Below are 230,686 nucleotides of genomic sequence, written 5' to 3'. Positions count from 1 at the left end.
TATCGCGCTCTAGTTCTTGCATGGCGCGCTCTATCTCTAAATCCCTTTGCAAAGGCTGCCTGTAAGCGGTGACCTCCACATAGCGTCTCAGATTAGTTAAGAACTCAGGCTCGATATCATCGGGAAATACAAAGAATGACTCATATTTCCCAAGATGCTTATTATATTTTACTGCTTGAAGGTTAAACGCTATGTCTGTGGGTTCTTTGGTTAAGCCAGCTACTTCAGGCAATGTAAACGTTATGGTGTCGCCTGTGGTTACGTTTGGAGGGCGCTTTGTTTCTACCACCATACCAAGGTGAGAAAAAGCACTCACACTACAGTGCCTTCCCTTTTCAAATTCTGGAGAGCTTACGGTAAAATTAGGTCTTATTGCGATGTCGTCACCAAAATCGATGTCAGTAAAAGACTGACTCTCAATATTGAAGGCATCCACGATTTTTTTAAACTGGTCTTTCTTAATCTGGTTCTGATAGAAATCGGAGTTCATTACCGATTCAAAGACACCGACGGTGTATCTGTCTTGATAAAGCGAGGTTTCGTTTTTGAGGATCTTTGCCCCCACCTTATCTAAACGCATTTGAATGCCGAAGTGTTTAAACTTCATCACCGGAAAATGTGCAAAGGCGGAATTATCAGCGGGCGCGTCTGTAAGAGAGGTAAGTCTAACGACTTCCTCCTTTACCACTTTTCGAACAGCACTTGGTAAGCGTTTGGAAAACTTATTAATTCCCTCTAACAAACGATTTTGCTGTTCATAGGGGATCAGTGCACGAATTAGCGGCTGGTATTGTTTTATTATTGCTTGTTCTTCGCCGGCTGACATTACTTCAATTAAAACCGTTTATTCTTATAGCAATAATATATAACTGTCTTTAAGTGAGGGTCAATAGTTATTAGCGGCAAGCCCTACGTATAACAGAAGATACGCATTAATTATGAGATTTTAACGGGATGCTGTAGAGAATTAGAAAAGCAGGCACAAAAAAGCCGCTAAGAAAACGGCTTTTATAATTTATGCTAATGAGGCATCAACTCGTTCGCGAAGTTCTTTTCCTGGCTTAAAGTGCGGTACATATTTACCGTCTAGCTTTACTGTTTCGCCCGTTTTAGGGTTTCTACCCACGCGTGGTGCGCGATAGTGCAGTGAGAAACTGCCAAAACCTCGAATTTCTATACGCTCGCCCTTTTGAAGGGTTTGTGCCATCTGTTCGAGAAGCTCTTTGATAGCCAGTTCTAGTTCTTTCGCTGGAACCTGACGCGCTTGATCCGCGAGCCGTTCAATTAATTCAGACTTGGTCATACTTAACCTCGTTGTCACTATTATTGTTTAAACAGCTATCGCGAATTGGGTGCGCCTAAGCACACCCACAAAAACATTACTCGCCTTTAGCAGCTTTGAATGCTTCTGCCATCGCGCTAGCAAAACCAGCATCATCTTGCTGATTAACCTTCTCGATAGCTTCTTTTTCGTCAGCCTGATCTTTCGCTCTTACAGATAGGTTAACAGTGCGGTTCTTACGGTCAACGCCCATAAATTTCGCTTCAATGCTATCACCAACTTTCGCTACTTCAGTTGCGTCTTCTACGCGCTCAACAGCAATATCTGCAACACGGATATAGCCATCAACTTCTTCAGCTAGGTTTACAGTAACGCCTTTCGCTTCAACTTCAGTTACTGTACCAACAACGATAGCACCTTTCTTGTTATCTGTCAGATACTTGTTGAACGGGTCTTCTTCAATTTGCTTAACGCCTAGAGAGATACGCTCACGCTCTGGGTCAACCTGAAGAACAACAGCAGAGATTTCGTCGCCTTTCTTATAGTCACGAACTGCGTCTTCACCAGACTTGTTCCAGCTAATGTCAGAAAGGTGAACTAGACCGTCGATGCCGCCGTCAAGACCGATGAAGATACCGAAGTCAGTGATTGACTTGATCTTACCAGATACTTTGTCGCCTTTTTCGTGCGATTCAGCAAACGTTTCCCAAGGATTAGCAATACATTGCTTAAGACCTAGAGAAATACGACGACGCTCTTCGTCAATTTCAAGAACCATAACATCTACTGTGTCACCAAGGTTAACAACCTTAGATGGGTGGATGTTTTTGTTAGTCCAATCCATTTCAGAAACGTGAACAAGACCTTCAACGCCGTCTTCGATTTCTACGAAACAGCCGTAGTCAGTTAGGTTAGTAACCTGACCGTTGATCTTAGTTCCTTCAGGGTAACGTGAAGCAATTTCTTGCCATGGATCGTTGCCCATTTGCTTCATACCAAGAGAAACACGCTGCTTCTCTTTGTCGAACTTAAGAACTTTAACGTTGATTTCATCGCCAACATTTACGATTTCACTTGGGTGCTTAACGCGCTTCCAAGCCATATCTGTAATGTGTAGAAGACCGTCTACGCCACCAAGGTCAACGAACGCACCGTAATCAGTAAGGTTCTTAACGATACCTTTGATTTCGTGGCCTTCTTCAAGGTTAGCAAGAAGAGTCTCGCGCTCTGCGCTGCTTTCTGCTTCGATAACTGCACGACGAGAAACAACAACGTTGTTGCGTTTTGCATCAAGCTTGATAACTTTAAATTCAAGCTCTTTGCCTTCAAGGTGAGTTGTGTCACGTACCGGACGTACATCAACCAATGAACCTGGAAGGAACGCGCGTACACTGTTTACTTCAACAGTGAAACCGCCTTTAACTTTACCGTTGATAACGCCCTTAATAGTAACTTTATCATCGTAAGCTTTTTCCAGCTCAACCCATGCTTCGTGACGCTTCGCTTTTTCGCGAGAAAGAATAGTTTCACCGAAACCATCTTCTACTGCATCTAGTGCAACATCTACTTCGTCACCGATAGCGATTTCTAATTCGCCTTCAGCATTTTTAAATTGGTCTGCTGGGATAGCACTTTCTGATTTCAAGCCCGCATCAACAAGAACAATGTCTTTGTCGATAGAAACAACAGTACCTTTTACAATTGAACCAGGACGTGTTTCTAGTTCTTGTAAGCTTTCTTCAAAAAGTTGTGCAAAATTTTCAGTCATAAGTCTCAGATAACTTTTAAGTTGATATCCACGCTTCTAATCCGGATAACGCGGGGTTATTAAAAAATCGCCGCCACTTCCTGTTGCAGCTCTGCTCTGAACGTATTTTGCCCCACGCGATTAACGTCGTGAGGAAATAATATCCATCGCTTTTTCAAAGACTTGGTCTATATCCAAGTCTGTCGAATCTATAATTACAGCATCTTCTGCCGGTACCAAAGGTGCAACCGTGCGCTGTGTATCGCGCTCGTCTCTCGCCTTGATATCGGTTAAAAGGCGCGCAATATTAACATCCATGCCCTTTGCTTTCAACTGGCTATAGCGTCGCTCTGCGCGTGCTTCAGCGCTTGCTGTAAGAAATATCTTTACCTGTGCATCAGGGAACACCACTGTGCCCATATCGCGACCGTCAGCAACGAGCCCTGGCGACTGCTGAAAAGCGCGCTGTCTGCGCAATAACGCTTCGCGCACTCTTGGCAGTGCAGCAATCTTTGACGCTACAGCGCCCACTTCTTCAGTGCGGATGTCATCAGTAACATCTTCGCCTTCCAAAATAATGCGGGTCGCATCTTGGCTCGTCTCGAAACTAACGTCGAGCCCTGTTGCAAGGGGAACAACACATTCTTCATCATCACACGGGAGGTCGTGGTGAAGTGCAGCAACGGCTAGAACGCGATAAATTGCACCGCTATCTAGAAAATGCCACTCTAACTTTTTGGCTAATAAGCTACTTAGTGTACCTTTACCAGCACCACTTGGGCCGTCGACCGTGACTACGGGTGTGGAATGCATACCTGCTCCATATTTTTAAAATTGCTAAAAATCGCGCGTAATTATACGCTTTAACACGAGATTAGCAATGGCGTCAGTACATGCACGCCGCGCAGTTAATCGCCAACGTTGATATGTATAACGTTATTGATGTTGTGAAATCGCTCTAGGTAGCTCTAGGAACTAACTGATTACTGGCCTTAGCATCTACGCTTTTTCAGAGAAAAGCGTTTTAAACCGAGTAAAGTAGTCTGGGAACGTCTTACGGGTACACCCCGGATCGTTAATGGTTACCGGCGTATCACTTAATGCGACAAGGGAAAAGCACATGGCAATTCTGTGATCGTTGTACGTGTCTATTTCTACATGTTTCAAACTATCAGTGGGCCATACTTTTATGTAATCGTGCCCTTCTTCTACCTCAGCACCTACTTTCTTTAGTTCGGTGGCCATTGCGTGAAGCCTGTCGGTTTCTTTAACTCGCCAGTTATAAATATTTGTCATGGTAGTTGGACCCTTGGCGAAGAGTGCCGTGGTCGCAATCGTCATGGCAGCATCGGGAATATGATTCATATCCATCGATATACCTTTTAGAGGTGCCCCCGTGACTTCCACATATTCATCATGCCAAGTAATAGTCGCCCCCATAGCCTCGAGAACGTCTGCAAAGCGGATATCACCTTGAATGCTATTTTGACCAATACCGGTTACGCGTACCGTGCCGCCTTTAATAGCACCGGCTGCAAGAAAGTAAGAAGCAGATGACGCATCGCCCTCAACCATAAACTTACCTGGAGATACGTATTTTGCGTCACCCGATATTGTAAACGTTTGATAGTTGTCGTTACTGACATGCACGCCAAACTTAGCCATAGTGTCCAAGGTAATATCGATGTATGGCTTAGAAACCAGCTCGCCTTTAATTCGGATAATAACATCGTCGCTAAATAATGGAGCAGCCATCAATAGCGCAGTTAGAAACTGACTAGACACACTGCCATCCACCGACATTTTACCGCCGGCTAATGTTTTACCCTTGATATGAAGCGGCGGAAAGCCGTCGTTCTTTAGGTAAGTAATATCGGCACCGGCTTCTCGTAACCCATCGACTAAGTCAGCGATAGGTCGCTCTTCCATACGAGGTTCACCGGTAAGGATTGTATCTACTTTACTGACTGCTAATGCAGCACACAAAGGGCGCATTGCCGTTCCTGCATTGCCTAAAAATAACTCTTGGGACGCCGCTACATCAAAAGCACCACCATTACCCGTTACAACACATTGGGTTTTATCTTCACTTAACGTGTAGCTCACGCCAAGTTGAGTCAACGCCGTAAGCATGTGAGAAATATCATCACTATCAAGCAGGTTGGTCAGTTCAGTGTCGCCCTCTGCTAGCGCCGCAAGTAGCAGAGCCCTATTTGACAGGCTTTTCGAACCAGGTACGTTGACCTCTCCCGATACTTTTGCAATCGGTTCTAATGTTAACTGTTCCATCTTCTTGACTATTCCTTTCTTATCCATTCACTCGTTCGAATTCACGCATAAACTCTACAAGGGCTAACACGCCTTCAACAGACATAGCGTTGTAAATACTCGCGCGCATACCGCCAACAGAACGATGACCTTTAAGCGCTAGCAATCCTGCTTCTTGAGACTGTTTTAAGAACAACCCGTCTAAATCAGTATTTGCAAGATGAAACGGCACGTTCATTTTTGAGCGATTGTGTGGGTGCACTTTACTTGAATAGAAATCAGAACTATCAATAGCTGAATATAGTAACGAGGCTTTTTCGGCATTGCGTTTCGCCATTGCATCTATGCCGCCCATGTCTTTCAACCACTCAAATACCAACCCCGCTAAATACCATGAGAAAGTTGGCGGCGTGTTGTACATAGAGTCAGCTTTGGCAGCTAAGCCATAATCGAAGATAGAAGGTGTTTCTTTACGGGCATAACCCACTAAGTCTTCACGAACAATAACCACTGACAAACCACTTGGGCCAATGTTCTTTTGCGCGCCAGCATAAATAATACCGTGCTTAGCCACATCTAGCGGTTGCGACAATATTGTTGAAGACATGTCTGACACTAAGGGCACATCGCCTGATTCAGGTAGCCAATCAAAAGCAATACCATCGACAGTTTCATTCGGGCAAAAGTGATAATACGCCGCAGATTGGTCAATATTGGCAAGTGAAGGCTGAGGAACAAAGTGCATTCCATCTTTATCCGTTACTTCGCCAATAACCACTGCGTTGTTATACTTGTTTGCCTCTGCTACGGCTCCCTTAGACCAAGAACCACTGACAAGGTGAAGACTGGTATCCTCACTCTTAGAAATATTCAGAGGCACTGCAGCAAACTGACCACGACCACCACCATGGGTGAACAGAACGTGATAGTTTGAAGGAATAGATAAAAGGTCGCGCAGATCCTGCTCGGCCTTTGCGGCTATCTCAATAAAATCTTTGCCTCGATGACTGACTTCCATGACAGAGCATTGTAAGTCACGCCAGTTTGTAAATTCGCCTTGGGCTTTCTGCATCACTTCCTTAGGGAGCATTGCTGGGCCAGCACTAAAGTTAAATACCTCATTCATCGCGTTTTTCAACACCTGTATACTAGTTGCCAATTGGGATGCCAATAAGAACGCCAATTGGCAAACAAGCGGCATAAGCCGCTTGTTTATAAGAACAATGATAATGCATACCAGTTACGGAGCATTGTCTGTAACCGGTAACTAGTTACTTTTTAAGTAACTTGCACTACCCCTAGTCTTCTGTCGTTGAGCTGTCGTCGTCTTGTGCGACGTTTTCTTCTTGCTCAGGTAACGCTTCAGGAGTAATAGGATTACCTTCTTCATCAAGCTCAGGTAACTCTACAACTTCTTCAATACGTTGTAAGCCAACCACATGTTCACCTTCCACAGTACGCATCAAGCGAACACCTTGAGTGTTACGTCCCACTACTGAGACTTCGCTTACTCGTGTACGTACCAATGTACCTTGATCACTGATCAGCATCATTTCGTTAGTTTCGTCTACTTGCACGGCACCAACAACTTTTCCGTTACGGTCTGAAACCTTTATAGAAACAACCCCCTGGGTTGCTCGGCTCTTCGCTGGATAATCTTCTAGCGGCGTACGCTTACCGAAACCATTTACGGTGGCCGTTAGTATAGGACCATCGCCTTTTGGAACAATAAGTGAGACCACTTTCTGATCATCTTGCAAACGAATTCCACGAACACCGGTTGCTGTTCTACCCATTGGACGAAGGGCAAGAAGCTCTTCCCCAGTTTCAGGGTCGCGTTTCACTTCACCGGTTTCGCTATCGCGAAGCTTTTCGTTAAAGCGAACCACTTTACCAGCATCAGAGAACAACATAATGTCGTCATCACCGTGGGTAATATCAACACCAATCAGTTCGTCGCCTTCATTGAGATTAACAGCAATAATACCGTTTGCACGAGGGCGAGAATAAAGGCTTAAGTCAGTCTTCTTCACCGTACCGTTCGCCGTTGCCATAAGGACATACTTGCCTTCAACAAACTCTTTAATAGGTAGGATTGCAGTAATACGTTCGTTTTCTTCCAACGGTAAAATATTGACTATTGGACGACCACGGGCATTACGACTGGCGAACGGCAGTTGATACACCTTCAGCCAGTACAGTCTTCCGCGAGTTGAGAAACAAAGAATATGGTCGTGGGTATTTGCCACAAGCAGTTTTTCAATAATGTCTTCGTCTTTCATCTTCGTCGCTGATTTACCACGGCCGCCACGTCGTTGCGCCTCGTAATCTGTCAGCTTCTGGTATTTCACGTAGCCTTCGCGAGAAAGGGTTACAACTACTTCTTCTCTCTCGATCAAGTCTTCAATATCAATGTCGTGGCTTGCAGCTGTGATTTCTGTACGGCGTTCGTCACCGTATTCTTCACGTACTTTTTCAAGTTCTTCTTGAATAACTTCCATCAAACGCTCTGGGCTATTTAATATGTGAAGTAATTCAGCAATGATCTCTAGTAGCTGCTTGTATTCTTCTAAAATCTTTTCGTGTTCAAGGCCTGTCAGCTTATGTAAGCGAAGGTCAAGAATAGCTTGCGCCTGCTGCTCGGTAAGGAAATATTTTCCTTCGCGAATACCAAACTCTGGCATTAGCCAATCTGGTCGCGCAGCGTCGTCGCCAGCACGTTCTAGCATCTGCGACACGTCGCCTAGCTGCCAGCCTTGTGCAACCAATCCTTTTTTCGCGTCAGCTGGGCTGTTCGATGCCTTAATCAACTCAATAATTGGGTCGATGTTGGCAAGCGCAATAGCTAGACCTTCAAGGATGTGAGCACGATCTCGTGCTTTGCGCAATTCAAACACAGTACGACGTGTAACTACTTCTCTGCGGTGAAGAATAAATGCTTCTAGCGTTTCTTTAAGGTTAAATATCTTAGGCTGAGTATTGTCCAACGCTACCATATTTATACCAAATACAGTTTGTAACTGCGTATTGGCATATAGGTGGTTTAACAATACTTCTGCTGATTCGTTGCGTTTAACCTCGATAACAATGCGCATACCGTCTTTATCAGACTCATCACGCAGTGCTGAAATACCTTCAATACGCTTTTCTTTAACTAACTCGGCCATCTTTTCGATAAGGCGAGCTTTGTTAACTTGATAGGGTATTTCGTTAACGATAATTGTTTCTTTACCGTTACTGTCAGTTTCAATGTCAGCTTTTGCACGCAGGTATATTTTACCGCGGCCAGTGCGGTAAGCGTCTTCAATTCCCTTGCGGCCGCTGATGGTTGCAGCGGTTGGGAAATCGGGACCCGGTATATGAGTCATCAATTCGTCGATAGACAAATCGGGATTCTCGATAAGCGCAACACAGCCGTTGATAACTTCAGTTAAGTTATGCGGCGGAATATTAGTGGCCATACCCACGGCAATACCCGACGAACCATTAACGAGAAGGTTAGGCACTTTCGTTGGTAACACTTCAGGAATAAATTCAGTGCCGTCATAGTTTGGAACAAAGTTAACGGTTTCTTTATCTAGGTCAGCTAACAACTCGTGGGCAATTTTTGCCATGCGCACTTCGGTGTAACGCATTGCGGCCGCAGAATCACCATCGACAGAACCAAAGTTACCTTGTCCGTCTACCAGCATATATCGCAATGAAAAAGGTTGCGCCATACGAACGATAGTGTCGTACACGGCGGAATCACCATGTGGGTGATATTTACCAATTACATCGCCTACCACACGGGCAGATTTTTTATATGGCTTGTTGAAGTCGTTTTTTAGTTCGTTCATCGCGAACAGCACTCGGCGGTGAACTGGCTTCAAGCCATCTCTTACATCAGGCAATGCTCGCCCGACAATAACGCTCATCGCGTAATCGAGGTAGGAGTTTTTTAACTCTTCCTCAATATTAACGGGGAGAATTTCTTTAGCGTTATCAGACATAAACTGCTTAATCCCTTTTTCTTGATTTGTTCTGCGTTATCCGTTTTGACCTGCTTTTACGTAATCTCAAAGCAATGCCATGGTGCGCACTATTGTTATTATGTGGGTTCATAATCGTCTCACGAGTGTACCACTTGATGACAGATTTATGTAGCGCTTAATTACGCTTATTGGAGCAATATAAGGTAAGCGTTTATTTTTCGTGCAGACGGCAGTTTTAGACCCTGTATAATGGATAAAAATAGGGGAAAATGTAACTCCTACTCGGTATTTTGCGTTATGTTATTTATACGCCATTGAAGGATTCACCCGTCTATGACAAATAAAGCTGTAACAAATGTAGACCCACAAGAAATTGATAAATTTTCTCAACTCGCCTCTAGGTGGTGGGACCCTGAGGGAGAGTTTAAGCCCCTTCACCTCATAAACCCTCTTCGTCTGGACTTTATCAATCAAAATGCACAAGGCCTCTTTGGTAAAACCGTGATCGACATAGGTTGCGGTGGTGGAATACTGGCTGAGTCAATGGCCAAAGCCGGTGCTGCAGTCACAGGCTTGGACATGGCCCAAGCTTCTCTAGAAGTGGCAAAGCTTCACGGTCTGGAATCAGGCGCCAAAGTTGACTACGTTTGCTCAACTGCTGAAGACTTTGCCGCTGGGAACGCTGGCAAGTTTGATGTAGTCACCTGCATGGAGATGCTTGAACACGTTCCCGATCCGGCCTCTGTAGTTTCTGCATGCGCTGCGCTAGCTAAACCTGGAGGGCATGTGTTCTTTTCTACGCTTAATCGAAATATAAAGTCATATTTGATGGGGATCGTCGGTGCTGAATATGTCCTTAAATTGGTCCCTAAAGGTACTCACGATCACAGCAAGTTCTTGAAGCCTTCTGAGCTCATGTCGATGACTGATAATGCGGGTTTACTTCCCCGAGACATGACAGGTCTTCATATGGATCCGGTCACACAAGGCTTTTATCTTTCTGCTGATAATGTAGATGTTAATTACCTACTATATACAGTAGTACCAGATTAAGTTAACACTATATGTAGGGGCATGATGATATTTCATACACCATATATCGTGTTTTTATAAAAAAGCGTTTTTAATATTAAATTAATTTAGCGTTCGATCATTTTTCTCAAAAGTGCTTGCATTTGGTTTGATTAACGCTTGTAGAACGCTAAAAAGTTAGTCTCCACTAACGTAAAAACTATGCCAGATTGAGTGATGGAAATACCACCAGATATTGGGTTGCATTACAGTGAAAACCTCACTATCTTGTGTTCTGTCCGCAGCGCGATCCGGCAGTAATTATTCAGGATCAAAGCTCAGACGTCGCGCAAAAAGTTTTACGCGACGCTTTCACTGGACACAACAAAAGCAGAAAATTTTAAGCAGTCTCTACTCGTGTATTTCAGTTCAGACGGCTTTAGTGTGTTTAATGATGTGAGCACAAATGCAAAAACAGCATCACACTAGCAGCGGTTAACGCTGTATGCAGACACGCTAAAAGTGACAACTAAACACCTTAGAAACACGACACGAATTAAAACTAAAATGGGTGTTAAACCCACGCTTTATGCGCTAACAGAAAAACGGCCAAGTAACATGAATGATAATTTGTTTGTCACCAAACGAAATGGTGAAAAAGAGTCTATTGATTTAGAAAAAATCCATAAAGTAGTAACGTGGGCGGCAAAAGGACTTAGCAACGTTTCTGTTTCGCAAGTTGAAATTAAAGCGCAAATACAGTTCTATGACGGTATTAATACCAGCGAGATCCACGAAACATTAATCAAATCTGCGGCAGATCTCATTTCTACCGATGCCCCTGATTATCAATATCTTGCTGCACGCCTAGCTATCTTCCATCTACGCAAAAAAGCTTACGGGCAGTTTGAGCCGCCAGCGCTTATCGACCAAGTTAAGCAAATGGTTGAAATGGGCAAATACGATAGCCACCTACTAGAAGACTACTCTGGTGAAGAGTTCGCCGAAATGGAAACGTATATCGACCATTGGCGCGACATGAACTTCAGCTACGCCGCGGTTAAACAGCTCGAGGGGAAATACCTTGTTCAAAACCGTGTTACGGGTGAAATCTACGAAAGCGCACAGTTTCTTTATATCTTAGTTGCCGCCTGTTTATTCGCGAATTATGACAAAGCGACTCGTATGGATTACATCCGACGCTTCTACGATGCTGCATCTACGTTTAAACTTTCATTACCGACGCCAATCATGTCTGGTGTTAGGACCCCTACTCGTCAGTTCAGCTCATGCGTTTTAATTGAAGCAGGTGATAGCCTAGATTCAATCAATGCAACCGCAAGCGCTATTGTTAAGTACGTGAGTCAACGTGCTGGTATTGGTGTGAACGCTGGGCGTATTCGTGCACTAGGTAGCCCAATTCGCGGTGGTGAGGCATTCCACACTGGATGCATTCCTTTCTATAAGTATTTCCAAACGGCAGTTAAAAGTTGCTCACAAGGCGGTGTTCGCGGCGGTGCTGCAACCTTGTTCTATCCACTATGGCACATGGAAGTTGAATCGCTTTTAGTACTTAAGAACAACCGTGGTGTTGAAGAAAACCGCGTTCGCCACCTCGACTACGGTGTGCAGTTTAACAAGCTTATGTATCAGCGCATGATGAAGGATGGCTACATTTCATTGTTCAGCCCTTCTGATGTGCCTGGTTTGTACGATGCTTTCTTCGCCGACCAAGATAAGTTTGAAGAGCTGTACGTTAAATACGAAAATGATGGCAGCATTCGCAAGAAACAAATTAAAGCCATGGAATTGTTCAGCTTATTTATGCAAGAGCGAGCAAGCACAGGCCGTATTTATCTTCAAAATGTGGACCACTGCAATACTCACAGCCCATTCAACCCTGAAGTAGCGCCGGTACGTCAGAGCAACCTTTGTCTTGAAATAGCGCTTCCAACTAAGCCGCTTCAGCACGTTAATGATGAAGAAGGTGAGATTGCGTTATGCACACTGTCTGCATTTAATTTAGGGGCTATTAATTCATTAGACGAATTTGAAGAGCTAGCAGACCTAGCGGTTCGTGCACTCGACAACTTATTAGATTACCAAGACTATCCAGTGCCAGCGGCGCTTAACGCCACTATGGGACGCAGAACCTTAGGTGTTGGTGTAATTAACTTTGCCTATTACTTGGCAAAGAATAACGTTAAATACTCTGACGGCAGTGCGAACGGTCTTGTTCACCGCACATTTGAGGCAATGCAGTATTACTTGCTTAAGGCATCGAACAATCTCGCTAGAGAAAAAGGCGCATGTCCGAAGTTTAATGAGACTACTTACTCACAAGGTGTAATGCCTATTGATAGTTACAAGCGCGACTTAGACAAGGTTTGTAATGAGCCTCTGCAATACGACTGGGACGCGCTGCGTGAAGACGTAAAAGCACACGGATTGCGCAACTCGACACTGTCGGCGTTGATGCCGTCAGAAACATCATCACAAATCTCAAATGCGACCAATGGTATTGAGCCACCTCGTGGATTTATCAGTATCAAGTCCAGTAAAGACGGTGTTTTAAAACAAGTTGTTCCGGAGTATGAGACTCTGAGAAATCAATACGAATTATTATGGGATATTCCATCTAACGATGGCTATCTTCAATTAGTGGGTATTATGCAGAAGTTTATCGACCAGACAATTTCAGCGAATACAAACTACGACCCAAGCCGTTTTGATGGTAACAAGGTTCCAATGAAGCTGTTGCTTAAAGACCTGTTAACAACATACAAGCTTGGCGTGAAAACATTGTATTATCATAATACCCGCGACGGTGCGTCAGACACTTCAGCACTAGATGCAAAAGCTAGTGAGCCACTTCCTCGTCAAGAAGAAGTTGTGATAGAAGAAGATGATGATTGTGCCGGCGGTGCGTGCAAAATCTAAGGGTTTAGATACTGCACGCACCCTTGCGGTACGCCGCAAGGAATTAGATAGCAGCAAGAACACAAATAAAAATACGCGTTTATCATTAAGTTTTTAGTTAGGTCATCATGAAATACACTACGTTTAATCAACAAAGTACAAATCCGTTGCTAGAGCCAATGTTTTTCGGCAACCCCGTAAACGTTGCACGCTACGACCAGCAGAAGCATGCCATTTTCGAAAAGCTTATTGAAAAACAGATAAGCTTTTTTTGGCGCCCTGAAGAAGTTGATGTCACTCGAGATCGCGTTGATTTTCAAAAATTAACCGAGCCAGAGAAGCACATTTTCATTTCTAACCTTAAGTACCAAACATTACTTGATTCGGTACAAGGCAGAAGCCCTAACATTGCGTTCTTGCCAATCATTTCACTGCCTGAATTAGAAACCTGGGTAGAAACATGGTCTTTTTACGAGACTATTCACTCTCGCTCTTACACGCACATATTGCGTAACTTGTTTTCTGATCCAAGTGAGATTTTTGACGACATCGTGGTAAACGATGAAATAAAGCGCCGTGCCGCTGATATTTCTAAATACTATGACGATTTGATTTTTGCGACCCAGCTTTGGCAAACTCAAGGCGAAGGCGTGCATACGGTTGACGGTGTTGCACACATAATCAATATGTACGAGCTTAAGAAAAAACTATATCTTTGCATGAACTCAGTGAATGCGCTGGAAGCCATTCGTTTTTATGTGTCTTTTGCATGCACGTTTGCATTTGCTGAACGCAAGCTGATGGAAGGTAATTCAAAAATTATTCGTCTAATCGCTCGCGACGAAAACCTTCACTTGTCTTCAACGCAACATGTATTAAATTTGTGGGCGAAGGGTAAAGACGACCCTGAAATGGCGCAAATTGCAGAAGAATGTAAAGACGAAGCTCGCGCTATTTTTATGAACGCCGTCGAGCAGGAAAAAGAATGGGCAGATTACTTATTCCAAAACGGTTCTATGATTGGCCTGAATAAGGAAATATTGTGTTCTTATGTAGAGTACATTGCTAATCAGCGTATGACTGCCATTGGTTTCGACGCACCGTTTGACGTTAGCAGTAACCCACTGCCTTGGATGAATAACTACCTTAATTCAGACAATGTACAGGTAGCTCCTCAAGAATCTGAGATTAGCTCTTACCTTGTTGGTCAAATTGACTCAGCGGTAAGTGAAGAAGACTTCGCTGACTTTGAACTGTAATTACGCAGTTTAATGAATAGCAGTAACGAGATGCTCCGCATCGACATTGTTGATGTGGGGCAAATTAGCGCCCCTACCGATAAAACCTTATTAAGCGCTATTGAAGCCGCTGGTATCACTATTCACTATCATTGCAAAGAAGGCTTTTGTGGAGCGTGTAGAACCAAGCTTCTTGAAGGCGAAGTGGAATACACCACCGACCCTCTTGCCTTTATTGATGACGACGAGATTTTACCCTGCTGCTGCGTAGCAACAAAGCCGTTGAAAATTAAAGTCCCTTTATAACTAAATCCCTTTATAACTAAATTCCTTTATAACGAAATCTTTTTATAACGAAATCTTTTTATAACGAATTTTTTCACAACAAAAGCCTCTTATAAAAGGCTTTAATTCACCGCTTTAAACCAAAACACACCAACGTATATAAAGAGTCTGCAAGATAGTGACTGACTATCCCCATCTCTGAACTGACTCTAACGAATCATTCGGCATGGTATTAAACGCAATTTTTGCGTTGGAGGAGTGAGTGTGAATGATGTTAATCAGCTTTTCAAACAGCAAAAAGTGGTCAGGGTCTGCTCTCACTCCTGCGCCAATTAAAACGATATCTGGCTTCTCTTTTAGTAGAGTATGATACGCGTGTTGTTCGGCTGTTTCGCCCCTATCGGTCAAACACCATTTTGCATCGTAGCCATTTTTTGCCAGTTCTGTAACCGTGTCTACAAACGCAGATTCCAACTTTTCCTTAGTTAGCTGAGGCCATTTATCAAATTCAACAGCGTCAGAACGCAGACCAATCATTAGTACCTTTTTCTTCATTTTTGATCCCTCGTATGAATATGATAAATACAACTTGAGAAGTTAAAAACACGTGTATGTGAACGCAGCAGCAAGGAGCCTGCTGCTATTTATTTACTAAATACACTGTTACGTTGCTTACATTCAAGTATCAAGTGCTCATAACTGCAAACACGCCACTTGCCCGCGCAATGCGCTTTTTTTCCACCCAAAAATAGCAGTTGGCAAACGCCATTTTACGACCTACCTTGTGTACGTCAGTGTCAATGTAGATCCAATCGCCGAGTTTAGCTGAACCAGCATAATCGATATTGAGACTTGCTGTAACCAAAGGAACGGGAACGTCGTCTGAAAAAGCTGCATTGTAACCTAAGGCTATATCTGCAAGTGTGCTTAACACACCACCATGCACCTGCCCTCTCGCATTGCAGTGTTTTTTTTCAGCTCGTAAGCCTATAGTTAATCCATCTACCGTTTTCTTATTGTATATTGGCCCCAATAAATCGACGAAAGGGCTGCTTCTAAAAATGGGCTCGAATCCATTTGGAATATCAATCATATTCTTCCTATCTGCTTTTTTAAGCGCAATAAAAAACACCCCACAAAGGTATAACGTATATATACCTTTGCACATTTCAAGAACAATCACTTTATCGAAGCCATTTACACTGAATGAAGCAGTTCTGATGTTTATTGCTTACTGATTAAAAGCGCTTCAAATTGCGACTTACTCACTGGCTTTGAGAAATAATAGCCCTGCCCATATTCACACCCCATATTTTTGAGAATTGTGAGCTGCTCTGATGTTTCTATTCCCTCTGCAACCACTCGAATACCCAACTTTTTCGCCATAACAATAATGGCCTCGCAAAGAATTTTGTCGTTGCTAACCTCTGTCATCGAGTTAACGAAGCTTCTGTCTATTTTTATATAATCAGTGGGGAATTTCTTTAGATAGGAAATGGAAGAGTACCCAGTGCCAAAATCATCAAGCGCAATGCTTACTCCGGCCTGGCGGAACTGAAATAGCTTTTGTGAGACTTTTTCGTCAGCGTCCATTAGCAAGCTTTCGGTAATTTCTAATAGCACTGCACTTGATGGCGTGTTTGTACCTAACAGCTCAGTCATCCATTCAATAATATTGGGTTCTGAACTGAAATAGTGGCTTGCAGATGTATTAATGCTTAACTGCAAGTCTTTACAGTAAGACTCTCTCCAGCGATTGATATCGCTACAAACTTGAGAAAAAACCCAGTTACTAATTTCAATAATCAAACCAGATTCTTCTGCTAGTGGAATAAAGTCATCGGGCCTAATAAGTCCCCGCTTAGGGTGGTTCCATCTAATTAGCGCTTCTCCCTTGTGGATGGCACCAGTGTCTAATGCCACAATAGGTTGATATTCTAAAAAGAACTCACCATTCTTGGTGGCGTACCGCAAATCGTTGAGCAGGCCCAGCCTTTTAATGGCAGCCTCTCGCATACTCTGGGTATAAAACTCATAGCTGTTTCTTCCGTTTGCCTTAGCACGAAACATAGCTTGATCAGCGTTCTTCAGCAGACTGCTTATGTCTTCTGCATCGTCGGGATAAAGCGTAATACCAACGCTTGCACTAGTATGAATAACTTCATTTTCAATGACGAGTGGTTTAGACAGTGAGGACAATAAATACTGTGAGACCCGTTCAACATCATCGACATCTTGCAAATTGTTTAGGATGATGACGAATTCATCGCCACCCAAGCGAGCAACGCGATCATTTTGCCTTACGCAACGCTCGATTCGACGGGCACACTGAACAAGTAATTCGTCGCCGACTCCATGCCCCATGGTATCGTTTATATCTTTAAAATGGTCCAAGTCGAGAAACATCACGGCGACTTTAGTAGATAGTCGGTCGGCAGAACTCAATGCTTGTGACAGGTGATCTTCCATTAAGTGACGATTGGCCAAACCGGTTAAACTATCGTAGTTAGCCTGTCGCCAAATGATGTCATCAGCCCTTTCCCGCTCAATGGCAATACTCGCCACATGGGCAAAGTACTCGATACGGGTAATGTCTTCATCTGAAAGAACGCCAGCTTCTCTGTGGTAAATAGCGAAGGTACCCAGTACCTTTCCATCTGCACCGCAGATAGGTTGCGACCAACACGCTCCCAAGTTAGCCTGTTTTGCCGCATTACGCCAAGACGCCCAATAACTATGGGTAGTTAAATCGTCTGTAATGACTCTTTCATTAAGAAAAGCTGCCGTGCCACACGCCCCTTGTCCAAGGCCAATCTCAATGCCATCTATCAAATCGTTGTAAAATTCTGGTAATGAAGGAGCTGCGCCTAATCGTAACTGAGTACCATCTAGCAATAGTATGCTACAGAGCTGATTCTTATATTCTCTTTCCACAGCAGCGACGATATCGTCGAGTACAAAAGAGAGCGGCTCCGTGTTGACCACTTTTTCGAGAATAGCACTGCGAACTCGCAGCAATTTTTGCGATTCAACAAGCTCTTGGTGCTTTGTATCGAGTTCGTGTGACAATACACTAAGGTCAGTGCGCTTTAACTCAAGTTCAACCAAACTACCCAAATCTTTGAGCGATTTAAGCTGCTGGGCAGAGAAGGCTCTGGGGGTAGTATCAAATACACATATGGTTCCCACGGCCTGCCCGTCAACCATCAGTTTTATTCCCGCATAAAAGCGTATTTGAGGGTCTTCTACTACATGGGGGTGTGAAGAAAAGCGTTGGTCTTTATGGGTATCTTGTACAATCAACGCATCGGTTTCTAAAATAGCATGGGCACAAAAAGCAATATCTCGTGATGTTTCGTCAACATCTAGGTTAACTTTCGATTTAAACCATTGTCGTGTTGAGTCTATTAGAGAAACGGTCGCAAATTCACAGGAAAATAATTGCGCGGCCAAACGCGTAATTCTATCGAAACGTTCTTCTGGAGAGGTATCCAATATGTTTAACTTGCGCAGCGCTTCCATTCGCTTTTGTTCGTTCGGCGGCAATACTGGGCTGGTCAAAATCTCTCCTAACGCTAGTTAATAGTGCTATTTTGGATATCTTAAACGATAATGTGATTGATGAACGTCCGTATTGAAAAGAGTGGGCCTGCTTTCCCACACAGCTAACTCACATCCTAAGCGTACAGCATAGCCAAAGTCGTATATGAACCTAACACAGAGCAACGTAAATTGGTGCTAAAATCGCTCACTTATTCAATTTTTTATGATTTATCGCCTGAAATAGACAGGTTTTGCTCTTTATTACTCACAACTCACCACTGCCACTAGACAGATGAGACTCGACACGTCGATGCTAATTTCTTTGCCTTATCACTAGCAAAATTCCGCCTAATGTAGCAAGTGACGCCACTATGATAGTGATGTTTAGTGATTCTTTTAGAATGGCCCACCCCATAAATGTTGCAATGATAGGGACACTTAATTGAACAGTAGCGGCGGTGGTAGATTTTATGAAGGGTAAAGCAGCATACCAAATAGCGTAACCTGCGCCAGATGCGAGCATGCCTGATGCAAGCGCGTATAAGCTGCCTGTCGGGTCAATATTGATTTTAGCTCCCGTTAGAAGCACAACTGCAGCAAGAGGCACACAAAACGCTGAAGCTATCACAAAATTTCCTGCACTTGCTACTAATGGTGATGTTGCGCTTTTTCCAATTAAAGAATATGCTCCCCATGCAAACCCGGCTAGTATCATTAAAACAGCAGAAAGCATTGAGGGCGCGCTGCTGCTTGGCAGCAGCAATATGACTAAACCGATTATTGCAAAGAAAAATCCAAGCCACTGTGACGGTGTAAACCTCTCCCCTTTTATAAGGCCTACTGCGATCATAGTGACTTGAACTGTACCAAAAAGTAACAGTGCCCCTGTGCCTGTTGCCATTGAAATATAGGCAAATGAAAAACACAGTGCATAAACAAATAACGCAATGCCCCCAGCAACACTCGCATTTTGCTTCATCACAGCGATGAGCCTTTCTGACTCTTGCGACCGTGATTGAGAAACATAGAACACTATTGAAAGAACAAGAAGACTAACTGCGCCACTTAACAGCCGGATAATGGTAAAAGAGCTGGGATCAATACCCGTATTAACTAACGCCATACGGCACAGCAATGAATTTGCAGCAAACGCTATCATCGCGGCAATGACGAGCAGCACTGATTTAAACAAAATACACTCTCCGTAAAGGCGGTCTCAGTGAATGCCTATTCATTAATTACTAGTGCCACATACACTACTCTTATCAACATTTAAAACAAAAAGAGGACCATCACAGGTCCTCTTTACTGAATTGTATGACGATAAGCTGTTACAACGATAAGCTACTACAAAGATAAACCCAAACGCTCGGCCACTTCGATGTAGGTTTCTACTACCGAGCCTAAGCCTTGTCTGAATCTGTCTTTATCCATTTTTTTGCGGGTCTCTTTGTCCCACAAACGACAGCCATCAGGCGTAAATTCATCACCCAAGACAATGTTACCGTCGCTGTCCACACCAAACTCTAATTTGTAGTCCACTAACAGCATGCCGGCGTCATCAAACAATGCCTTGAGCACGTTGTTAACTTTGAATGTGAGAGCTTTCATTTCGCTAATCTGCGACTGCGTAGCCCAACCAAAAGAAATGATATGAAAATCATTTACCATTGGGTCGTGGAGCGCATCATCTTTTAGGAAAAACTCAAAAATGGGTGGGTTAAGCGTTTGGCCTTCTTCAACGCCAAGTCGGCGCACAAGAGAGCCCGCTGAGAGGTTTCTCACGACGCATTCAACCGGGATCATATCGAGTTTTTTCACCAGCGATTCGGTGTCAGATACAAGGGCCTCTACTTGCGTAGCAATGCCAGCATCCTCAAGCTTGTTCATAATGAAATGATTAAACTTGTTGTTCACCTCGCCTTTGCGGTCAAGCTGCTCAATTTTTTCACCGTCAAACGCTGATGTATCGTTTCGAAAGTGCAATATCAGCTTTTCGCTGTCATCGGTGTAATAAACCGTTTTTGCTTTACCACGGTAAAGCTCGTCGCGTTTTTCCATTCTCAGTCTCAGTTATATATCAAGATTATCTTCTGACATGACCTCAGCAAATGCATCGTAAAGGTCGGAAACCTGATTGGCTTCAAACGGGGTACTCTCATTATCCATAAAGGTTACGGACGTTCTCGAGTCACCTGCTTTCGCCACTTTCAAACGGTAGTCACCCTTTTCGAGTAACTTATCATCGCTTGAAAATAAATCATTCCACCAGTCGCCTTCTGGACCGCTATAGGTTACAAACAGCAGACCGTTAGATTTGTCTAAGTCTTTGACGTTAAAACCAAGTTTGCGCAATACAAGCAACATACGTGGCCACACAATATCGTATTGAGACTCAACTACGTAAGCAGGCTCGCCATCGGCGTTAAAGCCCATTTCGGTTTGAATACCCTTGCGAATGCGCGCTATACGACGGGTCTGTTCTAAGCGAATTTGATATTCGTAATGGCCAACAACTTGGTTAAGAACACTCACTTCTTCACGGCGTTCATCTAACTCAGTCACCTGTGCTGTAACGTCATTACCGATAGACTTCATATAGTCTTTTAGGTCTACGCTAAGTGCAGCGCTTCGCCCGTGTGGTTTAACACTCAGGTTAAACTCGAACCTACGACCGATTTCGCTTTCGTCATCAACGATGCTGTACCACGGTCCATCTACATCTTCCTTCACCACCATCCAGTCGGTGATAAGTACACGCGCCTCAGGGTCAAATGAATCAACGCCGATGCCGTTTTCATCAAGGTAGCTCAGTAATGAATTCCAAATAGCTTCACTTAATGGTTGGCTGTCATCAACTTGGTCAAACCAAATCGTAGCGGTATTCTTTCCCTCTTCAACGTGAGAGCCCGTCACTAGCGGTAGAACCAACGCAGGTGATTGCACTGGCAATGTTCGACCTACTAGCTCTTCGTTAGCACCCTCGCCTAGTTCAGGAAGCGCAAACTCACGAGAAAAAGCCGGTTTGTCTAAATCGGATGGTATCTTGAGTTCTTCTTGTTTTTCCGTTTCTAGATATTTGTAACTGCCTGACGCAGTCTTTCTATCTATTTGGCTTGTACAACCTGCAAGTGCAACAATTGCTACTGAACTTGCTATAGCCAGCGTTTTATTCATCTGTGTTCCTTAATCAACCAGAAATCAATGCGTATTTTTGTAATAGTTCTTCGATACGTTTTTGGCTTGATAGTTCCGGCAATACCATTGGTAAACGCATAACTGCGCTTTCCATCATGCCCATTTTGTATAATGCCCACTTAGGCATGACAGGGTTTGGCTCGATAAACAGTTCGCTGTGAAGCAGTTCGATTGTTTTATCAATGTCACGGCATTTATCGAAATCTTTATTAAGCGCAGCCTCACACATTTGTGAAATAGCCTTGGGTGTTATGTTAGCCGTTACGGAAATTACACCGTGCCCACCTTCACACATAAATTGACTGCTCGTGCCATCGTCACCACTTAAAATAACAAAATCTGAGGGGACTAAAGGCAGAGTTTCTTTTAAGCGAGATATATCGCCTGTGGCATCTTTCAAGCCCACGATGTTTTTGTGTACGGCTAATTCAGCGACAGTTTCAGGCAACATATCGGCAACCGTTCTGCCAGGCACATTATAGAGAATAACAGGCTGTTCGCTCGCATCGGCAATCGCATTGAAATGCGCCACCATTCCCCTTTGTTGAGGTTTGTTGTAATACGGAACCACACTTAAGAAGCCGTCAACACCGGCTGCGCCAAGTTGTTCTGTAAGAAAAATAGCTTCTGCAGTGGAGTTTGCTCCGCTTCCAGCAATAATGGGGATAGCACCAGACGCCATCGCTACCGTTTCTTTAACCACATTTACGTGTTCGTCGAAGGGAAGTGTCGCTGATTCACCGGTTGTTCCAACTGAAACAATCCCGTGGGTTCCTTGTTCTATATGAAACTTAATGAGTTTCTCTAAAGACTTATAATCTATATCGCCATTTTCGAACATGGGTGTGACGAGTGCGACGTAACTACCAGTAAACATAATCTCTCCGCAAAATGTGAGCGCACATGTTAATTATCTCAGTGCGCAAACACAAGCAGTTGCGCGGGTAAATAGACAAGAATTTGACAATAACTTATGCAATGACGCGAAAAAGGCACTAACTTAACAAAAAACTCTATGCTAACATCCCGCCATTGCTAGGTTTAAAGTGAATTTGATGTCTAAACACCAACTAATCGTTACACTTTTAGGTACAGATAAAAGCGGCATTCTAAGCGAAATAGCCACCGCAGTTTCGCAGGCCCAGTGCAATATTCTCGATAGTCGACAAGCAGTCTATGGGAGGGAGTTTTCTCTCACTATGATTATTGAGGGAAGCCAAAGCGCCATCACAAAGGCTGAATGCACCTTGCCCGCGGTTATCCAACGTCTAGATTTGTTATCGATGATGAAGCGGACAAGTCACCACGAAAAACAAAATCTCGCTAACTTGCTTAATGTTGAATTTAGTGGCCAAGACGCGGCGGGACTCATTCAGTCGGTCACTGGCTTTTTTGCCGACCGCGACGCCATCATCAGCGCGTTTAGGCAGCGAACATACCAAAAGTCAGATCATAATGTTATGCAGTGTAAATTCGTGGTCTCTATTCCCACATCAGAAAGCTTTGAACAACTAGAATCTGATCTAATGACCCTATTTGCTTCGTTAAATGTTACGGGCAAAGTGGTAGACAAACAGAAAAAGGATCCTAATGAAAACACTACAAGCTGGTGATAAAGCACCACAGTTCTCTCTTTTAGACCAAAATGGCGAAACCGTTGCATTGACTGACTTCGCAGGTAAAAAGGTCTTGGTTTATTTTTATCCAAAAGCGATGACGCCAGGATGCACTGTGCAGGCTCAAGGACTTCGTGATATCCAAAGCGAACTTGAAGCGAAAAACGTTGTGGTATTAGGTATTAGCCCTGATGCAGTAAAACGCTTGCCGAAGTTTATCGAGAAAGAGAGTCTGAACTTCACCTTATTGTCGGACGAAGATCACGCTGTGGCAGATGATTTTGGTGTGTGGGGCCTTAAGAAGTTTATGGGCAAAGAATACGACGGCATACACAGATTAACGTTTTTAATCAATGAAGAAGGTACGGTTGAGCACGTCTTCAATAAGTTCAAAACGAAGGACCACCATATCGTGGTGCTAGACTATTTAAACAATGGCTAGTTGTTTACCGCGATAGCCTGTAGCGCAAAACAAAAAGATATGCAGCAAATTTAAAACGCGCCCGTATCGAATGTTAAATCGCTAAAACGAACAAGCCCCTCGATGTAGGGGCTTTTTCTTGTACCAGAGCTTATCTGTTATGCGACTTCTGACTTCTCTATTGAGCGACTTCTGGCGTCTCTTTTACGGGGTTACTTGACCACGCTGTTATCACCGCTTTAACTAACGTTGCAAGTGGAATTGCAAAAAATACGCCCCAAAAGCCCCACAAACCGCCAAATACCAACACGGCAATAATGATATACAAGGGGTGCAAACTCACTGCCTCTGAGAACAAAAGTGGCACCAGTAGATTGCCATCTAAGCCCTGTATAACGCCGTAGGCAAGCATGAGATACCAAAACTCAGGGCTTATACCCCACTGAAACATAGCAACAATGGCAACCGGTATGGTAACCACAGCCGCGCCTATGTAAGGAATTAATACAGAAAGCCCGACAAGAACGCCTAGCAAGATGGCATATCGCAAATCCATTAGAACAAACGTAGCGCAGCTAATCACGCCTACGATGACAATCTCAATGACCTTACCCCGAATATAATTCGCAATTTGAGAGTTCATTTCATGACCCACTTGGGTAATTAGGCGCCGCTCTTTTGGAAGCAATCGAGAGATACTGTCCAAAAAGAACATCTTGTCTTTTAGCATGAAAAATATCATTAAAGGTACAAGTACCATGTAAACCAGTAGTGCAGCCACATTAGCAATATTGCTAAACGACACAGAAATAAGCGTCTCTCCAACATCAACTAGCTTGTCGTTTAACCCTTCCATCATTTGATGTATTTGATAAACCTGAACATAGTCAGGGTATTTGTCTGGTAAAGTTAAAATCCACTCTTGGGCTTTTTGCCAGATAAGTGGCGTCTCTTGGATAAGGTTAACGCTTTGCTTAGAAATGATAGGTACAAGACCAATTAGCGTAAGAATAGTGATTGTAATAAATCCTAGAAGCACAACACCGCATGCTATCCCCCTTCCTACTCCCAACTTTATTAATCTGCTCACAGGCCAGTCGAGAAGGTATGCGATAACCGCCGCAACCAAAACAGGCATGATCAATTCGCCCCACAGCAATAGAACCGCGGTGCTAAGTAAAATTAAGATAAGCAGCATTGCTGCATCGGGATCGGAGAATTTGCGTCGGTACCATCGACCAAATACGCTAATCATATCAATTTCCAGAAAATACAAAGAATAGGTCTCGCATCATAGTTTATCAGATGGCGAGTTAGCAATAAGTAGTAGATAAGAATCTTTCTAAATCAAACTGGTATGACATATCTTGCGTATAAAGAATGTGAGTAAAAAAACTCTACGTCGAAAAAGAACATTCAAGCTGGACGGTTATTGAGCAGCTCGTTGCCCCCTGTGTCAGGATAGTTTGTTCTCTAATGCGCAGTATGCACATGTGGCAATAACGTAACGCATGATGCACAATGATCGCTGCAACTATCAGAGAAATATTCGAAGAAAAATGAAACTGTTTAACCACTTATGGTTCTAACTAAACAGTAAACAACATTGGTACACTTGTAGGTTCATGAGAAAAAAATTATCTGCGCCGTTTATTATTCTTTCTTGCGCTCTTGTCCTCAGCTTATCTGCTGTTGCCCAAGATATGAAATACAGCAATAAAAATACGTTACCCGAGATAGGAGTGGTAGCGTCAGACGCCATTTCTCTTGATAAAGAGATGATCATTGGCGACGCTGTCATGCGTCAAATGCGCGGCCAAAGTCCAATTATCGCCGATCCTGTTTTAGATGAATATTTGCAGGATTTAGGTAATCGCCTAGTTGTGCATGCAGATAACGCCAAATTCCCCTTTCAATTTTTTTGGGTTAATAACGATGCCATCAACGCGTTTGCTTTCTTCGGTGGTCACATTGGTGTTCACGCAGGATTGATGCGACGGGCAGACAATGAGAGTGAACTCGCCTCGGTGCTTGCCCATGAAATCTCTCACGTTACCCAGCGTCACATTGCGCGAAGAATGCAAGCACAAAAGCGAGCTTCCCCGTTGGCCCTTGCTTCACTGATAGGCGGTGTGCTTATTGCCATTGCGAACCCCCAAGCGGGTATGGCAGCTATGCAAGCAGGCTCGGCAGCCTCAGCACAGTTGCAAATAGATTATACAAGGTCTAACGAGCAAGAAGCCGACCGAATTGGTATTGCCATGCTTGCCAGAGCGGGGTTTGATCCAAAAGGTGCCGCAAGCTTCTTCTCGACCATGGCAGAAGAGTACAGAATGGTGTCACGACCGCCAGCTAGGTTATTAACTCACCCCTTAACCGAAACGCGGATTGCTGACGCTAGAAGCCGTGCTAATGACTACCCAAGACGCTATTTGCCCATTAATAAACAGTTTGAATTAGCAAAGGCGCGAATAAAGTCACGCTACTCTTTCGATGCAGATTATTCACTTGAATATTATCAGGCCGCCGTTAACCAACAGGCGCAGCGAAGCAGAGAAGCTTCTTTGTATGGACTCACTCTGGCCTATATGCGAAACGAAGAGAACAAGAAAGCCCAACAAATTTTAGACGAACTTTTGGAAAAAGACCCAAACAATCTTTTCTATCTTGATGCAGCAACGGATATATATATCGCCCTTGGCGAACCGTTAAAAGCCGTAGAAATGCTAAAACCTCACGTTACGCATAACCCGCGAAACCAAGTCTTGGCGCTGAATCAGGCGAACGCGCTCATAAGCGCTCAGAAATACGACGATGCTATTATACTGCTTAAAGACTTCTTGCTAGTGAAGAAAGATTATCAGGTGGCGTATCAAATGATGAGCGAAGCTTATCAAAAAGCGAAACGTTTTTCCCAGATGCACCAAAGTAAAGCGGAAGTGTATGCGCTTTATGGGGCCTACAATAGAGCGGTAGATGAACTGCAATATGCCTACAACTTTGCTGGCGACAATCATTTACAAAAGCAACGCATACGAGCTCGCATTAAGCAGTTTAGAGATCAAGAGGACCGATTAGAGCGACTTTAATTACTCACTTATGCGGCTTTGTTAGCCGCCGTTTTCAACTGTTGAATTCGCTCTCGCAGCTCTTGCTCTGACACCTCCCCCATAATGGTATCGACCACTTTTCCCTCTGGGCCTACTATAAATGTTGCTGGTAGATACGGCGGCCTCTCCATGGGAAGCACTGTGTTTTCAGATGCGAAAATAATAGGCACTTCAATGATATACTTATCCGCCATTTCAGTAATTTGTGTGGATGTTTGCTTGTCGTAGTTTATTGCAAAAATTAATGTGTCCTCAGGCAGGTTTTGACTAAACGCGTTTAGCTCGGGCATTTCGCGTAAGCACGGCGCACACCAGGGCGCAAAGTAGTTGATTACGGTCCACTGCCCTTGTAATTCGCTCCATTGGTAACCTTGGCCACTCACTGTTTCGAAATCACTGTGCTGCGACTGATAAGTGAAAATACCAGCACCTAGCGCGAGTAGCGTTACCACAACGAAGCCTAATGCTTTTACGCCGAACGCTTTTGTTGCTGTTTTTGGTTCTGTTTTTGTATTTCTTTTTGTATCTTTTTTTGTATCTTTTTTTGAATTAGAGGTTTGTGTTGCTTGAATTGGCTTAAATTTGTTGGCCATACGTGTTTTCCGTAAGTTCTTCGTCAAAATTGGGGCGAGCAATATGTTTTCGTTTTTAATTCTTCGTTTCTAATTCTTCGGTGCTTTTCAGAGTCTACAGGCACTGTTAAGGAGTAAAGTAGTACGAAACCTGAATGGCGTTCAACATTTTTCGCCTTATCACTGATTATTGCTTGAAAACAAAAATCAAAAGCGCAATAGTCTGCGCAAAATATCAAAGTAAGGCTTTATTCATGAGTCAAGTCACTATCATCCACAATCCGCGCTGTTCTAAAAGCAGACAAACATTGGCATTGCTAGAAGAAAATGGCATTACGCCCAACGTTATTGAATATTTGAAAACTCCGCTGAGCCTTGACGAAATCACATCAGTGTTTAAAAAACTTAACGTTGAATCGGTTCGCCATATGATGCGTACAAAGGAAACAGAATACAAAGAAGCAAAATTGATGGATGCGGACGTCGACGACCATGCTTTATTACAGGCAATGGTTACCACACCTAAATTAATTGAGCGTCCTATTGTGATAAATGGAGACCACGCTCGCATTGGTCGCCCACCTGAAAATGTATTGGAAATAATATAGTGAAACCCGTTCTTGTCCTTTATTACAGTCGCCATGGAAGCACCAAGCGCCTGGCTGACGCCATTGCACAAGGTATTGCCTCCACCGATGTTCCTGTTATTGTCCGTACTGTGCCTGGCTTAAAAGTTGAGGAGCAAGACCAGGATGGTAGCGCTGTAATTGCGACCGGTGAATCTGAACTGGACGTGCCTTTGGTGTCATTACAAGAGTTAGAAAATTGCAGCGCCCTTGCACTGGGAAGCCCTACCCGTTTTGGCAATATGGCAGCGCCGATGAAACACTTTTTAGACACAACCAGTAATTTGTGGCTCAAAGGCTCGCTCATTGACAAACCGGCCTGCGTATTTACCTCATCTTCTTCCATGCATGGTGGTCAGGAGTCTACGCTACTTTCCATGATGATCCCGCTTTTACACCATGGCATGGTGCTATGTGGCTTGCCCTACAGTGAGCCTGAGCTTCATACCACCTCAACCGGTGGCAGTCCTTACGGCGTTTCGCACGTGGCGCATTCCAACCTAAAAAATTCAAATCAATTGAGCGACGACGAGAAGTCGTTATGTATAGCACAAGGCAAACGCTTGGCTTCATTCGCTCAACAACTTTATACACCTACACATTCGGAGAATAAGAATGGCATCTGATACGCGCTTTTTTCGCTATTTAGCGCTCGTAAGCCACACCCTACTAATAATATGGCTTACGTTATGGCAATTTACCTTTACCAAGGTACACACCTACTCGCCTACCTTTATTGTGCTGATTTATCTGTTGCCTTTACTGTTGCCTTATCGCGGCGTATTGAAAGGCAAACCCTATACTCATGCATGGGCGAACTTTGTCGTGCTGTTTTACCTTATTCACGCTTGCACCGTGGTGTATGCAGTACCCGCTGAGCGTTGGTATGGCGTTGTTGAGTTAGTGCTTTGCACCACTATGTTTGTTGGTTGTGCAGCATTTGCAAGAAAACGAGGTCGCGAACTTGGTTTGGGTATCAAAAAACTGAAAGAAGAAATGCAGGAAGAAAAAGAGTATTTCGAGCAACAGAAATAGTTTGTTTACTAAATGCAGAGCGGCGCTGCATCGTATACTCTGAGTGTGTGAATAGGTTCATGTAGGTGTTAGTGCAGGTTACAGTGTTGGTGTCTATCGCCCTATAACGATGTAAACGCTGCTCAGAATAAATAGCATCTACCATTAAAGGGTATTATTGAATGCCTAACTCTCGTTTTACCATGGCCACCGAAAGTCGCTTTTGTTCCTGCAAAGAGCGCGTGTCTAGGCGCCCAAGAAGCGTCATTAAACTTTTCAAATCTCGTTCACTGTGATGAAGAAGAAAATTTAGGGCTTGGTTAGATAACTTTAGCCCTCTTTCTAATGCTCTGAGTCGAACCGCCTTTTCTCTGCCATCATCCCCAAGTGGATTGATGTGATAGATAACGCCCCACGCTAAGCGCGAACGTAAATCAGGCAGAGAAAATGCAGGGTTTGAAGGGCCTAAATGACTGGTACACAGCACGAGAGTGTCTTGGGTCTCCACCACTCTATTAAGTAGGTCAAATAACGCTTCTTCCCATTCTGCATCCCCCGCAATCGCGTGAACATTGTCTAGTGCAATTAACGATAAGTTTTCGAGACCATCAAAGATATCGTGAGACCACGCTTTATAGTCGTTGAGGTTTAAATACAGGTGATTCACTTGCTTGTTTGCAAGCTGGTGACACGCTGCAAATAACAAGTGACTTTTCCCTGCACTGCTTGCACCCAGTAAAGTAACAAGAGGAAGTTTGAGCGATACGAGTTGCCCCAATGATGATGAGGTACGCCAGCTTGGAAACGCATCAACAATATCAGTTAACAAAGTGACTATTTCTTCATTACCATCACCCACGAAACTATCGAAGTTCTCATCAATGGGCAGCGTCACGGGTAAAGGTAATTGCATAAATAGTTAGTTATTCCAATAGAAACTGAAACCTTGTACAGGCTGGCCGTAGGCGTCAGTTACAGGTCTAAGTTTTGCTTCTAGGCCAACCGTATTCATGAGGTCTTCTGTCGTACCAATAAGCGTAATGGAAAACGTCGCGACTGTGCCCCGCAGAGCCTTGAGCGATGCACTTTCAATCACGCTTAGCGTAGTAAGATAGCGACTTACAGCGGCATAACTTTCAATGGTTCCAACGTTCGCGATAGATATTTCAAGTACTTCACGGTTTGCCTTATCAATGCCAACGACAGCGTATTGTGATGATAGATAGTCCGCGTAGGCATCCATTAGTGCAGTACCAAGTTCAGCGGGTGAATCAGCATAAATACTGCCGTAACTCACGCTTTCTTTACTGATAAAAACCCAATCAAGTCCGAAATCTCCCTCTTCAGACTGCTTGGCATACGCTTCAAATTCGTCCATCGTAAAGGGTTTAATCGTTGGTTTCACTTTTTTCACACCTGAATCACTCACTCCGTCGGTGGTGCCGATGTAAGTGTTATTATCACTGTTAGTGTCGGTGATAGTGTCGGTGATAGCTTCGCCTGTCTGTTCACCTTGGCTACCACTTACATAGCTACCCTGTTCAACAGGCTCTTTGTTATTATTGCCATAGTTATCTGATTCGTCAGACATGCGTTCAAATTGCGTACTTTCTTCGCCATTTGAATTGCTGTTTGGGTTACTGTTTGGATTACTGTTTGGGTTACTGTTTGGGTTACTGTTTGAATTGAGGGCCGCATTCGGTTCAGCGCTGGGGAGGTCCGGAATAAAGGACGAATCGTTTTTATATACTCGAGCGGCGATAATGTTGTCTAGGCTGTATCTGCGAGAAGCTTCTCGCACGGGCTCAACAAAACGTCCCCACACATCGTAAGTGGTAATGTTGACGTTATCCGTTAAATCCATAAGAGGAAGACTTAACGGTAACCCCCTTTCTTGTGCGGTGGTCCTTAGCGCTTCTGCGATTGGAAAATCTAAAGACTCGTCAATAATAAGCTTATTTTCATTGTCGTCTTGCACCGCTAGCCATATTAACGTCTCTGGCCTTCTGTCGCCCCACAGGGGCAACATTTCACGTTGTAGAATTTCACCTACTTTAGTGCTATCAAATTCAGCGACATAATAGGTTTCGCTACCTTCATAGGAATAGCGATAAGACCGAAGCAAAGACTGGGGTGAAGATAGTGCGGCTTTTACGCCGGGATTACTCAGGGATTCAGAAGACCCAGACATCTTCAGAAACACCTCTCGCAATGCCTGTTTGGCTGCTTTTTGTTGAGCGCGAGAGCTTTGATCTTCGACAAGGATCTTTGCTTCGTTCACCACTATTCTCTGGGTAGCGCTTGCGACAAACGAAGCGCAAACGAGAGTAAAAACGACTGCACACGTCAGTAGTAAAGAATGGTACGGTTTCATCAAATTATTCGTTCCGGCGAGTGAGAATGCCCTACTCATTGTCAATGTTAATGCTCCATCTTTGTTGTATTTTTGTCTTAACAGTTTGCTATCAGCTGCTTGCTATCAAATCTTTGCTTACAACTCCCTGCTCACAATTCCCTGCTCACAATTCCGCTATCAACAACTACGCTGCCAACGCCCTTATTTGCAAGTGTGTATCAACACGGTGGTTACAAACAAGTGTTGATACTAATGACTAAATACATGCCGATACCCATAAAAAATAGTGATAACGCGTCAGCGGTACGTCCATTCTCTTTTATATTGGGTTTTATTTCATCCTTAAACCAACAAATATTTTAATCGCCTGCTAGGGCGTGGAGAGGATAATCGGAAAAAAGGCCATAAAATCACCGCTACAAATTGGACTTGTGTCAACTAACTGGTAGAATCCGCGGTTTTCTACCTCTTAGTTCCAGGGCCCAACCGTGAGCGAAAATAAAACCTCTTTAAGCTACAAAGACGCAGGCGTAGATATTGACGCAGGAAATCAACTTGTAGAGCGCATCAAATCAGTCACTAAAAAAACCCACCGACCTGAAGTAAAAGGTAATTTAGGTGGTTTTGGCGCGTTATGTGAGTTACCTACTAAATACAAAAAACCACTGCTTGTTTCTGGAACCGATGGCGTAGGTACTAAGCTTCGCGTGGCTATGGACGCGAATCGCCATGATGGCGTAGGTATTGACCTAGTAGCCATGTGTGTTAACGACCTCATTGTTCAAGGCGCAGAGCCGCTGTTCTTTCTGGATTATTACGCGACAGGCAAGTTAGATATAGATGTTGCAGCGTCGGTAGTGACTGGCATTGGCGCAGGCTGTGAACTAGCAGGCTGTGCACTTATTGGTGGTGAAACCGCTGAAATGCCTGGAATGTATCACGGCGGTGACTACGATATTGCTGGATTCTGTGTGGGTGTTGTTGAAGCAGAAAACGTCATTGACGGAACAACCGTTAAGCCAGGGCAAAAGTTGATAGCCTTGGGTTCATCAGGCCCCCACTCTAACGGGTACTCCTTAGTGCGTAAAATTATAGAAGTGAGTGAAGCCGACGTAGATGCCGAATTAAACGGCAAGCCTATTATCGATCACCTTCTTGAGCCCACACGCATCTATGTTAAGTCTGTGCTTACCTTGTTAGAGCAAATTAAAGTGAGTGCAATCTCCCATATTACCGGTGGTGGCTTCTGGGAAAATATTCCTCGCGTGCTTCCTGACGATGCAAAAGTTGTTATTGACGAAAGCACTTGGGAATGGCCAGAGATTTTTTCTTGGTTACAAACTCAAGGTAATGTCACTCGTCATGAAATGTATCGCACCTTTAACTGCGGCGTTGGCTTGGTTATCGTTGTTGACGAAGGCGATGTTGAGAGCTCACTGGAAATACTAAACAGTCAGGGTGAGAATGCATGGCTTATTGGTACCATCGAAGCAAAAGATAGCGACGGTGAACAAGTAGAGATAAACGGGTGAGCAGCACTGTGACAAAACTTTGCGTACTCATTTCTGGTAATGGTAGTAATTTGCAGGCGATTATCGATGCAATTGCTGCCGGCCGACTCGATGCTGTAGTAAGTGGTGTTATCAGTAACCGTCCAAATGCTTATGGCTTAGAGCGGGCAGCAGACGCCGGTATCGAGGCCATCTGTCTTGACCACACCGACTTTGACGACAGAGCCTCCTACGACGCCGCTTTAAGAGCGCAGATTGAGGCCTTCGGAGCAGATTGTGTGGTACTTGCCGGTTTCATGCGAATACTCACCCCCGAATTTGTTGATGCATTCGCTGGAAAATTAGTGAACATTCATCCATCATTGTTGCCTAAGTACAAAGGTTTACATACACATCAGCGTGCTATCGATAACGGTGACGAGGAACACGGGGTTAGTGTTCACTTTGTGACACCAGAACTCGACGGCGGCCCTGTTATTATTCAATGCAGAGTGCCAGTGTTTGAAGATGACGTTGCAAGCGACTTAGCTGAGCGTGTACAGGAGCAAGAGAGGCGTATTTACCCTCTTGTTCTGGGCTGGTTTAGCGCAGGCAGGTTATCGATGCGGGACAATAAGGCTATCTTAGATGAGCAAGAGCTTCCAGAAACAGGTTATGCGAACGAGTAATGCGCGAGCAAAAAACGTATTAGCGACGCTATTTATCTCATTGAGTGCGGTATCAGCGAATGCATTCGCTGATACCTCGCTGTCTATCGAACCCTATAAAGCCACCTACACAGCTTATAAATGGGGTGACGATGTGGGTCAAGCGTCCATCGAGCTCTCCCAATTAGGCGAAGAAAAATATTCGCTTATTTATACTTCTAAAGTATCGAAGTTTTTCCTCTCTGATAAACGCAGTGAACATTCAATATTTCTAATTCAGGGCGATAATATCGTACCATCTGAGTACTATTATAGCCGCTCGGGTACCGGTCCAGATAAATCATTAGAAGTGTCTTTCAGTCATCAGGGTGACGGAAAAATAACCGTTGATAATGGTAATGCGTTTGAATGGGATGGTGAGTTTGATAATCAAATTTACCGTTTAGATTTAGCCAAACAACTGGCTAAAGGTGAAACGTCACTGACTTACGACTTTATTAATTATCGTGGTCAGCGTCGTCAATACGGCGTTGAGGTTGTAGACAACGAAACGTTGAAACTACCCTACGGCGATTTAAAGACAGTGAAAGTGAAATTAATCCGCGATTCCAAAAAGCGTGAAACTTTTGCTTGGTTTGCACCTTCATTAGACTATGCCTTAGTTAGATTACAACAATTTAAAGAAGGCGAAGAACAAGGCGATATCAAATTAAAAGCATTTGAAATGCTTTAGCTCATTGTTTTACATGCGGCCAAGCTTTGTTTAGTTCGCTTTGACAACTGGGCCTTAGTCAATGAGCCCTGAATGAACTTTGAATGCGCTTTTTAGCCTACCTCTTTTCCCCTCCAAAGGCCGCTATCTGCGGCCTTTTTCAATCATTGCGCTCTTATTATCGTAAATTGGACTTTACCAATGGGGCATAATTAACGGCGGCATGTCACTATCGTCGTTGAGGGTTTTGATCTGAATTTTTCAGTAACCGCTATACTTTAATTAATCGCCTATTATTTACGCCGTGATTAGTAGATTATTCATGTAAAAATCTTGATCTTTCGGCCATTAAATAATACGTTTAAAGCATGCTGGTCTGACCTCAAAATGCAGTTTAAAGAACATGGCTTTAGGCAACTAAACACGAGTGAGCCAAGCTCCATCGTTCAAAATCTCAGACAAGTGTATTATTCAAGGCCTTTCAGGAGTGATGTATGGCAGATTTTATATGGTTTTTACTGGTCGTTGTGACACTAGCAGTCGCTAGCTATCAGCGTACTAGCTTGGTAACAGCAGTTGCCATGGGTGCAGGCGTCATGGTTTTAGGCACCTTCTTTGGTGACATTGGCCTTCTAGGCTGGGTAGTGTATTTAGCACTCACACTCCCTTTCACGCTGTCGAATATTAGACAACAGCACATCTCGAAAAAATTATTGGCATTCTATCGCAAGGTAATGCCTGAAATGTCGAGTACTGAACAAGAAGCTATTGATGCCGGCACTGTCTGGTGGGATGGCGATATATTCAGCGGCAAGCCAGATTGGGACAAGCTACACCGCATCCCTAAAGGCCGTTTAACCGCAGAGGAACAGGCGTTCTTAGACGGGCCATGTGAAGAAGTATGTTCTATGGTGGACGAATGGCAAATCAACCATAAAGACGCCGACCTGCCTCCTGAAATTTGGCAGTTCCTTAAAGATCATAAATTCTTCGCTATGATCATCAAAAAAGAATATGGCGGTTTAGATTTCTCAGCATTTGCTCAGTCTCGTGTTTTACAGAAACTGGCAGGTGTTAGTGCTGTCCTTTCAAGTACGGTAGGCGTACCTAACTCATTAGGTCCAGGTGAGTTACTGCAGCACTACGGTACTAAAGAGCAGCAAGACCATTATTTACCACGACTTGCAGCGGGTGACGAAATTCCATGTTTCGCGCTAACGGGTCCAGAAGCGGGCTCAGATGCAGGCGCTATTCCAGACGTTGGTATAGTGTGTAAGGGCGAATTCAATGGCGAAGAAGTGTTAGGTATGCGCCTTAAGTTTAGTAAGCGTTATATCACCCTCGCACCAGTTGCTACGGTTATCGGCCTTGCATTTAAACTGAAGGATCCAGATGGTTTGCTTGGCGATAATGCCGATCCAGGCATTACTTGTGCACTTATTCCCCGCGATACGAAGGGATTAGAAATTGGTCGTCGTCACTTCCCACTTAATACACCATTTCAAAATGGTCCGGTGAAGGGCAACGATATTTTCGTCCCTATTGACTACATCATCGGTGGCCCTTCAATGGCTGGGCGCGGATGGCGTATGCTGATGGAATGCTTGTCCGTTGGTCGTTGTATTACCCTACCTTCTTCTGCTGCAGGCGGTGCTAAATCAGTATCGCTTGCTACAGGTGCTTATGCGCGTATTCGTCGCCAGTTCCGTATGCCAGTTGGTCATATGGAAGGCGTTGAAGAGATGCTAGCACGCATTGGTGGTAATGCTTACTTGATGGACGGCGTTACCCGCTTTTCTACGGTGGGTGTAGACCTTGGCGAGAAGCCTTCTGTTATCTCAGCGATATGTAAATACCATTTGACGGAAAAAATGCGTCAAGTCATGGACGATTCCATGGACGTTCATGGTGGTAAAGGCGTTATGCTTGGGCCAAATAACTACTTAGGCCGTGGTTACCAAGGCGTTCCCATTTCAATCACAGTTGAGGGCGCAAATATTCTTACCCGCAACATGATGATATTCGGCCAAGGCGCAATGCGCTGTCATCCATTTGTGTTGAAAGAACTTCAAGCTGCTGCCATTGATGATAAGAAAGACGCACTTGTTGCTTTCGACAAAGCCGTATTTGGTCACATTGGTTTTGCGGTATCAAATACTGTTCGCAGTATTTGGTTCTCGCTAACGAATGGAGCATTCAGCAGTGCCCCATTTACCGACGAAACAGCACGCTACTACAAATTAATGCAAGGTTACAGTGCAAACTTAGCGCTACTAACAGATGTGTCTATGGGTGTACTTGGTGGCGATCTTAAACGTCGCGAACGTTTGTCTGCTCGATTGGGCGACATTCTAAGCGGTATCTATATGGGTAGCACAACGCTGAAGCGCTTCGATGAAGACGGTCGTTTAAAAGAAGACCTTCCTCTTCTACATTGGGCAATGCAAAACACATTGCACGATATAGAAACGGCTATCGAAGACTTCCTTGCTAACTTCCCTAACAGAGCCATTGCAGTAGCGTTACGCGTGATGGTGCTTCCTGTGGGACGTCGTGTTGGTAAGCCTTCAGATAAAACTGAACATGCGATTGCTAAAATGCTTCAGACGCCGTCATCAGCGCGTAGCCGTCTAGGTTATGGTCAATACCTAAGCCGTGAAGACGGTAGCCTGTTCGGCGACCTTGAGCAAACGCTTGATGATGTGTTGCTAAGCGAGCCTGTGTTTGACCGCATTTGTAAGCATAAGAAAGCAAAACTTCCATTTACTCGTTTGGACGTGTTAGCAGATGAAGCCTTAGCTGAAGGTATTATTGATAAAGCTGAAGCTGAGTTACTGCACAAAACGGAAGCCGGAAGACTGCGCACTATTAACGTTGACGACTTTGACCATGAAGAACTTGTGGCCAAGATAAATTCAACAAGTGCCGCGAAGAAACGAAGCGGCAAGGCTGCATAGTCTATTGCCTTAGCTATTTCGTTCTAAAAACAAGGCCGCTACTACAGCGGCCTTATTTATCTTTGTATTTTAGTGCCTGTTCCTTACTTGAGACATAAAGTGAGAAACACAAAAAAACCGAACGCAAAGTTCGGTTTTTTTATAGCGGTCTCGCTGATAGACACACGCCAAATTGGCTTTGTTCTCATTTTAATTTAAGCATTAGCCGCGCACTTTTTAGCTCAATTGCTAGCGCTTATATTAGCTAAGCTGAAGTTTATCCATTAATAACACCGCTTGAGTGCGAGTATTAATCTCTAACTTGCGAAGTATTGCACTTATGTGCGCTTTAATAGTGGCTTCAGTCACGTTCATCTCATGAGCGATTTGCTTATTCATAAGACCTGCACGCAAATATGAGAGTACTTGAATTTGCTTAGGCGTTAATTCTCTGAATCTTTGCAGCAATACTTTTAGCTCGTCGTCCACTTTCTCAAGTTGCTCTTCAACACCGTCAGGTAGCCACTTTTTGCCAGCAATCATATCGACAATAGCTTGCGCAATCTCTCTTGTTGCAGATACTTTAGGAATAAAGCCCTTAGCACCTAAACTCATTACCTGAGCAACAACTTCAACACTGTCGCTACCTGAGATGACGCCAACGGGGATATTCGGGTGTTGCTCCCTCAACGTAATTAATCCATTGAAGTACTCGCCACCAGGCATATTCAAATCGAGAAGTACAAGCTTGATATCTTCATATTCGCTAAGCCTGTCTTGGGCAGTCTCTAGGCTTTCCGCTTCGACGATTTGTGCATTTTCGAAATAAGGGTTAAGAGCACCACTCAATGCTTCTCGAAACAACGGATGATCGTCTGCAATTAAGATTCTAATCATTAACGTACTACGTCCTTTTTATAATATGAGTATAGATTAATACTTTAGACTAGTTACTAAAACCCCTTAATCGTAAAAAACCTGTAAATTCAGTATATATTTTACGTTTTGGTTTGGCATTTCGGTTTCAAACGGTAAAATTAAACTCTCAAATTAAAAACCATGAGAAATACGTGAAGAAACACGACAACATTTTTGCCGTCCCGCTGAACAAAGTCACCGACTTTAAATTTGATGAGTCAGTGGTTGATGTGTTTCCGGATATGATTCAACGCTCGGTGCCGGGCTATGAATCCATTATTCACGCTATCGGTGAACTCGCTGCAATGAAAGTAACCGATGGCAGCCGTGTTTATGACTTGGGCTGCTCTCTTGGCGCTGCAAGTCTATCGGTGGCCAGAGCAACAGACAACAAATCTTGTGAAATTATCGGCATTGATAGCTCCGAGGCAATGGTTGACCGCTGCAAGCGGATTGTACAAACCTTTTCATTGCCAAACCCTGTTAGGGTTGAACAAGGAATGGCCCAGGACATTCAGATAGATAATGCATCTATGGTGATAATGAATTTCACTTTGCAGTTTATTCCCCCTGCGGATAGGGAGGGTCTGCTTAAACGAATTTTTGACGGCTTGAATTCTGGGGGCATACTGGTTTTATCTGAAAAAATTCGCCACCCTTCAGTGGCTGGAAATGAGCTTTTAATCGACCTACATCATCAATTTAAGCGCAATAATGGCTACAGCGAGTTAGAAGTCAGTCAAAAACGTGCCTCGCTAGAAAAGGTCATGTTGACCGATACGTATGCAGAGCATGAGCAAAGGCTTTTCAATGCCGGGTTTGACGAGGTAGTGATGTGGTTTAAGTGCTACAACTTTACCTCTATTGTTGCCATTAAGCGATAGGTGTACAGCCTCGAGTTACTTTCATCATTTTATTGGCACTTATCATTTTTTTAACAGCGCATGACGGTATCAACGTTTATACATTAAGAGCACAACGAGAACACAATGAGCAAATTAGCGCAGACTTGGTTTAACGACTGCTATAAATCTCTTCTAGATAGCCCTCTTTCATCGTGGCTTCAAACACTTCCTTCACAGCTCAACTCTTGGCAGCAACACAATAAGCACGGTGAGTTCGACAAATGGTGTCGACTTCTCGCCAAGTTGCCGCAAACAGCGCCTAGCACTGTTGAATTAAGCACCAGCGTAACCGTAGGCAGAGCTGCAGACATAAACGAATATACTCAAAAACAGATTAGTGGGTTAATGAAGCAATTTATGCCATGGCGTAAAGGCCCTTTCTATCTGCACGACATTCATATCGATACCGAATGGCGCTCAGATTGGAAGTGGGATCGCGTAGTGCCTCATATTGCGCCGCTTAAAAACAGACAAGTGCTAGACGTAGGCTGTGGCAGTGGCTATCACATGTGGAGAATGCTGGGCGAAGACGCATCCGGTGTTTATGGTATCGACCCCACACAGCTGTTTTTAATTCAGTTTCAAGCCATTAAGCACTTTATCGGACAACGAAATATTCATTTCCTACCCCTTGGCATTGAAGATATGCAACCGCTTAAGGCTTTTGACACCGCGTTTTCAATGGGGGTCCTCTATCACCGTAAGGATCCCATGCAGTTTCTTACCCAGTTGAAAGACCAGCTACGCAAGGGTGGCGAGTTAGTGCTTGAGACCCTGGTTGTTGATGGTGATGAAACCACTGTGCTGATGGCTGGCGAGCGTTACGCACAAATGCGTAATGTTTGGTTTCTTCCCAGCGCCAAGGCGCTGATGGTGTGGCTTGAGCGTCTCGGGTTTGAAAATATACGTGTGGTTGATATTAACCACACTACCCTTGATGAGCAGCGAGCAACGGACTGGATGGAAACCCAGTCGTTGAAAGATTTTCTCAACCCAGAAGATATTACGCGCACCATTGAAGGCTACCCTGCACCACAAAGAGCCGTGATCGTCGCTAACAAAAAGTAATTGCGCTCGTCTTGAAGTTAATCGCTTTGTTGGCATAGATGTTGTAACCCTAATCAGCTATGGAGTGCTAATTCTGTATTGATTAGGGTGACAACATGGACATACATGGCTTTTTAACAGCCCATCATCTGCCAAGTAGCTACGCAGACACTGCACAAATGTGGTTCATCCCACTCTGTGAACAGTTACTAAAGCACCAAAAAAGTGCAGGAAAACCATTCATTGTGGGCATTAATGGTTGCCAAGGCTCTGGAAAATCTACACTCACTAGTTTTATAGAAACCTTTTTGAAATCTGAGCACGACATGCGTGTGGTCTCTCTTTCCATCGATGATTTTTATTTCGATAAAAACCACCGAAACGCCCTTGCCATAAAGGTGCACCCGCTATTAAAAACGCGCGGCGTACCGGGGACCCACAACATATCATTGGCTCTCGATACGTTTTCTATGCTTAAAAAAGGCGAACGTACACAGCTCCCACGGTTTGATAAATCCACAGATAACCCCTTCCCGACATCTCAATGGCCGATAATGGACGCTGTTCCTGATGTCATTATTTTAGAAGGCTGGTGCGTGGGCGTCTCGCCACAAGAATCGTCAGCGTTAACACACCCTGTTAATAAGCTAGAAAGCGAGGAAGACTCACTGTGTACATGGCGCTCCTTTGTTAACAGCGAACTAGGCAATCAATATCAAACACTTTTTAACAAGATAGATTATAGTGTAATGCTAGCAGCCCCCTCCTTCGACAGCGTTCTACATTGGCGTTTAGAGCAAGAGCACAAGCTTGCCAAAACGTCTAAAGGTGAAAAAACTGGCGTAATGAACGATGATGAGGTTGCTCGTTTTATTAAACACTATCAGCGCCTTACTGAGCATGCACTTAGTACGCTTCCTCAGCAATGCGATACCGTATTCTATTTAGACGAACACAGAAACATCACACAACAGGATTTGAATTAATGACAAAACCGCTTGTTTTCACCGATATGGATGGCACGCTGTTAGACCATCATACTTACTCTTTTGAGGCGGCGAAACCGGCTTTAACCGCATTGGACAGAAAGCAGATCCCCGTTATTCCAACCACCAGCAAGACCTTTGCAGAGCTTCAGCCTCTTAGAGAAAAAATAGATTTAACGGGCCCTTTCATCATTGAAAATGGCGCTGCCATTTTTATTCCTCATGGTTTTTTTAAACAAAAGCCAGCTGGCACAGTGTGGGTAGACGGATATTGGTGTAAGGCGTTTATATCGAGCAAAAACCACTGGATTAAGCTGTTGGAAAAAATAAGCGGTGACTTTGAAGGCAGCTACAAACAGTTTTCCAAAATGTCCATTGAAGAAATCCAAGAAAGTACCGGTTTAGATGAATATTCAGCCTCTCTTGCTGCAAAGCGTCAGTTTGGCGAGCCCATTCTGTGGCAAGGAAGTGATGATGATAAACAAAAATTTCTGAAAGCAGTATCACACAGAGGTGCATATCCTCTGGAAGGTGGACGATTTATCCACGTTTCCGGCAACTGCGATAAAGGCCAAGCGCTAACGTGGCTGGCAAAAGAATACCAAAGACAAAATGGGGTTTGCGTACAAACCGTAGCACTTGGCGACGGCAATAACGATATTGCTATGCTAGAGGCGGCAGATGTCTCAATACGAATTTTATCACCGGTAAATCCTCCGCCAACAGTCAAAAAAGAAGAGGTATATACCAGCACCCTTAACGGTCCAGAAGGTTGGACTGAAATGCTTACTCAATTGCTATCTCTATAATCAGGAGCACACATGGCTGATTTTTATCAAAACGGTGTTATTACTACATTACACAACTTATCGCGCAGACCTACTGAAGACTTAGAGGCTGAGCTATTACAATTCTCAAAAAAACGCCCCATGGCGTTGATTTTACCCTCTTTATTTTCAGAGCTTGAAGGTGATGCATTACCTCATATCATTGGTGAGCTTACATCAGTCCCCTATTTGGCCGAAGTTGTCATTGGGTTAGACAGAGCCAACGAAGAGCAATATAAACACGCACTTAATTTTTTCGGTAAATTACCGCAGCACCATCGGGTGTTATGGAACGATGGGCCGCGCCTAAAGGCCTTAGATGAAGAGTTACAAGCGCAGGGTTTAGCCCCAAAAGAAATGGGTAAAGGCCGAAACGTTTGGTACTGCATGGGTTACATACTCGCTTCAAATCGCGCTGAATCTGTGGCGCTTCACGATTGCGATATTGTGACCTATGAAAAAGACTTACTTGCCAAGCTAATTTATCCCGTTGCGAACCCCAACTTCAACTACGAGTTTTGTAAAGGGTTTTACGCCCGTGTTGCAAACGGTAAAATTAACGGTCGTGTTTCTCGCTTGCTGGTAACGCCTCTGCTTAGAGCGCTAAAACGCATTATGGGCGACAATGAATACCTTGAGTTTATGGATAGCTTTCGTTATCCACTAGCGGGAGAGTTTTCATTCAGACGTGACGTGTTAAACGACATTCGCATTCCGAGCGACTGGGGACTAGAGATTGGTGTGTTGTCTGAGATGCATCGCAACTATTCCCATAACCGTCTATGCCAGGCAGACATCTGCGATATTTACGACCATAAGCACCAGGATTTATCATTGAATAATGATCAAGGTGGCTTATCAAAAATGTCTATCGACATCACTAAAGCCATTTTCAGGAAGCTGGCCACTCAGGGCTATACGTTCAGTAATGAAATGTTTCGCTCAATTAAGGCGACGTACTTTAGGATTGCACTCGACTTTATCGAAACTTACCACAACGACGCGGTCATGAACGGTTTAACGCTAGACATTCACAGCGAAGAAAAAGCCGTAGAAATGTTTGCGAGTAACATTATGAAAGCGGGTCAAAATTTCTTAGAAAATCCGATGGAAACGCCGTTTATTCCAAGTTGGAACCGAGTCACTAGTGCGGTACCTGACATTTTAGAACGCCTACTTGAAGCGGTTGAAGCAGACACCGCCGAATACATGGAGAAGTAATATGGCATGGGATCCTCTCTATGACAAAGTAAAGCACCATTTAGAGACTATCTATGCCGATGTTTCGTTAGAGGTGTCCTATGACACGCTAACGGAGCAGCTGCTAGCCGCTATCGGCATAGCATTGAGCGAAGACATTGCTTCGCCTCAATCTCACCATAACTATTGGGACGAAGAAGATATTATCATGATCACCTATGGTGATAGCGTTATTCGTGAGAATGAAAAACCATTGGTAACCTTGAATAACTTCTTACATCAATATTGCAAAAACACGATCAACAATGTGCATATATTGCCGTTCTTCCCCTATAGCTCCGATGATGGCTTTTCAGTCATTGATTACTCGACAGTGAATGAGTCATTAGGCTCGTGGGCGGACATAGAAGCCATAGCGAAAGACTATGGGCTGATGACTGATTTGGTGATAAACCATTGCTCGGCAAGAAGCGTTTGGTTTGATAACTTTATTAAAAGCGAAGGGCCCGGTTCAGACTTTTTCTTTACCGCAGACCCGCAAGATGACCTTTCTATGGTAACTAGGCCTCGTGTGTCACCGTTACTGCGAGAAACGGAAACCGCCGAAGGGACTAAGCACGTGTGGTGTACCTTCAGTCATGATCAGGTCGATTTTGATTTTAGAAATCCAAAGGTGCTGCTGGCCTTTGTGGACATTATCAAACTGTATATTGATAAAGGCACAAAGCTTTTCCGCCTAGATGCGGTGGCATTTTTGTGGAAAATTGTCGGTTCAAACAGCATTAATCTGTTTCAAACCCACGAAGTTGTGCGTTTGCTGAGAACGTTGATTGAGCATGTCGATCCTTCTATCATTATCATCACAGAAACCAACATTCCGAATAGAGAAAACCTAACGTATTTCGGCAATGCAAACGAAGCGCATGCCATTTATAACTTCTCTCTACCACCGCTTCTGGTTAACACGTTAGTGACCGGCGACTGTACCTATCTAAAAAGCTGGATGATGAGTATGCCACCCGCGCAAAACGGCACGGCCTATTTTAATTTCATTGCTTCACATGATGGTATTGGACTGCGTCCCGCAGAGGGGCTGCTAGACGATGAGGAAATATCCGAATTGGTTCACACCATGCAGAACTTTGGCGGTAAGATTTCTTGGCGTGCATCTGAGCATGGTAAACAAAAACCTTATGAGATTAATATTACCCTGTTTGACGCATTACAAGGCACCACTAAAGGGCCTGACCGGTTCCAAGTAGACCGCTTTATTTGTGCCCACTCAATTATGCTAGGCATGGAAGGTATTCCCGGGCTGTATATTCATAGCTTACTGGGCACATCCAACGACTATGAAAAAGTGGCAAATACAGGACAGAATAGAAGTATTAACCGTCGTCGCTGGAATATTGATGAATTAGAGGCTTTGCTTGATTCGCCCTTCTCTCAACACCACAAAGTGTTAACCCGGGTGTCTCAGCTTATCCGTATACGAAAGGCGCAACCGGCGTTTCACCCCAATGCAACTCAGTTCACGCTGCAGTTGGGTAATGAAATATTTGGGTATTGGCGACAAAGTCTTGATAGAAAGCAGAGTATTTTCTGCGTAAACAATATTTGCGATGAAGAAAAAACCATTTTGCTATCAGACATCAATTTAATCGGCACTGACAATTGGATAGACTTGGTAACACGTGATGAAATTTGTCTTTCAAGCGGCTTTATTCAATTGAAGCCCTACCAGACACTGTGGATCAGTAATCAAGACTTTGAATAGTGTGTATTAGTAAGGCTAGTGACACAATTGAGTCTGTGTCTTAAATGCCCTACTCGAAAAGAACCGAGAGAGCAGCCCAAGTAACAAATAGGAAAACAACTAAGAAAACAGCCAAAACGAGTGCCGAAACCTGTGACGAAAAAGGGGTTCGGCTCACTTGGGTTCAAGCACTAAAAGCAAGCTGTGGATATGGGCAGTAACCTTAGCCATAGCCCTAAACATGGGCAGTAATCATAAAGAGTAGCGAACAGTATTTTATGCAACCTATAACTACGTTTATATTTGATTTAGACGGTACACTTGTTGATTCAGTCCCCGACCTTGCGAGCGCATTAAACAATGCACTCAGCGATGTGGGTATGGCAACCTTTGGTGAATCCACAATTAGAAATTGGGTGGGTAATGGTGCAAGAGTGCTGGTTGAACGAGGTCTATCTGGCAACACCGATGCTAGCGCGCAGCAATGTAACTCTATAAGTAACGAGTTAATCGACCATACCTTTCAGCGCTTTTTATATCATTACGATTTAAACGTGTGTCGTGCTTCTACTCTCTACCCTCATGTGTATGACACACTCAGTACCCTTTCACGTAAAGGCTATACGCTAGCGCTAGTGACCAATAAGCCCAAAAAGTTTATCGCCCCCATTGTAAAAGCGCTCAAGGTAGAATCTTTTTTCTCTCTTTTTATTGGGGGTGATTCTTTAAAGGAAAAGAAACCTTCCCCCTTGCCTTTGAACCATGTTTGTAAAACCCTGAGCGTCAAAGCGAGTGAATGCGTTATGGTGGGCGATTCGAAAAACGATATTTTAGCGGCACATGCTGCAAACATGCGAAGTGTTGGACTTACCTATGGGTATAACTACGGCGAAGATATTGGTGCACACAACCCAGATTGGGTATTCGATGACTTTAGTCGTATCGCTTCAATTACCCCTTAGCACTATTTACTTAGCACGTTTCCCTTACACCGTCAGCCCTATAGCCTCACGCCTATACAAGCGGCGTCATGTAGAGCACTTAATCTAAACAGTGCTTCCAACTAGTCATTCTTCACCTTCAATTTTAATAAGACTCTCAATAAAGGTTAAGGACTATCGCATTTACCTTTGGAGAATAGCGTACTTTTTCTGTAGTATTCCTCGTCTATTTTTTTCGTTGTTAACTTTGTTTTCGTCTTTATTTGGCCAAAAGTTAACAGCCTCATGCCACGGTTAAATCACTCAGGGAGTTATCGAAATGTCATCTAGCTGGCTTTCATTGGAAGAGGCGCTCTCAAAGGCGTTGGCAGCGACACATGTAGTTTCTGACATTGAAACAATAAGCTTATCCAGTGCACATCGTCGTGTAGTGGCACAAGACGTTGTCGCCACGCTAGATGTGCCGCCATGGGATAACTCTGCAATGGACGGGTTTGCTATTAATGCAAACTCGTACACTCAAGGCCAAGCGCTTACCGTTCAAGGTATTATTACCGCTGGAGAAAAGGCTTCTACTTCCCTTTCCGCCGGTCATGCTTACAAAATTATGACTGGCGCGCCTATTCCAGATGGCGCGAATGCAGTGATAATGATTGAGAACTGTGGCAATGATGCCAACGGCAACGTGATCATTAATGAGGCCCCTACACAGGGTCAAAATATTCGCCATCAAGCCAACGATATCACCAAAGGGCAAGTTCTTATTGAAAAAGGGACTCAGCTACGGGCAGAGCACCTTATGTTACTCTCCTCTCAAGGCCTAAACGAGGTGGTGGTTTATCGAAAATTACGAGTTGGTATCGTTGCCACTGGCAACGAACTAGCAGCCCCTGGAGAGTCGCGCAGCGACACGCAAATTTACGAGTCGAACCGTGTTGGCATAAGCGCTATTTTAAGTAACGAAAATGTGGAGGTTGTCGATTTTGGCATAGTTGAAGATGATAAAGCATCCCTGACTAGTTTGTTTAATTATGCGGCATCTAATGCCTCAGACTCTTTTAATAACAGAGCTGGCCCAGCAACTCTCACGACAAGAACAGCTGCAGGAGCTAGCACAAAAGGTAACGCAGGCAACAACGTTGATATCATGGTAAGCAGCGGCGGTGTATCCGTTGGCGATGCTGATTATGTAAAAGACGTCATAGAAGCCATGGGCCACATCGAGTTTTGGAAAATTGCCGTTAAGCCTGGAAAACCTTTTGCACTTGGTAGATTAAACAATACCGTATTTTGTGGGCTTCCAGGTAACCCAGTTTCCTCGTTTGTGACGGCTAAGCTTCTTGTACTTCCCATCATTAGTAAAATGCAGGGACGGCAAGATGGTCACACTGCGCTCACGGTAACGGCCACGCTGACAAAAAACATTGAGCGTCGCGCTGGGCGTCGAGATTACCAGCGAGCCACTATGAGTTACGACGACAATGGGAACTTAGTGGTCACGCCGTTTAAAACACAAAGCTCAGGCGTGATGACATCGATCACATCCGCTAACTGCTTTATGATCATCCATGAAGATATAAGCACATTAGCTATAGGCGATACGGTGCCGGTGATGCCATTTACCTAGCGCTCAAGCCTTGCCTGTTGAGCTATACCTATTGAGCTATGCCTTTTGATTTTCATCTTTCAAACAATGCTGTTTAGACATTAGCTTTTAAAAACATTTTAGTCTGAATTTTTTACCGTGAGAATAAACATCTGTGAATAGAAAACGCTTTATTATCGAAGCTAGAGACGTATTAAAGTTAGCCTGGCCGTTGCTGATTGCCCAAATTACGCAAATGCTCATGGGTGTGAGTGATACCATTATGGCAGGTCGCTTCAGCGCAACTGACATGGCTGCAGTGGCGTTAGGTTTTAGTATTACCATCCCCCTTCTTTGCTTCATTCAGGGTATTGCTCTTGCTTTACCGCCTATCATCTCAAGGCTACACGGCAATAAGAACATTGCTGGTATTGCTGATGCCAGTCAGCAGGCCGGTTATTTAGTGTTATTTGTAGGCTTAATCATCGCCGCGTTTATTCCCTTTACTGAAAACATTGTATCGTTATTTCCAATGGCACCAGAGCTTCACAGCATAACCGTGGACTACGTTATTTATGTATTTCTTGCCATGCCTGGCTTTGCTATCTATCAATGGTTGAGGAATTATTGTGAAGGACTAGGTAAAACAAAGCCCACCATGATCATTACCGTCATTGGCTTGATGGCAAACATTGTAGGCAACTATTTATTCATTTATGGCGTTGGCCCATTACCTGCCATGGGTGGTGCTGGCTGCGGGGTTGCTACTGCGCTGGTTATTTATACCATGCTAATTGCTACCTTTATTTACGTGCGACTTGCACCTGCGCTGCAAAAATACGACCTGTTCAATCAATGGTACCGTCCAAACTTAAAAACCATTGGTCGAACCTTCGCTTTAGGCCTTCCTATTGCAATGACAATCCTGTTTGAAGTAACGCTGTTTTCTGCCGTTGCCCTGCTTCTTGCACCGTTTGGCGCAACAGTCGTTGCTGCACACCAAGTGGCCTTAAATTTTTCAGCACTGATGTTTATGTTTCCGATGAGTATAGGTATGGCCGTGGCCATTCGCATTGGCTACCGTATTGGACAAAAGAACCCTCGACAGGCAAAAATAGCAGCGCGAAGTGCCATATTAATTGGATTTATTACTTCTGCGTGTACCGCTACTTTCACCCTTGTGGCTAAAGGTTTCATCATCAGCTTATACACAAGCGACAGCGAGGTTTACGCCATTGCCAATGCCCTACTTATCTATGCAGCGCTTTTCCAGCTCTCAGACGCTGTACAGGTAATATCGGCCAATGCGCTGCGAGGATATAAAGACACCACGGCAATGTTTATCATCACCTTTGTGTCATATTGGCTTATCGGGCTTCCCACCGGCATTATTTTGGGAAGAACCTCCTGGCTGACTAACGAGCCAATGGCTGCAGCTGGTTTTTGGATTGGATTTATTGTGGGATTAAGCGCTGCCGCAGTATTACTGGGAGCCAGGCTGCTTTATATTCAGCGTTCCACCAATGTGCTTATTGAACAACCTGCGTAAAGGCTTTTTCGCTAGGCCCTTTCCTTCAAGGAAATAAAAAGGGCCTAGTTTCTTGTGTTTACAGCGCGCTTTAGACGCACATACTGCTATTAACCACTTGTGTATTAGCGAGTGCGACTCAGTCCTTTAATGGCCTCGGTGAGCCCTTCTAGCGTCAACCCATACATTTTGTCTTCCATAATTTCACGCATAATGTTGATAGACGAGTAATAAGGCCAATAATTTTCAGCCTGAGGGTTGAGCCACACCGCGTTACTGAAATGGTTTAACAGCCTTTGCATCCATGCACTGCCTGGCTCTTCATTCCAGTGCTCGACACTGCCACCAGGATAGGTAATTTCATAAGGCCCCATAGTGGCATCCCCCACAAAAATCACTTTATAATCTTTGCCGTATCGATGAATAATATCCCAAATTGAGATCCGCTCTTTATTACGGCGCAAATTATCCTTCCACACTTCTTCATACACGCAGTTATGAAAATAAAAGTATTCCAAGTACTTAAATTCAGACTGCACCGCTGAAAACAGCTCTTGAGTGGTTTTTACATGGGGGTCCATAGAGCCTCCCACGTCGAAAAACATCAACACTTTAACCGCATTGTGTCTTTCGGGCGCCATATGAATATCCAGCATGCCACCCTTTTTCGCGGTTTCACCAATGGTCGTTTTAACATCAAGCTCTTCACTCGCACCTGTGCGGGCAAATTTGCGCAGCTTTCGAAGGGCAACCTTAATGTTTCGCGTGCCTAGCTCTACATCGGACGACAGGTTTTTGAATTCTCGCTTGTCCCATACCTTAGCAGCTGAGAACTTGCGATTGCCCTTTTGACCAATGCGAACGCCCTCAGGATTATCGCCATAAGCGCCAAAGGGTGACGTGCCGCCCGTACCTACCCATTTGTTGCCACCTTGATGACGCTTCTCTTGCTCTTCTAAACGTTTTTTAAGGGTTTCCATGAGCTCATCAAGACCACCAGCTTGCCTGAGGGCCTCGCGCTCTTCAGCGCTTAGGTTCTTTTCAAGCTCTTTGCGTAACCATTCCTCAGGGATCTCTTTACCGAATAAGTCAATTGACTCGACACCTTCAAAATAATTAGCAAAAGCCCGGTCGAACTTATCGTACTGAGTTTCATCTTTTACCATGATGGTGCGCGACAAACTGTAAAACGCTTCAATATCGGCATACACCACATGCTTTTCCATTGCCCTGAGTAAATCAAGCAACTCGCGAAGGGTTGTTTTAACCTGATATTTTCGTAGCGTGAAAAAAAACTGAATAAGCATTAGCGTCTCGCCATAAAGGCCAGTTTTTCAAACAGGTGAATATCTTGCTCATTTTTCAGCAATGCACCATAAAGTGGTGGAATAGATGCTTTCCCATCTTTGTTGTGTAGGGCCTCAGGTGGAATATCCTCAGCAACCAGCAGCTTGAGCCAGTCAATTAGCTCAGAGGTCGATGGCTTTTTCTTAAGCCCTGGCACATCACGTAAATTGAAAAATGCACCTAATGCCTCGCTCAGCAACTTCTTCTTAAGACTAGGGAAGTGAACATTAACAATCTCCTCCATATCTTCAGGTGTTGGAAATTGAATATAGTGGAAAAAACAGCGACGCAAGAAAGCGTCGGGCAATTCTTTCTCATTATTGGACGTAATAATCACAATGGGACGCTGAGCGGCGACAACGCGCTCTTGAGTCTCGTACACATAGAATTCCATTTTATCGAGCTCGAGCAATAAGTCGTTTGGAAACTCGATGTCGGCTTTGTCTATCTCATCAATGAGCAATACCGGGCGTTTTTCAGCGGTAAATGCTTCCCAAAGCTTTCCTTTAACAATGTAGTTTTTAATATCGTGAACACGATCGTCGCCAAGCTGTGAATCACGAAGACGGGAAACCGCATCGTATTCGTAAAGCCCTTGCTGAGCTTTAGTCGTCGATTTGATATGCCATTGGATAAGCTCAGTGCCTAAACTTTCAGCGAGCTCTTCAGCAAGCATCGTTTTACCGGTACCTGGCTCGCCCTTGATTAATAGGGGTCGCTCTAGGGTGATAGCTGCGTTTACCGCGAGCTGTAAGTCTTTGGTTGCGATGTAATTAGACGTGCCACTAAAAGCCATTCTTCTTATACTCCGTTTAATTCTTCGTCTTCATGTAATTTAACAATAACATATAGCTAAAAAACACTTTGCATTTTTACGTTTGGGGCCAATGATATAGGGGTATAAAGAAATCCCCAAATTCAGGCTATGAATTATTAACTATTAAAAAGGTCGTACAGATCACGACTGTTGGGATTTGCTTGCAAATCAAGAACGAGTTAAGGATTAGAAATGAACGTATTTGACGACAATTCTCTAGCGATTGGCCGTACGCCATTAGTGAAATTAAATCGCGTTACCTCTGGCAACGTGTACGCAAAAATAGAGTCTCGTAACCCAAGCTTCAGCGTTAAGTGCCGTATTGGTGCAAACATGGTGTGGGATGCAGAAGAACGCGGTGTACTGACTAAAGGTAAAGAGATCGTAGAGCCTACGAGTGGTAATACAGGTATTGCCCTAGCGTTTGTTGCGGCTTCACGAGGCTATAAGATAACCCTAACCATGCCAAGCAGCATGAGTTTAGAGCGACGTAAACTGCTTAAAGCACTAGGCGCAAACTTAGTCCTTACCGAAGCGCCAAAAGGCATGAAAGGGGCTGTTGCCGCTGCACAAGAAATTGTTAACTCAGATCCTGACAAGTACGTGTTATTGCAGCAGTTCGACAACCCGGCAAACCCAGCTATCCATGAAAAAACCACCGGGCCTGAAATTTGGGAAGACACCGATGGTAAAGTTGATGCTTTCGTCGCTGGCGTAGGTACAGGCGGCACCATTACCGGTGTAAGTCGTTACCTTAAAAACACCAAAGGTAAAGCCATTACCTCTGTTGCGGTTGAACCAACTGACTCTCCTGTTATCACCCAAGCACTTGCGGGTGAAGAGTTAACGCCAGGGCCACATAAAATTCAGGGTATTGGTGCAGGATTCATCCCTGGCAACCTTGACCTAAGTCTTATCGACGAAGTAGAGCAAGTCTCAAACGAAGATTGTATGGATATGGCGCGCAAGCTAATGACCGACGAAGGCATATTAGCGGGTATTTCATCTGGTGCAGCGGTTGTAGCAGCTAAGCGTTTTGCTGAACGCCCAGAAAACAAAGACAAGATTGTTGTTGTTCTTCTTGCCAGCGGCACAGAGCGTTACTTAAGTAGTCCGATGTTTGCCGGAGCCTTCGACGAACAAGAAGAAGTGCAGTAATAGACAAGTCTACTGCGAACTAACCACGCAGCGTGTCGCTAGGATTAATCTGTTTTAATCGAAAACACGCTTTAGTGAAAAAGGCAGAGCACGTTCTATTATTGAGAACAAAAGCGAGAAACTTGAAAAAGTTTCTCGTTTTTTTGTTTTTGCATTTCGTTTAGCCGCCACATTTTTGGTATTCTTGCAGTCAGAGAAAGTGGGCAGACTAATTTGCGCTTGATAGTGTGCATTGCCCTTGAGATCAAATGCCCTTAAGATTAACCGCCCAGGAGGCTGAAAGAATGAACGCTAATAAGTTATATATCGTGTTCTGGCTAACCGCTTTGCTAGTGCTAAGCGCATGTGGTGAGAAAGAAAAGGGAATTGGGCGCTATGGCATGCTTGATGAAAGTACACCTGAATACACTGCCGTTGCCTTTTTAAATAGCGTGTATGAAGATGACAATCTAGACAAAGCCATTGCACTGTCTAGTGAAAAGATGACTCGCATAATTAAACGCTACCACACCAACAGAAACGTTCAGCGACATCTTCTCAATTTAAAATACGACTCAGTAATCGTAACACCTCAAACGTCTGGCAGCTTAGGCAGAACCGAGTTTGCGGAGAAATCTACCATTACCGTCTTTTTAAGCGGTATGTATGGCGATGATAAAATCGAGAAATTACGCAGCTTAGACCTTATAAAAGAAGACGGTGATTGGAAAATCAATAAAATTCATCCCGATACCTATTTATAGGCTTTCTCTTCCTACCCAATCTTAACAAGAGCGTGCTCCATAGTAATAAAAAAACGCTGGCTAACACGCTCTCTACACCACATCTAATGTATTAAAATAAGAGAGGTTTGCGGTGGCGTAAGAAATCTAGCACCGTCCTCTTGAATGACTATCATGTCCTCTACGGAAATCGTTTTGGTGTTATTACCTTTTTCTTCCTCTAGTTCTGCTGTATGGCCTCCACTAGGCGTAAAATAATGCCAGCTGAAAAAACCGTCGAAGGCGAAGGTCATTTGCGTATCTAACAATTTATCTGAAGCCGGCCTCACTCCTAAATTAGGCCCAACATCATGCGCTACATAACCCACTGGGTGACCTGTGCTCCACATAACTGGTAAAGAGCCTGATTGCTGCATAACGTATTGCTGCGCATTGTGAACAGCATTACCCGTAGTACCAGGAGTCATGGCGTTAAATGCTGCGTTGCGACCATTGATTGCACTTTTCCAAGCATGCTGAAGTTGCTCCGGTGGTTGTGCCTCACCCTCTTGCAACACATACGCAAAACGTTGAATGTCAGTGACCCACTGATTAAAAACGCGTATTCCGAAATCTATTTGAATGACATCTCCTCGCTGAATCACTCGATCAGTAGGGTGTGAATGCCCTCTATCTGGACCGGAATTAACCGCTGGATTCTGACTAGGAGCCCAACCATCTCCTACTCCCGCGTTCGACATTTTACGCTTTAAGAATTGAGCAATGTCTAGGTCAGTGCTCTTTCCTGGAATGACGGCTTGATAAGCTTCATATTCCCACCTTGAGGTAATAGCCGCGGCTTTCGCCATTATCTCTATTTCTTCTGGTAACTTTCGCGCAAGCCAATAGTAAATAGCGTCTTCAGCGCTTTTAAATGATATATCAGTACCTGTAAAAGCGTCGTTAAGGGCGATATATTGTGAATGGCTTAGTCCATCAGCAAGTGGGTTAACGGTAAAGCTATTGATCCCAATTTGGCCTTTCGTATTCTGCTGAGTAAGATACGATGATGCTGCCTCTATCGCGCTTTGTGATTTATCTACGTCGATTACAAAGTCAAACGTACCTAATTCTTTTAACGCCGTTGACTCACTCATTGGTGAAAATATCCGTGAAGTCACTGCCTCGGATTCTCTATCTTTACTAAAGAGTACCACCGCCGTGCCGCCCGCATTTTCACAACCTACATGGTTGGCTAGTGGATCGTTGTTATTCTCGCGGCATACAATTAACCAGTGGTCCAAATTGGCTGCAGCCATTGCATCAGGTAATAATGTGCTAATGCGCTTTTTTCGTATTTCAAGCCAGGGAGATGGCGAATTGAAATACTCGATATATCCTTCTACTTCCTCAGAAGAGGGGATCCTATTTACAGCATTCGGCTCCCTTGCATAGGACTTTTCAGATAGCCGCTTTTCGTCGCTGCTGGTTTGGCTATAGGCATTTTTATAGAGTCCCCCGCTCACTAGTACAATCAATAACAACGGTATATATCGTTTGTGCGTAATCATTATTCTTTTCCTCTTATCACGTATTGAGAGTTGAGTTTTACATTTAAAAACTCAGACCTGAAACTCATTGTTAAACACTGCCACCGAGCAAGGATTTCACAGCAACTAGGGCGTGTTGAATAAATGTATTCTTTGCTTGGTTTGCTTGTTTATACCTGAGACAATGCAAGTTCACTCTATAAAGCGACGATCCTATGAAACTTCTAGTTCGCAATCTTGCGAGAACGACCACAGAACAAGAAATTCTTACTCTTTTTTCAGCGCACGGCACTGTAAATGAGTGCAGCCTTGTACTTGACAAAGAGACCGGCCAATCAAAAGGTTTTGCCTTTGTTGAGATGGCTGATGCTAGTGAGGCTAACAATGCTTTGAAAAGTCTTCACCACACTACATTGGCAAGTAATAAAATACGGGTAAAACTAGCCCAAGACTAGGGCTTTTAAAACAAACGCCTCTACGATTTTACCTTGGCACATTGAGTATCTGAACACGTTCTGCTTCCGGCATCCCTCCAGGCTATTACTTTAAGCGGAACAAAAGTTAGTGAGCTTTAGATACTCGGGGACCGCAGCTCGATAGCTTTTTTGCCAATAAGGCTGGCTAAGCCTGCCACTGATACTTCCCATTGAGTGTTTTCGCTGTCTTTAATGGCAACAGTAGCCAAAATACGTGAAACACATTCCATTGCCCGCCCCTGCTCAAAGACGAAGTTAAAAGTTGGATTCATCTTAGTGAGCGCACGCTGGTGTTTGCTGCAATTTTCACTGCTGCTTCCTTCAGAACCAATCTCTTCAATACCATGCTTAGCTAAATAACAGGCCAAGGCACCACTGGCACTTCCGGTAGCAGATTCTTCCGCGATCCCTAGCAAAGGGGCGAAGTTTCGACAACTCGCGGTTAGGTTAGACGAGGGCTCACAAAGCTCAAAGGCGTGAATGCCAACTGCATTATGCTGTTGGCAAAACTCAGTGGTTTTATCTGCGTTTAGGTCAATTTTACTTAAATACCCTGGTGGCACCGCCACAATAATATCCGGCAGTCCAGTAGAAACAACTTCAATGGGAAATTGAGTGGATGCCAAAACATTAGGCGCAATTCCAATAAGTTCAGATACATCTTCATAAGGAAGGCGTTGGATAAACTCTGGCGACTTTTGCCCCATAACCACATTACCGTCGCCCATGATGCTCACCCCCAACATTCCCGCCTTGGTGCGTTGTATATAGTCCCCTGCTTGTAATACTCCCTGTTGAAACATCAGTGAAAATGCGGCGAGAGTAGCATGGCCGCAAAAATCAACTTCACCAGTGACGGTGAAAAATGACAGCGCTACGTCAGCGTATTCGTCTTTAGATACAAAGGCAGTTTCAGAATAGCCCACGGCCTGAGCAACCTTCAGTTTTGCTTCAACAGACAAGCTATCTGCATTGAGCACCACCCCCGCAGGATTTCCGCCCTCATCAAAAGCGGTAAACGCATTGACCAAATGCACTTCAATTGTCTTCATTTGGCATTTCCTCTTTTCAAGATAGTTGTTCATAAGCAATGTAATCAAGCTACAAATAAAAAAGCCGAAGCAATATTTGCTTCGGCTTCTATTATGAGAGTTTGTTTAAAGGCTGCTCATATCCTGAACCGTTACAGGTCCAATATCAGCGGCTTCTACTTCCGCCTTAATTTTCTCAGCATCACCAATAATTAACCACGTAAGCTTCCCTGGTTGTACAACTTGTTTAGCTGCGCTATTTAAGTCATCAAGTGTTAAGCCATTGTATTTTTCTACCAAGCTTTCTGGATAGTTAAATTCGCGATTAAACCGACTGCTTGACAATAAGCTACCTAGTACAGCACCTGCTGTCTCATACTGTCCGGGTAACGAACGTACCTGATCGAGTCGGGCTCTGTTCAATTCCATTTCAGTAGGCGGGTTGTCACCAAGATAGCCGTTAAGCTCTTTCTTTAGCTCTTCTAGCGACGCGCCAGTCTTATCAGTTTGCACTGGTGCATAAACCATGTACGGCCGTTGTCCACGAGCTTCCTGCAAGAATGTGTAAGCACCGTATGCCCATCCTTTATCTTCGCGAAGATTCATGTTTACCCGCGCAGTGAATGCGCCGCCGAGCGTTTCGTTCATTGCGTTAATCGCGATGTTATTTTCAACACCCGTTGGTGGTGCAAGGTGGGCGGCAAGAATGAGTGACTGCTGTGACCCAGGGCGATCGATAATAATGGCTCGACCTTTTTCAGGCAGCTGTGCTTCAGCAATCTGCTTAGTCCCTTTTTCACCAGATACTTTCCATTTGCCAAACTCTTTTTCTAATGTGGGTTTGATTTCGTCAAGGGTTGTATCGCCAACAACAAAAATGGTCGCATTGTCTGGGCGTAACCACGTATTTTTAAAGTCGATTAAATCGCTGCGCGTAATTGAAGTCACATCAGGCGCCGTACCTAAACCTGTGAAAGGTATGCCATAGGCATGATCATCACCGTAAATCAGTGGCGGCAGCAGCGTAAGCGCAATGCTTATTGGGCGTGTCATCTGCTGTGCAATATTGCTGAGTATCAATGTGCGCTGACGTTCAATTTCTTCTTTATCAAACGTTGGGTCTTTGAGAATATCGCCAAACAAAGCAAGCGACTCTTCCATATTCTCTTTAAGCATAGACATACGCACTGTTGTCGTATCTAAGTTTGAGCCGCTATTAAGGCTTGTGCCTAATTGCTCTAGCTCAGCAGCTAGTTCGAGCGCGTCGTAACGACCTGCACCTTCATCAAGCATACCCGTTGCAAAGCTTGCTAAACCTAGTTTGCCGCCCGCATCTGCCGCATAGCCTGCGTCAAACTGAACCGCAACGTTAATAAGCGGTACGGTAGAACGCTTTGCGAATACCACATTTATGCCATTTGATAAGGTGGTCTTGGTCACTTCTGGAAAGGTAAGCTGTGTTTCAGCAGCAATATCAGGAAGCCCTGAACTGCGGTCAACGCCCTCTCCACTAGCAGCATGCTCTTCAAATGGCACGAACGTGATTTGGTGCCAGCCATCGCCTAACCATTCTTTCGCTGCCGCTTTTACCTTCTTAGGCGTTGCATTAGCCAGCTCTTTTAGCTCTGTTTTGAAATAAGTAGGGTCACCTGCAATGAATTCACCCGTTGCTAACCTATCGGCTTTACCACCAAAACCGCCAACTTCTTCAAGTCCACGAATGATTGAGGCGCGTCGTTTTGTAGATACCAGCTTAACTTCATCTTTCGTTGGTCCCTTGCGCAGGAATTCCTGGATGATTTTATCCATCTCGCGCTCTACCTTTTCTACATCTTCACCCGCAGCCACATCAACACTCAGACCAAAGATGGATGCAATTTGCAGTTCGTAGTTAAATACTGACGCATTGGTTGCTATCTGTTGATCGTAAACCAGCTCTTTGTACATGCGAGAGTTTTTACCATCGCCCAACACACTTGCTGCAATTAACAAGTCTGTGGCTTTTGCACTTTTATTTTCAGGAGACACCCACAAACGAGAAATACGAGTTTGCGGTACTTTATCCTGAATAATTTCCCGTGTATTCGAAGAGCGGCTTGGGATCCAAGATTGCCACTTGGCAAGTGATGGACCAGGCTTAATATCACCGAAGTATTTGTTTACCATCGGTTTAGCCTCTTCGGCATTAATATCACCGCTTAGCACCAGGATAGCGTTGTTCGGACCATAATATTTATTAAACCAAGATTTCACATCATCTAACGTTGCTGAATTCAAATCATCCATAGAGCCGATAACGTTGTGAGAGTAAGGATGCTCATTGGGAAACAATGCTTTAACAGCATGACCTAAAAACGCTCCGTATGGCTGGTCTTCTCTTTGACGCTTTTCGTTTTGCACCACACCGCGCTGTTCATCAAGCTTCTCTTGAGTAACTGCACCTAATAGGTGACCCATGCGATCCGATTCCATCCATAAAATACGGTCTAACGCTGGAGTTGGAACGGTTTGAAAATAGTTGGTGCGGTCAAAATTTGTTGTACCATTTAGCCCGGTAGCGCCAGCTTCTTGAAGAGGTCCAAACCACTCGTCATCGTAGTTTTCAGTACCGTTGAACATAAGGTGTTCAAAAAGGTGAGCAAAGCCAGATTTACCCTCGGGCTCGTCCTTCGAGCCCACTTTATACCACACCGCCACTGCGACTACGGGGGCTTTGCGATCTTCGTGAACAATAACGGTAAGACCGTTATCAATAGTGAACTTCTCATAGCTTATATCAATATCGTCGTTAGCTACCACGGGGGATATTCCTACCAAGGTAATAGTGACAATACTCAGGCATTTTTTAGAAAACTGCCTGGTAATATGTTTCAACACACTCATAAAATATTATCCTTATTTTTATGTTTGCAAAACGTTTATGACTTTATTCGTAATTTATTCGTAGGTTTGCACCCAGTTTCTGACGTTAATTTTTGACGTAAATCTTTGTTATAGCTATGGGGTGTTAAACCTTTCTCGGGCGGCAAAAACGCATATAATGCCCACCATCTAAATTAAGGTAGCCTTTCAACAGCGGTAACGCAAAGGACTAATAAAGAATAATCGTTACAAAACGTTAAAGCACGATGCAACGTCAAAGAGTAGCCGCTGGTGTGGCTCGAGATAAATTGGTACAACCCTCCCTTTATTATTCTCAACTTAGTAAGTTTGAGTCGTAATTTTCTTTGCTGTAGGAGTTCTTTTAGGAGTTCTTTTAGGAGTTCTTTTAGGAGTCTTTTTTAAGAGCTTGGGCCCTTAACTCGATTAATCTCTCTAGTGGTATAGAAGAAAGCAATAATGGCGCTTAAGATAACCACAGTCACTATGGTGTAGAACATGGATACCATGGGATAGTCCCACATCACGATGAGCACATAATTTATCGAAGCAGGCACCACAAGCTGTCGGGCAATCCCAAGATACATCGGAAACATGGGCTTTTGCATTGCCTGCAAAATAGCCACACTTTGAAACAGAACAACGTACGCATAAAACGCTAACGTATCAATTCGAAGGTAAGTGACACCCGTATTTTTAATGGCATTGTCGTCACTGAAAAGACCCATTGCCATTGGCGATAGAAAATACATCACCGGAATAGACACAACTGCCATTAAGAAACCGATTAACAATCCTTTTCGGTACGTCTGTGCTACTCGATCGTAATAACCCACGCCCATGTTCTGTCCCGCAATGGCCATTACAGCACTGTTTAAACCTAGTGCTGGCAGTAAAAGTACCTGCTCAAGGCGAAGACCAACGGTGTACCCTGCCACGTGTTCGCTCCCGAATTGACCTATAAGCGCGACGGTAATAAACCCACCTAAAATAATAGTCAGCATGTTGAAGCTGGCAGGTAAAATTTGTTTCAGAAGATCGAGCCAACGTTTTTTATCAAAGGTGGGCATTACCGATATATTTAAGCGCTTCGTAAGTACACGAAGCAGGTAAAAGGCAGTAGCAAACTTTATCACTACGGTAGCCAGTGCTATGCCGCTTACCCCTAAATCGAGCGCGAAGGTAAATAGCGGATTAAGTCCAAAATTCGCAAAAAAACCAATCATCAGGGCGTTGCGATTAGATTTCGTATCTCCCAGTGCCATCAACGCACCAGCAGCACCGAACGATAAAGTGAAGCCTACGGTGCCTGCTAGCGTTACCCATAGATACTCCATCGCCAGTGGCTCAATATGAGGCTCAGCACCAAGCAACACCACCAAGGGTCGCGCCGCAAAGTAACCTAAAATACATGAAAGTGCACTGAAGGCGATGGCAATGCCGCTTACATTGTCTAGCCACCCTTTAACTTCGTGAGTCTCTCCTCGTCCAGCCCCGGGCGCAATCATTGCAGATGCACCAGTTTGAATACCAATACCGATTGATAAAAGTAAAAAGAAAACACTTGATGCGATAGATAAGCCTGCAAGCGCATTATCTGACAAATAGCCGGCAAACCACGTATCTGTGAGGTTATACAAGGTGTTGAAAATCATGCCCGTTGAGGCGGGGATTGCCAAGCGTACCATGTGAGAGAATATGGAACCTTCTGTCAGCGATGGATCAGATTTTTTCAAGGCTTCTTGCATTTAGCTTCTCCAGCTATGTCGAGTAGGCGCAGTGACATACGATTTTTAAGCTAATAGAAGCACCCTCCCTTAGAAACACTGTCCCTTAGAAACACTGTCCCTTAGAAACACTGTTCCTATATCAACAATAAAAAATCTGTACAGCAGTATTAGGGCGTCTTGATCTTTGCTGCACAAAGAACACTACGCCCTGAGTATACAAGAGTTACGTAATTTAAGGGTTTAAGTTTATTATGAGACAACAAACTTTTTGTACTGCTGCCTCAACGGTATCGAGATGCTTGAGGGAAAGGAAACCCTTACTTATTTTGTCTTGCCGCTAATTTTTCTAACTGTTCATCAGAAGCCGGCAGCTGGTGATTTTCTTTCCACTGAGAATAAGGCATCTTGTAAACTACTTCACGTGCCGCGTCATAATCTATTTCAACGCCCTTATCGTTTGCAGCAGCTGAGTACCACTTTGCTAAACAATTACGGCAGAAGTCAGCCAGAATCATTAGGTCGATATTTTGCACATCTTTGTTGGCATCAAGGTGCTCTACTAAGCGACGAAAAACTGCTGCTTCTACTTCGGTTTGCGTTTGTTTATCCATTTTTAATCCTTAGCTGTAAAACTCATTTTCACAAAACAAAAAAGGGAGCCAGGCTCCCTTTTTATAACTTTCTTTTTAACTTCGTTGTTTAACTACGGTGTTTACCGCATGTAAACATACTTACTCTGCGTCGTCAGACTTTGGAGCAGGTCTTTCTAGAAGTTCTTTAATGCTTAAACGTACACGGTTCTGGCGATCAATTTCCATAACCTTAACGTCAACCATTTCGCCTTCTTTAAGGTAATCAGTTACTTTGTTCACTCGCTCATGAGCGATTTGTGAAATGTGAACAAGACCTTCTTTACCTGGAAGTACTTCTACGAAAGCACCGAAGTCAACGATGCGGGTAATTTTACCGTTATAGGTTTTACCCACTTCAATTTCAGCAGTCACTTGCTCAATCTTAGCAATAGCGATTTCTGCTTTCGCACGCTCTGTTGCAAAGATTTTGATAGTGCCGTCATCTTCAATCTCGATGTTGGTATCAGATTCTTCAGTAATTTGGCGAATCATTGCTCCGCCTTTACCAATGACGTCACGAATCTTGTCTTGGTCAACTTTCATGGTGTAAATGCGCGGTGCAAATTCACTAAGCTCTTCACGGTGACCACCAATCGCTTCGTCCATCACTTTAAGAATATGCAAACGAGCTTCTTTAGCTTGCTTAAGCGCAATCTGCATGATTTCTTTAGTAATACCTTCAATCTTTATGTCCATCTGAAGTGCAGTAATACCGTCGGTAGTACCCGCAACTTTAAAGTCCATGTCGCCAAGGTGATCTTCGTCGCCAAGGATGTCTGAAAGTACAACAAAGTTTTCGTCGCTCTTCACTAGACCCATTGCAATACCTGCAACTGATGCCTTAATAGGAACACCAGCATCCATTAGCGCAAGTGACGTACCGCACACTGATGCCATAGATGATGAACCGTTAGACTCAGTGATTTCAGATACCACGCGTACTACGTACGGGAATTCTTCTTCACTTGGCATAACTGCTTGGATACCACGTTTCGCTAGACGGCCGTGGCCAATCTCACGACGCTTTGGAGACCCAACAAAACCAGTCTCGCCTACACAGTATGGAGGGAAGTTGTAGTGAAGCATGAAACGACTGTCGCTCTTGCCTTGAAGCTCGTCAATCATCTGTGCGTCACGTTCTGTACCTAGTGTTGCCGCTACGATTGCCTGAGTTTCACCACGTGTGAACAACGAAGAACCATGAGTACGTGGAAGAATACCAGTCGCTACGTCGATAGCACGGATCATCTTAGGATCACGACCGTCAATACGAGGTGCACCTGAAAGAATGCGAGAGCGCACTACGTCAGATTCAAGGTCGTGAAGAAGCTCAAGCACTTCTTTTTGGTCTTGTTCTTCATCTTCAGCAACAATCGCCGCTAGCGCTTTGTCTGTTGCAGCAACTACAGCGTTTTTACGCTCTAGCTTGTCAGAAATTTGGTAAGCCGCCGTCATTTCTGCTTCAGCAAGTGCTTTCACTTTATCTTTAAGCGACGTATTTTCTTCTTCTGGCTTCCAGTCCCACTTTTCAGTGCCGACTTCTGCTGCGAATTCGTTAACCGCAGTAACGACTGCTTGCATTTGCTCGTGACCGTACATAACGGCGCCAAGCATAGTATCTTCTGAAAGCACAGCAGCTTCAGATTCAACCATTAATACTGCCGCTTCAGTACCGGCAACAACTAAATCAAGCTCACTTGATTCTTGCTCTCCTGCGCGAGTGTTAAGAATGTATTCACCGTTACTGAAACCTACTCGTGCGGCACCAATTGGGCCGTTGAAAGGCATACCAGAAATCGCTAACGCTGCTGATGTACCAATAAGAGAGATGATATCAGTTGGAATATCTGGGTTAGCAGACATTACCGTAATGATGATTTGAACTTCGTTTTTGAAGCCTTCAGGGAAAAGTGGACGAATTGGACGGTCAATAAGACGTGCAATTAACGTTTCACCCTCAGATGGACGGCCTTCACGTTTGAAGAATCCACCAGGAATTTTACCCGCAGCATACGCTTTTTCTTGGTAATTAACTGTTAGAGGAAAGAAGTCTTGATTCGCATTTGCTTCTTTCTTGCCAACTACCGATACCAATACAGACGTGTCGTCCATACTCGCTAGAACCGCTGCTGTTGCCTGACGAGCGATTACGCCCGTTTCTAGAGTTACAGTATGCTGACCATACTGAAATGATTTAGTAATAGGAGTCACTATTTGTCCTTTAATTTCAATCTTTATTTATCGCTTTTAATTGCGGCGCTTAGTATAGCTATGAACGCTGAATTTTGCCATCGTCAAATGCGAGCTAACATTGAAATTATTATGTATTTATCTCCTCTATTCCCCACCGCGGCTTTATGACTATATTAAATGTGATGACATGGCTATATTTTCATCACAATGCAATAAACTGATGCCATAAAATCGAGTATGCTGGTGTTTGAGCAACGGTCAAAAATAACAACCTCACAAAATAACTGTATAAAACAAATGTGCGTTAAGGGGAATTTATGCTTGTGCTAAGACTGAATAAGGCTGGAATGCCACAAGAGTGGATAGATATAGAACACGCCGCCAAACTGTATTGTCAGGACAAGGTGTTGTTTGAACTTGGTACAGACGCCATCACGCTTAAAGGAGGCTGGAATCACGCTGGCATTCAAAGTGAGCTGTCGTTATCGAGTATCATCGCTTGCGATGGCAAGGTCACTGATATGAGCGGAAAAATTGCGTTAACTAATAAGTACCTTTTTCGCCGCGATAATTACATGTGCCTTTATTGCGGTGCACAGTTTGCGCCAAAACAGCTTACTCGCGATCATATTCTACCCCGCTCTCGGGGCGGTAAAGACAACTGGACTAACGTCGCTTCTGCCTGTCAGCGATGCAACCACGCCAAAGGCGCAAAGACCCCCGAAGAAGCTAGCATGCCCTTACTCGCCGTTCCTTTCAGACCAAACGTGTATGAGCGTTTTTACTTGATGAACAGGAAAATTCTCGCAGACCAGATGGCCTTTTTACAAAATCATTTCACTCGAAATCGGCAATGGACATGTAGTTAGAAACCACCGCCACCAGCTGATGGCTGTGTCGCAGCACCAAGATGTTGCGGCACCCCGATAGCGGTTTGCTCTGAGGTATTGCCCAGTAGATTGTCCTCTTTCATCGCTCTAAACCACAGGCTTAGCCAATCTGAACACATCTTGTGTTCTAATTCATGGGCTTCAGCGGTGGGGCAAAACAAACTGACTTTTACCACAACTTTAGCTAATTCGTTGGTCTTGATTTCAACTTCAGGGTCAATACGAATAAACTCTTGTTCCAGGTGACGCTCAATTAATCCTTTATACCTTTCAGCAACATCGCGAAAGTATTCGCAGTGCGCTTGCGCTCTGGCGTGAAATGCAGGCAATAAACTGTAAGCGTTAACGGTGGGTTCATTAACGATTTCAAAGGAATGCAGTCTGTAGCGGCGCATAAAGTTGAGGTTTTTGACGGTTTGTGTCACTAGCTGGCTATTGGGCACATAAACGTGCTTGCCGGTAAAGTTGAAGGTTTCAGGGTCTACTTCCAGCAATGCTGTTTTCGCCCAGTCCATTTCGACAACTTCACCAATCACGTTATTCATTTGGATCCAGTCACCCACACGAAACGGTCTGGCGCCAAGGTAGTAGATAAACCCCATGAAGCACTGAATAAACTCTCTGGTAGCAAGCACTATGGCCACCATAAATGCCGCAATGGATATTGCCAAGGTTTGTATTTCCGATGACCACACTACCATCAGCAGTATTATGATTAATGCATTACCTAGTTGCTCAAGAATGTTGATTTGGTTTCGTCGGTCTTCTCCGTGGCGAGTGCTTCTATGTTTAATTAGGCGTAACAGCCCTTTTTTTACATAGTGAAGTATTACGATCAATAAAATAGAGGCCACTAGTTTGTATTCGTTCGCATAAGCAATAAGTTGCTGCAATATTTTCTCTGGCTCTATCATTATCTGCACGCATGTACTCCGAGACGTAAATTGAAAATTTAGTAAAAAAAAGCGCTGACGAGTGTCAGCGCTTTGCATTATGAAGCACGCAACTTGCCGGCACAATGCCGACCAGTCGGAATACCAAAGGAACATCAAAAGAATGTCATAAGTAACACCTTATGAATGTCTATGGAAATAAGATTTACGCGCGAATTTGACCTTCGCCGTTAACCAAATATTTTTCCGACGTTAGCGATTCAAGACCCATTGGTCCATAGGCGTGCAGTTTGGTTGTTGCGATACCAATTTCGGCACCTAAGCCTAGCTGACTACCATCAGAGAAACGCGATGATGCATTTACCATTACCACACTGGCATCAACGGCGCGTTGGAACAACTTAGCTTTTGCTTTGTCTTTCGTGCAGATAACTTCAGTATGATTACTACCAAATTGTGCAATATGGTCGATTGCACCGTCAAAATCGTCAACCACGCGAATGGCGATTTCAAGACCAAGATACTCTTCACCGTAACCACTTTCGTCAATTACATCCGCGCCTTCAAAATAAGAAGCGCCTTTGCTATCTACGTGAACTTTTACATTTTGCTCTTTGAACGCACGAGCGACGCGAGGCAAAAATTCACCCGCAATTGCTTGGTGAACAACTAAACCTTCTAATGCATTACATACACCCGTACGCTGCGTTTTACCGTTAAGTAAAATTTCTAGTGCATTGTCTAAGTCAGCATCGCTGTCTACGTACAGATGGCATACACCTTTAAAGTGCTGGATAACTGGCACTTTTGAGTTCTCGGTCACGTAGTTGATCAGGCCTTCACCGCCGCGAGGGATTATCACATCAATATAGTCTCTCTGCTCCATGAGCTCTTGCATCAGCGCGCGGTCAGGATTTGGCACCACGGTGACAAGCGCTTTTGGCAAGTTGTGCTTTTCAAGCGTCTCTTGCATTAGCTCTGCTATCGCAAGGCTGGTATCTAGCGCTTCTTTACCACCACGCAGTATTACCGCGTTACCTGATTTGAAGCACAGAGCACCAGCATCTGCCGTTACATTTGGGCGTGCTTCGTATATCATACACACTACACCAAGTGGTATACGCATTTTCTTAATTTCGATGCCATTAGGGCGCGTGCCGAACACACGTTCTTTGCCCACTGGATCGTCAAGTTCAACGATAACTTCGATGCCTTCGGCCATTGATTCAATGCGCTCATCGTCAAGGATCAAACGGTCAATCATTGCGGCATCTAAATTATTTTCTTTAGCTCGTGCAACTTCTTTCTCATTCACAGCAATAATTTTGTCTTTATTTGCTCGGATCGCTGCAGCCATGTCAGTTAACACCGCGTTTTTCTGGCTCTCATCTAAAATTGCCAGTGTACGTGCAGCTTGTTTTGCTTGTTGTGCTAACTCAGTAATAATACTCATTCTTTCTCCAGGTTTGCTACGTGCTGATCAGAAATAATTGGCCCTGTCTTCTCTTCGAATTCATGGGCAAACTCATCACTTTCCTGATTAGCAATAAAATTTAATAGACAGCTACTATAATTCGATTTGGCTTTAACAAGTTTCGTTCCGTCTTCTTTGCGAACCAATATGGTATCGCCCACTGAAAACTCGCCTTTTACACCGATAATTTCGCTGCTTGTAAGTTGGTCGCTGTCCGTTATCAACGTGCCGTCAAAGTTACCTTCAATAATAACTTCACCTTGGGCGTTTGATGTGTGACGCATCCAATGTTCATTTTCTTTCATTGGTTTTTTGAACGGTCTAAAATGCGTGCCAGGGTTTTCACCGGCCAACAGCATATTAAACGACAATTCCGTAAAACCATTTATAATGTAGGTGTCTATGCCATGTGACACTGCTTTTTCTGCAGCTTCAATTTTGGTGCGCATACCGCCGGTGCCAACGCCACCTTTCACTGCACCGCCTGCCATGGCGTAAATACTCTCATCAATGGTATCCACCGATTTAAGCATCTTTGCATCATCGTGTTCGTGTGGGTTTTTATTGTATAACCCGTCAATGTCAGAACATATTATAAGTGCATCAGCATCCGCTGCCGCTGCAACCATTGCTGACAGGTTGTCGTTATCGCCAACTTTCAGCTTGTCGGTCGTAACCGTATCGTTTTCGTTTACGATTGGTAGAATGTTGTTATCAAGAAGACTGAAGATAGTTTCCCTGATACTGACATAACGCTCTCTGTCTCGTAAATCAGCGTGTGTTAGCAGCATTTGAGCAGATGGAAAGTCAAACAATCGATCCCAGGTTGCAATCATTTCTGTTTGCCCTGCAGCAGCCATAGCTTTTTTGACCGCTATGTTAGATTTTTCTTGATCTGCAAACATGTGTGAACCTGCAGCCACTGACCCCGAGGAAACTAAAACAACCTGGGTACCATTGGCTCTACAGCGCACAATGAATTGCGCAATGCTAAGTAAGTAGTGACTACTACACCCCTGTTGATTAGGTGCAATCAGTGCGCTTCCTACTTTTATAACTACGCGATTCCAATTTGGATGACTCATAATAAATATCTAACCTTTAGATTGTTGATTCGCAAATTCTTGGCCGGCGGTCGAATAATCCTATTTTAAAACCTATTGGCGTTAACCAGCCTTGAAGCAGCTGCAAACTTGCATGCTTCACAGTAATTTTTAACTTATTTATACTAAATTTAGACCATCTTTTTAAAATTGCATTCAACCACGCTGTTCCAGTGAACGAAGCGCACCTGAAGTTATCGATAAAAGAAATGGATTGGTCTTTGAAAAAAACCTGCGCTGAATTTCGGAAAAGGTGACTCCGATTAGCGCAATATTTTTACGCACCGGCAACAAACATACAGCCCATAGTGAGAGCTGCATTAGCAAGGCTACCGCGCATGATGTAGTGCCTGAGGGCTGGAGTTGTGTTAGAGAGAAACGTTTATCTGCTCCACTTTTTGACTGACCGTTTACTGAAGCATCAGCAAGGTTACTTTTCATCGGGCGATGCGTAAACACGCCTTTACCTAGCAGTGTTGTCGAAAACGCTGCCAGCGATATGTAACTTTCAGATGTCATATAGAAAACAAAGTCCTCTTCAGCCTCGGGGATCTAATCATTATTTTACACTCGAGTTATTCGCATATTTTTTTCCAAGTGCTATTTACATCGAGCAATAATCATTAGAGTTCAAATAATATATAGATTTATGAGAATATTTCAAGAGCAAATTATGCCCAACTTGCATTCAGCACTAGGAGCACGATGTTTTTCGCTTAGCGTGTTTCACGAGCAAAACAGATTCATAATTTTTATTTTATTTCTATTTTTCAAGCAATTAAAAAAACACCATTTACTATGAAACAATATTATCAGTTAGAATATTAAACAAAATTCAACCAATTACATAGATAACAAAACATTTGCGTCCTAAATGAAACAAACCACCCTTTCTGAACAAATAACATTCTAAAGAAGCTATCTCTTAGCTTTATTTATATATTTTAAAATAGTTTTATGACAACGAGTAAAGCGTCGTTTTTAAATTAGAAAATAGACTTGCCTTTCACTTACTACATTTTTTTACCTTCTAGTGAAGTAAAAATTCTTGAGCGTGTTGAACAAGTCATCTACGGGGAATACACCGTGTTATTTTTGCAAATGCCGTGAAAAACCGACACACCCTCATTTTTGTATTGAACCTGTAGTTAGATTAAATAGAAAGCCGTTGTCAGCTTCGAGCACAAATATCTCTTTTATAAATGTAATTTAACTCTTCTATTTAGTTCATTATATTCAACGAGATACAGCAATACATCAGTATATTATTTATCGCTACGGGTGAATGGGGGCAACTAACCATTACTTTGGTGCGATAACATTTATGAACGGAATACATCTTGTATGCATATGTTAACTGGTTAATTTGTATAGCCGAATTGATATTGCACCTTCAACTGCATGGCAGTTCACACCCTACACGCTATTTAATTAACAATTGTATGGTTAACATCGTTAACGACTAAAAACAAAAATAGGATGTTAAATTTTTATCAATCAATACTTTGGTTTGCGTGAATGCAGCTGTAAATATTTAAATATGGGAGTTCCAATGAAAAGCGACAACCAAAATAAAACTACGTCACGAGAGAGTAGCAACACCAATATACGAGCAGCGATTGTCTCAAGTGACAAGCTCCAGGTTGCTGCTATATTTGATACTACTGACGAGGCAAAAATTGCATTGAGACGGGTTGAAGAAGAAACAAGCGTTGCTTCGCACCAAAGCCAGCTAATAGTGCCATCCGACCCAAAATTAAGCGAAAAGCTAGAACGAAAATCTTCATCCATAGCAAACACCCTTTGGACGTCGCACCTAGCGTTGTCTGGAGTAGGTTTTGTTTTAGGTATGATTGCTGCGTTTCTTCTAACGCAGTATGGACCAGCGCTTACGCAACAAAACCCTATATTTACCTACATAGCGCTGATTAGCCCAGGGACGTTTATCGGTATGTTTGTGGCGGGCTTAATAGCACTGCGACCAGATCGCAACGAAATCGTCTTGAATGTGAGCGAAGCAGCTCGCAACGGAAAAGCGGCATTAATTATTAATCTACGTAAATCACAATGCGCAAAAACAATTTCAGGTCTGCTGCAGCAACAAAGCAATAATGTGGTGCAATCGATTAAATAAATTACATAGACCTTCCGTTCTATTAAACTATAGAGTAAAGATCCCGTATCATGGGGTCTTTATCGTATAACCTCCTACATTATTGACCGGATAGTATCTATGGATTTAATTTTTTTCGATTTGGACGGAACGTTACTGAACAAGTCATCCGAAATATCGGATTACACCAGAGAGACACTTGCGCTTCTCAATGAACGCGATATTGCATACACCGTGGCAACTGGGAGGACGATGCACTCTGCACAGCATGTGATTGGGCAACAGCCCTTTGTACTGCCACATATATACAACAATGGTGTCGCTATCTGGGACCCTACTGGTAATGCCCTTACGCTAGAGAACCTGCTTAGCGACAACGAAGCCACCACTATTATTGAATGTGCTACCCGCAATGGAATTACGCCTTTTATCAATACGGTGGATGTAAATACCCAACATCACGACCACATCATTTTTCATCACGCACCGCAGCATGATATTGAGAAAAACCTCATCAACAAATATTTTTCAAAAACGAAAGCTGCCCTACTCCCAATTGACCACATGCCTTCTCAGGCACATATTACCAATATCAGTATGATAGGTGATGGAAATGTTATTCGACAGATGTGGAACGAGCTTAATGCCAACGACAGCTTAATTGCCTATTCAGGCCCTGCGATTGAAGGCGATGAATATCGGTGGATGGATGTGCATCACAAACTCGCTAGCAAGGGCAGTGCCGTTGAAATATTAAAGCAGCAATTAGGAGCGACAAACGTAATCTGCTTTGGAGATAGCGATAACGACATGAGTATGTTTGCGATAGCGGATGAGGCCTACGCGCCAAGTAATGCAAAACCGCCCATTAAAGAGGCTGCATCGTCAATCATAGGGCATCATCACGAAGATGGGGTTGCACGATTTTTAAGAGAACGATTTTCTCTTTAAAAAACACTTTTGGCAAATTGATATCAAGTCAAAGAATTTGCCAGACCTTAGTGCTGCTACACTCAGAAGGCTGCCAAAAGCACCGGCAGCCTTTGCAAGTAGATTTACGACTAACATTTACCAAGCAATTTCTTTTCGTTCTTTAAAGAACTTGCCGTTGGGCACATCGTTTGCCAACGTTGCTAGCCATATTGCAGCATCGGCCCCCTCCTCAGGGGTTTTAGGTGCATCTGAACCACCCATCCTCGTGTGCACCCAACCGGGAGTCATACTATTTACCGCGACATCAATCTCTTTATCTTCTTTTGCATTGTCTACTACCGCAGCCATCTTCACGGTTAGTGCGTTAACGGCTGCTTTTGATATTGCATAAGAAAATGGACCTGCTAGTGATTCATGAAAACTACCATAGCTAGAACTGACGTTGATAATCCGGCCAAATCCTCGCTCAATCATTTTCGGGAGGGTCTGCTGAATTAATGTTAACGGTGCGAAAACATTGACTTGCATAGACGATGCAAATGACTCGGAGGTCACGTCGGTCCATTGGGTATCGTCTAACACACCAGCGTTATTAATTAAAATATCAATAGGCCCAAAAACCGCTTCTGCTCTTGTAAATGCGTCTATAATGGCAGACTCATTGTCCAAAGGCATTTCGATGACGTGGAGATCTCCACCAACAATATCTTTTTTCGCTTCTAGTCCTGCATCTTCGTCTCGACAGCCCATTAATACTTTGTAGCCTTTAGCAACCATCCCTTTGACAATCTCAAAGCCAACTCCCCTGTTGCCTCCGGTAACCAAAACATTTTTAGTCATAATCAATACACTCCTTGAGTTGATGAATGTAAAGCCGTTTTTCCGACGACTATTTTTAGGTATCTGACGATACAAACACGGTTGATAAATAAAAGCAAAATGGAAACACAATGCTCCACACAACCCCAATAATTACAAATGTAATAGGAATAGTGAATCCGAGTTCAACGGCATCGAAATTAGCTCCTGCAATGTAACTAAGCGGCGCAAAAATGGCGCCACCTAGTGCAGCTAGAAGTGGACGTCCCTTAAACACAGTGAGACTGTGGTACACGGTGCCAGCAAAGCCAGCCCATAGCAAACTGAGCCAAATAGGAATGGGTAACAAAGAAATATTGGCTTGCGCCTCAGTAAAGATGAAAACGCCTGATACAGTTAGTGCTGTATCGATAAGAGTGCCGATAACAAACATGGATGCCATCAGTTTTAGATCATTTTGACGTTCCCTTGAAAACCAAAGCCACAGAATGAGCAACCCAAAGACTGCAAGAACAGCTTGGTTCTGAAATAAAATCACTAGCCACCAAATGGTTTGAAACCATACAAAATTGGCAACCTTAACAACAACATCGTTTTTCATTGGACTCACTCGTTATTTACGAAACATCAGTTACGACTAGATAACCTCACTTACGACGACAACACAAACAAAGTTCATTATCTGCATGAGATGCAACGATTAGTGAGGGCCCTAAATTAGGTAGAAGAGTAAACGAAATTTAACCTTGTGCTGTATAGATAACTAATTGCAATAACAAAGGATATGTTTCGCCGTGAAGATGGTTAAATATTATATCGTCGGTGCACTGATAGCATTTGCTCTTCTACTTATGAGTCAATCTGTTGTCTTACAAATTTTACTAGGATGGACTTCGTTTTCTTTAGCAGCGGTGAGCAGTGCCTATATTTTCAACTATCCCTCTCTTTTTAGAAAACGCGATGATGGCTCCATCCCCTTTTATATACGCTGGATTTTCGTTCCTTTCCTATTCGGTTCATGGCTTTACAACGAATACGCGCGAAGAACTGATAAGGTGCCTCCTCTGCAGAAGGTGAAAGGCAATCTTTTTTTAGCGTGTCGAATGTCTGGTCAGCATGTTGACCTATTAAATGAAAATGATATTGCCGCCATACTTGATGTCACCGCCGAATTTGATGGTCTTGATTACACCGCGCTGCGCGAAGACTACCAATACCTCAATATTCCTGTGCTTGATCACACAAGTCCCACCTCAGAGCAACTTATTCATGCTATCAACTGGGTTGATCAACAGATAGCAGCTGGGCGCAATGTGGTTGTGCATTGTGCCTTAGGCAGAGGACGTTCTGTACTCGTGGTTGCGGCTTATTTGTTAGCAAAAGACTCATCGTTAACCGTTGACCAGGCCATGCAGAGTATTAATCAAATACGCAAAACTGCGAGGCTTAACAAGAAACAGCTATCTGCCTTAGAAAAGGTAAAAGAAGGTGGGCTACTTTCTCTACAACAGAATCTATTTCTTATCGCTAACCCCATAGCAGGGGGCGGCAAATGGTCGCAAAACAAAAGCCAGATATTGGCGCGACTAAACGAAAAATTCAATGTAACGGTAGCTGAAACTACCCCAGATGAAGATGGAAAAGTGCTGGCCCAAAAGGCAAAAGATGAAGGCGCCGATATCGTTGTGGCCTGCGGTGGAGATGGTACCTTAGCAGAGGTTGCCTCAATACTCGTTAATACCCCCCTTACCATGGGCTTTATTCCGTTAGGCACAGCGAACGCACTTAGCCAAGTGCTACACGGCTACATGAGCAAAGTAATGCCAATTGATATCGCCTGCGACACTATTATCGAAGGTAAAACGCTGTCTATTGATACGGCGAGCTGCAATGACAACATCATGTTACTCGTTGCTGCCGTAGGTTTTGAGGAACAAATGATTTCATCCGCAGATCGAGATGAAAAAAATGAAGGCGGTCAATTTGCCTATCTCAAAGGCCTGTGGAGCGCTATCAGTAACAATCAAAATATGAAGTTTCGCATTCAAACCGACGATGGTGACGAAGAGACGTTAACGACACCCAGTTTTGTGGTCGCCAATGCTGCCCCCATGTCAACGGCGCTAGCGCAAGGTGATGAGCCACCAGATATTACTGACGGAAAGCTTGACCTGACTTGGCTGATACCCCAAACCACACCTGATAAGCAACTGTTGTCATTGGCTGAATTAATATTGAGTCCCAGCGAAAGCAAGCGTCACTCAGAAAATATCCGTCATGCCCAGGCTAAAACAGTCACACTGACTTTCGATAGCACAGTGTCATATGCAGTAGATGGTGAAATCTATCAGGCAGACACCTTGTCGATAGCCACCTCTCCTAGAAGCCTCAATGTGCTTACCAATATAGAAAACAAGGAATAAATACCCACATGTCAAACGTCAGTAACTTTGATGAAATTTACGGTTTTTTAAATACAAAATTTGAAAACGAAAAAGAATATCTCCAGGCTGTTCATGAAGTACTAGAAGACATCATTCCAATTTACAATGCCAATAGCGCTTACAAACAAGCAGACGTCGTTCGCCGCCTGTGTTTACCAGAGCGGGTTATCTATTTCACGGTTTCCTGGGTAAGCTCAGAAGGAAACGTAGAAGTTAATCAAGGTTGGCGCGTGCAGCATAACGGCGCAATGGGTCCATACAAGGGCGGATTAAGATTTCATCCAACGGTGAATCTTTCAGTACTGAAGTTTTTGGCTTTCGAGCAATGCTTTAAAAACGCATTAACGGGCTTGCCAATGGGCGGTGGTAAAGGAGGCTCAGACTTTAACCCCAAAGGTAGAAGCGACCGTGACATTATGCTTTTTTGCCAGGCGTTTATGCGAGAACTTCAACGTCATATTGGTGCTAATACCGATATCCCTGCGGGCGACATCAACGTTGGAGCAAGAGAAATTGGCTACATGTACGGTGAGTATCGCCGATTGAACAACAAGTTTGAAGGCGTACTCACGGGTAAAGGCCTTGAATTTGGTGGAAGCTATGTGAGAACTGAGGCAACAGGATTTGGCCTTATCTACTTTACTGAGTCGGTGTGTAAGGCCAACGACACGGATCTCAACAATAAGCGCGTTGTGGTTTCTGGTGCGGGTAATGTTGCCCTACACGCTGCGCAAAAAGCCATTCAAAAAGGCGCTTGTGTTGTCACACTATCAAACAGTCGTGGGTTGTTGTTTTGCGACGAGGGTTTCAGCGAAGCAGACATCACGTGGGCTATCAAGCACCACACGGCATCAGACAATATCTTAGTAGATCTTAAAAAAAGAGGCGCTGGAGTGTGGTTTGAAAAAAAAACCCCTTGGCATATTAAATGCGATATCGCCCTACCCTGCGCGACACAAAATGAGCTTCACGAAGCCGACGCAAAAGAGCTATTGAAAAATGGATGTACTATGGTGCTAGAAGGGGCAAATATGCCATGTAGCATAGAAGCCCAAGAAACGTTCATCAGCAAAAATATTGCTTATGTACCTGGTAAAGCATCGAACGCAGGTGGCGTTGCCCTTTCTGGATTAGAAATGTCGCAAAATGCGATGTTTAGCCAACGTAGTGCCCACATTCTCGATGAAGAGCTACAGTCTATTATGCAAAGTATTCATGAGCGTTGCCTTGAGGAAGCCAAATTGCTAGCTAATCGAGACGGGTACATTAACTACATGAAAGGCGCAAACATCGCCGCGTTTAGAAGATTAGCGGATGCCATTGTTGCACAAGGCGTGTAAACCAACAGCGTAAAACTCCTTATGAAAAATTAGGCGTACAAAGTGTAAAAGCTGCTCATCTTTGTACGCCCACATCAAGTGCACGATTTAGTTTAAACAAAACCCTCTAATATTCAATATGATATAAAGTTCAGCATTATGGAATGGTTATCGCATTAAATTATATAAGTAGTCTAATATTTAATTTATGAGGAACCAATTGTGAAAATCTTTGAAGCATTGCGTCAAGACCATGAGAAGCAACGCCTGCTGCTTAAAATTCTTGCAGAAACGAGTGGTAACACATCCGCCCGTCAAGAATATTTTGAAGAACTTAAACAGCAGCTTGAGAGTCACGCTATTGCAGAGGAGCGTCATTTTTATACTCACCTTCTTGAGAAAGACGCGACGGTAGACTTAACTCGGCATGGAATTGCAGAGCATCACGAGATTGATGAGCTTATTGCAAAGTTAGATGATACTGATATGAGTTCACCTGCATGGCTGCATCACTTGAAAGTGCTTCAGGAAAAAGTTGAGCACCATTTAGCTGACGAAGAACAAGAGTTCTTTCATGTGGCGGGAAAAGTGCTTAATGAACACCAAAAGACCGAATTAGCGAAAGGTTATAAGAACGAGATGGATAAAGAATTAGCGTCTTAACTCGTTAATACCAAATATTCAGTTCTAATCACCGAACAAACCCTCTATTTATGACGTTAAAGCCATAAATAGAGGGTTTTGCATAGGCCTCGATTAATCATCTGAATCAATGATTTTTGGTTCAAATACGTTGGCGGATATACCTAAACGATTTTGCCTAAATGCTTTTTCTTAAAAGCCTTGCCTAAAGGCTTATACTTAACTGCTAACACCTAACTGCTAGTGATAAGCTCAATCCCCTGGATGCATACTCATAAAAACGTACGCCACGTCAATATAGAAATATGGTCAAATTCCCTCAATAAAAAAGCCAGTAACAGAAATCATTTTTCTGTCACTGGCTTTTCAGATGTGGCTTTTATACCTTCACTATTTTTTTGCGATGATATAAACCGCATGAATTACACCTGGGAAATAACCAAGAATAGTAAGCAGTATGTTTATCCAGAAGTGGGCGCCAATGCCTACTTGCAAAAACACACCTAACGGAGGAAGTAAAATTGATAGTAGTACGCGTATGATGTCCATAATAAATTCCTTGTTTGTTGTAATTTCGTTCTTTGCTGTGTATACAATTAATTATGCAGTGACATAGTGAGCACTGAAGCCACATAATGCTTCAATTGCATCAACTTATCAGTTTAAAAATACTAAAACGTAAAAGCGAATTAAACACTTTACACGTAAGTAAAGCACAATGCGTTCCAGCATTACCAAAAAGTAATAATAATTGTGATTGAAGCATCTTGTTCGACATAGACGTGTAACGTTCTCATTCAGCTTATGTTTTAAATGGCGAATTAAGAAGCCAAACTTCTACGTCTTCACGCTTCAAAGGTCTGCTTATGAAGTACCCTTGAGCCTCGTCGCACCCCCATTCTTTCAAAATGCGTAAAGACTCTTCATCTTCTACCCCCTCAGCAACCACTCTTAAGTCGAATATGCTGGCTAAGCTTAATATGGTGTGAACTATTTGCTGATCGTTATCTTGTGTCGCGAGCGCTAAAATGAAACTTTTATCTATTTTGATAGCTTCAACTGGTAAATTTTTCAAATAAGCCAATGAAGAGTAACCTGTACCAAAGTCATCAATAGCAAAACGAAAACCTAATGCTCTTAGCGATGAAAGATTTTCTACTGCAAGGGTTGCATCAGAGACCAAATCGCTCTCTGTTATTTCAAGTTGAAGTGACGCAGGTGATAGCCCTTTCTCTGTCAAAAAAGCAACCAATTCATTAAGCAAGGCTTTGTTCTGGATGTCTTGTGTTGACAGGTTCATCGCAATGGTAAAGCTGTAATTTTGTTCTCTGAAATAAGCCAAATCTGAGATAGTTTGGCGCATTACCCACTTAGTCACTTGCTCGATGAGACCCGCTTGTTCCGCGATAGAGATAAATTCATCTGGTGCTACATGGCCTAATTTACCGTTATTCCAGCGTATTAATGCTTCCATGCTGCATACTTTCATCGAACGTAAATCTATCTTGGGTTGATATACCATAGATAGCTCATCTTGCTGAGTTGCAAGAGCACGCTTTAATTCAGTCGTAATTGATAGACGTCTATGATGGTTAGCCTCTAACTCTGCACTATAGTGAACCGACCAAGCACCTGTTCGAATAGCTTTGTCTGACACGATATTGAGCTTTCTGAAAAGCTCTTCCGTGGTCTGCGCATCTTCAGGACACGATAATACCGCCATAGCAACTTTGACAGGTATAGTTATCAAATTACTCTCTACGGGCTGTTCAAGAATATGTTTTAATGTTTCAAGTTGATTATCATTTAGCGGCTCATCCGTGACGTAAATAACTTCGCCTCCGGCTAAGCGAGCAGATGTCCCCGGCCAGCGCAACAAACGCCTTGCCAACGTTTTTAATGTATTGTCTCCATTTGAGTAGCCATACAAGTCGTTTATGGTTCGAAAGCCAATAACAGTGATAGCAATAACTTGTATCCACCTAGGCTCTCGCATTTGCTCTACAAAATAACGCTCTAAATAATGGCGATTAAATAAGCCCGTTAAATCATCGTGCTGTGCCTGATACCGAATGCTGTCTTCGCGCTGAGAAATTCTTTTCTGCATGCCATCAACCGCATTTTCCAACGCAATAATTTCATGGAAATTACCTATCTTCTCAAACGTATTTTTATAGCGCCCAGACGCTATTTTATTAATAGCCCTTATCACAGAATTCATCGGTATAGTGACCCTTCGTACCCATACTAGGGCAAATAAAGTAATGGTGAAAAGGCCTAAAATATAGAGAGAAAACAAAGTTAGCTGTATTGAACGAAAGCTCTCGACTTGTGCCGCAATATCCACGAAAACTTTTATCTTAACAGGCGCAATCGATAAGGAGTCAATAGAGACAGCGTGTTCTATGTAATCAGCCGTGTCTAAAAAAGTAATATCGTGCCATCTGATTTGAGGGGATATTGAATGGCGTGCGCCTTGTGTATGCTCAGGAAGCGTAGACGCCAAAACTGCACCAGTATTACTATCAATGATGTTGATATACGAGTTTGAAAATGATCTCACGCTTTTAATCATGTCACCTTGAATATGCCTAGCGATGAGCAAATAGTAGCGGATACCATTAGTTTGTACTGTTTCAAATCTGAGGAGGGTTAGCTTTCCGTTAACCACTGCAAGGGTGTGCGTTAAGCCCATGGCAGCCATTACCACACTCTGTTTAGCTTGTTTTCCTGACTGGAACAGTGGAGAGCTAGACGCGGTAACAATATGATCTAAATTTACAATCGCTAGATGCACAACATTCGATGAGCTTCTTTCTCGATTAAAAGAGTTAATGAATGAAGAGGTATCAGAGAGCGTTTTAAGGTTGTTGAGTGCTTCAGAGCCTGTCAGGGCATCAAGCGTGGTGCTAAGTAACTTTCTTTGTTCAGTTAATACTTTCTCTAAAGCACCTTCAGCAATCAATATTTCCTTGTCCAAGTGGTTTTTTATCAAGGAGCTAAACGAAGCCCACAGCGCGACAAACACGAATAGCGTCGCTATGGTTGCTCCGATAGCGATAAGCCTAGTCAATGATTGGCGAAGACCTGTATGCACGAATACGCCTCTAGTGAATAAATTTGTAGCGTTCTATGGCGTGTTGCTGCCCTCTTTTTCAAAGTAAAGTGCAACAACCCTTTATATATTAGGAAAATAATAGCTGACTTAGCCCCATCAAGACAGGGTAACCATGCTGTTATTACACTTTATTTTGCACTTAGTTTTACTTTGTTACCGATACACAAACGAAGCATACTTTAAAGCCAGTATACCTGGGCGCTTTTTGTAGGTTCTTGATTTGGCATATGTATATGTAGAGAATAAAAAAGGGCCAGCATTTCTGCTGGCCCTTTAAAGTTGGTGCGGAAAGCGGGACTTGAACCCGCACGAGCTATGCTCACCACCCCCTCAAGATGGCGTGTCTACCAATTCCACCACTTCCGCAATAAACTGTTTAATCTGGTGTGTCGCTGCTATCAACTGCAGGCACATCGTTTTGTGTTTCATCAGAAACTGGGATATCAGATTGTGCTGGCACGTCTTCCACTACCGGCACGTCTGCATCACCTGGTACTTCCACCGGCGCTTCAACCGCTGCAGGTACGTCTAAATTATTCCACTCATCATCAGCGCTTTCACGGTTTGCAGTCATCGCACCTAGCGACAAGCTTATAAAGAAAAACAAGCCTGCTAGAATTGACGTTGTGCGCGTCATAAAGTTACCAGAGCCGCCTGAGCCAAACACTGTGTTTGAGCCGCCCGAGCCAAAAGAAGCGCCCATATCCGCCCCTTTTCCTTGCTGGATTAATACAAACCCAACCAATAAGAGCGCTACAACTAGATATGCTACTAAAAGCACTTCATATATCATAAATACCTCGTCAGTTTGCCGCTTGGCAAATTGAAATAAAATCTTCAGCTTTTAAACTGGCTCCACCAATTAAACCGCCGTCTACGTCTTTTTGTGAAAACAGCGTTTGCGCGTTATCGGACTTCACGCTTCCACCATATAATATAGGGAGCTTGAGTGCCAAATCTGCGTCCACTTTGTTAAAGTAACCGCGTATAAACTCGTGTACTTCTTGCGCCTGTTCAGGCGTCGCTGTCTTTCCTGTTCCAATGGCCCAAATAGGCTCATAAGCAATAACAGATTTTGACAGCTCTTCAACCGAAAGTGTTGAAGTCAATGCATCAAGCTGCTCACCTACAAATTGCTCTACGTTACCCGCTTCGCGAATTTCCAATGACTCACCTACACAAATAATAGGCGTAACACCTGCCTCAACGCATTTTTTTGCTTTTAATGCGACAAGGTCATCTGATTCCTGCTGGTCTTCCCTTCGTTCAGAGTGCCCGACAATGGCATAACTGCAACCGGCATCTTTAATCATCTCTAGAGACAACTCACCCGTGTGGGCGCCGTTGTCTAGGTGACTTACATTTTGAGCACCTAGAGAAAATGCATCGCCAGAAAAATGATGAAACAGCGTAGACGGCGAACAGACGACTATATTTGCTTCACATTGCACTGTTTTGAGCTTCTCATTAAACTCAGCAACTAGCGCAGCGCTACCGTTCATTTTCCAGTTTCCAGCAACTAGCGACTTTCTTATTTTTTTACTCACTATGTCGACCTTAGCCCTGTCTTTTAGCGGGCGTGATATTAACTATTTACAACGTAAGATACAAGTATAAAAAGCGAAATTTCCTGCCACACCAATCAATTGGCGAGATTACGAACAGTTTCTGCAATATGCTCTGCCCATTTCTCGGACTTTTGCTCTTCGTTAGATTCAACCATAACTCTTATTAAAGGCTCAGTACCACTTTTTCGCAGTAATACTCTGCCGGTTTTACCCAGTGCTGCCTCAGCTTCCTGTTTTGCATTTTGTACATCTTGATGTGCAAGGTAGTCAATATCTTGCTTTGTATAACGCACATTAACCAAGGTTTGAGGATACATTTCAAATCCGCTGGCTAAATCATGCAAATCCATGTGCGAACGCAGCATAGCCGCAAGTACCTGAAGGCCTGCGACAATACCATCGCCCGTTGAACACATAGACAAGTTAAGTATATGACCTGAGTTCTCTCCGCCAATAGACCAGCCTTTTTGCTGTAGAAGCTCCATGACGTAGCGATCGCCCACATTGCTTCTGGCAAATGGAACCCCCAGCTTACTCAACGCGTTTTCTAGGCCAAGGTTACTCATCAATGTGCCGACGACACCGCCCTGCATCTGACCATTTTTTAGCGCATCCCGTGCGATAATATAAACAATCTGATCGCCATCAAGAACGTTGCCTAGATGGTCAACCATCATGAGCCTATCACCATCACCGTCTAGGGCAAATCCGAGGTCAGCCCCAGTTTCTTTAACTTTTGCTACAATCCCGTCCATCGCCGTCGCGCCAACGTCATCGTTAATATTCAAACCATTTGGCGCAGTGCCAATTTCAATGACAGTAGCGCCGAGCTCTCTCAGTACATTAGGAGCAATGTGATAGGTAGCACCATGGGCGCAATCGACGACTATCTTTAAACCGGTGAGAGACAATTCAGAAGGGAACGTGCCTTTGCAAAACTCGATATAACGACCTGCTGCGTCATCAATACGGGTTGCCTTACCAAGTTTATCAGACGCAACGCATGTCATTGGCCGCTCAAGCATTTCTTCTATTGCCAATTCAATGTCATCGTCAAGCTTAAAGCCTTGAGCGGAAAAGAACTTAATGCCGTTATCGTAATAAGGGTTATGCGACGCACTGATAACAATTCCAGCTTCAGAGCGGAATGTTTTTGTAAGGTAGGCAATTGCAGGCGTAGGCATTGGACCTAAAAGACCTATGTTGATACCCGCCGCTGAAAGCCCTGCTTCTAAAGAAGACTCAAGCATGTATCCAGAAATACGGGTATCTTTACCAATGAGTACTTTATTCGTACCCCGTCCGGCAAGCACTTTACCCGCGGCCCAGCCTAATTTAATGCAAAACTCGGGGTTTATGCTGCTTTCGCCAACCTTCCCGCGAATACCGTCGGTACCAAAATATTTACGCTGACTCATTATTATTCCTTATTACATTTTATTCAGCATTTTCACGATATTCACAGCATCCGCCGTTTCTTGTACATCGTGTACACGTATTATGTGTGCGCCCATTTGAGCGACAATTGTAGCGAGTGCTATGCTTCCAGCCAAGCGTTCGTCCACATTTCTGTCTAATAACTTTCCAATCATAGATTTTCGAGACATGCCCACTAAAACAGGAAGACCTAGTGCCATGATGTCAGGAAGATATTTCACCAACGCATAATTGTGTTCAAGTGATTTCCCAAAGCCATAACCAGGGTCTAACAATATAGACGACTTGTCTATTCCAGCGCTTTTGCAGGCTTCAATACGCTCAAGTAAAAATTGGCTTACATCTGCGAGTACATCATCGTATTGGGGGTTAGCCTGCATGGTTCTTGGCTGACCTAACATATGCATTAAGCATACAGGTACGTTAGCATTTGCAGCCGCAGCTAGCGCCCCTGGTTCGCGAAGCGCTCTTACATCGTTTATCAAACCGGCACCAGCATTAACGGCTTCAGTCATCACCTGCGCTTTGCTTGTGTCTATTGAAATGACACAGTCGCTGTTTGCCGAAATGGCTTCAATAACTGGAATAGTTCTGTCCAATTCTTCTTGAAGCGCCACTTCTTTTGCGCCTGGGCGAGTAGACTCTCCACCAATATCGATAAACGTAGCGCCCTGCTCAACCATTTTGAGTGCATGCTGAACTGCGTGTTGAATGGAGGTATGTTGTCCCCCATCAGAAAAAGAATCGGGGGTAACATTTAAAATACCCATAATTCGAGGTTCAGAAAGATTGATAGCGTGATTGGCAAACTGCATTAAAAAACTCGTTAATATATGAATATTACTGTGTCTATAATAAAAAACGCCAGATTAACTGGCGTTTTTTGAATTACAAAAAATAGTGAAAACAAGTGTTAGCTAGGAATATCGCCCGGCTTACCGACTGATGGTTTATCTACACCGTCGTTTTTAATCTCACCTTCTTTCACTGGCGAACCGCCACTAGGCTTGTCACCACCAGATGGTTTGCTGTCATCCCAGTCTGCAGGAGGACGTACTTCGGTACGGTTCATCAAATCATCAATTTGCTTAGCATCGATGGTTTCATACTTCATCAGCGCGTCTTTCATCGTATGAAGAACATCTTTATTGTCTTCTAGAATTTTTTGCGCCCTGTCGTAGTTGCGGTCGATCAGTGACTTAATTTCAGCATCGATGGCACGGGCTGTGTCGTCAGACATACTTGACGCTCTCGACATTGAATTACCGAGGAAAACTTCGCCTTCTTCTTCTGCGTACAGCATAGGTCCCATCTTAGTAGATAATCCCCATTGCGTTACCATCTTACGAGCGATATCAGTAGCACGCTCGATATCGTTTGATGCACCGGTAGTCACCTTGTCATCGCCGTAAATGATTTGCTCTGCAATTCGACCGCCGAACAAGCTCGAAATCATACTCTCTAAGTGCTGCTTAGAATGACTTACGCGGTCTTTCTCCGGTAGGTACATAGTGACACCAAGCGCTCTACCACGAGGGATAATCGACACTTTATATACAGGGTCGTGCTCAGGCACGATACGGCCCACAATAGCATGACCTGCTTCGTGATATGCCGTCATTTCTTTTTCAGACTCAGACATCACCATAGACTTACGCTCAGAGCCCATCATGATTTTGTCTTTCGCTTTCTCGAACTCTTCCATGGCAACAACACGCTTACTACCGCGGGCGGCGAATAATGCAGCTTCGTTCACTAGGTTTGCTAGGTCAGCACCGGAGAAACCTGGTGTTCCTCTAGCAATCAACGATGCTTCCACGTTGTCTGCGATTGGCACTTTACGCATGTGCACTTTAAGAATTTGCTCACGACCGCGAATATCAGGAAGACCAACAATAACCTGACGGTCAAAACGACCTGGACGAAGTAATGCAGGGTCAAGTACGTCTGGGCGGTTAGTTGCCGCAATAACGATAATCCCTTCGTGACCTTCAAAGCCATCCATTTCAACTAGCATCTGGTTAAGAGTTTGCTCACGCTCATCGTGACCACCGCCTAATCCAGCACCACGCTTGCGTCCAACAGCGTCTATCTCGTCAATAAAGATAATACAGGGCGCTGCTTTCTTCGCTTGCTCAAACATATCGCGAACGCGTGATGCACCTACACCCACAAACATTTCAACAAAGTCAGAGCCCGAGATACTGAAGAATGGGACTTTAGCTTCACCGGCGATGGCTTTTGCTAGCAGCGTTTTACCCGTTCCCGGAGGACCGACCATTAATACGCCTTTAGGGATTTTACCGCCTAGCTTTTGGAATTTCGAAGGATCGCGCAAGAAATCAACCAATTCAGACACATCTTCTTTTGCCTCGTCACAACCCGCAACGTCTGCAAAAGTCGTCTTGATTTGATCTTCACCTAATAAGCGCGCCTTGCTCTTGCCGAACGACATGGCGCCCTTGCCACCGCCGCCCTGCATCTGGCGCATAAAGAATATCCAAACACCAATTAACAGTAACATTGGGAACCACGATATAAATATCGATGCGAGGAGTGATTGCTCCTCTGGTGGCTCACCATAAACTCTTACGTCATTTTTTACCAAGTCTGAAACCAGCTTGTCATCGAAGTAAGGTACAAAGGTTTGAAAAGATTCGCCAGAGCGCTTAGTGCCGCGAATTTCGCCATCATTGTTAATGCGAACTTCACGGATATTGCCCTGCTCCGCTTCTCTTAGGAATGTTGTGTAGTCAGTTTGTGAACGAGCAGATTCACTCGGTGAAAAGCTCTGGAAAACCGACATCAATACAACGGCGATAACCAACCATAAGATTAAATTTTTTGCCATGTCGCTCAATGCTACTAACCTCTATAAATCCGAACCGATGTGGTTTTGAACAAGTTGTTTATTCAATATGCAAAACGGTTCGCAACAAAAATCGCTTAATTCAAAGCGTACTACACTTTATACCCACAAGCCACCAAATACACCTCACGAGACCGTGATCTCGACGAATCAGGCTTCCGCGTTTTTATGGTAGTGAAAGATTGTTTAAGTGAATTCATAAACTCAACAAAACCTTCACCTTGAAACACTTTGATGACGAATGAGCCACCCGGCTTCAATACTTGATGACACATATCCAACGCCAGCTCGCACAAATACATAGAACGAGACTGATCCACCGCCGAATTACCAGCTAAGTTAGGTGCCATGTCAGACAACACTATATCTACGGTGTTCCCACCAATTCTGTTCAATAATGCATTTAAAACTTCTTCTTCGCGAAAATCACCCTGAAGAAAGTCTACACCTACAATGGAATCCATAGGTAAAATGTCACAAGCGATAACCTGACCTTTGTCACCGACTAACTTTGCAGAGAGCTGTGACCAGCCACCGGGGGCTGCACCTAAATCGACCAATGTCATTCCAGGTTTGATTAATTTATCTTTATTCTGAATTTCTTCCAGTTTATAGATAGCGCGAGACCGCCAACCCTCTTTCTGCGCTTTTTGCACATAGTGGTCGTCGAAATGTTCTTTGAGCCAACGTTTGCTGCTGGCGGATTGGTTCTTTTTTGTCATTCAATTACAATGTTATTAGGATTGTAGGAAAGATGGCGTTAGAATACGTTATTTCAAGCATAAACTAACAGAATAATTGTAAGAATATTTATTAAATGAAACTTTCAAATAAACAGAAACAATTTCTTAAAGGCCTAGCACACCCAATGAAACCAATCGTACAGCTTGGTTCAAACGGCCTCACTGAGGGCGTAGTAGCGGAAATTGATAGCGCCTTAAATCATCACGAACTGATCAAAGTAAAAGTACCCTCTGACGATCGCGAAGAAAAATCGTTGATAATGGATGCCATCGTTCGCGAAACTAACGCACACAAGCTTCAGGTCATAGGTCACACGCTTATTATTTACCGTCCTAGCGAAGACTGTAAAATTCAGTTGCCAAAATAAGAAAGCTTTTGGTGCTGGCATAGGCTAGCGCCATAGTTTTTCCTACCAAATCCCGTTAACATCTTGTTAAAACAACGAGAATAAACGGGAAATCAATGCTGTTAACTAATCTTACTGCAATAGTCACTGGCGGCTGCTCTGGGTTGGGCCATGCAACTGCGGTTGCACTTAGAGGCGCCGGCGTTAAAGTCAGTCTTTTTGATTTAAATGACGAACAGGGCGCCCAGCGCGTATCTGAACTAGGTGAAGAAGGCACGCTTTTTTCTCACGTGGACGTTCGCGATGAAGAGCAGGTTCAACGAGGAATCGACGCTACCACTGCAAAATTTGGCGCCATAAGTATGGTGGTTAACTGCGCCGGTATTGCTCCAGCAAAACGCTTACTCGACAGAGAAGGCAACCCTGCCCCCCTTGGCGACTTTCAAAAAACCATCGACATTAACCTTGTTGGCAGCTTTAACGTTGCACGGCTTGTTGCTGCAACAATGGCAAAACAGTCTCCTATCAATGATGAGGGTGAACGTGGCCTTATCATTAATACGGCATCGGTGGCAGGCTATGAGGGTCAAATAGGCCAAACGGCCTATGCTGCGAGTAAAGGCGGCATCATTGGTCTTACCCTACCTATGGCTCGAGACTTGGCGCCACTAGGTATTCGCGTGAATACAATCGCGCCCGGCGTGATGGGTACGCCTATGCTGCTTGCTATGCCAGAAAAAGTGCAAGAAGCTCTGTCAGCAAATGTTCAGTTTCCAAAGCGTTTAGGCTTACCTGAAGAATTTGCAAAACTGGTTATGCAAATCGCAGATAACACGTATATTAATGGTGAAACTATACGTTTGGACGGTGGCCTTCGGATGCCACCCAAATAGTCGACACTCATTGGTTATGCTATGAGCTAGTATTGAGTTGCCTAGGGTCTACCGACATTAACGTTAAAAGCGTGGCGGTCACTTGATTGTAGTGACAATGCCGCGCTTTACTCTCCATCGCCACCGCTAACAATTAACGCAATATTGTATAGCCTGTTTACGGCATGATAGTTAATTGAGTTTTTCGGGTATCTTCCCTTACTACTCAATTTGCCCGCTTCTTGCTGCATCAATATAGTAAGCGCATCATCAACAGTTTCCACTGTGTATATGTGAAACAGTCCTTTTTTCACTGCATCAACAACGGTTGCATCTAGCACTAAATTAATCGCATTAGATTTAGGTATAATAACGCCTTGGGTTCCTGTAAGCCCGCGGTATTGGCAAAGGTCAAAAAAACCTTCAATTTTTTCATTCACGCCGCCCACAGCTTGCACTTCACCATATTGGTTTATTGACCCAGTAATAGCCAAGGTTTGCAGGCAAGGGATCTCCGTTAACGCAGATATAAGCGCAACTAGCTCACCTAACGATGCACTGTCACCATCTATGTGACCATAGGATTGCTCAAGGGCAATATTGGCCGAAAGGGTTAAGGGAAAATGTTGAGCATACTTGTTACCCAAGTAACCATTAAGCAGCATAACCCCTTTAGAGTGAATGGGCTGCCCTAACTCGACTTCCCGCTCTATATCCACCACGCCACTTGCGCCGGCAAATACTGTTGCCGTTATACGGGCAGGTGTGCCAAACGCGGTATCTCCTACGTCTAATACTGTCAGCCCGTTAACCTTACCCACTGCTTTGTTTTCAGTGTCGATGAGAACGTGGCCTTCCTTTATATCGTTTAGCAAAGTTTGACTGACTCGACCGGTTCGACGCTTTTTTGCATCAAGGGCGGTAATTAAATGTCCAAGTTCAATTTCACTGGCACCGGCCATAGCGCAGAAATAATGCGCTTCATTAACCAGCTCTATCACCTCTGCAAAGTGTGCTGATAGCTTTTCCTTATGTTCAGCTTTTCGCAATGAAAATTGGACCAAGCGGCACATGGCATTCGCGGTAATACCCTTGAGCCCTAATGACGCTAAATGCGCACGGATTTTTCCAACGAAATCGAATAGAGTTTGACGAGTGACTGGAATTTCTAAATCGAAATCCACCAGCACCCGAAATAGCTCATCGAATTCGTCATCAAAGTCTTGCAAGGTGTAATACAAGTCTCGAGAACCAAGCAGAACAATCTTAACAGTCAAATCAATAGGCTGTGGATTTAGCGTAATGTTATTGACCATGCCAACGTCTTGCTGGGGTAAATCCATTCTTAATCGCCCAGATTTAATAGCCAGTTTTAATGTTTCCCACACATAGGGCTGCTCGATAAGCTGATCAACATCCAACAATAAATACCCGCCGTTAGCGCGGTGTAAGGCACCTGGCTGAATCATTCTGTAATTAGTAAATACACTACCGTGAATGTTGGTATATTCAATTTTCCCAAATAGGTTTTGGTAAGTGGGGTTTGGTTCATAAATAACGGGGGCAGCATCGTCGCGCTTATTGGCCACTAAAACATTAGGTAAAAGCTGCTCTTCCAAAAATATCTTTTTGTCAAAGTCGTCACTTTTTTCTTCTTTCTGTTCTTCTTGATGGATAACGAGAATGGCATCGACCAAAGCGGTTTTTAGCTGCTTAAGGTACTTCATCACACCGAGATTTGCGGCATACTGATGTTCAAGGTCTTTTATTAGGGCTTTAATTCCCTGCTCTGCAGTCACCCTATCAAGCTCTCGAAGGCGCTCGGAGTTTTCTCGCTTCCACGCTGGAAGACTTAACAAGCCTTCGCTTAATCTATTCTCTAATTCATCCACAAGTGTATAAAAGTGTTGGCGCTGCTGCTCACTCAGCGTAGCAACGTGACTGTCGTTGGCGGGTTTACCGTCGACAATAGGAACAAATGTGATGGCGCCACTTTCCTCAAACATAGCAATATCATTGGCGTTGGCATAGCGTTCTACCGCGTCGATGGCCTCGTCGTACTTTTGTTCAAAATCTCGTGAAATAGAGGCGCGTTTGCGCTGATATCCAGGGTTGTCGAAAGCCACTGGAAATGTGTCTAACACGTCGTCGATAAGTTGGGCGATATCTTTTTGAAAAACCTTACCACCGCCAGGAGGAAAACGAAGGGCCACGGGCTCACGCTCTTCGTCAAAGTTGTTGATGTAGCACCAGTCATCAGGCGAGCTCAACCGAGCGACTTGTCGCTCTATGTAGTCTTTTACCAGTGTAAATCGACCAGTGGCAGGTTCACCCATTACATACAAATTGTACCCAATGGCATCGATCCCTAAACCAAAAGTCAAGGCTTCCCTCGCCCTTTCTTGTCCAATAAAGGTGGCATTGAGCGCCTGCTCGTCTTTAAGCGCGCTGTTTATTACTCGTCTATTTATTGTAGGCGTTAAGGCATCGATTGCTAACGCAAAGGCTTTACTGTCAACTGACATATCATTCTTTTTATAGTGCTTTTAGGTAAGTGAAACTCTATTTAACGGGGGTGTCAAACCCTTATCGCCCGTTGTCATGATTTCATGGCGCAAATGAACAAGAATCAGACAAACACATACCGCAACTTGCTTATTTTTACAGCAAGTGGCAATAAAAATCCCGCTCATATACGTTAAGCTATTGAGGCATGACTCTCCCGTGGGGTATTCTATGCGGCTACATAAGTACTCAACTTGCTACATTTTCGTTGTTTATCACCGTTTGGTGTCATTTTTGGGCGCCATTTTGAGCCAAGAATAGCGACCATCTAGCAAAGTAAGAACGTTTCAACTTAATAATGCGGAAGCCTAAGTTTCATGGCCGATAATCAGTACAACCCAAAAGATATAGAAAAACGCGTTCAGCAATACTGGGAAGATAATCAGTCTTTCAAAGCAATTGATGACGTAGATAAAGAAAAATTTTACTGTCTATCAATGTTCCCTTACCCAAGCGGTCGTCTGCACATGGGTCACGTGCGCAATTACACCATTGGCGATGTTATCAGCCGATACCAGCGTATGCAGGGAAAAAATGTCATGCAGCCAATGGGTTGGGATGCGTTCGGTCTGCCTGCTGAGAATGCAGCAATCAACAATAATACGGCGCCTGCTAAGTGGACCTATGCTAATATCGATTACATGAAAACCCAGCTTCGCTCGCTTGGTTTTGGCTATGATTGGGACCGAGAGGTTACAACGTGTAAACCTGATTATTATCGCTGGGAACAATGGTTCTTCACCCGCCTTTACGAAAAAGGGCTGGTTTACAAGAAAAACTCAACGGTGAACTGGGATCCCGTTGACCAGACAGTGTTAGCTAACGAACAAGTGATTGATGGCCGCGGATGGCGCTCTGGTGCGTTAGTTGAGCAAAAAGAGATACCTCAGTGGTTTATCAAAATAACTGATTATGCTGAAGAATTATTAAGCGATTTAGAACAGCTTGAAGAATGGCCTGACCAAGTGCGCGCCATGCAGGCGAACTGGATTGGTCGCTCTGAAGGGATAGACATTACGTTTAATTTGGCATCACCCGTCAATGGTATCGCCGACCTCACTGTTTACACCACCCGCCCTGATACTTTTTATGGCGTCACTTATGTTGCCGTAGCTGCCCAACATCCATTGGCAGAATTTGCAGCACAGTCAAATCCAGACATCGCCCGTTTTATCGACGAATGCAAAAATACTAAAGTTGCTGAAGCAGAAATGGCCACTATGGATAAAAAGGGCTGCGCGACTGGATTAGAGGTTGTTCATCCGCTTACCGGCGAAAAGCTACCAATTTGGATTGCTAACTTCGTATTAATGGAATACGGCTCTGGCGCTGTTATGGCAGTCCCAGGGCACGACCAACGAGACTGGGAGTTTGCAACAAAGTACAATCTGCCCATTCAGCAAGTTATTGCTGCCAAAGAAGGTGATGAAGATAAATGCGACCTTTCAGCGTCTGCCTACACTGAAAAAGGCACATTAATTAACTCTGACAAGTTTGATGGTTTTGACTTTGATGCGGCATTTAACGGCATCGCAGATGAGCTGGAAAGTAAAGAATGCGGCAAACGCAAAGTGAATTATCGCCTAAGAGATTGGGGGGTAAGTCGTCAGCGCTATTGGGGTACCCCTATCCCAATGTTAAGGCTAGAAAACGGTGAATCTGCGCCTGTGCCGGCGGAGCAACTTCCTGTTGAGCTGCCGGAAGACGTAGAGATGGACGGCGTCATTTCGCCTATCAAAGCGGATCCTGAATGGGCAAAAACAACCTACAATGGTGAACCCGCTCTGCGTGAAACAGATACGTTTGATACCTTTATGGAATCGTCGTGGTACTACGCCCGCTACGCTAGTGCAACTAACTCCGATGCCATGCTAGACCCGAAGTCGGCTAACTACTGGCTGCCTGTTGACCAATATGTTGGTGGAATAGAACATGCAATATTGCACCTACTTTACTCTCGCTTTTTCCACAAATTATTGCGCGATGAAGGCTTGGTAGACTCAGACGAGCCATTTAAGCGCTTACTATGCCAAGGCATGGTGCTAGCAGATTCTTACTATCGAGAAGACGATAAAGGTAAAAAAACCTGGTATTCGCCTACTGAAGTAACCACTGAAAAAGACGACAAAGGCCGTATTGTTAACGCATGGCTTACCGCTGATAACACCCCTGTCACTCATGGCGGCATGACAAAAATGTCGAAGTCGAAGAACAATGGTATAGACCCACAAGAAGTTATCGATCAGTACGGTGCAGATACAGTGCGTTTGTTTACTATGTTTGCTGCTCCACCTGAACAGACTCTTGAATGGGTAGATTCGGGTGTTGAGGGCGCTAACCGCTTCCTTCGTCGTATTTGGAAGCTAGTGACTGAGCACGTTGAAAAAGGGACTCCTGAAGCGCTAGACGTGAAGGCGCTCAATAAATCGCAGCAAGCTCTTCGCCGTGAACTGCACAAGACCATTCAAAAGGTAAGCGACGACCTTGGCCGTCGACAAACTTTTAATACAGCTGTTGCTGCCATTATGGAGCTACTGAATCACCTTCAAAAAGCGCCGCAAGATGATGCGCAAGACATTGCCATTATGCGCGAAGCGACCGAGTCTGTGCTTTTGTTGCTTAACCCAATTACACCGCATATTGCCCATGAGTTGTGGACGGTGCTTGGACATAACGAAGATATTGATGTTGCGCCGTGGCCAGAAGTGGACAAAGACGCACTCGTTGAAGACGAAAAGCTGATCATTGTTCAGGTAAATGGCAAGGTACGCGCCAAAATGACTATTGCCGCTGATGCGAGCAAAGACGATGTTGAAGCAAGCGCCCTCGTCCAGTCGAATGTTCAACAATTTATCGATGGGAAAACCATTCGAAAAGTGATTGTTGTGCCCGGCAAGCTTGTAAACATTGTAGCGAACTAGGCGACTATTGATAATGAATGCACTTTTAAAATTAGTCGGTATTGCAGCGATAGTCAGCACCCTCAGCAGCTGTGGTTTTCATCTGCGTGGCGCTCCCAGCCTTCCTGACAATATCAACACTATTGTAATTGAAAGTGCCCGAGCACATGCGCCCTTAGCGCGTGCGCTCGACAATAGATTGAACATTTACGGATTAAAGTCACAAGAACGGGGTAGCAGCAGCGCCCCGAATGAAAACATCAGCATTTACCTTTTGCCTGAAAAGTTAGACCGCCAACTTTTATCCGTTTATCCATCAGGTCAGGTGGCTGAGTACGACCTCATTTATGTGGTTCGTTACCGCTTGTCCTTTCCTAACAAAGAGCCATTGATGGCGCAGTTTGAGGTGGTGCGTGATTATCAAGACGACCCCGATCAGGTATTAGCAAAATCGAGAGAGCTAGATTTAATGCTTGATGAAATGCGCGCCGAGGCAGCAGATATGATCATCAGACGCTTATCCGGTCAAGCGGTTGCTGCATTGGACATTGAAAAATGATAACTGACAACTAGGCATGCAAATTTACCCAAACCAGTTTCATCAAGATATCAAAAAAGGTCTGAGACCTTGTTATATGGTGTTTGGAGACGAGCCGCAGCAGAAGTTCGACGTTATCGAGCAAATTCGGGCACAAGCAAAATTAAAGGGGTTTGACGAGAGAACTACTCTGGTTGCTGACACCGGTTTTTCATGGAACCAGCTGCTTGAGGCAACACAAAGTATGTCTCTGTTTTCAAGCCAGCAATTTATTGAGCTAGAACTTCCCACCGGTAAACCAGGCACTGAGGGCAGTAAAATGCTGCAAGAAGTCGCCGCTAAACTCAACCCAGACATGCTGATACTCATTCATGGGCCTAAAATTGGTAAAGACGTACAGCGTGGAAAATGGTTTAAAGTTCTCGACGAAATAGGCGCATCCACACTATGTTATCCCCTTGAAGGTCGCCAATTAAGCACTTGGATAAACCAGCAGCTCACCTCCCATCAGCTTTCTGTATCGGCAAATGGCGCAAAAATGATTTCCGACTTTTGTGAGGGCAACCTTCTTGCCGCAAAACAAGAGATAGATAAACTCGCGCTGCTTTATCCGCATCAGTCTGTGACCGACGAGCAAATTGAGCGTGCGATGGTCGATCAATCTCGCTACAGCGTATTTCAGCTTGTTGATGTGATGCTTAATGGAGAAAACACCCGCTGTATTAAAATGCTTTACCGATTAGAAAGTGAGGGTTTAGAACCAAATATAATCATTTGGGCATTAGTGAGAGAATGGGAACAGCTGTGGAATTTAAAAGCTGCTGAACAACAAGGACAGCCTATTCAATGGCAGAAATTTGGTATTTGGCGAAATAAACAAGCGGTATATCAAAATGCAATGCAGCGTCTCTCTTTGCAACAGTTAGAAAATATTCAACACGCGTTGAGCCAAGCCGACCTTGCCTTTAAGCAACAGGTTATCTCCCGTCCTTATGTAAAGCTATGCCACCTGTGTATGATGTTTATGGGTGTCAATTTAGCGAATATTCCGTTATTGGATAAATAGCTGTGGCGTTAAAAGCGATTTTGGGCGGTACGTTTAACCCACCCCACTACGGTCACATTACGCCTGCGCTCAATGCCGCAGAAACCTTGGCAATTGACTCAGTTTACCTGATGCCATGCAAGTTACCGCCCCATAAATCGGTATCAGTGTCTGAGAAGCACAGAGTGAATATGATCAATCTGTGTTGCGACGAAAACCCTAAGCTTCACGCAGAGATGATTGAGCTCTCTCTTCCCTCTCCTTCTTATACGGTAAAAACGCTGCGAGAATTAAACTCTCAAACCGACGAGACAATCTGTTTTCTCATTGGTGCCGATTCACTGTATAATCTAGATAAGTGGTACGAGTGGGAATGCTTATTAGCGTATTGTCACCTTGTTGTAATGCGAAGAGATGACGAAAATTTCGCACCGCCTCCGGCTGTAGCAGATTGGCTAAAACCTGTTGTTACTCGAGATGCGGCGCAGTTACATCAACGTAAAAATGGATATGTATTGTTAGTTGATACTCCCCTTAAAGCAATTTCGTCAACGCAGTTGCGCAATACCATAACCCAAAAAAACGCAGGGGCTTTAGATAAAGCCGTTCAAGATTTTATTGAAAACTGGATACCAAACAGCGTCATTGATTACATTGATGCCAACCAGTTATATATTGAAGAAAGATAAGAGGAAAACACTTGGAGAGTCTACAACTTAAGCAGTTTGTTAAAGACAAAATAGATGACATGAAAGGCCGCGATATCATTGAGCTAGATGTTAGAGGTAAGTCGACCATTACAGATACCATGATCATTTGTTCTGGTAATTCAAAACGTCACGTATCCTCAATTGCAGAGAATGTATTGGTTGAAGCGAAAAACGCTGGGCATGCGCCTGGACACGTTGACGGTAAAGATACCGGAGAATGGGTACTGGTTGATTTCGGCGATGTCATTTTGCACGTTATGCAAGATGAAACCCGAGACTTTTATCAACTAGAAAAGCTCTGGTCATAGGCCTCGCCCTAACAGAGCCAGTAATCAGCATGTCTTATATTCACCCACAACACCCTTAAGGTTAGGACTGTCATTCATGGTGCAGTGTTGAAGATTCAAATAGTTGCTGTGGGAACAAAAATGCCTTCATGGGTATCCGCGGGCGTCGACGAGTTTATCCGTCGATTCCCTAGCGATATGCCTGTGAGCATCACTGAAATACCGGCCGGCAAACGTGGAAAAAACGCAGACATCAAGCGGATCCTCGAAAAAGAGGGCGAGCAGATGTTGGCGACCATACCCAGAGGCAACCGCGTAGTGACGCTTGAAGTAACCGGAAAGCCATGGGATACACCCATGCTGGCAAAACAGCTAGACAATTGGAAGATGGATGGTAGAGATGTCAGCTTGCTCATAGGTGGTCCTGAAGGATTAGCCCCCTCTTGCATAGCGGCTTCTGAACAAAAGTGGTCATTATCAGCGCTAACACTTCCCCATCCTTTGGTTCGTATTATCCTTGTAGAAAGCGTTTACCGCGCATGGTCAGTAACACAGAATCACCCCTATCATAGAGAATAGAAGCAGTCATTAATGCAAAGGAATTCAATGCACCGTAAGCGCCAAGCTATTCGCGACCACTCAGCGGAAGCCAATCTGTTTGCCCGTCGCGCAACCATTGCCTTTATCATTGTTACCGCCATGCTGGGCATCGTGCTCAACAACCTCTACTCCTTGCAAGTGACACAACACGATGACTATCAAACTCGCTCAAATGGCAACCGCATTAAGGTGCTGCCTGTTGCGCCAAATCGGGGGCTAATCTATGACCGAAATGGTGTATTGCTTGCCGAAAATAGACCCGTATTTAGTTTAGAAGTCATCCCAGAAAAAGTTAACGACATCGATGAAACATTAGCGCGAATTACCACGCTTATGGATATTACGGATGACGAAATTAAACGTTTTCAGAAAAACTTAAAGGGCACTCGCCGCTTCAAGCCTATTGTATTGCGCACGGAATTATCTGAAGAAGAAGTGGCTATTTTCTCAGCCAGTAAACACAAGTTTAATGGGGTGCAAATTGAAGCTCGTCTTGCTCGCCATTACCCCTATGCAGAAACCCTCACTCACGTACTGGGCTACGTAGCACGCATTAACAAACGGGACTTACAAAAGATAGTCGAAGCCGGACAAGAAGATAACTACGCCGCTACCTACGATATTGGCAAGCTAGGTATTGAAAAGTACCATGAAGAACTTCTCCATGGTGAAGTGGGCTACCAACAGGTTGAAGTGAACAATCAAGGACGAATAATACGAGTATTAAACGTAGAGCCGCCCACACCAGGCAAGGATATTGTTCTTAATCTCGACCTGACTTTGCAACAAGAAGTTCAGCGCATTTTAGAAGGTACTCGTGGTGCAGTAGTAATTTCAGAAGTTAAGACTGGCGGCGTTCTGGCGCTCTACTCTAACCCTGGCTACGATCCGAACCTATTTGTTCACGGTATTAGCAGTAAAAATTACTCCGCATTACTTAACTCACCAAACCGGCCGCTCATTAACCGCGCTACACAGGGCCAATACTCACCAGCATCTACCATAAAGCCGCATTTGGCGTTGCTTGGGCTAGAAGAAGGCGTAATTACTGAGGACTACTCTATTAAAGATAACGGCCGTTACCGATTACCTAATGTAGATCACGTGTGGCGAGACTGGAAACGATGGGGTCATGGTGAAGTGGACATTGCGAAAGCGATCGAAGTGTCCTGTGACACTTACTATTACGATTTAGCCTATAACTTGGGTATCGATAAAATCAGTGAGGCCATGCGCAATTTCGGCTTTGGTGATTACACGGGTATCGATTTGTACGAAGAATCCGATGCGAATATGCCCAGCAGAGGGTGGAAACGCGCCCGCTTTAATCAACCTTGGTATATTGGTGATACTATTCCTGTTGGCATCGGACAAAGCTTTTGGACCGCCACGCCTATTCAGCTTACCCACTCAGTCAACACATTAGTCAATCGAGGCGTGCGCTATATACCTCAGATCATTCGCGGTTACAGAAACCTTGACGGCACTGACGACCTTATCCCATTGAAAACCTCGCGCCCAATCAAGATTAACGATGAGAAGAACCTCGATATTGTATTAAACGCTATGCACGATGTGGTTCATGGCGAAGAAGGAACTGCGCGCTTTGCGTTCGCCGACACGCCCTATGAGTCTGCGGGCAAAACAGGAACCGCTCAGTTATTTACCGTAGGGCAAGATGAAAAATACAATGCAGACGAAGTGGATGAAAGGCTTCGCGACAACGCCCTTTACGTCGGTTTTGCGCCTTTCGACAATCCAGAAATTTCTATTACGGTGGTGCTAGAAAATGCCGGTGGCGGAAGCTCTAATGCTGCGCCTGTAGCGAGGAAATTAATGGATTTTTATTTTCGAGACAGACATTTTGCAACGGCCAGTATCGACAGTGAGCTCGACGAATAATGAAAAGAACAGCCATCACACCAGATAAAATAAGCTTTTTACAGCGTATCCATGTGGATGGCTGGTTGCTGCTTGGCCTATTGCTTTTGAGTGGTGTCGGACTTGTCACACTCTATTCTGCGTCAGGTCAAGATATGGCGCAAATGGAGCGACAGTTTACTCGCTTAGGTTTAAGCTTTGTCGTTATGGCCATACTGGCGCAATTGCCGCCTGGTTTCTATCGGCGCCTTTCACCTTTTGCCTTTGCGGTAGGTCTACTTATGTTGGTTGCCGTATTACTTTTTGGTGATATGGGAAAAGGCGCACAGCGCTGGCTAGATTTTGGCTTCATCCGCTTTCAGCCATCGGAGTTGATGAAGCTTGCTGTGCCTATGATGGTGGCCTGGTATATAAGTCAACACACCCTACCTCCGCGAACGCACCATGTTGCGCTAGGCTTCGCCATGGTGGTAGTGCCAACAGTGCTCATTGCCAAGCAACCTGACTTAGGGACGTCCCTTTTAATTGCAAGCTCTGGTGTGTTTGCCATTTTTCTTGCAGGAATGAGCTGGCGCCTTATCTCTTTTGTTGGTGCGCTTATTGGTGCATTCGCCCCTATCATGTGGTTTTTCTTAATGAAGGACTATCAAAAACAGCGAGTATTAACGTTTTTAAATCCTGAAAGCGATCCACTTGGCTCGGGCTATCATATTATTCAATCTCAGATAGCGATTGGCTCTGGTGGCGTTGAGGGTAAGGGCTGGCTTCAAGGTACGCAATCTCAACTAGAGTTTTTACCTGAGCGGCATACCGATTTTATCTTTTCTGTTTTTAGTGAAGAGTTCGGTCTTACTGGCGTTATAGTATTACTGGCTATCTATTTGTACATAATTTTGCGCGGTTTAATCATTTCTAGTCGGGCTCAAGACGCCTTTTCAAAATTACTCGGCGGCAGTATTACCCTAACCTTCTTTGTCTATGTATTCGTTAACATGGGCATGGTTTCGGGACTTCTCCCCGTTGTGGGCGTTCCGTTACCACTGGTTAGCTATGGTGGAACATCTATGGTGACATTGATGGCAGGTTTTGGCATTCTTATGTCTATTGCAACGCAAAAACGTTTAATATCCCGATGACCTTGCCACTTTCAATGTTTCCGCATATTTCAACACTAATGCATCAGCTTTTTCGCACTTCGTTTCAAGCGTTTTCGACGTCACACTCGACAAATTTGGTTAAGCGCTTCATTCACTCAAGTCCCCGAGGCTTTTTGCTTTTCTCATGTGTATCGGCGTTTCTGTTAAGTGGATGTCAGTCAGGCCAAACTGGTCGCTATACTCAATCGCAAGATTCCGCCCCGAATTACGTGGCTAAACTGCCAGAAACTCTCGACGCTGTGCCTAAGTTTGAAGCCTACCGCACCTTTAACAACAGACCCTACAAAGTCCTTGGCAAACATTATACGCCGATGACCTCAGGCAAAGGCTACGAGAAGGTGGGATATGCCAGTTGGTATGGTCAGAAGTTTCATGGCCACCTTACGTCAAATGGTGAAACGTACAATATGTTTGCCATGAGTGCCGCACACAAAACCTTGCCACTGCCCTCTTTCGTGAGAGTGACAAACTTAGAAAATAATAAACAAGCTATTGTTCGCGTAAACGACCGGGGCCCCTTTCACGACAATAGGGTTATTGACTTGTCTTATGCCGCTGCGGTGAAGCTGGGCTATCACAGCAAAGGCACTGCAAAGGTAAAACTAGAGGTCATTCATTTCGATGAAGACAATAACGTCACGATAGGCAGTAATCCCACCGTCAGTTATGATGAATACTTGGGTATAGATGTTCCGGATAAGATTGCTCCGAGTAAAACAGCGCCAAGTAAGATGGCTCAGTCTGAAGTTATAGAGGACACATCACAACGCAATAAACAATCTACAGCCACCCAAAATGAAAGCCCCATCAACGCTGGCGGTATGTTTATTCAGGTTGCTGCCCTATCTAACGCAGAGAAGGCAAAATCCATAAGCAACGTGTTGTCAGCTTTATATCAGCTCCCCGCACAACTTCCTGTAAGTAACAACATCTACAAACTTCAGCTTGGTCCTATTGAAGACGAACAAATGATTGAAGACGTGTTAAGTCAGCTTAAACAAAACGGCTACCCACATGCTTATGCAATAAGACAGCCTCAATAGCACTTTCATCGAAACTTTTTCGGTAAACCCTAGTCCTATGTTCAGCCTTGCGATAGACTTCGCTACTGTTGTAACTTCTAGTGTAATTTCTATCGCAATTTCTATGACAAACTCTATCTGTCATTTTGATATGCAATTACTAATCGCTCTTGATGGGTAGTCTTAGTGGTGAGAACGTCAATCTAAGAGTAGCTGTAAACTCACACGGATATAACTCGGTAAAAGAAATAAACCATGCTAAAAATAATTAAACGCGCTAAAGCGCCTTCACTGTCATTTGCCTTCTTATTGCTTGGCGTATTTTTTAACATTGCTCACGCTGCTGTTGTTACCCCCCCAGCGCCTACTGTAGCCGCAGAAGGCTTTTTGCTTACTGATTTTGAAACCGGTCATGTCATCGCAGAAAAGAATGCTGATATGCAGCTTGCTCCAGCAAGTCTTACGAAAATAATGACTATCTATGTGATAGGAAAAGAGCTTCAGTCGGGCAACATCAGCCTTGATGATGAAGTCACTATTTCAGAAAATGCATGGGCCAAAAAATTTCCAGATTCTTCGAAAATGTTTATCGAAGTGGGTACTCAGGTTTCAGTAAGCGACTTACTTCGCGGTATTGTGGTGCAATCAGGTAACGACGCATGCGTGGCAATGGCAGAACATGTAGCAGGCTCTCAATCGGCCTTTGCAAGCATGATGAATGCGCATTCTCAGGCTCTTGGATTAACCAGCACCAACTGGGTTAATGCACACGGTTTACACGACCCAGACCACTACACCACTCCCCGCGACATGGCAGTGCTATCTCGCGCACTTATTGCTGAAACACCAGAAATGTACGCGATTTACAGCGAAAAAGAATTTACGTTTAACGGCATTAAGCAATATAACCGCAACAGCTTGTTGTGGGATAAAAGCCTCAATGTTGACGGTATCAAAACTGGACATACATCTGATGCAGGTTACAGCCTAATCACATCAGCAGAGCAAGGCGACATGCGCCTTATTTCAGTTGTTATGGGCACCGACAGCGAGCGAGCGCGTAAGGTTGAAAATAAGAAGCTGCTTAAGTACGGCTTCCGCTTTTTCGAAACCGTCATTCCTTATGAAGCAGGTCAGAGCTTTGTGGCACACCGAATTTACATGGGCGATAGAGAAACCGTAGACCTTGGAATTAATCAATCTACCCCCATTACCATTCCACGCGGCCAAGCTGAGAACCTAGAAGCTAATTTTGAGCTAGATAAAAAGCTTGAAGCACCACTGGCAAAAGGACAAGTTGTTGGAAAACTTTACCTTCAGCTTGGTGGTGAAGACGTAGCTAGCTATCCCCTTGTTACACTTCAAGAAGTGAAGGAAGGCAGCATGTTCAACCGCCTAAAAGATTACCTAATGCTTCAAATTGGTTTTGACGACGAATAAATAATTGCGTTAACACCTAGTTGTGAAGCGGCCAGATTGATACAATCTGGCCGTTTTTTTATATAAAGTTTACATACCGAGAATATCGCATGGATACCCGTTTCGACGAACTGTTAGATTTTCCCACACATCAGACGTTTAAAATAATGGGCGTTGCCCATGAAGACTTACCTGAACAGGTAATATCGTGCTTGCAGCAGCACGCGCCTGGTGATTATGTGCCTGCTATAAAGCCTAGCAGCAAAGGCAGCTATCACTCATTGTCATTAAGCGTACGAGTAACCAGCAAAGAACATATGGAAACCATTTACACTGAGCTCGCCAAGCTAGAATTAGTTAGGGTTGTTCTGTAAGTGAGTACGCAAGAGCAGGTTGTTAAAGCCAGCGATGACGTTAACTCCAAAAATGACGTCATTATTCGCCAGTTGGGACGTCAATCTTACGAACCTATTTGGCAAGCAATGCAGCGCTTTACTGATGAGCGTGACAATGACACTACTGATGAAATTTGGTTAGTGGAACACGACCCTGTGTTTACACAAGGTCAAGCTGGAAAAGCAGAACATATATTGTTGCCTGGCGACATTCCTGTTGTACAAGTTGATAGAGGTGGTCAAGTCACCTATCACGGCCCAGGTCAGCAAGTAATTTATCTGCTTTTAAACATTAAACGTAGAAAATTAGGCGTAAGACATCTGGTTACCGCAATGGAAGAAGCGGTGGTAGGGTTGCTAGCCCCCCATGATATTAGTGCTTATCCCAAGCCAGACGCGCCGGGCGTATATGTCAACGAGCAAAAAGTTTGCTCACTTGGCTTAAGAATACGTAATGGATGCTCATTTCATGGACTAGCGTTAAATGTTAATATGGATTTATCACCGTTTCAGCGTATTAACCCATGCGGCTATGCAGGTATGGAAATGACGGACACCGCGCGTCTTAACGGTCCCGATTCGCTTGAACAGGCTGGCGATGAGCTTGTACGCTTATTATTAGAGGCGCTTTCCTTTACGGAAACAACATATAAAGAAGGTTTTGATGAGTAACGCACGACCTACAGCGGGGGTAAAACTCCGAGATGATGAAAAAGTAAAACACATTCCAATCACCATTGTTCCCACTGAAAAGGAAGAAATGCTGAGGAAGCCTGAGTGGATCAAGATTAAACTTCCCCGCTCTACGGAAAAAATTGATCACATCAAGCGTACGCTTAGAAAGAACAATCTGCACTCGGTTTGCGAAGAAGCAAGCTGTCCAAACTTGGCTGAGTGCTTTAATCATGGTACTGCAACGTTCATGATCTTGGGTGATATATGCACACGTCGCTGCCCGTTTTGCGATGTTGCTCATGGTAAGCCATTACCACCAAGCGCTGAAGAGCCTGAAAAGCTAGCTAAAACCATTGCAGAGATGAACCTTCGCTATGTGGTTATTACGTCTGTTGACCGAGATGACTTGCGCGATGGTGGTGCACAGCATTTTGTAGACTGCATTAATGCCATTCGAGAGCATAGTCCTACTACTACTATTGAAGTGCTAGTACCCGATTTCAGAGGACGAATGGACCGTGCGCTTGAGATATTTAAAAATGGTGAGCCTGATGTGTTCAATCACAACTTAGAAACCATTCCTCGCCTTTACCGCGAATGTCGTCCTGGCGCCAATTATCAGTGGTCTCTTGATTTGCTTAAGAAGTTTAAAGCGCAGCACCCTCACATTAAAACCAAGTCTGGTTTGATGATGGGTATGGGTGAAGAAAACGAAGAGATCCAAGGTGTATTAAGAGACCTTCGTGATCACGACGTTGATATGCTGACGCTAGGTCAATACCTACAGCCCAGCCGTCACCACTTCCCTGTGAAGCGATATGTGCACCCTACTGAGTTTGATGCTCTAGGTGATTACGCGAAAGAGATAGGATTTACCCACGCTGCGTGTGGTCCAATGGTACGCTCGAGTTACCATGCCGATCAGCAAGCTGCCGGTGTAGAAGTAAAATAGACATATCTATGTCAATTAGAGGCGGCCGTTAATAGCGAGCCGCCTTTTTTGTATAACGAGTGACAAAGTAAGGACGACTGCTAAAATGCAGCCACACTTATTTATCGCAAAAAATTGCAAAAAGCAGACAACAGGGTATTCATGCGTAAACATATTTATATCGCCTATACAGGCGGCACCATAGGGATGAAGCCATCGAGTCAAGGGTATGTGCCTGCTGCTGGGTTCTTAACAGAAACTCTGGCGAAAATGCCTGAGTTTAACCGCAGTGAAATGCCGCTTTTTACTATTCATGAGTACGACAATTTAATCGACTCTTCGGATATGAGCCCATCGGATTGGCAGCGAATTGCAGACGATATAGCTGATAACTATGACGACTACGACGGCTTTATTATTTTGCATGGTACCGACACCATGGCCTACACGTCGTCAGCCTTAAGCTTTATGCTCGAAGATCTCGCTAAGCCGGTGATAGTGACGGGCTCTCAAATACCGCTGGCTGAACTGCGCTCAGATGGTCAGGTAAACCTGTTAAATGCCCTGTTTATTGCCGCCAACTTCCCTATCGCTGAAGTCGGGTTATTTTTTAACAATCGTTTACTGCGCGGAAATCGCAGCCGTAAGGTAGATGCAGACGGCTTTAATGCATTTGACTCGCCCAACTTTCCTCCTTTACTAGAGGCCGGAATAAATATTCGCCTTAAAGCAGGTGAATTAGCAAAAGCGTCAGATAAAAAGCTGACCGTTTCTAATGTCTCCGCTCAGCCCATCGGCATGGTGAGCCTGTACCCGGGAATTGCGCCTGAAGTCATTAAAAACACGCTGCAGCAACCGGTTAATGCACTCATACTATTAAGTTATGGTGTGGGGAATGCACCTCAAAACCCAAAACTAATTGAGCAGTTGCAATACGCTAAATCTAGAGAAATACCGGTGGTTAACTGCACTCAATGCATACGCGGAAGAGTAAACATGGGTGGGTATGCAACCGGCCATGGCCTTCAAGAGGTTGGCGTGCTTTCGGGCAGTGACATGACCCCAGAGGCTGCACTAGCAAAACTGCATTATTTATTAAGTAAAAATCTATCGTTTGAACAGATCAATTTACTGCTCACCGCCAACCTGCGTGGCGAGTTAAGCGAATAAGGTACTAAATTTTGACACAAAGTTATTCTGGTGCACTACGAAAAATGCGTACTCATGCATTTGATAATAGTGAAGTTTGCTACGAACTCCCTATTGGAGATAGCAGCGTAGACATGAACGCACTGATAGGACGGGAGATTTCATTGTCCTTTAGCAATGAAATTCACTGTGTTCACTGCAGCCGAAAAACCAAAAAGAGTTTCAACCAGGGTTATTGCTACCCTTGCCTAATTTCACTTGCTCAGTGCGACAGCTGTATTATAAAACCTGAAAAGTGCCACTACCACGAAGGTACGTGTCGCGAGCCAGAATGGGGAGAGGCCCACTGCTTTAACGAACACTTTGTCTACTTAGCTAATACAGGCAACGTGAAAGTGGGTATTACCCGAGAAATAACCGAATCTGTCTCGCCTCGCTGGATGGACCAGGGCGCAACGCAAGCCACGGTTATGCTGCGCGTACCAGACAGATTAACTAGCGGGCTTGTGGAAACGTTGTGCAAAAAACATATTGCCGATAAGACAAACTGGCGCACCATGCTAAAAGGCAAGCCAGAAGACGTGGATTTAATAGCAGTAAAACACGAGCTCATGGAGAAAATTTCCGATGAACTTGCTGCGCTAAAGCAAGAAAAAGGGCTTCAAGCTATATCTGAGGTAGAGTCAAAAGTACATCAAATCAACTTTCCGGTAGACACCTACCCAGAAAAAATTAAGTCGATTAATCTCGACAAAACCCCTGACTTTTCTGGTGAGCTTAAGGGTATTAAAGGGCAATACTGGATGCTTGATGGCGACAGGGTTATCAACATCCGAAAATTTGCTGGCTATAACGTCACGCTTCAAGTTTTCTAAAGCCTTATCTTATAGATGCCACAAAGAAAATTAACTGATAAAGGGCGCACGCAATGTGCGCCTTTACATTTATTTAAAGTAGCTAGTGATTTTCATTAACTCCAATGCTCAAAAAACGCAGTAGTGTCACGTTCTGGCTTTCGTGCTGGCTCGAAAGCTGGCGTGCCTAAATACAAAAAACCAACGAGTTCGTCTTCTTCTGACATCCCCAGCCCACTTTTGACAACGGGACACTGTGCGTAGCTACCGGTGCGCCACATTCCGTTAAACCCTTGTGCTACCGCCGCCATCTGCATGGCCATAACACCACAAGAGGCAGACGCTATCTGCTCAACACGAGGGACTTTTTCGTGCTCTTTATATTGTGCAATGGCAACAATGACCATAGGCGCACGCAAAGGAAGTTGTGGTGCTCTATCTATTTCTTTCTGACTTTTGTCGTTTTCAATTGCAGACGTTTCAAAAAGTGACCCAAGCTTATTTAACCCTTTACCTTGGCATACCACAAATCGCCATGGGGTAAGGCAAGCATGATCAGGGGCACGTAATGCCGCTTGCATAATGTTTTCCAGCGCATCTCCGCTTGGAGCAGGCTCGTTTAAGCGTGGCTGAGAGCTTCGATTAAGAAGTAGAGTTAGTGCATCCACTTTGGGGCCTCCTTATTAACGCCATCGTTGTATAGCGTCTAAATCATTAAAACCTAATAAAACGCCATGGCGCTAAAATTTCAATAAAAATCGTTTTCGTTCGCAGTGCAATCTTACGGAGGACATACCTGCATGTCGACCCAATCCCACCAGTTTTGACATTAATGTTGGTATTTTAATCACAAAGGTGTTTTGTAAGCCTTATTCATCTTTAGTTGGTCTGAAATAAGAGTTAATTGTTGTGTTCAAACGTTATCTCGTCGTTATCTTAGCAACTAAATATAAAACATAACTAAGAACTTCTTTACTGTGTATTGGTCTGAGATACTTTTAATAGCGTAAATATTAACGTGCAAGTAAAAACTAACAGCATCGCTTCTTAAACTGGCTTTTCTGTGCGGGTTGGTTTTACGCGATTAGCTTGTGCGAATCAGACAGGTGCGCCGGACATGGGCGATGAGTGCGTATTTAAGTTTTAAAGGTATGGAATTGAAAAAATCATCTAAAGTGCCATCTACTCACTCTCCATTATCTCGTATGATGAAAAAAGGCCAGGCAAAAACAGGGTACAAATCTACCTCTGGCAATCTGCTTATGCAGATGAGTGAAAATGATCACAAACGAATCGCTACGCTCATAGCACATTGGTTAAATGAAGATGATAGAAAACTAAACTGACGGACTATTTACAAAAAATTACAATTAACTTAGCGATCTTATGCGAAACAGGTAACATAATGACATTAGTGTAGTTGGATTTACCATCGCACATAACGCTCAAAAATTTGAAAAGCAATCACACTTTAGAAAAAGGTAGTAAAATATGGCGGCCAAGGGAAATTGGACTAAATCCTTGTTTATTGGCTTGTGGACGGTACTGAACTTCACCCGCAAACTTTTCTTCAACGTAATATTCATTGTAATTTTCGTTGGCATCATCATGGCCATCGCGAACCAAGACGGTGAGCAGCTAACAGTTAAATCCGATAGTGCGCTTTATCTTACACTTAACGGCCAGCTGGTGATTGAAAAAGAGAGCGTTGACCCCTTCGAGCAGTTTTTGCAAGAGTCATTAGGCAGCGAACCCGATAATCCAGAGGTGCTTGTACGCGATGTTGTAGATGTGCTTGAAAACGCGGCAAAAGACAGAAGAATTAAAGCACTCGTACTAGACCTACAAGGACTTACTGGTGGCGGCCTAGACAAGCTTCGGGTTGTTGCCCAGGCCATAGAGGCATTTAAAGAATCTGAAAAGCCTGTTTACGCAATAGGCGACTATTACTCTCAAGATCAATACTACTTAGCAGCTCAAGCTGACAAAGTGTACCTTAATCCTATGGGCGGCCTTTTGCTTGAGGGTTACGGCCGTTACGGTATGTATTTTAAAGACATGCTAGACAAGCTCAAAGTGACTACGCATATATTCAGAGTGGGCACATACAAGTCGGCAGTCGAGCCGGTCATGAGAAATGACATGTCTGCTGAAGCAAAAGAAGCAGAAAAGCAGTGGTTAGACGGCTATTGGAAGCAATATAAAGAAGATGTTGCAGCCGCTCGCGGTATAGACGTCACTAACTTCGATGAAACGGCTAACGAATTGCTGTCTAAGTTTGAGGCTGCTGGAGGTGATTTCGCTCAATATGCCCTTGATAACAATTGGGTAGATGCACTCAAAACCCGAGAAGAAGTAAGACAAGAGCTTATCGAATTAGTGGGTGAAGGTGATAACCAGCAAGGAATCAACCTAACGGCCTTTAACACCTACTTAAAAGTCATTAATCCTCCAATGCCTAAGATTAATAATGATATGGATAAGGTGGCAATTGTAGTGGCAAAAGGTACCATTTTAGATGGGAATCAAAAAGCCGGTACCATTGGTGGCGACAGCACAGCCCGATTACTACGTCAGGCTCGCTTAGACGACAATATCAAAGCAGTTGTACTTCAAATAGACTCACCTGGCGGCAGTGCTTTTGCCTCAGAAGTGATTCGCCAAGAAATATTACAACTGCGCCAAGCGGGTAAGCCGGTTATCTCTTCAATGAGTACGTACGCAGCATCTGGCGGTTACTGGATTGCAGCAAGCACTGATAAGATTATTGCAAGTCCGAGCACAATCACAGGGTCAATTGGTGTGTTTGGTATGTTTATGACGTATGAGAATTCACTAGACTATTTAGGCATACACAGCGATGGCGTTGGCTCTACTGACATTGCAGGCTTATCGCCAGCAAGAGCCCTGTCTCCGGCGTTTGGACAAATTCTTCAGCGCAATGTGGAGAACACCTACGGAAACTTTCTATCATTAGTAGCAAACGCTAGGGACATGACTGTTGAAGAAGTCGACACTGTTGCTCAAGGGCGTGTGTGGATTGGTGAAGACGCATTAGAGTTAGGTCTTGTTGATGAGCTTGGTGAGCTTGATGATGCAGTAGCGACTGCTGCTGAATTCGCTGAACTAGAAAGCTACGACACAGTGTATGTGCAGCGCAGCCTTTCTGCTCAAGAACTGTTTTGGAAAGAATTCTTTGGTCAGGCTATGACATTTGCTGGTAAATGGCAGTTCGCTAACAGCAACTCTGCGCTTATCAATGAATTTAAACGCGTTATGGGTGAGTTTAATACCCTCAATGAGCTTAACGATCCAAAAGGCACGTACATATTGTGCTTACCCTGCGATGTGAGATAATCATTGATTTAATCTACCTCACAATGCTTTGAGAAAACGCCGTTTGATACGGCGTTTTTTATAGATGTACCTTTTTCAATTTTACTTATGTTTAACTCTGCCTTCGGTACTCACTTTGTGGCAGCGTACCAAACTGAAAGCCTGTAATTAATAGGACAAATGCCATCGCTACTCGTGACTTATCTGAGCAACAGCAACAAGAAATTCATACTGCGCTAACTGCTTGTTATGACAAAGCAGAAAAATATTTTAATAGGCAATTCGTCCGCCCTCACCTGACGTTTCGACGCTCTGGTAAAAACGCTGGCACGGCATTCCTACAGCAAAATAGAATCAATCTGCACCCATTGCTGTTTAAGCAAAACCAACAGGCATTTTTAGAAGAAGTGATACCTCATGAAGTAAGCCATCTTCTGGTTTGGACTTTATTTGGAAGGGTGAAGCCTCACGGTAACGAGTGGCAGAGCATTATGATTGAGGTATTTGGATGTGAAGCAAAAACAACGCATAGCTTTGATATCAAAGCGGTGACGAACACCGTGGCTTATTCCTGTGACTGCAGTGAGCATGCCCTGTCAATGCGACGCCATAAAAGCATTATCACCGGTACACGCTATCGCTGTAGAAAGTGTAATACAGAACTCAGCCAGAATTAATTAAACCAATTCTCGGTAAACGCATTGTCTAGGTCTTTGAACGCTGTCTTAAGTAACTGCGCTAATTCTTTATATTTTGGCTTTGATTTAACTGAAGCGACTTTACAGCCCTGTGAGCGCATTGAAGAATGAATTTCTTGATACCAACTGTTTAACTGGGGCGGTAAATATTGGTCAGAGCGATGGCCTAACCATAGCAAGCCTTGTATGGGGAGACTAAGAAAAAACATACCCATGGCGATAGTCTGTGGAATAAACTGCGTACCTAAGTTTTGAAGCAACAGTAAACATATCACCATGGTGGCTGGTGGCATGGTCTTTATAGCGAATTTAGTGGCAGCCACAACTCTGCACTCTGGGAAAAAACCATACAGCTCTTTCCTCATAGGCCATGTTTTCATGTATTGTTGACCATCTTTCAACATTGCCATCACTGACTGAGACATGCTTCACCTCTAAACGTGCGTATTGCACCACGCACTGATTTATTGCCTTTCGTAAATTGTAATCTTCTTTACGTTTAATACAAGAAACACCGACGTCTTGCCCACTTTTTCTACCGTGTTTTTGTGATAGATTGCCGATTCTTAATTTATAATATCTGAAATTTCAAAATTTATATCCACGTAGATGTTCGAATATTGATATCCTAGCGCTCATTACGAGGTTTTGAGTCTTGGCGAGACATTTCGAATTGCTTCGCCAGCACTTTTTTCAGCATACATGGCTGAAAAGAATGGGGCTTTAAAGGTTGATTTAAATCCAAACGACCTCACTTTCTTTTGTACAAATTTTTGAATAGTCTACATACCCTGTTGATGGGTGTTATTGGAGAGGAAAATGTCAGAAAGCAGACACGTCCGTCTACTTATTTTAGGTTCGGGTCCTGCGGGTTACTCGGCAGCAGTTTATGCAGCACGTGCTAACTTAGAACCGGTTCTATTAACCGGTATTCAACAAGGCGGACAGCTTACGACCACCACCGAAGTTGAAAACTGGCCTGGCGATCCTGAAGGACTAACGGGACCAGACTTGATGGTTCGCATGCAAAAACATGCTGAAAAATTTGATACTGAAATTATTTTTGATCACATCAACAAAACTGACCTCAGCAAGCGTCCATTCACCCTACACGGTGATAACGGTACTTACACCTGCGACGCACTTATCATTTCTACTGGTGCATCAGCAAAGTATTTAGGCCTTGAGTCAGAGCAAGCCTTCATGGGTAAAGGCGTATCAGCATGCGCAACCTGTGACGGATTTTTCTATCGCAACCAAAAAGTAGCGGTTGTTGGCGGTGGTAATACCGCGGTAGAAGAAGCACTCTATTTGTCTAACATTGCTTCTGAAGTTCATGTAATCCATAGAAGAGATACTTTCAGAAGTGAAAAGATCCTTGAACAGCGTCTACGAGACAAAGCGGAAAACGGCAACGTTGTATTGCATCTGAATAAGACATTAGATGAAGTACTTGGTGATGATATGGGTGTTACAAAAATCCGAATCAAAGATACCGACGGCGATGCCACTGAAGAGCTTGATGTAATGGGCTTATTCATCGCCATTGGTCACAAGCCAAACACAGATATCTTTGCCGACCAACTCACCATGAAAGACGGCTATATTGTTGTGAACAGTGGTTTGCACGGCAACGCCACACAAACTAGCGTTGAAGGCGTTTTTGCCGCTGGTGACGTGAGTGACCACGTTTATCGTCAGGCGATCACGTCTGCCGGCACTGGCTGTATGGCAGCACTTGATGCAGAAAAATTCTTAGACGGAATGGCTTCTGAACAAGGGTAATCACGAAATAGGCCTTACTTATCCTGATAGGAATTTGTGAGGCCTCTCTTATGCTAGCACTTCACTACATTGAAAATGATGCGCCTTTCCCTCCAGTAAATGAGGCGTTAGACGATCCCAATGGCTTGCTTGCTTTTGGCGGCGACTTAAGCCCGCAACGTTTGTTTTCTGCCTACTCTCAAGGCATCTTTCCCTGGTTCAGTGATGACGAGCCCTTATTATGGTGGTCTCCTGACCCGCGAGCCATTATTGATCTAAGTGGCGATTTAGGTGGCTTCTGCGTTTCAAAAAGTTTAAAGAAACTCGTCAGACAGCGAAAATACACGGTAACCCTTAATCATGCATTTGATAGAGTTATTGATACTTGCTCTGCAATACCTCGGGTTACGCAATCTGGATGCGGCGTATCTAACGAAACCTGGATTACAGACGATATGAAAGCCGCCTATTCGCAGCTTCATGGCTTAGGCATTGCCCACTCTGTTGAAGTATGGGAAAACGAAGAACTCGTTGGCGGCCTTTACGGCGTAGGTATTGGTAAGGTGTACTGCGGTGAGTCTATGTTTCACAAGAAAAGTAATGCATCTAAACTTGCAATGGTTGCCCTTGTTGAACATATGCGTTCACAACAGATGGCATTTATAGATTGCCAGTTACCTACAGAACATTTGGCCTCACTGGGCGCACGCACAGTCAGCAGAAACGACTTCATTAAGATGCTAAAAGAGAATAATCAGACAGTAAATTCTCAGGGCGAGCTAAGCTCTGAGTATGTACAGCGCTGGCGTCCGAGGGAAATAACGCCATGAAGTTTGGTATTACTCAATCATTTTCGTGTAGCTATCTTCCTGACGAGGAAGAACGTTTACTGGTATATGCAGAGGAAGATGCATTTTTATCAGCGCGCTATTCACAGCTCATTCAAGCTGGCTTTAGACGCAGTGGCGAGCAAATTTATCGTCCCCACTGTGTTAGCTGTAATAAATGTCAGTCTGTGAGGATACCCGTTGATGCCTTCGCCCCCTCTCGCAGCCAAAAGCGGATTTTAAAAGGAAATGCCACACTATCTGTAAAGTTAAGCACTTCTTTAAAGCCAGAATATTATCCGCTATACGAACGCTACATCAACGAACGGCATTCGGATGGGTCTATGTACCCGCCCTCCTATGAGCAATTTGACAATTTTTTAAGCTGCACATGGATGGCGCCGCATTTTTTGGAAGCTTATGACAATGATAAGCTTGTAGCGGTTGCAGTAACCGACGTACTAGAGGACAATGCACACACTAGCGCGCTATCGGCGTTGTACACCTTTTTTGACCCTGACTATGCTGCTTCATCTCTCGGTACGTGGATGATCCTCATGCAAATTGAGCAGGCAAGGTCAGCAGGCCACCATTACGTTTACTTAGGGTACTATGTGGAAGGCTGTCAAAAAATGAACTATAAGCACAAATTTCACCCCTTTGAACAGCTTATAGACAACCAATGGCGTCTATTTACTAAAAAACCAGCTTAATCGCTTTACACTGCACGCAAGATTGGTTAATGTCTGCGCGGCAAAAATTTTGAATTACTGAGGTAACTGCTTTACATGGCAAAAGAAGATTGTATTGAAATGGAAGGTACGGTGCAAGACACTCTACCTAATACTATGTTCCGCGTAGAACTAGAGAACGGTCACGTAGTGACTGCACATATTTCTGGTAAAATGCGTAAGAACTATATCCGAATTCTTACTGGCGATAAGGTCACTGTTGAGATGACTCCTTATGATTTGACCAAAGGTCGTATCATTTATCGCGCAAGATAATGAGCCATTGAAGCGGTAACGCATAAAAAAAGCCCGATAATTTTTTAATTATCGGGCTTTTTCATTCTTGAAAGCCTTGCACAATTAACTAGGCTCAGCTTGTTCTGACTTCGTATCCACGCCGCTGTATTCAAACGTTAATTTGTCATCAACGTAATCCACTTTCACGTTTCCGCCTTTCGCCAGCTCACCAAACAGCAGCTCATTGGCAAGTTCTTTCTTAAGCTCATCTTTTATCAGACGTGCCATTGGGCGCGCACCCATCGACTTGTCATACCCTTTTTCAGCCATGTAAGCTCGTGCTTCAGAGGTCACCTCTAAAGACACACCTTTCACGTCTAACTGGGCCTGCAATTCGATAATGAACTTGTCTACCACCTGTAGGATGATTTCAGCATCTAAGTGATTAAACCAAATGATGCCATCAAGACGATTGCGGAACTCAGGGGTGAATATCTTATTGATTTCACTTAGCGCATCGTGGCTGTGATCTTGTTGCTTAAAGCCAATCGACTTACGCACGGTTTCCTGAACGCCAGCATTCGTTGTCATCACTAGCACAACATTTCTGAAATCAACTTTACGGCCGTTGTTATCAGTCAGTGTGCCGTGGTCCATTACCTGCAACAATATGTTGTAAATATCGCTGTGAGCTTTCTCAATTTCGTCCAATAGCACAACTGAATACGGGTTTTTAATTACCGCATCAGTCAACAACCCGCCTTGGTCAAACCCAACATAACCTGGAGGCGCACCAATTAGGCGACTTACAGCATGACGCTCCATGTACTCAGACATATCGAAGCGCACTAGCTCAACACCCATAATATTTGAAAGCTGTTGAGTCACCTCCGTTTTACCTACACCGGTTGGACCTGCAAATAAGAAACTACCAATTGGCTTTGTTTCAGCGCCTAATCCAGAGCGAGAGAGCAATATAGCGTCATTGAGGGTCTCTATCGCTTTGTCCTGACCGAACACTACCATCTTAAGGTTGCGCCCTAGGTTTTTAAGTACTTCTTTGTCAGATGCCGATACGGACTTCTCAGGTATACGAGCCATTTTCGCAATAATTTGCTCTATATCACCCACATTGATTGTTTTCTTGCGCTTTGAAGGTGCAAGAAGACGCTGACTAGCGCCCGCTTCGTCCATTACATCAATGGCTTTATCCGGCAAATGTCTCTCATTGATATACTTCGCAGACAGCTCTGCTGCAGCCTGAATCGCTTTTTGCGTGAAGCGCACATTGTGGTGATCTTCGTAACGGCTTTTCAGTCCAAGTAAAATCTTCGTCGTGTCGCTAACACTTGGTTCAGTCACGTCAACCTTTTGGAAACGACGCGCTAAGGCACGGTCTTTCTCAAAAATACCTTGGTATTCTTGGTACGTCGTTGAACCAATACAGCGTAATTCACCGCTTGATAATTTAGGTTTTAGTAAGTTAGACGCATCCATGACGCCGCCAGAGGCAGCACCTGCACCAATAATGGTGTGAATTTCATCTATGAATAATATGGCGTGTTCATCTTTGCTTAGCTCTTTAAGGATAGCCTTAAGACGTTTTTCAAAGTCGCCGCGATATTTTGTTCCCGCTAATAAACCGCCAAGGTCAAGAGAGTAAACGGTACTCTGGGCAATGACATCAGGCACGTCGTCGTTCACAATACGATAAGCTAACCCTTCGGCAATGGCCGTTTTACCCACACCCGCTTCACCAACAAGTAGCGGGTTATTTTTCCGACGTCTGCATAAGATTTGAATCGTACGTTCAACCTCTGCATCACGGCCGATAAGGGGATCAATTTTGCCATCTTTAGCATGGCGGTTTAAATCGGTAGCGTATTTACCTAACGCTGTGCCGTTTTCTTCGCCGCTCTCAGCCTCTTCTGGGGTTTCAGAATTGATAGACTCATCATCTTCGGCTTTACTCACACCATGGCTGATGTAATTAACCACATCCAATCTGGTGACGTCTGCTTTCTTGAGAATGAAAACCGCTTGTGACTCTTGTTCGCTAAAGATTGCTACTAGCACGTTTGCGCCAGTCACTTCATCTTTACCTGAAGATTGAACATGAAAGACCGCGCGCTGTAACACCCGTTGAAATCCAAGCGTTGGCTGGGTTTCGCGTTCGTTAAGCTGCTCGTCAAGAATTAGCGGCGTTGTATCTTTCACAAAAGATAGCAATTCGCTTTTAACGGCCTCAACGTCTGCGCCACACGCTTTTAATGCATCGCGAGCTGCTGTGTTGTCCAGCAATGCCAACAACAAGTGCTCTACCGTCATAAACTCATGACGGTGCTCTCTGGCAAATACAAACGCACTGTTTAGCGTTTGTTCTAATTCTTTATTTAACATATTGCTCGCCCTCTACAAATTGCCTTATGCCTGCTCCATAGTGCACATCAATGGGTGCTGATGTTTGCGTGCGTACTGATTGACTTGCATCACTTTTGTTTCTGCAATCTCAGCGGTAAACACACCACAAACCGCTTTACCTTGATAATGCACGGTAAGCATAAGTTGATTGGCTTTCTCAGCGTCCAAATTGAAAAACTGCGTGAGAACCTCTATAACAAAATCCATTGGTGTATAGTCGTCATTATTCAACAACACTTTATACATGGGAGGCGGCTGCGGCTTTTGTCGCTGCGCGTCTTTTTGCTTTTCCTTTTCGATACTAATAGCGTTGTCTTTACTCATAACTTAATAATAGTGTGTTACTGGCAGATGTCGTTAAACTTTTGGATAAAATTAATTCACATTAGCTCTTGACATAATATGGTTAAAAAATCTACATTTTGATAGTGACATTGAGTATCTGTCTATATCGATACTCAATACACTATGCTCTCGGATCTATAATGGGGGCATAAACGTGTGAGTTCAAGGATTAAGAGGAAGTCGAAGTATGGCGGTTGGCAAAGTTAAATGGTTTAACAACGCGAAAGGTTTTGGGTTTATCGTTCCAGAGGAAGGTGGTGATGATATATTCGCTCACTACTCAACAATTCAGATGGAAGGTTATCGCTCATTGAAGGCTGGTCAAGAAGTTCAGTTCGAGGTGCAACAAGGTCCTAAGGGCTTGCATGCAGAGAACATAGGTTTTGTAGAAGAACCAGAGCGTTAAAGAAAAATTCTAAGCAGCCCGACTGCCATGTCGGGCTCTTCTAGCACTCTTTTTTCCGGTCAACATTAAAGGAAAAAGAGCGGGTTTTGTCGTTCCAAATATTACCTATTCCTTTCAGGTTCACGGTCCTTCCTTACCAAATCACATTGTTTCGCGGCGTATCCTAAGCCTTAAATCTCCGCTTTCTTAATTCAAATCTCCGCTTTCTTAACTCAATTTGCACTCGAATATCGCGCTTTTTTAAACAAAACCCCGTTCCGTTTCGTATTTTTAATCAAAATTCTCTTCAAATATGGATAAATTGTAATAGCTATGGGTGGATGTAAATCACATGCCGCTAGCTAGGTTAGCATCTTTTAATCGAACAAAACCCTTTACCCAATTAGACTTTCCAATAGAAAAACATAAAAAGCTCGAAAGCAAAAAGCTAGATACCCGGTAACTCATCAGTAATATTAAGTTCTTGCGTGGCCATTGCTATTAAATCTTCATCAAGAGGTGGCGGCACAATATCCACATCAGCGCTTAACACCTCAACAATAGCGCGCAGCACTTCAACCCTAGCTTGCCACTTATGCTCGCCATCAATAATTTTCCATGGTGCAAATGGCGTGTTTGTGTTGGCAAACATGTCATTAATTGCACTAATATAATGATGTCGTTGCTTACTGTTATGTAAATCTTCTGCAGTGAGCTTCCAACGTTTATAAGGATTGCGAAGTCTTTCTTCAAAGCGTTTTCTCTGCTCTGCCGCTGAGATATGCATAAACAGCTTTACAATCCGAACGCCGCTATTGTGAAGTGTCTCTTCAAACTCGTTTATTTCTCGGTAACCACGCCGCCATTGTGCGTCACTGGCCAATTGATCAACACGTTCGACCAACACTCTTCCATAATGGGAACGGTCAAATATAGTCATATTCCCAGGGGCTGGAACATGATGCCAAAAGCGATAAAGAAAATGCTTTGCTTGGTCTATTTCATCAGGCTTAGTCACGGGTAATACTCGCACGCCGCGGGGATCGAGCTTTTCGGTAACTCGTCTTATCGCACCGCCTTTACCCGATGCGTCCCAGCCTTCAAAAATAATCAATGCGCGTCGATTTTGATGAAAATACGCCTGCTGAACGTGAAAAAGCTGTTCTTGAAGGGCTTTCTCTTCTGCTTTGTAAGTCTCTTTATCCGTAAAGCGGGACGCAGGAAACTCATGCACAAGAGTGAGTGTGTCCGCGATTTCCTGCTTTTGCTTTTCAGGCTTTTCGCTCGACACCACCGAACTTTGTTCTTTTTCGTTCATGATGAAACTCCCTTCGCATTGCGCTTTATTGATTTAAGCTGCGGCCTATTGATTTAAGTCGCGGGCCTCAGGCTCCAGCTTCGACACACTAGCTAAAACTGACGCAGAGATAGACGTAGACACGACATGTCGGCACTTAAAATAGGCGCTAGCCTTTACATCTACCATAGCAGAAAGAGGCTTTAGGGCGGAAAAAAGACAATAAAAAAACCCAGAAGCAACACTTCTGGGTTTTTGGTATGTGCGCTATCAACTGAGCTAAAGCTCTTAAGCGCCGATAATCGCTTTAAGCGTCTCACTAGGTGACATTGCAGCGAAAACCTTGTCTTCGTCTGGGTAGTAGTAACCACCAATTTCTTGCGCTTTGCCCTGTGTCGCATCAATCTCTGCAATAATGTCGTCCATTTTTGCAGAAAGTTCGTCATAAACAGACTTAAACTGCGCGGCAAGCTCAGCATCTTCGCTTTGATTCGCTACTTCTTGTGCCCAATACAGACCAAGGTAAACGTGGCTACCACGGTTATCAAGCTGCCCTGCTTTACGCAGTGGTGACTTACCGTTGTTAAGCAGTGCTTCAGTTGCCTTGTCTAATGCTTGTGCAAGAATTTTTGCTTTCGGGTTTTTATGCTTAATAGCAACATCTTCTAGAGACACGGCTAACGCGAGGAATTCGCCTAGTGAATCCCAACGTAAATGGCCTTCTTCAACAAACTGTTGAACGTGCTTCGGTGCTGAACCACCCGCACCTGTCTCGTAAAGGCCACCGCCAGCCATCAATGGAACAATGGATAGCATCTTAGCACTGGTGCCAAGCTCTAAAATTGGGAACAAATCAGTGAGGTAATCACGAAGCACGTTACCGGTTACCGAAATAGTATCTAGCCCGCGAATTGCGCGCTCCATGCTGTAACGAATAGCACGTACTGGAGACATTATTTGAATGTCTAAGCCAGATGTATCGTGATCTTTTAGGTAGGTATTCACTTTCTCAATAAGCTGGGCATCGTGTGCACGCTCATCGTCTAGCCAAAATACTGCAGGCATGCCTGATTGACGTGAACGAGTCACCGCTAGTTTCACCCAATCTTGAATAGGCGCGTCTTTCACCTGACACATACGCCAGATATCGCCTTCCTCAACGTCATGGGAAATAAGCACGTTGCCGTCTTGGTCTACGATAGACACTGTACCATCAGCTTCTAGCTCAAATGTTTTATCATGAGAACCGTACTCTTCTGCTTTTTGCGCCATTAGGCCGACGTTTGGCACTGTACCCATTGTTGTTGGATCGAACGCACCATGCGTTTTACAGAAGTTAATCGCTTCTTGATAAATAGTCGCGTACGTACTTTCTGGAATAACCGCTTTGGTATCGTGTGCTTTTCCATCCGGTCCCCACATTTGACCAGAGTTACGGATCATTGCAGGCATTGACGCATCTACAATAACGTCACTTGGTACGTGAAGGTTTGAAATGCCTTTGTCTGAATTAACCATCGCCATTGGTGGTCTATCTGCGTAACACGCATTGATATCTTTTTGGATTTCAGAACGCTGACTTTCAGGAAGGGTCGCTATTTTGTCGTAAACGCTACCTAAACCATTGTTAGGGTTAACGCCTAACTCTTCGAAAAGGTCGCCGTACTTGTTGAACAGGTCTTTGTAGAAAACTTTGACACAGTGTCCGAATACAATAGGGTGCGACACTTTCATCATCGTTGCTTTCACGTGTAGTGAGAACAATACGCCTGAATTTTTCGCATCTTCAATTTGTTCTTCAAAGAATTCACAAAGCGCTTTTTTGCTCATGAACATACCGTCGATAACTTCGCCAGCTAGCAAATCTACACGTGGCTTAAGGGTTTTCTTGCTGCCATCTTTACCCGTAAATTCAATGCTTACGTGACCGTCTTTTTCAACGGTAACCGACTTTTCTGCCGAGTAGAAATCGCCGCCGCGCATGTGAGCAACGTGTGAGCGAGACGCTTGAGACCATTCGCCCATTGAGTGAGGATGCTTACGCGCAAAGTTCTTAACTGCTGTTGGTGCTCTGCGGTCAGAATTACCTTCACGTAGTACAGGGTTTACTGCGCTACCAAGTACTTTGCTGTAGCGTTCACGAATCTCTTTGTCTTCATCGGTCTTCGGCGAGTCAGGAAAGGCAGGGACATTGAACCCTTTGTCGTTAAGCTCTTTGATGGTTGCGCGAAGCTGTGGAATTGAGGCGCTGATGTTTGGAAGCTTAATGATGTTTACATTAGGATCTTGAGTCAAATCACCAAGTTCAGATAATGCATCCGGTACTTTTTGCTCTTCTTTCAGATATTCTGGGAAGTTTGCTAAAACACGGGCAGCTAGTGAGATGTCGGTTAGCTCAACATCGATGCCTGCCGCAGCAGCAAATTTCTTGATAATTGGAAGTAACGAATACGTTGCCAACATTGGCGCTTCATCCGTCTTCGTATAGATGATCTTAGACTTGGTCATTATATACCTCTGTTAAGTCGGCAGAGTGCTGCCGTTTTAATCCATTTTGTTGCAACAACCCGCTACAAAAGGTAACGCCCACGGTCATTGCAATACGTAATTACTCTTTCGCCTTACAAAGTATTGCTGTCTGTAAACGCGATAATTTTCTTTCGTCTTCATTTTCCGCCGCGCATCCTTTTATCAATGTGCTTAAGCAGCGTATCTTTGCGGCAATCAATGCTACAAATCATTGCAACAAACGCCCTTCACATATCACTCTGTCATTTTACAACGGATAAACGAATGCACAGCCTATTACATTGGCTGCGTTAATTAGTATAGGGTCGAAAGTTCGAGTTACAAGTCATACCATTGTCTTAGCTATAAAGATCAACGTATTAATTGGCAATTTGGTCTGAAAAGGCAGAGAAATACCCTATATAAATAGTATTTGAAAATTCAGGGGAAACACAGGAACCTTTATTTGAACCATGCTACGATCGTTAATACGCTGAGAGTGATGACAAACCACATCATAGGTACCGTCACCATAAAGACCATGCTTGACGGATGATATTCGCCATATAGTGTCGTCACGCAAATGGAAAAACCAACGCAGCAACCGTGTTTTTGACAACACGTAAATCAATACCACTTTAAACAGGCTTTCTATGCAGTCCGATACAAAAGTTATTCTTTTCAACAAACCGTTCCAAGTGCTCTCTCAGTTTACCGATGCAGACGGTCGCGAAACGTTAAAAGACTATATAGAGGTTCCTGATGTGTATGCGGCGGGTCGACTAGATAGAGATTCTGAAGGACTATTAGTGCTTACCAACAATGGTAAATTACAGCACAAGCTTGCCCACCCAAAAGCTAAAACCAGCAAAACCTATTGGGCTCAAGTTGAAGGCATACCAGATAATGCCGCTATTCAGTCGCTGCAAGCAGGTGTAGAACTTAAAGACGGCATGACTAAACCTGCCAAAGTTAAATTAATGCCTGAGCCTTCGGTATGGGATAGACATCCCCCTGTACGGTTTCGTCAATCTATTCCAACTTCATGGCTTGAAATTACCATTACCGAAGGACGTAACAGACAAGTTAGACGGATGACGGCTCACGTGGGTTATCCTACTCTGCGCCTTATTCGTTATCGCGTTGGCAACTGGACCATTGACGGCATTCCAAATGGTAAGTTCGTTAGCATTGATGCATAGTGTAGACAAATTGGATCTAAACACCCTACCTTATAAGCTATGCCGGATTGAAAAGATATTAGCGTGAATTACCCCTCCAATTCTGATAAAATCCGCGACCTAAAAATTGATACGCAAGCAAGTTATCGTTCATCGAGAGAGCGACATTGAAAAATCGGTCAAAAGGCCGGTTGAAAGAACTGTCCCAGAGAACAGCCTGGGTTTTTCCTGCAATTTCCTAATTATTGAGTGTGCAAGACGTAGTGACTGACATAGATTCAAACGCCAGCAAAAAAGTGATTGTCGGAATGTCCGGCGGTGTAGATTCATCCGTATCAGCTTACCTGCTTCAACAGCAGGGGTATCAGGTTGAAGGACTTTTCATGAAAAACTGGGAAGAAGATGACAACGACGAATATTGCGCCGCAGCTGAAGACTTAAAAGATGCCCAAGCAGTCGCTGACAAGCTTGGTATGGAACTTCACACAATCAACTTTGCTGCAGAGTACTGGGATAACGTATTCGAATATTTCCTTGAAGAATACAAGGCGGGTAGAACTCCAAACCCCGACATTATGTGCAACAAGGAAATTAAATTTAAAGCGTTTCTAGAATTTGCAGCAGAAGACTTAGGCGCTGACTATATTGCAACGGGTCACTACGTACGCCGTCGCGAGGTTGACGGTAAGTGGCAAATGCTGCGCGGGTTAGACAACAACAAAGACCAAAGCTACTTTCTTTATACACTAGGCGAAGAGCACGTTGCCAAAACGTTGTTTCCAGTAGGAGACATTGAGAAGCCACTGGTTAGAAAAATAGCTGAAGAACAAGGCCTTATTACTCATGATAAAAAAGATTCCACGGGCATCTGTTTTATCGGTGAACGAAAATTCAAAGACTTTTTAGCGCAGTACCTGCCTGCACAGCCAGGTATTATTGAAACCGCTGAAGGTGAGGAAATAGGCAAGCACGAAGGCTTGATGTATCACACACTTGGTCAGCGTAAAGGGCTACATATTGGCGGCCTTGCGAAATTTGGTGAAGACCCATGGTATGTAGTAGATAAAGACGTAGCACGTAACGTCCTTATTGTAGGTCAAGGTGCAGACCACCCTCGTCTCTATTCAAAAGGTTTAGTGGCAAAACAGCTACACTGGGTCGACCGCGAAAATGTGAGTGCGCCGTTTAAGGCTATGGTCAAAACACGATATCGCCAGGCTGATATCCCTTGTACCATCACGCCGAAAGACAATGACACTATCGAAGTCATGTTCGACGAGCCACAAAAAGCCGTTACTCCAGGCCAATCAGCCGTTTTTTACCTCGATGAAGTATGTTTAGGTGGCGGTATTATTGAGAGCTATATCCGATAATGTTAGATGCAGATATTGAAGATAACTTAGCCCTTGCCGGTGTATGCCAAGCGGCTGCGCTTGTTCAGCAACTGGCAAGAAAGGGGACAGCAGATAGTGACGCCATAGAGGCTAGCTTATCAAGTATCCTTGTTACCGACCCGGAAACACCACAGCAGGTGTTTGGTCAACTGAGTAACCTGCAGTTGGGATACTCTACACTAGTTTCACAACTATCCGATAAGCAGGCAACCAAAGATACAGAGCTTACTCGTTACATTGCAAGTATTCTTGGCCTTGAGCGCAAGCTAGCGCGAAAACCAAAAGCCATGCACGAGCTGGGCGACCGCATTTCACACGTTCAGCGACAGCTTGCCCACGTGGACTTTCAAAATCCACAAATTGTGTCTTCCCTTGCAAGTATATACAGCGATGTTGTAAGCCCCCTTGCGCCGAAAATTCAGGTTGCAGGCAATCCCGACTACCTAAGCCAACCGGTTACCCAACATAAAGTGCGGGCAATATTACTGTCAGGTGTTAGAGCGGCGGTAATGTGGCGTCAAATGGGTGGTAAAAGACGCAACATTTTGTTCAAACGCAAACAAATTTTAAGTAGTGCTGTTAAAGCGCTCAGATTAATCAACTAGTGCCGTTAAGGCGCTCATACTAATAAACTAGTGAGGAGCTCAAGGTGGAACTGAGTCAGTTAACTGCAATTTCCCCTGTCGATGGTCGATATGCTGGCAAAAGCGTAGAATTACGCAGTATTTTTAGCGAGTATGGCTTATTAAAGTACCGAGTAGAAGTAGAAGTTCGTTGGCTACAAATGCTGTCGAACAACGAGCACATTGAGGAAGTTCCCGCTTTTTCTGGATCAGCAAATACGCTGTTAGACAGTATTGTGGCTGATTTCAGTGTTGAAGATGCCACTCGTATCAAAGATATCGAGCGTACCACTAACCACGATGTAAAAGCGGTTGAGTATTTTCTTAAAGAAAAGGTGGCAGATAACGCTGAGCTCTCAGCTGTTAACGAATTTATTCACTTTGCATGTACATCAGAAGACATTAACAACCTTTCTCACGGACTTATGCTTAATGAAGCCCGTGAAAGCGTTATATTACCTTACTGCGATAAACTCATAGATGCGCTTATTACACTAGCGAAAAAGTACCAATCGGTACCTATGATGGCAAGAACTCACGGCCAGCCTGCATCGCCTACCACTATGGGTAAGGAAATGGCAAACGTGGCTATCCGCCTTAAGCGCCAGCGCACGCAAATTGCAAATGTAGAGTTGTTAGGTAAAATCAATGGTGCTGTAGGTAATTACAATGCTCACTTATCTGCGTATAAAGATGTAGATTGGCACAGCGTGTCAGAAGACTTCGTAACGTCGCTAGGCCTAACGTGGAACCCCTACACTACGCAAATCGAACCCCATGATTACATTGCCGAGATGTTTGATGCTATTGCCCGCTTTAATACCATTCTTATCGACTTTGATAGAGATGTATGGGGCTACATTGCACTGGGTCACTTTAAGCAAAAAACCGTTGCCGGCGAAATTGGTTCATCAACTATGCCGCATAAAGTGAACCCTATCGATTTTGAAAACTCCGAAGGCAACCTAGGTCTGGCCAACGCTATTTTTGACCACCTAGCCGCTAAGCTGCCTATTTCTCGCTGGCAGCGTGACCTTACCGATTCAACCGTTTTGCGTAATTTAGGTGTGGGTGTGGGTTATGCAGTTATTGCATACCAAGCTACGCTTAAAGGCATCGGCAAGCTTGAGGTAAACGAAAAAAGTCTCACTAACGAGCTTAATAATAATTGGGAGCTTCTTGCTGAGCCAATTCAAACCGTGATGCGTCGCTATGGTATAGAAAAGCCCTATGAAAAACTAAAAGAGCTTACTCGCGGTAAAAAGGTAGATGCTGACGGAATCGCAGCTTTTATTGATAACCTTGAAATGCCAGAGTCTGCAAAAGATGAGCTAAAAGCACTAACACCAGCTAATTACATTGGCGATGCGATTAGGCTTGTAGAGCAGCTGTAATAAGTGTAAATACTAGGGTGTATTACCCTATTAAAGCGCGGTTATTTACCGCGCTTTTTTCTTTCTCTCTTTCCTTTTTTAGCGAAACTTTTTAGCGAGACTTTTTAGCGAGACACTATGCAAAACTTTGATATCGACACATTTCTCAATGAATACTGGCAACAGAAACCTGTTGTACTAAAAGGTTTTTTTAAAAACTTTGTCGACCCTCTTGATGAAAACGACCTCGCAGGATTAGCACAAGAGAGTGAAGTAGACAGCAGAATAATCAGCCATGACAATGGACAATGGCATGTAGAAGAAGGGCCAATAGAAGATTTTGAGCGCGTATGCCAAGGACACTGGACATTACTCGTCCAAGGTGTGGACAAATACATCGGGGACGTCACCCCCCTGCTCGCGCCTTTCTCATTTATTCCAAATTGGCGCCTTGACGATCTAATGGTTAGTTTTGCTACCGAAGGCGCAGGGGTTGGTGCTCATATCGATCAATATGACGTATTTTTAGTGCAGGGAAAAGGCTCTCGACGGTGGCGAGTAGGCGAGCCAGGTCATTATGCTCAGATTCATCCCCATGGAAAGCTTCGTCAAATTGAAGATTTCTCCCCTATTATTGATGAAACAATGATGCCCGGCGATGTACTTTATGTACCGCCAGGTTGGCCTCATGACGGTAAAACAATAGAAGACAGCTTGACCTATTCCGTTGGTTATCGAGCACCTGATAATCTTCAGCTTGCAGAAAGCCTTGCGATGATGCTTGATAAAGGAACGGGCAATCAGCGTTTTAGCGACCCTTCCCGCCCTACTACGGTACAACCCGCGAAAGTTATTGCTGGCGATGTAAATGCGCTAAAACAACAGTTAATCGACACCATTAATTCAAAGGATTATACCCACTCACTGTTAGAAGCAATGAGCGAACAAGGTATTCCTGAGTTTCCATTAGAACAAGAAGTCACCATTGAGCAGGTGTCTAACGATTTTGCAACGGGCCTAAGCTTTCAGCCCGCACCCGGTATAAGGCCATTGCTGTGTGACGGTAAGAACGGACTTCCGCTAGCTTTGTACGTCAATGGTAGCCGATTCGATGTGGCCGAGAACGATATTGAGTGGTATGAAATACTTGCCTCAGGCAACACGTTTGATGCAACATCAAGCCAAGATGCCCCCTCTTTTGCATTTTTGCAGACATTAACTACACTTATTAATAACGGATATTGGGAATAGTTAATAGGGTGGAATGTCACTATGGCGTTTACGGTGAAAAGCGTCGACTGGGAAAATGGAAAACCAATCATTCAATCACTCAGAAAAAGTGTGTTTGTGGTTGAGTGGCGAATTCCGCAGGCCAGTGAATTTGATGATCAAGACAGCACGGCAACACATGTTCTGATTTTAGACAGGGACGACGAGGCGGTCGCCACTGCAAGACTCACTAGAGGTGGCGAATTAGGGCGAATAGCAGTGAAACGAAGCCATCGAACCCTGTCTATTTATAAAACGTTATTTGCCGCGCTTCTTAAAACTGCAAAACAACAGTCTTTTCCTACACTCAATGTGGTGTGTAACCTCGACAGCGTGGCCTACCATCGCTCAATTGGCTTTAAACCCGCGGGTAGAGTATTTATGGACGCGGGCGTGCCAAGGCAGCGTCTTAAATGTAAAGCAAAACAGTTTCCCCTACCCGACGTCACCCAGTTACACTGACACCACATTTACTTCTGCTGGTGTCTTCAGTACCCCCTCTTCTAAAGAGCGATATCTACACTTAGTTACATTTAACTTATTGGCTTTTACCTAACTAAAGCGCATTATCTAGTCATAAGTATATAAAGTACGAACAAATGCTTTAGTAGTAACAGCGTGTTTGGCGTTTTTGTATCAAGACATATTCAGCGGGATAGATAAACATGAAGACAGTGCGATTAACCATTGGTGGGTTGCTGCTAATCAGCGGTATTATCCTTACCCTATTACCTGGCTCTATCCTCCTTGTACTTGGAGGGTTGATGCTGCTCAGTTACGATTGGCCCCGCGCTCGCGGATGGCTTAAGTTTAGCCAAAAATCGATGACAACCAGTGCGAGAAAATTAGACCGCATAATGTTGATGCGCCGGTTAAGAAAGTAGCGGTTAAGAAAGTAGCGCTGAAAACGAGGCTAACATGCAGTTAACTAGCCGAGCCCTGAACACGAACTCTGAACTATGAACATAAAAAAACCGCTCAATTGAGCGGTTTTTTTCGTTTTACTTTTGGCGTTTACTGTCCATGCTTTTCAGCAAGGTACAACCACGTTTCTACTACTGAATCAGGGTTTAATGATACAGAGTCAATGCCCTCAGCCACTAGCCACGCTGCAAAGTCTTCGTGATCCGATGGACCCTGTCCACAGATACCCACGTACTTACCACGCTTTTTAGCCGCTCTGATTGCCATAGACAACAGGGCTTTTACTGCATCATCACGTTCATCGAACAAATGAGCAATAAGACCACTGTCACGGTCAAGCCCCAAGGTAAGTTGGGTAAGGTCATTAGAGCCAATTGAGAAGCCGTCAAAGATATCTAAGAACTGGTCAGCAAGCAGCGCGTTTGACGGTAATTCACACATCATAATGATGCGAAGACCCTTGTCGCCCTTCTTAAGCCCTTGCTCTTCTAGAAGCTCAATAACTTTGCGTCCCTCTTCAACGGTTCTCACAAATGGGATCATGATTTCCACATTCGTAAGGTCCATCTTGTTGCGTACGCGCTTTATCGCTTCACACTCTAAAGCGAAACAGTCCCTGAAGTCTTCTGAGATATAGCGGCTTGCACCACGGAATCCCAACATTGGATTTTCTTCATCAGGCTCGTACTGATAACCACCCACAAGGTTGAAGTATTCATTCGACTTAAAGTCAGACATACGAACGATAACTTTTTCAGGAGCAAATGCCGCACCAATGGTTGAGATACCCTCAACAAGTTTCTCGATGTAGTATTCCGTTGGCGACTCGTAGCCCGCTATCATATCGGTAATTTCTTCTTTTAACTCTTCAGGCTGGCTGTCGAAGTTAAGAAGGGCTTTAGGGTGAACGCCTATCATTCGGTTGATGATAAATTCTAAACGGGCAAGGCCGACTCCTGCATGAGGAAGACGTGCAAAGTCGAATGCGCGATCCGGATTGCCCACGTTCATCATTACGTTTAGCGGCAGTTCTGGCATAGAATCGATGCGTGAAGTCACAACATCAAACTCAAGTACGTCACCATAGATGTAACCAGTATCACCCTCTGCGCACGACACGGTGATTCTATCGCCGTTTTGAATACTGCCTGTTGCGTTGGTACAACCCACAACCGCCGGAATACCCAGCTCACGAGCAATGATTGCTGCGTGACAGGTTCGTCCACCGCGGTTGGTCACAATCGCTGATGCCTTTTTCATGATAGGTTCCCAATCAGGGTCTGTCATGTCGGTAACTAACACATCGCCCGCTTGGATCTTATCCATCTCTTCGATAGAGCCTAAAACTTTCGCAACGCCTGCACCAATTTTATGGCCAATAGCGCGACCTTCGCAAACAATGTTGCTTTGGCCTTTAAGCTGAAAACGCTCGATACTTTGAGAATCTTCTCGGCTACGAACGGTTTCTGGACGAGCCTGTACGATGTAAAGCTTGCCATCTACACCGTCTTTGGCCCACTCAATATCCATAGCACGCTTGTAATGCTTTTCAATGATCTGAGCTTGTTTAGCTAGCTCCATCACTTCATCGTCGGTTAACGAGAACGTTTTACTCTGAACTGGCTCAATATCCACAATTGAAACCTGCTTGCCGTGCGCTTCATCATCAGAATAAATCATTTTAGTGAGCTTGCTGCCAATGTTACGACGAACAATAGCCGGTAAACCTTTATCTAGGGTTGGCTTGTGCACATAAAACTCGTCTGGGTTTACCGCACCCTGAACCACCATTTCGCCTAAACCAAACGAGCTAGTGATAAACACAACGTCTTCAAAGCCTGACTCAGTATCGATGGTGAACATAACGCCCGAGGACGCGATATCACTACGCACCATGCGCTGAATGCCTGCCGATAACGCAACACCTTTGTGGTCATAACCTTGGTGCACGCGATATGAAATAGCGCGGTCATTAAACAATGAAGCAAATACGTGTTTAATGGCTACCATTACTGAGTCGTAGCCTTTCACGTTCAAAAAGGTTTCTTGTTGCCCAGCAAATGATGCATCTGGCATGTCTTCTGCGGTAGCTGAAGAACGAACGGCAAAAGATGCCTCATCTCCTGCGTCACCTTGCAGAGTGACAAATGCATCTCTGATAGCATCTTCGAGTTGTGGTTGAAACGGCGTGTCAATAATCCATTGGCGAATGTTCTTACCCGCTTCCGTAAGTGCACCAATATCGTCAACGTCTAGTACATCTAGCGTTTCGTGTATTTTTGCCTCTAACCCGCTCTGTTCTAAAAACGCATTAAACGCTTCGGCGGTTGTTGCAAAGCCACCTGGCACCTGCACACCGGCGTTTGAAAGGTTTGAGATCATCTCGCCCAATGATGCATTTTTGCCGCCTACGCGACCTACATCGTGCATGCCCAGTTCTTGATACCAAAGTACGTAATCTTGCACAGCCCAAGCCTCCAGCTTTTTTTGTGTAGGGTATGAGGTTAATTTCAGGTTTTGTTGATTTTATTACCTGAAAAAATTCAATTCGTTAGTCGAAATGTTAATGACCACTACTTTTCGCGCGACAACATAAGTCTGTTTTAAATGGTCGTCATTCGCGATAAGCGTCTGGCTTTTCGACGAAATCATCATAGAATGGGCGTATTAAGAATGTAAACTCTTTATTAATTCTGTAATTAAATTACGACAATGTTAAGGATATGTTGTGAGAACAGCTTTTTATATTTCAGATGGCACAGCCATCACATCAGAGGTGTTTGGTCACGCTCTACTATCATTATTCCCCGTTGAGTTTAATCACAACACCATCCCATTTGTAGAAACTGAGGAAGAAGCGCAGAAAGTTTTAGAACAAATTTCTGAAAGTTTTCAAGATACCGGAGAACGACCGCTCGTTTTTTATACAATTGTGAATGTAGATATTCGCAAAATTATCTCTAAATCGGTAGGTATTAACTACAATTTCCTCGACCAATTTGTTGCTCCATTAGAGAAAGTGCTTGGCGTACCGTCAAAACCAGAAAAACATCGCACGCACAGTATTCACGAAACAACCTATGATATTCGTATTGAGGCGGTAAATTACGCGTTAGCGAATGACGATGGCTCAAACTTAAAAGACTATGACGAGGCGGATATTATTCTCACTGGCGTATCTCGCTCGGGAAAAACACCCACAAGTTTATATTTGGCGCTTCAATTTGGAATAAAAGCCGCTAATTACCCGTTTACTGAAGAAGACATGGGAGACATGCTAAAGCTACCTCCAGCATTAAGACGTTATAAAAACAAACTGTTTGGTTTAACTATTCAGCCTGAACGTTTACATCAAATTCGTTCTGAGCGACGTGCCAACAGTAAATATGCGTCGATGCAGCAGTGTCGGATGGAGTTAAGAGAGGTGGAAAATTTGTACCGCAAAGAAAAAATTCCCTTTTTGAACAGTACTAAGTATTCCATTGAAGAAATATCAGCAAAGATCTTAGCCGAAACCGGACTTAAGCGAAGAAAATATTAGAGAAAGTCGGCTGAGAAATAACAGCTCTACTCTTACACTAGCCTCCATTGAAAAAAGCAGCCTGCGCTGCTTTTTTCCATTACAGGGCTGAACAATATTAAGAAGACAAACGACTTAATGCTTGTTTAAGCTCTTCTAAATATTCCTCAAATGGCTTCCATTGTTCCATACCTGTTTTATAAATAGGCTGGCGAACTTGTTCTGAGCTTGGCGTTTTGATAACTCGCTTTGTTTCGTAAAATGAGAGGCAACTTTCTTCAAACGGAAGGTCGCAAAACGCGAGTATGCGCTTTACCTGTCCTTCTAGATCATCAAGCACATCTTCATGCTGCACCGTTAATATTTCACCGGGAAGTACTGATTTCCAATGAGTCATTAACGCTTCATAAGCCACATAGTAACGGCCAATATCGTCTTGTCCGTAGCTGAACTCTTGCCCTTCCCCAAACAATTGCTTAAAGCCGCTGAAGCAACAATCCATGGGAGCCCTGCGAGCATCAATAATTTTTGCGTTAGGCAGTATTTTTTTAATAAGGCCAATATGAATAAAGTTATTTGGCATTTTATCAATAAAAAATGGTGCGCCCTGCCGATACGCTTGAGTTTGATCAATATATCGCTGACCCAGTGCTTCACACGCTTCATCGTCTAATTCATTTACATTAAACGGATACGGCGTTTTTTTATGACTCAGTGAAGATGCAATTCCCAATACGTCATGCAGCTCCATAGTGCCATCTACCATAGAATGAGAGGCCAGTATTTGCTCAAGTAAGGTTGAGCCAGCGCGCGGCAGGCCGACAATAAAAATAGGGTCTGGTGCCTGACAGCCTTGGGCCTTATTAAAGCTTTCTGCATTAAACGCTTTTTGCTGAGCTGCTAATGCCGCTTCAGTCCTTCCAATATCAAACTGCAAAGTTCGTTTTTTAAGCGCGTTTCCTAGGCTGTAATAGTGAAAAGCGGTTTTAGCGTCTTTTCTATCTTCAAAACCTTTACCCAGTGCAAAACAAAGGTGAATTTTGTCATCTAATTTCGTCGACGCCAAAGACTCCTGCTCTACCATTTTATCCATTGTCTGATCATCAAAACGGTAGGTTTTTGTATTGGCTAAGCTCCAGTAGGCGTCTCCAAAATCAGCGGCAAAGGCAATTGATTTTTGATAAGCGTTTACTGCTTGCTCCATGTTGCCTTGCGCTTTGTAAGCATGACCCAAAGCAACCCACAACGCAGGGCGATCGTCATTAGCAGATAATAGCTCTTGGTATATGTGAATTGCTTCATCTAAGGAACCAATGCCTACCAGAGCATGAGCCAGTGAGACTTGCACGGTAAAATTGTCTGGCGATAGCGCCAAACGTTTTTTAGCCAGCGCCGCTGCCTCAGGAAATTTCCCTAACTTTGATAACAGACTTTGAAAGGCCGCAGCAGCCCTGTCATTATCGGGATACATTTCAACGCAGCTCTCTAATAAAAACTCTGCGTCGCTGTATACCTTTAATTGAATGCCTAATTCAGCAAGCAGCATCATGGCTTCAGGGTGATGCTTGTTATTAGTAAGAAACTGTCTGCAAACCTGTTCCGCCTTGTGCAATTGGCCTTCGTGCATTAAATCTGTAGCACCTAATAGCGGCTTTGGCAATGAGGTTAAAAATTGAATTTGCTGCTGACACAATGTTAGCGCTTGCTTCTGGTAGTCTCTTTTATACACTTTTTCGAGCTGTTGCCACGATGCAAGTAAGGCAGGATTAAATCGAGTGGCTTGATAAAAGCTGTGGGCAGACTTTTTACCGTCTATGTTCGCGTAGCAGTAACCCAGTTCTTGAAACGCTCTTCCGTAATCTGGAAATAAAGCAATAACGTTATCAAGAGTAGCAATCGCATTTTGCGTGTTACCTGATAGCCTGTAGGCGACCGCTTGTAAATATAGCGCTTCGCGCTGTGCATCACTGCTGAGGCCAGTTTCACCTGCTTTACTAGCTTTAATTAGAGCAGCGTCTGTCACATTAGATTGGGTCTGTGCAGTCAGCAATTCACTACATTGGGTGATCACCGATTGAAAGTGAGATTGCATTAAGGTTTTCTTAATAGTAAGAAGTGTTTGTTGTTCTTTTGTATTCATTTTTACAGCATGCCTAAAAATAGAAAAAACGGCAAACCCGAAAGTTTGCCGTTTTAATTTTTCACCTATGGCTTAGCCAATGTCTCAAACAATAACTTAATAGTAATCGTAAGAGAAACGCATTCCGATAGTGCGAGGTCTGTTTGTGACTACTTTTGGCGTAAACTGTTGCGTATCGATATTTAATACCGCTCGCTCATCAAATACATTGTCGATGTATAATTCAGCTTTCCACACGTCGTTAGTAACGCCTACTGCTAAGTTAGCAAGGAAGTATGACTCTTGAACATAACGGCCGCCGCGGAAGGTTTCACCGTTTGAATCTGCGTAAGTAACACCCTCATATACAGCGGCTTCTTGCTCTATTTTAAGACCAGAACCTGTGCCGTAAATATTCTGAGTGGCATCTTCCATTACGAAAGCATCCATTACCATGCCTGCATAGCGGTCACCCGTGTAGCTTACAGAGCCGTTAACGTAACCACGTTTCCCGCCTTCAAGTTCAAAGAAGTAACGTGCGTTAATGTTACCAGAGAATTCTGCGGAGTAAGGTAGTTGTGAACCAACACCTGCCGCAATACCTTCAAGCTCAGAGTTAACGCTTGTCAATTCTGTATCTAGTACGCTAAACGCCGCGTTAATCACTAGGTCATCAGTAGCAAGCCACGTTAAATCTGCATCTAACCCTTTTATCTCAGCATCACCAACGTTATCAGTGAATACTAGGAATGAGATATTTGTAGGGTCGTAACGAGACGTTTGCAGGTCGGTAATTTCAGAGTAATACGCTGTCGCGTTTACGCGGAATAAACCGTCAAAGAAGTCGCCTTTTAAACCAAGCTCGTAGTTATCTAGCGTATCTGTTGTTGAATATACTGGAATACGGAAGTTGTTAAACTTGCCTTCTTGGTTTGTCGACAAACCACCACCAACACGGTTGGTAACCGGAGGACGGAAGCCTTCAGAGTAGTTAGCAAACAACAATACGTCTTTATTCACTTTATAATCGAGTGAAAATTTAAAGATTGTGTCATCAACGGTAAGCACACCATTGCTGTCGAGTAAATCTGTTTCTAACTGACCGCTTTGAATGGCTGCATTAACGGCATCAGGGTCTAAGCCCACTGCTGCTAATTCGTCAGGGTCTTGCGTACCAAAGGCACGGATTCGGCGAGTTACGTCTACAGTAGATGTTGAACCTACGTAGATATCGTCAATTTGATACCAACGAGCACCAATACTTGCAGTTAACTTCTCTGTTAGGTCGTACTCAACCTGACCAAATACCGCAATTTGTTCAATAGTATGAGTAATGTCGTTAACAAAACTTACTTCAGCTGGGAATGGCCCGCCGTCGCTATTAATCCCTTCATTACCAACTAAGGTGCGCTGAAGGTTGTCAAAACCGAACGTGCTCATTTCGGTATTAGCAATTTTGAACTGACCCACGGTCGCTACTTCTTGCTCGTCGTAAAACAAACCAGCAGTTACGCGCCAAGGCGTATCCATAGTGGTATTGAAACGCAACTCGTGCGTGTTACGAGTAGAAGAAGTATCTTCTTGGTAATACTTAGTTGGATCTAGACAGCGCTCATCTGCAGCGTTATCCGGCGTATCGTAGTGGTTACAAAGGTAATATGCCGAGAACAATCCACCGTTAGTGTAGCCCGTGTAGTCAGCTAGCGTGTCGATTTCACGGTCTAAATAACCACCGGTATATACAACATCAAGCTTGTCCATACGACCTTCAACGGTCCACGTCGTAAGGCCAAACTCATCTCTGTTTTCATCTGCTTGGAAACGAATAGCAGACGTTTCGCCATCTAGCGTTGGGTCGTAAGAAAATACACCTTCAGTGTCTAGCGTTTGCTGAGTATGCTGTACTAGCAAATCCCAGTCGTCGTTGATGTGGTAAGACAAACCAAAACGAGCACCAGAGTAAACCGCATCATTGAAATCTTCTTCAACAAGTGCGTCGTTCTGAGGCGATACTACCGATGCTTCAGAATTTGAAGAAATGTTAGGGTTAGTAATGCGGTTAGCATCCATTGCCACTGGGTCAGCAAGCACACCACCAGAAATACGGTCAACAACAACCGCGCTTCCTATATAACCACCTTCACCAGGCACGTTTCTTACGTTGTCAATCCAACCACCTTGTTGGTCGTTGTACGCCGCTACGCGAACTGCTAGGTCGTCGGTAAGTGACATATTGAAGTAGGCCTGAACAGAGTTGCTCATCTCACCGTCTTTGGTGAAGCCAATGTTAGTGTCAAAACCAGCGCCAAACCCTGTGTGATCAGGTTTGTTAGTAATTAAACGAATAGTGCCTGCCTGCGAGCTAGCGCCAAACAGTGTGCCTTGTGGCCCAGGTAGCACTTCAACACGCTCTACATCAGTGGCGTAAACATCAAGGTTACGACCCGCCATTGAAACCGGCATTTCATCTAGGTAAAAAGCTACCGATGGCTGTAATGCTTGAACTGAAGAAAGCATTATATTTGATTGTGTTGTTGCGGCGCCGCGGATGTAAATCTCGTTTTGGCCAGGTCCCGTTCCTTGGAAAACAACGTTAGGCAGGAACTCGACGTACTCTTGGAAGTTATCAATACCAAGATTTTCTAAGGCTTTACCGTTAAGAGCTTGAACAGCAACAGGCACGTCTTGAATTGATTCAGTACGTTTAGTTGCAGTGACTTCAATAGTTTCGAGTTTCGCGGGTGCTTTCGACTCCTGCGCGGCTATAGATGTTGTTGCCAATGCAGCGACGATCGCACAGCTAAGCTGAGTTTTACGCATAATGTGTGTTTTCCCTTTGAAATTGGTTTTTTATTCTTCGGATACTGTTTACTTGAAACACGTATCAAAAAGATCTCTATTATTAACCCACAAACAGAAATTAATTTCTACTCTAACGATTAAGTTTCATGCAAAAACACCGAAAATATACACTAATGACTAATAATAAGAGTTAAATCGCACTTCGATTGCGCATTACATGAGAACTCTTCTTATTGGTAACTTCAAAGCTAATTATTTAAACTCATGTTTATAAAAACGAGCGTTTACGGTATATTTGGCGGTAATAGTTGTGATCGAACAAAAAGTGGAAGGATTTTTTCTGCGTGATAGAAAATGAAAACAAGTCTCCCTTAAATAAACCAGTGTTTTATACATCATCTGCCATCATCATTTGCTTGCTGTGCTTCGCGGCGCTGTTACCGAACCTAGCTGACTCACTTTTTAAGTCTGTTCAAAGCGCTATTGTGACCAACGGCAGCTGGTTTTACGTGCTTGCAGTTGCCTTCGTGGTGGTGTTTGTCGTTTATCTTGGCATGTCTCGCTATGGTGAGATAAAGCTAGGCCCTGACCACGCTTCACCTGAATTCAGCTTTCCAACATGGTTAAGTATGTTGTTTGCTGCTGGAATGGGCATTGGGCTAATGTTCTTTGGCGTTTCAGAACCGTTAATGCACTTTTTAGCTCCCCCTACAGCTGAAGCTGGTACAATAGACGCTGTAAGAGAGGCAATGAAAACCACCTTTTTCCATTGGGGTATTCATGCGTGGGCCATCTATGCGATTGTCGCGCTCATATTGGGCTATTTCTCTTACAGACAAAATCTCCCGCTAACTCTTCGGTCTGCGCTTTACCCACTTATTGGTGAAAGAATTTATGGGTGGCCTGGTCATGTAGTCGATATCTTTGCAGTAACATCTACGGTTTTTGGTATTGCAACCTCTCTCGGCCTTGGTGCTTCCCAAGTTAACGCTGGTTTCAATTACTTATTTGGCATGCCATCGGGTACTGGCGTGCAGATAATCATTATGGCTTGCGTAGTCGGTCTTGCTGTTATTTCAGTAACCACAGGGCTAGATAAGGGCATAAGAAGGCTGTCAGAAACGAACATGGTACTGGCCATAGCACTTTTACTGATCGTGCTAATTTTAGGCCCTACGGTTTTCTTGTTGCAGGCTTTTATGCAGAACACCGGCGCTTACCTTGCTGATATTGTTAGAAACACTTTTAACCTATTCGCCTACGACAAAACCGACTGGATTGGTGGATGGACAATTTTCTACTGGGGTTGGTGGTTAGCATGGGCACCGTTTGTTGGCCTATTCATCGCTCGTATTTCTTACGGTAGAACAATCAGAGAATTTATACTTGGCGTGTTGCTCATTCCATCGGTATTCACGTTATTTTGGATGACCGTGTTTGGAAACAGTGCCATTGACCAAGTACTCGTGCAGGGACAAGACGTGCTTGCCAATATGGTTAATGAAGATACCGCCGTAGCACTATTTGTATTTTTAGAACAATTTCCATACTCAAGCGTACTTAGCTTCATCGCAGTACTCATGGTTATCGTTTTCTTCGTTACCTCTTGTGACTCTGGCGCCATGGTTGTCGATATGTTGTGTTCACACGGACGCAACGACACACCAGTATGGCAACGAATTTATTGGGCCGTAGGTGTAGGCGTGGTGAGTGCTATACTGCTATACGCAGGAGGACTTGGCGCATTGCAAACTATGACCATTGCCGCAGCCTTGCCGTTTGCTATTGTATTGCTTATTGCGATGTTTGGCTTACTAAAAGCGCTGCGCGTGGAAGGCTACAAACGCGAAAGCTTACAAGTGCTTGCGGGTACACCCCAGCACAGCGACGCTGACAAAAATTGGAAAGGTCGTTTAGAGAACATCGTATCGTTCCCTGATGAAGACGCTGTGCTTCGCTTTATGAGAAAAGTAGCGCTGCCCGCAATGATTGAAGTGGGTAAAGAATTTGAAGAACAGAACTTCGAAGTGAACGTTGAAGAAACTGATGAAGCCTTTATTCTCACCGTTACTATGGGTACAGATCCCGACTTTATCTATGCGGTATACCCTACTCCGACTGACCAGCCTGAGTTCGCACCATCAGAGCAAATGGACGAAGGCGAACAAAAGACGTATTATCGCGCCGAAGTTCACTTGAGTGAAGGCGGTCAAAACTACGACATTATGGGTTGGTCGAAGTTATCGGTAATTAATGATGTGATAGATCATTATCACAAGCACCAGCACTTTATTCATTTGCTTAAGTAACACACGTTACGCATTTGTTGGAAAAATTATGCGAAAAGAAGAAGAATTGCTCGTTGCACTACGGCGCGTTATCCGCGCTGTAGACTTGCGCAGCAAACAGCTTAGTAAGCACGTGGGCCTAACTGGCCCGCAATTGCTCGTTATGCAAAATATAGAAGAGCAGCCAGGAATTATGGTTCGCGAAATTGCGGAGAACATTAATTTGAGCCCTGCAACTATTACTAATATTTTGGACCGGCTTGAGTCTCGCGATCTCGCCACACGAATTAGAAGCACCAAAGACAAACGTAAGGTAGGCGTGTTTCTTACTGACCGCGGTAAAGAAGCGGTTAAAGACGCACCTCGACCCTTGCAAGAACATTTCGTTGAGCGGTTCTCTCAGCTTAAGGAATGGGAACAAAGTCAGATGGTGGCAACGATGCAACGCATAGCCACCATGATGGATGCAGAAAATATCGACGCTTCTCCATTTTTGGAACTAGGAAGCATCTCCGATAAAACTGTGTAGTACGTTTACTTCGCTTTGAGAGGGTTGACCTTGCCGCCAGTCACTTTGTCGGCTCTACCCTCTTCTTTCGCTTTCTCCGCTCGACGTTTTCTTATTTCTTTAGGGTCGGCAATTAATCCGCGATAAATCTCTATTCTGTCGCCATCTATAAGTGTATCTTTAAGCCGGACCACTCGACTCCACACACCTACCTTAGTTTTTGATAAATCAATATCGGGATACTCGTGTAGAAGGTTAGAGGCCTGTATAGCTTCTTCCACAGTCGCGTTTTTATCGATGGCAATGCTAACGAGAGACTGCTTAGTAGGCAGCGCGTAGGCTACCTCAACGGTAATCAGCTCGCTACTCATGCGTACACACTCTTTGCTCTTTCAGTAAACGCGGTCACCATACTCGACGCCAAACTATTAAACACTTTTCCGAAGGCCATTTCCGCTAGCTTATTGGCAAACTCAAAGTGCAAGTTAAGTTCTATTTTACACGCTTCATCAGATAGCGCTGAAAATGTCCAACCGCCCGATAGAGAACGAAAAGGACCATCAACGAGCTGCATTTCAATTCGCTCGCTTGGATACAATACGTTTTCGGTGGTAAACCACTGTTTAATTCCTGCTTTTGAGACTAATAGCGAGGCGCTCATCGCTTTGTCTGTATTGTTCAGAACTTTACTGTCTGCACAACCTGGTAAAAACTTTGGATACGACTCAACATCATTCACTAAGTTAAACATGGCCTCTGCACTATGAGCTACAAGTGCACTTCTATGAATACTTGGCATCTACTTCACTAATACAATTTCTAATCGCAAAATTATATCACAGTTATTTTTCATCTTTTTAGATCTGAAACCACATTTGTGCATGAATAATCTGTTAGCAGTTGATGTTTTTCAGCGAATATAAAACGATACACGCCCAAATTTGTAAGACACATTTAAAGACATTTATTCACACTATCAGTATAATAGCGCCCATGAAAAAGAATAAAGCAAACAAAAATACCACCGGAAACATCGCGCAGAACAAGAAAGCGCGTCATGATTATTTCTTAGAAGACAAGTTTGAAGCTGGTTTAGAGCTTCAAGGCTGGGAAATTAAGAGTATTCGGTCTGGTAAAGTCAACATTACCGATGCGTATATCATTATCCAAAACGCAGAAGCCTATCTTGTTGGGTGTAGAATAAGTCCGTTAACTCAGGCATCGACCCACGTTATTGCCGCTCCCGAACGGGCACGTAAACTGCTGCTTAAAAAACGAGAGATTGACCGTTTAATGGGAGCCCGTGATAGGCAGGGTTACTCGATTGTGGCTACGTCTATGTATTGGAAGAAGTGCTGGGTTAAGCTAGAAATTCACCTAGCGAAAGGTAAGCACGCACACGACAAGCGAGATACACTGAAAGACAAAGATTGGCAGCGCCAGAAAGAAAGAATGATGAAGCACAGCGTGTAACGCTGTGCATTCCCCGCTATAAAACGCCTTTAAAGCCGACTTATCAAATGTTCTATCAGTCGTGCTACTAAGTGCCGGTTTTACTGAGACGTTCTAAAAGCCACATCCCGCTTAGTCATTTTCTTACGGTGCAGTAAGTCTAAAACTAAACTCCACAGCGGAGATGGGCTTCGCAGTGTAGTGAGGTTGTTTCCAAGGCGACGAAGCTGTCTTCTTACAGTGGCCATGTTCGCAAGACTCGCCAAAGATTTATCTTTCCATGTGCAGTGCGGGATAATGCCGGAATATGTCCATTCCTGTTGCCATTTTTTCGCCAAATTAGGCGTAACAGCAAGTGCACTCGCTAAACCAACAAGCTCACATCCTTCTTGCACAACTCGCTCAGCTATTTCGGCGCGTTTAATGCCACCGGTTGTCATTAACGGTATACCCGTCTTACTCTCTAACGCGTGCGCAAACTCTAAAAAGTAGGCTTCTCTGGCAAGAGTGGTATTGTCTCTGGTCTGCCCCTGCATTGCGGGTGCTTCATAGCTTCCCCCTGAAAGTTCAACAACATCGACACCCAACGCCTCTAATCGGTTTACCACTTCGCAGGCATCGTCAAAAGTAAACCCATTTTTTTGGAAATCAGCTGAATTCAACTTCACCATAACGATGAAGTCTTTCGCACATACCGCACGTATCTGACTCACGATATTAATGAGTAGCCGTGCTCTATTAATAATTGAACCACCCCACTCATCTTGACGCTGATTGGTTAGTGGTGAGAGAAACTGAGTGAGCAAATAACCATGAGCAGCGTGAACCTCAACACCATCGAACCCTGCTTTTTCAGCTTGCCTCGCGGTCTCAACGAAGCGCTTGCATACGTCGTGAATATCTTGGCAGGTCATTTCTCTTGGCTCAGCGAAAAGCTTGGAGTGCTTACCCATATCCAAAGGAATAGCCGATGGAGCAATCGCTTTACCCTGCATGGCTTTAAACACCTGACGGCCAGGATGGTTTATTTGCATTACGGCAAGCGCGCCGTTGGACTTTATAATTTTTGCCCACTTTTGAAACGCTGCAAGCTCTGTGTCTTTTTCTAGCACTACGCCGCCGGGCCCTGTCATGGCCTCTTTGTCTACCATCACATTTCCGGTGATGACCATACCTAGATCACCATGAGCCCAATAGCGATACAGGGAGTAAAGAGACTCGCCAGGCACACACCCCTTGCTTGACATATTTTCTTCCATTGCCGCTTTAACTACGCGATTTCTAACCGTAATACCACAGGGCAATGTATAAGGTGAATATAGAATAGAGTTTGAAGACATGCACAACACAGCTGGATTTGAATGGCTCGCATTTTAAAGGTAATTGATTATAAATGCATCTTTTGAAAGCAATTTATAAAAGAAACGTTTAACGTTCACTGAGTTATGTTATACTTCGCACTCACACTCGGGGCTGATTAGGATTCGACAGGATCTAGGAAGCCGGAGGTGCATGCAGAGGTGCGGCTGGCCTCTTAAAAAAGCCGCTTTAAATAGTCGCAAACGACGAAAACTACGCACTAGCCGCTTAATAACCGGTATAGGCCCTTCCACCACAGCTTAGTTTGCTAGCGTGGGTTTGGAAGGTCATATAAGCAAACTAGCGAGGGAAACTTTCCTAAGGTTGAACCGCGAAATAGTATTAGGACAGCTACCAAGAACCCTGTTTGTCGGGGTCTAAAGTAGTTAAAGAAAAGACAAACTAAGCATGTAGTACCAAAGGTAGACATTTTCTGGACGCGGGTTCAAATCCCGCCAGCTCCACCAATTCAGAGGCGTAAGTTATTATAAAACAATAACTTGCGCCTTTTTTATTTGTGCAGAGTTAGCGTAGTGTCACGATAAGGTGTCTCGAAATGAAAACCCGCTACCTCTATAGAAACAAGCATGGCGTTTACTGTTTACGCTTTGAACTTTAATCTAAGCCTAAAAACACGTATCGCCAACTTTTGATATCATTGCGAACCAAAGAGCCACGTATTGCACTTCAGCATTACAGCACAGTCATGCCCGAAGTTTATAGAGTTCTTTGTAATTACAGCGACAGTCTAAGGTTGAACGTGTCTGAAGCACCTAACGTTTTTGAAGTGAAACGAACGATTAGAGAGTTAGTAGCCCGAATCGTAGAGACAGAAAAAGACCCTTCTATCTCAAATTTAATGTCACAGGTTCGTTATCGTAAACTGGACAACTATCTAGACGCAACGTTTGAATCTCTGGATTTAACTGAATCGCAGCTTATGGCTCTAAAACGCAAGCTGAGCATTTCAGAGTCAAGAGAAAGAGCACTAGTTACCTCTCTGACGAATCATTCAACGACAGCCTCACCTGCAAACATAGAGAGCCATCCTATTGGTGAGCTTGTAGACGACTACTTTAATTTTAAACAAAAAAGTTGGGGCACAAGGACGGCTACGCAAGCTTTGTCTAACCTTGTGCGGTTTGCTGAGATTATTAATTTTGAATGCCCTTCAGCTCAAATCGACGGCAAATTGATACAGCATTATGTAAATGTCATGACTAAGCTCCCCAAAAATGCTGGTAAACGGAGGAAAGAGGTCACGACAATCGATGCAGAATCAGTGGCAAAATGGTGGCTAGACTTATCTGTAAGCCACGGTGAAACTGTTTTAGGAGCGGGTGGCCTAGAGAAGCACTTCTCCGACATTCGAATGTTTATCAAATGGTTACACGAACGGCACTATGTCTCTCTCGATTTCTCAAAGCACCTTGAAATAGCTAAACCCAAAGGCGCTAAGTTTGTAGAGAAAAGAGCAATGTATGAAACTGCGCATATATCCAAGATCTTTTCGAGCTATATATACGGCAACACGTTAAGAAATAGAGAAGCCCCTAAATCATATCATTTCTGGGCACCGTTGATTGCGCTTCACACAGGCATGAGAATTTCAGAGATTGCCTCTTTAGAGGTGCAAGACGTTTGTTATGAAGATGCTGTATTGGTGTTCTCTGTTAATGACGAATGGAAATCAGATGAACTGAAGAAAAGCCAATTTTCGAAATCAAAAAAGACTAAGGACTCCTCGCGTAAGATACCTGTTGCGGATGCCATATTAGACGCTGGCGTACTTGAGTTTATAGGAAAAAGAAAGTCTGGCTTACTCTTTTGCGACCTAAACCTGAGCGATACTAAGGGTTTGGGTAACACAATATCTAAATGGTACAACGAAGCCTTTGTTAAGTATGCCGGCATCCCGAAGCGAAACGATAAAAACACCCCGCTTGCATTTCATTCATTCAGGCACACATTCACTTCGCTATTAGATAAAACCACTATCGAAGGACAGCCTCTGCGGCGAAATGAGAGCTTTTATATCACGGGTCATAGTGACGACAGTGTTAGAACTCAAACGTACAATCACGGCAGTTACAGCGGTTTATTTATAAAAGCTTATATTGATGCTATCGACTTCGGTGTTGATTGGAGCGCAGTGTCCTACAAAAAGTTTCGAGAGCGTCGTAAAGCATAAAAACTAGTCATAGGTCCAGTTTCACCTTCAGCCGCAAACGGCTAATCTCTCTCAATTAAACATAGGGAGATTATTATGGAAAAACTGGACCTCATCAACGCATTGGACGAAATCGATTTAGTCCTTACTATCACAATATCCGCTTTCGACGCTGAGATAAATGAGCAACATTTACGTCTTGTGAAAGATAGCATTACCCTATCACAACAAAAGCTTACGGCTATACTTCAGCAACTAGAATTAATGAGTCAAAGGAGCTATTTAGTCAATACTTGTTTATGGCCCACGCTTGCAAGGTGAGACCAAGCTCCTCAAACATCGGGACAAGCTCTTCTTTTTCTGCCAAGTCGATAAGTTCACCTAGAATGGTCAAAGAAAACAAGCCTACTTTTTGCATTAATTGGAATACCTCATCATCGCTTAAATTCGGGGTAATATAATTTTCATCTCCAATTTGCCTAGCGGCATTCTGAATCCCCCCGTGAGTGAAGCTATGCATAAAATGTCGTAGCTCATCCCACATTTTTGAGAATATAGGGGGGTTACCAGTATGAGACTCGATTTCTCGAATCAAATCCCATGCACTCTTCCACTTATCCGTTTCTATGCATTTAGCAACTTGCTCATCGGTTGCGCAGCGATGTAACCATATTGCTCTAAAGGTTGTTTCAAACAGAGGGCGTAACAAAGCATACGAAGATGAATAATTCTTCTTTTGCGAAAGTAGTTGAATTGCATCGCAGTGATTTAGTGACACGAAAAGCATTGAAGAAACTAAACGGTTTCTTCTAGTGCCACTAACAGAACAAGATTCTGATAATGCCCATATCTTTTCAAGCTGCTCTCTAACATTAAATATGCATTCCATGCTGCCTACCCTTTGCCAATTTGACGTGTGCGCCTACAAGAGCGCTTTCTACGCTCTGCGATACAATGACCCACTTTGACTTACCGTACTCGCCGCATTCAAGCTTACAGCGCGATTAAAGCGGTTCTGCCTTGTGATGACCGGATAGCGATTCATATAACGCTCTTATTATGGACTTACTATAAGGATTCTTTGAAACCGTCGAATCTTTTTAAAGCCGTACCCACGGCACCTAAAACCTTATATCTAAGACTTTGTGTATAGTTAAAGTGTTGAGCCATCTCAACGCTTTTAGACTAACTACTTGAAGCAGTTTCTGTGTCGATATCAAAGCCATCGATAGCGGGTAGCACGAAGCTTTCGACATAGCTCAACAGTTTATCAAAATGTAGCTTATCACGAGTTCGTGGGTAGAGTTTTTCGGCAGCATGCTGAATCACAACACGCGCAGCTATCAATGTAGATTTGTGTTGTTGATTGGCCATGCCTTCCAATTTCCCAACCTCGCCTTGACGGAGAAATCGTGAAGCGTTTTCACGTAATGTGGTCATTTCAATGCTATTAATAAATTCTAAGGTCATCAGAGCAACCAGATAGCCATAGCTGAACTTTACATGTTGTCTATCTATGCCGTCTACCGTTTGTGTTAATACAGTCTTGTCTTCCTTGTCCGTTACAAGACGAAGCAGGTTGTAACTGTTGTCCAACCTCTTCAACTGTCTGGCATTACGCAAACCAAAGTGAGTCGCCCAGTAGTAAAGCGCAGCTTTTTGAGAATCACACAAGCCCGGAAAAATCTGCGATTTATAGGACGTCAACTTAGACTCTCCTTCTAGAATAAATGTAGCTACTTCACCTTCGGTCATTCCCTTACTATCGATAGATGAATCTACATCCTGTTTCTCCTCTTTCGGCGTGGTAGGAGCTCTACCTGTTTCTCCTGCCGTTGAGACCGGGGGGCTAACCTCTTGCTCTTTTTGCTCTTCACTTTCAGATAGATGAGTTAACCAACTTCGTTTGTCATTGCCTTTTTCTAACCATATGTCACTCAAAAAGTCGGTTAATGAATCATCGTCGCCATCACTCAGCACAATAGGCAGTTGAATCATTTTTGCCAGATAATCACGTGCGATTGCGCGAGCGTCCTGGAGCGTATGATACAGCTCAATATCTTTGTAATGTAGCGCCAAAGCCGCCAACGCAATGCGTTGATCTACTGCCACAATAACTGTTACGTGGGGTATATTTAGTACTAAACGTATCGCCTCAAAAGTTCTTACAATACCCTTTGGGCTGCAGCGGTCTAGGTCATCCACTACAAATAATAAACGTCGTGGATTCGTCACCTTTCTCACATGTTCCTGACACGACTCTTCCACGAATCCAAGGCGTAGCTTTGCCATTAAACGAATATCTTTTTGCATTTCAGTTATTTCACCGATATGCGATGCGTAGTTCGGCAACTTAATATAGGTCAAGAATTCTTTGGTCATAGGCTGGGAAATTAAATCCCGCAATTGTTTTGGTAGCTGCCACATGCTTACTAAAATTGCTATCAATGCACCGCTGGTAAGCGGCTTGGAAAAATCAGGTAGCTGATTTTGGCTAAGGCCATTCGACGCCAGCCATAATGACGCTATCACGAACAGCACAAACCAGCCGATTGACTGCAACACTTTGGTTAAGTGCTTTTTAACAGCAAAGCCAAATACAAGTCGCGCACGGCCGGTTATTTTCCAAAACATTTGTCGAAGGAGGGTCAAAGTCGATTTCGTAAACCTTGCATTAAAAGTATGCGCATCTCCAACAGGTTCTAACTTATCACAACTTGTAAGCGCTAAAATCACCTCGTGCACCATTGCCGCCTGACTACTTTTGGCGTGTTCATAGGTCCAAGCGTTAAATTCGCCAAACAAAAAGGGTTGTTGAGAGTCGCGAGACTTAAGCTCTTTCTTTAGCAATTCCAACAGCTGAGTTTTGCCACTCCCCCAATGTCCCATTAAACCTATAGTAAGCGGATGAATATGCTCTTCATTACACAAAATACTTGCCAGTCCTTTTATTAGTGCACCTCGATTTAAAGTGTCCCTATTGGCATTAACATCTTCTGCAGTTAATTTACTGACTGCCTGATACACGGTTTTTACGAACGTATTGTCTCTAACCATAGTTACGCTGCCAGTCTCAACCTCCTCATAAAGAAATAGCATTTGTACCAGCGCTTTCGCAGTTTCTGGACTCGAATGGGATATTTCACGGATAAGAGCTTCCACAGCAGGACGAAATTTATTCTCTTTGATAGCCTCTAGTGCACCCGGCACGCCCATTGACCATAGTGGGCTTTTTGAAACACTTTGAATCGAGACAGAACTTTCAGCTGCATCCAAATCCGCCATGAGTTCACTGATAATTGAGGTGAAAATGAAGATATCTTCGGTCCTAGTGTCGTCAGTGGGAACGGAGTAGCCTGCGACTTTTTCATCTATAGTGTTTTCGCCAGAGTTGATTACCATTTTAAAACTGAAGACTTCGAAGACATCTTTGAATGTAGCATCTAAAACCTTCGAGGCTGCTCTAGTGGGATTAGGGATAACTCTTAAAACGGCTCTGGCGTCGCCGCTTGCGTAAGCAATGTTAGAAACGTAAGCGGGTCGGTAATAGCCGCTTGCTGCCTCAGCTGCTTCTTTAGATGTTCTGGCGGCTCTAGCCGCGAGATTTTCTACTTGTTGCTTCTTAATAGGTAAGCTAACTGCCTGCAAATTAAAATGACTAGCGAAAAAGCTAGTCAATAAAAATCGAGCACGGTCGTCTTGATACTGGGGAGAACTATCCTTTTTTTCTTCATCGTTTATCAGTCTTTTAGCTCGTTGTTTAGATTCGGCTTGTTTACTTTCAACTTCTATCCAGAATTTGAAATGCCCTTCATCTCCAATCAATGGGAATGCACGTAACGCTAATCTTGCACCTAAGACTGAAGGCCATAGGTTGTCTTTTTCACACAAATTTTGCAGGCGTTCTTTAAGCCCGTCTATCGACCATTTTTTTCCGTTATCAGATGACGCCATGATTAAAATACGATCCGTTGTTTTCGACGTAGACTTGTCAAGTTTTGAATATACTTGTCTATTTAGTCAAAAGAATGACAATATTTCTATTCAATGGCAAGTGTCGATAATACCCGTTCGAACCGAATAAAAGTTGCAGTGCGGTGTAACGTGCATATTGATATTGAAGAAACGTGACACCGCAAATCAAATTAACAGAACTCGCTATCACTATCGCTTTATAATTCCGAATTAATCGCATCGAAACGATTCAGCTAATCGCATGGGCGCATATTGTAGATAGAATTTGATACACTGCGTCTGCGCCTCATTCAAAAGCTTTTGTGTATTTCTAGCGCCACTTTGCGCACTCCTACGAAAGCCGCGACGATACGTTGAAAAGCTTTCAGGCAGTCAAGCGAAACTGATATTTGGTTTCGTTACGAGAAAAAACGGTTGTTCCGCACTAAAGCCTAAGTATAAGGGTTGTTTATGAAGACAGCTTTTTTTAAGAAAGCATAGATACCAACGAACAGGCTTATACCTAGGACTTCGTTTACCTTACCCGACTGATTGAGGCAGTGCGGGCTGCTTTTAAATATGCTCCTCGTTTTCGCCCACCGGCAAGGGCAACTTTCAACTTAACAACCGTACCGTTGGGGAAACTCTTCGAGAGACGCTTTGTGACAAGATATGTTCATGACTCTTTCGAAAGGCTCTGCTTTTAACGTTTTAAGACGTTTCTTGTCACCTTCTTTAAAGATTATTGCTTCCACTGTCACCCTACCCTAATCACTCTTCACGTTTAGCTCTGTCTATCTGACTTTTGGTTTCATTACGTAAGAGAACACTACGGAACTACTTAATGCCCAAAACGGATAGCTATACTCTCTAGAGGGGCTTGTTTCTCTAGTGTTTAACTTTAACTCATAGAATTGAATGACCGCGGCTTCTTTATATAGGCGACTTTTTAAGTCGAAGCAACCGTCATAATGAAACGCTTAGAGCCCTGCATAACGCCTCTTACTGCACTTTTAAAGCTGTTGTTACAATTCCTATCGGTTTTCGCAGGGGCTCTCCTGATATGCTCCTGTCAGCGTCTAGCGGGGTATTTGGAGTAGCCAATGTAACACCCTGCTGCACATTCATGACCGTAGACGACATATTTAGCATTTGTAACAACTTCCGGAGTAAGGCTGTTAGCGAGATAGAATCTTACTTCCGTGTACATATTTAGAGTCCTTTCGTAATATGGACTTTGTCCCAAGTTAGTATGAATGCACCTTTAGGTCAATCTGGCTTGATGTTCCCTAGATGGCTTTATTAACTCTGGGGGTCGCTTTACCGCATTGATTGTCTCAATCAGGTGAGCTTCAAAATCGAACCCAACCGGAACGTCAACAATGTGAAAGCTTAATTTCTTAAACTCAGCTTCCAATGCCTTATACTGCCTATATCTCCATTCTCGCCTAACCCTATAATGCAGCAGTTTCGGACCAATCTTTGATTTGTTTTCACATCCTTCCACAATCGGAAAATTTAGACGCTTAGCCAAGTAGTCTGCGAGACCTAAGTCAATCTTTTTATATTTTCTAACTTTGCCCGTAGTTTCAATACATTTTGCTTTAAATTCGAATGAAACGCTCATAGCCGTATCTATCTTTCTCATTGAACTACGAAATTGTTTTTTTAAAAGGCCTCTTATATCTTGCTTAGATAAACTTGCACTACATTCGAGAAGCATGTGCGCATGAAGCGCACTGTATGTCTTACTATCGCCTTTTATCTCGAATTCTTTACCACACCTCTCTATCACAAAAAAACCGCGTGTACGATCACCCAGCGCCCTTCTTGTGAGCCTCGAGATTTGGCTCTTGAACTGCTTGAAGCGTTCAGCACTTTGTTGAACTTTTACACTTGTCTTTTCGTCAAAATTAATAACGATGTGGACTAGTACTGAGTTTCCTGTTTCCACTGACTCGTGCATTTCCTCAAACGTTAGTGTTAATTCTTCGTCATACTTGTAGTAAAACTTATTAGCCGACTTGAAGCTTTCACATGGAATGGTTCTCAACGTACTCAGGCTTCCACGTTTTGGGTTAGACGGCTCTCCCCTCATCTTCTTTCTAAACAAAGTTCTGTTAAAGGAGAGTTCTTTAAACTTTTTAAACTCTGCAAAACCCATCTTGCCATACACAATACTCTCTTCACTACGGTAATAAGTACCATATAATGGTGTAAGGTGTGCGCCATTGATTAGGGACAATACTGAATCGTAGGCCTGTTCTAGCCTGTAGAGTTTCTCTCCGACACTAAGAGACGACATTTTTTGCATTTAAACGCGCCCCCTTCTTATAGTTGATAATACACAAGCATAAGAGTTGGGAAGTGGCTCTATTGAGGGGGAAAACAGGAAAAAACCGGGGAAATATCTCATATTACCCTCTCTTTTCAGTAAGCCATTTCAGCACTTCGTCGCGCATATATCCAACGCGGCGCTTACTCATCTTAAATGACTTAGGAAATAAGGAGTCTCTCTCCAGACGGTATAAGGTCGATCGACTTAAGCTCGTTAAAGCAATTACCTGTTTTCGTGTAAGAAACAGGGGAAGTTGAAGATTGTTGTTAGCCATTTCATTCCTCTTTGAATCATTTTGAAACAAAAGGCTAAAACAGCCATCGGCACCAAGGTAGAGTTTATTCAGAACATCTCAAAACCCACAAAGTCAATTAATTCATATAGTTGCCAATCTCTTGCACTAAATACTTACTCTCTGTTTGTCTATAGACTCTCCATACATCATCATACCGAATGCGAGCCCCATCAAAGTCAATTACCTCTTCGTTACCGTTCTTAAAAGCCCCGAATTCATCGACCATTAGAGACCATAAAATCGGTTCATCAGTTAAGTTACTGTTTATTCTTCTTGGCAGACGACCATGCCGCAGAGTGAAAGTGAGAGCAGCAGACAGCACGGGCGATAAGTCTAAACTGTGTTTTTTCCGATTTTTTAATCTAACGTAAGAATTTGATATCGGTTTCACGCATTCCTTGTATCGCTTAACGAGCAACGCAAAAGCAGCGTCATATTCTGCGCGAGAAACGTATAAGTCATTTATATTCAGCTCTAAAGCGTAATGTGTACATAAAAAGACATTAACCCCTTGGCTAGACCCAAGTAGAATTTCGAGACATTCAGGACAACCTTTAGCTTTACCCTCTACAATTTTTTCTACGAGGCTGGAACTTAAAGGTAAGAAATCGTTTTGGGTGAGCGAACATTTTTTGCTATCCGATGAGTCGACATAATCAAGTACGCCGGTCTTCTGTTGAAGTGCTTCGACATCTATTTTTGAATTGAGAACTTCAAGGTATGACATCAATTCTCGTTCGTCTGATACCCCCTGTCTACTCTCCCATGCTTCCATGTATTGCAGCTCAATTCGATAATTCTTCTTGAGCGGTTGATATATGCCTATCAGCCCTGAACAGGAAGGTGAAAGCTCGTAAGCAATGTATTCACGCTCAGGAGCCACCAACTTATTAAACGGAATATTTTTCATCTTTCACTCTTCTTTAACAGGAGCGAAACCTACCACAAAGACAAAATTCAATGAAGTAACAAAACCAAACAAAATGCCCGCTTTTTAAAGCGATTTTGCTTACACTGTAAAACACACAACCACCGTTGTTGTTTTTTACACTGCAAAGGAGTATTGATGAAAAAGTACATCGCCTACTATCGCGTGAGCACAAAAGAGCAAGGTAGATCAGGTTTAGGCCTCGAAGCCCAACGACGGGATATCAAACTCTTCATTCAAAACAGTCCTGAGAACGCTCAAATCCTTGAAGAGTATACCGATATACATAGCGGTAGCGTATCAGAACGAGAGACTCTTACAGAGGCAATACAGAACTGTAGAGACCAAGGAGCCACATTACTGGTGTCAAAGCTTGATCGGTTGAGCCGTAAAGTGTCGTTTATCGCAAGATTAATGGAAGACAATATGCTTGAATTCAAAGTCGCAGCTATGCCGCATGCCGACAAGTTTCAACTCCATATTTATGCCGCTTTAGCTGAACAGGAAAGAGATTTCATAAGCCTGCGGACAAAAGCTGCTCTAGCTGAAAAAAAGCGTCTGGCGCTCGTCTAGGCGGACTAAGAGATATCACAAACGAAAGAAATCAAGCGCGTCGTAGGAAAGCTGACTTGAGCGCGAAAAGACTTTGGCCACTGATAAGCTCATTGATTAGCTCAGAAATGTCGCTCAGACGCATAGCTCTCACTCTCAATGAAATGGGCTTGAGAACCGATACAGGCGAAAGGTTTTACGCCCAAACTGTAAAAAACATTGTTTTAAGGAATAGTACAATAACAAAATAGCTCTACCATTGTGTAGCATTTCTCTAAAAAAAAGTGTATTTTTATTATTGATAACAACACCTTGAAATCAACAATAAGCTTTTTTGGAATGAAAGCTTTCACAAAAGCATTACAATAAAAAGGACTTTCTGATGAATGCCAAACTTTCCTCGTCTCTTCTGTGCATTGCTACTCTAGCTTTAAGTGGGTGTGCTGCAAAAAATTTCGTGCATAATTATAAAGGTCAACAAGAATTTCAGCGCGACAAATACAACTGCCAAGCAGAAGCCACTCAATATGCAGCAAATTTTGGTGCTGCCGGAAATCCGCTTATCATAGCTGACCAAATGGAAAGTTGTTTAGTAAACAAGTACGGATGGCGTCTAGCCGCATCGGAATAAATATAAAATCGCTCTACATCGCAGTAAACGGATGGCAACAATAAATCTCATGTTACTTTTTTCCAAGTTTTACGTGCTTGAGTCACACTACATTACTCCTTCCCTAGACTAAGTTAGTAGAGTTGAGACTATTTAAAAACAAACCTGACAGCTAAACATCAAGAAGAAGGTGCTGTCAGGTGGAGACTGAGCTAGTGTAGCTCAAGCCCCAAAGTGCTCTCGACTGCTTGTATTACTCTCTTTGTCTTCGCATAATTCTCCTTAAGCTCCCTAAAAGTTAAGTTCAAGGAGCCCTGCTTATGAACTACTGCGTGTCTAGCCTTCATTAAAGAGTCCCATGCAGCCATCTCGGGTGAATCTTTAATATCGGTGTGGAAAACATCTCTGAGAGTGGAGTCAAAGCTCTTCAAAGTATCGTTTATCTTTCTTAAATCGGGACTTCTGAACTTGCGAGATAGCATTGTTCTTATAAAATTAATCGCGCATTCATCACCGCACTTCTCAGCTCGCTTAACAAACGCGGACTCAAGATAATCTTCATACTCAGATACGATTAATACGACGAGACCTCCAACAAGGTATGTTTCAACTTCTTTATTTGTGATTTCGGTTAAATCCATTTCGGCGATATAAGCTGAACAAGTATTTAACGCGTTATCTATTTTATTAAAGTTCATACTTACGCCAAATATTGTTGAGCTAAACTCATCCTAAGCTCTACGATTGATTCATCAGCCGTAGCACCTCTAACACCTTTAACAAAAGACTCATCTTCTTTGAGCAGCTTAAATTGCTCATCTAGATTTGGAATAACATCTTTCTTCGCTATAGTTGTAAATACAGAGTCGTATACAGCAACGTTTAAGCCAGACCAAATGTGAAAAGGCTTATCACCGAGGTGCTCAACTACTAAATCACATGTTTCTTTAAATATAGCGCTCAAATGTTCCTTTTTGCCCGGCGATATATTCTGGTTTTCCCTCATAAAATTAGACATAAAATCTTTAATAGGCCTGGAGTAGTTTTCTCCGTTTTCGAAAAACGAAAAGAAACGGAGAATCAATTCAACATCTTTCTGGCGGCTATGAGGCTTGTCATTACCGAAAATTTTTCGCCAATTCGGGTATTGATTTAGCTCGCACAACATATCGTTGAAAGACCCGTGATAAACACAATTTCTAATCTCTTGGCCTACAAGCTGCGTTCCTCCCGTATTCAGCCTTTCGAATATATGGTAGACACTAGTATTTCCATTGGGTGTAATCTGCTTTATGACAAAAGCACGCAATACACTATCATTTAGTTTATTGAATGCTGCGATATCAGTCTCTTCTAATTCGTCATAGGTCTTATTATAGTACGGGCTTTTTTCGTTTAGACCGGTGAGTTTAAAGACTTTTCTCTTACCGTTTGAATCTGGCTCCCCAAAATAGCCATCCAAGAAATATACAATTGTCATCAATCTTTGCTGACCGTCAATGACGAGTTGCTCGTTTCTTTCATCGTCAATAAACAAAAAAATAGCCGGAACAGGAAGGCCGAGTAAAAAAGACTCTATCAACCTACTTGCTTGTTTGATATTCCATACATAATTCCGTTGAAAGCCGGGAACTATCATCGAACCCTTTTTATACTTTCTAACTAACCCTTCTAGAGTAAAGTCGGCTGGATATGTTATTACTTCATATGAGGCTGGAGTTGAATCCAAGTCCTGGTCTTCGCTCGTAATTTCTTCTAAGCCCTCATTATAATCTGTCATATTTACTACATTCCTTCTTTGAATATTTATCCTTTAAACACTTTCTCATATGAGTTTCTTTCGAACGCACCATATGCTCAGCAAACCTACCAATTGACAGAGAGTTCAAATTCACTCTCAGTGATGTTTGCTGTAAACCTATAGCCACTAGCTTTGAGTGCACTTAAAACAGTGCCTAAATTATCGAAAGAAACTTGCTCACTGTTAAATGATTCGCTAATGCCTGTACAACCGCTGCATGCTGCGTGCTCTATGAGGGAGGATAGAATAGATTTGAATTGATTAACGTCTAACGATTTAGTAAGACTTAGTTTTGCGGCGCTTGATGAGTCTAGAATTTCCATATTTGAGTTCCATATATCCATATAACTACTAATTTGCACTAAATCTCTAATATTGCAACCGTATATCAAGAAAAAGCATTGTTTGAACTTATCCGTATATCACGATTTGGTATCACGAACATCTCAGATTTACCCTTGTTTTTTCCTATAAGCGTTTGTAATGTATAAATTACTTATTTCCCTCTGAACTAGGTGGCACTTCCCGCCAGCCCACCAATTCATAAAGAAGGCGTACTCTACGCCTTTTTTTGTGCCTGAAATTCAATAAAAATTAGCGAAAAGCTCACCACCTTCCGACAAGTGTTCAAATATCACTCAAACCTTACACAAAACATCATTTAACTAAATAATAACATTATGTTTACATTGATTGATTTTGCGTTAAGTTATTTATCTGTCTTCGTTCGTCGATATTTACTCACGTAACACTCAATGTTGACGAACGTCTTATAAAAATAAACATAAAAAGAGAACGTACTATGGAAAAGTGTCCACTTTCATTTTTTAAACGAAAGCCACTTGCGCTTATGGTTGCAGTAACACTTGGCCTGTCAGGCCATGTCGCCCACGCACAGGAATCAACACCGAACACACCGCAAGCTGAGGCACAAACCGATGACGATCTCTTTGAACAAATTCTGATAACCGCATCAAAACGACAAACCGGACTGCAAGAAACGCCTATCGCTGTTACCGTCACTACTGGAGAGGATATAGCGCAAACGCAAGTATTGGATATACAAGACTTACAGGCTTTAGTTCCTACACTTCGCGTAACGCCGCTGCAACGCTCCTCCAATACCAATTTTTCAATTCGCGGATTTGGCAACGGTACAAATAACACAGGTATCGAACCTTCCGTGGGCGTTTTCATAGATGGCGTATATCGCTCTAGAGCTGCTGCACAAATTGGTGATTTGCCTCGCCTAGAACAAGTTGAAGTATTAAGCGGTCCGCAAAGCACATTGTTTGGTAAAAACGCCTCTGCGGGTGTTATTAACGTCAGAACAGCAGGCCCTTCGTTTATAGAAGCCGCCAAGGTAGAGTTAGGTGTTGGCAACTTCAATCAGCGCTTATTAAGGGGTTATTACACGAACGGAATTACCGAAGAGTTGGCGTTTAGTGTATCTGGCGGTATTAACAAACGAGACGGCTATACCGACAGTGTTGTTGGGCTTGATGATATGAATAACCGTGATAGATGGAATGTTCGTGGTCAGGCGCTTTACGAACCAACCGAAGATACACGAATCCGATTTATTGCAGATTACAGTGAAATTGATGAACGCTGTTGCACCGTGGCCGATGTTATCAATGGCCCAACGACAGCCGCTGTGCGGGCTCTCGGTGGAACCGTTCTTGATGTAGAAGACCAGTTTGAATTCAAATCAGCGCTTAACCAAAACTCTACTAATACAGTTGAAGATGGCGGTGTTTCTGTTCAGATAGACGTGGATTATGACTCTTTTACACTCACGTCAATTACAGCGTTTCGAAAAAATACGAGCAGCTACGATTCTGATGTAGATTACACCTCACTTGATATCCTTACCGAAACGGGTAACACCGATATAGAAACCTTTACCCAAGAATTTCGCTTAACCTCGACTGGCGATAACGAATTCGATTGGATGGTAGGCGGATTTTACTTCTCTGAAGAAGTGGATACAGGCGATGTACTTTACTATGGGGAAGGAACACGACCATTTTTCAACATTCTTGGTTTACAGCCACTTTTAGAGAGTGCTGAAGACGTATATGCTCAACCTCGCAACGCTTTTTTTAACGCGAGCAACTTTGTGGCCACAGACTTCCTGCAAGAAAACGATGCGTTTAGTCTATTTGCTACCGTTGATTATGATTTAAGTGACAAACTCACGGCAACGCTTGGCATTTCGTATACTGATGATGAAAAAGACGTGTCGGTGTCTCAAGTTCACAACGAAACACTGTCGGCGATTGATTTTGATACGGACCCCACCGTATTCGGCGTACCACTTGCTTTCATTCCCGATTTACAACCGTTTGTGCCTACCTTAAAAGGTGTTCAATTTTTGCCACCCCAGCTTATCTTTCCTAATGAGGTAGAGGGAGGGAATACAAACGACAGCAAAACCACATGGAACGTGCGCTTAGCCTATGAAGTTAATCGAAATTTCAACGTGTTTGCATCCGCTGCAACAGGTTTTAAAGCCTCTTCATGGAACCTATCTCGTGATACTCGTCCGTTTCCTAGCGATCAGCAAGCACTTGAAACAGCGAGTTTAACGCGAGCAAATCAAAGCTACGGTACACGCTATGCAGGAGCCGAGGAGTCTACGGTTTACGAGCTTGGTGTTAAGGCAAGATTTAAGCGGGGCGCATTTAACGTCACATTATTCGACCAAACTATTGAAGGATTTCAGTCGAGTATTTTCGTCGGTACGGGTTTTGTTCTGGCAAACGCAGGAGAACAGTCCACCAAAGGTGTAGAGTTTGACTCTACGTTCAACCTAACCGATGAACTGGTATTTTCCTTTGGCGGGACCATTCTCGACCCGGTTTACGATTCTTTTGAAGGAGCAAACGGCGTAGATGGCCCAGTGGATTTATCAGGAACACAGCCGGCGGGCATACATGAACGCAGCTTTGTTGCAGGGCTTACCTATAACTTTGAATTAGGTAACGGCATGTATGGATTCGTTCGCTCAGACTATCTTTATGAAAGTGAAGCACGACTTGTAGAAAACGTTCCCGCTGAACTTACTCGAGAAGTAGGCACGTTAAACGCAAGTGCAGGCCTAACTATGGATAACGGTTTAAGCTTTAAAGTGTGGGTTAGAAACTTGAACAATGATGAGTACTTCTTATCGGCCTTTCCACCACCAATTCAAGCCGGAAGCTACAATGCATACCCGAATCAGCCTCGTACATTCGGTGCAACCGTGTCTTATGAGTTTTAAGCTCTAACAAGCAAACATAAAGGCCCGCTCTGAAGTGTTTCAGCTTCTAAAGCGGGCTTTTTTTATTTTTATTAAGGCGCGCTTTAATTCAACAACGCACTAAGCTGCACTAAGCGCAAGCACGTCCCCTACCCGTCGATTTTGCTCGGTAAAGTGCTTTGTCAGCCTTTTCAATCAATTCAATGCAGCTCTTATCACAATTATCTGCTTGAGTAGCAATACCAATACTCACCGTTAACAGGCTTTCATGAGGCGATGCTTTGTGCTTAATACCCAACCCCTTAACATTCTTAACAATACGATTGGCTATGTCCTGCGCTCGAGAAAGGGTTGTAGAAGGCAGAATAACAGCAAACTCCTCACCGCCGTAGCGGGCGACTAGATCATCGGTACCCACACAACTGTCTGCTAGTGTCTGAGCGACTTTTTGAAGCACACTGTCACCGGCAACATGACCATATTGGTCGTTGTATAGTTTGAAAAAATCCACATCAATCAGCAAAAGAGAAAGTGCGTCTTGTTTTCGACAAGCTTGGGCTAAGTCTTTATCTAAAGTACTGTTGAACAGGCGTCTATTTGCTATGCCCGTTAATCCGTCAATATTGGCTAATTTTTGCAGTTGTCTATTAGCCTCAATCAGCTCCTGCTGCATAGTATGAATGGCTTTACGATTATAAATATTTTGCAGCGTATTGCCCAACATGTCACCAATTCGCTTTAAGTATTCTATATCTGAAGCACTCCACGTATAAGGGTTTCCGGTGATGTCACAACCTATAAAGCCGTGAGTTTTACCATCTGCCATAATTCGCGAGCACAAAATAGAACATATATTTTGTTTCTGAAATTCTTCACGTTCGGCAATCGCTGAGTCGGGAATGTTGCTCACGTCATCCACTTTAAATAGACCATTCTCAATATGACCTATTAAATACGGCATTTCCTTTGTTGGCATATTTTGTAATTCGTCAATGTAGGGGGCAACACCCGCGGCCACCCACTCGTGGGTATTAAACATCAAAGCTAAATCGTCTGAGAACTCAAAGAGATAACAGCGGTCAACATCACAAAACTCACCAAAGGCAGCGAGACTTTGCGCAATAATAACGTCCAAATCTTGTGCACTGGCATTAATGAGTTTTGAGGAAAATTTGGTGAGTAACTGGTTAAATTCAATATGCCGCTGTGCACCAGCGCTATCGTTTCCGTTATTAGCGGTCACTCGATTATTCGCATCAATGTGAAACACAAGCCATTGTGTGCCATTGTCGGTAATGGTTGAGCCACTAATAAAGCAGTGTAACGAGCGCTCAGGTGTTTGTAGGCGAACCCAGGTGCTTGCTACATCGCCTTTTTCTAATGCTTGATAAGGGCATTTCTCACCAGTAAGCTTATCGTTAGTAAGGGGGTCATAAAAACGAAAATCTGTGGGTTCACTGCCTTTTTTGCTATCAGGTGATATGCCGAAAAGTGAAAGAAACGCGGTATTTAAGTAATAGGTGCTATCACCTCTTTGCTTAAACATAAGCGGTGTGGGGAGCTGCTGAAGCAGTTCATTCCTTTTATTACCGTGCAATCTCAACCTCTCGTTACTTTGAGGCTTGTAAGCTCTTATTATTTAGAGGCTTCTAAGCTGTATATTTCGTTTACGTAACTTCAACCGGAAAGTAAACGCCAAGTGAGTTCAGGCTATAACATAAAAAAAACGAACGTATGGATAAACTGACCTTGCGCGCATCTAAAGTATAACAACACTTTCCTTTTTGTACCGTTTTTTCTGTACGACTAAACGTGTACGCGGTAGCAAGACTCAACTACGATAAACTAGAACGCTTGGAAGTTTTATTCAGATCAATCTTCAGCCGGTTTGGAAAAGGGCTGACGGAGCAGCGATAGCATGGTTGCGTTGTCTTTTGTGGGCGGTACATCACGCTGCCCTATTGGCAACTTATCGTCGCTTTCATGAGCACGGGGCTTAAAGCTATTAAATACCTTATCCCACCACGACACGCTAAAACCAAAATTGCTGTTAGATTCTTCTTTAGCTTGGCTATGGTGAATGCGGTGTAATCGTTGGGTGATTATGAGAGTCGACAATCTATCGTCCCACTTTTGAGGCAGTCGTATGTTGGCATGATTAAATAGCGCAAAACCATTTAATGCGACTTCAAAAATGACAATCGCTAGAATAGGAACGCCAAACGCGACTACAGCAGCAGTTTTTACACCTAAGCTGATTACTATTTCTATTGGATGAAAACGTAAACCTGTGGTGGTGTCTACATGGCTATCGGCGTGATGCATTTTATGAATGCGCCACAGCAATGGAATGGTATGAAACAACCTGTGCTGCCAATAAATAACCACGTCCAGTAGCAATACCCCCACCACAACGACTACTGCACTGACTAGCGTACTATCTGATTCAAACAGGATATTGAATAGGCCGTAGCCTTTTTCGCTAGCCCACAACGACACCCCTACCAATGAAGCAGGCACAAGCAGCCGAGAAACCACTGCACCAAAGACAACCATAGACAGATTGCCTACCCACCGCTCTTTGCGAGATAATGTTGATTTGCGCGCAGGTAAAAACGCCTCTAGCATCGCCATGATGAAGAAAACCGAAATAAACACGGAAAGTCGGATTACTGATGTAGTGTCCATTCACCCTACTCTTCTTATTGCTAGTTTAATTACTGGTTTGATTTCTGACTACTCGCGTTAGACTGCTCTACTCGTTTAAGTGTAGCAAAGCCGCCGCTTACTCTTGTCACTATGGTAACGAGACAGGCCGCTGCAAAACAGTAAGCCATAATAGGAAAGTGATTAGGCCAAATGCAAAACGCTAAAAAGACAGCTATTGTCTCGGTACCTTCAGTTAGCCCTTGCATGTAATAAAAGCTTTTATTCGCAAACTGTGGGCGGTCGATATTGAATTTCTCTGCCGCTACTGCGAATGCAAGAAAACTGCTTCCGGTACCAATAAAAGTAGCCAACAATACCACGGCAGGTATCCCCCACTCACTGGGGTTAGCAATGCCAAACGCTAATGGAATTGAAGCATAGAATAGAAAATCTAAGCAAATATCTAAATAGCCACCAGCACTGCTACTGTTTTTTTGATATCGAGCAAGCTCGCCGTCGATACCATCACACACTCTATTGAGGATGATGAAGCCAAGGGCTCCATACCACCAGTTAAGAATTATTAAAGGCACTGCCATCAACCCGACGACAAACCCTAAGAGAGTGACGTGATTAGGCGTTACAGAGTGCTTATCTAACCCAACAACTATAGGCTTTAAAAGCGTTTTAATAAACGGAGTTACCTTGGCATCTAACATGATGATAGCTCAATGGTTTGACCACCCGCTGACACAGCATCGGCATTGTCATGAGTAACGAGTAGTGCGGGTATATTGCGCTCGCGCAACTGCGTGAATGTCCATTCCCTAATTTGTTGTCTAAGCGCTGTGTCTAATTTACTAAAGGGCTCATCAAGTAATACCGCTTGCGGCTCTGCAGCTAACGTACGCAACAGAGAAATACGACTTTGCTGACCACCAGACAATGTGGTTACCACTCTATGTTGCATTCCATCTAACTCAACAGCGTGAAGCAGCTTCGCCACAGCGTCTCGTTTTTTGCTTTTTGTTTGATACTTAGCACTAGGCATAGCAAACATAATATTCTGCTCTACCGTCATGTGCTCAAACAACAATGCATCTTGAAACATAACGCCAACACCGCGCCGATGTGGTGGCTTGTTAGCTAGATTCGTTCCATCTATTGAGATGGAACCCGAAAACGAAAAAGGCGAGTTAAGATGCCCTGCTATTGCCTGCAGCAGCGTTGACTTACCCGACCCACTTGGCCCCATAACCGTTAAAATTTCACCCTCTTCAACGGTGACATCAAGGGAAAGTAGTAAAGCGCTCCCTTTAAATATTTCAAGCTCTTTGAGTGTCAGTGCCATTTACGCTCTCTTTTCTGTTAGATAGATCATACGCTTCTTACACTTTTACCTGTGCTGGATTCATTTGTACTTATTTTGGTTGTGCTCGGTTTGAAGAGTATGTTCGATAACCACCACGCTAAACCAAACCCACACAATGGCATAACAGCTTGAATAACCACATAGGCTGCACTTAATCTTGCGCTGCTTCCCGCAGCTAACGCCACTGCCTCTGTGGTAACTGTAGAAATTGCCCCGCCAGTGGTGAGTAACGTAGGAAGGTACTGGCTGAAGCTAATTGCCAGCCCTAAAGCAAAGGCAACCAGAATGGGCCCAATGAGCAGAGGAAGTTTTACTAAAAAGAACACACCCATTGGTGATTTGCCAAGGCTTAGCGCCACCATTACATAACGGTTATCAAACTTTCGGTACGCTACAGCCAGTGATAGGTACACATAAGGGATCACATAAACCATGTGCGCCACATACACATGAAACCAAATGGCATCCTTTAAAATAAGCTGCTGGAACCACACTAAGCCATACAAAAAGGCTACCCCAGGCACCAGCAAAGGTAAAAATAAGGCGGTAGGAAGTAGCAGAGAAGCCCGTGTCTTTCCTGCATTCAATGGTTCGCTCTCAAGAGTAAGTAACACTAATACTAATGCACTGAAGCTTACGCAAACACCTAATAACAAGGTATTCGATAAGGGCGTTAACACCGCGTCGAGCACAGTGTTCCAGTGAAGCATGGTGACGTCAGTCGGTATAATGTTAGGAAACGTCCACTGCTTCGCAAACGAGAACGCAACCAGTGTGTAAACCGCACTCACTACTAGCACCACGTACACGAACAATAGTAAGTAAGCTGTGGCGCTAATTGCTTTATCGGTAGCATGTCGCTTCCCGCGCTGCAGCCATTTTTTACCACCAAAGGTGAAAGCCTTCTCAATTGCCAACATCACAATAACTGCAAACACAGCGATACCCACCTGCACAACCGCTGCAGCAGAAGCCTGCAAACGCATAGATAAATCAATATTATTAAACCAATGCAGCACGGCTACGGCTAGGGTACTGGGATCATTAGGCCCAAGTATAAGTGGAATTTCTACATTTGAAACCGCAAAAACCAATACAGCTAAAAGGGGCAGTCGTATTTGTGGAAACACTATTGGCAGCACTAATTTGAAGAAAATAGCGATAGGTGAGTATCCAAGAGCGGTACCTGCTTTAAAGTAACCGTTGATTTTCTCGTGTATTAACGGCTGCGACATCACACTTATTGCCATAAGAAGAACGAAGGGAATTTCTTTTAACACTAGCGCTAATATAATGCTGATGCCGTAACTATCGAAAAGAAAAATACCTTCATTTGCAGAGGCAATGGAATTGCTATCAAACGTAAAAAGCCGGGCAAAGAACCCCGATGGACTCAGTAAAAATACTAGGGCTATTGCTGCACCGGCGTGTGGCAGTACCAAAAAAGGGCTTAGCACTATCTGTAATCGAGAGAGCATTTGCGAGCGATAAAATACAGACAGCAACACAAACGCAAATAGCGCTGCAATCACTGTCGCAACTAAGCCGGTGAAAAGCGAAAGCCACATCATGGTGTGAATGCCTGCCACATCAAATAATGCGACGAAAACGCGAAAATCAAATTGAGTAGCGCCAATGGCCGGAAAGTAACCCATGGCAGGTAAGAAAACCCCAACAACGCCAGCCAACACCGGAATAATCAGTAAGCAAAGTAATAACCACTTCGCCCAAACGGTAATGCGATTGAAATGGCCTTGCGCCAAGCTTCGGTTTCTATTCTTATACAGAGGCTTAGATAGAAGCTTAGATTGAGGCCCAGATCGAGGCCTAGATCGAGAGCTTAAATTAGACATCAGTATCTCGCACCGTATCGCTCTTCCCAGGCCTGTCTCAGTGCATCGGTCCAGCTTGCGTGAGGCTCTGCGTACAGAGGCGTTGACTGAGACTTATCAAGTGCTGAAGGATGAGACTGCTGGGTTTCAAACATGCTTTTTTGCGATGCGGATAACACGTTAGTATCAAGTACGGTGTCGTCTCCCCATACCTGTAAACGTTGTTTTTTTGCTTGAGCTTCGGGGGATAAAAGAAAATCGACTACCGTTTTTGCCGCCGCTTGATTAGGCGAATTAAACGTTAGCCCGATAAAATGCACATTTGCCAGACTACCGTCTGACATGGCAAAAGTACGCACATCTTGTGGTAAATCAAACCGTTCTACCGCACTTGGTATTTCTGCAGCGGTAAACGAAAAGGCCAACGAAAGTTCACCGCTGCCAATTAATCGCTGTAGCTGAGATGCTTGTCGTACCATGTATTCGCCATTACGCCACATTGTGGGATGCAGCGCATCAAGGTACGTCCATAACGAAGGAGTAATCTTCTCTAGGGCGTTTTGAGTAACGGGTTTATAAAATAGTGATTGGTTTGACGAATTAAGAGCAATAGCAGCGTACTTGATGAAGCTTATACCTAAATAGTCTGTTACCACTGGATAGGTAAACCGACCAGGCTGCTGCTGACTAAACTGCAAAAGGGCACGGAGAGTCTGGGGTACTGGCTCATTCAATGAATCAAAGTGCGATTTGCGGTAGTAAAACACCATAGATGCTTTACCCCACGGCGCTTCCATTCCTAATGTTGGCTCACCAAAATCTGTCACCATTGCTAAGTTACTATCTGGATTTGTTAACGAAAAGTTTGCAATATCACCCACCCATCCCTTTGCCAACAACGCATTCTTTTTCATAGCAGCGAAATTTTCACCGTTGATCCAAATGAGATCGACACTGCCATTATGTAAGTTACCCGCAGCTTTTTCTGCTAATACCCTTGAAACTGCGTCGCTGGTATCGGCAAGCTTCACGTGCTTTAACGCAATGCCGTGCTTGCGCTCAACCCTATCGGCAACCCACTTGAGGTAACTATTTACCTGCGCACTGCCGCCCCATGCGTGAAATCGCACAACGGGGTTGGGATCAGTTTTGGGATTAGTCTTGGGACTAGCCTTGAAATTAGTGTTCGCACTAGTATTTGGATTAGCACCTGTGCCAGCAATAGCATTGTCACTGCCATTTACTGACGAACCGGCATAAGCACTACCTGCGATAATTAATATCGTTAGGCATGCTAACCGGACGCAAGCCATGATTGCATCACAAGTGTTTTTTGCGCTGCACACAGGAAAAAAAACGCACGTCCTTCTCATTATGACTAATTTTTCACTGCCGCTTTTGTATCGTTCAACGACCAGTCGTATTCTAGGTAATCAACATCAGCTTTACCGCTCTTAATCAAATCGACTTGAGCACTGCTTAACGCCATCGCGTCTTTATATAAAAGGATAAACTCAGACACCGAATTAGTATCCTTCCAGTTTTTTTCAAAATCGCCTTCATACCATGAGAAAATTTTTGATAAATAGAGTGTCTCGTTTTCTATCTTGTTGCGGGAGCTATCGCTTAAAAAACGCTTCGTTTGCATATCGAGCTGAGCGTCTAATCGCTCGCCCACATAGGCCTCTTCTCGTAACGCTGGGCAGCCAACGCTTGCACAGTTAACCGCAAAGTGAATACGTGGCTCGCTATATTTATTGTCCCCTCTTATTAAATTATGCTCTATATCGTCAAGGGAGCGGGATTTACCGAGAAGCGGGGCTATCTCTTTGTCCCAAGGAGAGGAAAAAAAGCTGCCTAAGTCTCGAATAGACTCAAGTTCAGGGTATTCGGTAAGAATAAAATCGATGGTATAGGCGTTATACGCATTAATAAGAAATGCTAGCTGCGTATTTTGATCCCACGAGTCGAATGTACGCGGCGGCACTGCGGCGAGTTGGTCAAGGTAACTGCTTAGCTGGCTGTGATCACGCTTAAACCCTTTATAGTCAACTTGAGTGTTGGCTCCACCGTCGATAGTCACCACATGTTTATCGAGTAGTGCATTGTATTTCTCATGTAATTTGCTGTCTGCCAGTGCGTTTAGCGAAATCACAGATAACGCGCAGCCGATAGCTGCGCCTGCGCTTATTCTTTTGAGCATTTTCATCAGTGCATTTTCACGCATTTTTTTAGGTGCCCTTCTAGTTGCTAGATTAGGTGCTAGTTTAGGTGCTTGTTCAGGTGAAGTAGCGCAAAAATCACTCTCAGCGGTAGGTGAGAATATACCGAACTTCACGTTACTCAATTGCATTATTAGCCCCTGCGCCATGTGTGAAACTTCTCTACAAAGCTTAATAGCTTTTCAGGTTGATTCGCGCGCTTCCAATTACCGGCAGCGTACTTAGCGCCCTCAGCCCACGTTGGATAGGTATGAATGGTGCCTAAAATTTTGTTAAGTCCCAACCCATGCTTCATGGCAATAACAAACTCTGCCAGCAAGTCTCCAGCGTGTTCTGACACCACTGTTACCCCTAAAATTTTGTCTTTGCCAGGGGGCGTGAGCACCTTGATAAATCCTTTACGGGCGCTTTCTGTCACTGCTCTGTCTAGTTCCGCAAACTCGTATCGCGTCACTTCTACGTCAATATCTCGCTCGACCGCGTCTCGTTCACTTAAACCCACTCTCGCTACTTCAGGGTCGATGAACGTCGTCCAAGGAATTACGCTGTAATCCACTTTGAATTTTTTAAACGTTCCAAATAACGCATTTACCGCTGCAAACCACGCTTGATGCGCTGCAACATGGGTAAATTGATACGGCCCCACTACGTCTCCTGCAGCATAAATGTTCGGCATGAGTGTTTGCAGGTAATCATCGGTTTCAATCGTTCTGTCAAACTGAATGCCCAGCTTTTCAAGACCAAAGCCATTAAGACGCGCTTTACGCCCTACTGCAATAATAACTTCGTCATAGGCAACGTCGATTTCATTGCCATCTTTAGCAACCACTAGCACTTTGTCATCACCACGGGTTTCAAATCGCAATGCATCGTGCTGTGTTAGTACGTTAACGTTACTTTCAGTGAGCACCGATTCCACATAGTCGGCCACATCCGTATCTTCGCGCCCCATTAAACGCGGAGCACGCTCTACCTGAGTCACCTCACTGCCCAACCGGGCAAAGGCCTGCGCAAGTTCGCAACCAATAGGGCCGCCACCTAGCACTATTAACCTTTTAGGAGCATCGTCTAATTCGGCAAATTTCGTCCAAAGGGTGTCGGAAGTAACGTATCCACTTTCCTCGATACCAGGAAGCTCCGGGATAAACGGGCTAGCGCCAGTGGCAACAACAATATTCTTGGTGGTTAGGCGCTTTACTTCGCCTTCATTGGTTCTAATTTCTACGGTCCAGGGGTCGATAATGGTCGCATAGCCTTTTACCACATCCACACCTAGGTTTGTGTAGCGCTCTACGCTATCGTTAGGGGCGATGGTTGCTATAACTTCATGCACCCTTTTCATTACTTTTTTAAACGACATAGACGGTGAAACTGGATTTAGCCCGTAATCATCGGCATGGCGCATTTGTTTAGCGACTTTGGCCGTTTTTATTATTGCCTTACTTGGCACACAGCCATAGTTAAGGCAATCCCCACCCATCTCGCCCGCTTCGATAAGCGTTACTTTCGCTTTAACCGCTGCAGCAATGTAGCTAGTTACTAGGCCGCCAGCGCCTGCACCGATAACCACTAAGTTTCTGTCGAAGGTTTTAGGTTTGTTATAGCCTTTGTAAACGCGCCGACGGTTAACAAGGGCCACAATCCCTTTCGCAATCCAAGGAAATATACCCAGTAAAACAAAAGAGAGAAGTAGCTCAGGGGATAAAATGCCCGAAAGGCTATCAATCTGCGCTAACTGGGTGCCAGCATTAACGTAAACAACCGTGCCGGCAAGCATGCCTACTTGGCTTACCCAGTAGAATGTCCAGGTTTTGATAGACGTTAAGCCCATCAATAAATTGATTAAAAAGAATGGAAATACCGGCACTAGCCTAAGGGTAAATAAATAGAATGGCCCTTGCTTTTCAACGCCTTCATCAATCTTCTTCAGCTTCTCTTTAAACTTATTACGTACCGTGTCTCGCAAAATAAACCGGGCGACTAAAAAGGCCAATGTTGCGCCTAAACTAGACGCAAAGGACACAATAATTAGGCCTTGGAACAGGCCAAATAAGGCGCCAGCGGCTAACGTAAGAATAGCCGCTCCAGGTAACGACAGCGCCGTTACCGCCACATAAATTGCAAAGAAAATCGCGACGCTTAACACCGGGTTTTCAGATATTTGAGTTTTGAACGTATCTAGCGAGCCTTTCATTCCCTCTAGCGTCAAATACGTGTTTAGGTCAAAATAGAAAAACCCAACGACAGAAGCTGCAATGACGGCGAGCAACGCGATTTTCTTAAACATTTTTATTCCTTATGTGCGCTTAAAACGCATACTGCATAGTTAACTGAACATGACGAGGTACATTAGGCATAACAAGCGTTGCACCAAAAAAGCCGCCTTCAAACAGTGGTTGCCAATTGTCCTGGTCAGTCACATTAATAACGTCTGCACGAACGCGTAATTGTTCATTAATGCGATAGTCTGCATTTAAGTCAAGGGAATACTGGTCGCGTATGTTTACCGTTTGCAAAAAATCTAATGGAAACGACTTGGTGTAAAGAGCGCTAGCGCCTACTGCGAAGTCATCGGTTAACTGCCAGCCTGTATTCAACGACACCATTTGACGAGGAATACCCTGCACTCGACTATCCGAAGGGGCAAACGCCGTAAACGATGGAGAGCCAACGCCTGTACCGTTAACAATATCGGGGCGGCTGTTATCGAAGGCATCAATCACTTGTGACGTTCCTTGGAAAGCTGCAGAGTCATCAAAGCGCGCGTCTAAGTAGCTATACGCTGCGTTTACCCACACATCATTGTGTTGATAAAACACTTGAAACTCTGCACCTTGGGTTTTAACTCCGCTATTGCTGCCATCGCGGTTTCGCAAACTACGGGTTTGGTCAAACACCGATGCCTCTGCGTACCACTCGCTGTTAGGTGAATATTTTACACCCACTTCATACAGCGTATTTTCAGTAGCAAAATTCAGCGGGTTAATCTCGTTATCTCCGCCCAGTACCGTACCCCCTCCCATGCTATTGGAGGTGGCATCGTTTTCGGAAAATGCAGCGTAAAGATTAATCGCGTTGGTAAGCTTGTAAACTGCACTTAACTGATAGCTACTTAAGGTATCGCTGTAGGTATCAGAGGCTGCTTCAACACCCTCTGGCGATAACGGGTCTCGGGCCTCAACGTCGTAGTAATCAATTCGCACACCGGCAATAGTGGTTAAATCATCGGTCCACTTTGATTGCTGCTGCACCGCTACGCCGGTTTGCCAGGTGGAAGAGTCTGTGGTGTCAGATAAATTGAAATCTCCAGCCCCGTCACCGTTTAGGTCGTATTGGGCACCCGGAGAGACAAATACGCCTGGGCGCAACTGCACTAAACGGGCTTTTTGTGCATCAGTAAGGGGAATTACGCGGTTTGAAAGCGGGCCTGTTAAATCGATAGGGTTATCGGCTTCAGTGGTAAATTGGCTGTAGCCCAACACATCGTTGTAGCGAATTGATACTCCAACCGTTGTGGTTTGCGAGTCAGACCACTGATAATCAACCTCAGTTCTATTTTCAAAGGTATCAGCACCATCAATTATTTCGACGAAGCTGTTTTGCGCCACTTCTTCGCGCTCTAAATATTGATAATACGATAAGTTACGAATAGTGATGTTGTCAGCGTATTGGTAGTTGATACTGCTGCGCACCACGGTAGTGGTTGCACCATTAATATCATCAGGGTTGGTAAATACACGATTACGTGGAATCACTACCTCACCGGTGGGTGAAATTATTGCGCCCGCACCAGGTACCGTGCTGCCATTAGGCTGAACACCCTGACCGGTAATGTACAAGCCATCATCGATTAACGATTGAGTGGGTCTATTAATACCCGCATTGTCCGGATAATCGGTGTCGTAATATTCAGCACTAATATCCCAAGTGAGTGCATCACTTGGAGTGTAGCGGTACGCAGCGAAGAGATTAACGCTGTCTCGCTCTGCAAAATCGTAAAAGCTGCCGTGATCGAGGTATTCTGCGCTTATGCGAAAGCCGCTTTTGCCCTCTTCAATCGCCGTACTAACATCGACCTGCCCAGAGTATTGCTCCCAACGACCGGCGCGAAGTGTCACCTTACCTTGCGTTCCTTGTGTTGAGGCGGCTTTAGTTTGCAAATTTACAAATCCGCCGTTTCGCTGGGTACTACCAAATAATACAAGAGACGGGCCTTTTACCACGTCGACTTGTTCTACGCCATTGAAAGACAGCGGAAGTCCGAAACCATTGTTACCGGCCTGGCGACGAATACCGTCTTGGAACAATTCACCTAGCTGGCCTCTTATGCTTGGTAAGCTTGGTGTACCAAAACCACTTGATGCATAGGCATTGGGAGCAGCTTTGACAATGTCGTGTAAATCATTAATGTTAAATGCTTCTAGTGCCTCGCTAGACAAGGATGTGACTGAACGAGGTGTTTCTGCCGCCGACATTCCGGCGCCAAAGATACCTTTTAACTGATTGTCACCTGGATTTAAATTGCCAAGTGAAGACACATTTCCTTTCACTTCGACAACTTCAATATCCCGTTCTTGGGTTTGTTGTGCTTGCACGCCTTGGCTTACTGCAAGAGCCAAGGTACTGATGGCGAGGCCTACTAGGTTATTCATGTATGTTTCCGTTTTTTAATATTATGTGACAAGACCGATACGCTATTAAAAAAATTTCAGCGCATTTTTTATTTTTTGAAATTTTTAATTCTCCAACCCGTTCTTTATTAATCACATTTATCTCATAACCAATTGGAGACCTTTATGGGTCAATCAGCTACACATTCACACCTTTCTGCACAATCAGATGTTATTACTACTCGACTACCTTGGGCGTTACTGGCACTGCGCGTCACTGTGTTTATCGTGATGTTCGTTTGGACACTCGATAAATTTGTAAACCCTGCCCACGGCATGGCTATCTTTGAAAAGTTCTACGGTATTGGCGGTGTGCCAGAAATGGCAGTATACATTATGGGCCTATTTCAGCTTGCGCTTGTTTTTGCTTTTCTTGGCGGCGTGGCTAAGCGATATACCTATGGACTTATCTTCTTACTTCACGGAGGCTCAACGCTGTCCTCATTCCCGCAATATATTGATGCGTTCAGTCATTTGCTCTTTTTTGCCGCTTGGCCAATGTGGGGCGCGTGCTTTGCTCTGTATATTCTTCGCGAAGCAGACACTAAGTTCACTCTTTCTAAAAAGTAGCCATAAACACTGAAACGCCAATACAGTAAGCTAGCCCACAGTGACAAATGCTGGGCTAGCATGCTTGGCTAAATACTAAGTCTGTATTCTGAGCTAACAATCCGAGTCAGCATTGTTAACTCAATAGACGAGCTAACGCGCTACTTGGCAGCAGCATATAGCTGCTGCCATTCATTTTCTGTTACTGGCATCACCGATAAACGCCCGCCTTTGGTTACCAAGGGTATTTCTGTAATATTTGGCATCGCTTTTATTTCACAAAGAGGAAGCACACGGTTAAACGACTCTACGTGTTTTACGTCTACGCAATACCACCTAGGCTTGTCAGTGGTTGCCTTAATATCGTAGTAATTGGACTCGGGGTTGAATTGACTAACATCTGGATAGCCTGCTTTCACAACTTCGGCCACTCCTGCGATACCCACCGTTTTGCAACTCGAGTGGTAAATAAACACTAAGTCGCCAACCTTTATACTGTCGCGAAGAAAGTTTCTCGCTTGATAGTTTCTCACGCCATCCCAGGGTTCAGTTTGGTTCGGCCGTTGTGCTAAATCATCAATAGAAAAAGCGTCGGGTTCAGTTTTAAACAACCAATAAGCCATAGCGGTATCTTCATTTTTATTATTCACATTCGCTTAAGTATACAAAGGGCGCTTATTTAATGACAGCGCTATACCCCCACCGCAGCAACACTGCTATAATTACGGCCCATTTCTGAAAATTTGCCTAGCGCCAACACGCCCAAGCTTTTCAGGCAAACTCTGTTTTTTTATATGTGATCATTATGCAAGCCACCATTAAAGCCGACCGCAGTCTGTTTTCTTACCCTAAATATTGGCCCCACTGCCTCGGCACAGCGCCGTTTCTTCCTATGTCAAAGGAGGAGATGGATGCATTAGGTTGGGATAGCTGCGATGTTATTTTGGTGACCGGCGACGCCTATGTAGACCACCCAAGTTTTGGTATGGCGGTAATAGGTCGTGTGTTAGAAGCTCACGGTTTTCGCGTAGGTATCATTGCTCAACCAGATTGGAAGAGCAAAGACGACTTTATGAAGCTTGGCAAACCTAATCTCTATTTTGGTGTGACTGCCGGCAACATGGACTCCATGATTAACCGCTACACGTCAGACAAAAAGCTACGTCATGACGATGCCTATACGCCGGGCAACGTAGGTGGTAAGCGTCCAGATAGAGCGGTAACGGTGTATGCACAGCGTTGTCGTGAAGCGTTTAAGGGCGTGCCCGTTATTGCTGGCGGTATTGAAGCCAGTTTGCGCCGCATTGCTCACTACGATTACTGGAGCGAGAAAGTTCGCCGTTCGGTATTATTCGATTCAAAAGCCGATATGCTTTTCTTTGGTAATGCAGAGCGTCCATTGGTTGAAGTCACGCACCGTTTAGCAGCGGGTGAAAATATAGCAGACATACGCGATATTCGCGGCACCGCAATTATTGTGAAAGAGGCGTTGCCCGAGTGGCAAGGTGTAGACTCCACATCCCTTGACCGTCCTGGCAAAATAGACCCTATTCCAAGCCCATACATTATGGAGCCGGAATGTGATTCTGAGGAAAAAAATAGCAAAAGTAGCGAAGCGCCCGACGCAGCGCCCATTGTTATTCAGCCACCTCAAAAAGAGAAAGAAAAGCGTAAACCTTGGGAAAATGTGTACGTTAAACTTCCTGCTTATGAAACGGTAAAAGATAACAAAACGCTTTACGCCCACACATCGCGAATTTTGCATCAAGAAACAAACCCAGGCTGCGCACGAGCACTTATGCAGCGCCACGGCGACCGGCATATTTGGATAAATCCACCAGCGATGCCCCTTGAAACTGAAGAAATGGATGCTGTGTTTGATTTGCCGTATCAGCGCATACCTCATCCGGTTTATGGTGATGCGAAAATTCCAGCCTACGACATGATCCGCTTCAGCATCAATATTATGCGAGGCTGTTACGGTGGCTGTACGTTCTGTTCTATTACCGAGCACGAAGGCCGTATTATTCAAAGTCGCTCTGAAGATTCTATCATCAGAGAGATAGAGCAAATTCGCGATACTGTACCCGGCTTTACCGGCGTCATTTCTGATTTGGGCGGCCCTACGGCCAACATGTATCGCTTACGCTGTAAGAGTCCTAAAGCGGAAGCAACCTGTCGTCGCCCATCTTGTGTATACCCCAGCATCTGTGCCCACATGGACACCGATCATAAGCCGACGATAGACCTATATCGCCGAGCGCGTAACTTACCGGGAATAAAGAAAATTCTTATTGCTTCGGGCGTTCGTTACGACCTAGCCATTGAAGATCCTGAATATGTTAAGGAGTTGGCCTTACACCATGTGGGTGGCTATTTAAAAATTGCCCCTGAACACACAGAAGATGGCCCGCTTTCGAAAATGATGAAGCCTGGCATGGGCACCTACGATCGCTTTAAAGAGCTATTTGATAAATATTCTGAAGAAGCAGGCAAAAAGCAGTACTTAATTCCGTATTTTATTGCCTCTCATCCAGGCACCACTGATGAAGACATGCTGAGTCTTGCTATATGGCTTAAAGAAAATAAGTTTAAACTAGACCAAGTGCAAAACTTTTACCCCTCGCCCATGGCCACAGCAACCACCATGTACCACACAGAGGTAAACTCTCTTCGTAAAGTCACAAAAGACAGTGAAGAAGTGCCATCAGCAAAAGGTGAAATTCATCGTCGTCTGCACAAGGCTATGCTGCGTTATCACGACCCTAAAAACTTTGCGCAAATTCGCAAAGCGTTGGTTAATATGGGCAGAGAAGATCTTATTGGTCGCGGTCCTCAGCACTTAGTGCCACCTGAAACCGCCGATGAAAAGCGTCAAAAAGCGCAACGTGGGCGCAAAGGTGAGAGAGCGTTGACTAAGCACACCGGCTTACCTCCGTCATTCCAGCGTAAAAGCAATGGCAAGGCCGGTGGTAAAAGCAACACCCAGAACATCAAATCAGGAGGCCGTCAGGAGCAAAGCTCTGGTTCAAATAGGAGCGGAGGCAAAGGCGGATTTAGCGGCAACCAGGCTGTCAACGTTGGCAACAAGTCACACAGACCTAAAGCCCAGCGGTCTAGATAAGCGCGGTCTAAATAAACGAAAGAGATCGCCATAAAAAAAAGCAGTGTTAATCACAAGCTTAAAAAAACTAAAAAAGGGCCTTTTGATAACTAAAAGGCCCTTTTTGTCTTCAAGAATGCGCATACCGCAATTCGCGTATCATAACTAGAGTGAACTATCGTTTCGCTGCCACACAATCAACTCCGTCAAGCAACATCTCTTCATTGTTCTGTTCGTTACGGATAAAGCATTCATCACCGCGTTTTAGCAACGTAAAAACAAATGCTGCGTTACCGTGCCTGCCGTCAAGAGGCAAACCTCGCTTATCCACTATGCCCTTACGCTCGATACTTAAGGTAGACGACACAGTAAACGCAGTATCTGCAAGGGTGATATCCATGCCGCCAAACCACTGACCAATCGCCGTTTCGATAACAGCCACGCTATCTATCTCAGCTCGCGAGGTCGCCACAGTTTGAGATGCTGTTTCAAGTAAGGCCATTTCAGGTAAATCAGCTTTTGTGGAAGTGCACCCTACTGTCGCTGTCAAAACAAGCGTCAACACACAGGCTGACAGGCGTTTTTCTTTGCGCTTTTCTTTGCGCTTTTCTTTGCTTAGCGCCCATGCCGCTGAAGTAATAGCAGTGCTTGCAATACGTGTACAGGCGCCTCTTCTGCGCTTAAAAAACGCCATTAGTTGTCGCCTCGAAGGATAGGCTCGTTAATTTTATTGTGCAGTATCAACTCATCTCGCTGTGTATGAGGTGGCTTTATCGCTAGCAACGACTCGCTTGCGTTAGATTGACCACTTGCTTGGCTGTCAGATGACGCATTAGGTTGCGAGCCAGATATTAAAGGTGCCGACGTTGAAGATGCAGTACTCACTGGGCATGCACCAGATTCTGCATATTGTATTGCCGCTGACAGCATACCTTCACTGGCATCTCCAAGTGGTTTTGTGAAGTCATCTTGCACATCGCAACCTGGTAACTCAAAGTCAAAGTTAGGCGTTGAGCTAGGAATAAAGCCATCGGCGAAGTCACCAAACCCTTTGTTATTCACACCTTGGAATTGAATAGTGAAATAGGTGGTTCCGCAGTTATCTGTTGGATAAAACCCATAAGGTTTTCCGCACGTGGGTGTACCAATCTGCACTACTTCTACATCTACACCGCGCAATGAGTTAATCACCGCTTCACTGGCAGAGCAGGTAGAACCGGTCGTAATTACATAAACTGTGGTTAGCGATAAACTTGGAAGTAACGTATTGGTGAGCAAGCCTGCATTGTAATCTATTTCTGTTGAGTAAAACGGTGTGGGACTTATAGTAGAGCCGGTTACCGGGTTTCTTGTTGGATACTTATCGTTAAACTGTAACGTCTCAAAAATAGCGCCGTCAGTTTGATTTGGGCCCGCCACCATGTAAGAAAGCTGAGACGCTAAAGCAAGTAACCCACCACCGTTATATCGAAGGTCGATAACAAGCTCGGTAACGTTGTCATTCACAAATTGGTCAAATGCGCTTATCAGCGAGCCTTGCGCTGTACGAATAAAGGTATTGAACTGGAAATACCCCATTTTGCCCGCGCTGGTCTCAAGCACGGTGACGTTTTGAACTGGCGATACTTCTATGTCAGCAGAGGTAACGCTCACAGATAGCTCGCTACCGTCTACAAGCTCAAAAGTCAGGTTGGTAGTGTTGCCACTTTCACTGGGAAATAACCCTGCGTTTATCACATCCACCTCGGCCTGAGTATTGGCATTAACGAAATCTACGCCGTCGATGGTTTTCAGCGACGCACCACGGGGTATGCCCGCAGTCTCTGCAGGCGAATTAGGTTCGGTATACTGCACAATGAGCTCTCTAGGCGCGGTTAAACTAACAAACTCCCACTCAACCCCGTAACCCGATGACACCCCGGTTTGAGTTAATGTATTGTATTCATCGGTAGCGCGGGAGAAATGAAAATTGTCTTTAGGAGTACCGCTAGGCGTAAGCTCTGTGGTTTTGAGTTGATCAAAGTACGCTGCAATTGAAAAATTAGCAGGGTCGTTATCATCTACTTCGTCATACCAAAGATATGTATCGTTAGTCCATGAGCGCATCCACAGCTTTTCATCCATTGCAGTGCCAGCTTCATCAGGATAAGAATTACCTGAAAACGGATCGATACCGCTTCTTGGCGACTCACATTGATTGATAAAATTTGATTCCGGCTCGTAAACGCCTGCCTGCCAGTCAGGTTCACTTGGCGTTTCTGACACAGGAGGAGAAGGAGGAGCGACACTCGATTCAGGTGTGGTGTTAGAAGTAGAAGAACCACTACCACCGCACGCAGTTACAGATGAAATTACAAGAGCGGCTATCGTGAGCTCTCTTAGTGATGAAAAATTGCTTACCTTCATACAAATATTCCTTGTAGCAACCAGTGAAGTAAACGTAGCTATCTATGTAAACGTAGCTTTGCGCAAACCCTGCAATTTGTTTGCAGCGCACTGATCAAATAATAAACTCTACATCGATATTGCCACACACATCCGCAATTTAACATTTATCTACTTTAAAATTTTGTAAACAAACGCTAATGACAAAATTAGTGCACAGCGAGAATATTACTGGCACAGCGAGAATCCTACTGAAAGATTGTTAGGACATTGCTCGTTTAAAATGAGGGCGTGTTGAAAAGAGTCACTCACTGTCTTCAAATGGCATTTCTGCACTAGGGATAAAACCTATGGAAGGCTCTGTTAAACTTGAGATATAAAGCCCGTCCGCCGTTTGAAGTGCACCGGTGGTAAACGCATAGCCCCCTTCGGCAGATTGTAGGCTTTGTAGTACCTCACCTGTTGAACTCACTTTTATCACGTGCCCGAGAGCCTCTGCACTTGGACGCAGCGCAGCGGGCAAGCGCATTATGGCCTTTCTTAAGAAAGGACTAGCAGACAGTTCATCAATCATGCTGTTGCGCGGTGCGGCAAAGCCTAGCCAATAATCCCCTTCCTTGGTGGTACTAATATTATCTGGAAACCCTGGTAGGTTATCCATAAACACAGTCACCCTGCCTTTATTAACGCCTTTTAGCCAATAGCGTAATACGCGGTATTTTCCCGTTTCATTCACAAGTACGCTATCGCCACTGTTACTTATTGCAACTCCATTGGTATGCGTCGAAGCGCCTTTAATTTTTCATTCTGCTTGAAACTTCCAACAAGCCCATTATCTTTTGGTGCATGCCAAGATGCGGGTGAAATGGGTACCGGCCAAAAAGAGAAATAGGCCGCGCATATACAAAGAAGAAAAAGCGCTATTGAAAGGAATCGAAAAAGGAAGCGAAAAATGGCAGTGCCCACGGTGCAATCTCATGTTTTTTTTATCAATTTACCAACTCTATGTAAAAATAGACTCTTTATTTTAGTTATATTAAGTCATGCTGTACTGAATCATGTTTCCTAGGTCCTATTATTTTGGCCCACGCTGCTCTTTACTGATTCTGGCCCACGCTGCCCTTTGCTGGTCACTTTGTCAGCGACCCCGTCCTTATTTGGCAAACCAAATGGTTAAATGTCTAGCGTATGCACCGAGTTTTATGCCTCGTCTTTTTAAAAATTACAATTCGTTAAGTATCAATCTTTTACTGTAGCCACAGCGGTATTAACTACTCATTTATTACGAGTGCTGTGTTTATGTTTCTTCTATTGTGCGGGTGTCTTGTGGTTATTGTTGGCGGCATGGTGACTTTCCAAGCCCTATTCGCGCCATTAATTTTTATAAAACTCCCGAGCGAAGTCGCCCGGCCTTTTATTCGCACCTTTTTTCCCTTTTATTATTTGTATTTTGGCGCACTGAGTTTACTTGCTACCGCTTCTGCAATTATAAGCAGCCATTGGCAAGTGGCCTGGCTAATAGCGCCTGTCACACTCGGCTTTATTGTTAGCCGTCAGATACTTATGCCGCTGGCAAATCACGCCACTGATAACAAACAGGAAAAGAAATTCCAAATATACCATCGCCTTACCGTGTTAATTAATACGGTACAGCTAGTTGTGCTATGCGTAGCTTTCTATGGGTTGTTGGCCCCCTACTAACGAGGAAAAGTAATGTCGATAATAAGTAAAGCGATGACCGACAATTCGATAAGTCTAGTAGACAAAGAGTTACGAGCTAGTCACGCCGGCGAGACTGGAGCAGTTTGGATTTACCGCGGCGCCCTTACCGCCGATTTCTTAGTAAGCATGGTGGCAGACCTTTGGGCTAAGTTAAGCCTGCAAACACAGAGTCGAAAAAAAGAGGAAAAGCATAAGAAAAAAGAGAGCGTGTCTTCGTTTGCTTCTGAGCATCTGGCCACTGAAAAGAATCATCTCGATATATTTGAAAACCACATGCCCCCGTTTCGAGGCAGCTATATGCTACTGCTGTGGATGGTAGCAGGCTTTATGACAGGTTTTCTTCCAAGGGTTTTGGGGCGTAACTGGTTTTTTTATACCATCTATTGCGTTGAGTATTTTGTTGATGAGCACTACGAAGAACAGTGCGGCCTGCTTGAGAGCGTTGAACCTACGCCCTTTGATGTGTTGGAAAAATTTAGACAGTGCCAGTCAGACGAGCAAAGTCACAGAGACGAAGCGTACAATGCAATGACTACTCCCCCAACGCGTGCCATGAAATTATGGGGTAACATGGTAGGTAAAGGCTCGGCAATCGCCGTTGTGATGGCAAAGAAAATCTAGGGCTTGTCAGCGTAAATAGATAACCATTGAGTTGGTGGGCTTCTTAGTAGGAAAGTACAAGTAGGAAAGTACCAGGTGGAAAGTGTAGGAAGGAAAACGTAAGTGGGAAAAAAGACAAGAGAAAGGCCGCCACGACAATGTGACGACTGCAAGGTGGAAGCGGATGTTCAGTATCGCGTTAGTTACAAGGGCGAGTGGCATATAATCTGTAAAACTTGCCAGCTAGAGGCATCTGCTTGTAGTGATTATATTTACGGCGGTACATGGAAACGCAATAAGCGTAATTAAAACCGCACGGGTGCTGCTCACCTAACTCTCATCGCCCACAAATCGTCCACAACATGAACGCCAATTTCTTTAAACTATGATTTATAGAATTAACTTTAGCTACAATCCTCTTCCTCATTCGTGCAAAATAGCGGAAGATAGTAGGGAAACTTAACATGGCGACGCGTAGATAAAGCCATTAATAACAGGGTAAGACCATGCCAAAGGCAAGTGAAATTAAAAAAAATCACACCATCGTTTACGGTGGAAAAACATGTATTGTAAGAGATATTGATCGTTCAGTACCTCAGGGCCGCGCTGGCGGAAGCATATATCGTATGCGTATGTACGATGTCGTCAGCGGCGCTAAATTCGACGAAACATTTAAAGACTCAGACATGTTAGAGATGGCTGATTTAGTGCGCCGCCCGGTGATGTTTTCATACATGGACGGCGACGAATTTGTCTTTCTAGATAACGAAGACTACACGCCTTATCATCTAAACAAAGAAAGTATTGCTGATGAAGCCTTGTTCATCAATGAAAAAACTGAGTCTATTCAGGTGTTAATTGTGAGTGATGTGCCCGTTGCCCTCGACTTGCCGATGAGCGTAGAGCTAGAAGTGGTTGAAACTGACCCGTCAATCAAAGGCGCTTCAGCAACCTCGCGTACCAAGCCGGCTACTTTATCTACTGGCCTTGTGGTACAAGTTCCTGAATACATCAGCACTGGCGAATGGATTAAAGTGAACACTGAAGAACGCAAGTTCCAAAGTCGTGCCTAAATTCGACTGGACCATGCCCATAAAAAAACCGGATAAGTAAACTTATCCGGTTTTGGTATCTGCTGACGCTGTTTAGTTAGGCAGCTTCCGTTTCTTTTTCGCTATTTTTTTCGCTAGTTTCTTCAGTGTCAGCTACTTCATGACTTAGCAAGTATTCAAAAGCAGCTAGCGACGCTTTAGCACCCTCGCCCATCGAGATTACGATTTGCTTATAAGGCACTGTTGTCACGTCTCCGGCAGCGAATATGCCAGGCTCAGAAGTATGACATTTACCGTCAATAACAACTTCGCCGTATTGAGTAAGCTCAACGGTATCCTTCATAAATTGGCTATTCGGTACCAATCCAATTTGAACAAACACACCAACTAACTCTTTCGTGTGCACCTCGTTGGTACTGCGATCTTGGTACTCGATAGCATTTACTTTGCCATTTTCAGCTAAAATCTGACGCGTTGCCGCATTCTTGATAATGGTAATGTTGTCACGCTTGTTTGCTTGATCAATCAATACTTGGTCTGCTTTTAATTCAGGCATGAATTCAAAAACAGTCACCGATTTCACAATACCGGCTAAATCAAGGGCTGCCTCAATACCTGAGTTACCGCCACCAATCACAGCAACATCTTTTCCTTTAAAGAATGGACCGTCACAGTGTGGGCAATATGCCACGCCGTTACCTACGTTCTCTCTCTCACCAGGCACACCTAGTTCTCTCCAACGAGCGCCGGTGGCAACAATAAGGCTACGAGTACGAATTTGCTCGCCAGAAGAAAGCGTAATCGTTTTGATATTGCCTTTTTCGATGTTATCAACACGCACATGCTCTTTAAGAGTAATGTCATAATCGCGCACGTGTTCCATCAAGTTACCTACAAGCTCTGGGCCTGTGGTTTTCGACACTGAAATTAAATTCTCAATGCCCATGGTGTCTTTAACTTGGCCGCCAAATGTTTCTGCGATAACCGATACCTTTAAGCCTTTACGAGCGCTGTAGATAGCAGATGCCACACCAGCTGGACCACCGCCAATAACAGTTACGTCTTGTAACGGCATTGACTCGCCTTTGTTGGCGTCTTTTAAACTTGGGTTTTGTTCAATAAGCTTATTAATAAGTACAGCAGCATCTACTTTACCGTTAGCGAATAGTTCGCCGTTTAAGTAAACGCTTGGTACGCCCTGAATGTCACGTTCTTCAATAACGTTTTGATACAAACCGCCGTCTATCATCTCAGACGTAATGTTTGGATTGATTAACGCAAACTGATTTAGTGCTTGAACGACTTCTGGGCAGTTGTGGCAGCTTAGGCTGATAAACACTTCAAAATTGAGTGGCTCGCTCACTGCTTTTACTATAGACGCTACGCTGTCATCCAGCTTTAATTCGGTTCCTGAAGCATGCAGCATGGCCAGAATCAGTGAGTTAAACTCATGACCGCCCGGTATACCTGAAAATCTGATCCCCGTATCTTTGCCATCAGCTTCTAATAAAAAACTTACAGAGCTGCGAAGTACGCCGTTTGTGTCGCGTTCTTCAACGCTAAGTTTATCACTTATACCTGCAATGTCGGACAGAAAGCCAACAAGCTCTTCACGCTTGCTGTGTTCACCGGTCTGTACGACAAAGGTTACGTCTTTTTGCATTTTCTCGGTATAACCCTTCAATGCTTGTAGAATTTCTTTAGTTAACACGGTTGTCCTGCCTTATTTTCGACATGCCGATCCCCGCCAACCATTTTTGATGGTCAACTTATAAGCGGAAACTGGAAAGTTAAATAAAAATTGAATAGAGGGAGCGAGAATTCACTCCCTATCAACTAATTGCGTTTTTGGAAAAACGCATTAGTTACGTCAGTACTTAGATTTTACCAACTAGGTCAAGTGAAGGTGCTAGTGTTGCTTCGCCTTCTTTCCATTTTGCTGGACATACTTCACCTGGGTTGTTCGCTACGTACTGAGCCGCTTTGATTTTGCGTACTAGGTCATCTGCGTCACGGCCGATGCCTTCAGACGTGATCTCCATTGCTTGTACAATACCTTCTGGGTCTACAACAAACGTTGCACGGTCAGCTAGGCCCATTGTTTCACGCATGCAATCGAAGTTGCGTGTGATTTCGCCCGTTGGGTCGCCAATCATTGCAAATTTGATTTTGTTGATTGTATCTGAAGAATCGTGCCATGCTTTGTGAGTGAAGTGAGTGTCAGTAGATACTGAGAATACTTCTACACCACGAGACTGTAGCTCTTCGTACTTATCAGCGATGTCACCAAGCTCAGTTGGGCATACAAATGTGAAGTCAGCTGGGTAAAATACGAATACTGACCATTTGCCTTTAATGTCTTCACTACTTACGTCAATAAATTCGCCGTCTTTAAATGCTGTTGCTTTAAAAGGCTTAATAGCAGTATTGATCATTGCCATGTTTAGATTCTCCGTTATGGTTTAAGAAAGAATGTTTTTAAATTAGATTCGTAAGCCAGTAGCATACGAGCGTAATCTTTACGTTTTTTATGACCACTTGGTTTTGCAATTTTTGTTTCGCTAAATTCAAGTGCCCTTCAACTTGATGCAAAGAATAGCGCGCTAATTTATAAAACACTAATTGGTAAATGTGAATCGTCTAATCAAGTTATTGAATCGAACGATTAAAACTTATCAAATATGATTAAAAACAACGCGATATAACACCGGAGTAGTCTAATGCGAAACTCGCGACTTGCCCAAGACATTGCCAGAATTGATGGTTCGACACCGTCAAGGACGATCGGAAAACATATAAAAATGGCTTCAAGCCCTTTTGTTTTCTTCCGCGGTACTGCACAGCTATTTTACTCCGACGTATATAATGGGGTCATATCCCTGCCAGACAACCTCAATGCCATTCCTCTGACAAGTATTGTGGGTGATTGCCACTTGTCTAATTTTGGGTTTCTTACCGAAGAGGGCTCCCACGGTGATACCGTTATCTTTTCACCCAACGATTTTGACGATGCCTGCGTTGGCAGAGCGCACTGGGACATAATGCGGTTGCTCACGTCATTTACTCTATCTCAGATACATTGTGAAGGTATTGTAAGTGGGGTCTTTGTGGATAACGACGTTGACACAACAAAACCCGTCATTAGCAAAACCGACGTGATAAACGCACAACATGCTTTTTTAAGCGCTTACATCGAAACCTGCCGTAGAGTGACCGAAGATGAAGCCGTGATTAACGAAGCGGTTAACTGGCGACCTGATAAAGTAGCCACAAAATTGGCCAAGCTTTACGATAAGGCAGTATTGAGAAGCGCTAACGGCAGCGCTTTTACAACAAGAAGTGCCCTTGCACGGGCGGTAGTCTTTAATGATGGGACTTTGTCATTTAAATCGAACAGCGCAAAATTCACTCCGCTAACTAACGAAGAATATTCTGCACTCTACAACGCCTTTGCGCCCTTTATGGATGACTCAGTGGTTGATATCGTGCGCCGCGAGGATGCCGGAACCGGCTCGGTAAACCTCGACCGCTTCTATTTTTTAGTCGGTCCCAAAAAACCACATACTTCGGTGAGTTTTTCCCATTGTCATATCGTAGAAGTGAAACAACAGCGTGAAGCTGCTCCGCTTCATCACTTCGCATCCCTTTGCCCCGTCAATCAGCTTAATCCTGCTCATTTAACCGCGCGAAGCCAGCGACGAATGCAGCGTAATCCGGACCTTATCCTCGACGAAGCGATTTTTGACAATAAGCACTATCTCATCCGTTCGCGACATCACGCAAAAGTTGGCATTTCACCTGAAGATGTCGTCATGGGCAAAAAAGCAAACCAAGGCGGCTTTAACTACTTTGCAGAGCTTTGTGGCTATTCATTGGCGCTGGCGCATTGTCGTGGAGACCGTCGCAGCACGCGATTTGCCACAGCTGCTTGTAAATTATTGCCAGACGCACGTGAACACATGGTCACCGCCTCGAATGAATATGCAAATAAAGTGCTCGATGATTATGCATACTTTTGCGAGGAGCTGGCTTTGTCATGATCTGCTTTTGTAAGGGGTGCGCTTCGATATGCACTTTTTTGTGAAGGTATGCGCGTATCTTACGCTAGTGCATTACTTCACCGAGTTTTTAGTTACTAAAAACAACGCAGTACTGTTACTTAACGCTATTACTGAGCTCCTTAGCGATAGCCAATGTGATAAATAAACTTACCTATACAACTTAAGTCACTGTTTATAAATGAAATATCAAAAAACAGCTTGAATATACTTAAGTCATATTTACGCTTAAAAAATCCCTATACGGTAGTGTAAGCAACAATAATGTTGCCTGCCCTCACGGGCATAAAAAAATAAAAAAACACTACTATAAAAGGGAAAATGACGTGAGAACATCACTATCTTTACTTAGCGCAGGGATCCTATCTGCGCTCTCACTTTCTGCAGCAACTAACGTCGCATTGGCAAACGACATTGTCATCAGCGGTGTGATTGACGGCCCTTTATCGGGCGGTGTACCAAAAGCAGTTGAGCTTTATGTGATAAATGACGTTTCTGACCTATCCGAGTATGGCATTGGAAGTGCCAATAACGGTGGCGGTAGCGATGGTGAAGAATTTACGTTTCCAGTTCAAAGTGCGTCAGCAGGAACGTACCTGTATATCGCCTCAGAAATAGACGGCTTTACTAGCTTTTTCGGTATGGCTCCAGACTTTGATAGCTCAGCAATGGGTATTAATGGTGATGATGCAGTCGAGCTTTTCAAAGACGGCAACGTTATTGATACCTTTGGCGACATAAACGTTGATGGTAACGGCACTGCTTGGGAATACCTAGATGGATGGGCCTACCGTAGCAATGGACAAACCGCAAACGCAGGAACTTTTAATGATGAAAACTGGGCATACAGCGGTGTTGATGCCCTTGACGGTGCTAACACTAACGCAGAAGCATCTACGCCATTTCCTTTAGGTACCTTTACCACAGAAGGCGGCGGTGATGTAGAAGCTCCACCTGTAGAGCCACCAGTTGCGCTAGGCGTTTGTGGCGAAGATGCAACACTCATCAGCGTAATACAAGGCTCTGACGCTGCCTCTGAAGAAGCAGGAAATAGTCATATTGTTGAAGCCATAATTACGGGTACACGACAAGGCGGCTTCTTTATTCAAGAAGAAAACGCTGATAGCGATGGCGATGCAACGACATCTGAGGCGATAATTGTCGAAGGCGAGACGGACATCACAGTTGGCAATGTTATTCGTTTATATGGAAGCGTGACTGAAAACTTTGGCATGACCACCATAGAGATGGATAGTGATGTTGTAGCTGAAGATTGCGGTGCGAGCGATGATGTCATGACCACTAGCATTTCAATGCCTTACGAAGAAGATTTAGAAGCTATTGAAGGAATGTTAGTTAGCGTCACCGATGCCACGGTAACCAGCACCAATTCGCTTTGGCGTTTCGGTGAAATTGTGGTGAGTGATAGTGTTAAACGTCAGCCAAGCGATATTGCCCCTCCCCTTTCTGATGCTTTTGCTGCTGCACAGACAGAGAGCGAAGCTAGCCTATTAACTATTGAAGATAACAGCGGTTCACAATACCCAGATGCCATCAGCTTCTTCCCCAACTTTAGCTACGCAAATACCATTCGTATTGGCGACACTGTGTCTGCATCGGGCCCGCTGAATTTCAGTTTTGGGACTTACCGCATCAATCCTACGGACGTCATTGCGGTTACCTCTACCCGCGAAGATACCCCAGTGGTCAGCGAGGGTAATCTGTCAGTAGCTACCTTTAACGTCCTGAACTATTTCAATGGTGATGAAGATGCAAACGGTGAACTGACGTTCGACTACGACGATAATCGCGGCGCTGGAAGCGAAGCGGCTTTTGCACTTCAAGAAGGTCGTATAGTAGAAGCCATTGTTGATTTAAATGCTGACGTGGTCGGCCTCATGGAAATCGAGAACGATGGTTTTGGCGATGATAGTGCCATTCAGTCTTTACTTAATGCCATTAATGCTCAGCTTGGCGAAGCAGAGCAATACGCGTTTATCAGTACTGCTGATAACTCGCAAATTGGCACTGACGCAATTACTGTCGGGCTGTTGTATCGCGGCACAGTGGTAACGCCACAAGGCGATGCAGTAATAGTGGCGATGCCTGAACAACAAGTATCGGAAGATAGACTAGCGAGAATGCGTCCGTCGCTAGTGCAAACCTTCGAGCACACTGAAAGCGGCGAAACGTTTGCCGTTGCAGTCAACCACTTCAAGTCAAAGGGCTCGCAGTGTGCCGAAGATGTTGCAGAAGCGCCTTCTGATATTGATACCATTCAGGGTAGCTGTAACGCACTTCGTGTATCTGCTGCCATCACGCTAGGTAATGCGCTAAATGAGGAAACACTGCCTGAGCGCAAAATAATATTGGGCGATTTAAATGCTTACAGCGCAGAAGACCCTGTTGCAGTGCTTACCGACTACACGCCAGAAAACCGCGGTTACACGATTAAAACTGCGATTAACACTGGAATGGATGAGGGTGAATCTGTCGAGGTGGACGCAAGCTATGGTTATCATAATCTTGCAGAAACCTTTGATGAAGATGGTTTTTCTTACTGGTTCTTTGGTACCGAGCAAGTGGGTAGCCTAGACCACGTATTAGCAAGCGATGCCATGCTAGAAGACGCCGTTGATGGCACACATTGGAACATCAATTCTGTTGAAGCCTATCAACTTCAATATAACCAGGCACTTCGATTCTACCCAGATGAAGAAGGTTATGCGTTTACTGATATTGGTCCTTTTAGAAGCTCTGACCACGACCCGTTTATTGCTACGTTCAATTTAGTCGCTGACGAGCCAGCTCCGCTTCCAATACCCGATGAGGACGAAGATAGTTCTGGTGGCTCAATGGGAGGAATTCTAACATTGCTTGCTGCAATGGTTGGCTTTCGCCGTTGGTCTGCTGTTTCTAAAAAACGCGCTAGCTAAACGTCGAAAATAAAACGACAACAAAAAGAGGCAGCGTTTAGCTGCCTCTTTTCGTTACGATGCTTCGCCTTCCTTAGCGCCGTCCTTATTGTTTCTGTTTAAAGCGCTGCTGTTTGAAGCGCTTGAGTTCAAAGCGCTGACCTCTTGTGACAAAACGCCAATAAAGTCTGACGCATGCACCTCATTAACTTCAAGCCCTAACTGCTGAATGTATATATCTCGCTTTTCAGCTTGAGTAGGAGAAAGCTTGCCCTCTACCAATACCTTTGCCGCTGCCTTAGCTGACGAAATTTGATCTTCAGTTAAGTCTTCGCTCACATGAATATTAGTAAGAATTTTAAGTAAGCTTAAGGCTACTTGCTTGTCAGTGGGAGAAATTGTTAGCGCCTGTCGAAGGTTGTTGTAAGCAGGACCAAGGCGATTTTCTTTGTAGTTCACCGTCGCCATGTGCTTGAGCTCTTTAGGCGTAAATTGAATTTCGTTTCGTTCTATAGACTCTTGCTTAAGATATTCATCTACCACTTGCGATGTGAACGTATCGCCCTCAATTTGCTTTCGAAGTTTTTCCAAAATACTAATGCAGTGCTCACGCATACCCAGCTCGTGAAAAGCTTTCATCTTATCCAGACTGTCTTCCATAGACAGACCATCCGTATTCGCTGAGCTTTGCTTCATCACTTGCTCAGCGCCTTTCTTGTCATCTTTTAGACAAAGCACTCTGGCTTTAATAACGTTCACTTGCTCGCCCAGTTCAGCGCGTACCCCTTTTTGCTGCGCGACATTATCAAGGTCGTGTTGCGCACGTTGAATATACTTTTCAGCATCAGTGCCGCCAAGGCTAGTGGCTAAATCGATGGTAGAGCGTATTACATTCAAAGAAAGCTGAGGTGAGTCATGAATAGAGTTTTTAGCAAATTTCGCCATATTTTGTACAGCAGATAGCTGGCCAATCTTGTCGTGATTTAACCGTGCTAAATCCCATAAGCGTTTATTTCGTTCGATGTTTCTCGGTGCAAGTCGACTCGCCTCTTTCATTTGTTCGTAGGCAATATCGAACTGCTCTTTTTCAATAAAATACTGAGCGAGTAAATCGAACGTAAGAAAGCGGGTGTCAGGCCGCTGTAGCAAATCATCTACAATTAGTTGAGCCTCTTCTAGCTCGTCTTGTCGAAGTAGCGCGCGCGTGAGCCCAATGTGTACCCAGGCGTGATCCATACTTTGCAGCAGCTCTCGAAAGTAATTCTCAGCGGTTTCAAAGTCTCGCAATTGCAGCAGACAATCGCCAATTAAGCGCTTTATTCTCGGGTGATATTCTATTAACGAGCTGTCTTTTAATTGTCGCTCTGCGTAATACATGGCCGTGGAATAATCGCCATTTTGCATGCAGTGCAGCATTTTATGCAGTTTGTATCGAATATGAAGAAGATACTGAAGACGAGAAACTATTTTTGTTCGCTGTAATGGTTTTACCCAGAAATCATGGGGCTGCAGCTCGACAATGCAGTTTACCAGCTCTGTAGACGTTTCAGCGCTTAAGAAAATAACCGTGGTGGTATCGTTGATATAATTAAGGTGTTTCAACTCTTCAAATAAGTGAAAGCCATCCTTATCGTGACTGACATTAAAGGCAAGTAAAACAAAATCAAACTGTCTGGTTTCGCATAAGCGTTTCGCATGAAAGGCATTAAAAGCGCTACTTACATGCTTTATCCCAACTTCGTGCAGTGCTGAGGCCACTACATCGTGCACTAATCCTTGATTATCAATAACCAATACATGAAGGTCTTCTCTTGGTACGGGATCAGGGATTTTTTCCAACATTTCACAACCACTTCTTACGTCTTTTCCTTAAGTAACACAGCGTTGATTATAAGTGCCTCAATTTGGGCAAAAGACTTACAGTAACGAAATAACAACGCTGTGGACAAGTATGCATAGTATTGCATCTGGACAGATATTAGCACTTACCTCCCATATTGCGCTAGTCATGGTTATCTTGGTGGGTCTATTTGTCCATTAATACTACCATTTACTCTAAACCACCCCGCCACTGAATGACGCTGACGGTTTGACGTTTTGACTTCATGGGGAAATTGTTCACTTAAAAAAATTACAAACGTCCCCTTTTCTGGTCGCACTGTAAAACCCGTCGCATCGTCTTCACTTGTATACAAAACAAGTTCACCGCCATCACTTTCTTGCCATTGCTCATTAAGATAGGCTACCAGTGAGAGCGCCCTGTTACTTTGCCCTATGAAGGCGTCTACGTGGCGTTTGTAATATGCTCCTACATCGTAACAAGCAAAGTGACTCTCAAATGAAAACAGTCCCATAAACAGCGTTTTATTAATATAGGTTTTAAGAGCTTCACACCACGATAGCCAGATTTCCCCTTCCACCGTATTGCCAGTAATCCAGCTGATATCGTCTGTGCGTATAGCATCTACATGCTGAAAATTTGATGCTCTACCAATACCGGCTTTTTGATATTCACTGTCCGCCATAGCCCGCTGACAGGACAGCAATGCGCCAGTAATAAAACTAGGCAGCGCGCGGTGCTGAACACTAAACCCTTGCTTCACTAAGTCGTTAACGATTGACTCGAAAAGGGCCTCATCAAAAACAGGAAGAGGGTTAACATTGGTAAGGTGAGTAACGTTAAGACTTTGCATGATGTATTCGAAAAATGATTTGTCAGCGTTATAGAGCTAATCAGCCTTATTCACAACATATATCACTGCTTACGAGCCGCTTTTTTTTTGTTGTGATCCACAAAATTTCTTATCGCTCAATAAAAAGCATGGTTTTTGCTTATTTTTAATTAAATGTATGATTGAATGTAAACACACTTTGAACGGCCCTGCCTAGACGTAACGCAAAAGAGAGTTGTTAATGAGTCAAGATCAAACACAGATAGAAGAGACAGAGCATCACCTCGACTTACGAAATTTACGATTAGATGACTACAACGATGTCAAAGATCTTATGGATAAGGTTTATGCCAATGTTGGCGGCGCGTGGCCCTATTCAAATTACAAAGCACAAGTAACCACGTTTTCTGATGGTCAAATTTGTATAGAAGATAAGGGCAAAGTGGTTGCTTTCGCTATATCAGTCATTGTTGATTATGATCAATTTGGTGACAAACATAGCTACGATGAAATCACTGGCGATGCCTACCTTACTACTCACGATCCAAATGGTGATGTACTTTACGGCGTTGAAGTTATCGTTAGCCCTGAATACAGAGGGCTAAGACTTGGCAGAAGGTTGTACGAAGCAAGAAAAGAGTTGTGCCGAAATCTTAATCTGAAGTCGATTATGGCCGGTGGTCGAATTCCCAATTATCGCAACCATGCCCAGGAATTGACCCCATATGAATACATTGAGCAAGTAAAACTGAAGGATATTTACGATCCTATCCTTACCTTTCAATTGTCAAATGGGTTTGAAGTAAAGCAAGTAATGACTGCCTACCTCCCCGAAGATGAGGCGTCACAAGGGTATGCCACGCTTTTACAATGGCATAATATTTATTACGAGCCAGGCACACCGTCGTTAATTGCAAGTCGAAAACTGAGTGCCAGGATAGGCTGTATTCAATGGCAGATGCGCTACTTCAACAACGTAGAAGAGCTTTTACAGCAGGTTGAATACTTTGTCGATGCGTTGTCAGATTACTCCTGTGATGTCGCTCTGTTCCCTGAGTTTTTCAATGCACCTCTTATGGGGCTATGTCCGACAGAGTCGTCCATAGACGCAATATGGCACCTTGCTACCTATACCGATGAAATCCTTACGTCGGTGTCTCATTTAGCCGTGTCTTATAACATCACTATTATTGCGGGTTCTATGCCTGTGGTAGAAGATGATTTGCTTTATAACGTAAGCTATATCTGTAAGCGTGATGGCACCATAGAAAGTCAGTATAAGCTGCACCCTACCCCTCATGAAAAAGAAGACTGGATCATGAAAGGCGGAAATAGCCTGAAAACCTTTGATACCGACTTCGGCAAAATAGGCGTGCTTATTTGTTACGACGTTGAGTTTCCAGAGCTGGCGCGCATTCTTGCAGATCAGGAAATGCAAATTCTCTTCGTACCGTTTTGGACAGACACAAAAAATGGCTACTTACGCGTTAGACGCTGTGCGCAAGCAAGAGCCATTGAAAATGAGTGCTATGTGGCGATTGCTGGCAGCGTAGGTAACTTACCGAAAGTAGACAACGTTGATATTCAATACGGACAAACTGCGGTATTTTCACCTAGTGACTTTGCTTTCCCTCACGATGCTATTGTGTCTGAAACAACGCCAAACACAGAAATGACGCTCATTGTTGATTTAGATTTAGACAAGCTGACTAAACTGCAAAACGAAGGTTCGGTGAGAAATTATTTAGATAGGCGTCGCGACCTTTACCGAGTTGAGTGGATGGGCGATTAAACACCCTTCAAAGGCGAACACAACAGCGTGAAGTGTTCGCCTTTTTACTATCTCCTCGTGCGAAGGCGTTAAACTGATAAGCCGTGGCATTTAATTAAAATAAGCGATACCATGATGTAGTGAGCAAAGAATTAGCGTTTCTTGCGGTAAACCTGTGCCTTAGGCTTTGTAAAGTAAGGTTTAATCGGTGAAGAAACAACCAGAATGAGAATGTAACGATATTATGCCTAACAACTCAAAAAATGATGAATTTCCAACTATTAGGTTAGATGACGAAGACCGTCGCGATTATCAAACCAAGCGCCAAACGTCACCTGGTAGCACTTCCTCGCCCTCTCCAGCAACAAGCACCTCATCATCATCCGGTGGTAACGGTATTTGGGTAGCGTTGATTGCCCTTATTGCCCTATCTGCGTGCGGTGGTTGTTATTATTTATTCACATTACTTGAACAGCAAAAAGCCATTGCTGAGCGAGCAGAAGAGCGCATCATGTTACTGGAAAATAAACTCTCTGCTACTGGTGAAGAAATGGGCGAATCGACCGTTGCTCTGCAAGTAAAAGTCAATGAACTGAATGATAAAACCAGTGAATTATGGGAACAAATGGATAAGCTTTGGGCTTCTGCATGGCGCAGAAACCAAAAAGAAATTGCAGATTTAGGTGAGCGCGTCAGTAAGGTTCAAAGTGCCGCAAATAAAGACATAAATGCGGTGTCTGAAGATGTAGATGCACAATCAGCAACCATGGGCTCGTTGAAAAATCAGCTAGCCTCAGTCGCTGATGAGCTTTTGGCAGTGAACGTTCGTCTTGAGCAAACTGCGGATGACAAGGCAGGTACACAACAAGACGTTAAAAACTTAGCTGACACCCTATCAGTGCTTGAAAAGCGCAACGCAACCTTATCTGGCAGACTGAACAGCTTAGAAAACGAAATTAGGGAAATTGCTACCAAGGTGGTATCAGGTACAAGCGCGAGTAATTCAAACGGTGCCCCTGCAGCAGGAGCAAGCCCTGCTGCATCGCCAAATGCCGGCTAAAAAGCAAAGCGATGTACCAACACGGTATGAATAAAGGGGCTCACTGCCCCTTTATTCGTGTTGCAGCCGCTATTTTCTATTTAACGAGTCGTGGTGACTTACCAACACACAGCCCTTAACAACAGAGGAAACCGTGTTCAATGAGCGAGCAGACGCTTAAACGCTTGAATAAATACATTAGTGATACCGGATTATGCTCTCGCCGTGAGGCCGATAAACTTATTGAGCAAAATCGCGTTACCATTAACGGCAAAATACCAGAGTTAGGCACTAAAGTAGGCCCTAACGACACTGTGGAAGTTGATAAAAAGCGTATTGGCGCTGTTGCCAAGGACAAATCAGATCGCGTCTATCTTGTTTATAATAAGCCCATTGGGATCACCTGTACCACAGAGCATCATGTGAAAGGCAATATTATTGATGCCATTGGTCACAAAGAGCGAATTTTTCCCGTAGGACGCCTCGACAAGCCTTCAGAGGGACTTATTATCTTAACTAGCGATGGTGACATCGTAAACAAAATATTGCGTGCAGAGAACGCCCACGACAAAGAGTACGAAGTCACGGTAGATCAACCAGTAAGTGAGAGGTTTTTAACTAAAATGTCCCGCGGCGTACCTATTTTAGGGACGGTGACCAAGCCATGTACAGTTAAGCAAACAGGCAGAAATAAATTTACTATTATTTTAACCCAGGGCCTTAACAGGCAGATTCGTAGAATGTGTGAATTTTTAGGGTATGAAGTGACTAAGTTAAAGCGCACAAGAATTATGCATTTAGCGTTAAGTAACCTTCGTCCAGGACAATGGCGAGAACTCACCACTCGGGAACTAGCTACTTTGAATAATGCGGTAAAACACTCAACTAAGACATCGCAAGAAAAGTGAGACGGTGTAGGTGTTTTAAAGAAGAGTGCTCACCGGTAATCGTGAAAGCACGTGTAAACGTGCTCATAAAACAGTTATAAAACGTCTGTAAACCCCAACTAAGATAGCAGTAAAAAGATAGCACTAGATTCAAGGCACAAAAAAAGCGTCCAATGGACGCTTTTTTTGTATAACCCAAGTCTTATCGACGAAGGCCTAGACGCTTGATAAGGTCAAGGTAACGCTGAGCGTTCTTGCCTTTAAGGTAATCTAGTAGCTTACGACGCTGGCTAACCATACGAAGAAGACCACGACGTGAATGGTGATCTTTCTTATGATCAGCAAAGTGACCTTGAAGCTTGTTGATGTTGTGAGTAAGCAAAGCTACTTGAACTTCTGGTGAACCAGTGTCGCCTTCTTTAACGCCGTACTCAGCAATGATTTTTGCAGTTTGTTCTTTAGTTAGTGACATAACATTCTCCTAAATTATGTTCCGCCGATCACTAATTCAGCAGAACGGAATGAAGCGCGTATTATAATGACGCTTGCCCAGTTAGCAAGCCACAAAGGCACTTTCTTTTTATTATTTCTTCGCTACTATCTTTTAAGAAGGATATACCACCCGTCGTTTTGGATTAACGAAGATTTCGTTTTTGGGCTGTCCCTGATCTCGCGGGTCTTTTACCCCCTCACCTACGCCTAAAAACAACAAATCGTCTGCCTGCTGATGATAAACACGGTAGGAAACACCAGCGATAAGTTCTGCTTCGCAGACACCCTTAACACTTTGACCATGGTCGAAGCGACTGCGTTCTTCATCATTAATAGTAACACGAGACAAGCGACTTACAGCTGTATCCATGGGGATAAGAAAGGCATCTAATGCGCCAAATTCACCCTCATCGAGTGATTCTTGCGTGCTGGTAAGGATATCTAATGACACCATTTTATCCGTTGGATAATCTGCAACTTCAGTGCGATGCAAACGTGTTACATAGGCGCCACAACCTAGATTTTGACCTAAGTCGTCAACAATTGAGCGTATGTAAGTTCCTTTGCTGCACTTTATTCGCATATCCACGTAAGGCAATTCGATGCGCAAAACATCAAGCTCAAAAACCTCAATATCGCGAGGCTCTCTCTCTATTTCAATACCTTGACGGGCGTAGAAATACAAAGGCTTGCCTTGATGTTTGAGCGCGGAAAACATAGAGGGTATCTGCTTGCTTTTACCTAAAAATGCCAGACAAGCTTCGTTAACCTGTGCATCAGTAACATCAACGGGCTTCTCTTCAACTACTTCGCCATCAGCATCTGAAGTGGTGGTACGAACACCTAATTGAGCGGTAACTTCATAGGTCTTTTCGGCATCGAGCAAGAACTGAGAAAACTTAGTTGCCTCACCTAAACACAATGGCAACATGCCGCTGGCTAAAGGGTCTAGTGCACCTGTGTGTCCAGCCTTTACAGCCTTATACAACCATCGAACCTTTTGAAGCAGCTGGTTAGATGACCCGCCAAGCGGCTTATCAAGTAGTACTATGCCGTTAATATCACGGCCTTTACGTCGTCTTGCCATTTACTCCGACTCTTGTTCGTCATCAAGGTCGCGCTTTGACTCATCAGAAGCAATGGTTTGAGACACCAAGTTTGAGATACGCATACCTTCAATAATCGACCGGTCTTCGAAGAAATGAAGATCAGGTACCGAACGCATGCGTAAACGCTTCGCTAGTATGCTGCGAACAAAGCCTTTAAGCTCTTTAAGCTGCTTAAGCTGCACTTTGCCTTCTTCTTCAGTGCTGTTGTAGATAGTGACGTAGATTTTCGCGTGTGCTAAATCTCGTGATACCTCAACTTCAGACACAGTGATTAGCGGCATGTCGCCTACTCTGTGCTTGTATTCGTTTTGAAGGATACTCGCTACTTCTTTATGAACTTGCTGAGCGACCCTATCGGTACGTGAAAATTCACGAGCCATTGTAAACTCCTTACCCTATTTATAATAAGCGTATAGACAAAAGCGGGAGCACTCGGCCCCCGCTTTTTAAATGCCAATTAAAACAGGCAATTAAATTTCGCGCTTAACCTCAACGATTTCGAAGACCTCAATTTGGTCACCTACTTTCACATCGTTGTAGTTCTTCACGCCGATACCACATTCCATACCGTTACGAACCTCTTGCACGTCGTCTTTAAAGCGACGTAGCGACTCTAGTTCGCCTTCGTATATAACAACGTTTTCACGAAGTACACGGATTGGGTTACTGCGTTTAATGTTACCTTCGGTAACCATACAACCTGCAATCGCTCCAAGCTTAGGCGATTTGAATACGTCACGCACTTCAGCCAAACCAATAATTTCTTGTTTGAACTCAGGTGCAAGCATACCGCTCATGGCCGCTTTCACTTCGTCGATCAGGCTGTAGATTACGCTGTAGTAGCGCAAATCAATTTCTTCCGCTTCAAGCACTTTACGCGCAGATGCGTCGGCACGAACGTTAAAGCCAACAACAATTGCACCAGATGCCGCTGCAAGTGTAGCGTCAGTTTCAGTAATTCCACCCACACCGCTACCAACGATGTTAACTTTTACTTCTGATGTAGAAAGTTTAGTGAGTGATTCAGCAATCGCTTCAACAGAGCCCTGCACATCGGCTTTAAGTACGATGTTCAATTCGCTCACGTCGCCTGATGCCATGTTCGCAAACATGTTTTCAAGTTTCGCTTTTTGCTGACGTGCTAATTTAAGCTCACGTTTCTTCTGATGACGCTTCGCAGCTACTTCACGAGCTTTACGCTCATCTTGCACCACTGCCGCATCTTCACCGGCAACCGGTACACCAGATAAACCAAGTACTTCAACAGGCGTTGATGGACCAGCAAACTTCATCTCTTGTGCATTTTCATCGCGCATTGCACGAACACGACCATACTCTTCACCACATAACAGGATGTCACCCGGGCGAAGTTGTCCTTCTTGAACCAATACAGACGCTACAGGACCACGGCCTTTATCAAGACGTGATTCAATAACGATACCGCGACATGGACCTTCAGGTACCGCTTTTAAGTCAAGCAATTCAGCTTGAAGTACGATAGCTTCTAGTAACTCTTCAACACCCATACCAGTTTTCGCTGATACGTTACAGAACTGGTGCTCACCGCCGTATTCTTCTGGAATAACTTCAAGTTGAAGTAGCTCGCTCTTAACGCGATCAGGGTCCGCAGACTCTTTATCCATTTTGTTTACAGCAACAATCAAAGGAACGCCAGCCGCTTTAGCATGCTGAACCGCTTCTTTAGTTTGTGGCATAACACCATCATCGGCAGCAACAACCAAGATAACAATATCAGTCGCCGTTGCACCACGTGCACGCATTGCGGTAAATGCCGCGTGTCCCGGTGTATCTAGGAAAGTAATCTCGCCGTTATCAGTTTCTACTTTGTAGGCACCGATATGCTGAGTAATACCACCGGCTTCTCCGTCTGCTACTTTAGCGCGACGAATGAAATCGAGTAGTGATGTCTTACCATGGTCCACGTGACCCATGATAGTTACTACTGGAGCACGAGTTGTTTTAACACCGTCCATGCCTTCAGCGAGTAATTCATCTTCTAGCGCATTGTCGTTCACTAACTCAAACTTATGACCCATTTCTTCAACCACTAAAACGGCTGTGTCTTGGTCAAGCACTTGGTTAATGGTTGCCATCTCACCCATTTTCATCATGGCTTTGATAACTTCATTAGACTTAATCGCTAACTTGCTTGCTAATTCACCAACCGTGATAGTAGCGCCAAGTTTAACTACTCGCTCTACAGGTTGTGCAGGCTTGTTAAAGCCTTGCTTAAGGTGTTCACCAGCATGTTTTTTCGACTTGCGACGACGGCGTGATGAACGCTCAACCTGCATGTCTTCTTCGTCTTCTGCTTCTTGAGCATAGCGATTTGAGTGCAAGTGAACTTCTTCAGCTTCCGCTTTTTTACGGCGCTCTTCTTCTTCTTTCCAGCGACGTTCATTTTCTTCAGCTAGTTTACGCGCTTCTTCAGCTGCCTTTTTGGCATCTTCTTCAAGCTTCTTCTGAGACTCTTCTTCTTGAGCCTTACGTAAACGTTCTTCTTCTTGGCGGGCTTCTTCTTGCTTCGCTTTTTCAGCTTCAGAAAGCTCCGGCTCGTTTTTCTTGCGCGCTTCAGCGTCTTTCTTAGCTTGCTCTGCACGGCGGGCACGCTCTTCGTCAGCCGCTTTCTTCGCTTCTGCTGCTTTACGTGCTTTTTCTTGGGCTGCTTGCTTAGCTTCTGCTGCCGCTTTTTCTTCAGCTTCGCGCTTAATACGCTCTTCTTCCTGACGCTTCGCTTCTTCTTCAACGTCAGTACGTTTAACGTAAGTACGTTTTTTGCGTACTTCAACTTTTACTTCTTTCGACTTTCCAACGCTTAGTGTACTGGTCGTCTTGCGCTTTAATGTCATGCGCGTGGGCTCTGCTGAGCTACCGTGTTGCTTACTTAAATGATCCAACAGTTTTTGTTTCTCTTCTTCGTTAACTTGACCGCCGGCATTCTTTACAATACCCGCGTCTTTAAATTGGCCAACCAATCGGTCAACGGTCGTACCAATGTCGCTGGCGAGCTTTTCTATAGATACATCTGCCATTACGTAATTATCCCCCTGTTGACCTTACTCTTCTTCACTGAACCAAACGATATTACGAGCAGCCATTATTAATGTACCTGCAGTTTCGTCGTTAAGTTCATCGATATCATTGATATCATCGGTGCCTTGTTCTGCTAATTCTTCTAGGTCGGTAATACCGCGGCTGGCCAACACATAAGCCACGTGTTTACTCATACCTTCAAGATTTAATAAGGCTTCTGTCGGTTCTGCACCTTCAAGGGACTCTTCATCCGCTAGTGCTCGCGTAGTTAGAAAGGCACGCGCTCTTGTACGCAGTTCTTCAACGGTATCTTCATCTAATCCTTCAACCGCTAAAAGTTCACTTACAGGAACGTAGGCTACCTCTTCTAAAGTGGTAAAGCCTTCATCTACTAGTACTGATGCAAAATCTTCATCAATATCAAGACCAGCTGTGAATAAGTTTAGTACCTTCGCGTTTTCTTCTTCGTGCTTCTTGTTGAGATCGTCAACCGTCATCACGTTAAGTTCCCAGCCACTTAGTTGGCTGGCTAGACGTACGTTTTGACCGCTTCTACCAATTGCTTGCGCAAGATTATCTGCTTCAACTGCTACGTCCATCGTGTTGTTATCTTCATCAACAACAATCGATGCTACCTCTGCAGGCGCCATGGCGTTGATAACAAATTGCGCTGGATTCTCATCCCACAATACGATATCGACACGCTCACCGCCTAGCTCTCCAGATACTGCCTGTACGCGTGAACCACGCATACCAACACACGCACCTACTGGGTCTAAGCGTTTGTCGTTAGTTTTAACGGCAATTTTTGCTCGTGAACCTGGATCCCGTGCTGCAGATTTTATTTCTAATGTCTCTTCCGCGATTTCTGGTACTTCAAGGCGGAATAATTCAACCAGCATGTCTGGGTGAGTACGGCTAATAAATAGCTGTGCACCACGGGCTTCTGGACGAATAACATAAAGTAGACCACGTACTCTATCACCTGGACGGAATGTCTCTCTTGGGAGCATATCGTCGCGGTAAATAACACCTTCTGCGTTATTACCTAAATCAATAATGATGTTGTCGCGGTTAACTTTCTTAACCGTACCAGTCACTAACTCGCCAACTCTGTCTTCATACTCAGCAATCATTTGCTGGCGTTCTGCTTCTCGAACTTTTTGTACGATAACTTGTTTTGCCGTCTGCGTAGTTATGCGGTCGAACTTGATGGATTCAATCTGTTCTTCAACATAGTCACCCAATTCTATCTCTGGCTCATCAACCTGAGCTGCTGAAATTGTAATTTCAGCGTATGGGTTTTCTTGTTCTTGGTCATCCGGTGTAACTAACCAGCGACGGAATGTGTCAAAGTCGCCAGACGTTCTGTCGATACTTACACGAACTTCTATTTCGCCTTCATTTTTCTTTTTCGTCGCGCTTGCAATCGCAAACTCTAACGCTTCAAAAATCTTTTCTCTAGGCACTTGTTTTTCATTTGAAACGGCTTCCGCCACTAACAAAATTTCTTTATTCATTTTCGCCTCTCTTTTGCCTTCGTCGATGAAAGCAGAGCTGTTCCGTTAATCGAACGTGGGAACAACGTTACCTTTTTCGATATTCGCCACAGCTAACTGGAACTGTTGGCCATCCACTTCAATACTTACCATGCCGTCTTCGCAAGAAAGTACTTCGCCTTTGAAATTACGTCTGTCGTCCATCGGCATAGACAAACGAACTTGAACCACTTCACCTACAGAAGCCTTGTAATGCTTTTCATTGAAAAGCGGTCTATCCATTCCCGGTGATGACACTTCCAAGTTGTATTCGGTACTGATCGGATCTTCTACGTCTAATATTGCGCTTACTTGATGACTAACATCTGCACAATTATCAACGGAAATACCATTCTCGTGATCAATAAAAACGCGAAGAATAGAATGTTTCCCCGCACGTACAAACTCGACACCAACCAACTCAAATCCAAGTGCTTCAACACCAGGATTTAGCATTTCGGTTAGTTTATCTTCAAGTCTTGCCAATCCAAACCTCCAAAAACGAAAAAAGGGCCATAAGCCCACCTGTCATCACCTAGAGAAACGTTACTTCACTAGGTTTTAATACAACAAAAAGCCCCGGACTAGCGGGGCTTTTTGTTGTAATTCTGAACCCTATACCATCGCGTTTAGAAAGCGACATCTATGTGGGTAAAAACACCGTCAGGTGATAGCTTGCTATTAATAAGTGCGTTACTTTCCTAAAAACTTGAGGGAGCCCGCTCTCATTACTTAATCACTGCATTATACGTACAGGTACTGCATTAAGCAACAGCGATACAAAATTTACTCTATTTCTTTAAACGCCTCTTTAATTTCCACTATCTTTGGCAGCATTGCCACAAGTAGATCTACTAGCTTGGGTTCAAAGTGTTTACCTTTCTGACTCTGAATAAATTCTACCGCCTTTTCGATACTCCATGCTTCTTTATAAGGCCGCTTACTTGTTAGCGCGTCAAAAACATCGGCAAGTGCACAGATGCGACCTTCTATAGGAATCTCCTCCCCTTTCAAACCTTTAGGGTAGCCCGTTCCATCCCATTTTTCGTGGTGTGTCATCGAGACGGATTTGGCAACCTTTAGTAATAAAGAATCGCCGCAATCACCAATTATTTCTGCGCCAATCTCAGGGTGGCGCTGCATATCCTTAAACTCCTCATCCGTCAGCTTCCCTGGTTTCAGCATAATACTGTCAGCAATACCTATTTTTCCGATGTCATGCATCGGGGCAGCGTGAAGGAGCGTCGTGGCTTGCTCCTCAGATAAACCATACGCCAATGCCAACTCTCTTGAAAAATGGCTCATACGCATCACATGCATTCCGGTCTCATTATCTTTATACTCAGCGGCGCGTCCTAGCCGCTGAACTACGTGCAGACGACTTTCCATAAGCGCTTCAGCGCGAACTAGACTTAAGTGCGTTTTTACTCGCGCTTTAACCACCGCCGGTGATATAGGTTTGGTAATAAAATCAACAGCCCCCACCTCGAAGCCTTTTGCTTCATCCATATCTTCAGTTAGCGCTGTTACAAAAATAACCGGAATGTGCATTGTGACTTCATTGCTTTTAAGAGACTCACACACTTCAAAGCCTGTCATTCCAGGCATCATTACATCTAGTAAGATAAGGTCTGGTTTACGCACTGAAGCTATTTCCAGCGCCTCATACCCATCGCGAGCAAACACTAACTGGTACTGCTGCGAAAGAAGTTGTTTGAGAACTCGCAAATTTGCGGGCTCATCGTCAACAAGTAACAATACCGGATTAGCTATTTTTGTCTCAAGCATAGTCAGCCTCTACTATGATTCTAAATTTGTAAGCAGTTCATCGACGTATTTTAACGCCGATTTGAAGTCGAAGTTATCAATATGGAACAGTATTTGAACTACCGCGTCTTCGTGTGAAGAGGCGGCCTCGTTACGCAGAAAAACTAACTCACTCTCATCTATCATGTTTTGAAGCAGGCTTTGCTTTAATTTAACAAGATGCTCAGTCAACACTGCATTGTCTGCCAAAATGCTCTCTGTGCTTTTTCCCGTAAGACTATTTGCCCCAGTGCTACTGCTTGAGCCTTCAGAATAAGTGTGCACATTTTTATCAGCATTATTTAAGGTCGCTATGCAAGAAGCTATATCGTCCAAATCGTGCTTCAACAACGCTAATTGGTGGTTATCTATTTGCTGATGCTTAAGTGTTTGCGACTCGATAGTTTTAACATGCCGATAGAACGAAGTTAGACATAGATTTCCGGAGGTTCCCTTTAACGTATGCAAAGCAGCAATTGCATCGTTTGAGTGACTGTTTGACACGGCGCGGCCAAGCGCAGTTAACTTATCGCGAGCAAGATTGAGAAATTTGGATAACTCTAAGAGCACCGTCTTTTCGTCACCCCACATTAAGGTAGCTCGTGCTAAATCAATAATGTCTTGATTATGAGACACGCCCGTAGTTTGACTAGAGATACCTTTACTTACCAATAGCTCTTTTCCATCTGGCGACTTTGCTTTATCAAATTCTAGTGAAAGTACATCGTTAGTGTCTTCCTCCAGAACTCTCGCAACCTCTTGCATTAGTACGGCAAAGTCGACAGGTTTGTTCGCAAATCCTTCCATGCCAGCTTGTTTTGCCGCCAATCTATCCTCAACGAGTACGCTAGCGGTAAGTGCTATCATAGGCACATGGACTAATTGGTTGTCCTTTTCGAATTGACGACGCTGTTTTGCTGCGCTAAGTCCGTCTAACTTAGGCATTTGTAAGTCCATAAGCACAATATCGAAATCCTGCTCCTTCATCATTTTCAACGCTTCTTCTCCGTCTTCGGCTGACGTAACCTCATGACCAGCGCGGGTAAGGAACAAAGTAAGAAGCTCAGTATTTTGTCGGACATCATCGGCAACTAAGACTTTTAGAGACCGTCTGATATTCGAATGAGATGTGCGTGAAGATTTTGTTTTTACATGAGCTTCAACAGGCTCAAGAGGCAAAGAAAAAGTAAAAGATGAACCTTTATTCTTCTCGCTAGAAACGGATATCGAACCTCCCATTAACTCAACAAGCTGTTTTGAGATTGTTGTGCCAAGTCCAGTACCTCCATATTTTCTGCTCATTGAGGCATCTGCTTGAGAAAAAGGGTCGAACACTCGCTCTACTTGTTCTTTTGTCATACCAATGCCGGTATCGGCCACTTCAAAGTAAATATCGTCACTGTGCTGATACACTGAAACAACGACTTCACCTTCGTGGGTAAATTTAACTGCGTTGCCAATGAGGTTGTTAAGCACTTGCCTAATTCGCTCTGGTGCACCGACAAACGTGTCTACTAGCTGGGCATTTAGCGATAAACGCAAGTCAACGTGTTTTCGCTTCGCTTCTAACCAAAACGTGGAAATAACCAAGTCTAGCTCCTCTCGTAAAGAAAACTCTCTGAGCTCAATATCGAGCTTTCCTTTATCGAGTTTGGCACTATCAAGAATGTCGTTGAGTAAATGCAACAGAGACCGAGCAGAGCGATTAATAGTAGTAAGATGCCCCTTCTGGTCTTGGCTTGTAGCCTCAATTAACATCAGGTCACTAAAACCGATTATGGCATTCATGGGCGTACGAATTTCATGGCTCATGTTAGCAAGGAAAGCCGCTCTGGCGGCAGCGGCCTCCTGCGCTTTGTCTCGAGCAGCTTTAAGCGCATTCTCCATATTTTTTCTTGGCGTTATATCTGAAATAAAGCCATCAATATATTCTGCTTCGCCATGCTCATTGTTAACGATTGCTCCCTGCTCAATAACCCATTTGACCTCACCATCTTTCGTAATTATTCGATACTCAAGAATGAAAGTCCCCTCGCCTGCTGACTTTTCTTTAATGTATTCACTATCGTCTGGATGATATAGAGAAGCGAAACATCGCTTGGGGTCAGGTAGCGTAAAATCATCCGACTCATAACCCGTTAACTCTTTTACCGCGTCGCTTAGAAAAGTCATCTCCTGTTTTGCATTCGCCAGCTTGCGATAGGCCATACCGGGTATGTTGGCGATTAAACTTCTAAATTTAGCCTCACTCTCTCTTAATTTGTTTTCTATCGCTTTTCGCTTTCTCATGTCTGAAGCAAACGAAACAAAGATGCCTCTCCCATTAATTCGGGTATGGCCAATCCCCGCTCTTACCGGGATCCTCTCTCCACCTTTCCTAACGACCTCGGCTTCAAGCCCTCTGCCAATTGTCCGTTCTTCTTCAAAGGAGGTCTTTTTGTAAAAATCTGGACCGTAAAGATGTCGACGTTCCGGCACAACCAGCTCATTGGCATGCATGCCAACGAGTTCAGAAACCGTGTAACCATAGACATCGCCAGCGGCAGGATTGGCGGTGCGGATTATACCGTCATCACCAAAGGTAATAATGGCATCTACAGCAGTATTAGTGAGAGCACGCTGCACTCGCTCACTTTTAATAGCTCGCGTCATTGTATCTCGATATTTAAACAATAGACTCACGCCTAACGCCGATGCAATGAGCACAGTAGTCACTACCGCGGTTGCGACAGCCAAATATGCTGTGATATTCGGTGGCTGAGAAGTAAGCTCAAACCCAGGTGGGAGTACAAACCGTGCTGCAGCCATACCAGTGTAATGCATACCCGCAATCGCAAACCCCATAACAACACTGGCCAAAATAATGTGCCGAGTGAGCGCTCGTTTTGATTTGGCGCCAACCTTGATGCCAAACTTTATCCATAGAGAGAGCACGGCCAAAACGACTGCAACAGCAACAGATAAAAGAAACATAGGCAGGTCGTAACGTAACAACGGCGCCATATCCATCGCAGCCATGCCAATGTAATGCATACAACCAATGCCAGACCCCATCAAAACTCCGCCTTGCACAATTTCAGAAACAGACACTTTCCTCTTTGTTAATAGGTGTAGTGCAACCCAAGAAGCCGCTACTCCGGGTAAAGCAGACAGCATTGTTTCTGAGATGTAGTAACTTACTGGTGTACAAAGCTCCAAAGCTAGCATACCTAGGAAATGCATGGACCAAACGCCGCCTCCTAAGGCAAAGCTTCCAGTGATGAGCAGAACACTTTTTCTTACTTTATGTTTAGTTACAGATGCCTGATTGGCTACATTAAAAGCCATGAAAGACGCAAAGACCGCGATAAGCAGAGATAGAAGTATGAGAGGAAAGTTATAGGAACCCTCAAGAAAAGAGGCATTTGTGTCAAAAGTGAAAAGTTCTAAGAGAGTCATTAAACAATAAAACCAAAAAATTGCAGCCAATACGTGCGCAAATTAGCACACAATATAATTCTAGCGACGCGTATTAATGAAAACTAGACTAATTGATATTTCAAATAGAGCGTTTCTTGAACTTCTTCGATGGTTTAGACGTGATTTAAATAGTTAACCGTAAATATAGAGTAGAGCCTCATCTGCGCAAATGAAACATAGTTAATAAATTATAGTATGGTTAATAAATAATAGTAACGAGCAAGGCTAAGCCCCTATGCTTTGGTTACATTGCAGAAGCAGCACAGTTTATTGAGACTGATGGTGTTTTATGGCGGTTAGTAAAGAATGCTAATTCAGGAGATATTACAGTGTTTCAAATACAAAAAAGCCCCAACAAATGCTGAGGCTTTTAAATGTGGTTGCGGGAGCAGGATTTGAACCTACGACCTTCGGGTTATGAGCCCGACGAGCTACCAGACTGCTCCATCCCGCGTCTGTACGGTAAAATGTGATATTCACATTTTAAAAATTCTGGTATATTTTCAGTGGTTGCGGGAGCAGGATTTGAACCTACGACCTTCGGGTTATGAGCCCGACGAGCTACCAGACTGCTCCATCCCGCGCCAGAAGATATCGGTTGAGATTGCTTGGCTTTTCTTCCTCGCCTCAACGTGGAGCGTATTATACATAGGGACTTTTCTAACACAAGCGTCTAACATCAAAATATTGCATTTTTCTGACTGTTCGCAGGTTTATTGAACAATGTGTGCAAACATAATACAAAATAATGTGCTTTACCCGCTTTTACGTCTCTATCTATTTAAACTTTTCCATTTTTTCAGCCAGTGAAAAGTCGAGATCACTCAATCCATCAACATCATGAGTGGTTAATTTTACTTCCACTTTGTTATAAACATTAAACCATTCGGGATGATGCTTAAGCTTTTCTGCCCAAATAGCAATTTGTGACATCCAGCCAAACGCTCGAATAAAACTTTTAAATGAAAACGTCTTTGTTATTGCATCACCGTCTCTCAACCATTTGTCACCATCAACGACCAATTCGTTGAGTGTGATTAATTTTGACTCAATGGCGGCGTCATCTAGTTTTGTTGTCATTGCACTATCTCCTATTGTTTTAGATACTCTAAAGAACTCAGCGTTAAATTGACAAGTAACCGCTAATATTGACATGCCGAGTTTCAAGTATCAGTGGTGTAAAATGTTTACAAAAAAGCCGGCATCGAAGCCGGCTTTGCTATTTTTATATAAAAAGCTAACTATTAAAACTCAACAGCAAGCCTCGCATATATTTGACGACCTCTTGGATCGTGAACCTTAGAATCGAAACCACTGTTTGTGAAAACCTGAGGAGGATTTTCATCAGTTAAATTAATGCCCCCCACTGTTAGTAGGTAAGAAGTTTGAGTGTCAATCAGGGCACTGAGGTCTACATTAAATTGAGCATCAAAAGTTACGTGACTTTCAATCTCTTTCAGACCAGCATTGCCGCAGCCCTGTGATATTATAGTTCCGTCCGCGCAGTTTTGGTCATCATCGTAGCTGCTTGTGTAACGCACGAATAGATTGGCGCTGTAAGCTTCTTTCCTCCAAGTTAAGCCAAGGTTTGCTCGCAACTCTGGTGAAGATACTCCAATATTCGTAAAGTTTCTTCGACCAACACCATCAATTTGGCCTGCTTGCGGGTCATCCAAGTCATAGCCCAGCACGTAAGTCGCTGATAAATTTGGTACAAAAGTACCCAATTCAGATTCAATTTTGTAGCTTGTTACAAAGTCAATTCCGTTTGTTTCTAAAGAACTCGCATTCACAAAAGTATTGTTAACTTGCAAAACTGGACCCGTCAATGGGTCACCCGCACGCACTATGCGTGACGTGTCGGTAGGGTTAAGGTCTAAAAGAGCCTGTGCACTTTCCTGAATAATCAAATCTTCAAACTCAAAATTCCAGTAATCTAACTCTATCGATAAGTCTTTGAAAGGTTCAAAGGACACGCCAAAATTGTACGCCGTAGATTCTTCTGGTGTGAGATCTTCATTACCTAAGGTGCGAACCGCCGCGAATGCGTTACCTTGTACCACTGAGTCTGTCAACTGTTGTAAGCTTGTTGCACCGCCGTTCCGCATAAATATTGATGGTGCTCTAAATGAGGTAGAAATAGATCCCCTTAACGAGAGGTCATCAGAAAACCGATAATTGAATGCAACTTTAGGATCTATAGTATCGCCAATACTACCGCCATAATCTTCATAACGCAGGGCCAATTGAATATCTAATTGATCATTTACAGGCAAGGCCATTTCAGCGAAGGCCGCCCAAACATCCAATTCACCACTGAAATCAGGGTTACCAATAACAAATGAAAAGCTGTCCTGATTTGATAATTGATCATAGTCTTGGCTTAGCTCTTCTTCACGGTACTGCATTCCAACGGCAAGACCAGCAAATCCGCCGCCCATTTCAAAAACATCGAATGAAGCGAAACCTTCCAACACTTGCAGTTTTGACTCAGAATCAATGACTTGATCCGCTGAAAACGAGTCTATAACGTATTGCGAATTTGGTGAGGTAGTAAATGACGTAGCGAAAGGATTGAAGTATTCACAAGATCCTTGACCTGGGACTGAAGATGGGCTGCTTGGATCACAATTTGCTCCACCGAAACCCGATAATGCTAGATTGAACTCCGTGTTTAATACATCTTCAACGCTAAATAAAAACTCATTTTTTGCGTTGGTGTAACTAATTTCCCAGAAGCCGTTGTCCAGCTCACCTTTAAGGCTAGTATTAAATCGAAATGTTTCTGATTCCGTGTTTGCAGGATCTGCATCAAAACCATTACCTTCCGCTCGTCCTAAAAACTGGACCGCTGTACCAAACGGATTATCCGGATGAGTAGCTGGCACTACAGGCCCGCGTAAATTTGGAAAACTTGGTGCTCCACCACGTTCAGCACGATTACGAGCCATTCCAAATTCCGTGGCCCACATGAGGGTGTCTGACAATTCGTAATCAGATTTCACGAATATATTTAGACGACTCTCTTCGGGAACGTAAGAATAACCGGGACCAAAGTCATATTGGCAAGTTCCTAAATCAAGCGAGCCGAAACCAGGATAAGGAACGGTCGCTGCAATATTTGCATTACCACCAAATTCTGCACAACCAGTAGGATCAATAACGGGAACGCCTGGAGGAATTCCGGGAACGCCAAAATACGAACCTGGATTACCTAGATTACTACTATCGTCTTGTGGACGAGAAAGACGTCTGTCTGACAAGAACAATGGGTCGCGACTTGTATAACTTACAGCAGCCATCACATTTCCATTATCAGAGCTGGCCCCCCACAATCCTTGCAGTACATACTCAGAATTATCTCCATGCGCACCATCTTGATAATCTGCTGTAATCTTAGCCCCCTCATAATTACGTTTTGTTATGAAGTTGACTACACCGGCAACAGCATCTGAACCGTAAAGAGCAGACGCACCATCTTTAATAATTTCAACACGATCGATAGCTATCATCGGTACTAAAGAGCTTGTATCAACGAAGTTTAAACCTTCATTAGTTTGTTGAGAGTTGACCACTTGACGTCGACTGTTGAGCATAACCAAAGTTGAGGCAACACCCAAACCTCTTAAATTAATGTTTGAGGTTCCCGCCGTCGCATTCTGAGTGAATGCGTCCGGGTTATTCTCGGCGCCTGAATTAATAGTAAGTGTTTGTGTGATATCTGCGATATTTTTTGCACCAATCGAGTCGATTGCGACGCTGTCTACCACTGCTAGAGGAGAAGGAGATTCAAAGTTTTCGCTGCGACGAACGAAACTACCGGTAACAAGAATAAGTTCAACCTCCCGTTTTGCTTCTTTCTCATTTTCGGTGTCAGTTTCTTGGGCTGTTGCGATCATGGGAGAGCAAAGTAATGCAGCGCCAACATAAGCAGCAACTGCAGTTTTACGCGTATTCAATTTCATAGTGTGATTCCAAATCTGGGCGTTTCACTACCGGCAAATATAATCTCGCGTTCCGCTAGCGACCTGCTATTCGATTTTCTGTTATTTTTATAAGGGCATAAACAACCTATGTCCTCAAATTGATACTATGCCTGATTCCTAATTTTGTAAATTTATTGTGAATAATATGTTTACATTAATTTTACACATGGTCTGACCAGATATACTTTAGAATAAGTTTTGCGATGAGTATCGATAATAATGAGTAGAAATTGCGGATAAGGCGTGAAATTAGTTCACAACCTGCAACCCCCTTGTTATGGATGAAATATAAACCTCAACAAATTCATAACCTTAAAAGATTTGAAAAAGCGGAACGGTTCTTGTTACCTCCTCTCCATTAATTTCAAATAGAAGAAAACAACACGCTTATGGAAATACCTCGCATCGACGACGTGTATAAATTGCTCACCGGAAAGTTAGAAACTTGGATGGAAAGCGCAATAACTATCCTCCCTAACATAGTGGTTGCACTACTCATTGCTATCGCATTTGGCTTTATAGCAAGGGTTGTAGGAAATATCGCCGGTACTGTGATGCGTCGTACGTTTGAATCTCGCCAGATAGCGGGGTTATTAACATCTATTGTTAAATCGCTTGTTTTGATAGCCGGTATTTTTATTGCTCTTGATTTCGTGGGTTTAAAGGGCACGGTAACATCGCTATTGGCTGGCGCAGGTATTATTGGTCTAGCCATCGGTTTTGCGTTTCAAGATATGACAGAGAACTTTATCGCCGGTGTTGCAATGGGCATCCGCAAGCCGTTTGAAATTGGTGATGTAATAAAAGCAGAAGGCGTATTTGGTAACGTAAAAAGTATTAACTTGCGCAATACATTGGTAGAAACATTTTACGGTCAGGTAGAAGTTATACCGAACAAGATTTTGTTTAGAAATATTCTTACTAATTACTCCACTCTTGGAAAAAGGCGATTAGAAGTTCCTGTTGGCATATCCTATGCCGATGATATTGAAAAAGCAGTCAAGGTCATTGTCGAGGCGATGAAAGATAAAGAGTACGTCATCATTAAAGATGAAACTGCGGTATATGCCGAATCCTTTGGCGACTCTAGTATTAATTTAGTGCTGTGGTTTTGGATAAGCTACCCCGGTGAACATGGCTTTATGGGCGTACGCCACGATGCAGTATGTACGGTTAAAACCGTTCTGGAAGAAAACGATATTCTAATTCCGTTTCCAATTCGTACTTTGGATTTTAATTCAAAAGGGAGCGATAACCTTGACACTATGCTCAAGGACAAAGAAGAAATTCAGTGAACACTGATGTGCGACAACTAATGGATAGAATGACTATTCAAATCATAAAACGGAGATACACTATGAATAAGTTAATAGAGTCAAAGATTTTAAGAACTGCGTTTTTTGCACTAGTAATGGGTGCAAGCATTGGTGGCTGTGCCACGGTTGAAGGCGCTGGAGAAGATATTGAAAGTGCTGGCGACGCCATTGAAGATGCCGCTGACGACGCATCATAAGCTAGTACAGATAAGCGTATTAGTTCAAACATCAATGGACTAACAAAAAAGCTAAGTCGGGACTGTACGTCTGTGTATCATGTACATGGGCGTACAGTACCGGCTGATATACTCGAATGCTCGTCGCCCTACCCTCAAAACGAGCTTTGAATAAACGTAAAGGTTGGCGTTAGGCCAATACAGCAAGCATTAAAAAAGTCCCTACCAGTGCGGGTTTCCCGCTTGATTTTAGCATACAGCTAGCTTCGACCTTGTACAATTTCCCTTGAGGTTTATCTGAAATATCAGTGACTTTAAATTGATATCGAATAGCATCATCACGTCTCACAGGCTCTAAGAAACGTAGCTTATCCATGCCATAGTTTATGGTTGAAGCAATTTTATCGCTGTGCCCTACAACTTGTGAAAATGCATTAGGCATTAAGGATGCAGATAGAAAGCCGTGGGCAATCGTCGTTTTAAATGGGCTTTCTTTAGCGCAGCGTGCTTCATCTAGATGGATCCATTGGTGGTCGCCAGTGGCATTGGCAAACTGAGTTATCATGTCTTGTGACACGACAAGCCATTCTGACTGTTCAAATGTATCACCTACTGATAAATCGATGAGTGTTTTCATTGGTTTGTATCCTGTCCTATTTGTAATGTTACTAAACTACTATTACTAAGATGAATGTTTCAATTAACTTTTAATAATAGGTATTTATAAATATTCTTGTTACACTCTCGTAAACAATTAGTGGTTGCTGTGAACATAATTGTGACATTTAATTACGTCATCATAGCTACCGTTTTATCTATTGGCTTTTTCAGGGCACTCGCCCCACTGAAGGATTACTTATGAATCTCAATAGAGTCGACTTGAACCTTTTTGCTGTGTTCGATGCGATATACACAGCTGGCAGCTTAACAAAAGCAGCCGATGTCCTCTGTATAACGCAACCTGCCGTGAGTAACTCATTAGCAAGATTAAGAGAGATGTTAAACGATCCCTTATTCGTGCGCACAGGCCACAGCATGACGCCAACGCCCGTGGCGCAAAATATCATCGTTCCAGCTAGACAAGCACTCGCTCTATTGCGAAAAAGTGTGCAAGAAAGCCACACTTTCGACCCGCTTACGGCTGAAAAATCATTTAATTTTGCGAGTCGAGACTTGTTAGAAGCGAGTATCATGCCCCGTCTAGTGTCTCGCCTTCAAAATTTAGCACCTAATATCGGTATAACCAATTATGAAATACCCCGAAGCCAGGTGGTGTCAGCAATGGCAAGCGGCACATTAGATTTTTTTGCCGATGCGTCTACCTTTACCGACCCCCACTTGTGCAAAGATAAAATTGCTCAAGACAGGTTTGTGGTATTAGCGAGAAAAAATCATCCGGCGCTTAAGAACGGCCTAGATTTAGAAACGTTTTTGCGCTTAGGCCATATCAACGTATCTCAAAGAAAGTCGGGAGCAGGCCCTATCGATATTGCACTGGATAAAATGGGTAAGCGCCGGAAAGAAGTTATGCGCGGTCAGCACTTTTTAACCGTGCCTAGTACCATTGTTAAGACCGATTTGATTGCGTGTTTGCCATTCCATTTGGCCAAGCACTACGACCTAGCTATTTATGAAGTACCTTTTGATTTACCGCCAGTAGAATATTTTTTATATTGGCATGTCAGTGCTGATCATGATTATGCTCATATGTGGATGCGAGAGCAAATTATGGAAGTGGCGAGCACCTTTAAGCCTCACTGAGCCTTTTAGATATCAATTGTTAAACACCCCATATTAAGCCCCAATGAGATTAAAAGCTCATTGGGGCTTTTTTCAATGTCAGCTTGATACTAGCAACATCCTTTTCTAACAAAATTGTGATTTTCAATCATTGGCGATAAAGCGCATATAAAACACGCAAATCATTAATACTAAAAGTTAAAAGCAACACTAAAGTAGCATGGACTTTAGTATAGGGTATGAATGCCCATACTTAGTTATCTGTTTGTATGTTTTTGCTTTCCCCGACATTGCGTTTAATTAAGTCGTACACAAAACGACCACCCATATCGAATAGGAATTTTAACCATGTTGAAAATAGTTAAATCTTCTCTACTAATCGCCGCGTCTACTATCGCCTTTTCAAACGTTGCTCAGGCGGACGACATTAATGATGCCCTTGCTAACATCTGCACTATTGTGGAAGCAGACGACAAAGGCGAACTACGTAAAAAAATGCGTCGTGTGCAGTCAGATTACAGATTAAAGTTACGTGATTATTATTCAGGCGTATCATGCGGTGGCCAAAGCTTGATTAGAACAGCACTTTCTAGCAACGCAGTTGAAGTCGGTACGCTACTTGTTAAAAAAATGCCAAGCAAAGATTTGCAATCGCCTGAAGCAGACGGTAAAACACTGCAAGCATGGATAGCAGAACAGGGATTGCAGTCCTCGCCAATTTCCGAAGAGCTAAACAGCAGAATTTAAGACTCACACATAGCTAAACCGGAAAAAGCGCCTCATAAGGCGCTTTTTTAGTTAAATGACAGACTAACAGGCTATATAACCTCAAAATTGAGGTAGTCCAGTCCAGCTCCTATCACCGATAAATAAACGTTAATTAGGCGCTAAATAAACGCTAACACTCTATCAGACGCCCAGTTTGGAAACTCTCGGTGGATCCAATGTGTTGCTGTCTCGTGATAAATAACTTCACAATGAGGTACATACTTTTCAATCCCGCGCAGCACTGCATTATCAAATGCTAAATCGTTTCTTCCCCACAGCACTAGCGTAGGTACCCCAATATGAATATTGGGAACATGAATAGTCTGTAGCTCTTCGTCCGACGCATCAACAGGAGGGATATCTTGAGGCATGCATCTGTAGTAATTAAGCATTGCGCTAAGGCGTGCCTCTTGACTCCAATCATTCAACAACGTAGAGGCATAATCCCACTGCTGCTCAAAAAACGCTTCCCCAAGCATGTCTTTAAGTAACTTGAAATCTGTAGATATCAAACTCGACACTGCGTTTTTATCACGTAGCGAAAAAATATACTGGCTCTTCACCCGTTGTTGTTTGCTTACGATTAAAGATTGAGTGAATGTGGATGGATGCGCAGCATTTAGTATAACCAGTTTATGAATTAAGTCGGGATGAAAAGCAGTGAGCGGCCAAGCAATAGCACCTCCCCAGTCGTGAGCAACCAAAATCACCTTTCTGCCTTTTTTGACATTCTTAATAAAGGTGGCCATACGTTTTATCAACGCAGGAACTTCATACTGCCGTTCTTCACTTAAGGGATCGGAAAGGTGATAACCGGGTAAGTCTGGCGCAACAATATCGTAGTGCAAAGGTAAGGTACCAATGAACGCTTCCCATGCATGAGCGTTTTCAGGAAAGCCATGAAATAATACAAACAATGTATTATCGCTGGTGAGTTCTTGGCCTAGCTCCGCTGAGGGTTCTTTAACTAGCTCCGCTGAGGGCTCTTTACCTAGCTCTGCTGAGGGCTTTTTACCTAAACCCGCCGAGGGCTCTCTACTCAAATAATGAATGCGTTTTCCATCAATTGTCACGTATTGCGATTGCAACATAACACTCCCCCATAGGCAGGAAATAAAAAAGCCGGGAAGCGTGAAATACGTATTAAGCGCATTCACCCTCACCCGGCTTTTACCACAAGATGTTGTAAGCGTTAATTACTCAACGGCAAACATGCTTTCAGGCATAGACATTAGGTTGTCTGCACCTGACTGCATTGCTGAGACTAGTGAACGCGTGCGAGTAAGCAAACGGTCAAAGTAGAAGCCTGTAGTCAGTATTTTACTCTTATAGTATTCAGTTTCTGTGCTTCCGGCATCAAGCTGCTCTTGCGCTTTCACTGCCATACGAAGCCAGAAGTAAGCAACTGTGACATAACCAGAATACATAAGATAATCAACTGACGCCGCGCCAATTTCATCTGGGTTAGACGCCGCAACTTTACCGATATCCATGGTTACTTGCTGCCACTCATCAAGGTGAGAATTAAGGGCGTTTGTCCACGCACTAAACTGTGCATTGTCACGAAGAGAGTTGCAGTAATCGCGAACTTCCTGAACAAACACATTGAGCAATTCACCGTTAGAACCCATCACCTTGCGGCCAAGTAGATCCACTGCCTGAATACCCGTGGTCCCTTCATACATAGTACAAATACGCGTATCACGTGCGAGCTGCTCCATGCCCCACTCTTTAATGAAACCATGGCCGCCGTAAACCTGCATACCGTAGCTTGTGGTTTCCTGTGCAGTTTCAGTCAAAAACGCTTTAACAATCGGCGTCAAGAATGCAAGTTTTGCTTCTGCTGTTTGCTTGGCAACTTCATCGTCGCCGTAAAGCGTTACGTCTACCATTTGCATACAGTACGCAGCTAAAGCACGGTTGCCTTCGGCAAATGCTTTTTGCGTTAGCAGCATACGACGCACGTCTGGGTGCACAATAATAGGATCCGCAGGACCATCTGGGTTCTTGCGTCCTGTCATTGAGCGAAATTGCACTCTGTCTTTGGCATACTTAAGCGCACCTTGGAAAGACGCTTCCGATGCCGCCAAACCTTCAAGGCCAGTGCCGATACGTGCAGTGTTCATAAAGGTAAACATACAGTTTAAGCCGCGGTTAGGAGGACCAATTAGGAACCCTTTCGCGCCATCAAAGTTGATTACGCACGTCGCGCTCGCTTTAATGCCCATTTTATGTTCGATACTGCCGCAGCTTACTGCGTTTCTATCTTGCTTCTCGCCGTCGTCAGACACGTTGAATTTAGGAACAACGAATAACGAAATACCTTTTGTGCCTTCTGGCGCATCCGGTAGGCGCGCAAGCACAATGTGTACGATATTTTCAGACATATCGTGCTCACCAGCAGAGATGAAAATCTTAGTGCCGGTAAGGCTATAACTTCCATCTTCTTGTGGCTCAGCGCGACACTTCAGCATACCAAGGTCAGAACCGCAGTGCGCTTCTGTAAGACACATGGTACCCGTCCATTCACCGCTGATAAGCTTGTGAAGGAACTTCTCTTGCTGCTCTTTAGTACCGTGCGCTTTTAATGTTTCCATACAGCCTTGACTTAGGCCTGGGTACATTGCCCACGAGTGGTTAGCACCGGAGAACCATTCAGCAATAATTGAAGCCAGGGAGTAAGGAAGATTTTGTCCGCCAAACTCTTCCGGATGCGCCATACTCGGCCAACCGCCTTCTACGTAGGTCTGATAAGCTTCTTTAAAGCCTTTAGGTGTCGTTACCACACCGTCTTCCCATTTACAGCCTTCTTCATCGCCCGACTGATTAATTGGTGCTAGCGTGTTTTCTGAAAACTTCGCTGCTTCAGAAAAAATGGCTGATACCAAGTCTTCAGAGGCTTCATCGAAGCCTAGCTTTTGATAGTGACTTTGAAAGTCGAGTAGCTCATGTGTTACAAACATGGCGTCGCGTTGTGGAGCTTTATAACCTTCCATACTAATTACCTATAGAACTTCAAATAAACCAGCAGCGCCCATGCCGCCACCGATACACATAGTGCAAACTACAAATTTCGCACCACGTCTTTTACCTTCGATGAGTGAATGACCCACCATACGAGCACCGCTCATGCCATAGGGGTGACCAATAGAAATGGCACCGCCGTTAACGTTTAATAATTCGTCTGGAATGCCCAACTTGTCACGGCAATACAATACCTGTACTGCAAATGCTTCATTAAGCTCCCACAGACCAATGTCGTCCATGGTTAATCCATGCTGCTTTAATAGCTTAGGAATGGCAAATACAGGGCCAATTCCCATTTCATCTGGTTCACATCCTGCAACCGCAATCCCGCGATAAATACCAAGGGGTTGCCCTTTTCCTTTTGCCGCAGAGTGCTCATCCATAATAACAGTGGCGCTTGCACCGTCAGATAGTTGACTTGCATTACCTGCGGTAATACACCCGCCTTCAATCACCGGGTTTAAGCTTTGTAAACCTTCTAGTGATGTTTCTGGACGGTTGCCTTCATCTTTAGACAGCGTGACTTCCCGTTCGCTTGTTTCACCGGTCTCTTTATTAAAGAGTGTCTGCGTTGCAGTAATCGGTACGATTTCGTCATCAAACTTGCCTGCTGACTGAGCCGCGGCTGTTCGCATTTGACTTTGATAGCCGTACTCGTCCTGCACATCACGACTGATGTTGTATCGCTTAGCAACCACTTCAGCGGTTTGCAGCATAGGCATATAAATATTTTTATGCTTCGCTACTAATGCTGGGTCTACCGCACGATGCATGTTCATGCTTTTGTTTTGCACTAGTGAAATAGAATCTAAACCGCCAGCAACCATGATGTTGGTATCGCCAGTGCGAATCGCATTCGCCGCCGTTGCGATAGCATACATGCCAGAGCTACACTGTCTGTCTAATGTCATACCAGCAACAGACGTAGGTAGGTCGCCAGCAAGCGCTGCTAAGCGGCCAATATTCATTCCGCCACTGCCTTGTGTAAGGGCTGCACCCATCACAACATCATCTATGCTGGCTGGGTCAATACCGGCGCGAGACACTGCATGCTTTATTGCGTGCCCGCCAAGTGAAGGCGCAGGTAGATTATTGAGCGCGCCTTTGTAGGCACGGCCAATAGGTGTTCTTGCGGTACTAACAATTACTGCATCACGCATAGTATTGTTCCTTATTTTTTATAGTGCTTAAAACTGCCGCCTTCACGGGCCAATTTTATAAGTAAATCGCTAGGCTCTAGCCACATCTTTCCGTAGTCGCCAAGTCGGTCACGGTATGTAGTTAACTTATCGAGAATAGTCTGAAGCCCTACTTCATCTGCATACTGCATAGGACCACCACGGAACACAGGGAAGCCATAGCCGTAGACGTAAATCACATCAATATCGCTAGACTTAGCAGCAATACCTTCTTCTAGAATACAGGCACCTTCATTGATAAGAGAAAACATGACTCGCACCAAAATCTCATCATCGCTGATGTCAGAACGCTGCTCTACGCCAAGTCTCTGTGCTTCTTTCTTCGCAATATCGAGTACTTCAGGGTCTGGAATAGGAACGCGACTGCCCGGTTCATAGTTATAGGTTCCGCGACCGGTTTTAAGGCCATTGCGATCCATTTCTACCAAGCGGTCGGCAACAGCGCCGTAAGCCGGGTCGTGCGCAATATGTTCTTGGCGAGACTGGCGAACGTAGTAACCAATATCAAGCCCAGCCATATCGCCCATTGTAAATGGCCCCATAGGCATGCCGAAATCGGTAAGTACCTTGTCAACTTGCTCTGGTGAAGCGCCTTCTAACAATAAGCGGTTTGCTTCTCGTCCGTATGGCTCAATCATTCTATTGCCAACAAAACCAAAGCAAACACCCACTAGCACCGCGACCTTTTTGATGCGCTTAGCCATCTTCATGCAGGTTTTAATAACTTCAGGCGATGTCTTCTCAGCTTTGACGACTTCAAGCAAACGCATCACATTAGCAGGAGAGAAGAAGTGAAGCCCAATGACGTCTTGTGGACGAGAAGTCGACGTAGCAATCTCATCGATATCAAGTGTAGATGTATTAGAAGCTAAAATAGCGCCTGGTTTACATACTCTATCTAGCGTTGAGAATACCGTCTTCTTCACTTCCATCTTTTCAAACACAGCTTCAATCACTAAATCTACGTCACTTAAGTCATCATACGTGGTTGTGCCACTCAGCAGTGCCATGCGAGATTCAACTTGTTCTTGCGTTAGCTTGCCTTTTTTAGCGCTGTTTTCGTAATTTTTGCGAATAAGAGCGAGCCCTTTCTGTAAGGCTTCTTCTTTAAGCTCAAGCATCGTTACTGGGATACCGGCATTGGCGAAGTTCATCGCAATACCGCCGCCCATGGTCCCAGCGCCTATAATGGCTACCTTCTCAATAGCGCGCTCAGGTGTTGATTTATCGAAGTCACTGACATGACCCGCCGCGCGCTCTGCAAAGAAAAAGTGCTGCTGCGCTCGCGCTTGTGGCGTGTTCATGCACTCCATAAACAGCTTGCCTTCATTTTTAAGGCCATCTTCAAAAGCTAATATGTAAGCGCCGCGAACCGCTTCGATACATTTAAGCGGTGCGAAAAAACCTTTTGATGCTTTTTTCGTTTGAGCGACTACAGCGTCAAAAACGGCTTGTGTTTCATCAGACATTGTTAAGGAAATATCACAGGTACGCTTAATAGCCGTTGCACCACCTAAAGACGCTAAATACGCTTTGGTATCTTCTAAGAGGTGCTCAGGCTTATCTGATATCTTGTCAAATACGCCTGGTAATTTGAGTACAGAAGTGGGCTTACCTGTCACTATCATTGTTAAGGCTGTTTGCGCGTCTGCCAAGCGAGGTAAACGCTGCGTTCCGCCAGCGCCGGGTAAAATACCTAGATTAACTTCTGGAAGACCCACTTTATTGTCGGCAAACGTGATGCGGTGATGACATGCTAAGGCAACTTCTAAACCGCCGCCAAACGCTGGCCCCGGTAAAACGGCTACGACCGGCTTTGACGCGTTTTCAATCTTCTCTAGTACTTCAGGTAAGTTTGGTGATAAATCACCGCCTGCAAATTCACTGATATCGGCGCCACCTGAAAATATTGGCAGAGCGGATGTCACCACGATAGCTTTCACACTACTGTCGTTTATCGCTTGTTCAATGCAGTCTATTAGGCCTACGCGAAGTGCTCGAGAGAGTGCGTTAACTGGTGCACTCTGCATAGTAAGCGTGGCAACACCCTGCTGCACATCATACGATACTGCTTTGTTTTCCGTCTGAGTCATAACCATATCCTGTTTATCACGTTAATCGGATGTTATTGCAGTGTTGCCAATCATCCAAGTTTATTGGTGTTATAGACATTTATCACAATATTTAATACGGCAACGAAACCCTGTTTTTTCATCGGATCCGCTTTCACGCTAAGTAATACAGGAGTTACAGATTAATTGACAGAATGAGATAAGGGTGTTTTTGTTATCATACCGTTAATTATTTTACATTTAATTTACAGGGGCAAGTAAGCTATGCAGATACTGAAAACACCTGAAAGCGCCTTTTCGAATATCTCTGATTTTCCGTACGAACCACAGTTTGTTCAAGTAACCGATACCGTCAGTAGCGAACTGTCCATGGCCTATTACCAAGCAGGTCCGACTGACGGTCATCCCGTTGTTTTACTACACGGTGAACCAACCTGGGCTTATCTCTATCGAAAGATGATCCCCATTTTAGCTGATGCGGGCTTCAACGTGCTTGCACCCGACCTTATAGGGTTTGGTCGTTCTGACAAACCTACACGCAGCAGTGACTATACCTATGCAAGGCACTTAATTTGGGTACGAGAATGGTTTAACCAAGTTGTGAAACAACCCGCTACGCTGTTCTGTCAGGATTGGGGAGGCCTATTAGGTCTTCGACTTGTAGCAGATATGCCTGAGCGATTTTGTGGTGTGGTGGCTGCAAATACCGGTCTACCCACGGGCGATCAAAAGCCTAGTAAGGCGTTTACGGCATGGCGTCGCTTTTCTCAAGACGTACCGGAATTTCCAACCTCAGATATCATTGATAAAGGCACAGTAACCGACTTATCAGATAGTGTTAAAGCGGCTTACGACGCACCATTCCCTGATGAGACTTATAAAGTAGGCGCAAGAATGTTTCCCCTATTGGTTCCTACACAGCCCGACAGCACAGACTCTCAAGCCAATCGAAACGCTTGGCAGTCGCTTAAGCAGTTCAACAAACCCTTTATGACCGCCTTTAGCGATAGCGATCCTGTGACGGCAGGCGGTGACAAATTTATGCAGCACACCATTTTAGGCTGCAAGGGAATAGCACACACCACAATTAAATCTGGTGGTCACTTTTTACAAGAGGACAAGGGTGAAGAATTAGCTCAGGTTCTTATTTCATTTATTCACAATTACTAGGGCGTATTGACCTAGGTATTTCAGAACATATAAAGGAAACATCATGGATTCACTACTTAACTTTACCGACCACGTTGTGCTGATTACTGGCGCAGGCAGCGGGTTTGGCCGGCTTTTGGCGACAGGGCTTGCACATCGCGGCGCAAAACTCGTGCTCAGCGACATAAATGAAGCGTCGCTCAACTCGGTAAAAAATGAACTTGAAAGTGTTACCGATGTGGTGAGCATCGCAGGCAACATTGCAGATGAAAGTCTCAATAAAGCGCTGGTAGACGCGGCGTTAGAGAAATTTGGTCACTTGGATATTGCCGTCAATAACGCAGGCATTGCTCACACGCCAGCGCCCGTTCATGAAATGACTGAGGCCATCATGGATAGTCAGTTTGGGGTTAATGTTAAAGGCGTGATGTTTGGCATGAAATACCAAATTCCTGCCATGCTCGCTCAAAAAAAGGGCCATGTGTTAAACGTGAGTTCTCTTGCTGGTCTTGGCGGCGCTCCAAAAGGCGCAGCCTACGCAGCAGCAAAGCATGCCGTTGCCGGCATCACTCGCACCGCAGCAGTAGAGTATGGAAGAAAGAATGTGCGTGTAAATGCAATATGCCCATTTTACAGCCCAACCAATATTCTAAATGTGGATGGATATAATACCCCAGAAGCCCAAGCTCAATTGGGTCAGGGCAGCCCAATGAAGCGCCTAGGAGAGCCACAGGAAATAGTTAACACTATGATGCTAATGCTGTCTCCTGGAAACAGCTATATGAACGGCCAAACTATAGCAGTTGATGGCGGCGTCACCGCTTGGTAGGAGGCTTCACCGCCAATAGAGAGGCTTCACCGTCAATAAAGAGAAGCATCACCGAAAGACAGAAAAGTCGCTGCATTGCACAGCATACAGTATAAATTTTCATACCATGGTATGAGCTACTCTATTTTGTTTTAAATCGACTTTAGTTGTAATGGAGATGAACAAACAAAGTCTGACGAAAGAGGCGAGTGCAACCGCCTCTGACGTCTTTTCTCTCTCGGTTAGTGCACTCAGTACTGCAATGAAATACTGCAAAAAAATGCTGCAATAAACCGGAAACTGAACTAAACATTAAAAGAGAGCCAATGATGAAAACACTTACCAGCATGATGTTGATTAGTGCTTGTTTAGCGGCTGTACTTATTTCTCACAATTTGGCTGCAGCAGAAGATGCTAAACACCAGCCAAACCTCAATAGTTCAGAGCAAGCGAAACCGATTTTTAAAAAAATTCGCCGCAGCTCTAATGACCTATCTAACCGTTTACCACAAGGCATTATCACTCCGCGAAATAGTAATACACCGCTACAGCAAGCCCATCTTCTTCATTCAGCTTTGCCATACTCACTGCCGCAGCCTGAATAACCATAAACTTCAGATGCTTTTAACTTATGCACCTTGGCGTCAATCGCGACATTAGTGCAGTAGTCTAAAGGTTAGCATTTCATAACGCGCCCTATCGCATAGATATCTTGAAATGCGCATCAACCAAACTCAAAGCTTCAGTTATTACCTCTGGAGAGTCATAAAAATCAAACTGTGTAATGTCATCTAACATTATCAGCTCGACGTTGTTGCCGCCTTGTGCCGCAAACCTTTCTGCCCCCATAGGGATTGCAGCGGCAGGCGAATGGACTAGCAATACTGGGTCTTTAATGAGCGAGGCAGTTTGAATAGCGTCATAGCTCAACCATGGTTTCCAAGAGAAAGTGCTAAATTTGTTATCGTATTCAACAATAGCGCCACGTGTAGGTGATGTATAGTAAGAGGCTTTATACATCACCGATTGTTCATTAGTATCGCTTGCTGCCTCAAGGATCAGAGCTTCTCCACTTTCTTCAGCATTTACGGTCGCCTGCAATAGCGCAGGTATATTTTCGCCATACACTTCGTTTACTATCGCTTTATCATGCAACCAAGGCGCAACGACAGCAACGCTAGAAATTATTGCACTTTGATGGGCTGCATCAATTGCATAGCCAGCTGATGCGCAAATACCTAGGGTAGCAATGTGTTCACTGCGGATGTTCGCTTGGGCTGATAAAAACTCAGCAGCAGCTAGAATATCCTGCGTTTTTGCCTGTGGATTCTCTGCATATTTTAATGGTACTGGACTGCCCTGAGCAGACTCTCCCCAGCCTCTGAAGTCGAATGCTAATGCAGCGTAGCCTTTATCAGCGAGTTTCTGAGCATAGCCAGCTGGCATTTGCTCTTTTACACTGGTCCACGACCCTGAAACAATAACAGCGGGCAGCCTATCACCAGATTTGTATGAATCAGGAAAGTATAAATCACCCACCAAGACTTGTCCCTGGCTCTCAAAAGACACCTCTTTTTTAATTGCCGCTGACACGGGATTAATGGCAGATACGACCGCAATACTAAGTAGAGCGGATACGCCTAAAATATTATTCGTAAGGTTTTGCATAATCTTTCTCCGTCTTAAAAAATATCTCTAGTTGACAGTGATAAGAATACGCATTTTAAAAATAAAGAATTGTTGCAGACTGCTAACTTTTTGAAGATTTCTGCTCAGACCGAAATTCCTTAGGGTTAATGTGTGTGAATTGTTTAAACACGCGTGAAAAGTGAGCTTGGTCGCTGAAACCGCAGCTTAACGCAATATCGATTAACGGCCGAGACAGGTCACCAAGCATTTTTTTAGCCTGCTCTATGCGATAAGACATGACAAACTGATGGGGTGTTTGGCCTATGGTTTTTTTGAATAGCCTGGAAAAGTGTGCTGTGCTCAAACCTGCGCAACTTGCAAGTGTCTCAACCCCGATATTCTTAGCATAATTTTGCGCAATGTGGTCTAGCACTCGCTGATAATGTTTAGAGCTAAACTTCGGATTAAACTCAATATTTTCACTGTGTTCAATACCATATTTTTGAATCAGCTTGATTAAAAACACGCGCGCAAAACTTTCAAACATCACGTTAGACCCAATGTCCTGATTCATCGCCTCTCTAAGCATTAGCGCAGCATCGCAAATGTCTTTATCTATAAATTGAGGGACGCTTTTCAGCTGCGCGTGACCCAATAGAATACCCACTTCAGAGTGAGCAAATTTTTTAAGCTTGTTGGGTTCTAGTGTCACCACAATTACTTCACTTTTTTCATGCCACCTCCAACCAGAACGCATACCAGCGGGTGTAACAATAATCTCATACTGATGGTAAACGAAGTCTCGATGCTCATCATTACGCCAGTTTTCAACGCGATGGGGTTTTTCCTTCAGATTAATGAGAATATGATGCTGACTAAACACATCGTGCGGCATTTCGCCCGGCTCTGCCTCAAAAAACTCAAGAGTGAGTAAGTCACTGGCGCCAGGGCGCAGCAACTGCTGACTATTAATCAGCGGTTGTTCTGGATAAATGTCCTGATAACGTTTCGGCATTAACAAAAGCTTTTAAATATGGGAACTGGTCGTAATAGTACATTCGAAGCGCTCAATTTCCTAAGTGCATTGCTCCACTGATGCTAGCAAGTCAATGAGAGCAAAAGTCTTCAGGCTGAAGAATAGATGGCTGCAATGCAAATTGACTTTACGCACTTTTTGCGTGACGTAGCGTCAACGAGGAGTCACGATAATGAAAATCCGCAAATACCTTATAAGCCAAGGGCGTAAAAAACATTGCCAGAATCAATGAAAAGCCGATGCCACCTGCAATCACCACAGAAAGAGGTGGCCAAAAACTTCCACCCGATAGCACCAGCAAAGGAATAAATCCACCAATGGTGGTGAGCGTAGTAGAAATTAAGTGACGACCACAACCAAATGTTTCTTTGACAATTGCTTCAATGTTGCCGAGCTTCGCTTTTTCGTTAGCGAGTATGGCGGCAATGACAACGATGGTGCCATTAATAGCAACACCAGCAAGTCCTATGCTACCAATCAAAGGATTAAACCCTAAAGGATAACCCGATATTTTGAGCGCAAGCATTCCCAAGCCTACGGAACAAAGAGCCACAAGGCCGACGATTAAAGCCAATGCGCCGCTTTTGAACGTTAGAATAATGGTAGTAATAATCATCACTACCAAAATGGGCGCGTAAGTCAGTAAGTTACCTATTGCATCGCTTTGTTCTTCCGTGTCTCCAGCCACATTGACGCTGTATCCGCGAGGAATATCCATATTTGCATCAATTATCTGGGCAATTTCACCAGCAACCGATATTGCCGCCGCGTCCTGCGTAATGTAGGCGTATATGGTATTTACCCGCTGGCCGTTAAAACGAGTGATAGATGGAATCTCTGGCTTTAGTTCAACATATCCTAGCGCACTGGCTGGTAGCCAGCGATCCTGTTCTGGCAGATTTAAAGGTAAATTAGCAATATCAGCTATGGTATTGCGATCATCTTCAGACAACCTCACGCGCACGGGCAATTCCTCGACATCCTCAAGAATTGAACCACCCAACACCCCTTCTAAATTAGCCTGATACTGCAAAGCAATGTCCCGTAAGCTCAAGCCAGCAAGTTCTGCTTCTGCTTCGTCGGCCTGTAGCCAAAGCTTTCCCTCACCGCCTGAAATTGACGCTCGTGTATGCACTATTTTGCTGTGCTGATGCATTAAACGTCTGAGATCCTCTCCTAACGTTCGCAGTGTATCCAAATTAGGACCTAAAATGCGAAAAGCAACGGGGGCCGTTGACGGTGGGCCTTGTGAAAAGCTGCGCACCACCGCTCTAACTTGTGGAAATTGGCCGTTGATCAGTTCTTGTGCGTCTTCAATCATCGTAATAGCACGTTGCTCTGATTCTGCCACTACAACTGCTTGAGCGTAAGCACTATTATTGTCTTCAGTGGGTACCTGATTGTAATAAACGGGTGGCGTAGAGGCACCGATTAACCAATGTGTTTGCTTTACCCCATCCAGCGCTTTTAGCGCGCTGTCGATGTCGGCGATGGTTTTTTCTGTACTGTTAATGGCACTGTCGCTATTTTTCCAAACTTGGATTTCGAACATATCTCGATCGCCTGCTGGAAAAAATTCCATATCCATGGTGCTCATCATTGCGAAACCGAAGACTGCCGGTACAATCGCAATTAAAGCAAAGCGTTTTGGCTTGTTCATAGCGCGCAGTAAAAAATGAAAAAAGTCGGTTGTTATTTTTGGCGTAGGTACACCACTCTGCCACCAGCGATGGGATTCGTTTTCACCTGTGCCAGGCGACACGAATTTCGCGGATAACGCGGGGATCACAGTAACTGCTATAAAAAAAGAAAATACGAGTGCCATCACTACACTAATCGCAATAGGACTGACAAAGTCACCGGCACTGCCGGGTAGTAAAAAAATGGGCATAAAACCTAATACTGTGGTTAAAGTAGAGGCTAGCAGTGGTATGAAGAGGTGCCTGACCGCGTTTTCCATTGCTTCAAGTCTAGATACACCTTTTTTCAATTCTTTGCGCACCTCGTCAGACATCACAATGGCGTTATCAATGAGTAAGCCTATAGCGACAATCATCCCAAAGATAGACATCTGGTGAATACCTTGATTGTAAAAACTGAGAGAAAAGAGCGCACCTGCGATGGACAGCGGCAGCGCTGTCCCAACGATCAAACCTGACTTCCAACCCATCGTCAAAAATACAATCACTATGACGATAAGCGCACCTGCAAGTAAGTTACCGACCAAGTCAGCCAAACGTGCCTCTGTGTAATCGTTTTGAACAAAAACATTTTCAATATTAATGCGTTCGTTATATTCAGATCTGAACCTTTCTAGCAGTGCCTCAGCATCATTGTTCCAAATGTCCAGGCGTAAGTTTTCTTCTGTCCGAACCGCTACATATAGTGTGCGTTTTCCGTCTTTTAGGCCTATCTGTGCAGGCGGGTTTTCATAACCGCGAGAGACAGTGGCGATATCGCCAATTTTTAGAGCAGAACCCTGCGGTGAAGATTGAATGGGGATGTTTCTAATGCGCTCCAGACTAGCAAATGATCCATTTAGCTCAATGCGCAGATTTTGCATTTCACCGCGTACTTGTCCTGCTGACACCTTACTGTCTGAATTGCGAATAATCTGCGAGAGTTCTGTTGCACTCATTCCAAGTGCAATAAGTTCTGATTGACTTGGTGTCACCACAATTTCCTCGTTTACACCACCAAAAATCCTGACGAGTTCGGTACCGGATAGACCAAGCATCTGATCTTTCAAATCCAGCGCCACACGTTGGAGAATATTCATTGGTGGTGAGCTCTCATTGTCCCAATTGATGCCTACGATATACGAATAAGCTACTGCTCCGCGCTCATCGTCTAAAAATGGGATTGTGGCGTCTTGGGGTAAGTCGTTTTGAATATCCTGTAATCGACTTCGAATTTTAGAAAAAACTTCTTCGTTGGTGTCACTGGTAATCGAATCTTGTAATGTGATGCTGATGCTAGACACGTTTGAACGCGCAGTCGATTCAACTTTTTTTATATCAGAAATTTCTTCTAGCGCATCTTCAATTTTTTTGTTGATAAGAGCCTCTATCCTCTCGGCCGATGCGCCTGGCAGAAATGTTAGCACCGTTGCACCTCGCTGCGTGATACGCGGATCCTCAATACGGGGCAAATTGCTTATTGCAGATAGCCCTGCTACCAGTAAAACAATGATAGTCATCACTAATAAATAACCATTGCGGTAGTACAATGACGATAAGTGTCTTGACGACTTACTCATTGTATTGTTCCTTCTTCTTTACCGGAGGCAAGCCTCACTACCTGTTCAGATACCAGCTTGTGACTGCCCTCTGTAACAAGCTTTTCTCCATCATCAACACTTCCTCGTACATAAGAATAACCAGATTGTGCATCAATAATTTCGACATGACGTTGTGAAACAGAGTGCGTAGCTTTAAGTGCATTTTTCACGACGTCGTTACCCGAAACTCCAGCATCGATATCGTTTGCTATGTATAGCGTCCAAAGACCTCTTCGCCCCTCTCGCAATGCCGTATTATTCACCCAAAAACCGCGAGCTTGAATGCGCTCTTCAAGAGGAAGCTTTAAAACATCTCCAGAGCGAAGCGGTGTCTGAGTTTGTATAATTGAGGCAATCACATCGAAACTACGTGCACTGTTTGTTGCAGGCAATATCGACTTAACCACCACGTCTATAGGTACATTTCGTCGATAAGCAGTAAGTTGCTGGTTCACACTAATTTGGTCGAGCATAGATGATGGCAATCCAAACCGAGCCTGATTGTCACCTGTTTTTTCAAGTGTTAGAAGCGTCTGCCCCACGTTTAATACCGAGCCTTCATCGACGTTTCGTGCAACCACAATCCCGTCGAACGGCGCGCGCAGTAACGATTTATTGATATTTACTTCAATAGTATTTAAACGTGCTTTGACAGCGTCAACGTTGGCAACTGCGCCGTTTTTCGCTTGTAAAGCTTCGTCTTTTTCCTGCACGGAGAAAGCGTCACGTTGATAAGCTTCTGATATTCTGCGGTACGTATCATTCGCAAGCTTTGCATTAGCTTTAGCTTGAATTAGCATTGCTTGAGCTTCGATTTTTTGGGTGTTGAGCCTGTCAATATTTAGCGTAGCGATGATATCCCCTTTGTTGACTGCATCACCTTCATCTACTTTAATCTGAGCCACAGTGCCGAAAATTTCAAACCCGATGTGACTCGTTTGAGCAGCCTCAACTTGACCAATGAAGTCACGAGAAAGAATATAGTTTTCCTGGTATTTTACAGTCTCGATATTAACCGATTGCGCAATACTGAGCTCGCTCTCATTTAAAGACACACCAAAAGGTTTTTGACTACTCACCAAAAGCAGCGCAACGATAGAAATAACAAACCCTGTTGTAACTAACACAACATTTACCAGACCCTTTCTGCCACTTTCCTGTTTCAGTTTCATCGTGCTGTCCTCTTGATGAAGGTAATAAATACTTTGCTTATATGGTGCATATGCACGTTTGAGATCAAAAAAAACTTACACGCTGTCGTATGTGTTTCCGCCGGCAACATTAATAAGCCAGTCTCTGCTGGCCTCCCAGCTCTCAGGACCCGTCGATTCGATGAACTGTTTCTGAGCTTTACGCCACAAGGGGATTGCCTCGTCGAGTTTAGACTTTCCATTCTCCGTAATGCGTATTTTCTTTTCCAGCGTATCTGAACTGCTGCTTATACGCACCCAATCGTGTTTTACCATAATGTTAAGCGCTCGATTAAGTGCGGTTCTGTCCATACCTATTTCATCCGCCAAGCGCGTGAATGAATTAGGTTCAATGCCCATTATCATAGACAGTAACGAGAATTGAGTCGCCTTTAAACCGACAGGCTTGAGTGCTTCGTCGTATTGACGAGTAATTTTACGGGCAGCCGCTTTTAAACGCCAGCAAGCGCAGTGGTGAACGGAGGTGAGTGCTTCTTCTTTCATACTACGAAGCATAACGTGCATACGCACCATGTCAAGGCTCCTTGTGATATTTCTACACGCAATTTAATAAGAAAAGTTGGCTATTACATTTATTTCATCATCCGTATAGTGCATATGCACGTTAAAGCGTTGAATTATTATGATTGCGTTTGGAGGCAATATGAAAACATCAAAACAGTATTTTGGAAAATCGTATTTAAATTCACTGTGTGTTCTAATTTCTGTGTCGTTGATCACCGGTTGTAGCGGCACCGGCAGATTTACAGAAGAGCACACACTTAACATCAAAAATAGCATTGAACAAAGCGAGGATATCGAGCCATCTTTAAGCGCGATTTTTTTGAGAGGTAATCAACCTTACCGAATTGCGTTCTGCGAGGCGCAACGAGCAACCTCAAGCTGCATTGAAAACGATAAACCCAGCGCAACTGGCTTAGGCGGTTTTTTTCTGCCTCTGAAGCTGGATTTAATTGGCGTAGATGTGAAGTCGGCGATGGTCGCCAAAGGAAATACAATTGAGTTGACGTCAACAGTTGATGCACCCGTAAATAAAATATCATCAACATGCGGCAACGTTGACGGCGTACTCACATTTTCTGACAGCTACGCAAAGCTCGAATTTCCCTCTACTTATTGTAACTGGATGGGCATCGGCAATGTTGCACAAAGTATGTCATTTTCTATTGAGCGAATAGATGTTGACGCTAGTTCCTTCAGCGGCTTTTACAAAATTGCTTTCTATGGAACGGGCAATGCGAGCGGGTCAGGCTACTTCACCGCGTTCATTGAACCTTCTGAGTTTCAGCCTACAATCAATTAGTCTTAGTGTGAGTTACATTGGAATTGCGACGTTCTTATCAATCGAACGTCGCTAGACCTGTCTCAGTATATGAAACCGCAAACATTGGCATTACGAGCGACGATTACTCAAGAATGCTTTCATTAAGGAGTAATAACCATTTTCCCTTTTACTTCCCTATTCATAACCTTAGTCATCGCTTTAGTTGCTTGCTCTAGAGGCAAGGCTTCATCAACAACTACTTTTACCTTTCCCTGTACATACCACGTCAGGAGCTCTTGCATATTTTCGGCAAACCCTTTGGGATCGTGCTGAGTAAACGAGCCCCAAAATACGCCCATTACAGAGTATCCTTTTACCAAGGCTAAATTTACTGGGAACTTAGGTATCTCTCCGCCAGCAAACCCGACAACAAGCAATCTGCCTTCCCACGCCATACTTCTACTACAAGCATGAAAAGTATCACCGCCGACACATTCATAAATAACGTCGGCACCTTTACCGCCCGTCACTTCTTTCAGCGTTTCTTTGAGATCCTTGTCTTTATAATTGATGAGTACATCTGCGCCATACTCTTTTGCTAGGGCAAGCTTTTCTTCTGTAGAACATACTGCAATGACCTTAGCCCCCATAGTTTTACCAATTTGAACGGCCGCTAGACCGGTGCCACCAGCTGCCCCTGTCACAACCAGCGTCTCGCCAGGTTGTAACTTAGCGCGCTGTTTTAAGGCATGGTGAGCAGTGGCATGAGCAGTAACAAGCGCCGCACCTTCATTCACATGAATAGGGTCTGGTAACGGCATAACGTGGCTTGCTTTTACAGCTACTTTTTCTGCATAACCGCCCAGATTAGAGAGCGCGATAACCCGCTGTCCTTTTTTGAAGTGACTGACTCCCTCACCCACTTCACAGACAATGCCAGCCACCTCGTTGCCAGGAATAAACGGAAAGTCAGGTTGCATTTGATACAGGCCTTGTACCAAGAGCCCATCTGGAAAGTTGACCCCTGCCGCCTGAACATCAACAACAACATGCCCAGGTTTTGCTACAGGATCGGCAACGTCTTTTACACGTAAATCATCTACTGGCCCAAAGGCTTCACATACAATGGCTTTCATCTTTTCTCCGTATTCTGTTTTCTCTATGTGTTCGGCGAAAAACCCAAAACGCATTAACCCGAGGGTTAAATCATAGAAAACAAGTGTGTCTGTTATTCACTGTCTTGGTGTATGGTTTGATTCGCTATTTGCGCTAGAGGACGTACCATCGCCCCCAACTGCATCGCTTTCTCGCTAGATGCATTACCATCGTGAGCGCGCTTCACTACGCCTTGCAAAATAGCGGCGAGTCGGAAGAAACTGAACGCGAGATAGAACGTCCAATTATCAATTTTTCCCATATTCCGTCGTTTACAGTAAGCATCTATATACGCTTTTTCTGAAGGGATACCCAGGGCCTTGCGATCTAGCCCTCCCAACCCTGCTGCGTGAGCAATATCTGAGGGAAGGCGCAGCTGCATGCACTGATACGCTAAGTCTGAATAAGGGTGTCCCAATGTAGACAGCTCCCAATCAAGCACAGCTATTACCCTAGGTTGCTTGGTATCAGACATATCAAACATCATGTTGTCGAGTCTAAAGTCGCCATGGACCAGCGAGACCTGTCCATCATCATCAGGCAAATTAGCTTCTAAATAACTAATTAGCTCTTCAATTTCTTTAATATGCTCTAGCTCTGACGCTCGGTATTGTTTAGTCCAGCGACTTAACTGGCGTTCAAAATAACTGCCGGGCTTTCCATAATCGCTCAGCCCAGCAGATTGAACATCGACGCTGTGCAATGACGCAAGCACTCTGTTCATTTCATCATACATCGCCTCACGAGTGCTGGACGTAGCAATCTCAGGCAGCGCACTATTCCAAAAAATATCACCGTCAACATGAGCCATGATATAAAACATACTGCCGATAATATCTGGGTCTTCGCACAGGTGATATGCCTTCGGAACCGGTACTTCAGAATTTTGCAGCGCATTAATCACTCTGAATTCGCGGTCTACCGCATGCGCTGATTTAAGCAGCTTTCCCGGAGGCTGGCGCCGTAAAACAAAGGTGCCATTGTCAGTAAGTAGCTTGAAAGTCGGGTTCGACTGGCCGCCAGAAAACTTTTCAGCCTCCTGAACGTGCCCTATTTCTGGGCACGCGGTAGTCAGGTAAGTGTTTAATACCGCTAAATCTAACATATGAGGCGCAGTTGTGTTTTGTGCAGTCAAAACAGCTCCTTATGCGTTTTTATCAGCAATTAAATTACGACCTAACTGCATCATGTGCACTTGGTCTGGGCCATCGGCAAGCTTAATGGTGCGTGCATATGCATACATTGCAGACAATACAAAGTCTTGACTTGTTCCCGCCGCACCGTGCATTTGAATGGCGTCGTCTATCACGTTGCACGCCATGGTTGGCGCAACAATTTTAATTGCCGCAATAAGATCACGAGATACTTTATTACCGTATCTGTCCATCTTATCGGCTGCCTTTAGCGTTAATAAACGCGCCTGCTCAATATCGCAGTGCATCTTGGCAATGGTTTCACGAATAGACTGCTGTTTTGCTAATGGCTTGCCAAAGGCAATTCGAGATTCTACTCGTTCACAAGCCATATCTAATGCGCGCTGTGCACAACCGATTAAACGCATACAGTGGTGAATTCTACCTGGCCCAAGGCGGCCTTGAGCAATTTCAAACCCTTTACCCTCACCCACGAGTAGATTTTCAGCAGGCACACGTACGTTTTCAAACAAGACTTCGGCATGACCAATCGGTTCATCATAAAATCCCATTGCTGCCATAGGCCTAACAATGGTGACGCCCTTGGTATTCATGGGCACGA

At 44.0% G+C, this 230,686-nt stretch carries 193 protein-coding genes, 3 tRNA genes and 1 other RNA gene (2 of these 197 only partly in view); 92 read left to right on the top strand and 105 right to left on the bottom strand.

Annotated features, from left to right (window positions below):
* From V7R39_RS06875 to gyrA, 7 genes are all read right to left on the bottom strand, one after another.
* Positions 1–826, bottom strand: the beginning of a protein-coding gene (locus V7R39_RS06875; RefSeq protein WP_334029598.1) for a PilZ domain-containing protein. 1,514 nt of this gene lie to the left of the window's left edge; the window shows 826 of its 2,340 coding nt (coding positions 1–826); its start codon is at positions 824–826; its stop codon lies off the left edge, out of view.
* Positions 827–1,015: 189 nt separating this feature from the next.
* The gene (gene ihfB, locus V7R39_RS06870; protein ID WP_334029597.1) at positions 1,016–1,303 is read right to left on the bottom strand and encodes an integration host factor subunit beta; all 288 of its coding nucleotides are present in this window, start codon (positions 1,301–1,303) and stop codon (positions 1,016–1,018) included.
* Positions 1,304–1,379: 76 nt separating this feature from the next.
* Positions 1,380–3,050, bottom strand: coding sequence for a 30S ribosomal protein S1 (gene rpsA, locus V7R39_RS06865; protein WP_032096430.1), 1,671 nt, complete (start codon positions 3,048–3,050; stop codon positions 1,380–1,382).
* Positions 3,051–3,170: 120 nt separating this feature from the next.
* The gene (cmk, locus tag V7R39_RS06860) at positions 3,171–3,842 is read right to left on the bottom strand and encodes a (d)CMP kinase (protein ID WP_032096431.1); all 672 of its coding nucleotides are present in this window, start codon (positions 3,840–3,842) and stop codon (positions 3,171–3,173) included.
* Positions 3,843–4,028: 186 nt separating this feature from the next.
* Positions 4,029–5,318, bottom strand: a complete 1,290-nt coding sequence (aroA, locus tag V7R39_RS06855; RefSeq protein WP_334029596.1) for a 3-phosphoshikimate 1-carboxyvinyltransferase — start codon at positions 5,316–5,318, stop codon at positions 4,029–4,031.
* 19 nt (positions 5,319–5,337) lie between these two features.
* Positions 5,338–6,423 (bottom strand): 3-phosphoserine/phosphohydroxythreonine transaminase, encoded by a 1,086-nt coding sequence (gene serC, locus V7R39_RS06850; RefSeq protein WP_334029595.1) that lies wholly within the window; start codon positions 6,421–6,423, stop codon positions 5,338–5,340.
* Between the two features lie 172 nt (positions 6,424–6,595).
* The gene (gene gyrA / locus V7R39_RS06845; protein ID WP_032096434.1) at positions 6,596–9,289 is read right to left on the bottom strand and encodes a DNA topoisomerase (ATP-hydrolyzing) subunit A; all 2,694 of its coding nucleotides are present in this window, start codon (positions 9,287–9,289) and stop codon (positions 6,596–6,598) included.
* A 315-nt stretch (positions 9,290–9,604) separates the two neighbouring features.
* Here gyrA and ubiG point away from each other — a divergent pair, with 315 nt between their 5' ends.
* The 4 genes from ubiG (at position 9,605) to yfaE (ending at position 14,745) form a co-directional block, all read left to right on the top strand.
* Complete coding sequence (ubiG, locus tag V7R39_RS06840) at positions 9,605–10,324, top strand: bifunctional 2-polyprenyl-6-hydroxyphenol methylase/3-demethylubiquinol 3-O-methyltransferase UbiG (protein ID WP_334029593.1); 720 nt, start codon at positions 9,605–9,607, stop codon at positions 10,322–10,324.
* 576 nt (positions 10,325–10,900) lie between these two features.
* Entirely contained in the window at positions 10,901–13,222 is a 2,322-nt protein-coding gene (nrdA, locus tag V7R39_RS06835; protein ID WP_334029591.1) for a class 1a ribonucleoside-diphosphate reductase subunit alpha, read from the top strand.
* Positions 13,223–13,329: 107 nt separating this feature from the next.
* Positions 13,330–14,460 carry a class Ia ribonucleoside-diphosphate reductase subunit beta gene (gene nrdB, locus V7R39_RS06830; RefSeq protein ID WP_334029590.1) on the top strand — a complete coding sequence of 377 codons (1,131 nt, stop codon included), beginning with the start codon at positions 13,330–13,332 and terminating at the stop codon, positions 14,458–14,460.
* A gap of 12 nt (positions 14,461–14,472) precedes the next feature.
* Entirely contained in the window at positions 14,473–14,745 is a 273-nt protein-coding gene (gene yfaE, locus V7R39_RS06825; RefSeq protein ID WP_334029589.1) for a class I ribonucleotide reductase maintenance protein YfaE, read from the top strand.
* A gap of 165 nt (positions 14,746–14,910) precedes the next feature.
* Here the strand turns inward: yfaE and V7R39_RS06820 are convergent, their stop codons facing one another.
* From V7R39_RS06820 to dapA, 7 genes are all read right to left on the bottom strand, one after another.
* Positions 14,911–15,279, bottom strand: coding sequence for a hypothetical protein (locus V7R39_RS06820; RefSeq protein ID WP_334029587.1), 369 nt, complete (start codon positions 15,277–15,279; stop codon positions 14,911–14,913).
* Between the two features lie 130 nt (positions 15,280–15,409).
* The gene (locus V7R39_RS06815; protein ID WP_334029585.1) at positions 15,410–15,817 is read right to left on the bottom strand and encodes a PaaI family thioesterase; all 408 of its coding nucleotides are present in this window, start codon (positions 15,815–15,817) and stop codon (positions 15,410–15,412) included.
* Positions 15,818–15,948: 131 nt separating this feature from the next.
* A complete protein-coding gene (locus V7R39_RS06810) occupies positions 15,949–18,285 on the bottom strand; it encodes a sensor domain-containing phosphodiesterase (protein WP_438823518.1) in 2,337 nt (778 codons plus the stop codon).
* Positions 18,286–18,580: 295 nt separating this feature from the next.
* Positions 18,581–19,459, bottom strand: coding sequence for a DMT family transporter (locus V7R39_RS06805; protein WP_334029584.1), 879 nt, complete (start codon positions 19,457–19,459; stop codon positions 18,581–18,583).
* 155 nt (positions 19,460–19,614) lie between these two features.
* Positions 19,615–20,328 carry a phosphoribosylaminoimidazolesuccinocarboxamide synthase gene (gene purC, locus V7R39_RS06800; protein ID WP_334029582.1) on the bottom strand — a complete coding sequence of 238 codons (714 nt, stop codon included), beginning with the start codon at positions 20,326–20,328 and terminating at the stop codon, positions 19,615–19,617.
* A gap of 12 nt (positions 20,329–20,340) precedes the next feature.
* Positions 20,341–21,444, bottom strand: a complete 1,104-nt coding sequence (bamC, locus tag V7R39_RS06795; protein ID WP_334029580.1) for an outer membrane protein assembly factor BamC — start codon at positions 21,442–21,444, stop codon at positions 20,341–20,343.
* Between the two features lie 13 nt (positions 21,445–21,457).
* The gene (gene dapA / locus V7R39_RS06790; RefSeq protein WP_032096449.1) at positions 21,458–22,342 is read right to left on the bottom strand and encodes a 4-hydroxy-tetrahydrodipicolinate synthase; all 885 of its coding nucleotides are present in this window, start codon (positions 22,340–22,342) and stop codon (positions 21,458–21,460) included.
* Between the two features lie 178 nt (positions 22,343–22,520).
* On the opposite strand from dapA, the gene V7R39_RS06785 reads away from it, so the two are divergent.
* Positions 22,521–23,078: a glycine cleavage system protein R gene (locus V7R39_RS06785; RefSeq protein WP_334029577.1), complete on the top strand. Its 558-nt coding sequence runs from the start codon at positions 22,521–22,523 to the stop codon at positions 23,076–23,078.
* A complete protein-coding gene (gene bcp / locus V7R39_RS06780; protein ID WP_163106416.1) occupies positions 23,056–23,523 on the top strand; it encodes a thioredoxin-dependent thiol peroxidase in 468 nt (155 codons plus the stop codon). Before V7R39_RS06785 ends, bcp begins: the two co-directional genes overlap by 23 nt.
* 157 nt (positions 23,524–23,680) lie before the next feature.
* Here the strand turns inward: bcp and V7R39_RS06775 are convergent, their stop codons facing one another.
* Entirely contained in the window at positions 23,681–24,757 is a 1,077-nt protein-coding gene (locus V7R39_RS06775; protein WP_334029574.1) for an AI-2E family transporter, read from the bottom strand.
* A 370-nt stretch (positions 24,758–25,127) separates the two neighbouring features.
* Between V7R39_RS06775 and V7R39_RS06770 the strand changes: the two genes are divergently transcribed.
* On the top strand, positions 25,128–26,591 hold the full coding sequence (locus V7R39_RS06770; RefSeq protein WP_334029572.1) for a M48 family metalloprotease: 1,464 nt from the start codon (positions 25,128–25,130) through the stop codon (positions 26,589–26,591).
* Between the two features lie 8 nt (positions 26,592–26,599).
* Here the strand turns inward: V7R39_RS06770 and V7R39_RS06765 are convergent, their stop codons facing one another.
* Positions 26,600–27,205, bottom strand: coding sequence for a TlpA family protein disulfide reductase (locus tag V7R39_RS06765; RefSeq protein ID WP_334029570.1), 606 nt, complete (start codon positions 27,203–27,205; stop codon positions 26,600–26,602).
* A 233-nt stretch (positions 27,206–27,438) separates the two neighbouring features.
* Here V7R39_RS06765 and arsC point away from each other — a divergent pair, with 233 nt between their 5' ends.
* The 3 genes from arsC to V7R39_RS06750 are packed head-to-tail and all read left to right on the top strand — an operon-like array spanning position 27,439 to position 28,845.
* Positions 27,439–27,792, top strand: a complete 354-nt coding sequence (gene arsC / locus V7R39_RS06760; protein ID WP_334029568.1) for an arsenate reductase (glutaredoxin) — start codon at positions 27,439–27,441, stop codon at positions 27,790–27,792.
* A complete protein-coding gene (gene wrbA / locus V7R39_RS06755) occupies positions 27,792–28,436 on the top strand; it encodes an NAD(P)H:quinone oxidoreductase (protein ID WP_334029566.1) in 645 nt (214 codons plus the stop codon). The genes arsC and wrbA overlap by 1 nt, the downstream gene beginning before the upstream one ends.
* Complete coding sequence (locus V7R39_RS06750; RefSeq protein WP_163106421.1) at positions 28,426–28,845, top strand: DUF2069 domain-containing protein; 420 nt, start codon at positions 28,426–28,428, stop codon at positions 28,843–28,845. Before wrbA ends, V7R39_RS06750 begins: the two co-directional genes overlap by 11 nt.
* A gap of 154 nt (positions 28,846–28,999) precedes the next feature.
* Here the strand turns inward: V7R39_RS06750 and hda are convergent, their stop codons facing one another.
* On the bottom strand, positions 29,000–29,737 hold the full coding sequence (gene hda / locus V7R39_RS06745; protein ID WP_334029564.1) for a DnaA regulatory inactivator Hda: 738 nt from the start codon (positions 29,735–29,737) through the stop codon (positions 29,000–29,002).
* A gap of 6 nt (positions 29,738–29,743) precedes the next feature.
* On the bottom strand, positions 29,744–31,105 hold the full coding sequence (locus tag V7R39_RS06740; RefSeq protein WP_334029563.1) for a DUF2066 domain-containing protein: 1,362 nt from the start codon (positions 31,103–31,105) through the stop codon (positions 29,744–29,746).
* A 563-nt stretch (positions 31,106–31,668) separates the two neighbouring features.
* On the opposite strand from V7R39_RS06740, the gene purM reads away from it, so the two are divergent.
* The 4 genes from purM to fadE all read left to right on the top strand — a co-directional run bounded on the left by purM (position 31,669) and on the right by fadE (position 37,007).
* Entirely contained in the window at positions 31,669–32,712 is a 1,044-nt protein-coding gene (purM, locus tag V7R39_RS06735; protein WP_032096458.1) for a phosphoribosylformylglycinamidine cyclo-ligase, read from the top strand.
* Entirely contained in the window at positions 32,709–33,359 is a 651-nt protein-coding gene (gene purN / locus V7R39_RS06730; protein ID WP_334029562.1) for a phosphoribosylglycinamide formyltransferase, read from the top strand. Before purM ends, purN begins: the two co-directional genes overlap by 4 nt.
* Entirely contained in the window at positions 33,319–34,071 is a 753-nt protein-coding gene (locus V7R39_RS06725; protein WP_334029560.1) for a DUF3108 domain-containing protein, read from the top strand. Before purN ends, V7R39_RS06725 begins: the two co-directional genes overlap by 41 nt.
* 473 nt (positions 34,072–34,544) lie before the next feature.
* Positions 34,545–37,007, top strand: a complete 2,463-nt coding sequence (gene fadE / locus V7R39_RS06720) for an acyl-CoA dehydrogenase FadE (protein WP_334029558.1) — start codon at positions 34,545–34,547, stop codon at positions 37,005–37,007.
* 240 nt (positions 37,008–37,247) lie between these two features.
* Here fadE and V7R39_RS06715 read toward each other — a convergent pair whose 3' ends face one another.
* Positions 37,248–37,883: a response regulator transcription factor gene (locus V7R39_RS06715; RefSeq protein ID WP_334029556.1), complete on the bottom strand. Its 636-nt coding sequence runs from the start codon at positions 37,881–37,883 to the stop codon at positions 37,248–37,250.
* Positions 37,884–38,056: 173 nt separating this feature from the next.
* On the opposite strand from V7R39_RS06715, the gene cmoA reads away from it, so the two are divergent.
* The 9 genes from cmoA (at position 38,057) to V7R39_RS06670 (ending at position 48,700) form a co-directional block, all read left to right on the top strand.
* Positions 38,057–38,788 (top strand): carboxy-S-adenosyl-L-methionine synthase CmoA, encoded by a 732-nt coding sequence (gene cmoA / locus V7R39_RS06710; protein WP_334029554.1) that lies wholly within the window; start codon positions 38,057–38,059, stop codon positions 38,786–38,788.
* A 105-nt stretch (positions 38,789–38,893) separates the two neighbouring features.
* Complete coding sequence (gene cmoB / locus V7R39_RS06705) at positions 38,894–39,877, top strand: tRNA 5-methoxyuridine(34)/uridine 5-oxyacetic acid(34) synthase CmoB (RefSeq protein WP_334029552.1); 984 nt, start codon at positions 38,894–38,896, stop codon at positions 39,875–39,877.
* Positions 39,878–39,972: 95 nt separating this feature from the next.
* Entirely contained in the window at positions 39,973–40,842 is an 870-nt protein-coding gene (locus tag V7R39_RS06700; RefSeq protein WP_334029551.1) for a kinase, read from the top strand.
* Positions 40,842–41,651 carry an HAD-IIB family hydrolase gene (locus V7R39_RS06695; protein ID WP_334029549.1) on the top strand — a complete coding sequence of 270 codons (810 nt, stop codon included), beginning with the start codon at positions 40,842–40,844 and terminating at the stop codon, positions 41,649–41,651. The genes V7R39_RS06700 and V7R39_RS06695 overlap by 1 nt, the downstream gene beginning before the upstream one ends.
* A gap of 12 nt (positions 41,652–41,663) precedes the next feature.
* Positions 41,664–42,890 carry a glycosyl transferase gene (locus V7R39_RS06690; RefSeq protein ID WP_334029547.1) on the top strand — a complete coding sequence of 409 codons (1,227 nt, stop codon included), beginning with the start codon at positions 41,664–41,666 and terminating at the stop codon, positions 42,888–42,890.
* Position 42,891: 1 nt separating this feature from the next.
* Positions 42,892–44,646: a sugar phosphorylase gene (locus V7R39_RS06685; RefSeq protein WP_334029545.1), complete on the top strand. Its 1,755-nt coding sequence runs from the start codon at positions 42,892–42,894 to the stop codon at positions 44,644–44,646.
* Positions 44,647–44,903: 257 nt separating this feature from the next.
* Positions 44,904–45,587 carry a phosphoglycolate phosphatase gene (locus V7R39_RS06680; protein ID WP_334029543.1) on the top strand — a complete coding sequence of 228 codons (684 nt, stop codon included), beginning with the start codon at positions 44,904–44,906 and terminating at the stop codon, positions 45,585–45,587.
* 298 nt (positions 45,588–45,885) lie between these two features.
* Positions 45,886–47,193, top strand: a complete 1,308-nt coding sequence (locus tag V7R39_RS06675; RefSeq protein ID WP_334029542.1) for a molybdopterin molybdotransferase MoeA — start codon at positions 45,886–45,888, stop codon at positions 47,191–47,193.
* A 133-nt stretch (positions 47,194–47,326) separates the two neighbouring features.
* A complete protein-coding gene (locus tag V7R39_RS06670; RefSeq protein ID WP_334029540.1) occupies positions 47,327–48,700 on the top strand; it encodes an MATE family efflux transporter in 1,374 nt (457 codons plus the stop codon).
* 104 nt (positions 48,701–48,804) lie between these two features.
* Here the strand turns inward: V7R39_RS06670 and V7R39_RS06665 are convergent, their stop codons facing one another.
* Positions 48,805–49,986, bottom strand: coding sequence for a vWA domain-containing protein (locus V7R39_RS06665; protein ID WP_334029539.1), 1,182 nt, complete (start codon positions 49,984–49,986; stop codon positions 48,805–48,807).
* Positions 49,986–50,822 carry an AAA family ATPase gene (locus V7R39_RS06660; RefSeq protein WP_334029537.1) on the bottom strand — a complete coding sequence of 279 codons (837 nt, stop codon included), beginning with the start codon at positions 50,820–50,822 and terminating at the stop codon, positions 49,986–49,988. Before V7R39_RS06660 ends, V7R39_RS06665 begins: the two co-directional genes overlap by 1 nt.
* Positions 50,823–51,035: 213 nt before the next feature.
* Here V7R39_RS06660 and cysK point away from each other — a divergent pair, with 213 nt between their 5' ends.
* Positions 51,036–52,001, top strand: a complete 966-nt coding sequence (cysK, locus tag V7R39_RS06655; RefSeq protein WP_334029535.1) for a cysteine synthase A — start codon at positions 51,036–51,038, stop codon at positions 51,999–52,001.
* Between the two features lie 284 nt (positions 52,002–52,285).
* Positions 52,286–52,744: a hypothetical protein gene (locus V7R39_RS06650; protein ID WP_334029534.1), complete on the top strand. Its 459-nt coding sequence runs from the start codon at positions 52,286–52,288 to the stop codon at positions 52,742–52,744.
* Positions 52,745–52,827: 83 nt separating this feature from the next.
* Here the strand turns inward: V7R39_RS06650 and V7R39_RS06645 are convergent, their stop codons facing one another.
* Entirely contained in the window at positions 52,828–54,273 is a 1,446-nt protein-coding gene (locus tag V7R39_RS06645; RefSeq protein ID WP_334029532.1) for a M24 family metallopeptidase, read from the bottom strand.
* Positions 54,274–54,467: 194 nt separating this feature from the next.
* Between V7R39_RS06645 and V7R39_RS06640 the strand changes: the two genes are divergently transcribed.
* The gene (locus V7R39_RS06640) at positions 54,468–54,707 is read left to right on the top strand and encodes an RNA recognition motif domain-containing protein (RefSeq protein WP_334029530.1); all 240 of its coding nucleotides are present in this window, start codon (positions 54,468–54,470) and stop codon (positions 54,705–54,707) included.
* A 116-nt stretch (positions 54,708–54,823) separates the two neighbouring features.
* Here V7R39_RS06640 and V7R39_RS06635 read toward each other — a convergent pair whose 3' ends face one another.
* The 5 genes from V7R39_RS06635 to pnp all read right to left on the bottom strand — a co-directional run bounded on the left by V7R39_RS06635 (position 54,824) and on the right by pnp (position 63,212).
* Positions 54,824–55,780 carry a PhzF family phenazine biosynthesis protein gene (locus V7R39_RS06635; RefSeq protein WP_334029528.1) on the bottom strand — a complete coding sequence of 319 codons (957 nt, stop codon included), beginning with the start codon at positions 55,778–55,780 and terminating at the stop codon, positions 54,824–54,826.
* Positions 55,781–55,885: 105 nt separating this feature from the next.
* A complete protein-coding gene (locus V7R39_RS06630) occupies positions 55,886–58,642 on the bottom strand; it encodes a M16 family metallopeptidase (RefSeq protein WP_334029527.1) in 2,757 nt (918 codons plus the stop codon).
* Positions 58,643–59,040: 398 nt separating this feature from the next.
* Complete coding sequence (locus V7R39_RS06625) at positions 59,041–60,387, bottom strand: MATE family efflux transporter (protein WP_334029526.1); 1,347 nt, start codon at positions 60,385–60,387, stop codon at positions 59,041–59,043.
* Positions 60,388–60,686: 299 nt separating this feature from the next.
* The gene (locus tag V7R39_RS06620; RefSeq protein WP_032096480.1) at positions 60,687–60,980 is read right to left on the bottom strand and encodes a DUF1244 domain-containing protein; all 294 of its coding nucleotides are present in this window, start codon (positions 60,978–60,980) and stop codon (positions 60,687–60,689) included.
* A 120-nt stretch (positions 60,981–61,100) separates the two neighbouring features.
* Complete coding sequence (gene pnp, locus V7R39_RS06615) at positions 61,101–63,212, bottom strand: polyribonucleotide nucleotidyltransferase (protein WP_334029525.1); 2,112 nt, start codon at positions 63,210–63,212, stop codon at positions 61,101–61,103.
* Positions 63,213–63,511: 299 nt separating this feature from the next.
* On the opposite strand from pnp, the gene V7R39_RS06610 reads away from it, so the two are divergent.
* Positions 63,512–64,063 (top strand): HNH endonuclease, encoded by a 552-nt coding sequence (locus tag V7R39_RS06610; protein ID WP_334029523.1) that lies wholly within the window; start codon positions 63,512–63,514, stop codon positions 64,061–64,063.
* On the opposite strand, the gene V7R39_RS06605 is transcribed toward V7R39_RS06610, so the two are convergent.
* From V7R39_RS06605 to V7R39_RS06590, 4 genes are all read right to left on the bottom strand, one after another.
* Positions 64,060–64,998, bottom strand: coding sequence for a mechanosensitive ion channel family protein (locus V7R39_RS06605; RefSeq protein WP_438823527.1), 939 nt, complete (start codon positions 64,996–64,998; stop codon positions 64,060–64,062). The two genes, V7R39_RS06610 and V7R39_RS06605, sit on opposite strands and share 4 nt — an antisense overlap.
* Positions 64,999–65,182: 184 nt before the next feature.
* On the bottom strand, positions 65,183–66,430 hold the full coding sequence (locus tag V7R39_RS06600; protein WP_334029521.1) for a glutamate-5-semialdehyde dehydrogenase: 1,248 nt from the start codon (positions 66,428–66,430) through the stop codon (positions 65,183–65,185).
* Positions 66,427–67,536, bottom strand: coding sequence for a glutamate 5-kinase (proB, locus tag V7R39_RS06595; RefSeq protein ID WP_032096484.1), 1,110 nt, complete (start codon positions 67,534–67,536; stop codon positions 66,427–66,429). Before proB ends, V7R39_RS06600 begins: the two co-directional genes overlap by 4 nt.
* A gap of 174 nt (positions 67,537–67,710) precedes the next feature.
* Positions 67,711–68,073 carry a hypothetical protein gene (locus V7R39_RS06590; RefSeq protein WP_334029518.1) on the bottom strand — a complete coding sequence of 121 codons (363 nt, stop codon included), beginning with the start codon at positions 68,071–68,073 and terminating at the stop codon, positions 67,711–67,713.
* Between the two features lie 1,033 nt (positions 68,074–69,106).
* Between V7R39_RS06590 and V7R39_RS06585 the strand changes: the two genes are divergently transcribed.
* Both V7R39_RS06585 and V7R39_RS06580 read left to right on the top strand, forming a co-directional pair.
* Positions 69,107–69,688, top strand: coding sequence for a hypothetical protein (locus tag V7R39_RS06585; RefSeq protein WP_334029516.1), 582 nt, complete (start codon positions 69,107–69,109; stop codon positions 69,686–69,688).
* Positions 69,689–69,787: 99 nt separating this feature from the next.
* Positions 69,788–70,618 (top strand): HAD family hydrolase, encoded by an 831-nt coding sequence (locus V7R39_RS06580; RefSeq protein ID WP_334029514.1) that lies wholly within the window; start codon positions 69,788–69,790, stop codon positions 70,616–70,618.
* A gap of 117 nt (positions 70,619–70,735) precedes the next feature.
* Here V7R39_RS06580 and V7R39_RS06575 read toward each other — a convergent pair whose 3' ends face one another.
* Together V7R39_RS06575 and V7R39_RS06570 are read right to left on the bottom strand one after the other, a co-directional pair.
* On the bottom strand, positions 70,736–71,440 hold the full coding sequence (locus V7R39_RS06575; RefSeq protein WP_334029512.1) for an SDR family NAD(P)-dependent oxidoreductase: 705 nt from the start codon (positions 71,438–71,440) through the stop codon (positions 70,736–70,738).
* A 55-nt stretch (positions 71,441–71,495) separates the two neighbouring features.
* Complete coding sequence (locus tag V7R39_RS06570) at positions 71,496–72,020, bottom strand: DUF2878 domain-containing protein (RefSeq protein WP_334029510.1); 525 nt, start codon at positions 72,018–72,020, stop codon at positions 71,496–71,498.
* Between the two features lie 193 nt (positions 72,021–72,213).
* On the opposite strand from V7R39_RS06570, the gene V7R39_RS06565 reads away from it, so the two are divergent.
* From V7R39_RS06565 to V7R39_RS06555, 3 genes are all read left to right on the top strand, one after another.
* A complete protein-coding gene (locus V7R39_RS06565; RefSeq protein ID WP_334029508.1) occupies positions 72,214–73,842 on the top strand; it encodes a diacylglycerol kinase family protein in 1,629 nt (542 codons plus the stop codon).
* A gap of 8 nt (positions 73,843–73,850) precedes the next feature.
* Positions 73,851–75,203: an NADP-specific glutamate dehydrogenase gene (gene gdhA, locus V7R39_RS06560; protein WP_334029507.1), complete on the top strand. Its 1,353-nt coding sequence runs from the start codon at positions 73,851–73,853 to the stop codon at positions 75,201–75,203.
* 201 nt (positions 75,204–75,404) lie between these two features.
* On the top strand, positions 75,405–75,845 hold the full coding sequence (locus V7R39_RS06555) for a hemerythrin domain-containing protein (protein ID WP_334029505.1): 441 nt from the start codon (positions 75,405–75,407) through the stop codon (positions 75,843–75,845).
* A gap of 369 nt (positions 75,846–76,214) precedes the next feature.
* Here the strand turns inward: V7R39_RS06555 and V7R39_RS06550 are convergent, their stop codons facing one another.
* The 9 genes from V7R39_RS06550 to rlmE form a co-directional block, all read right to left on the bottom strand.
* Positions 76,215–76,373 (bottom strand): YqaE/Pmp3 family membrane protein, encoded by a 159-nt coding sequence (locus V7R39_RS06550; RefSeq protein WP_032096492.1) that lies wholly within the window; start codon positions 76,371–76,373, stop codon positions 76,215–76,217.
* A 253-nt stretch (positions 76,374–76,626) separates the two neighbouring features.
* Positions 76,627–78,921 carry a putative bifunctional diguanylate cyclase/phosphodiesterase gene (locus V7R39_RS06545; protein WP_334029503.1) on the bottom strand — a complete coding sequence of 765 codons (2,295 nt, stop codon included), beginning with the start codon at positions 78,919–78,921 and terminating at the stop codon, positions 76,627–76,629.
* 301 nt (positions 78,922–79,222) lie between these two features.
* Positions 79,223–79,308: transfer RNA gene (locus tag V7R39_RS06540), tRNA-Leu, on the bottom strand.
* A gap of 10 nt (positions 79,309–79,318) precedes the next feature.
* Positions 79,319–79,735, bottom strand: coding sequence for a preprotein translocase subunit SecG (gene secG, locus V7R39_RS06535; RefSeq protein WP_334029502.1), 417 nt, complete (start codon positions 79,733–79,735; stop codon positions 79,319–79,321).
* A gap of 10 nt (positions 79,736–79,745) precedes the next feature.
* Positions 79,746–80,489, bottom strand: coding sequence for a triose-phosphate isomerase (gene tpiA, locus V7R39_RS06530; protein ID WP_334029501.1), 744 nt, complete (start codon positions 80,487–80,489; stop codon positions 79,746–79,748).
* 95 nt (positions 80,490–80,584) lie between these two features.
* Entirely contained in the window at positions 80,585–81,928 is a 1,344-nt protein-coding gene (glmM, locus tag V7R39_RS06525; protein WP_334029499.1) for a phosphoglucosamine mutase, read from the bottom strand.
* Positions 81,929–81,940: 12 nt separating this feature from the next.
* Entirely contained in the window at positions 81,941–82,762 is an 822-nt protein-coding gene (gene folP / locus V7R39_RS06520; RefSeq protein WP_334029497.1) for a dihydropteroate synthase, read from the bottom strand.
* 98 nt (positions 82,763–82,860) lie between these two features.
* Complete coding sequence (gene ftsH, locus V7R39_RS06515) at positions 82,861–84,807, bottom strand: ATP-dependent zinc metalloprotease FtsH (RefSeq protein WP_334029495.1); 1,947 nt, start codon at positions 84,805–84,807, stop codon at positions 82,861–82,863.
* Between the two features lie 101 nt (positions 84,808–84,908).
* Positions 84,909–85,538, bottom strand: a complete 630-nt coding sequence (rlmE, locus tag V7R39_RS06510) for a 23S rRNA (uridine(2552)-2'-O)-methyltransferase RlmE (RefSeq protein ID WP_334029493.1) — start codon at positions 85,536–85,538, stop codon at positions 84,909–84,911.
* A gap of 95 nt (positions 85,539–85,633) precedes the next feature.
* Between rlmE and yhbY the strand changes: the two genes are divergently transcribed.
* Positions 85,634–85,927 carry a ribosome assembly RNA-binding protein YhbY gene (yhbY, locus tag V7R39_RS06505; RefSeq protein WP_032096500.1) on the top strand — a complete coding sequence of 98 codons (294 nt, stop codon included), beginning with the start codon at positions 85,634–85,636 and terminating at the stop codon, positions 85,925–85,927.
* Between the two features lie 95 nt (positions 85,928–86,022).
* A complete protein-coding gene (locus V7R39_RS06500; RefSeq protein WP_287010734.1) occupies positions 86,023–86,799 on the top strand; it encodes an SDR family NAD(P)-dependent oxidoreductase in 777 nt (258 codons plus the stop codon).
* Between the two features lie 107 nt (positions 86,800–86,906).
* Here the strand turns inward: V7R39_RS06500 and V7R39_RS06495 are convergent, their stop codons facing one another.
* Entirely contained in the window at positions 86,907–89,303 is a 2,397-nt protein-coding gene (locus V7R39_RS06495) for a Lon protease family protein (protein WP_334029489.1), read from the bottom strand.
* Positions 89,304–89,660: 357 nt separating this feature from the next.
* Between V7R39_RS06495 and leuS the strand changes: the two genes are divergently transcribed.
* The 15 genes from leuS to V7R39_RS06420 all read left to right on the top strand — a co-directional run bounded on the left by leuS (position 89,661) and on the right by V7R39_RS06420 (position 104,927).
* Positions 89,661–92,264, top strand: coding sequence for a leucine--tRNA ligase (gene leuS / locus V7R39_RS06490; protein ID WP_334029487.1), 2,604 nt, complete (start codon positions 89,661–89,663; stop codon positions 92,262–92,264).
* 13 nt (positions 92,265–92,277) lie between these two features.
* Complete coding sequence (locus V7R39_RS06485; RefSeq protein WP_334029485.1) at positions 92,278–92,802, top strand: LPS-assembly lipoprotein LptE; 525 nt, start codon at positions 92,278–92,280, stop codon at positions 92,800–92,802.
* A 16-nt stretch (positions 92,803–92,818) separates the two neighbouring features.
* Entirely contained in the window at positions 92,819–93,847 is a 1,029-nt protein-coding gene (gene holA / locus V7R39_RS06480) for a DNA polymerase III subunit delta (protein ID WP_334029483.1), read from the top strand.
* Between the two features lie 2 nt (positions 93,848–93,849).
* Positions 93,850–94,515 carry a nicotinate (nicotinamide) nucleotide adenylyltransferase gene (gene nadD / locus V7R39_RS06475; RefSeq protein ID WP_334029481.1) on the top strand — a complete coding sequence of 222 codons (666 nt, stop codon included), beginning with the start codon at positions 93,850–93,852 and terminating at the stop codon, positions 94,513–94,515.
* 11 nt (positions 94,516–94,526) lie between these two features.
* Positions 94,527–94,844: a ribosome silencing factor gene (gene rsfS / locus V7R39_RS06470; protein WP_032096508.1), complete on the top strand. Its 318-nt coding sequence runs from the start codon at positions 94,527–94,529 to the stop codon at positions 94,842–94,844.
* Between the two features lie 87 nt (positions 94,845–94,931).
* On the top strand, positions 94,932–95,402 hold the full coding sequence (rlmH, locus tag V7R39_RS06465) for a 23S rRNA (pseudouridine(1915)-N(3))-methyltransferase RlmH (protein ID WP_334029479.1): 471 nt from the start codon (positions 94,932–94,934) through the stop codon (positions 95,400–95,402).
* A 27-nt stretch (positions 95,403–95,429) separates the two neighbouring features.
* Complete coding sequence (mrdA, locus tag V7R39_RS06460) at positions 95,430–97,325, top strand: penicillin-binding protein 2 (protein ID WP_334029477.1); 1,896 nt, start codon at positions 95,430–95,432, stop codon at positions 97,323–97,325.
* A complete protein-coding gene (gene rodA / locus V7R39_RS06455; RefSeq protein ID WP_334029475.1) occupies positions 97,325–98,440 on the top strand; it encodes a rod shape-determining protein RodA in 1,116 nt (371 codons plus the stop codon). The genes mrdA and rodA overlap by 1 nt, the downstream gene beginning before the upstream one ends.
* 134 nt (positions 98,441–98,574) lie before the next feature.
* On the top strand, positions 98,575–99,504 hold the full coding sequence (locus V7R39_RS06450) for a septal ring lytic transglycosylase RlpA family protein (RefSeq protein ID WP_334029473.1): 930 nt from the start codon (positions 98,575–98,577) through the stop codon (positions 99,502–99,504).
* A 234-nt stretch (positions 99,505–99,738) separates the two neighbouring features.
* Entirely contained in the window at positions 99,739–100,923 is a 1,185-nt protein-coding gene (locus tag V7R39_RS06445; RefSeq protein ID WP_334029472.1) for a serine hydrolase, read from the top strand.
* 89 nt (positions 100,924–101,012) lie between these two features.
* Entirely contained in the window at positions 101,013–101,276 is a 264-nt protein-coding gene (gene ybeD / locus V7R39_RS06440) for a DUF493 family protein YbeD (protein WP_032096512.1), read from the top strand.
* A gap of 108 nt (positions 101,277–101,384) precedes the next feature.
* Entirely contained in the window at positions 101,385–101,969 is a 585-nt protein-coding gene (gene lipB, locus V7R39_RS06435; RefSeq protein WP_416359979.1) for a lipoyl(octanoyl) transferase LipB, read from the top strand.
* Entirely contained in the window at positions 101,962–102,924 is a 963-nt protein-coding gene (gene lipA, locus V7R39_RS06430; protein WP_032096513.1) for a lipoyl synthase, read from the top strand. Before lipB ends, lipA begins: the two co-directional genes overlap by 8 nt.
* A 141-nt stretch (positions 102,925–103,065) precedes the next feature.
* Positions 103,066–104,073, top strand: coding sequence for an asparaginase (gene ansA, locus V7R39_RS06425; protein WP_163107068.1), 1,008 nt, complete (start codon positions 103,066–103,068; stop codon positions 104,071–104,073).
* Between the two features lie 11 nt (positions 104,074–104,084).
* Positions 104,085–104,927: a DUF2797 domain-containing protein gene (locus tag V7R39_RS06420; protein ID WP_334029462.1), complete on the top strand. Its 843-nt coding sequence runs from the start codon at positions 104,085–104,087 to the stop codon at positions 104,925–104,927.
* 95 nt (positions 104,928–105,022) lie between these two features.
* Here the strand turns inward: V7R39_RS06420 and V7R39_RS06415 are convergent, their stop codons facing one another.
* Positions 105,023–105,574, bottom strand: a complete 552-nt coding sequence (locus V7R39_RS06415) for an NAD(P)H nitroreductase (protein WP_334029460.1) — start codon at positions 105,572–105,574, stop codon at positions 105,023–105,025.
* Between the two features lie 489 nt (positions 105,575–106,063).
* On the opposite strand from V7R39_RS06415, the gene V7R39_RS06410 reads away from it, so the two are divergent.
* The 3 genes from V7R39_RS06410 (at position 106,064) to V7R39_RS06400 (ending at position 108,919) form a co-directional block, all read left to right on the top strand.
* Positions 106,064–106,252 (top strand): hypothetical protein, encoded by a 189-nt coding sequence (locus V7R39_RS06410; RefSeq protein ID WP_334029458.1) that lies wholly within the window; start codon positions 106,064–106,066, stop codon positions 106,250–106,252.
* Positions 106,253–106,397: 145 nt separating this feature from the next.
* Positions 106,398–108,263, top strand: coding sequence for a signal peptide peptidase SppA (gene sppA / locus V7R39_RS06405; RefSeq protein ID WP_334029456.1), 1,866 nt, complete (start codon positions 106,398–106,400; stop codon positions 108,261–108,263).
* Between the two features lie 146 nt (positions 108,264–108,409).
* The gene (locus V7R39_RS06400; protein WP_334029858.1) at positions 108,410–108,919 is read left to right on the top strand and encodes a SprT family zinc-dependent metalloprotease; all 510 of its coding nucleotides are present in this window, start codon (positions 108,410–108,412) and stop codon (positions 108,917–108,919) included.
* Here V7R39_RS06400 and yfbV read toward each other — a convergent pair.
* The gene (yfbV, locus tag V7R39_RS06395) at positions 108,916–109,365 is read right to left on the bottom strand and encodes a terminus macrodomain insulation protein YfbV (protein ID WP_163107073.1); all 450 of its coding nucleotides are present in this window, start codon (positions 109,363–109,365) and stop codon (positions 108,916–108,918) included. The genes V7R39_RS06400 and yfbV overlap by 4 nt on opposite strands.
* 394 nt (positions 109,366–109,759) lie before the next feature.
* On the opposite strand from yfbV, the gene trxB reads away from it, so the two are divergent.
* The 4 genes from trxB to infA all read left to right on the top strand — a co-directional run bounded on the left by trxB (position 109,760) and on the right by infA (position 112,538).
* The gene (gene trxB, locus V7R39_RS06390; RefSeq protein ID WP_163107074.1) at positions 109,760–110,725 is read left to right on the top strand and encodes a thioredoxin-disulfide reductase; all 966 of its coding nucleotides are present in this window, start codon (positions 109,760–109,762) and stop codon (positions 110,723–110,725) included.
* A 50-nt stretch (positions 110,726–110,775) separates the two neighbouring features.
* On the top strand, positions 110,776–111,534 hold the full coding sequence (gene aat, locus V7R39_RS06385) for a leucyl/phenylalanyl-tRNA--protein transferase (RefSeq protein WP_334029452.1): 759 nt from the start codon (positions 110,776–110,778) through the stop codon (positions 111,532–111,534).
* Positions 111,531–112,244 carry an arginyltransferase gene (locus tag V7R39_RS06380; RefSeq protein ID WP_334029450.1) on the top strand — a complete coding sequence of 238 codons (714 nt, stop codon included), beginning with the start codon at positions 111,531–111,533 and terminating at the stop codon, positions 112,242–112,244. The genes aat and V7R39_RS06380 overlap by 4 nt, the downstream gene beginning before the upstream one ends.
* Before the next feature lie 75 nt (positions 112,245–112,319).
* Positions 112,320–112,538: a translation initiation factor IF-1 gene (gene infA, locus V7R39_RS06375; RefSeq protein WP_013784390.1), complete on the top strand. Its 219-nt coding sequence runs from the start codon at positions 112,320–112,322 to the stop codon at positions 112,536–112,538.
* A gap of 84 nt (positions 112,539–112,622) precedes the next feature.
* Here the strand turns inward: infA and clpA are convergent, their stop codons facing one another.
* Positions 112,623–114,899, bottom strand: coding sequence for an ATP-dependent Clp protease ATP-binding subunit ClpA (gene clpA / locus V7R39_RS06370; protein WP_334029441.1), 2,277 nt, complete (start codon positions 114,897–114,899; stop codon positions 112,623–112,625).
* A 24-nt stretch (positions 114,900–114,923) separates the two neighbouring features.
* Entirely contained in the window at positions 114,924–115,244 is a 321-nt protein-coding gene (clpS, locus tag V7R39_RS06365) for an ATP-dependent Clp protease adapter ClpS (protein WP_032096522.1), read from the bottom strand.
* Positions 115,245–115,452: 208 nt separating this feature from the next.
* Between clpS and cspD the strand changes: the two genes are divergently transcribed.
* Positions 115,453–115,671 carry a cold shock domain-containing protein CspD gene (gene cspD / locus V7R39_RS06360; protein WP_032096523.1) on the top strand — a complete coding sequence of 73 codons (219 nt, stop codon included), beginning with the start codon at positions 115,453–115,455 and terminating at the stop codon, positions 115,669–115,671.
* Positions 115,672–116,098: 427 nt separating this feature from the next.
* Here cspD and V7R39_RS06355 read toward each other — a convergent pair whose 3' ends face one another.
* Positions 116,099–116,968 carry a polyphosphate kinase 2 family protein gene (locus V7R39_RS06355; RefSeq protein ID WP_334029438.1) on the bottom strand — a complete coding sequence of 290 codons (870 nt, stop codon included), beginning with the start codon at positions 116,966–116,968 and terminating at the stop codon, positions 116,099–116,101.
* A 267-nt stretch (positions 116,969–117,235) separates the two neighbouring features.
* Positions 117,236–119,455 (bottom strand): NADP-dependent isocitrate dehydrogenase, encoded by a 2,220-nt coding sequence (locus tag V7R39_RS06350; protein WP_334029436.1) that lies wholly within the window; start codon positions 119,453–119,455, stop codon positions 117,236–117,238.
* Between the two features lie 653 nt (positions 119,456–120,108).
* Here V7R39_RS06350 and V7R39_RS06345 point away from each other — a divergent pair.
* The 7 genes from V7R39_RS06345 (at position 120,109) to V7R39_RS06315 (ending at position 126,179) form a co-directional block, all read left to right on the top strand.
* Positions 120,109–120,657 (top strand): rRNA large subunit pseudouridine synthase E, encoded by a 549-nt coding sequence (locus tag V7R39_RS06345; protein ID WP_334029434.1) that lies wholly within the window; start codon positions 120,109–120,111, stop codon positions 120,655–120,657.
* 242 nt (positions 120,658–120,899) lie between these two features.
* Complete coding sequence (gene mnmA / locus V7R39_RS06340) at positions 120,900–122,009, top strand: tRNA 2-thiouridine(34) synthase MnmA (RefSeq protein ID WP_334029432.1); 1,110 nt, start codon at positions 120,900–120,902, stop codon at positions 122,007–122,009.
* Positions 122,009–122,635, top strand: a complete 627-nt coding sequence (hflD, locus tag V7R39_RS06335; protein WP_334029428.1) for a high frequency lysogenization protein HflD — start codon at positions 122,009–122,011, stop codon at positions 122,633–122,635. The genes mnmA and hflD overlap by 1 nt, the downstream gene beginning before the upstream one ends.
* A 44-nt stretch (positions 122,636–122,679) precedes the next feature.
* Entirely contained in the window at positions 122,680–124,047 is a 1,368-nt protein-coding gene (gene purB, locus V7R39_RS06330; protein ID WP_334029426.1) for an adenylosuccinate lyase, read from the top strand.
* A gap of 117 nt (positions 124,048–124,164) precedes the next feature.
* Complete coding sequence (locus V7R39_RS06325; RefSeq protein ID WP_334029424.1) at positions 124,165–125,277, top strand: cupin domain-containing protein; 1,113 nt, start codon at positions 124,165–124,167, stop codon at positions 125,275–125,277.
* A 21-nt stretch (positions 125,278–125,298) separates the two neighbouring features.
* On the top strand, positions 125,299–125,757 hold the full coding sequence (locus V7R39_RS06320; RefSeq protein WP_163107084.1) for a GNAT family N-acetyltransferase: 459 nt from the start codon (positions 125,299–125,301) through the stop codon (positions 125,755–125,757).
* 203 nt (positions 125,758–125,960) lie between these two features.
* The gene (locus V7R39_RS06315; protein ID WP_032096531.1) at positions 125,961–126,179 is read left to right on the top strand and encodes a PGPGW domain-containing protein; all 219 of its coding nucleotides are present in this window, start codon (positions 125,961–125,963) and stop codon (positions 126,177–126,179) included.
* Positions 126,180–126,309: 130 nt separating this feature from the next.
* Here the strand turns inward: V7R39_RS06315 and ppsA are convergent, their stop codons facing one another.
* Complete coding sequence (ppsA, locus tag V7R39_RS06310; RefSeq protein ID WP_334029420.1) at positions 126,310–128,685, bottom strand: phosphoenolpyruvate synthase; 2,376 nt, start codon at positions 128,683–128,685, stop codon at positions 126,310–126,312.
* A gap of 262 nt (positions 128,686–128,947) precedes the next feature.
* On the opposite strand from ppsA, the gene ppsR reads away from it, so the two are divergent.
* Positions 128,948–129,760, top strand: a complete 813-nt coding sequence (gene ppsR, locus V7R39_RS06305; protein ID WP_163107087.1) for a posphoenolpyruvate synthetase regulatory kinase/phosphorylase PpsR — start codon at positions 128,948–128,950, stop codon at positions 129,758–129,760.
* A 97-nt stretch (positions 129,761–129,857) separates the two neighbouring features.
* Here the strand turns inward: ppsR and V7R39_RS06300 are convergent, their stop codons facing one another.
* Positions 129,858–131,879, bottom strand: a complete 2,022-nt coding sequence (locus tag V7R39_RS06300) for a tetratricopeptide repeat-containing sulfotransferase family protein (protein WP_334029418.1) — start codon at positions 131,877–131,879, stop codon at positions 129,858–129,860.
* A gap of 96 nt (positions 131,880–131,975) precedes the next feature.
* On the bottom strand, positions 131,976–134,678 hold the full coding sequence (locus tag V7R39_RS06295) for a TonB-dependent receptor (RefSeq protein WP_334029416.1): 2,703 nt from the start codon (positions 134,676–134,678) through the stop codon (positions 131,976–131,978).
* Positions 134,679–135,004: 326 nt separating this feature from the next.
* Here V7R39_RS06295 and V7R39_RS06290 point away from each other — a divergent pair, with 326 nt between their 5' ends.
* Both V7R39_RS06290 and V7R39_RS06285 read left to right on the top strand, forming a co-directional pair.
* Entirely contained in the window at positions 135,005–136,969 is a 1,965-nt protein-coding gene (locus V7R39_RS06290; RefSeq protein WP_334029414.1) for a BCCT family transporter, read from the top strand.
* Between the two features lie 28 nt (positions 136,970–136,997).
* Entirely contained in the window at positions 136,998–137,477 is a 480-nt protein-coding gene (locus V7R39_RS06285) for a MarR family winged helix-turn-helix transcriptional regulator (RefSeq protein ID WP_163107091.1), read from the top strand.
* A gap of 5 nt (positions 137,478–137,482) precedes the next feature.
* On the opposite strand, the gene V7R39_RS06280 is transcribed toward V7R39_RS06285, so the two are convergent.
* A complete protein-coding gene (locus V7R39_RS06280) occupies positions 137,483–137,827 on the bottom strand; it encodes an RnfH family protein (protein ID WP_269519588.1) in 345 nt (114 codons plus the stop codon).
* Positions 137,824–138,255 (bottom strand): type II toxin-antitoxin system RatA family toxin, encoded by a 432-nt coding sequence (locus V7R39_RS06275; RefSeq protein WP_334029410.1) that lies wholly within the window; start codon positions 138,253–138,255, stop codon positions 137,824–137,826. The genes V7R39_RS06280 and V7R39_RS06275 overlap by 4 nt, the downstream gene beginning before the upstream one ends.
* A gap of 194 nt (positions 138,256–138,449) precedes the next feature.
* Between V7R39_RS06275 and smpB the strand changes: the two genes are divergently transcribed.
* Positions 138,450–138,929 carry an SsrA-binding protein SmpB gene (smpB, locus tag V7R39_RS06270; protein WP_032096540.1) on the top strand — a complete coding sequence of 160 codons (480 nt, stop codon included), beginning with the start codon at positions 138,450–138,452 and terminating at the stop codon, positions 138,927–138,929.
* Positions 138,930–139,009: 80 nt separating this feature from the next.
* Here smpB and V7R39_RS06265 read toward each other — a convergent pair whose 3' ends face one another.
* A complete protein-coding gene (locus V7R39_RS06265) occupies positions 139,010–140,248 on the bottom strand; it encodes an NADH:flavin oxidoreductase/NADH oxidase family protein (RefSeq protein WP_334029406.1) in 1,239 nt (412 codons plus the stop codon).
* A gap of 129 nt (positions 140,249–140,377) precedes the next feature.
* Here V7R39_RS06265 and ssrA point away from each other — a divergent pair.
* Positions 140,378–140,734: a transfer-messenger RNA gene (gene ssrA / locus V7R39_RS06260) on the top strand.
* A gap of 293 nt (positions 140,735–141,027) precedes the next feature.
* Positions 141,028–142,458, top strand: a complete 1,431-nt coding sequence (locus tag V7R39_RS06255) for a tyrosine-type recombinase/integrase (protein WP_334029404.1) — start codon at positions 141,028–141,030, stop codon at positions 142,456–142,458.
* Between the two features lie 265 nt (positions 142,459–142,723).
* Here V7R39_RS06255 and V7R39_RS06250 read toward each other — a convergent pair whose 3' ends face one another.
* The 5 genes from V7R39_RS06250 to V7R39_RS06235 all read right to left on the bottom strand — a co-directional run bounded on the left by V7R39_RS06250 (position 142,724) and on the right by V7R39_RS06235 (position 149,934).
* Positions 142,724–143,326 carry a DUF6988 family protein gene (locus V7R39_RS06250; protein WP_334029402.1) on the bottom strand — a complete coding sequence of 201 codons (603 nt, stop codon included), beginning with the start codon at positions 143,324–143,326 and terminating at the stop codon, positions 142,724–142,726.
* 296 nt (positions 143,327–143,622) lie between these two features.
* Complete coding sequence (locus V7R39_RS06245) at positions 143,623–146,391, bottom strand: KAP family P-loop NTPase fold protein (protein ID WP_334029400.1); 2,769 nt, start codon at positions 146,389–146,391, stop codon at positions 143,623–143,625.
* Positions 146,392–147,655: 1,264 nt separating this feature from the next.
* Positions 147,656–148,705 (bottom strand): hypothetical protein, encoded by a 1,050-nt coding sequence (locus V7R39_RS06240; RefSeq protein WP_334029397.1) that lies wholly within the window; start codon positions 148,703–148,705, stop codon positions 147,656–147,658.
* 103 nt (positions 148,706–148,808) lie between these two features.
* Positions 148,809–149,003, bottom strand: a complete 195-nt coding sequence (locus V7R39_RS17810; protein ID WP_438823517.1) for a helix-turn-helix transcriptional regulator — start codon at positions 149,001–149,003, stop codon at positions 148,809–148,811.
* A gap of 97 nt (positions 149,004–149,100) precedes the next feature.
* Positions 149,101–149,934 (bottom strand): hypothetical protein, encoded by an 834-nt coding sequence (locus V7R39_RS06235; RefSeq protein ID WP_334029394.1) that lies wholly within the window; start codon positions 149,932–149,934, stop codon positions 149,101–149,103.
* A gap of 156 nt (positions 149,935–150,090) precedes the next feature.
* Between V7R39_RS06235 and V7R39_RS06230 the strand changes: the two genes are divergently transcribed.
* From V7R39_RS06230 to V7R39_RS06225, 3 genes are all read left to right on the top strand, one after another.
* The gene (locus V7R39_RS06230; protein WP_334029392.1) at positions 150,091–150,525 is read left to right on the top strand and encodes a recombinase family protein; all 435 of its coding nucleotides are present in this window, start codon (positions 150,091–150,093) and stop codon (positions 150,523–150,525) included.
* Between the two features lie 107 nt (positions 150,526–150,632).
* Positions 150,633–150,755 carry a recombinase family protein gene (locus tag V7R39_RS17805; protein ID WP_438823526.1) on the top strand — a complete coding sequence of 41 codons (123 nt, stop codon included), beginning with the start codon at positions 150,633–150,635 and terminating at the stop codon, positions 150,753–150,755.
* A gap of 131 nt (positions 150,756–150,886) precedes the next feature.
* The gene (locus V7R39_RS06225; protein ID WP_334029390.1) at positions 150,887–151,135 is read left to right on the top strand and encodes a hypothetical protein; all 249 of its coding nucleotides are present in this window, start codon (positions 150,887–150,889) and stop codon (positions 151,133–151,135) included.
* 191 nt (positions 151,136–151,326) lie between these two features.
* On the opposite strand, the gene V7R39_RS06220 is transcribed toward V7R39_RS06225, so the two are convergent.
* From V7R39_RS06220 to V7R39_RS06210, 3 genes are all read right to left on the bottom strand, one after another.
* Complete coding sequence (locus V7R39_RS06220; RefSeq protein WP_334029387.1) at positions 151,327–151,812, bottom strand: HEPN domain-containing protein; 486 nt, start codon at positions 151,810–151,812, stop codon at positions 151,327–151,329.
* A 2-nt stretch (positions 151,813–151,814) separates the two neighbouring features.
* Positions 151,815–152,894, bottom strand: coding sequence for a DUF262 domain-containing protein (locus V7R39_RS06215; protein WP_334029384.1), 1,080 nt, complete (start codon positions 152,892–152,894; stop codon positions 151,815–151,817).
* Between the two features lie 86 nt (positions 152,895–152,980).
* On the bottom strand, positions 152,981–153,238 hold the full coding sequence (locus V7R39_RS06210; RefSeq protein WP_334029381.1) for a hypothetical protein: 258 nt from the start codon (positions 153,236–153,238) through the stop codon (positions 152,981–152,983).
* Between the two features lie 479 nt (positions 153,239–153,717).
* Here V7R39_RS06210 and V7R39_RS06205 point away from each other — a divergent pair, with 479 nt between their 5' ends.
* Complete coding sequence (locus V7R39_RS06205; protein ID WP_334029379.1) at positions 153,718–156,180, top strand: TonB-dependent receptor; 2,463 nt, start codon at positions 153,718–153,720, stop codon at positions 156,178–156,180.
* 109 nt (positions 156,181–156,289) lie between these two features.
* On the opposite strand, the gene V7R39_RS06200 is transcribed toward V7R39_RS06205, so the two are convergent.
* From V7R39_RS06200 to V7R39_RS06160, 9 genes are all read right to left on the bottom strand, one after another.
* A complete protein-coding gene (locus V7R39_RS06200; protein WP_334029376.1) occupies positions 156,290–157,756 on the bottom strand; it encodes a sensor domain-containing diguanylate cyclase in 1,467 nt (488 codons plus the stop codon).
* A gap of 275 nt (positions 157,757–158,031) precedes the next feature.
* A complete protein-coding gene (locus tag V7R39_RS06195) occupies positions 158,032–158,847 on the bottom strand; it encodes a sterol desaturase family protein (RefSeq protein ID WP_334029373.1) in 816 nt (271 codons plus the stop codon).
* Positions 158,848–158,876: 29 nt separating this feature from the next.
* A complete protein-coding gene (locus V7R39_RS06190; RefSeq protein ID WP_334029371.1) occupies positions 158,877–159,527 on the bottom strand; it encodes a CDP-alcohol phosphatidyltransferase family protein in 651 nt (216 codons plus the stop codon).
* Positions 159,521–160,159: an ATP-binding cassette domain-containing protein gene (locus V7R39_RS06185; protein WP_334029369.1), complete on the bottom strand. Its 639-nt coding sequence runs from the start codon at positions 160,157–160,159 to the stop codon at positions 159,521–159,523. The genes V7R39_RS06190 and V7R39_RS06185 overlap by 7 nt, the downstream gene beginning before the upstream one ends.
* Before the next feature lie 26 nt (positions 160,160–160,185).
* Positions 160,186–162,033, bottom strand: a complete 1,848-nt coding sequence (locus V7R39_RS06180; protein ID WP_334029367.1) for an ABC transporter permease — start codon at positions 162,031–162,033, stop codon at positions 160,186–160,188.
* Positions 162,033–163,325 (bottom strand): ABC transporter substrate-binding protein, encoded by a 1,293-nt coding sequence (locus V7R39_RS06175; protein ID WP_334029364.1) that lies wholly within the window; start codon positions 163,323–163,325, stop codon positions 162,033–162,035. The genes V7R39_RS06180 and V7R39_RS06175 overlap by 1 nt, the downstream gene beginning before the upstream one ends.
* 65 nt (positions 163,326–163,390) lie before the next feature.
* The gene (locus tag V7R39_RS06170; protein ID WP_438823525.1) at positions 163,391–164,239 is read right to left on the bottom strand and encodes a DUF547 domain-containing protein; all 849 of its coding nucleotides are present in this window, start codon (positions 164,237–164,239) and stop codon (positions 163,391–163,393) included.
* 128 nt (positions 164,240–164,367) lie between these two features.
* The gene (locus tag V7R39_RS06165; RefSeq protein WP_334029359.1) at positions 164,368–166,521 is read right to left on the bottom strand and encodes an FAD-dependent oxidoreductase; all 2,154 of its coding nucleotides are present in this window, start codon (positions 166,519–166,521) and stop codon (positions 164,368–164,370) included.
* Between the two features lie 19 nt (positions 166,522–166,540).
* Positions 166,541–168,886 (bottom strand): TonB-dependent receptor, encoded by a 2,346-nt coding sequence (locus tag V7R39_RS06160; protein WP_334029357.1) that lies wholly within the window; start codon positions 168,884–168,886, stop codon positions 166,541–166,543.
* 144 nt (positions 168,887–169,030) lie between these two features.
* On the opposite strand from V7R39_RS06160, the gene V7R39_RS06155 reads away from it, so the two are divergent.
* Positions 169,031–169,474, top strand: a complete 444-nt coding sequence (locus V7R39_RS06155) for a hypothetical protein (RefSeq protein ID WP_032096550.1) — start codon at positions 169,031–169,033, stop codon at positions 169,472–169,474.
* Between the two features lie 140 nt (positions 169,475–169,614).
* Here V7R39_RS06155 and V7R39_RS06150 read toward each other — a convergent pair whose 3' ends face one another.
* Positions 169,615–170,076, bottom strand: coding sequence for an EVE domain-containing protein (locus V7R39_RS06150; protein ID WP_334029857.1), 462 nt, complete (start codon positions 170,074–170,076; stop codon positions 169,615–169,617).
* A gap of 182 nt (positions 170,077–170,258) precedes the next feature.
* On the opposite strand from V7R39_RS06150, the gene V7R39_RS06145 reads away from it, so the two are divergent.
* Entirely contained in the window at positions 170,259–172,577 is a 2,319-nt protein-coding gene (locus tag V7R39_RS06145; protein ID WP_334029353.1) for a YgiQ family radical SAM protein, read from the top strand.
* Between the two features lie 154 nt (positions 172,578–172,731).
* Here V7R39_RS06145 and V7R39_RS06140 read toward each other — a convergent pair whose 3' ends face one another.
* The 3 genes from V7R39_RS06140 to V7R39_RS06130 form a co-directional block, all read right to left on the bottom strand.
* On the bottom strand, positions 172,732–173,250 hold the full coding sequence (locus V7R39_RS06140) for a hypothetical protein (protein WP_334029350.1): 519 nt from the start codon (positions 173,248–173,250) through the stop codon (positions 172,732–172,734).
* On the bottom strand, positions 173,250–174,962 hold the full coding sequence (locus V7R39_RS06135; protein WP_334029347.1) for a S41 family peptidase: 1,713 nt from the start codon (positions 174,960–174,962) through the stop codon (positions 173,250–173,252). The genes V7R39_RS06140 and V7R39_RS06135 overlap by 1 nt, the downstream gene beginning before the upstream one ends.
* A gap of 283 nt (positions 174,963–175,245) precedes the next feature.
* Positions 175,246–175,677, bottom strand: coding sequence for a hypothetical protein (locus tag V7R39_RS06130; RefSeq protein WP_334029345.1), 432 nt, complete (start codon positions 175,675–175,677; stop codon positions 175,246–175,248).
* A 563-nt stretch (positions 175,678–176,240) separates the two neighbouring features.
* Between V7R39_RS06130 and V7R39_RS06125 the strand changes: the two genes are divergently transcribed.
* The 3 genes from V7R39_RS06125 (at position 176,241) to efpL (ending at position 178,336) form a co-directional block, all read left to right on the top strand.
* Entirely contained in the window at positions 176,241–176,642 is a 402-nt protein-coding gene (locus V7R39_RS06125) for a DUF4149 domain-containing protein (protein ID WP_334029856.1), read from the top strand.
* Between the two features lie 12 nt (positions 176,643–176,654).
* Positions 176,655–177,284, top strand: coding sequence for a demethoxyubiquinone hydroxylase family protein (locus V7R39_RS06120; protein WP_334029343.1), 630 nt, complete (start codon positions 176,655–176,657; stop codon positions 177,282–177,284).
* Between the two features lie 485 nt (positions 177,285–177,769).
* The gene (efpL, locus tag V7R39_RS06115; RefSeq protein WP_032096555.1) at positions 177,770–178,336 is read left to right on the top strand and encodes an elongation factor P-like protein EfpL; all 567 of its coding nucleotides are present in this window, start codon (positions 177,770–177,772) and stop codon (positions 178,334–178,336) included.
* A 76-nt stretch (positions 178,337–178,412) separates the two neighbouring features.
* On the opposite strand, the gene ahpF is transcribed toward efpL, so the two are convergent.
* Together ahpF and ahpC are read right to left on the bottom strand one after the other, a co-directional pair.
* Positions 178,413–180,026, bottom strand: a complete 1,614-nt coding sequence (gene ahpF, locus V7R39_RS06110; RefSeq protein WP_334029340.1) for an alkyl hydroperoxide reductase subunit F — start codon at positions 180,024–180,026, stop codon at positions 178,413–178,415.
* Between the two features lie 166 nt (positions 180,027–180,192).
* On the bottom strand, positions 180,193–180,750 hold the full coding sequence (gene ahpC, locus V7R39_RS06105; RefSeq protein ID WP_438823436.1) for an alkyl hydroperoxide reductase subunit C: 558 nt from the start codon (positions 180,748–180,750) through the stop codon (positions 180,193–180,195).
* A 285-nt stretch (positions 180,751–181,035) separates the two neighbouring features.
* Here ahpC and V7R39_RS06100 point away from each other — a divergent pair, with 285 nt between their 5' ends.
* Positions 181,036–182,355, top strand: a complete 1,320-nt coding sequence (locus V7R39_RS06100) for a DUF2252 family protein (RefSeq protein ID WP_334029337.1) — start codon at positions 181,036–181,038, stop codon at positions 182,353–182,355.
* Between the two features lie 344 nt (positions 182,356–182,699).
* Entirely contained in the window at positions 182,700–185,309 is a 2,610-nt protein-coding gene (locus V7R39_RS06095; RefSeq protein ID WP_334029335.1) for an ExeM/NucH family extracellular endonuclease, read from the top strand.
* A gap of 54 nt (positions 185,310–185,363) precedes the next feature.
* On the opposite strand, the gene V7R39_RS06090 is transcribed toward V7R39_RS06095, so the two are convergent.
* Complete coding sequence (locus tag V7R39_RS06090; RefSeq protein WP_334029333.1) at positions 185,364–187,130, bottom strand: response regulator; 1,767 nt, start codon at positions 187,128–187,130, stop codon at positions 185,364–185,366.
* A 170-nt stretch (positions 187,131–187,300) separates the two neighbouring features.
* Positions 187,301–187,981, bottom strand: a complete 681-nt coding sequence (locus tag V7R39_RS06085; protein WP_334029331.1) for a 2OG-Fe(II) oxygenase — start codon at positions 187,979–187,981, stop codon at positions 187,301–187,303.
* 220 nt (positions 187,982–188,201) lie between these two features.
* Between V7R39_RS06085 and V7R39_RS06080 the strand changes: the two genes are divergently transcribed.
* The 3 genes from V7R39_RS06080 to rluF all read left to right on the top strand — a co-directional run bounded on the left by V7R39_RS06080 (position 188,202) and on the right by rluF (position 191,678).
* Positions 188,202–189,752 carry a bifunctional GNAT family N-acetyltransferase/carbon-nitrogen hydrolase family protein gene (locus V7R39_RS06080; RefSeq protein WP_334029328.1) on the top strand — a complete coding sequence of 517 codons (1,551 nt, stop codon included), beginning with the start codon at positions 188,202–188,204 and terminating at the stop codon, positions 189,750–189,752.
* A 223-nt stretch (positions 189,753–189,975) separates the two neighbouring features.
* Positions 189,976–190,791 (top strand): hypothetical protein, encoded by an 816-nt coding sequence (locus V7R39_RS06075; protein ID WP_334029325.1) that lies wholly within the window; start codon positions 189,976–189,978, stop codon positions 190,789–190,791.
* 140 nt (positions 190,792–190,931) lie between these two features.
* Entirely contained in the window at positions 190,932–191,678 is a 747-nt protein-coding gene (gene rluF, locus V7R39_RS06070; protein WP_334029322.1) for a 23S rRNA pseudouridine(2604) synthase RluF, read from the top strand.
* A 181-nt stretch (positions 191,679–191,859) separates the two neighbouring features.
* Here rluF and rpsO read toward each other — a convergent pair whose 3' ends face one another.
* From rpsO to V7R39_RS06010, 12 genes are all read right to left on the bottom strand, one after another.
* Entirely contained in the window at positions 191,860–192,129 is a 270-nt protein-coding gene (gene rpsO, locus V7R39_RS06065) for a 30S ribosomal protein S15 (protein WP_032096567.1), read from the bottom strand.
* Positions 192,130–192,261: 132 nt separating this feature from the next.
* Complete coding sequence (truB, locus tag V7R39_RS06060) at positions 192,262–193,236, bottom strand: tRNA pseudouridine(55) synthase TruB (protein ID WP_334029319.1); 975 nt, start codon at positions 193,234–193,236, stop codon at positions 192,262–192,264.
* A complete protein-coding gene (gene rbfA, locus V7R39_RS06055) occupies positions 193,237–193,638 on the bottom strand; it encodes a 30S ribosome-binding factor RbfA (protein WP_032096569.1) in 402 nt (133 codons plus the stop codon).
* Between the two features lie 90 nt (positions 193,639–193,728).
* A complete protein-coding gene (gene infB, locus V7R39_RS06050) occupies positions 193,729–196,311 on the bottom strand; it encodes a translation initiation factor IF-2 (protein ID WP_334029316.1) in 2,583 nt (860 codons plus the stop codon).
* 24 nt (positions 196,312–196,335) lie between these two features.
* A complete protein-coding gene (nusA, locus tag V7R39_RS06045; RefSeq protein WP_334029313.1) occupies positions 196,336–197,832 on the bottom strand; it encodes a transcription termination factor NusA in 1,497 nt (498 codons plus the stop codon).
* 45 nt (positions 197,833–197,877) lie between these two features.
* The gene (gene rimP, locus V7R39_RS06040) at positions 197,878–198,336 is read right to left on the bottom strand and encodes a ribosome maturation factor RimP (RefSeq protein WP_163107119.1); all 459 of its coding nucleotides are present in this window, start codon (positions 198,334–198,336) and stop codon (positions 197,878–197,880) included.
* Between the two features lie 300 nt (positions 198,337–198,636).
* A complete protein-coding gene (locus tag V7R39_RS06035) occupies positions 198,637–199,638 on the bottom strand; it encodes a response regulator (RefSeq protein ID WP_334029310.1) in 1,002 nt (333 codons plus the stop codon).
* A 12-nt stretch (positions 199,639–199,650) separates the two neighbouring features.
* Entirely contained in the window at positions 199,651–202,983 is a 3,333-nt protein-coding gene (locus tag V7R39_RS06030) for an MHYT domain-containing protein (protein WP_334029308.1), read from the bottom strand.
* A 509-nt stretch (positions 202,984–203,492) separates the two neighbouring features.
* Positions 203,493–203,569, bottom strand: a tRNA-Met gene (locus tag V7R39_RS06025).
* A gap of 53 nt (positions 203,570–203,622) precedes the next feature.
* Positions 203,623–203,699, bottom strand: a tRNA-Met gene (locus V7R39_RS06020).
* 193 nt (positions 203,700–203,892) lie between these two features.
* Positions 203,893–204,195, bottom strand: coding sequence for a 4a-hydroxytetrahydrobiopterin dehydratase (locus V7R39_RS06015; RefSeq protein WP_334029306.1), 303 nt, complete (start codon positions 204,193–204,195; stop codon positions 203,893–203,895).
* Positions 204,196–204,359: 164 nt separating this feature from the next.
* The gene (locus V7R39_RS06010; protein ID WP_334029304.1) at positions 204,360–207,080 is read right to left on the bottom strand and encodes a TonB-dependent receptor plug domain-containing protein; all 2,721 of its coding nucleotides are present in this window, start codon (positions 207,078–207,080) and stop codon (positions 204,360–204,362) included.
* Between the two features lie 410 nt (positions 207,081–207,490).
* Between V7R39_RS06010 and V7R39_RS06005 the strand changes: the two genes are divergently transcribed.
* Entirely contained in the window at positions 207,491–208,396 is a 906-nt protein-coding gene (locus V7R39_RS06005; RefSeq protein WP_334029301.1) for a mechanosensitive ion channel family protein, read from the top strand.
* Between the two features lie 62 nt (positions 208,397–208,458).
* Positions 208,459–208,614, top strand: a complete 156-nt coding sequence (locus V7R39_RS06000; protein ID WP_081926709.1) for an entericidin A/B family lipoprotein — start codon at positions 208,459–208,461, stop codon at positions 208,612–208,614.
* 169 nt (positions 208,615–208,783) lie between these two features.
* Here V7R39_RS06000 and V7R39_RS05995 read toward each other — a convergent pair whose 3' ends face one another.
* Positions 208,784–209,230, bottom strand: coding sequence for a MaoC/PaaZ C-terminal domain-containing protein (locus V7R39_RS05995; protein WP_032096575.1), 447 nt, complete (start codon positions 209,228–209,230; stop codon positions 208,784–208,786).
* 221 nt (positions 209,231–209,451) lie between these two features.
* On the opposite strand from V7R39_RS05995, the gene V7R39_RS05990 reads away from it, so the two are divergent.
* Complete coding sequence (locus V7R39_RS05990) at positions 209,452–210,354, top strand: LysR family transcriptional regulator (RefSeq protein WP_163107125.1); 903 nt, start codon at positions 209,452–209,454, stop codon at positions 210,352–210,354.
* A 327-nt stretch (positions 210,355–210,681) separates the two neighbouring features.
* Positions 210,682–211,080, top strand: coding sequence for a DUF3718 domain-containing protein (locus V7R39_RS05985; protein ID WP_334029292.1), 399 nt, complete (start codon positions 210,682–210,684; stop codon positions 211,078–211,080).
* A gap of 140 nt (positions 211,081–211,220) precedes the next feature.
* Here the strand turns inward: V7R39_RS05985 and V7R39_RS05980 are convergent, their stop codons facing one another.
* The 4 genes from V7R39_RS05980 to V7R39_RS05965 form a co-directional block, all read right to left on the bottom strand.
* Entirely contained in the window at positions 211,221–212,192 is a 972-nt protein-coding gene (locus V7R39_RS05980) for an alpha/beta fold hydrolase (protein WP_334029290.1), read from the bottom strand.
* 105 nt (positions 212,193–212,297) lie between these two features.
* Positions 212,298–214,097, bottom strand: a complete 1,800-nt coding sequence (locus tag V7R39_RS05975) for an acyl-CoA dehydrogenase C-terminal domain-containing protein (protein WP_334029288.1) — start codon at positions 214,095–214,097, stop codon at positions 212,298–212,300.
* Between the two features lie 9 nt (positions 214,098–214,106).
* On the bottom strand, positions 214,107–215,288 hold the full coding sequence (locus tag V7R39_RS05970; RefSeq protein ID WP_334029286.1) for an acetyl-CoA C-acyltransferase: 1,182 nt from the start codon (positions 215,286–215,288) through the stop codon (positions 214,107–214,109).
* Positions 215,289–215,299: 11 nt separating this feature from the next.
* Positions 215,300–217,420: a 3-hydroxyacyl-CoA dehydrogenase NAD-binding domain-containing protein gene (locus V7R39_RS05965; RefSeq protein ID WP_334029283.1), complete on the bottom strand. Its 2,121-nt coding sequence runs from the start codon at positions 217,418–217,420 to the stop codon at positions 215,300–215,302.
* 243 nt (positions 217,421–217,663) lie between these two features.
* Between V7R39_RS05965 and V7R39_RS05960 the strand changes: the two genes are divergently transcribed.
* The 3 genes from V7R39_RS05960 (at position 217,664) to V7R39_RS05950 (ending at position 219,961) form a co-directional block, all read left to right on the top strand.
* On the top strand, positions 217,664–218,569 hold the full coding sequence (locus tag V7R39_RS05960; protein ID WP_334029281.1) for a haloalkane dehalogenase: 906 nt from the start codon (positions 217,664–217,666) through the stop codon (positions 218,567–218,569).
* Positions 218,570–218,612: 43 nt separating this feature from the next.
* Positions 218,613–219,377 carry an SDR family NAD(P)-dependent oxidoreductase gene (locus V7R39_RS05955; protein WP_334029279.1) on the top strand — a complete coding sequence of 255 codons (765 nt, stop codon included), beginning with the start codon at positions 218,613–218,615 and terminating at the stop codon, positions 219,375–219,377.
* Positions 219,378–219,682: 305 nt separating this feature from the next.
* Positions 219,683–219,961 (top strand): hypothetical protein, encoded by a 279-nt coding sequence (locus tag V7R39_RS05950; protein WP_334029276.1) that lies wholly within the window; start codon positions 219,683–219,685, stop codon positions 219,959–219,961.
* Between the two features lie 91 nt (positions 219,962–220,052).
* Here V7R39_RS05950 and V7R39_RS05945 read toward each other — a convergent pair whose 3' ends face one another.
* The 5 genes from V7R39_RS05945 to V7R39_RS05925 form a co-directional block, all read right to left on the bottom strand.
* A complete protein-coding gene (locus V7R39_RS05945) occupies positions 220,053–221,024 on the bottom strand; it encodes an alpha/beta hydrolase (RefSeq protein ID WP_334029274.1) in 972 nt (323 codons plus the stop codon).
* An 82-nt stretch (positions 221,025–221,106) separates the two neighbouring features.
* A complete protein-coding gene (locus tag V7R39_RS05940; protein ID WP_334029272.1) occupies positions 221,107–222,000 on the bottom strand; it encodes an AraC family transcriptional regulator in 894 nt (297 codons plus the stop codon).
* A gap of 148 nt (positions 222,001–222,148) precedes the next feature.
* Entirely contained in the window at positions 222,149–225,280 is a 3,132-nt protein-coding gene (locus V7R39_RS05935) for an efflux RND transporter permease subunit (RefSeq protein WP_334029270.1), read from the bottom strand.
* Positions 225,277–226,473: an efflux RND transporter periplasmic adaptor subunit gene (locus tag V7R39_RS05930; RefSeq protein WP_334029267.1), complete on the bottom strand. Its 1,197-nt coding sequence runs from the start codon at positions 226,471–226,473 to the stop codon at positions 225,277–225,279. The genes V7R39_RS05935 and V7R39_RS05930 overlap by 4 nt, the downstream gene beginning before the upstream one ends.
* A 75-nt stretch (positions 226,474–226,548) precedes the next feature.
* Entirely contained in the window at positions 226,549–227,025 is a 477-nt protein-coding gene (locus tag V7R39_RS05925) for a MarR family winged helix-turn-helix transcriptional regulator (RefSeq protein WP_334029264.1), read from the bottom strand.
* Positions 227,026–227,155: 130 nt separating this feature from the next.
* Here V7R39_RS05925 and V7R39_RS05920 point away from each other — a divergent pair, with 130 nt between their 5' ends.
* Positions 227,156–227,815 carry a hypothetical protein gene (locus V7R39_RS05920; RefSeq protein ID WP_334029261.1) on the top strand — a complete coding sequence of 220 codons (660 nt, stop codon included), beginning with the start codon at positions 227,156–227,158 and terminating at the stop codon, positions 227,813–227,815.
* A gap of 122 nt (positions 227,816–227,937) precedes the next feature.
* Here V7R39_RS05920 and V7R39_RS05915 read toward each other — a convergent pair whose 3' ends face one another.
* From V7R39_RS05915 to V7R39_RS05905, 3 genes are all read right to left on the bottom strand, one after another.
* A complete protein-coding gene (locus V7R39_RS05915; protein WP_334029259.1) occupies positions 227,938–228,912 on the bottom strand; it encodes an NADPH:quinone oxidoreductase family protein in 975 nt (324 codons plus the stop codon).
* Between the two features lie 92 nt (positions 228,913–229,004).
* Complete coding sequence (locus tag V7R39_RS05910; protein WP_334029855.1) at positions 229,005–230,036, bottom strand: phosphotransferase family protein; 1,032 nt, start codon at positions 230,034–230,036, stop codon at positions 229,005–229,007.
* 39 nt (positions 230,037–230,075) lie between these two features.
* Positions 230,076–230,686, bottom strand: partial view of an acyl-CoA dehydrogenase family protein gene (locus tag V7R39_RS05905; protein ID WP_334029257.1) — the 3' portion only. It continues 604 nt past the right edge of the window; 611 of the gene's 1,215 nt are visible here — the last part of the coding sequence; its start codon lies beyond the right edge, outside the window; it ends in the stop codon at positions 230,076–230,078.

This window comes from Alteromonas sp. P256, from assembly GCF_036864455.1.
GTDB lineage: Bacteria > Pseudomonadota > Gammaproteobacteria > Enterobacterales > Alteromonadaceae > Alteromonas.
The sequence above is the reverse complement of the archived record's forward strand: the minus strand, read 5'-3'. Positions and strand labels throughout refer to the sequence as shown.

Excerpts from the sequence above, each read along its gene's own strand:
- ihfB (WP_334029597.1), bottom strand. The coding sequence starts at position 1,303 with ATGACCAAGTCTGAATTAATTGAACGGCTCGCGGATCAAGCGCGTCAG.
- rpsA (WP_032096430.1), bottom strand. The coding sequence starts at position 3,050 with ATGACTGAAAATTTTGCACAACTTTTTGAAGAAAGCTTACAAGAACTA.
- cmk (WP_032096431.1), bottom strand. The coding sequence starts at position 3,842 with ATGCATTCCACACCCGTAGTCACGGTCGACGGCCCAAGTGGTGCTGGT.
- aroA (WP_334029596.1), bottom strand. The coding sequence starts at position 5,318 with ATGGAACAGTTAACATTAGAACCGATTGCAAAAGTATCGGGAGAGGTC.
- serC (WP_334029595.1), bottom strand. The coding sequence starts at position 6,423 with ATGAATGAGGTATTTAACTTTAGTGCTGGCCCAGCAATGCTCCCTAAG.
- gyrA (WP_032096434.1), bottom strand. The coding sequence starts at position 9,289 with ATGTCTGATAACGCTAAAGAAATTCTCCCCGTTAATATTGAGGAAGAG.
- ubiG (WP_334029593.1), top strand. The coding sequence starts at position 9,605 with ATGACAAATAAAGCTGTAACAAATGTAGACCCACAAGAAATTGATAAA.
- nrdA (WP_334029591.1), top strand. The coding sequence starts at position 10,901 with ATGAATGATAATTTGTTTGTCACCAAACGAAATGGTGAAAAAGAGTCT.
- nrdB (WP_334029590.1), top strand. The coding sequence starts at position 13,330 with ATGAAATACACTACGTTTAATCAACAAAGTACAAATCCGTTGCTAGAG.
- yfaE (WP_334029589.1), top strand. The coding sequence starts at position 14,473 with ATGAATAGCAGTAACGAGATGCTCCGCATCGACATTGTTGATGTGGGG.
- V7R39_RS06820 (WP_334029587.1), bottom strand. The coding sequence starts at position 15,279 with ATGAAGAAAAAGGTACTAATGATTGGTCTGCGTTCTGACGCTGTTGAA.
- V7R39_RS06815 (WP_334029585.1), bottom strand. The coding sequence starts at position 15,817 with ATGATTGATATTCCAAATGGATTCGAGCCCATTTTTAGAAGCAGCCCT.
- purC (WP_334029582.1), bottom strand. The coding sequence starts at position 20,328 with ATGGAAAAACGCGACGAGCTTTACCGTGGTAAAGCAAAAACGGTTTAT.
- bamC (WP_334029580.1), bottom strand. The coding sequence starts at position 21,444 with ATGAATAAAACGCTGGCTATAGCAAGTTCAGTAGCAATTGTTGCACTT.
- dapA (WP_032096449.1), bottom strand. The coding sequence starts at position 22,342 with ATGTTTACTGGTAGTTACGTCGCACTCGTCACACCCATGTTCGAAAAT.
- V7R39_RS06785 (WP_334029577.1), top strand. The coding sequence starts at position 22,521 with ATGTCTAAACACCAACTAATCGTTACACTTTTAGGTACAGATAAAAGC.
- bcp (WP_163106416.1), top strand. The coding sequence starts at position 23,056 with ATGAAAACACTACAAGCTGGTGATAAAGCACCACAGTTCTCTCTTTTA.
- V7R39_RS06775 (WP_334029574.1), bottom strand. The coding sequence starts at position 24,757 with ATGATTAGCGTATTTGGTCGATGGTACCGACGCAAATTCTCCGATCCC.
- V7R39_RS06770 (WP_334029572.1), top strand. The coding sequence starts at position 25,128 with ATGAGAAAAAAATTATCTGCGCCGTTTATTATTCTTTCTTGCGCTCTT.
- V7R39_RS06765 (WP_334029570.1), bottom strand. The coding sequence starts at position 27,205 with ATGGCCAACAAATTTAAGCCAATTCAAGCAACACAAACCTCTAATTCA.
- arsC (WP_334029568.1), top strand. The coding sequence starts at position 27,439 with ATGAGTCAAGTCACTATCATCCACAATCCGCGCTGTTCTAAAAGCAGA.
- V7R39_RS06750 (WP_163106421.1), top strand. The coding sequence starts at position 28,426 with ATGGCATCTGATACGCGCTTTTTTCGCTATTTAGCGCTCGTAAGCCAC.
- hda (WP_334029564.1), bottom strand. The coding sequence starts at position 29,737 with ATGCAATTACCTTTACCCGTGACGCTGCCCATTGATGAGAACTTCGAT.
- V7R39_RS06725 (WP_334029560.1), top strand. The coding sequence starts at position 33,319 with ATGAGCAAGAGCTTCCAGAAACAGGTTATGCGAACGAGTAATGCGCGA.
- fadE (WP_334029558.1), top strand. The coding sequence starts at position 34,545 with ATGGCAGATTTTATATGGTTTTTACTGGTCGTTGTGACACTAGCAGTC.
- V7R39_RS06715 (WP_334029556.1), bottom strand. The coding sequence starts at position 37,883 with ATGATTAGAATCTTAATTGCAGACGATCATCCGTTGTTTCGAGAAGCA.
- cmoB (WP_334029552.1), top strand. The coding sequence starts at position 38,894 with ATGAGCAAATTAGCGCAGACTTGGTTTAACGACTGCTATAAATCTCTT.
- V7R39_RS06700 (WP_334029551.1), top strand. The coding sequence starts at position 39,973 with ATGGACATACATGGCTTTTTAACAGCCCATCATCTGCCAAGTAGCTAC.
- V7R39_RS06695 (WP_334029549.1), top strand. The coding sequence starts at position 40,842 with ATGACAAAACCGCTTGTTTTCACCGATATGGATGGCACGCTGTTAGAC.
- V7R39_RS06690 (WP_334029547.1), top strand. The coding sequence starts at position 41,664 with ATGGCTGATTTTTATCAAAACGGTGTTATTACTACATTACACAACTTA.
- V7R39_RS06685 (WP_334029545.1), top strand. The coding sequence starts at position 42,892 with ATGGCATGGGATCCTCTCTATGACAAAGTAAAGCACCATTTAGAGACT.
- V7R39_RS06680 (WP_334029543.1), top strand. The coding sequence starts at position 44,904 with ATGCAACCTATAACTACGTTTATATTTGATTTAGACGGTACACTTGTT.
- V7R39_RS06675 (WP_334029542.1), top strand. The coding sequence starts at position 45,886 with ATGTCATCTAGCTGGCTTTCATTGGAAGAGGCGCTCTCAAAGGCGTTG.
- V7R39_RS06665 (WP_334029539.1), bottom strand. The coding sequence starts at position 49,986 with ATGCTTATTCAGTTTTTTTTCACGCTACGAAAATATCAGGTTAAAACA.
- V7R39_RS06660 (WP_334029537.1), bottom strand. The coding sequence starts at position 50,822 with ATGGCTTTTAGTGGCACGTCTAATTACATCGCAACCAAAGACTTACAG.
- cysK (WP_334029535.1), top strand. The coding sequence starts at position 51,036 with ATGAACGTATTTGACGACAATTCTCTAGCGATTGGCCGTACGCCATTA.
- V7R39_RS06650 (WP_334029534.1), top strand. The coding sequence starts at position 52,286 with ATGAACGCTAATAAGTTATATATCGTGTTCTGGCTAACCGCTTTGCTA.
- V7R39_RS06645 (WP_334029532.1), bottom strand. The coding sequence starts at position 54,273 with ATGATTACGCACAAACGATATATACCGTTGTTATTGATTGTACTAGTG.
- V7R39_RS06640 (WP_334029530.1), top strand. The coding sequence starts at position 54,468 with ATGAAACTTCTAGTTCGCAATCTTGCGAGAACGACCACAGAACAAGAA.
- V7R39_RS06635 (WP_334029528.1), bottom strand. The coding sequence starts at position 55,780 with ATGAAGACAATTGAAGTGCATTTGGTCAATGCGTTTACCGCTTTTGAT.
- V7R39_RS06630 (WP_334029527.1), bottom strand. The coding sequence starts at position 58,642 with ATGAGTGTGTTGAAACATATTACCAGGCAGTTTTCTAAAAAATGCCTG.
- V7R39_RS06625 (WP_334029526.1), bottom strand. The coding sequence starts at position 60,387 with ATGCAAGAAGCCTTGAAAAAATCTGATCCATCGCTGACAGAAGGTTCC.
- V7R39_RS06620 (WP_032096480.1), bottom strand. The coding sequence starts at position 60,980 with ATGGATAAACAAACGCAAACCGAAGTAGAAGCAGCAGTTTTTCGTCGC.
- V7R39_RS06610 (WP_334029523.1), top strand. The coding sequence starts at position 63,512 with ATGCTTGTGCTAAGACTGAATAAGGCTGGAATGCCACAAGAGTGGATA.
- V7R39_RS06605 (WP_438823527.1), bottom strand. The coding sequence starts at position 64,998 with ATGATAGAGCCAGAGAAAATATTGCAGCAACTTATTGCTTATGCGAAC.
- V7R39_RS06600 (WP_334029521.1), bottom strand. The coding sequence starts at position 66,430 with ATGAGTATTATTACTGAGTTAGCACAACAAGCAAAACAAGCTGCACGT.
- proB (WP_032096484.1), bottom strand. The coding sequence starts at position 67,536 with ATGAGTCATCCAAATTGGAATCGCGTAGTTATAAAAGTAGGAAGCGCA.
- V7R39_RS06590 (WP_334029518.1), bottom strand. The coding sequence starts at position 68,073 with ATGACATCTGAAAGTTACATATCGCTGGCAGCGTTTTCGACAACACTG.
- V7R39_RS06585 (WP_334029516.1), top strand. The coding sequence starts at position 69,107 with ATGAAAAGCGACAACCAAAATAAAACTACGTCACGAGAGAGTAGCAAC.
- V7R39_RS06580 (WP_334029514.1), top strand. The coding sequence starts at position 69,788 with ATGGATTTAATTTTTTTCGATTTGGACGGAACGTTACTGAACAAGTCA.
- V7R39_RS06575 (WP_334029512.1), bottom strand. The coding sequence starts at position 71,440 with ATGACTAAAAATGTTTTGGTTACCGGAGGCAACAGGGGAGTTGGCTTT.
- V7R39_RS06570 (WP_334029510.1), bottom strand. The coding sequence starts at position 72,020 with ATGAAAAACGATGTTGTTGTTAAGGTTGCCAATTTTGTATGGTTTCAA.
- gdhA (WP_334029507.1), top strand. The coding sequence starts at position 73,851 with ATGTCAAACGTCAGTAACTTTGATGAAATTTACGGTTTTTTAAATACA.
- V7R39_RS06550 (WP_032096492.1), bottom strand. The coding sequence starts at position 76,373 with ATGGACATCATACGCGTACTACTATCAATTTTACTTCCTCCGTTAGGT.
- secG (WP_334029502.1), bottom strand. The coding sequence starts at position 79,735 with ATGATATATGAAGTGCTTTTAGTAGCATATCTAGTTGTAGCGCTCTTA.
- glmM (WP_334029499.1), bottom strand. The coding sequence starts at position 81,928 with ATGAGTCAGCGTAAATATTTTGGTACCGACGGTATTCGCGGGAAGGTT.
- folP (WP_334029497.1), bottom strand. The coding sequence starts at position 82,762 with ATGCAGTTTGCCAATCACGCTATCAATCTTTCTGAACCTCGAATTATG.
- rlmE (WP_334029493.1), bottom strand. The coding sequence starts at position 85,538 with ATGACAAAAAAGAACCAATCCGCCAGCAGCAAACGTTGGCTCAAAGAA.
- yhbY (WP_032096500.1), top strand. The coding sequence starts at position 85,634 with ATGAAACTTTCAAATAAACAGAAACAATTTCTTAAAGGCCTAGCACAC.
- V7R39_RS06500 (WP_287010734.1), top strand. The coding sequence starts at position 86,023 with ATGCTGTTAACTAATCTTACTGCAATAGTCACTGGCGGCTGCTCTGGG.
- V7R39_RS06495 (WP_334029489.1), bottom strand. The coding sequence starts at position 89,303 with ATGTCAGTTGACAGTAAAGCCTTTGCGTTAGCAATCGATGCCTTAACG.
- leuS (WP_334029487.1), top strand. The coding sequence starts at position 89,661 with ATGGCCGATAATCAGTACAACCCAAAAGATATAGAAAAACGCGTTCAG.
- V7R39_RS06485 (WP_334029485.1), top strand. The coding sequence starts at position 92,278 with ATGAATGCACTTTTAAAATTAGTCGGTATTGCAGCGATAGTCAGCACC.
- holA (WP_334029483.1), top strand. The coding sequence starts at position 92,819 with ATGCAAATTTACCCAAACCAGTTTCATCAAGATATCAAAAAAGGTCTG.
- mrdA (WP_334029477.1), top strand. The coding sequence starts at position 95,430 with ATGCACCGTAAGCGCCAAGCTATTCGCGACCACTCAGCGGAAGCCAAT.
- rodA (WP_334029475.1), top strand. The coding sequence starts at position 97,325 with ATGAAAAGAACAGCCATCACACCAGATAAAATAAGCTTTTTACAGCGT.
- V7R39_RS06445 (WP_334029472.1), top strand. The coding sequence starts at position 99,739 with ATGCTAAAAATAATTAAACGCGCTAAAGCGCCTTCACTGTCATTTGCC.
- ybeD (WP_032096512.1), top strand. The coding sequence starts at position 101,013 with ATGGATACCCGTTTCGACGAACTGTTAGATTTTCCCACACATCAGACG.
- lipB (WP_416359979.1), top strand. The coding sequence starts at position 101,385 with ATGCAGCGCTTTACTGATGAGCGTGACAATGACACTACTGATGAAATT.
- lipA (WP_032096513.1), top strand. The coding sequence starts at position 101,962 with ATGAGTAACGCACGACCTACAGCGGGGGTAAAACTCCGAGATGATGAA.
- ansA (WP_163107068.1), top strand. The coding sequence starts at position 103,066 with ATGCGTAAACATATTTATATCGCCTATACAGGCGGCACCATAGGGATG.
- sppA (WP_334029456.1), top strand. The coding sequence starts at position 106,398 with ATGGCGGCCAAGGGAAATTGGACTAAATCCTTGTTTATTGGCTTGTGG.
- yfbV (WP_163107073.1), bottom strand. The coding sequence starts at position 109,365 with ATGTCTCAGTCAGTGATGGCAATGTTGAAAGATGGTCAACAATACATG.
- trxB (WP_163107074.1), top strand. The coding sequence starts at position 109,760 with ATGTCAGAAAGCAGACACGTCCGTCTACTTATTTTAGGTTCGGGTCCT.
- aat (WP_334029452.1), top strand. The coding sequence starts at position 110,776 with ATGCTAGCACTTCACTACATTGAAAATGATGCGCCTTTCCCTCCAGTA.
- V7R39_RS06380 (WP_334029450.1), top strand. The coding sequence starts at position 111,531 with ATGAAGTTTGGTATTACTCAATCATTTTCGTGTAGCTATCTTCCTGAC.
- infA (WP_013784390.1), top strand. The coding sequence starts at position 112,320 with ATGGCAAAAGAAGATTGTATTGAAATGGAAGGTACGGTGCAAGACACT.
- clpA (WP_334029441.1), bottom strand. The coding sequence starts at position 114,899 with ATGTTAAATAAAGAATTAGAACAAACGCTAAACAGTGCGTTTGTATTT.
- clpS (WP_032096522.1), bottom strand. The coding sequence starts at position 115,244 with ATGAGTAAAGACAACGCTATTAGTATCGAAAAGGAAAAGCAAAAAGAC.
- cspD (WP_032096523.1), top strand. The coding sequence starts at position 115,453 with ATGGCGGTTGGCAAAGTTAAATGGTTTAACAACGCGAAAGGTTTTGGG.
- V7R39_RS06355 (WP_334029438.1), bottom strand. The coding sequence starts at position 116,968 with ATGAACGAAAAAGAACAAAGTTCGGTGGTGTCGAGCGAAAAGCCTGAA.
- V7R39_RS06350 (WP_334029436.1), bottom strand. The coding sequence starts at position 119,455 with ATGACCAAGTCTAAGATCATCTATACGAAGACGGATGAAGCGCCAATG.
- V7R39_RS06345 (WP_334029434.1), top strand. The coding sequence starts at position 120,109 with ATGCAGTCCGATACAAAAGTTATTCTTTTCAACAAACCGTTCCAAGTG.
- hflD (WP_334029428.1), top strand. The coding sequence starts at position 122,009 with ATGTTAGATGCAGATATTGAAGATAACTTAGCCCTTGCCGGTGTATGC.
- V7R39_RS06325 (WP_334029424.1), top strand. The coding sequence starts at position 124,165 with ATGCAAAACTTTGATATCGACACATTTCTCAATGAATACTGGCAACAG.
- V7R39_RS06320 (WP_163107084.1), top strand. The coding sequence starts at position 125,299 with ATGGCGTTTACGGTGAAAAGCGTCGACTGGGAAAATGGAAAACCAATC.
- V7R39_RS06315 (WP_032096531.1), top strand. The coding sequence starts at position 125,961 with ATGAAGACAGTGCGATTAACCATTGGTGGGTTGCTGCTAATCAGCGGT.
- V7R39_RS06300 (WP_334029418.1), bottom strand. The coding sequence starts at position 131,879 with ATGAATACAAAAGAACAACAAACACTTCTTACTATTAAGAAAACCTTA.
- V7R39_RS06295 (WP_334029416.1), bottom strand. The coding sequence starts at position 134,678 with ATGCGTAAAACTCAGCTTAGCTGTGCGATCGTCGCTGCATTGGCAACA.
- V7R39_RS06285 (WP_163107091.1), top strand. The coding sequence starts at position 136,998 with ATGCGAAAAGAAGAAGAATTGCTCGTTGCACTACGGCGCGTTATCCGC.
- V7R39_RS06280 (WP_269519588.1), bottom strand. The coding sequence starts at position 137,827 with ATGAGTAGCGAGCTGATTACCGTTGAGGTAGCCTACGCGCTGCCTACT.
- V7R39_RS06275 (WP_334029410.1), bottom strand. The coding sequence starts at position 138,255 with ATGCCAAGTATTCATAGAAGTGCACTTGTAGCTCATAGTGCAGAGGCC.
- smpB (WP_032096540.1), top strand. The coding sequence starts at position 138,450 with ATGAAAAAGAATAAAGCAAACAAAAATACCACCGGAAACATCGCGCAG.
- V7R39_RS06265 (WP_334029406.1), bottom strand. The coding sequence starts at position 140,248 with ATGTCTTCAAACTCTATTCTATATTCACCTTATACATTGCCCTGTGGT.
- V7R39_RS06250 (WP_334029402.1), bottom strand. The coding sequence starts at position 143,326 with ATGGAATGCATATTTAATGTTAGAGAGCAGCTTGAAAAGATATGGGCA.
- V7R39_RS06245 (WP_334029400.1), bottom strand. The coding sequence starts at position 146,391 with ATGGCGTCATCTGATAACGGAAAAAAATGGTCGATAGACGGGCTTAAA.
- V7R39_RS06240 (WP_334029397.1), bottom strand. The coding sequence starts at position 148,705 with ATGCAAAAAATGTCGTCTCTTAGTGTCGGAGAGAAACTCTACAGGCTA.
- V7R39_RS17810 (WP_438823517.1), bottom strand. The coding sequence starts at position 149,003 with ATGGCTAACAACAATCTTCAACTTCCCCTGTTTCTTACACGAAAACAG.
- V7R39_RS06235 (WP_334029394.1), bottom strand. The coding sequence starts at position 149,934 with ATGAAAAATATTCCGTTTAATAAGTTGGTGGCTCCTGAGCGTGAATAC.
- V7R39_RS06230 (WP_334029392.1), top strand. The coding sequence starts at position 150,091 with ATGAAAAAGTACATCGCCTACTATCGCGTGAGCACAAAAGAGCAAGGT.
- V7R39_RS17805 (WP_438823526.1), top strand. The coding sequence starts at position 150,633 with ATGTCGCTCAGACGCATAGCTCTCACTCTCAATGAAATGGGCTTGAGA.
- V7R39_RS06225 (WP_334029390.1), top strand. The coding sequence starts at position 150,887 with ATGAATGCCAAACTTTCCTCGTCTCTTCTGTGCATTGCTACTCTAGCT.
- V7R39_RS06220 (WP_334029387.1), bottom strand. The coding sequence starts at position 151,812 with ATGAACTTTAATAAAATAGATAACGCGTTAAATACTTGTTCAGCTTAT.
- V7R39_RS06215 (WP_334029384.1), bottom strand. The coding sequence starts at position 152,894 with ATGACAGATTATAATGAGGGCTTAGAAGAAATTACGAGCGAAGACCAG.
- V7R39_RS06210 (WP_334029381.1), bottom strand. The coding sequence starts at position 153,238 with ATGGAAATTCTAGACTCATCAAGCGCCGCAAAACTAAGTCTTACTAAA.
- V7R39_RS06205 (WP_334029379.1), top strand. The coding sequence starts at position 153,718 with ATGGAAAAGTGTCCACTTTCATTTTTTAAACGAAAGCCACTTGCGCTT.
- V7R39_RS06195 (WP_334029373.1), bottom strand. The coding sequence starts at position 158,847 with ATGGACACTACATCAGTAATCCGACTTTCCGTGTTTATTTCGGTTTTC.
- V7R39_RS06190 (WP_334029371.1), bottom strand. The coding sequence starts at position 159,527 with ATGTTAGATGCCAAGGTAACTCCGTTTATTAAAACGCTTTTAAAGCCT.
- V7R39_RS06185 (WP_334029369.1), bottom strand. The coding sequence starts at position 160,159 with ATGGCACTGACACTCAAAGAGCTTGAAATATTTAAAGGGAGCGCTTTA.
- V7R39_RS06180 (WP_334029367.1), bottom strand. The coding sequence starts at position 162,033 with ATGTCTAATTTAAGCTCTCGATCTAGGCCTCGATCTGGGCCTCAATCT.
- V7R39_RS06175 (WP_334029364.1), bottom strand. The coding sequence starts at position 163,325 with ATGGCTTGCGTCCGGTTAGCATGCCTAACGATATTAATTATCGCAGGT.
- V7R39_RS06170 (WP_438823525.1), bottom strand. The coding sequence starts at position 164,239 with ATGCGTGAAAATGCACTGATGAAAATGCTCAAAAGAATAAGCGCAGGC.
- V7R39_RS06165 (WP_334029359.1), bottom strand. The coding sequence starts at position 166,521 with ATGTTTAAGAAAATCGCGTTGCTCGCCGTCATTGCAGCTTCTGTCGTT.
- V7R39_RS06160 (WP_334029357.1), bottom strand. The coding sequence starts at position 168,886 with ATGAATAACCTAGTAGGCCTCGCCATCAGTACCTTGGCTCTTGCAGTA.
- V7R39_RS06155 (WP_032096550.1), top strand. The coding sequence starts at position 169,031 with ATGGGTCAATCAGCTACACATTCACACCTTTCTGCACAATCAGATGTT.
- V7R39_RS06150 (WP_334029857.1), bottom strand. The coding sequence starts at position 170,076 with ATGGCTTATTGGTTGTTTAAAACTGAACCCGACGCTTTTTCTATTGAT.
- V7R39_RS06145 (WP_334029353.1), top strand. The coding sequence starts at position 170,259 with ATGCAAGCCACCATTAAAGCCGACCGCAGTCTGTTTTCTTACCCTAAA.
- V7R39_RS06140 (WP_334029350.1), bottom strand. The coding sequence starts at position 173,250 with ATGGCGTTTTTTAAGCGCAGAAGAGGCGCCTGTACACGTATTGCAAGC.
- V7R39_RS06135 (WP_334029347.1), bottom strand. The coding sequence starts at position 174,962 with ATGAAGGTAAGCAATTTTTCATCACTAAGAGAGCTCACGATAGCCGCT.
- V7R39_RS06125 (WP_334029856.1), top strand. The coding sequence starts at position 176,241 with ATGTTTCTTCTATTGTGCGGGTGTCTTGTGGTTATTGTTGGCGGCATG.
- V7R39_RS06120 (WP_334029343.1), top strand. The coding sequence starts at position 176,655 with ATGTCGATAATAAGTAAAGCGATGACCGACAATTCGATAAGTCTAGTA.
- efpL (WP_032096555.1), top strand. The coding sequence starts at position 177,770 with ATGCCAAAGGCAAGTGAAATTAAAAAAAATCACACCATCGTTTACGGT.
- ahpC (WP_438823436.1), bottom strand. The coding sequence starts at position 180,750 with ATGATCAATACTGCTATTAAGCCTTTTAAAGCAACAGCATTTAAAGAC.
- V7R39_RS06100 (WP_334029337.1), top strand. The coding sequence starts at position 181,036 with ATGCGAAACTCGCGACTTGCCCAAGACATTGCCAGAATTGATGGTTCG.
- V7R39_RS06090 (WP_334029333.1), bottom strand. The coding sequence starts at position 187,130 with ATGTTGGAAAAAATCCCTGATCCCGTACCAAGAGAAGACCTTCATGTA.
- V7R39_RS06085 (WP_334029331.1), bottom strand. The coding sequence starts at position 187,981 with ATGCAAAGTCTTAACGTTACTCACCTTACCAATGTTAACCCTCTTCCT.
- V7R39_RS06080 (WP_334029328.1), top strand. The coding sequence starts at position 188,202 with ATGAGTCAAGATCAAACACAGATAGAAGAGACAGAGCATCACCTCGAC.
- V7R39_RS06075 (WP_334029325.1), top strand. The coding sequence starts at position 189,976 with ATGCCTAACAACTCAAAAAATGATGAATTTCCAACTATTAGGTTAGAT.
- rluF (WP_334029322.1), top strand. The coding sequence starts at position 190,932 with ATGAGCGAGCAGACGCTTAAACGCTTGAATAAATACATTAGTGATACC.
- rpsO (WP_032096567.1), bottom strand. The coding sequence starts at position 192,129 with ATGTCACTAACTAAAGAACAAACTGCAAAAATCATTGCTGAGTACGGC.
- truB (WP_334029319.1), bottom strand. The coding sequence starts at position 193,236 with ATGGCAAGACGACGTAAAGGCCGTGATATTAACGGCATAGTACTACTT.
- rbfA (WP_032096569.1), bottom strand. The coding sequence starts at position 193,638 with ATGGCTCGTGAATTTTCACGTACCGATAGGGTCGCTCAGCAAGTTCAT.
- infB (WP_334029316.1), bottom strand. The coding sequence starts at position 196,311 with ATGGCAGATGTATCTATAGAAAAGCTCGCCAGCGACATTGGTACGACC.
- nusA (WP_334029313.1), bottom strand. The coding sequence starts at position 197,832 with ATGAATAAAGAAATTTTGTTAGTGGCGGAAGCCGTTTCAAATGAAAAA.
- V7R39_RS06035 (WP_334029310.1), bottom strand. The coding sequence starts at position 199,638 with ATGCTTGAGACAAAAATAGCTAATCCGGTATTGTTACTTGTTGACGAT.
- V7R39_RS06030 (WP_334029308.1), bottom strand. The coding sequence starts at position 202,983 with ATGGCTTTTAATGTAGCCAATCAGGCATCTGTAACTAAACATAAAGTA.
- V7R39_RS06015 (WP_334029306.1), bottom strand. The coding sequence starts at position 204,195 with ATGACAACAAAACTAGATGACGCCGCCATTGAGTCAAAATTAATCACA.
- V7R39_RS06010 (WP_334029304.1), bottom strand. The coding sequence starts at position 207,080 with ATGAAATTGAATACGCGTAAAACTGCAGTTGCTGCTTATGTTGGCGCT.
- V7R39_RS06005 (WP_334029301.1), top strand. The coding sequence starts at position 207,491 with ATGGAAATACCTCGCATCGACGACGTGTATAAATTGCTCACCGGAAAG.
- V7R39_RS06000 (WP_081926709.1), top strand. The coding sequence starts at position 208,459 with ATGAATAAGTTAATAGAGTCAAAGATTTTAAGAACTGCGTTTTTTGCA.
- V7R39_RS05995 (WP_032096575.1), bottom strand. The coding sequence starts at position 209,230 with ATGAAAACACTCATCGATTTATCAGTAGGTGATACATTTGAACAGTCA.
- V7R39_RS05990 (WP_163107125.1), top strand. The coding sequence starts at position 209,452 with ATGAATCTCAATAGAGTCGACTTGAACCTTTTTGCTGTGTTCGATGCG.
- V7R39_RS05985 (WP_334029292.1), top strand. The coding sequence starts at position 210,682 with ATGTTGAAAATAGTTAAATCTTCTCTACTAATCGCCGCGTCTACTATC.
- V7R39_RS05980 (WP_334029290.1), bottom strand. The coding sequence starts at position 212,192 with ATGTTGCAATCGCAATACGTGACAATTGATGGAAAACGCATTCATTAT.
- V7R39_RS05975 (WP_334029288.1), bottom strand. The coding sequence starts at position 214,097 with ATGGAAGGTTATAAAGCTCCACAACGCGACGCCATGTTTGTAACACAT.
- V7R39_RS05970 (WP_334029286.1), bottom strand. The coding sequence starts at position 215,288 with ATGCGTGATGCAGTAATTGTTAGTACCGCAAGAACACCTATTGGCCGT.
- V7R39_RS05965 (WP_334029283.1), bottom strand. The coding sequence starts at position 217,420 with ATGACTCAGACGGAAAACAAAGCAGTATCGTATGATGTGCAGCAGGGT.
- V7R39_RS05960 (WP_334029281.1), top strand. The coding sequence starts at position 217,664 with ATGCAGATACTGAAAACACCTGAAAGCGCCTTTTCGAATATCTCTGAT.
- V7R39_RS05955 (WP_334029279.1), top strand. The coding sequence starts at position 218,613 with ATGGATTCACTACTTAACTTTACCGACCACGTTGTGCTGATTACTGGC.
- V7R39_RS05950 (WP_334029276.1), top strand. The coding sequence starts at position 219,683 with ATGATGAAAACACTTACCAGCATGATGTTGATTAGTGCTTGTTTAGCG.
- V7R39_RS05945 (WP_334029274.1), bottom strand. The coding sequence starts at position 221,024 with ATGCAAAACCTTACGAATAATATTTTAGGCGTATCCGCTCTACTTAGT.
- V7R39_RS05940 (WP_334029272.1), bottom strand. The coding sequence starts at position 222,000 with ATGCCGAAACGTTATCAGGACATTTATCCAGAACAACCGCTGATTAAT.
- V7R39_RS05935 (WP_334029270.1), bottom strand. The coding sequence starts at position 225,280 with ATGAGTAAGTCGTCAAGACACTTATCGTCATTGTACTACCGCAATGGT.
- V7R39_RS05930 (WP_334029267.1), bottom strand. The coding sequence starts at position 226,473 with ATGAAACTGAAACAGGAAAGTGGCAGAAAGGGTCTGGTAAATGTTGTG.
- V7R39_RS05925 (WP_334029264.1), bottom strand. The coding sequence starts at position 227,025 with ATGGTGCGTATGCACGTTATGCTTCGTAGTATGAAAGAAGAAGCACTC.
- V7R39_RS05920 (WP_334029261.1), top strand. The coding sequence starts at position 227,156 with ATGAAAACATCAAAACAGTATTTTGGAAAATCGTATTTAAATTCACTG.
- V7R39_RS05915 (WP_334029259.1), bottom strand. The coding sequence starts at position 228,912 with ATGAAAGCCATTGTATGTGAAGCCTTTGGGCCAGTAGATGATTTACGT.
- V7R39_RS05910 (WP_334029855.1), bottom strand. The coding sequence starts at position 230,036 with ATGTTAGATTTAGCGGTATTAAACACTTACCTGACTACCGCGTGCCCA.